The 230,686-nt window shown below is 60.5% G+C and carries 200 protein-coding genes, 1 tRNA gene and 1 riboswitch (2 of these 202 running past the window's edge); of the genes, 99 read left to right on the top strand and 102 right to left on the bottom strand.

All coding sequences use genetic code 11. The features are described 5' to 3' along the window. The 11 genes from JJN09_RS21130 to madM all read left to right on the top strand — a co-directional run. Positions 1-2,418 carry the 3' portion of an Hpt domain-containing protein gene (locus JJN09_RS21130; protein WP_249483511.1) on the top strand. 3,489 nt of this gene lie to the left of the window's left edge, so the window shows 2,418 of its 5,907 coding nt (coding positions 3,490-5,907); its start codon lies beyond the left edge, outside the window; its stop codon occupies positions 2,416-2,418. Further along, a complete protein-coding gene (locus tag JJN09_RS21125; RefSeq protein ID WP_249483507.1) occupies positions 2,411-2,878 on the top strand; it encodes a chemotaxis protein CheW in 468 nt (155 codons plus the stop codon). The genes JJN09_RS21130 and JJN09_RS21125 overlap by 8 nt, the downstream gene beginning before the upstream one ends. 346 nt (positions 2,879-3,224) lie before the next feature. Beyond that, positions 3,225-4,895 carry a malonate decarboxylase subunit alpha gene (mdcA, locus tag JJN09_RS21120; protein WP_249483505.1) on the top strand — a complete coding sequence of 557 codons (1,671 nt, stop codon included), beginning with the start codon at positions 3,225-3,227 and terminating at the stop codon, positions 4,893-4,895. After that, complete coding sequence (locus JJN09_RS21115) at positions 4,895-5,767, top strand: triphosphoribosyl-dephospho-CoA synthase (RefSeq protein ID WP_249483504.1); 873 nt, start codon at positions 4,895-4,897, stop codon at positions 5,765-5,767. The genes mdcA and JJN09_RS21115 overlap by 1 nt, the downstream gene beginning before the upstream one ends. Continuing rightward, positions 5,767-6,066 (top strand): malonate decarboxylase subunit delta, encoded by a 300-nt coding sequence (locus JJN09_RS21110; RefSeq protein WP_003229075.1) that lies wholly within the window; start codon positions 5,767-5,769, stop codon positions 6,064-6,066. Before JJN09_RS21115 ends, JJN09_RS21110 begins: the two co-directional genes overlap by 1 nt. Next, positions 6,059-6,910 carry a biotin-independent malonate decarboxylase subunit beta gene (locus tag JJN09_RS21105; RefSeq protein WP_249483503.1) on the top strand — a complete coding sequence of 284 codons (852 nt, stop codon included), beginning with the start codon at positions 6,059-6,061 and terminating at the stop codon, positions 6,908-6,910. Before JJN09_RS21110 ends, JJN09_RS21105 begins: the two co-directional genes overlap by 8 nt. Then, positions 6,907-7,692 (top strand): biotin-independent malonate decarboxylase subunit gamma, encoded by a 786-nt coding sequence (gene mdcE, locus JJN09_RS21100; protein ID WP_249483502.1) that lies wholly within the window; start codon positions 6,907-6,909, stop codon positions 7,690-7,692. Before JJN09_RS21105 ends, mdcE begins: the two co-directional genes overlap by 4 nt. Next, on the top strand, positions 7,686-8,306 hold the full coding sequence (locus JJN09_RS21095) for a malonate decarboxylase holo-ACP synthase (RefSeq protein ID WP_249483501.1): 621 nt from the start codon (positions 7,686-7,688) through the stop codon (positions 8,304-8,306). Before mdcE ends, JJN09_RS21095 begins: the two co-directional genes overlap by 7 nt. Further along, on the top strand, positions 8,303-9,223 hold the full coding sequence (gene mdcH / locus JJN09_RS21090) for a malonate decarboxylase subunit epsilon (RefSeq protein ID WP_249483499.1): 921 nt from the start codon (positions 8,303-8,305) through the stop codon (positions 9,221-9,223). Before JJN09_RS21095 ends, mdcH begins: the two co-directional genes overlap by 4 nt. A 64-nt stretch (positions 9,224-9,287) precedes the next feature. Next, entirely contained in the window at positions 9,288-9,704 is a 417-nt protein-coding gene (gene madL, locus JJN09_RS21085) for a malonate transporter subunit MadL (protein ID WP_249483498.1), read from the top strand. A 1-nt stretch (position 9,705) separates the two neighbouring features. Beyond that, on the top strand, positions 9,706-10,470 hold the full coding sequence (gene madM / locus JJN09_RS21080) for a malonate transporter subunit MadM (protein ID WP_096817644.1): 765 nt from the start codon (positions 9,706-9,708) through the stop codon (positions 10,468-10,470). A gap of 197 nt (positions 10,471-10,667) precedes the next feature. Here the strand turns inward: madM and JJN09_RS21075 are convergent, their stop codons facing one another. Continuing rightward, a complete protein-coding gene (locus JJN09_RS21075) occupies positions 10,668-11,588 on the bottom strand; it encodes a LysR substrate-binding domain-containing protein (protein ID WP_249483497.1) in 921 nt (306 codons plus the stop codon). A 141-nt stretch (positions 11,589-11,729) separates the two neighbouring features. Between JJN09_RS21075 and JJN09_RS21070 the strand changes: the two genes are divergently transcribed. Then, positions 11,730-12,347 carry a hemolysin III family protein gene (locus JJN09_RS21070; RefSeq protein WP_011336351.1) on the top strand — a complete coding sequence of 206 codons (618 nt, stop codon included), beginning with the start codon at positions 11,730-11,732 and terminating at the stop codon, positions 12,345-12,347. Between the two features lie 111 nt (positions 12,348-12,458). On the opposite strand, the gene JJN09_RS21065 is transcribed toward JJN09_RS21070, so the two are convergent. After that, positions 12,459-13,178: a 16S rRNA (uracil(1498)-N(3))-methyltransferase gene (locus JJN09_RS21065; RefSeq protein WP_249483495.1), complete on the bottom strand. Its 720-nt coding sequence runs from the start codon at positions 13,176-13,178 to the stop codon at positions 12,459-12,461. Positions 13,179-13,322: 144 nt separating this feature from the next. After that, positions 13,323-14,729, bottom strand: coding sequence for an adenosylmethionine--8-amino-7-oxononanoate transaminase (locus tag JJN09_RS21060; protein WP_249483494.1), 1,407 nt, complete (start codon positions 14,727-14,729; stop codon positions 13,323-13,325). Positions 14,730-14,952: 223 nt separating this feature from the next. Here JJN09_RS21060 and JJN09_RS21055 point away from each other — a divergent pair, with 223 nt between their 5' ends. From JJN09_RS21055 to JJN09_RS21045, 3 genes are all read left to right on the top strand, one after another. Then, a complete protein-coding gene (locus JJN09_RS21055; RefSeq protein ID WP_249483492.1) occupies positions 14,953-16,734 on the top strand; it encodes a flavin monoamine oxidase family protein in 1,782 nt (593 codons plus the stop codon). A 350-nt stretch (positions 16,735-17,084) separates the two neighbouring features. Further along, positions 17,085-17,636: a cytochrome b gene (locus tag JJN09_RS21050; protein ID WP_249483491.1), complete on the top strand. Its 552-nt coding sequence runs from the start codon at positions 17,085-17,087 to the stop codon at positions 17,634-17,636. A gap of 32 nt (positions 17,637-17,668) precedes the next feature. Continuing rightward, entirely contained in the window at positions 17,669-18,262 is a 594-nt protein-coding gene (locus JJN09_RS21045; RefSeq protein WP_249483490.1) for a YceI family protein, read from the top strand. Positions 18,263-18,331: 69 nt separating this feature from the next. Here JJN09_RS21045 and JJN09_RS21040 read toward each other — a convergent pair whose 3' ends face one another. The 4 genes from JJN09_RS21040 to ahcY form a co-directional block, all read right to left on the bottom strand. Then, positions 18,332-20,230, bottom strand: a complete 1,899-nt coding sequence (locus JJN09_RS21040; protein WP_249483489.1) for a DEAD/DEAH box helicase — start codon at positions 20,228-20,230, stop codon at positions 18,332-18,334. Positions 20,231-20,452: 222 nt separating this feature from the next. Next, on the bottom strand, positions 20,453-21,265 hold the full coding sequence (locus JJN09_RS21035; RefSeq protein ID WP_249483487.1) for an ABC transporter substrate-binding protein: 813 nt from the start codon (positions 21,263-21,265) through the stop codon (positions 20,453-20,455). A gap of 168 nt (positions 21,266-21,433) precedes the next feature. Then, a complete protein-coding gene (gene metF, locus JJN09_RS21030; RefSeq protein ID WP_249483485.1) occupies positions 21,434-22,279 on the bottom strand; it encodes a methylenetetrahydrofolate reductase [NAD(P)H] in 846 nt (281 codons plus the stop codon). A 189-nt stretch (positions 22,280-22,468) separates the two neighbouring features. Beyond that, positions 22,469-23,878: an adenosylhomocysteinase gene (gene ahcY, locus JJN09_RS21025; RefSeq protein ID WP_249483483.1), complete on the bottom strand. Its 1,410-nt coding sequence runs from the start codon at positions 23,876-23,878 to the stop codon at positions 22,469-22,471. A 22-nt stretch (positions 23,879-23,900) separates the two neighbouring features. Next, positions 23,901-23,999, bottom strand: a riboswitch (S-adenosyl-L-homocysteine riboswitch). A 197-nt stretch (positions 24,000-24,196) separates the two neighbouring features. On the opposite strand from ahcY, the gene JJN09_RS21020 reads away from it, so the two are divergent. Together JJN09_RS21020 and JJN09_RS21015 are read left to right on the top strand one after the other, a co-directional pair. Beyond that, entirely contained in the window at positions 24,197-24,604 is a 408-nt protein-coding gene (locus JJN09_RS21020) for an acyl-CoA thioesterase (protein WP_016984776.1), read from the top strand. Between the two features lie 153 nt (positions 24,605-24,757). After that, positions 24,758-25,663 carry a formate/nitrite transporter family protein gene (locus tag JJN09_RS21015; RefSeq protein ID WP_249483481.1) on the top strand — a complete coding sequence of 302 codons (906 nt, stop codon included), beginning with the start codon at positions 24,758-24,760 and terminating at the stop codon, positions 25,661-25,663. Here the strand turns inward: JJN09_RS21015 and JJN09_RS21010 are convergent, their stop codons facing one another. Beyond that, positions 25,664-26,929: a sodium:proton antiporter gene (locus JJN09_RS21010; protein ID WP_249483480.1), complete on the bottom strand. Its 1,266-nt coding sequence runs from the start codon at positions 26,927-26,929 to the stop codon at positions 25,664-25,666. A gap of 237 nt (positions 26,930-27,166) precedes the next feature. Between JJN09_RS21010 and JJN09_RS21005 the strand changes: the two genes are divergently transcribed. Both JJN09_RS21005 and JJN09_RS21000 read left to right on the top strand, forming a co-directional pair. Further along, a complete protein-coding gene (locus JJN09_RS21005; protein ID WP_249483479.1) occupies positions 27,167-28,000 on the top strand; it encodes an EamA family transporter in 834 nt (277 codons plus the stop codon). Between the two features lie 38 nt (positions 28,001-28,038). Then, a complete protein-coding gene (locus JJN09_RS21000; RefSeq protein WP_007959694.1) occupies positions 28,039-28,422 on the top strand; it encodes an MAPEG family protein in 384 nt (127 codons plus the stop codon). Between the two features lie 169 nt (positions 28,423-28,591). Here JJN09_RS21000 and JJN09_RS20995 read toward each other — a convergent pair whose 3' ends face one another. Continuing rightward, the gene (locus JJN09_RS20995) at positions 28,592-29,776 is read right to left on the bottom strand and encodes a murein transglycosylase A (protein WP_249483478.1); all 1,185 of its coding nucleotides are present in this window, start codon (positions 29,774-29,776) and stop codon (positions 28,592-28,594) included. A 128-nt stretch (positions 29,777-29,904) separates the two neighbouring features. Between JJN09_RS20995 and JJN09_RS20990 the strand changes: the two genes are divergently transcribed. Next, on the top strand, positions 29,905-30,354 hold the full coding sequence (locus JJN09_RS20990; RefSeq protein ID WP_249483476.1) for a cytochrome c: 450 nt from the start codon (positions 29,905-29,907) through the stop codon (positions 30,352-30,354). Between the two features lie 41 nt (positions 30,355-30,395). On the opposite strand, the gene JJN09_RS20985 is transcribed toward JJN09_RS20990, so the two are convergent. The 4 genes from JJN09_RS20985 to JJN09_RS20970 all read right to left on the bottom strand — a co-directional run bounded on the left by JJN09_RS20985 (position 30,396) and on the right by JJN09_RS20970 (position 34,919). Further along, a complete protein-coding gene (locus JJN09_RS20985; RefSeq protein WP_249483474.1) occupies positions 30,396-30,791 on the bottom strand; it encodes a DUF1090 domain-containing protein in 396 nt (131 codons plus the stop codon). 96 nt (positions 30,792-30,887) lie between these two features. Next, positions 30,888-32,567 carry an NAD-dependent DNA ligase LigB gene (gene ligB / locus JJN09_RS20980; protein WP_249483472.1) on the bottom strand — a complete coding sequence of 560 codons (1,680 nt, stop codon included), beginning with the start codon at positions 32,565-32,567 and terminating at the stop codon, positions 30,888-30,890. A gap of 147 nt (positions 32,568-32,714) precedes the next feature. Further along, entirely contained in the window at positions 32,715-33,905 is a 1,191-nt protein-coding gene (gene metK / locus JJN09_RS20975) for a methionine adenosyltransferase (protein WP_096817710.1), read from the bottom strand. A gap of 18 nt (positions 33,906-33,923) precedes the next feature. Beyond that, positions 33,924-34,919: a metalloregulator ArsR/SmtB family transcription factor gene (locus JJN09_RS20970; RefSeq protein ID WP_249483471.1), complete on the bottom strand. Its 996-nt coding sequence runs from the start codon at positions 34,917-34,919 to the stop codon at positions 33,924-33,926. Between the two features lie 272 nt (positions 34,920-35,191). On the opposite strand from JJN09_RS20970, the gene tkt reads away from it, so the two are divergent. From tkt to fba, 6 genes are all read left to right on the top strand, one after another. After that, positions 35,192-37,189 (top strand): transketolase, encoded by a 1,998-nt coding sequence (gene tkt, locus JJN09_RS20965; RefSeq protein ID WP_249483470.1) that lies wholly within the window; start codon positions 35,192-35,194, stop codon positions 37,187-37,189. 191 nt (positions 37,190-37,380) lie between these two features. Next, a complete protein-coding gene (gene epd / locus JJN09_RS20960; RefSeq protein WP_249483468.1) occupies positions 37,381-38,433 on the top strand; it encodes an erythrose-4-phosphate dehydrogenase in 1,053 nt (350 codons plus the stop codon). A gap of 12 nt (positions 38,434-38,445) precedes the next feature. Further along, positions 38,446-39,609 carry a phosphoglycerate kinase gene (locus JJN09_RS20955; RefSeq protein WP_249483467.1) on the top strand — a complete coding sequence of 388 codons (1,164 nt, stop codon included), beginning with the start codon at positions 38,446-38,448 and terminating at the stop codon, positions 39,607-39,609. 34 nt (positions 39,610-39,643) lie between these two features. After that, entirely contained in the window at positions 39,644-39,865 is a 222-nt protein-coding gene (locus tag JJN09_RS20950; protein ID WP_249483466.1) for a hypothetical protein, read from the top strand. A 57-nt stretch (positions 39,866-39,922) separates the two neighbouring features. Further along, entirely contained in the window at positions 39,923-40,255 is a 333-nt protein-coding gene (locus tag JJN09_RS20945) for an MliC family protein (protein WP_096817719.1), read from the top strand. Positions 40,256-40,380: 125 nt separating this feature from the next. Next, on the top strand, positions 40,381-41,445 hold the full coding sequence (fba, locus tag JJN09_RS20940) for a class II fructose-bisphosphate aldolase (RefSeq protein ID WP_007959708.1): 1,065 nt from the start codon (positions 40,381-40,383) through the stop codon (positions 41,443-41,445). A 67-nt stretch (positions 41,446-41,512) separates the two neighbouring features. Here fba and JJN09_RS20935 read toward each other — a convergent pair whose 3' ends face one another. The 4 genes from JJN09_RS20935 to JJN09_RS20920 all read right to left on the bottom strand — a co-directional run bounded on the left by JJN09_RS20935 (position 41,513) and on the right by JJN09_RS20920 (position 45,273). After that, entirely contained in the window at positions 41,513-42,160 is a 648-nt protein-coding gene (locus JJN09_RS20935; protein ID WP_249483464.1) for an RloB family protein, read from the bottom strand. Next, on the bottom strand, positions 42,153-43,487 hold the full coding sequence (locus JJN09_RS20930; protein ID WP_249483463.1) for an ATP/GTP-binding protein: 1,335 nt from the start codon (positions 43,485-43,487) through the stop codon (positions 42,153-42,155). Before JJN09_RS20930 ends, JJN09_RS20935 begins: the two co-directional genes overlap by 8 nt. Before the next feature lie 334 nt (positions 43,488-43,821). Then, on the bottom strand, positions 43,822-44,184 hold the full coding sequence (locus tag JJN09_RS20925) for a DUF6124 family protein (RefSeq protein WP_249483461.1): 363 nt from the start codon (positions 44,182-44,184) through the stop codon (positions 43,822-43,824). Positions 44,185-44,604: 420 nt separating this feature from the next. Next, entirely contained in the window at positions 44,605-45,273 is a 669-nt protein-coding gene (locus JJN09_RS20920; protein ID WP_007959711.1) for a polysaccharide lyase family 7 protein, read from the bottom strand. A 333-nt stretch (positions 45,274-45,606) separates the two neighbouring features. Between JJN09_RS20920 and JJN09_RS20915 the strand changes: the two genes are divergently transcribed. The 3 genes from JJN09_RS20915 to JJN09_RS20905 are packed head-to-tail and all read left to right on the top strand — an operon-like array spanning position 45,607 to position 48,584. Beyond that, positions 45,607-47,730 (top strand): bifunctional diguanylate cyclase/phosphodiesterase, encoded by a 2,124-nt coding sequence (locus JJN09_RS20915; RefSeq protein ID WP_249483459.1) that lies wholly within the window; start codon positions 45,607-45,609, stop codon positions 47,728-47,730. Positions 47,731-47,771: 41 nt separating this feature from the next. Next, positions 47,772-48,263 carry a YgjP-like metallopeptidase domain-containing protein gene (locus tag JJN09_RS20910; protein ID WP_249483458.1) on the top strand — a complete coding sequence of 164 codons (492 nt, stop codon included), beginning with the start codon at positions 47,772-47,774 and terminating at the stop codon, positions 48,261-48,263. Between the two features lie 24 nt (positions 48,264-48,287). Further along, a complete protein-coding gene (locus JJN09_RS20905; protein WP_007894945.1) occupies positions 48,288-48,584 on the top strand; it encodes a helix-turn-helix domain-containing protein in 297 nt (98 codons plus the stop codon). Positions 48,585-48,809: 225 nt separating this feature from the next. Here JJN09_RS20905 and JJN09_RS20900 read toward each other — a convergent pair whose 3' ends face one another. Beyond that, positions 48,810-49,262 carry a GNAT family N-acetyltransferase gene (locus JJN09_RS20900; protein WP_249483457.1) on the bottom strand — a complete coding sequence of 151 codons (453 nt, stop codon included), beginning with the start codon at positions 49,260-49,262 and terminating at the stop codon, positions 48,810-48,812. 256 nt (positions 49,263-49,518) lie between these two features. Here JJN09_RS20900 and JJN09_RS20895 point away from each other — a divergent pair, with 256 nt between their 5' ends. Further along, positions 49,519-50,256, top strand: coding sequence for an ABC transporter substrate-binding protein (locus tag JJN09_RS20895; RefSeq protein ID WP_249483456.1), 738 nt, complete (start codon positions 49,519-49,521; stop codon positions 50,254-50,256). Positions 50,257-50,395: 139 nt separating this feature from the next. On the opposite strand, the gene yccS is transcribed toward JJN09_RS20895, so the two are convergent. From yccS to betI, 9 genes are all read right to left on the bottom strand, one after another. Continuing rightward, on the bottom strand, positions 50,396-52,579 hold the full coding sequence (yccS, locus tag JJN09_RS20890) for a YccS family putative transporter (protein ID WP_249483454.1): 2,184 nt from the start codon (positions 52,577-52,579) through the stop codon (positions 50,396-50,398). Positions 52,580-52,858: 279 nt separating this feature from the next. Beyond that, the gene (locus JJN09_RS20885) at positions 52,859-54,037 is read right to left on the bottom strand and encodes an NAD(P)/FAD-dependent oxidoreductase (protein WP_249483452.1); all 1,179 of its coding nucleotides are present in this window, start codon (positions 54,035-54,037) and stop codon (positions 52,859-52,861) included. 173 nt (positions 54,038-54,210) lie between these two features. Next, positions 54,211-55,596: an ATP-dependent RNA helicase DbpA gene (gene dbpA, locus JJN09_RS20880; RefSeq protein WP_249483451.1), complete on the bottom strand. Its 1,386-nt coding sequence runs from the start codon at positions 55,594-55,596 to the stop codon at positions 54,211-54,213. A gap of 57 nt (positions 55,597-55,653) precedes the next feature. Next, complete coding sequence (mdtD, locus tag JJN09_RS20875) at positions 55,654-57,081, bottom strand: multidrug transporter subunit MdtD (RefSeq protein ID WP_249483450.1); 1,428 nt, start codon at positions 57,079-57,081, stop codon at positions 55,654-55,656. Between the two features lie 157 nt (positions 57,082-57,238). After that, the gene (locus JJN09_RS20870; protein WP_249483448.1) at positions 57,239-58,576 is read right to left on the bottom strand and encodes a TldD/PmbA family protein; all 1,338 of its coding nucleotides are present in this window, start codon (positions 58,574-58,576) and stop codon (positions 57,239-57,241) included. After that, positions 58,576-60,018, bottom strand: coding sequence for a TldD/PmbA family protein (locus tag JJN09_RS20865; protein ID WP_249483447.1), 1,443 nt, complete (start codon positions 60,016-60,018; stop codon positions 58,576-58,578). Before JJN09_RS20865 ends, JJN09_RS20870 begins: the two co-directional genes overlap by 1 nt. 283 nt (positions 60,019-60,301) lie before the next feature. Beyond that, positions 60,302-62,005, bottom strand: a complete 1,704-nt coding sequence (gene betA, locus JJN09_RS20860; protein ID WP_249483445.1) for a choline dehydrogenase — start codon at positions 62,003-62,005, stop codon at positions 60,302-60,304. 179 nt (positions 62,006-62,184) lie between these two features. Further along, positions 62,185-63,657, bottom strand: coding sequence for a betaine-aldehyde dehydrogenase (gene betB / locus JJN09_RS20855; protein WP_249483443.1), 1,473 nt, complete (start codon positions 63,655-63,657; stop codon positions 62,185-62,187). 88 nt (positions 63,658-63,745) lie between these two features. Then, complete coding sequence (gene betI / locus JJN09_RS20850) at positions 63,746-64,339, bottom strand: transcriptional regulator BetI (RefSeq protein ID WP_011336305.1); 594 nt, start codon at positions 64,337-64,339, stop codon at positions 63,746-63,748. A 425-nt stretch (positions 64,340-64,764) separates the two neighbouring features. On the opposite strand from betI, the gene betT reads away from it, so the two are divergent. After that, positions 64,765-66,762 carry a choline BCCT transporter BetT gene (gene betT / locus JJN09_RS20845; RefSeq protein WP_302851916.1) on the top strand — a complete coding sequence of 666 codons (1,998 nt, stop codon included), beginning with the start codon at positions 64,765-64,767 and terminating at the stop codon, positions 66,760-66,762. Positions 66,763-67,042: 280 nt separating this feature from the next. Here the strand turns inward: betT and choV are convergent, their stop codons facing one another. The 3 genes from choV to JJN09_RS20830 all read right to left on the bottom strand — a co-directional run bounded on the left by choV (position 67,043) and on the right by JJN09_RS20830 (position 70,077). Next, entirely contained in the window at positions 67,043-68,221 is a 1,179-nt protein-coding gene (gene choV / locus JJN09_RS20840; protein WP_249483441.1) for a choline ABC transporter ATP-binding protein, read from the bottom strand. Further along, positions 68,218-69,063, bottom strand: a complete 846-nt coding sequence (gene choW / locus JJN09_RS20835) for a choline ABC transporter permease subunit (protein ID WP_085709139.1) — start codon at positions 69,061-69,063, stop codon at positions 68,218-68,220. Before choW ends, choV begins: the two co-directional genes overlap by 4 nt. A 66-nt stretch (positions 69,064-69,129) precedes the next feature. Next, complete coding sequence (locus JJN09_RS20830) at positions 69,130-70,077, bottom strand: choline ABC transporter substrate-binding protein (protein WP_249483439.1); 948 nt, start codon at positions 70,075-70,077, stop codon at positions 69,130-69,132. A gap of 433 nt (positions 70,078-70,510) precedes the next feature. Here JJN09_RS20830 and JJN09_RS20825 point away from each other — a divergent pair, with 433 nt between their 5' ends. Both JJN09_RS20825 and JJN09_RS20820 read left to right on the top strand, forming a co-directional pair. Continuing rightward, positions 70,511-71,887 (top strand): L-serine ammonia-lyase, encoded by a 1,377-nt coding sequence (locus JJN09_RS20825; protein WP_249483438.1) that lies wholly within the window; start codon positions 70,511-70,513, stop codon positions 71,885-71,887. A gap of 541 nt (positions 71,888-72,428) precedes the next feature. After that, entirely contained in the window at positions 72,429-73,532 is a 1,104-nt protein-coding gene (locus tag JJN09_RS20820) for a GlxA family transcriptional regulator (protein WP_065260190.1), read from the top strand. A gap of 78 nt (positions 73,533-73,610) precedes the next feature. Here the strand turns inward: JJN09_RS20820 and JJN09_RS20815 are convergent, their stop codons facing one another. The 6 genes from JJN09_RS20815 to JJN09_RS20790 form a co-directional block, all read right to left on the bottom strand. Then, positions 73,611-73,871 (bottom strand): hypothetical protein, encoded by a 261-nt coding sequence (locus JJN09_RS20815; protein WP_096817966.1) that lies wholly within the window; start codon positions 73,869-73,871, stop codon positions 73,611-73,613. 273 nt (positions 73,872-74,144) lie between these two features. Then, positions 74,145-75,305 (bottom strand): gamma-butyrobetaine dioxygenase, encoded by a 1,161-nt coding sequence (locus JJN09_RS20810; RefSeq protein WP_249483436.1) that lies wholly within the window; start codon positions 75,303-75,305, stop codon positions 74,145-74,147. A gap of 24 nt (positions 75,306-75,329) precedes the next feature. Further along, the gene (locus JJN09_RS20805; protein ID WP_249483434.1) at positions 75,330-75,806 is read right to left on the bottom strand and encodes a thioesterase family protein; all 477 of its coding nucleotides are present in this window, start codon (positions 75,804-75,806) and stop codon (positions 75,330-75,332) included. A 328-nt stretch (positions 75,807-76,134) separates the two neighbouring features. Beyond that, positions 76,135-77,100, bottom strand: a complete 966-nt coding sequence (locus JJN09_RS20800) for an L-carnitine dehydrogenase (protein ID WP_249483432.1) — start codon at positions 77,098-77,100, stop codon at positions 76,135-76,137. A gap of 157 nt (positions 77,101-77,257) precedes the next feature. Beyond that, a complete protein-coding gene (locus JJN09_RS20795; protein ID WP_249483431.1) occupies positions 77,258-78,145 on the bottom strand; it encodes a 3-keto-5-aminohexanoate cleavage protein in 888 nt (295 codons plus the stop codon). A gap of 75 nt (positions 78,146-78,220) precedes the next feature. After that, positions 78,221-79,165, bottom strand: coding sequence for a choline ABC transporter substrate-binding protein (locus JJN09_RS20790; protein WP_249483429.1), 945 nt, complete (start codon positions 79,163-79,165; stop codon positions 78,221-78,223). A gap of 192 nt (positions 79,166-79,357) precedes the next feature. Between JJN09_RS20790 and JJN09_RS20785 the strand changes: the two genes are divergently transcribed. Then, positions 79,358-80,302: a GlxA family transcriptional regulator gene (locus tag JJN09_RS20785; protein ID WP_085688589.1), complete on the top strand. Its 945-nt coding sequence runs from the start codon at positions 79,358-79,360 to the stop codon at positions 80,300-80,302. Between the two features lies 1 nt (position 80,303). On the opposite strand, the gene JJN09_RS20780 is transcribed toward JJN09_RS20785, so the two are convergent. Both JJN09_RS20780 and JJN09_RS20775 read right to left on the bottom strand, forming a co-directional pair. Continuing rightward, complete coding sequence (locus JJN09_RS20780) at positions 80,304-80,720, bottom strand: DUF3010 family protein (protein ID WP_249483428.1); 417 nt, start codon at positions 80,718-80,720, stop codon at positions 80,304-80,306. A 47-nt stretch (positions 80,721-80,767) separates the two neighbouring features. Next, positions 80,768-81,169 (bottom strand): lysozyme inhibitor LprI family protein, encoded by a 402-nt coding sequence (locus tag JJN09_RS20775; protein WP_102619806.1) that lies wholly within the window; start codon positions 81,167-81,169, stop codon positions 80,768-80,770. Positions 81,170-81,403: 234 nt separating this feature from the next. Here JJN09_RS20775 and JJN09_RS20770 point away from each other — a divergent pair, with 234 nt between their 5' ends. From JJN09_RS20770 to JJN09_RS20730, 9 genes are all read left to right on the top strand, one after another. Continuing rightward, on the top strand, positions 81,404-82,381 hold the full coding sequence (locus JJN09_RS20770) for a dipeptidase (protein ID WP_007959776.1): 978 nt from the start codon (positions 81,404-81,406) through the stop codon (positions 82,379-82,381). A 77-nt stretch (positions 82,382-82,458) separates the two neighbouring features. Beyond that, on the top strand, positions 82,459-82,989 hold the full coding sequence (locus JJN09_RS20765) for a DUF5943 domain-containing protein (protein WP_008033249.1): 531 nt from the start codon (positions 82,459-82,461) through the stop codon (positions 82,987-82,989). Positions 82,990-83,004: 15 nt separating this feature from the next. Then, complete coding sequence (dgcA, locus tag JJN09_RS20760; protein ID WP_248739987.1) at positions 83,005-85,065, top strand: dimethylglycine demethylation protein DgcA; 2,061 nt, start codon at positions 83,005-83,007, stop codon at positions 85,063-85,065. A gap of 177 nt (positions 85,066-85,242) precedes the next feature. After that, positions 85,243-87,192: a dimethylglycine demethylation protein DgcB gene (gene dgcB, locus JJN09_RS20755; RefSeq protein ID WP_249483427.1), complete on the top strand. Its 1,950-nt coding sequence runs from the start codon at positions 85,243-85,245 to the stop codon at positions 87,190-87,192. Further along, on the top strand, positions 87,192-88,412 hold the full coding sequence (locus JJN09_RS20750) for an electron transfer flavoprotein subunit alpha/FixB family protein (RefSeq protein WP_249483425.1): 1,221 nt from the start codon (positions 87,192-87,194) through the stop codon (positions 88,410-88,412). The genes dgcB and JJN09_RS20750 overlap by 1 nt, the downstream gene beginning before the upstream one ends. Before the next feature lie 9 nt (positions 88,413-88,421). Then, positions 88,422-89,192, top strand: coding sequence for an electron transfer flavoprotein subunit beta (locus JJN09_RS20745; protein WP_249483423.1), 771 nt, complete (start codon positions 88,422-88,424; stop codon positions 89,190-89,192). Positions 89,193-90,428: 1,236 nt separating this feature from the next. Then, a complete protein-coding gene (locus tag JJN09_RS20740; protein WP_249483422.1) occupies positions 90,429-93,881 on the top strand; it encodes an alpha/beta fold hydrolase in 3,453 nt (1,150 codons plus the stop codon). 162 nt (positions 93,882-94,043) lie between these two features. Beyond that, positions 94,044-95,912: a hypothetical protein gene (locus JJN09_RS20735; RefSeq protein ID WP_249490834.1), complete on the top strand. Its 1,869-nt coding sequence runs from the start codon at positions 94,044-94,046 to the stop codon at positions 95,910-95,912. A 25-nt stretch (positions 95,913-95,937) separates the two neighbouring features. Continuing rightward, the gene (locus tag JJN09_RS20730; protein ID WP_249483421.1) at positions 95,938-97,182 is read left to right on the top strand and encodes a metallophosphoesterase; all 1,245 of its coding nucleotides are present in this window, start codon (positions 95,938-95,940) and stop codon (positions 97,180-97,182) included. 115 nt (positions 97,183-97,297) lie between these two features. Here the strand turns inward: JJN09_RS20730 and gbcA are convergent, their stop codons facing one another. Further along, positions 97,298-98,590: a glycine-betaine demethylase subunit GbcA gene (gbcA, locus tag JJN09_RS20725; protein ID WP_249483419.1), complete on the bottom strand. Its 1,293-nt coding sequence runs from the start codon at positions 98,588-98,590 to the stop codon at positions 97,298-97,300. A 282-nt stretch (positions 98,591-98,872) separates the two neighbouring features. Here gbcA and gbcB point away from each other — a divergent pair, with 282 nt between their 5' ends. Further along, positions 98,873-99,973, top strand: coding sequence for a glycine-betaine demethylase subunit GbcB (gene gbcB / locus JJN09_RS20720; RefSeq protein ID WP_249483418.1), 1,101 nt, complete (start codon positions 98,873-98,875; stop codon positions 99,971-99,973). Between the two features lie 233 nt (positions 99,974-100,206). On the opposite strand, the gene JJN09_RS20715 is transcribed toward gbcB, so the two are convergent. Both JJN09_RS20715 and JJN09_RS20710 read right to left on the bottom strand, forming a co-directional pair. Then, complete coding sequence (locus JJN09_RS20715) at positions 100,207-101,031, bottom strand: NAD(P)-dependent oxidoreductase (protein WP_249483416.1); 825 nt, start codon at positions 101,029-101,031, stop codon at positions 100,207-100,209. A 123-nt stretch (positions 101,032-101,154) separates the two neighbouring features. After that, entirely contained in the window at positions 101,155-102,195 is a 1,041-nt protein-coding gene (locus JJN09_RS20710) for a low specificity L-threonine aldolase (protein ID WP_249483414.1), read from the bottom strand. Between the two features lie 128 nt (positions 102,196-102,323). Here JJN09_RS20710 and JJN09_RS20705 point away from each other — a divergent pair, with 128 nt between their 5' ends. The 8 genes from JJN09_RS20705 (at position 102,324) to fdhA (ending at position 112,590) form a co-directional block, all read left to right on the top strand. Beyond that, positions 102,324-103,034 carry a TraX family protein gene (locus tag JJN09_RS20705; RefSeq protein ID WP_249483412.1) on the top strand — a complete coding sequence of 237 codons (711 nt, stop codon included), beginning with the start codon at positions 102,324-102,326 and terminating at the stop codon, positions 103,032-103,034. Positions 103,035-103,316: 282 nt separating this feature from the next. Further along, positions 103,317-104,570 carry a serine hydroxymethyltransferase gene (locus JJN09_RS20700; RefSeq protein WP_249483411.1) on the top strand — a complete coding sequence of 418 codons (1,254 nt, stop codon included), beginning with the start codon at positions 103,317-103,319 and terminating at the stop codon, positions 104,568-104,570. 20 nt (positions 104,571-104,590) lie between these two features. Continuing rightward, on the top strand, positions 104,591-105,841 hold the full coding sequence (locus tag JJN09_RS20695) for a sarcosine oxidase subunit beta (protein WP_003206307.1): 1,251 nt from the start codon (positions 104,591-104,593) through the stop codon (positions 105,839-105,841). 13 nt (positions 105,842-105,854) lie between these two features. Next, positions 105,855-106,184, top strand: a complete 330-nt coding sequence (locus tag JJN09_RS20690) for a sarcosine oxidase subunit delta (protein ID WP_249483409.1) — start codon at positions 105,855-105,857, stop codon at positions 106,182-106,184. Next, positions 106,181-109,198 (top strand): sarcosine oxidase subunit alpha, encoded by a 3,018-nt coding sequence (locus tag JJN09_RS20685; protein WP_249483408.1) that lies wholly within the window; start codon positions 106,181-106,183, stop codon positions 109,196-109,198. Before JJN09_RS20690 ends, JJN09_RS20685 begins: the two co-directional genes overlap by 4 nt. A gap of 130 nt (positions 109,199-109,328) precedes the next feature. Then, positions 109,329-109,961: a sarcosine oxidase subunit gamma gene (gene soxG / locus JJN09_RS20680; RefSeq protein WP_249483407.1), complete on the top strand. Its 633-nt coding sequence runs from the start codon at positions 109,329-109,331 to the stop codon at positions 109,959-109,961. 372 nt (positions 109,962-110,333) lie between these two features. Next, positions 110,334-111,191: a formyltetrahydrofolate deformylase gene (gene purU, locus JJN09_RS20675; RefSeq protein ID WP_249483405.1), complete on the top strand. Its 858-nt coding sequence runs from the start codon at positions 110,334-110,336 to the stop codon at positions 111,189-111,191. A gap of 199 nt (positions 111,192-111,390) precedes the next feature. Continuing rightward, positions 111,391-112,590: a formaldehyde dehydrogenase, glutathione-independent gene (fdhA, locus tag JJN09_RS20670; RefSeq protein ID WP_096817794.1), complete on the top strand. Its 1,200-nt coding sequence runs from the start codon at positions 111,391-111,393 to the stop codon at positions 112,588-112,590. Between the two features lie 79 nt (positions 112,591-112,669). On the opposite strand, the gene JJN09_RS20665 is transcribed toward fdhA, so the two are convergent. The 3 genes from JJN09_RS20665 to JJN09_RS20655 form a co-directional block, all read right to left on the bottom strand. Continuing rightward, positions 112,670-113,056 (bottom strand): hypothetical protein, encoded by a 387-nt coding sequence (locus JJN09_RS20665; protein WP_102619754.1) that lies wholly within the window; start codon positions 113,054-113,056, stop codon positions 112,670-112,672. Positions 113,057-113,215: 159 nt separating this feature from the next. Continuing rightward, complete coding sequence (locus JJN09_RS20660; protein ID WP_249483404.1) at positions 113,216-113,890, bottom strand: anti-sigma factor; 675 nt, start codon at positions 113,888-113,890, stop codon at positions 113,216-113,218. Then, positions 113,887-114,513, bottom strand: coding sequence for a sigma-70 family RNA polymerase sigma factor (locus tag JJN09_RS20655; protein ID WP_249483402.1), 627 nt, complete (start codon positions 114,511-114,513; stop codon positions 113,887-113,889). The genes JJN09_RS20660 and JJN09_RS20655 overlap by 4 nt, the downstream gene beginning before the upstream one ends. 149 nt (positions 114,514-114,662) lie before the next feature. On the opposite strand from JJN09_RS20655, the gene JJN09_RS20650 reads away from it, so the two are divergent. Further along, complete coding sequence (locus JJN09_RS20650) at positions 114,663-115,214, top strand: DUF2780 domain-containing protein (RefSeq protein WP_249483401.1); 552 nt, start codon at positions 114,663-114,665, stop codon at positions 115,212-115,214. 14 nt (positions 115,215-115,228) lie between these two features. Here the strand turns inward: JJN09_RS20650 and JJN09_RS20645 are convergent, their stop codons facing one another. Then, positions 115,229-116,116: an acyltransferase gene (locus tag JJN09_RS20645; protein WP_249483399.1), complete on the bottom strand. Its 888-nt coding sequence runs from the start codon at positions 116,114-116,116 to the stop codon at positions 115,229-115,231. 172 nt (positions 116,117-116,288) lie between these two features. Between JJN09_RS20645 and JJN09_RS20640 the strand changes: the two genes are divergently transcribed. From JJN09_RS20640 to creC, 3 genes are all read left to right on the top strand, one after another. After that, positions 116,289-116,795, top strand: coding sequence for an ATP-dependent zinc protease (locus tag JJN09_RS20640; protein WP_085709168.1), 507 nt, complete (start codon positions 116,289-116,291; stop codon positions 116,793-116,795). Between the two features lie 68 nt (positions 116,796-116,863). Further along, entirely contained in the window at positions 116,864-117,544 is a 681-nt protein-coding gene (gene creB, locus JJN09_RS20635; protein ID WP_249483398.1) for a two-component system response regulator CreB, read from the top strand. Continuing rightward, on the top strand, positions 117,544-118,962 hold the full coding sequence (gene creC, locus JJN09_RS20630; RefSeq protein ID WP_249483396.1) for a two-component system sensor histidine kinase CreC: 1,419 nt from the start codon (positions 117,544-117,546) through the stop codon (positions 118,960-118,962). Before creB ends, creC begins: the two co-directional genes overlap by 1 nt. Positions 118,963-118,986: 24 nt before the next feature. On the opposite strand, the gene JJN09_RS20625 is transcribed toward creC, so the two are convergent. After that, complete coding sequence (locus JJN09_RS20625) at positions 118,987-119,997, bottom strand: acyltransferase family protein (RefSeq protein ID WP_368388967.1); 1,011 nt, start codon at positions 119,995-119,997, stop codon at positions 118,987-118,989. Between the two features lie 165 nt (positions 119,998-120,162). On the opposite strand from JJN09_RS20625, the gene creD reads away from it, so the two are divergent. Next, complete coding sequence (gene creD, locus JJN09_RS20620; RefSeq protein ID WP_249483393.1) at positions 120,163-121,533, top strand: cell envelope integrity protein CreD; 1,371 nt, start codon at positions 120,163-120,165, stop codon at positions 121,531-121,533. Positions 121,534-121,620: 87 nt separating this feature from the next. On the opposite strand, the gene JJN09_RS20615 is transcribed toward creD, so the two are convergent. The 8 genes from JJN09_RS20615 to JJN09_RS20580 all read right to left on the bottom strand — a co-directional run bounded on the left by JJN09_RS20615 (position 121,621) and on the right by JJN09_RS20580 (position 130,530). Continuing rightward, positions 121,621-122,250 (bottom strand): glutathione S-transferase, encoded by a 630-nt coding sequence (locus JJN09_RS20615; RefSeq protein ID WP_249483391.1) that lies wholly within the window; start codon positions 122,248-122,250, stop codon positions 121,621-121,623. A 66-nt stretch (positions 122,251-122,316) separates the two neighbouring features. After that, a complete protein-coding gene (locus JJN09_RS20610; protein WP_085709174.1) occupies positions 122,317-122,496 on the bottom strand; it encodes a hypothetical protein in 180 nt (59 codons plus the stop codon). Further along, positions 122,493-123,623 carry a PepSY domain-containing protein gene (locus JJN09_RS20605; RefSeq protein ID WP_249483390.1) on the bottom strand — a complete coding sequence of 377 codons (1,131 nt, stop codon included), beginning with the start codon at positions 123,621-123,623 and terminating at the stop codon, positions 122,493-122,495. The genes JJN09_RS20610 and JJN09_RS20605 overlap by 4 nt, the downstream gene beginning before the upstream one ends. Positions 123,624-123,697: 74 nt before the next feature. Continuing rightward, positions 123,698-126,124, bottom strand: a complete 2,427-nt coding sequence (locus tag JJN09_RS20600; RefSeq protein ID WP_249483388.1) for a TonB-dependent siderophore receptor — start codon at positions 126,122-126,124, stop codon at positions 123,698-123,700. Positions 126,125-126,287: 163 nt separating this feature from the next. After that, positions 126,288-127,259: a FecR family protein gene (locus JJN09_RS20595; RefSeq protein WP_249483386.1), complete on the bottom strand. Its 972-nt coding sequence runs from the start codon at positions 127,257-127,259 to the stop codon at positions 126,288-126,290. After that, complete coding sequence (locus JJN09_RS20590) at positions 127,256-127,774, bottom strand: RNA polymerase sigma factor (protein WP_096817822.1); 519 nt, start codon at positions 127,772-127,774, stop codon at positions 127,256-127,258. The genes JJN09_RS20595 and JJN09_RS20590 overlap by 4 nt, the downstream gene beginning before the upstream one ends. A gap of 111 nt (positions 127,775-127,885) precedes the next feature. Next, entirely contained in the window at positions 127,886-128,593 is a 708-nt protein-coding gene (locus JJN09_RS20585; protein ID WP_249483384.1) for a PolC-type DNA polymerase III, read from the bottom strand. Then, on the bottom strand, positions 128,590-130,530 hold the full coding sequence (locus tag JJN09_RS20580; protein ID WP_249483382.1) for a putative nucleotidyltransferase substrate binding domain-containing protein: 1,941 nt from the start codon (positions 130,528-130,530) through the stop codon (positions 128,590-128,592). The genes JJN09_RS20585 and JJN09_RS20580 overlap by 4 nt, the downstream gene beginning before the upstream one ends. 253 nt (positions 130,531-130,783) lie before the next feature. Between JJN09_RS20580 and JJN09_RS20575 the strand changes: the two genes are divergently transcribed. Beyond that, complete coding sequence (locus tag JJN09_RS20575) at positions 130,784-131,230, top strand: response regulator (RefSeq protein WP_249483380.1); 447 nt, start codon at positions 130,784-130,786, stop codon at positions 131,228-131,230. 138 nt (positions 131,231-131,368) lie between these two features. Continuing rightward, complete coding sequence (locus tag JJN09_RS20570; protein ID WP_249483378.1) at positions 131,369-131,827, top strand: hypothetical protein; 459 nt, start codon at positions 131,369-131,371, stop codon at positions 131,825-131,827. 61 nt (positions 131,828-131,888) lie between these two features. Here JJN09_RS20570 and JJN09_RS20565 read toward each other — a convergent pair whose 3' ends face one another. Next, a complete protein-coding gene (locus tag JJN09_RS20565) occupies positions 131,889-134,066 on the bottom strand; it encodes a malate synthase G (RefSeq protein WP_249483376.1) in 2,178 nt (725 codons plus the stop codon). Positions 134,067-134,520: 454 nt separating this feature from the next. Between JJN09_RS20565 and JJN09_RS20560 the strand changes: the two genes are divergently transcribed. Next, complete coding sequence (locus JJN09_RS20560) at positions 134,521-135,039, top strand: glycine cleavage system protein R (protein ID WP_011336250.1); 519 nt, start codon at positions 134,521-134,523, stop codon at positions 135,037-135,039. Positions 135,040-135,262: 223 nt separating this feature from the next. Here JJN09_RS20560 and rarD read toward each other — a convergent pair whose 3' ends face one another. The 5 genes from rarD to JJN09_RS20535 form a co-directional block, all read right to left on the bottom strand. After that, positions 135,263-136,150, bottom strand: coding sequence for an EamA family transporter RarD (rarD, locus tag JJN09_RS20555; protein WP_249483375.1), 888 nt, complete (start codon positions 136,148-136,150; stop codon positions 135,263-135,265). 66 nt (positions 136,151-136,216) lie between these two features. Beyond that, a complete protein-coding gene (locus JJN09_RS20550) occupies positions 136,217-137,191 on the bottom strand; it encodes a serine/threonine protein kinase (RefSeq protein WP_249483373.1) in 975 nt (324 codons plus the stop codon). Positions 137,192-137,307: 116 nt separating this feature from the next. After that, positions 137,308-139,209: a PhoX family phosphatase gene (locus tag JJN09_RS20545; protein ID WP_249483372.1), complete on the bottom strand. Its 1,902-nt coding sequence runs from the start codon at positions 139,207-139,209 to the stop codon at positions 137,308-137,310. Between the two features lie 72 nt (positions 139,210-139,281). Next, positions 139,282-140,046 (bottom strand): TOBE domain-containing protein, encoded by a 765-nt coding sequence (locus tag JJN09_RS20540; RefSeq protein WP_249483371.1) that lies wholly within the window; start codon positions 140,044-140,046, stop codon positions 139,282-139,284. Positions 140,047-140,104: 58 nt separating this feature from the next. Further along, complete coding sequence (locus JJN09_RS20535) at positions 140,105-140,845, bottom strand: ComF family protein (RefSeq protein WP_249483370.1); 741 nt, start codon at positions 140,843-140,845, stop codon at positions 140,105-140,107. 91 nt (positions 140,846-140,936) lie between these two features. On the opposite strand from JJN09_RS20535, the gene bioB reads away from it, so the two are divergent. The 11 genes from bioB (at position 140,937) to JJN09_RS20480 (ending at position 155,646) form a co-directional block, all read left to right on the top strand. Further along, complete coding sequence (gene bioB / locus JJN09_RS20530; protein WP_085731680.1) at positions 140,937-141,992, top strand: biotin synthase BioB; 1,056 nt, start codon at positions 140,937-140,939, stop codon at positions 141,990-141,992. A 68-nt stretch (positions 141,993-142,060) separates the two neighbouring features. After that, complete coding sequence (bioF, locus tag JJN09_RS20525) at positions 142,061-143,239, top strand: 8-amino-7-oxononanoate synthase (protein ID WP_249483369.1); 1,179 nt, start codon at positions 142,061-142,063, stop codon at positions 143,237-143,239. After that, a complete protein-coding gene (locus JJN09_RS20520) occupies positions 143,232-143,963 on the top strand; it encodes an alpha/beta fold hydrolase (protein ID WP_249483367.1) in 732 nt (243 codons plus the stop codon). Before bioF ends, JJN09_RS20520 begins: the two co-directional genes overlap by 8 nt. Beyond that, entirely contained in the window at positions 143,956-144,762 is an 807-nt protein-coding gene (gene bioC / locus JJN09_RS20515; protein ID WP_249483366.1) for a malonyl-ACP O-methyltransferase BioC, read from the top strand. The genes JJN09_RS20520 and bioC overlap by 8 nt, the downstream gene beginning before the upstream one ends. Further along, on the top strand, positions 144,759-145,439 hold the full coding sequence (gene bioD / locus JJN09_RS20510; RefSeq protein WP_249483364.1) for a dethiobiotin synthase: 681 nt from the start codon (positions 144,759-144,761) through the stop codon (positions 145,437-145,439). The genes bioC and bioD overlap by 4 nt, the downstream gene beginning before the upstream one ends. A gap of 106 nt (positions 145,440-145,545) precedes the next feature. After that, positions 145,546-145,842, top strand: a complete 297-nt coding sequence (locus tag JJN09_RS20505; protein ID WP_085731685.1) for a pyrroloquinoline quinone biosynthesis protein PqqE — start codon at positions 145,546-145,548, stop codon at positions 145,840-145,842. Between the two features lie 275 nt (positions 145,843-146,117). Then, positions 146,118-147,923: a phenylacyl-CoA dehydrogenase gene (locus JJN09_RS20500; protein ID WP_249483363.1), complete on the top strand. Its 1,806-nt coding sequence runs from the start codon at positions 146,118-146,120 to the stop codon at positions 147,921-147,923. Between the two features lie 260 nt (positions 147,924-148,183). Continuing rightward, complete coding sequence (locus JJN09_RS20495; RefSeq protein ID WP_249483361.1) at positions 148,184-150,298, top strand: cytochrome-c peroxidase; 2,115 nt, start codon at positions 148,184-148,186, stop codon at positions 150,296-150,298. A gap of 208 nt (positions 150,299-150,506) precedes the next feature. Next, a complete protein-coding gene (locus JJN09_RS20490; RefSeq protein ID WP_249483358.1) occupies positions 150,507-151,796 on the top strand; it encodes a GGDEF domain-containing protein in 1,290 nt (429 codons plus the stop codon). A 90-nt stretch (positions 151,797-151,886) separates the two neighbouring features. Beyond that, complete coding sequence (locus JJN09_RS20485; RefSeq protein ID WP_249483356.1) at positions 151,887-153,683, top strand: acyl-CoA dehydrogenase C-terminal domain-containing protein; 1,797 nt, start codon at positions 151,887-151,889, stop codon at positions 153,681-153,683. 184 nt (positions 153,684-153,867) lie between these two features. Further along, the gene (locus tag JJN09_RS20480) at positions 153,868-155,646 is read left to right on the top strand and encodes an acyl-CoA dehydrogenase C-terminal domain-containing protein (RefSeq protein ID WP_249483354.1); all 1,779 of its coding nucleotides are present in this window, start codon (positions 153,868-153,870) and stop codon (positions 155,644-155,646) included. 227 nt (positions 155,647-155,873) lie between these two features. On the opposite strand, the gene JJN09_RS20475 is transcribed toward JJN09_RS20480, so the two are convergent. After that, complete coding sequence (locus tag JJN09_RS20475; protein WP_249483352.1) at positions 155,874-156,803, bottom strand: LysR family transcriptional regulator; 930 nt, start codon at positions 156,801-156,803, stop codon at positions 155,874-155,876. A gap of 169 nt (positions 156,804-156,972) precedes the next feature. Here JJN09_RS20475 and JJN09_RS20470 point away from each other — a divergent pair, with 169 nt between their 5' ends. From JJN09_RS20470 to JJN09_RS20460, 3 genes are all read left to right on the top strand, one after another. Beyond that, a complete protein-coding gene (locus JJN09_RS20470) occupies positions 156,973-158,256 on the top strand; it encodes an aspartate aminotransferase family protein (RefSeq protein ID WP_249483350.1) in 1,284 nt (427 codons plus the stop codon). A 174-nt stretch (positions 158,257-158,430) separates the two neighbouring features. Then, complete coding sequence (locus tag JJN09_RS20465; protein ID WP_249483349.1) at positions 158,431-158,751, top strand: DNA-binding transcriptional regulator; 321 nt, start codon at positions 158,431-158,433, stop codon at positions 158,749-158,751. A 107-nt stretch (positions 158,752-158,858) separates the two neighbouring features. Beyond that, the gene (locus tag JJN09_RS20460) at positions 158,859-159,017 is read left to right on the top strand and encodes a YqaE/Pmp3 family membrane protein (protein ID WP_003228885.1); all 159 of its coding nucleotides are present in this window, start codon (positions 158,859-158,861) and stop codon (positions 159,015-159,017) included. A 3-nt stretch (positions 159,018-159,020) separates the two neighbouring features. Here the strand turns inward: JJN09_RS20460 and JJN09_RS20455 are convergent, their stop codons facing one another. From JJN09_RS20455 to JJN09_RS20395, 13 genes are all read right to left on the bottom strand, one after another. Then, a complete protein-coding gene (locus JJN09_RS20455; protein WP_249483347.1) occupies positions 159,021-160,829 on the bottom strand; it encodes a S9 family peptidase in 1,809 nt (602 codons plus the stop codon). Continuing rightward, positions 160,795-161,931: a pyrroloquinoline quinone biosynthesis protein PqqE gene (gene pqqE, locus JJN09_RS20450; RefSeq protein WP_249490833.1), complete on the bottom strand. Its 1,137-nt coding sequence runs from the start codon at positions 161,929-161,931 to the stop codon at positions 160,795-160,797. Before pqqE ends, JJN09_RS20455 begins: the two co-directional genes overlap by 35 nt. 7 nt (positions 161,932-161,938) lie before the next feature. Continuing rightward, positions 161,939-162,214 carry a pyrroloquinoline quinone biosynthesis peptide chaperone PqqD gene (pqqD, locus tag JJN09_RS20445; protein WP_249483345.1) on the bottom strand — a complete coding sequence of 92 codons (276 nt, stop codon included), beginning with the start codon at positions 162,212-162,214 and terminating at the stop codon, positions 161,939-161,941. Beyond that, positions 162,211-162,963: a pyrroloquinoline-quinone synthase PqqC gene (gene pqqC / locus JJN09_RS20440; protein WP_011336228.1), complete on the bottom strand. Its 753-nt coding sequence runs from the start codon at positions 162,961-162,963 to the stop codon at positions 162,211-162,213. The genes pqqD and pqqC overlap by 4 nt, the downstream gene beginning before the upstream one ends. 21 nt (positions 162,964-162,984) lie before the next feature. Continuing rightward, on the bottom strand, positions 162,985-163,896 hold the full coding sequence (gene pqqB, locus JJN09_RS20435; RefSeq protein ID WP_249483343.1) for a pyrroloquinoline quinone biosynthesis protein PqqB: 912 nt from the start codon (positions 163,894-163,896) through the stop codon (positions 162,985-162,987). An 84-nt stretch (positions 163,897-163,980) separates the two neighbouring features. Beyond that, positions 163,981-164,055 carry a pyrroloquinoline quinone precursor peptide PqqA gene (pqqA, locus tag JJN09_RS20430; RefSeq protein ID WP_003444522.1) on the bottom strand — a complete coding sequence of 25 codons (75 nt, stop codon included), beginning with the start codon at positions 164,053-164,055 and terminating at the stop codon, positions 163,981-163,983. A 159-nt stretch (positions 164,056-164,214) separates the two neighbouring features. Then, entirely contained in the window at positions 164,215-166,641 is a 2,427-nt protein-coding gene (gene pqqF, locus JJN09_RS20425; protein ID WP_249483341.1) for a pyrroloquinoline quinone biosynthesis protein PqqF, read from the bottom strand. Between the two features lie 38 nt (positions 166,642-166,679). Next, positions 166,680-167,474 carry a carbon-nitrogen hydrolase family protein gene (locus JJN09_RS20420; protein ID WP_249483339.1) on the bottom strand — a complete coding sequence of 265 codons (795 nt, stop codon included), beginning with the start codon at positions 167,472-167,474 and terminating at the stop codon, positions 166,680-166,682. A gap of 12 nt (positions 167,475-167,486) precedes the next feature. Then, the gene (locus tag JJN09_RS20415) at positions 167,487-169,169 is read right to left on the bottom strand and encodes an NAD(P)/FAD-dependent oxidoreductase (RefSeq protein ID WP_249483337.1); all 1,683 of its coding nucleotides are present in this window, start codon (positions 169,167-169,169) and stop codon (positions 167,487-167,489) included. 146 nt (positions 169,170-169,315) lie between these two features. Then, positions 169,316-169,777 (bottom strand): Lrp/AsnC family transcriptional regulator, encoded by a 462-nt coding sequence (locus JJN09_RS20410; protein WP_221616017.1) that lies wholly within the window; start codon positions 169,775-169,777, stop codon positions 169,316-169,318. A gap of 147 nt (positions 169,778-169,924) precedes the next feature. Beyond that, positions 169,925-170,389: an HIT family protein gene (locus tag JJN09_RS20405; RefSeq protein ID WP_249483336.1), complete on the bottom strand. Its 465-nt coding sequence runs from the start codon at positions 170,387-170,389 to the stop codon at positions 169,925-169,927. Positions 170,390-170,411: 22 nt separating this feature from the next. Next, a complete protein-coding gene (locus tag JJN09_RS20400) occupies positions 170,412-171,377 on the bottom strand; it encodes a ThiF family adenylyltransferase (RefSeq protein WP_249483334.1) in 966 nt (321 codons plus the stop codon). Between the two features lie 60 nt (positions 171,378-171,437). Further along, entirely contained in the window at positions 171,438-171,653 is a 216-nt protein-coding gene (locus JJN09_RS20395; protein ID WP_249483332.1) for a hypothetical protein, read from the bottom strand. 183 nt (positions 171,654-171,836) lie between these two features. Between JJN09_RS20395 and JJN09_RS20390 the strand changes: the two genes are divergently transcribed. Further along, complete coding sequence (locus tag JJN09_RS20390; protein ID WP_249483330.1) at positions 171,837-171,977, top strand: hypothetical protein; 141 nt, start codon at positions 171,837-171,839, stop codon at positions 171,975-171,977. A 53-nt stretch (positions 171,978-172,030) separates the two neighbouring features. On the opposite strand, the gene JJN09_RS20385 is transcribed toward JJN09_RS20390, so the two are convergent. From JJN09_RS20385 to rpsU, 5 genes are all read right to left on the bottom strand, one after another. Next, a tRNA-Ile gene (locus tag JJN09_RS20385) sits at positions 172,031-172,107 on the bottom strand. Between the two features lie 15 nt (positions 172,108-172,122). Next, positions 172,123-175,869, bottom strand: coding sequence for a bifunctional diguanylate cyclase/phosphodiesterase (locus tag JJN09_RS20380; RefSeq protein ID WP_249483328.1), 3,747 nt, complete (start codon positions 175,867-175,869; stop codon positions 172,123-172,125). Positions 175,870-175,995: 126 nt separating this feature from the next. After that, positions 175,996-177,843 carry an RNA polymerase sigma factor RpoD gene (gene rpoD / locus JJN09_RS20375; protein ID WP_249483326.1) on the bottom strand — a complete coding sequence of 616 codons (1,848 nt, stop codon included), beginning with the start codon at positions 177,841-177,843 and terminating at the stop codon, positions 175,996-175,998. A 67-nt stretch (positions 177,844-177,910) separates the two neighbouring features. Beyond that, positions 177,911-179,878 carry a DNA primase gene (gene dnaG, locus JJN09_RS20370; RefSeq protein ID WP_249483325.1) on the bottom strand — a complete coding sequence of 656 codons (1,968 nt, stop codon included), beginning with the start codon at positions 179,876-179,878 and terminating at the stop codon, positions 177,911-177,913. A 478-nt stretch (positions 179,879-180,356) separates the two neighbouring features. Beyond that, a complete protein-coding gene (gene rpsU, locus JJN09_RS20365; RefSeq protein WP_002551877.1) occupies positions 180,357-180,572 on the bottom strand; it encodes a 30S ribosomal protein S21 in 216 nt (71 codons plus the stop codon). Positions 180,573-180,771: 199 nt separating this feature from the next. Here rpsU and tsaD point away from each other — a divergent pair, with 199 nt between their 5' ends. After that, positions 180,772-181,797, top strand: coding sequence for a tRNA (adenosine(37)-N6)-threonylcarbamoyltransferase complex transferase subunit TsaD (gene tsaD / locus JJN09_RS20360; protein ID WP_249483324.1), 1,026 nt, complete (start codon positions 180,772-180,774; stop codon positions 181,795-181,797). Positions 181,798-181,820: 23 nt separating this feature from the next. Here tsaD and plsY read toward each other — a convergent pair whose 3' ends face one another. Next, positions 181,821-182,390 (bottom strand): glycerol-3-phosphate 1-O-acyltransferase PlsY, encoded by a 570-nt coding sequence (plsY, locus tag JJN09_RS20355; protein WP_249483323.1) that lies wholly within the window; start codon positions 182,388-182,390, stop codon positions 181,821-181,823. Between the two features lie 74 nt (positions 182,391-182,464). Here plsY and folB point away from each other — a divergent pair, with 74 nt between their 5' ends. Then, positions 182,465-182,821, top strand: coding sequence for a dihydroneopterin aldolase (gene folB / locus JJN09_RS20350; protein ID WP_011336216.1), 357 nt, complete (start codon positions 182,465-182,467; stop codon positions 182,819-182,821). Beyond that, positions 182,812-183,333 (top strand): 2-amino-4-hydroxy-6-hydroxymethyldihydropteridine diphosphokinase, encoded by a 522-nt coding sequence (gene folK, locus JJN09_RS20345; protein ID WP_249483322.1) that lies wholly within the window; start codon positions 182,812-182,814, stop codon positions 183,331-183,333. Before folB ends, folK begins: the two co-directional genes overlap by 10 nt. A 42-nt stretch (positions 183,334-183,375) precedes the next feature. Here folK and JJN09_RS20340 read toward each other — a convergent pair whose 3' ends face one another. From JJN09_RS20340 to JJN09_RS20290, 11 genes are all read right to left on the bottom strand, one after another. Next, positions 183,376-184,605, bottom strand: a complete 1,230-nt coding sequence (locus tag JJN09_RS20340) for a multifunctional CCA addition/repair protein (protein ID WP_249483321.1) — start codon at positions 184,603-184,605, stop codon at positions 183,376-183,378. 63 nt (positions 184,606-184,668) lie between these two features. Next, positions 184,669-186,231 (bottom strand): SpoVR family protein, encoded by a 1,563-nt coding sequence (locus tag JJN09_RS20335; RefSeq protein ID WP_249483320.1) that lies wholly within the window; start codon positions 186,229-186,231, stop codon positions 184,669-184,671. Beyond that, positions 186,228-187,499 (bottom strand): YeaH/YhbH family protein, encoded by a 1,272-nt coding sequence (locus JJN09_RS20330; RefSeq protein WP_249483318.1) that lies wholly within the window; start codon positions 187,497-187,499, stop codon positions 186,228-186,230. The genes JJN09_RS20335 and JJN09_RS20330 overlap by 4 nt, the downstream gene beginning before the upstream one ends. Positions 187,500-187,704: 205 nt before the next feature. Beyond that, positions 187,705-189,627, bottom strand: coding sequence for a PrkA family serine protein kinase (locus JJN09_RS20325; protein ID WP_249483316.1), 1,923 nt, complete (start codon positions 189,625-189,627; stop codon positions 187,705-187,707). A 296-nt stretch (positions 189,628-189,923) separates the two neighbouring features. Then, positions 189,924-190,253, bottom strand: a complete 330-nt coding sequence (glpE, locus tag JJN09_RS20320) for a thiosulfate sulfurtransferase GlpE (protein ID WP_249483315.1) — start codon at positions 190,251-190,253, stop codon at positions 189,924-189,926. A gap of 33 nt (positions 190,254-190,286) precedes the next feature. Beyond that, the gene (locus tag JJN09_RS20315) at positions 190,287-191,168 is read right to left on the bottom strand and encodes a symmetrical bis(5'-nucleosyl)-tetraphosphatase (RefSeq protein WP_249483313.1); all 882 of its coding nucleotides are present in this window, start codon (positions 191,166-191,168) and stop codon (positions 190,287-190,289) included. After that, the gene (apaG, locus tag JJN09_RS20310; RefSeq protein WP_096817894.1) at positions 191,168-191,548 is read right to left on the bottom strand and encodes a Co2+/Mg2+ efflux protein ApaG; all 381 of its coding nucleotides are present in this window, start codon (positions 191,546-191,548) and stop codon (positions 191,168-191,170) included. Before apaG ends, JJN09_RS20315 begins: the two co-directional genes overlap by 1 nt. A 113-nt stretch (positions 191,549-191,661) precedes the next feature. After that, positions 191,662-192,480 carry a 16S rRNA (adenine(1518)-N(6)/adenine(1519)-N(6))-dimethyltransferase RsmA gene (gene rsmA, locus JJN09_RS20305; protein ID WP_249483311.1) on the bottom strand — a complete coding sequence of 273 codons (819 nt, stop codon included), beginning with the start codon at positions 192,478-192,480 and terminating at the stop codon, positions 191,662-191,664. Further along, positions 192,477-193,466: a 4-hydroxythreonine-4-phosphate dehydrogenase PdxA gene (gene pdxA / locus JJN09_RS20300; RefSeq protein ID WP_096817898.1), complete on the bottom strand. Its 990-nt coding sequence runs from the start codon at positions 193,464-193,466 to the stop codon at positions 192,477-192,479. Before pdxA ends, rsmA begins: the two co-directional genes overlap by 4 nt. After that, complete coding sequence (surA, locus tag JJN09_RS20295; RefSeq protein ID WP_249483309.1) at positions 193,463-194,779, bottom strand: peptidylprolyl isomerase SurA; 1,317 nt, start codon at positions 194,777-194,779, stop codon at positions 193,463-193,465. Before surA ends, pdxA begins: the two co-directional genes overlap by 4 nt. Beyond that, positions 194,760-197,582, bottom strand: coding sequence for an LPS-assembly protein LptD (locus tag JJN09_RS20290; protein ID WP_249483307.1), 2,823 nt, complete (start codon positions 197,580-197,582; stop codon positions 194,760-194,762). The genes surA and JJN09_RS20290 overlap by 20 nt, the downstream gene beginning before the upstream one ends. Positions 197,583-197,712: 130 nt before the next feature. Here JJN09_RS20290 and JJN09_RS20285 point away from each other — a divergent pair, with 130 nt between their 5' ends. Genes JJN09_RS20285 through JJN09_RS20275 form a run of 3 tightly spaced genes read left to right on the top strand, consistent with a single transcriptional unit; the run spans position 197,713 to position 200,169 of the window. Continuing rightward, positions 197,713-198,732, top strand: a complete 1,020-nt coding sequence (locus JJN09_RS20285; protein WP_249483305.1) for an aminoglycoside phosphotransferase family protein — start codon at positions 197,713-197,715, stop codon at positions 198,730-198,732. Further along, on the top strand, positions 198,729-199,400 hold the full coding sequence (gene murU, locus JJN09_RS20280) for an N-acetylmuramate alpha-1-phosphate uridylyltransferase MurU (RefSeq protein ID WP_249483304.1): 672 nt from the start codon (positions 198,729-198,731) through the stop codon (positions 199,398-199,400). The genes JJN09_RS20285 and murU overlap by 4 nt, the downstream gene beginning before the upstream one ends. A 1-nt stretch (position 199,401) precedes the next feature. Continuing rightward, on the top strand, positions 199,402-200,169 hold the full coding sequence (locus tag JJN09_RS20275) for a TerB family tellurite resistance protein (protein ID WP_249483302.1): 768 nt from the start codon (positions 199,402-199,404) through the stop codon (positions 200,167-200,169). Between the two features lie 49 nt (positions 200,170-200,218). Here JJN09_RS20275 and JJN09_RS20270 read toward each other — a convergent pair whose 3' ends face one another. Then, entirely contained in the window at positions 200,219-201,208 is a 990-nt protein-coding gene (locus JJN09_RS20270) for an alpha/beta hydrolase family protein (protein ID WP_249483301.1), read from the bottom strand. 73 nt (positions 201,209-201,281) lie between these two features. On the opposite strand from JJN09_RS20270, the gene JJN09_RS20265 reads away from it, so the two are divergent. From JJN09_RS20265 to trpE, 10 genes are all read left to right on the top strand, one after another. Then, positions 201,282-203,681 (top strand): transporter substrate-binding domain-containing protein, encoded by a 2,400-nt coding sequence (locus tag JJN09_RS20265; protein ID WP_249483299.1) that lies wholly within the window; start codon positions 201,282-201,284, stop codon positions 203,679-203,681. Next, on the top strand, positions 203,682-204,311 hold the full coding sequence (locus JJN09_RS20260) for a response regulator transcription factor (RefSeq protein ID WP_223006902.1): 630 nt from the start codon (positions 203,682-203,684) through the stop codon (positions 204,309-204,311). Between the two features lie 366 nt (positions 204,312-204,677). After that, positions 204,678-205,805 carry an ABC transporter ATP-binding protein gene (locus JJN09_RS20255; RefSeq protein ID WP_249483297.1) on the top strand — a complete coding sequence of 376 codons (1,128 nt, stop codon included), beginning with the start codon at positions 204,678-204,680 and terminating at the stop codon, positions 205,803-205,805. Between the two features lie 309 nt (positions 205,806-206,114). Further along, on the top strand, positions 206,115-207,158 hold the full coding sequence (locus tag JJN09_RS20250) for an ABC transporter substrate-binding protein (RefSeq protein WP_249483295.1): 1,044 nt from the start codon (positions 206,115-206,117) through the stop codon (positions 207,156-207,158). 197 nt (positions 207,159-207,355) lie between these two features. After that, positions 207,356-208,603, top strand: a complete 1,248-nt coding sequence (locus JJN09_RS20245; protein ID WP_249483293.1) for an ABC transporter permease — start codon at positions 207,356-207,358, stop codon at positions 208,601-208,603. Positions 208,604-208,615: 12 nt separating this feature from the next. Then, positions 208,616-209,440 (top strand): ABC transporter permease, encoded by an 825-nt coding sequence (locus JJN09_RS20240; RefSeq protein ID WP_096817915.1) that lies wholly within the window; start codon positions 208,616-208,618, stop codon positions 209,438-209,440. Positions 209,441-209,777: 337 nt separating this feature from the next. Next, the gene (locus JJN09_RS20235; protein WP_249483291.1) at positions 209,778-210,926 is read left to right on the top strand and encodes an iron-containing alcohol dehydrogenase; all 1,149 of its coding nucleotides are present in this window, start codon (positions 209,778-209,780) and stop codon (positions 210,924-210,926) included. 114 nt (positions 210,927-211,040) lie between these two features. After that, positions 211,041-211,715 carry a ribulose-phosphate 3-epimerase gene (gene rpe / locus JJN09_RS20230; protein ID WP_007918813.1) on the top strand — a complete coding sequence of 225 codons (675 nt, stop codon included), beginning with the start codon at positions 211,041-211,043 and terminating at the stop codon, positions 211,713-211,715. Further along, a complete protein-coding gene (locus JJN09_RS20225) occupies positions 211,712-212,530 on the top strand; it encodes a phosphoglycolate phosphatase (protein WP_249483289.1) in 819 nt (272 codons plus the stop codon). Before rpe ends, JJN09_RS20225 begins: the two co-directional genes overlap by 4 nt. Before the next feature lie 71 nt (positions 212,531-212,601). After that, positions 212,602-214,083 carry an anthranilate synthase component I gene (trpE, locus tag JJN09_RS20220; RefSeq protein ID WP_249483288.1) on the top strand — a complete coding sequence of 494 codons (1,482 nt, stop codon included), beginning with the start codon at positions 212,602-212,604 and terminating at the stop codon, positions 214,081-214,083. Between the two features lie 65 nt (positions 214,084-214,148). Here trpE and estP read toward each other — a convergent pair whose 3' ends face one another. Further along, complete coding sequence (estP, locus tag JJN09_RS20215) at positions 214,149-216,059, bottom strand: esterase EstP (protein WP_249483286.1); 1,911 nt, start codon at positions 216,057-216,059, stop codon at positions 214,149-214,151. A 403-nt stretch (positions 216,060-216,462) separates the two neighbouring features. Here estP and JJN09_RS20210 point away from each other — a divergent pair, with 403 nt between their 5' ends. From JJN09_RS20210 to JJN09_RS20195, 4 genes are all read left to right on the top strand, one after another. Continuing rightward, positions 216,463-217,056: an aminodeoxychorismate/anthranilate synthase component II gene (locus JJN09_RS20210; RefSeq protein WP_007956309.1), complete on the top strand. Its 594-nt coding sequence runs from the start codon at positions 216,463-216,465 to the stop codon at positions 217,054-217,056. 9 nt (positions 217,057-217,065) lie between these two features. After that, positions 217,066-218,115: an anthranilate phosphoribosyltransferase gene (gene trpD / locus JJN09_RS20205; RefSeq protein WP_249483284.1), complete on the top strand. Its 1,050-nt coding sequence runs from the start codon at positions 217,066-217,068 to the stop codon at positions 218,113-218,115. Beyond that, complete coding sequence (gene trpC, locus JJN09_RS20200) at positions 218,112-218,948, top strand: indole-3-glycerol phosphate synthase TrpC (RefSeq protein WP_249483282.1); 837 nt, start codon at positions 218,112-218,114, stop codon at positions 218,946-218,948. The genes trpD and trpC overlap by 4 nt, the downstream gene beginning before the upstream one ends. 135 nt (positions 218,949-219,083) lie before the next feature. Further along, on the top strand, positions 219,084-219,782 hold the full coding sequence (locus JJN09_RS20195) for a lipoate--protein ligase family protein (protein WP_249483281.1): 699 nt from the start codon (positions 219,084-219,086) through the stop codon (positions 219,780-219,782). Positions 219,783-219,792: 10 nt separating this feature from the next. Here the strand turns inward: JJN09_RS20195 and crp are convergent, their stop codons facing one another. Then, positions 219,793-220,437, bottom strand: coding sequence for a cAMP-activated global transcriptional regulator CRP (crp, locus tag JJN09_RS20190; protein ID WP_085709238.1), 645 nt, complete (start codon positions 220,435-220,437; stop codon positions 219,793-219,795). 236 nt (positions 220,438-220,673) lie between these two features. Here crp and JJN09_RS20185 point away from each other — a divergent pair, with 236 nt between their 5' ends. After that, complete coding sequence (locus JJN09_RS20185) at positions 220,674-221,096, top strand: OsmC family protein (RefSeq protein ID WP_249483279.1); 423 nt, start codon at positions 220,674-220,676, stop codon at positions 221,094-221,096. A gap of 237 nt (positions 221,097-221,333) precedes the next feature. Further along, on the top strand, positions 221,334-222,128 hold the full coding sequence (speD, locus tag JJN09_RS20180) for an adenosylmethionine decarboxylase (RefSeq protein ID WP_007956315.1): 795 nt from the start codon (positions 221,334-221,336) through the stop codon (positions 222,126-222,128). Between the two features lie 60 nt (positions 222,129-222,188). Here speD and coq7 read toward each other — a convergent pair whose 3' ends face one another. From coq7 to hemJ, 6 genes are all read right to left on the bottom strand, one after another. Then, on the bottom strand, positions 222,189-222,836 hold the full coding sequence (coq7, locus tag JJN09_RS20175) for a 2-polyprenyl-3-methyl-6-methoxy-1,4-benzoquinone monooxygenase (protein ID WP_007956317.1): 648 nt from the start codon (positions 222,834-222,836) through the stop codon (positions 222,189-222,191). 106 nt (positions 222,837-222,942) lie between these two features. After that, a complete protein-coding gene (locus tag JJN09_RS20170; RefSeq protein ID WP_003228789.1) occupies positions 222,943-223,281 on the bottom strand; it encodes a histidine triad nucleotide-binding protein in 339 nt (112 codons plus the stop codon). 80 nt (positions 223,282-223,361) lie between these two features. Then, on the bottom strand, positions 223,362-224,150 hold the full coding sequence (locus JJN09_RS20165) for an SDR family oxidoreductase (RefSeq protein WP_248742184.1): 789 nt from the start codon (positions 224,148-224,150) through the stop codon (positions 223,362-223,364). Between the two features lie 61 nt (positions 224,151-224,211). Beyond that, entirely contained in the window at positions 224,212-225,162 is a 951-nt protein-coding gene (locus tag JJN09_RS20160; RefSeq protein ID WP_249483278.1) for a DUF805 domain-containing protein, read from the bottom strand. A 94-nt stretch (positions 225,163-225,256) separates the two neighbouring features. Continuing rightward, positions 225,257-226,225 (bottom strand): nitronate monooxygenase family protein, encoded by a 969-nt coding sequence (locus JJN09_RS20155; RefSeq protein ID WP_249483276.1) that lies wholly within the window; start codon positions 226,223-226,225, stop codon positions 225,257-225,259. A 33-nt stretch (positions 226,226-226,258) separates the two neighbouring features. Further along, positions 226,259-226,687: a protoporphyrinogen oxidase HemJ gene (gene hemJ / locus JJN09_RS20150; protein ID WP_249483275.1), complete on the bottom strand. Its 429-nt coding sequence runs from the start codon at positions 226,685-226,687 to the stop codon at positions 226,259-226,261. 135 nt (positions 226,688-226,822) lie between these two features. Between hemJ and argC the strand changes: the two genes are divergently transcribed. Together argC and erpA are read left to right on the top strand one after the other, a co-directional pair. Further along, positions 226,823-227,857 (top strand): N-acetyl-gamma-glutamyl-phosphate reductase, encoded by a 1,035-nt coding sequence (gene argC, locus JJN09_RS20145; RefSeq protein WP_085731726.1) that lies wholly within the window; start codon positions 226,823-226,825, stop codon positions 227,855-227,857. A 167-nt stretch (positions 227,858-228,024) separates the two neighbouring features. Then, entirely contained in the window at positions 228,025-228,375 is a 351-nt protein-coding gene (erpA, locus tag JJN09_RS20140) for an iron-sulfur cluster insertion protein ErpA (RefSeq protein WP_008077999.1), read from the top strand. Positions 228,376-228,449: 74 nt separating this feature from the next. Here erpA and JJN09_RS20135 read toward each other — a convergent pair whose 3' ends face one another. Next, the gene (locus tag JJN09_RS20135) at positions 228,450-229,541 is read right to left on the bottom strand and encodes an anhydro-N-acetylmuramic acid kinase (RefSeq protein ID WP_249483272.1); all 1,092 of its coding nucleotides are present in this window, start codon (positions 229,539-229,541) and stop codon (positions 228,450-228,452) included. A 3-nt stretch (positions 229,542-229,544) separates the two neighbouring features. Continuing rightward, positions 229,545-230,686 carry the 3' portion of a peptidoglycan DD-metalloendopeptidase family protein gene (locus JJN09_RS20130; RefSeq protein ID WP_249483270.1) on the bottom strand. 283 nt of this gene lie beyond the right edge of the window, so only the last 1,142 of its 1,425 coding nucleotides appear in the window; the start codon falls outside the window, past its right edge; it ends in the stop codon at positions 229,545-229,547.

Raw genomic sequence — 230,686 nt, 5'->3', positions numbered from 1 at the left:
CATGACCGTCTGGCGCTGTACCTCGATCAACTGCATGACCATCAACCGCTGAAACCGGCACAGGACTTGATCGATACGATCCGCCAGTTCCGTCAGGGCCAGGCCGGTAGTCCCGAGACAGCGACGCCCGCCGCCAGCCATGACGGTGCAGGACACGATCCGGAGCTGCTGGAAATCTTCCTCGAAGAAGGTTTCGACATCATCGAAAACTCCGGCGCCGCGCTGCTGCGCTGGCAGGCCGAACCCGGCAACCGCCAGGAAGTGGAAACCCTGTTGCGCGATCTGCACACCCTCAAGGGCGGTGCGCGGATGGTGGAAATCGGCCCCATCGGCGACCTCGCCCATGAGCTGGAATACCTGTACGAAAGCCTGTCCTCCGGCACCCTGCAGGGCAGCGCCGAACTGTTTGCCCTGTTGCAGCGCGGCCATGACCGGTTGGCGCAGATGCTCGACGCCGTGCGCGCCGGCCAGCCGTGCCCGCCAGCAGATCGGTTGATCAGCGCGATCCAGAGTTTCAGCCACCCGGTGACTGTAGAAACGCCTGCGCCGATGCTGCCGGCGGCGGTAAAGACCGAGCCCACCCCCGAAGCGGGCGCGGACATGGTCAAGGTCTCCGCCGAATTGCTCGATGACCTGGTCAACCTCGCGGGCGAGACTTCGATTTTCCGTGGACGTATCGAGCAGCAGGTCAGCGATGCGCAAACCGCCCTGAACGAGATGGAAACCACCATCGAGCGTATGCGCGATCAGTTGCGCCGGCTCGACACCGAAACCCAGGGGCGGATTCTCAGCCGTCAGCAAGTGGACGCCGAACGTCTGGGCTACGAAGAATTCGATCCGCTGGAAATGGATCGCCATTCGCAGTTGCAGCAGTTGTCCCGGGCGCTGTTCGAATCCGCCTCCGACCTGCTCGACCTCAAGGAAACCCTCGATCGGCGCACCCACGACGCCGAGAACCTGTTGCAGCAACAAGGCCGGATCAACACTGAATTGCAGGAAGGCCTGATGCGCACACGCATGGTGCCGTTCGAGCGCATGTTGCCGCGACTCAAACGCATCGTCCGCCAGGTTGCCGAAGAGCTGAACAAGGACGTGGCGTTCACCGTCGGCAACGCCGAAGGCGAGATGGATCGCAACGTTCTTGAACGTATGGCGGCGCCGCTGGAACATATGCTGCGCAACGCCGTCGACCATGGTCTGGAGCCGGCCGACGTGCGACTGGCGGCGGGCAAACCGGCCCAGGGGCAGATCAGCCTCGACCTGTCCCGCGAGGGCGGCGACATCGTTTTCGACATCCGCGATGACGGCGCCGGCGTGCCACTGGATGCCGTGCGGCGCAAGGCAATCAAGCGCGGTCTGCTGGCGCCGAACGCAGAAATCAGCGACCGCGAAGTGTTGCAGTTCATCCTCCAGCCCGGTTTCTCCACCGCCGAGAAAATCACCCAGATTTCCGGTCGCGGTGTGGGCATGGACGTGGTCCACGAAGAAGTGCGACAACTGGGCGGCACCATGAGCATCGATTCGGTGCCGGGGCAGGGCGTGCATTTCCGGATTCGCCTGCCGTTCACCGTGTCGGTCAACCGTGCGCTGATGGTGCAGTGCGGCGAGGACCAATACGCGATTCCTCTGAACACTATCGACGGCATCGTCCGCGTCTTGCCGAATGAACTGGACGGGCATTTCCGTCACGATCCGCCACGCTACGAATACGGCGGCCAGCGATATGAACTGTGCTACCTGGGCGAGCTGCTGAAAACCGCGCCACGGCCGAAACTGCTCGGCCAGAGCCTGCCGTTGCCGGTGCTGCTGGTGCAGTGCAACGAGCGGCACATCGCGGTGCAGGTCGATGCCATGGCCGGCACCCGCGAGATCGTGGTCAAGAGCCTCGGCCCGCAGTTCGCGGCAGTGCAGGGCGTGTCCGGGGCGACGATCCTCGGCGATGGCCGGGTGGTGCTGATCCTCGATCTGCTGGCGCCGATCCGGGCGATGCAGGCGTGGTTGCCACAGCGTTCGGCCAGTCACGAGATCGACAGTGAGCCGCAAAAGCCGCTATTGGTGATGGTGGTCGACGACTCGGTCACCGTGCGCAAGGTCACCAGCCGTCTGCTCGAACGCCACGGCATGAACGTGCTGACCGCCAAGGACGGGGTCGATGCGATGCTGCTGCTGGAAGAGCACATGCCCGACCTGATGCTGCTCGACATCGAAATGCCACGCATGGACGGCTTCGAAGTGGCGACCCAGGTGCGCCACGATGAACGCCTGCAACACCTGCCGATCATCATGATCACCTCGCGCACCGGCCAGAAACACCGCGACCGCGCCATGGCCATCGGCGTCAACGACTACCTCGGCAAGCCGTACCAGGAATCGGTGCTGCTCGAAAGCATTGCCCTGTGGAGCAAAAAACATGCATGAGCGGCGTCATAACCAGCGCAGCAGCCAGCTCACCGGGCTGCTGCTGCCGCTGGCCGATCGCAACCTGATCCTGCCCAACGTCGCCGTCGCCGAGCTGATCGACTACCAATCCAGCGCCTTCGATCTCGACACACCGCCGTGGTATCTGGGTCGGGTGACCTGGCGCGAGCGGCAGATTCCGTTGCTGAGTTTCGAGTCGGCGTGCGGCCACAAGATCGTCATCGGCGAACGGGCACGGATCGTCATCCTCAACGCCCTCGGCGGATTGCCGACGCTGCGCTTCATCGCCTTGCTGGTGCAGGGGATTCCGCGCTCCTACAAGCTCGACAGTCAGTTGAGTTATGTCGACGTGCCGTTGTGTGCGTTGGAGCAGGCGGCGGTGCAGGTTGGGGAGCAGGTGGCGAAGGTGCCGGATCTGCTGGCGCTGGAGACATTATTGGTGGATGCCGGGTTGGTTTGAGTCCACTTGAGCTTTGTGTTGCCCCCCATTCTCCCTCATCGGAACGCCGCCCGCCCAGCCCTCTCCCGGAGGGAGAGGGAGCCAACCGAGGTGACTTGCGCTATCCATCGACCTGAAATAACCAGTCGATTATGGATTCACTGCAACGCGTTCAGGTCGGTGCAGCTATTGAACATTCCCCAATCGGTTCCCTCTCCCTCCGGGCGGTCCGACGTTTCGGGAGGGCTAGGGTGAGGGCGGGTCTTGATCGTTACGCTGACCGTAATGATTCACCGCCGCGCTTGATTGATGCCCCCACCCGACACTCCTAAGGTAGCTCCACGACAGCGAACCCCGTGGAGTGAGCATGACAACAACAATATCCCCCGACTCGCGCTGGACGCGGCGGCGTGACGAGAAACAGCGTCGCCTCGACAAGGTGCGCGGGCTGGCCGACGGTGCGGTGTTGCCCACCGACAAGATCGTCGCGGCGCTCGAAGCGCTGATTCTGCCCGGCGACCGTGTGGTGCTGGAGGGCAACAACCAGAAGCAGGCGGATTTCCTCTCGCGCTCTCTGGCCAAGGCCGATCCTGAAAAGCTTCACGACCTGCACATGATCATGCCCAGCGTCGGCCGCTCCGAGCATCTGGACCTGTTCGAACGCGGCATCGCCCGCAAGCTCGATTTCTCCTTTGCCGGCACCCAGAGCCTGCGCATCAGCCAGTTGCTCGAAGACGGTCTGCTGGAAATCGGCGCGATCCACACCTACATCGAACTCTATGCCCGACTGGTGGTGGACCTGATCCCCAACGTCGTGCTCTCGGCCGGGTTCATGGCCGACCGTGCCGGCAACATCTACACCGGCCCGAGCACCGAAGACACACCGGCACTGATCGAACCGGCAGCCTTCAGCGACGGCATCGTCATCGTCCAGGTCAATCAACTGGTGGACGACGTCAGCGAGCTGCCTCGCGTAGACATTCCCGCGTCGTGGGTGGACTTCGTGGTGGTGGCGGACAAGCCGTTCTACATCGAGCCGCTGTTCACTCGCGATCCACGCCACATCAAGCCTGTGCACGTATTGATGGCGATGATGGCGATCCGCGGGATCTACGAAAAACACAACGTGCAGTCGCTGAACCACGGCATCGGTTTCAACACCGCCGCCATCGAACTGATCCTGCCGACCTACGGCGAATCCCTCGGCCTCAAGGGCAAGATCTGCCGCAACTGGACGCTCAACCCGCACCCGACGTTGATCCCGGCCATCGAAAGCGGCTGGGTCGAAAGTGTGCATTGCTTCGGCACCGAACTGGGCATGGAAAACTACATCGCCGCCCGGCCGGACGTGTTCTTCACCGGGCGCGACGGCTCGCTGCGTTCCAACCGGATGTTCTGCCAACTGGCCGGGCAGTACGCGGTGGACCTGTTCATCGGCGCAACCCTGCAAGTCGACGGCGATGGCCATTCCTCCACCGTGACCCGTGGCCGTCTCGCCGGTTTCGGCGGCGCACCGAACATGGGCCACGACCCGCGCGGCCGTCGTCATGGCACACCAGCGTGGCTCGACATGCGGCATGACGATTCGCAGCAACCGATGCTCGAACGCGGCAAGAAACTCGTGGTGCAGATGGTCGAGACCTTCCAGGAGGGCGGCAAACCGACATTCGTCGAAACCCTCGACGCGGTGGAGGTGGCCAAGAAAAGTGGCATGCCGCTGGCACCGATCATGATCTACGGCGACGACGTCACCCACTTGCTCACCGAAGAAGGCATCGCCTACCTGTACAAGGCGCGTTCGCTGGAAGAGCGCCAGGCAATGATCGCTGCGGTGGCCGGCGTTACCGCCATCGGCCTGCACCACAACCCGAAAGACACCGAACGCATGCGCCGCGAAGGGCTGATCGCCTTGCCCGAAGACCTCGGCATCCGTCGCACCGACGCTACCCGTGAATTGCTCGCGGCGAAGAGCGTGGCCGATCTGGTCGAGTGGTCCGGCGGCCTCTACAACCCGCCCGCCAAGTTCAGGAGCTGGTAATGCACGCACTCAACCTGCAACCGAAAACCATCACCCTCGCGGAACGGCTGGCGGATCTGGCAGTGGACGCGTTGATCGACGAAGCCGACCTGTCGCCGAAACCGGCGTTGGTCGACCGTCGCGGCAACGGTGCGCACACCGATCTGCACCTGGGATTGATGCATGCCTCGGCGCTGGCGTTGTGGCCGGCGTTCAAGGAAATGGCCGAAGCCGCGCTTGAGTTCGGCGAGATCGGCTTGCCGCTGCGCGAAGCCATTGGCCGCATCGGGCGGGAAGGCGAGCAAACGATGCTCGCCACCACCCACGGCGTGAACACCCATCGCGGGGCGATCTGGGCATTGGGCCTGTTGGTCACGGCTGCTGCGCTGGACACCAAATCCACCAGCGCCAGCGCTGTCACTCTGCGCGCTGCTTGTCTGGCGTTGCTCGATGACCGTTATGCGCCGCGTCCGCTGAGCCACGGCGCCCAGGTCGCCCAGCGCTACGGCGCTCGCGGTGCCCGGGAAGAAGCGCAACTCGGCTTCCCGTCCGTGGTGCAACGCGGCCTGCCGCAGCTCAAAAGCAGTCGCGCCGCCGGCCATGGCGAACAGAACGCCCGGCTCGATGCCTTGCTCGCGATCATGACCGACCTCGCCGACACCTGCGTGCTGTACCGCGCCGGCGAACCGGGCCTGCACGCCATGCAGCACGGCGCCCAGTCGGTACTCGACGCCGGTGGCAGCGCCAGCCTCATCGGCCGCCGCCGACTGTATGAACTGGATCAACAACTCATCGCATTGAATGCCTCGCCCGGTGGCGCCGCCGACTTGCTCGCCGCCTCGCTGTTGCTCGACCGGATCGAGCGCGACGGCATCCTTCAGGGAGCGTTTTGATGGAAACCTTATCCTTTGAATTTCCCGCCGGGCAGCCGCCACGCGGACGGGCGCTGGTCGGTTGTGTCGGCTCCGGCGATCTGGAAGTGCTGATCGAACCGGGCCTCGCCGGCAAGCTGACGATCAATGTGCAGACCTCGGTCAACGGCGCGCAGCAGCGCTGGCAGCATCTGTTTGCGCGGATGTTCGACGGCACCACACCACCGGCAATGGCCATCGATATTCACGACTTCGGTGCTACCCCGGGCGTGGTGCGCTTGCGCCTGGAACAAGGCTTCGAGGAGATCGGCCATGACTGACACCTCAGCGCTTCTGCACAAACATTCGTTCGTCGAACTCGGCGCCCGGCAGCGGGCGAAAGCCTTGCTCGACGCCGGCACTTTCCGCGAACTGCTCGACCCGTTCCAACGCGTCATGTCGCCATGGCTGGAACGTCAGGGCGTGGTACCGCAGGCCGATGACGGCGTAGTGATCGCCAAGGGCAGCCTCGATGGTTTGTCGGTGGTGATCGCGGCGATTGAAGGCGCGTTTCAGGGCGGCAGCCTCGGTGAAGTCGGCGGCGCCAAAATCTCTGGCGCGCTGGAACTGGCCGCCGAGGACAACCGTAAAGGCATCCCGACCCGCGCGATCCTGCTGCTGGAAACCGGCGGCGTGCGCTTGCAGGAAGCCAACCTCGGGCTGGCGGCGATTGCCGACATCCACGCGGCGATTGTCGATTTGCAGCAGTACCAACCGGTGGTCGGCGTGGTGGCTGGCAGTGTCGGTTGTTTTGGCGGGATGTCGATTGCCGCTGCGCTGTGCAGCTACTTGCTGGTGACCCAGGAAGCACGCCTCGGTTTGAACGGCCCGCAGGTGATCGAGCAGGAAGCCGGGATCGAGGAATACGACTCCCGCGACCGGCCGTTCATCTGGAGCCTGACCGGTGGCGAGCAACGGTTTGCCAGTGGTCTGGTGGACCGTTATGTCGCCGATGACGTGGCGCAGATTCGTCAACAGGTCGGCGAGTTGCTGCAACAAGGCCTGCCAGCGCAACCGCGCAGTCAACGGGCCGGATGGTTCCTGCAACGCCTGACGAGCCTGGACACTGCCAAGCAAATCGAGCCTTCGGTGGTTCGCGATCTGTACAAAGGAGAGCGCTCATGAGTGGTTATTCCGTGCGCGGTTTGAACTGGTTCAACGCCCTGAGCGCGGGTGCGAATGCCGTTGAAGGGTTGCCGTCATCGCTGAAGGTCGCCGACGGGCCACTCGGGCGCTTTATCGCGGTGGTCGCCGATCCGGAAAACCGTTTCCCTCGGGCTCGCAACGGCGAAGTCGGTTTACTCGAAGGCTGGGGCCTGGCGAAAGCGGTGGACGACGCAATCACCGCCGACCAAGACAAAACGCAAAAGCGTCCCTTGATTGCCATCGTCGATGTGCCGAGCCAGGCCTACGGTCGTCGCGAAGAAGCCCTCGGCATTCATCAGGCTCTGGCCGGTGCGGCGGACGCTTACGCCCGCGCGCGACTGGCCGGGCATCCGGTGATTGCGCTGCTGGTGGGAAAGGCCATGTCGGGGGCGTTTCTGGCCCACGGTTATCAGGCCAACCGCTTGATCGCCCTGCGTGATCCGGGGGTGATGGTGCATGCGATGGGCAAGGCTTCGGCGGCGCGGGTGACCTTGCGCAGCGTCGAAGAACTGGAAGCCCTGGCGTCCAGTGTGCCGCCGATGGCCTATGACATCGACAGCTATGCCAGCCTCGGATTGCTTTGGGAAACCCTGTCGGTGCAGCAGATCGAGCAGCCGACGGCGGAGGATCTGGCGCGGGTCGGCGAATGCCTGAAGCAAGCCATCGGAGATATTGGCGCGACGGATTTGAGCAATCGCCTCGGCGCGAAAAATCGCGAAGCCTCCAGCCGTGTACGTGAGCTGCTGAGGGCGCAGTGGTGAACACGTCTCTGGCCCACGATCTGCTGTGGGGCATGACGCCTGCGCAGTTGCCGGCGGATGCGCCGCAGTGGGCAATTGATTCGCTGGCTGTCGGGCAACCGGTGGTGGTGCGTCGAGCGTTGAGTGAAGACGGGTTTGTGGCGGTGGGCGTGCGTGGTCGGCTTCGCGAGCAGCGGTTGGCTGCGTTCATGGCGATTGATTCAATTGCCTGCCGGGTCAGCCCGGAAGCGCTTTGTCATATCGAGAGCGAGCGTGATCTGCCGGTCATGCACGCGCTGCGGCAACTGAGACCGATGCTTGATGATTGCGGTTGGACTTGGGGCATCAGCGGCAGCGCCGGGTTTGAATTGGCGAGCGGGTTTGCAGCAATGCACGAGACCAGTGATCTCGATCTGATCCTGCGTACACCGCAACTCATCACCCGTAATCAGGCACGTAAGTTGGTCGCGGTGTTCGATCAGGCGATCTGCCGGGTCGACCTGCAATTGCAGACGCCTTTCGGCGCGGTAACCCTGCGTGAATGGGCCAGTACCTCGGCGCGGGTGCTGCTGAAAAACGCCCATGAAGCCTGTCTGGTCCGCGACCCGTGGAACCCGCAGGAGCAAGCAGCGTGAGCAGCCTGCTGGTGTTTCCCGGCCAGGGCGCGCAGCAACCCGGCATGCTCCAGCGTTTGCCTCGGGAAACGCTGATCGAGGCCAGCGATAGCCTCGGTGAAGATGTCTTGCGGCTGGATTCCAGCGAAGCGTTGCGCAACACCCGAGCGGTTCAGCTTTACCTGCTGATCGCCGGGGTCGCAGCCTCGCGGCAGTTGTTGCAGGGCGGACTCACCGCCGATTACGTCGCCGGCCTGTCCATCGGTGCCTACCCGGCAGCGGTGGTTGCCGGAGCATTGAGCTTCAGCGATGCGTTGCATCTGGTCAGCCTGCGCGGTGAGTTGATGCAGCAGGCTTATCCACAGGGCTTCGGCATGACCGCGATCATCGGTCTGCAATTATCCACAGTCGAAACGCTGCTGGCGCATGTGAACGGCGCAGAAACGCCGGTGTACCTGGCCAACATCAACGCCGATAACCAGGTGGTGATTGCCGGCAGCGACAAGGCGATGCAAGCGGTCGCCGAGCTGGCGCGCAGTCGTGGCGCCGGGCTGGCAAAACGTCTGGCGGTCAGCGTGCCGTCGCACTGCCCGCTGCTGGATGAACCTGCGCAAACACTCGCCGAAGCGTTCGTCAAAGTGGAACTGAAAACACCAAAAATCGCTTACCTGAGCGGCAGTCGCGCAAGGCCTGTGACCAAGGTAGAAGCGCTGCGCGACGATCTCGCCTTCAACATGTGCCGCGTGGTGGACTGGCGCGGCACCGTGCAAAGCGCCTACGAGCGCGGCGTGCGACTACAGATCGAACTGCCGCCCGGTGCGGTGCTGACCGGGCTGGCGCGCCGGGTGTTCGAGCAGGGGACTGTCACTGCCTTCGACAGTGCCCGGCTCGACACCTTGCAGGCGCTGTTGCGTGAGGAGGAGGGCCGACGACCCTAAATCACCGACTCAGGCTTCGAACAACAAAAACAACATTCGACGATGCACTTTGAGGACTACAACAATGATTATTTACGGTGTGGCGCTGCTGGCGATCTGTACGCTGGCAGGGGTGATCATGGGTGATCTGCTCGGCGTGCTGCTGGGGGTCAAATCCAACGTTGGCGGGGTCGGTATCGCCATGATCCTGTTGATCTGCGCGAGGTTGTGGATGCAGAAGCGCGGCGGCATGACCAAGGATTGCGAAATGGGCGTCGGCTTCTGGGGCGCCATGTACATTCCGGTAGTGGTGGCAATGGCCGCGCAACAGAACGTTGTCACCGCCCTGCACGGCGGCCCGGTGGCGGTGCTGGCGGCAATCGGTTCGGTGGTGCTCTGTGGCTGCACCATTGCCCTGATCAGCCGTACCCACAAGGGCGAACCGTTGCCCGACGAGCCGGCGGAAGTTTCCCCGGTCGGCACGCCCGTAGGAGGTCGCTGACATGTGGGATCTCATTGAAAAAGGTCTGGAACACAACGGCCTGGTCACCGCGTTTGCCTTCGTCGGCGTGATCATGTGGGTCTCGGTGATTCTCTCCAAACGCCTGACGTTCGGGCGAATTCACGGCTCGGCGATTGCCATCGTCATCGGCCTGGTGCTGGCCTGGGTCGGTGGCACCATGACCGGCGGCCAGAAGGGCCTGGCGGATCTGTCGCTGTTCTCCGGCATCGGCCTGATGGGCGGCGCGATGCTGCGGGATTTCGCCATCGTCGCCACCGCGTTCGAGGTGCAGGCGACCGAGGCGAAGAAGGCCGGGTTGATTGGTGTGATCGCGCTGCTGCTGGGCACGATCCTGCCGTTCATTGTCGGTGCGTGCATGGCCTGGGCGTTCGGTTATCGCGATGCGGTGAGCATGACCACCATCGGCGCGGGGGCGGTGACTTACATCGTCGGGCCTGTGACCGGCGCAGCGATTGGCGCGACCTCGGATGTGATGGCGCTGTCGATTGCCACCGGGTTGATCAAGGCGATTCTGGTGATGGTCGGTACGCCCGTGGCGGCGCGCTGGATGGGCCTGGATAACCCGCGCTCGGCAATGGTGTTTGGCGGGTTGGCCGGGACCGTAAGTGGTGTGACGGCGGGGCTGGCGGCGACGGATCGGCGGTTGGTGCCTTATGGGGCGTTGACGGCTACTTTCCACACTGGGCTTGGGTGCTTGCTGGGGCCTTCGTTGTTGTTCTTCATCGTGCGCGGAATTGTGGGCTGAATATCAAAAGCTACCCCCTCACCCTAACCCTCTCCCGGAGGGAGAGGGGACTGATCGAGTTGGATGTTAGAGGTACGCCGACGTGAGGGACTTGAGTCGAACTCAGGTTTGAAAATCCCCCGATCTGCTCCCTTTCCCCCTCGCCCCCTTGGGGGAGAGGGCTGGGGTGAGGGGGTAAGCTTTTGATCTGCTTTTAATCACACCGCCGACTGGCGATTCGCATACATCCGACACTCCGCCAACAACGCCAGCAGATTCGGATCGCGTTCTTTAGCCTTCAAAAACACCACCCCAATGTGCTGCTGCAACCGGTACTTCTCCTGCAACGGAATCAGCTTCACCCGGTTCTCGTACACCGCCGCAATCCTCCCCGGCAGCAACGCGTAACCGACCCCGGAACTGACCATGCTCAGCAGGGTGAAGATGTCGTTGACCTGCATCGCCACCTTCGGCTCGAACCCCGCCTGCCTGAACACCCGAATACCGTCCTGATGGGTGGCGAAGCCTTGCGTGAGGGTGATGAAGGTTTCGTCGCGCACTTCGGCCAGATCCACTTCGCTGCGTTGGGCGAAGCGCGAATCGGCCGGGGTGGCGAGGAAGATGTCGTCGGAAAACAATGGAATCTGTTCGCAGTCCGGGTCGTTGACGCTGTCGTCCAGCGACACGAGGATCGCGTCGACTTCCATGTTTTTCAGCTTGTAGAGCAAGTCAATGTTCGAGCCGAGGATCAGGTCGATGTTGAGTTCGCTGCGGCGGATCTTCAGGCCCATGATCAGTTGCGGCACGGTTTTCACCGTCAACGAATACAACGAGCCGAGCTTGAAGCGTTCAGCCGAAAACCCGGCGGCTTCGCGGGTCAGGCGCACGCTTTCGACCACGTCCTGAATCAGCTTTTGTGCGCGTTCTTCGAGCACGTAGGCGCTTTCCAGCGGTGTCAGGTTACGTCCTTCGTGTTTGAACAACGGACAACGCAGTGCGCTTTCCAGTGAATGGATTGCGCGGTGCACGCTGACGTTGCTGGTCTGCAACTCCGCAGCGGCGCGGGCGAGGTTGCCGGTGCGCATGAAGGCGAGGAACACCTCGAGTTTCTTCAGGGTCAATTCTTCGTCGATCAGCATGGCGCGGACTCTTCTTGGTATCGGTCGATTGTGCCCAAATATCAGGACAGGCGCAGGACCGCGTTGAACGGAAACATTGCGCTTTTACGCTCAAGGCCCGAGCCTTGCGCGCTGCGGTAATGAAATCGAGGTGTGCGACACATGTATCACGGAGAAAAACTGAACGCCTGGACCCATCTGGTCGGGGCGGTAGCGGCGTTTGTCGGAGGCGTGTGGATGCTGGTGATCGCCAGCCTCGACGGCAGCCCGTGGAAAATTGTCAGCGTGGCGATTTACGCCTTTACGTTGCTGGTGCTCTACAGCGCCTCCACCGTGTACCACAGCGTGCGCGGGCGCAAGAAAGCAATCATGAAGAAGGTCGATCACTTTTCGATCTACCTGTTGATCGCCGGCAGCTACACGCCGTTCTGTCTGGTGACCCTGCGTGGGCCGTGGGGCTGGACGCTGTTCGGGATTGTCTGGGGATTGGCGCTGATCGGCATCCTGCAAGAGATCAAACCGCGCTCGGAGGCGCGGATCCTGTCGATCGTGATCTACGCGGTGATGGGCTGGATTGTGCTGGTGGCGGTCAAACCGCTGATCGCGGCGCTGGGGACGGCGGGGTTTGCCTGGTTGGCGTCGGGCGGCGTGTTGTACACCGTGGGAATCATCTTCTTTGCCCTCGACCATCGCCTGCGGCATGCCCACGGGATCTGGCATCTGTTCGTGATCGCCGGGAGCCTGCTGCACTTTGTGGCGATCTTGTTTTATGTCTTGTAGACCGAGGCGCCGCCAATCGCTGGCAAGCCAGCTCCCACAGGGTTTGGTGTTGCTCACAACTGTTGCGGCCAACAAGGATCCCGTGGGAGCTGGCTTGCCAGCGATGGGGCCTTAGAAGTCACCCCACAATTGCTGCGCTACTGCCAGCGCCACAACCGGCGCCGTCTCGGTACGCAACACGCGCGGGCCGAGGCGGGCGGCGTGGAAGCCGTTGGCCTTGGCCTGCTCGACTTCGGCGTCGGACAAGCCGCCTTCAGGGCCTATCAGGAACGCCAGCGTCGATGGCTTGGCGTGGCTGACCAAGGGTTCGGCCACCGGGTGCAGAACCAGTTTCAGTTCGGCTTCGGTCTGTTTCAACCAGTCGGCCAGCAACACCGGCGGATGAATCACCGGCACCCGCGAACGACCGCATTGCTCGCAAGCGCTGATCGCTACCTGACGCCAGTGCAGCAGGCGTTTGTCGGCGCGTTCATCCTTGAGGCGGACTTCGCAGCGTTCGCTGAAAATCGGGGTGATTTCGTTGACGCCCAGTTCGGTGGCTTTCTGGATCGCCCAGTCCATCCGCTCGCCCCGGGACAGGCCCTGGCCGAGGTGGATTTGCAACGGTGACTCGACCTGGCCGGCGAGTTGTTCGTCGATCCTGACCGTCACGCGCTTCTTGCCGACTTCCAGCAGTGCACCGCGAAACTCGTGGCCGGAACCGTCGAACAGCTGCACCGCATCGCCCTCGGCCATGCGCAGCACGCGGCTGATGTAATGCGCCTGGGCTTCCGGCAGTTCGTGTTCGCCAATGCTGAGCGGGGCGTCGATAAAGAAGCGGGACAGTCTCATTCGGAGTCTCTGTAAGATTTGTAAAAGTCTGGCGGCCCCATCGCTGGCAAGCCAGCTCCCACAAGGTTCTGCGCAGAACATGTGGGAGCTGGCTTGCCAGCGATGACGGTAGTCCGGTCACCGCTGAAGCTTAAGTGAAGTCAATCAGCCCGGATCACGGAACCCGGGATGGAAATCCTTCGGCACCGCCACGCTGACGCTGTCACGGGTGGCGATGTCGATGCCTTCGCTGGCGACTTCGGCGAGAAAGTCGATCTGCTCCGGGGTGATCACGTACGGCGGCAGGAAATACACCACGCTGCCCAGTGGACGCAGCAACGCGCCACGCTCCAGCGCATGCTGGAACACCTTCAGGCCGCGACGTTCCTGCCACGGATAAGCCTCTTTCGTGGCTTTGTCCTTGACCATCTCGATGGCCAGGACCATGCCGGTCTGGCGCACTTCGGAAACATTCGGATGATCCACCAGATGCGCCGTGGCCGAAGCCATGCGTTGAGCCAGCGCCCGGTTGTTCTCGATCACATTGTCTTGTTCGAAGATATCAAGAGTCGCCAGCGCCGCTGCACACGCCAGCGGGTTGCCGGTGTAGCTGTGCGAATGCAGGAAGGCGCGCAGGGTCGGGTAATCGTCGTAGAACGCGCTGTACACCTCGTCGGTGGTCAGGCACGCCGCCAATGGCAGATAACCGCCAGTCAGGGCTTTCGACAGGCACAGGAAGTCCGGGCGGATGCCGGCCTGTTCGCAGGCGAACATCGTGCCGGTACGGCCGAAACCGACGGCGATTTCGTCGTGGATGAGATGCACGCCGTAACGGTCACAGGCCTCGCGCAGCAGCTTGAGGTACACCGGGTGATACATGCGCATGCCGCCGGCGCCCTGGATCAGCGGCTCGACGATCACGGCAGCGACGCTGTCATGATTTTCCGCCAGCGTCTGCTCCATGGCCGCGAACATGTTGCGCGAATGCTCTTCCCAGCTCATGCCTTGGGGGCGCAGGTAGCAATCCGGGCTCGGCACCTTGATGGTGTCCATCAGCAGGGCTTTGTAGGTTTCGGTGAACAGCGGCACGTCGCCGACCGCCATCGCCGCCATGGTTTCGCCGTGGTAGCTGTTGGTCAGGGTGACAAAGCGCTTCTTGTTCGACTGGCCGCGGTTGAGCCAGTAGTGAAAGCTCATTTTCAGCGCGACTTCGATGCAGGACGAACCGTTATCGGCGTAGAACACCCGGTTCAGGCCCTCGGGCGTTATTTTCACCAGCCGCTCGGACAGCTCGATCACCGGCTGATGGCTGAAACCGGCCAGAATCACGTGTTCCAGTTGATCGACCTGATCCTTGATGCGCTGGTTGATGCGCGGGTTGGCGTGGCCGAACGCGTTGACCCACCAGGAGCTGACGGCATCCAGGTAGCGCTTGCCTTCGAAATCTTCCAGCCAGACGCCTTCACCGCGCTTGATCGGAATCAGCGGCAGCTGTTCGTGGTCTTTCATCTGGGTGCAGGGATGCCACAGCACCGCGAGATCGCGTTGCATCCACTGGTTGTTCAGGCCCATGTTCAGTCTCCTCGAGGCGGCTCGCGTCAGGCGCGGGCAAACAATCGCGCAAGCCTATGCAATGCGTCGCGTCGGGACAACCCATTGCGTCGATTGAGCTACTTTGTATGGGCCGATAGACGTTGCTGGCGGCGTTTTGATGGCTGACGTATTCTTCGCGGTTCTTTGGGTCGTCTGGCCCGCAAAACTGCTTTTTCCTACGTGTTTTTCCGGAGTTCGCTGAATGTCTGTCGGTTGGCTGCGCGCCTGTGCGCTTGTGGTGTTGGGGCTGTTTAGCGTTACGGCGCTGGCCAAGGATAAAACCGCGATCGTGATCGGCGGCGGCCTGTCGGGCCTGACTGCGGCTTACGAACTGCAGAACAAGGGCTGGCAGGTGACGCTGCTGGAAGCCAAACCGAGCCTGGGCGGTCGCTCGGGCATGGCTACCAGCGAGTGGATCGGCAACGACAAGGCTCAGCCGGTGCTGAACAAGTACGTGTCGACCTTCAAGCTGAACACCACGCCGGCCCCTGAATTCGTGCGGACCCCGGGTTACCTGATCGACGGCGAATATTTCTCCGCTGCCGACCTGGCCACCAAGCAGCCGGCCACCGCTCAGGCGCTGAAAGCCTACGAGAAAACCCGCGACGACCTGGCGCGTTCGATTGACGATCCGCAGAACCCGGCCGCGACCAACACCCTGCACGCGCTCGACCAGATCAACGTCTCGAGCTGGCTCGACAAGCAGAACCTGCCCGCCACCGCGCGTCAGCTAATCAACCAGGATATCCGCACCCACTACGACGAACCTTCGCGCCTTTCGCTGCTGTACTTCGCGCAGCAGAGCCGGGTGTATCGCGGCGTGTCCGATCGTGACCTGCGCGCTTCGCGTCTGGTCGGCGGCAGCCCGGTGCTGGCCCAGGCCTTCGTCAAACAGCTGAAAACCATCAAGACTGATTCGCCGGTGTCTGCCATCACCCAGGACAAGGACGGCGTGACCGTCAAGGTCGGCAGCGTTGGCTACTCGGCAGATTACGTCGTGCTGGCGGTGCCATTGCGTGCCCTCAACAAGATCCAGCTGACCCCGGCGCTGGACGCCCAGCATCTGGCCGCCATCAAGGGCACCAACTACGGCTGGCGCGACCAAATCATGCTGAAGTTCAAGACGCCAGTATGGGAAAGCAAGGCGCGGATGTCCGGCGAGATCTACAGCAACACCGGTCTGGGGATGTTGTGGATCGAGCCGGCTCTGAAGGGCGGCGCGAACGTGGTGATCAACCTGTCCGGCGACAACGCCCGGGTGATGCAGGCCTTCGGCGACAAGCAGATGGTCGATCAGGTGCTGATCCGTCTGCACACGTTTTATCCACAGGCCCGTGGCTCGTTCACCGGTTATGAAATCCGTCGCTACAGCACCGACCCGTCGACGGGCGGTTCTTACCTGGCCTTTGGTCCTGGCCAGATCAGCAAATTCTGGCGCCTGTGGGAACGTCCGCTGCAACGCGTAGCGTTTGCCGGCGAACACACCGACACCTTGTACCCGGGCACTCTGGAAGGCGCGCTGCGTACCGGTCAGCGTGCGGCCAGTCAGGTTGAAGACCTGGCGGCAGGCAAATCGTTTGAGCCGATCAAGGTCGGCCCAACAGCGGCCACCGCCGTAGCGGCAGGCGCAGCGGGCGCGGCAGTGGCGGCAAAGAAAGGCAACTTCTTCACCAATCTGTTCGGCGGTTCGGACGACGATAAGAAACCAGAGCCCGTGAAAGCGCCAGAGCCGGCACCTGCTCCAGCCGCTCCAGCGCCTGCACCGACCCCGGCTCCAGCGCCAGCTCCGGCGGAAGCACCGAAGCCTGCGGCCCCGGTGAAAGCCGAGCCAGCGAAGAAAGCGGCGGCCAAACCAGCGGCGAAAAAGCCTGCGGCCAAGACCGAGGCGAAAAAAGCCCCGGCCAAACCTGCAGCGAAAAAGGCTGAACCGGCGAAGAAGCCAGCGGCCAAACCGGCGGCGAGCACCGATACGAAGGCTCAGTAAAATCTTGAGCTGAATGAAAAAGCGCGGCTTTCAGGCCGCGCTTTTTTATTGCCTGAAAGATCGCCATCGCGAGCAAGCTCGCTCCCACGGGTTTCGGCTCTGTAAGAGAACTTTGGGAACACCACTGGTCATTGTGGGAGCGAGCTTGCTCGCGAAGAGGCCAGAACTGGCACCTGAATTTATTCGGTCGCCGGCTAACCTCCAGTCACACTTTTCGCCTTTAATCTTTCCTTAACACCCTTGTTCAAGACTCTTGATCGTATTTCTCGATATTTCAAAGCGAAATTTTCCGCTTTAATTCGATAGATAACTCGCTAGTCTTGGTTCGCAGTTCTCACAGGATTTGGGCAATGCAGCTACGTAACTCTTCTTCGCGCTACGGTTGGGTCAGCATCTTCATGCACTGGGGCGTGGCGCTGGCAGTCTTCGGATTGTTCGGCCTCGGGCTGTGGATGGTTGGTCTCGGGTACTACGATCCCTGGCGCAAGGCAGGGCCGGATCTGCACAAGAGCATCGGTCTGATCCTGCTGGGTGTCATGGTGTTGCGCGTGTTGTGGCGCTTTATCAGCCCACCGCCGCCCACCTTGACCAGCTATAGCCGCATGACGCGTCTGGGCGCCAAGTTCGGCCATGCCTTTTTGTACCTCTGCTTGTTCGCTGTGATGATTGCCGGTTACCTGATTTCCACCGCAGAAGGTGTCGGGATTCCGGTGTTTGACTGGTTTGAAGTGCCTGCACTGGTTTCCGGTCTACCGGATCAGGCAGACAACGCCGGTGCGATTCACCTCTACCTGGCATGGGCGCTGGTAATTTTTTCCGGCCTCCACGCGTTGGCAGCATTGAAGCACCACTTTATCGACCGTGATGTGACCCTCAAGCGAATGCTCGGTCGCAAAGCCTGAAGTTCAACCTCGACTCCCAAGGAAAACAAAGCATGTTGAAAAAGACTCTCGCCGCTCTGGCAATCGGTTCCGCTGTGCTGTCCGCCAACGTGATGGCCGCTGACTACACCGTCGACAAACAAGGCCAGCACGCCTTCGTCGATTTCAAGATCAGCCACTTGGGCTATAGCTACATCACCGGTACGTTCAAGGACATCGACGGCACCTTCAGCTTCGACGCTGCCAAGCCTGAAGACAGCAAGATCGAGTTCAACGTGAACACCGCCAGCGTCTTCACCAACAACGCTGAGCGTGACAAGCACATCTCCAGCAAAGACTTCCTGAAAGTCGCCGATTTCCCGAAAGCGACCTTCAAGTCCACCAGCGTTAAAACCACCGGCAAAAACGCCGATGGCAAAGTCACTGCTGACGTGACTGGCGACCTGACCATTGCTGGTGTCACCAAGCCAGTTGTGGTCAAGGCCACTTTCCTGGGTGAAGGCAAGGATCCATGGGGCGGCTACCGTGCCGGCTTCGAAGGCACCACCAGCATCAAGCGCTCTGATTTCGGCAAGATGATGGACCTGGGTCCACAGTCCGATGCCGTTGAGCTGTACGTGACGTTCGAAGGTGTCAAAGCGAAGTAATTTTCGCCAGACATAAAAAAAACGCCCCCGGTCTTGCGATCGGGGGCGTTTTTTATTGCCTTGTGAAACTCAGCGGTTGCGAGTCAGCAAGGCCGGTTTTTCACCGCGTGGGCGGCTTGGCAGTTGATCGAGCTGCTCAGGCGTCGGGAAGCGGTCGGCTTTCGATTCCTTGTGCATGATCTTCGGGCCGCTGCTGCGCGGGTTCTGCACGGCAGGTTCAGCACGTTGCTGATCGTCACGGGCCGGGCGGCGGTTGCGCGATGAGGATTCGTCGCGACGGCCCTGGCCTTCACGCGGGGCACCGTCACGAGGAGCGCCGTTGCGCGGGCCGCTGCGTTTGGCCGGTGGGGTGCCGGTGCTCGAACCGTTGCTGTTGCGCGGACCGTTCTGGCGACCTTGTGGCTGGCCACCGGTGCGTGGTGCGCCCGAACCTGCGCCTTGCGCCGGAGCACCAGGACGACGACCACGGCCGCCGGCCGGAGCCTGCTTTGGCACGTAATCAACGCGGTTACCGAAGTTATCCACATCGTCATCGAGGAATTCGTCCGGAGCACGATCAGCGGCGGCGCGTGGCGGCTGGCTCGGCTGACGCTGTTCGCGGGCCGGGGTGCCTTCGCGTGGCTTCTGTTGACGGGCTGGACGCTCGCCACGCTCACCGCGTTCGCCGGCCGGTTTTTCCTTGCCCTTGTCTTTGCCTTTGTCTTTACGACCGCCGCCGCCACCGCCGCCATTCGGACCGTCGCCGCGTGGGCCACGGGCATTGCGCGGGTTGCGCATGTCCGGACGCTCGCGCACTTCAGGCTTCTCGGCCTCGATGGTGCTGGCATCGAAGCCCATCAGGTCGCCGTCGGCGATTTTCTGCTTGGTCATGCGTTCGATGCTTTTCAGCAGTTTTTCTTCGTCCGGCGCGACCAGCGAGATCGCCTCGCCCGAACGACCGGCACGGCCGGTACGGCCGATACGGTGCACGTAGTCTTCATCGACGTTCGGCAGTTCGAAGTTGACCACGTGTGGCAACTGGTCGATGTCCAGGCCACGGGCGGCAATATCGGTCGCTACCAGAATGCGCACTTCGCCGGCCTTGAAGTCGGCCAGGGCTTTGGTGCGGGCGTTCTGGCTCTTGTTGCCGTGGATCGCCACAGCCGGCAGGCCGTGTTTGTCCAGGTATTCGGCCAGACGGTTGGCACCGTGCTTGGTGCGGGTGAACACCAGTACCTGTTCCCAGGCGCCAGCGGTAATCAGGTGCGCCAGCAGCGCACGCTTGTGGCTGGCCGGCAGACGGAATACGCGTTGTTCGATGCGCTCGACCGTGGTGTTCGGCGGCGTCACTTCGATGCGTTCCGGGTTGTGCAGCAGCTTGCCGGCGAGGTCGGTGATGTCTTTGGAGAAGGTCGCCGAGAACAGCAGGTTCTGGCGTTTGGCCGGCAGACGCGCGAGGACTTTCTTCACGTCATGGACGAAGCCCATGTCGAGCATGCGGTCGGCTTCGTCCAGCACGAGGATTTCAACGTGGGACAGGTCGACGCTGCCTTGGCCGCACAGGTCGAGCAGACGACCCGGGCAGGCAACCAGTACGTCCACGCCGCGGGACATGGCTTGAACCTGAGGGTTCATGCCGACGCCGCCGAAGATGCAGGCGCTGACGAATTTCAGGTCACGGGCATAGATCTTGAAGCTCTCGTGAACCTGAGCCGCGAGTTCGCGGGTCGGTGTCAGGACCAGTACGCGCGGTTGGCGCGGGCCATGACGCTGGGATTTGTCCGGGTGACCGTTGGGGAACAGCCGCTCCAGGATCGGGAGGGCGAAACCGCCGGTTTTACCGGTACCTGTCTGTGCCGCAACCATCAGGTCGCGACCTTGCAACACGGCGGGAATGGCCCGCTGTTGCACCGGAGTAGGCTCGGTATAGCCCGCATCATTGATGGCGCGGACCAAAGCCTCGGAGAGACCGAGGGAAGCAAAGGACATGAGTAATCCTGTTTTAGTTAGGGCTTGGCCCAATGGGAGTCTTGCCTGGCGCGAATGGCGTTTAAGAGGACGCAATCCCGTCCGGTCCTGCTGCGGTTCCGAAGGCACGTCCGGAGCGCTCGCGCGGGCTGAAAAGCTGCGCTGTAGCGGGTCGGGAGGCCTGTTACGGTTCCGGGCGTCCGGGCGTGAGCCTGGCGGGAACGCCGGAGTATAACAGAGCAATCACTGCGCGCCGCTTTCCTGCTGCTCAACGGTTTTGCCGCTGGCGGTGGCGCTGCCCAGCGGCGCAGACAGTGCCGGGGCCGCGCCGTAGCGTGCGCTGAGCTCTGCATAGGCCGGTTCGCGCTTGAAACGCTTGAGTTCGGCGCCGAAGCGCTGCACCAGTAAATCCATCCCCGCATTGCGTCGCACGGCCAGAAACTGGCTCTGACGGCTGATGACGGTTGGGTTTTCAGTGATCTGGTTGCGGATATTCAATTCATCGAGCAAATGCTGGCCCACGCGTCGGTCGGTGATCAGCAGGTCGATCCGTCCGCGTACCAGTTTGCCGAAGTTGGCTTCGTGGGTCGGGGCGGGTTCGCGGGTAAACAGGCTCGACTCCCTGAAGTCCGGGCTGTACAGATAGCCCGGCGAGGTGCCGATGGTCAGGCCCTTAAGGTCTTCAAGGCTGCGAAAGGGGTGCGGTCGTTCGTTGGCGTAGAACATCACGAACTCGACGTCTGACAGTGGTTCGCTCGGGTAGAGCAGGGTGGCGTCGCGTTCGGCGCTGTGAAAAATGTCCAGTGCGCCGTCGGCCTGGCCGGTTTCGAGCATCGACAGGCAGCGTTTCCACGGCAGGAACTGCCATTCGACTTCGATGCCCAGGCGTTTGAACACGATGGCGGTGGTTTCGTAGTCCAGCCCGAGGTTCTTGCCGTTCTCTTCGTAAACGTACGGCGCCCACGGTTCGGTGACGATACGCAGCTTCTCGCCCCGAGCCGCAAAGCTCAGGCAAGCAAAAACCAGCACGGCGAATAACTGCGTGATCAAAGGCATGACTTGAGATTACGACGAGAAACGCCAAAGAGCCAGAAACTGGCAGCAGAAGCTCTGCTTCGGGCCTTAAAAGCAAAAGATCGCAGTTGCGACAACGCTATGAAAGCTGTCGAAATTTGCGATCTTTTGTTACTGCGTGAAACGGTCAGCTTGCGGCGTACAGCGGTCTCAGCGCGGCAACTTCAGGTTGTTCCAGATCGCCAGGCTAGGTTCGGCCTGGTTCATGGAATAGAAGTGCAGGCCGGGCGCGCCGCCTTGCAGCAGGCGTTCGCACATTTCGCTGACCACCTGCTCACCAAAGCGCTGAATGCTTTGGCTGTCATCCCCGTAGGCTTCCAGTTGCTTGCGGATCCAGCGCGGGATTTCCGCACCGCAGGCATCGGAGAAGCGTGCGAGTTTGCTGTAGTTGGTGATCGGCATGATCCCCGGCACGACTGGAATGTCCACGCCCAGCGCCTGCAAACGGTCGACAAAGTAGAAGTAGCTGTCGGCGTTGAAGAAGTACTGGGTGATCGCGCTGTCGGCGCCGGCACGGGCCTTGCGCACGAAATTGGCGAGATCGTCTTCGTAGTTGCGCGCTTGCGGATGCATCTCCGGGTAAGCGGCCACTTCGATGTGGAAATGATCGCCGGTTTCTTCACGAATGAATTCAACCAGTTCATTGGCGTGACGCAGCTCGCCGCTGGTCATGCCCATGCCGGACGGCAGGTCGCCACGCAGGGCAACGATGCGCTTGATGCCGGCAGCCTTGTACTCGTTCAACAGGCCGCGCAGGTCGTCCTTGCTGTCGCCGACGCACGACAGGTGCGGGGCAGCGGGGATTTTGACTTCGCTTTCCAGCTGCAGAACGGTGTTCAGCGTGCGGTCACGGGTCGAGCCGCCCGCGCCGTAGGTGCAGGAAAAGAAATCAGGGTTGTAAGTGGCCAACTGACGGGCAGTGGCGAGCAGTTTTTCATGCCCAGCATCGGTCTTGGTCGGGAAGAACTCGAAGCTGTAGCGACGGTCTTGGGACATGGAGGGGACCTCCAGCTACAAGCTGCAAGCTTCAAGCTGCAAGAGCAGCGGAGGTGCGCTGGTCTCTTGTACCTGAAGCTTGCGGCCTGACACTGTTTTGACAAATAGGGGCAGAGCTTTCGGGCTTCGCGCGGCAGGCTCGGCTTGTGGCCTTGACTGCCGCTTGAAGCTTGAAGCTCGCAGCTGCTCTTAGTAGCGGTAAGCGTGCGGCTTGAACGGGCCTTCGACGGTCACGCCGATGTAGTCAGCCTGTTGCTTGGTCAGTTGGGTGACCACGCCGCCGAAGCCGCGAACCATTTCCAGGGCCACTTCTTCGTCGAGTTTCTTCGGCAGTACTTCAACGGTCAGGCGCTCGGCTTTCTGGGCTGGCGACAGGTCGGCGTACTTCTGGCCGAACAGGAAGATCTGGGCCAGAACCTGGTTGGCGAACGAACCGTCCATGATGCGGCTCGGGTGACCGGTGGCGTTGCCCAGGTTCACCAGACGGCCTTCAGCCAGCAGGATCAGGTAGTCGTCGTTCTGAGCGTCGAAAGCGCCCGGGCCGGTACGGTGGATCTTGTGTACCTGTGGCTTCACTTCTTCCCATGCCCAGTTTTTGCGCATGAAAGCGGTGTCGATTTCATTGTCGAAGTGACCGATGTTGCAGACAACGGCGCGCTTCTTCAGGGCTTTGAGCATGTTTGCGTCGCAAACGTTGACGTTACCGGTGGTGGTCACGATCAGGTCGATCTTGCCCAGCAGCGCTTTGTCGATGCTTGCTTCGGTGCCGGTGTTGATACCGTCGATGAACGGCGAAACCAGTTCGAAACCGTCCATGCAGGCTTGCATGGCGCAGATCGGGTCGACTTCGGAGACTTTAACGATCATGCCTTCCTGACGCAGGGACTGGGCCGAACCCTTGCCCACGTCACCGTAGCCGATGACCAGCGCTTGCTTGCCGGACAGCAGGTGGTCGGTGCCGCGCTTGATGGCGTCGTTCAGGCTGTGACGGCAGCCGTACTTGTTGTCGTTCTTGGACTTGGTCACCGAGTCGTTGACGTTGATGGCCGGGATGCGCAGTTCGCCCTTGGCCAGCATGTCCAGCAGACGGTGTACGCCGGTGGTGGTTTCTTCGGTCACGCCGTGAACGCGATCCAGAACCTGTGGGTACTTGTCGTGCAGCAGCTGAGTCAGGTCGCCGCCGTCGTCGAGGATCATGTTGGCGTCCCATGGCTGGCCATCTTTCAGGATGGTCTGCTCCAGGCACCACTCGTACTCTTCTTCAGTCTCGCCTTTCCAGGCGAAAACCGGGATGCCGGCAGCAGCGATAGCGGCAGCAGCCTGATCCTGAGTCGAGAAAATGTTGCAGGACGACCAGCGAACTTCGGCACCCAGGGCAACCAGGGTTTCGATCAGCACGGCGGTCTGAATGGTCATGTGGATGCAGCCGAGGATTTTTGCGCCTTTGAGCGGCTGCTCACCGGAGTACTTGCGACGCAGACCCATCAGGGCCGGCATTTCCGACTCGGCGATGATGGTTTCGCGACGGCCCCAGGCAGCCAGGGACATGTCGGCAACTTTGTAATCGTTAAAATCTGCAGGCGTGATAACAGCGCTCATGAGAGCCTCCATTCGTAATGTATGCGAATGGGCGCCGTTGTGCGTTTAGTGTCCGGCCTGAGCCAGTCAACGCCCCATCCGAGCCTGACAGGTTGAACCTGCTGCAGCGCCCCTCGGACAGGTGGCGGGAAAACGGTATCAAGTGAACGTTACCGTTTTGAAACGGGGGCGATTATAGCCGTCTAGACTGATCTTCCAAAGGGTTTCTGTCGGCCAAATGAAGATCGCCAATCGCGACCATAGTAGAAGCCTCATGGAGCATGACCGCTCAGTCTGCCAAGATGGCCCCATCATTCGGCAAGACGCTCAGGAGTGAAGATGAATTTCCACACCCGCAAGTGGGTAAAACCCGAAGACCTCAACCCCAACGGCACCCTGTTCGGCGGTAGCCTGCTGCGCTGGATCGACGAAGAAGCCGCGATCTACGCCATCGTTCAACTGGGCAACCAGCGTGTGGTGACCAAGTACATTTCCGAAATCAACTTCGTCAGCGCTTCGCGCCAGGGCGACATCATCGAGCTGGGAATCACCGCTACCGAGTTCGGCCGCACCTCGATCACCCTGACCTGCGAAGTGCGCAACAAGATCACCCGCAAGAGCATTCTGACGGTCGAGAAGATGGTTTTCGTCAACCTCGGTGAAGACGGCTTGCCGGCACCGCACGGGCGGACCGAAATCAAATACGTCAAAGACCAGTTCCAGGAAGATGAACTCGTTACCAAGTGACATCGGCGGGGCTCCCACAGGATTGCGCAGAACCTGTGGGAGCGAGCTTGCTCGCGATGGCGAATTTATAGTCGCCACATAGTTAAGGTCGGCAGTGAACAGCTGGGAATGCCACGGGTCGTAGCTAAAAGCCCCCCCCACGGTTCCCACATCATGACCACGCCAACAGACGGCAAGACCCCCGACCTCTCGGCCAAGGAACAGCACGAAGTCGAGAAAAACCAGCCGCCCCGCGCGGCGGTCCTGCATGAAATCATCCGCACCCAGGGCGACCAGGAACTGGAGCGCAGCATTGCCGCGCTGTGGTGGTCGGCGCTGGCGGCGGGGCTGACCATGGGCCTGTCGCTGATGGGCATGGGCCTGCTCAATTCCCGGTTGCCCGAGGGTGACGAATTCAAGGTGATCGCCAGTTTCGGTTACTGCGCAGGTTTTCTCGCGGTGATCCTCGCCCGCCAGCAGTTGTTCACCGAAAACACCCTGACCGCTGTGCTGCCGGTCATGACCAAACCGACGATCCGCAACTTCGGTCGACTGATCCGGCTCTGGACCGTCGTACTGTTCGGCAACCTGTGCGGGACGATTCTGGTGGCGTACGTGATGCTCGAACTGCCGATCTTCGACAGCAAGACCGACGCCGCCTTCCTCGAAATCGGCCGCAAGGTCATGGAAAACCATGCGAGCCAGATGTTCGCCAAAGGCATCGTTTCCGGCTGGATGATCGCCACCATGGTCTGGATGATCCCGTCCATGGAGAGCGCGAAGATGTGGATCATCATCCTCATCACCTACCTCATGGCATTGGGCGACTTCACTCACATCGTGGTCGGGTCGGCGGAAGTGTCGTATCTGGTGTTTGCCGGCGAGTTGCCGTGGAGTGACTTCTGGGCAGTGTTTGCCGGGCCGACATTGGCGGGGAATATCATCGGCGGCAGTTTCATCTTCGCCCTGATCAGCCATGCGCAGATCCGCAGCGAAAGCGGCGCGCCGAAAGAAGCGGAGGCGCCGAAAGAGTCTGCGGACCAGGCCGGAAAGCCCGATCCGCAGCAGATCAAGAAATGATCAGTGGTGAGCGGGCTCGGCCACGTTGGCCGGCTCGTCGCGAGTCGCGTGCTTGACCAGTTTGCCGATGGTCAGGCCCTGCAACAGGATCGACGACAGCACCACGATGTAGGTGATGCTAAGCAACAGATCGCGCTCCGGGCCCAGCGGCAGGGCCAGGGCCAATGCCACCGAAACACCGCCACGCAAGCCACCCCAGGTCAGGATCCGGATGGTGCCGCGCGGCACTGTGCGCCAGCGGCGCAACAGGACAATGGCCGGGGCCACGGTGAGCAGCCGCGACAGCAGAATCGCCAGCGCCAACAGACTTGCTGCCGCCACGTGCAGCCAGTTGAACGGCAGCAGCAACAGCTCCATCCCGATCAGCGCGAACAGCAGGGCGTTGAGCATGTCGTCGAGCAACTCCCAGAAACCGTCCAGGTATTTGCGCGTCATGTCGTTCATCGCCAGATTGCGACCGAGGTTACCGATGATCAGGCCGGCGACCACCATCGCAATCGGCGCCGAGACGTGCAGCTCGGTGGCCATCGCCGAACCACCGATTACCAGCGCCAGGGTCAGCATGACTTCGATCTGGTGCTGCTCGATGCTCTTGATCATCAGGTACACCAGATAACCGATCAGCCCGCCGAACAGCACGCCGCCCACAGCTTCGTGAACGAACAGCATGGCGGTGGCGCCAACGGTCGGGGTTTCGCCCAGTTGCGCGATACCCAGCAACACCGTGAACACCACCACGGCGGTGCCGTCGTTGAACAGCGATTCACCGACGATGGTGGTTTTCAGCGGTTTCGAGGCATTGGCGGTACGCAGCACGCCGAGTACCGCGATCGGGTCAGTTGGGGAAATCAGTGCGCCGAACAACAGGCAGTAGAGGAAGCTCACGTGCCAGCCGAACAGGGCGAAGATGTAGTAGGCGAGGCTGCCGATCACGGCGGTGGCGATCAATACGCCGAAGGTGGCCAGCAGGCCGATGGGCCATCGGTAGCTGCGCAGGTCATTCAGGTTGACGTGCAAGGCGCCGGCGAACAGCAGGAACGACAGCATCCAGTTCATCAACAGATCGCCGAAGTCGATCTGGCCGATCAGTTGCTGTACGCGCTCTTCGAGACCGGGATAGCCGAGCAGGCTCAGGCCTTGCAGCAACAGGGAAAACATCAGTGCGGTAACCATCACGCCGATGGTCGGAGGCAAACCGATGAAGCGGAAATTCACGAAAGTGAGGAGGGTGGTGAGGCAGATGAAAGCGGCGACGAGTTCAAGCATCCGGGGTCCTTTGGATGGGGGTGAAAAGACAGCGCGCCCGTTCGTGGACGCAAGGGTTGGATGGGCAGATGCCGGGTGGGGGCACAATTGTGTGGCCCAGACAGGATTTTTTGAGATTTGTCTGTGCGCAACCGGTTGCGACGGGGGCGCTTGACGTATAAACAGCGCCTGACACATCGCGAATCAAAGACCTGACTAAATGGCTCAGGTTCAAAAACAAGAATGAAGGAGTGACACGTGCTGGCGACAGCTCTGGTGTTGGTGGCGGCGCTGTTGCATGCCGCGTGGAATACCCTGATCAAATTCAGCGCCGAGCGGCTGCTGGTGGTGGCCTGCATGGACACCGTGGCGCTGTTGTTCGTCGCGCTGGCATTTCCTTTCATCAGCCTGCCACCGCAGGAAATCTGGCCGTGGATTCTGGCGTCGGCAGCGTTCGAGCTGCTTTATCGCTATCTGTTGATCCAGGCCTATCGGGTCGGCGACCTGGGCTTGGTCTATCCGCTGATGCGCGGTTTGTCGCCGCTGGTGGTGCTGGTGCTGACCCTGATCTTCGCCGGAGAAGTGCTGACCACGCAGCAGATCTTCGGGATCATGTTGATTCCGCTGGGCATGGCCTGTCTGCTCTGGCAGGGCGGCGGCGGGAAACACTTGCCATGGTCGATGCTGCCGGTGGTGGCGCTGATCGGGTTGTGCATCGGCTGCTACACCTACATCGATGGCCAGGCATTGCGGCGCTGGTCGCATCCGCTGGATTACCTGGTCTGGGTCACGCTGCTCAGCGCCTGGCCGTTCCCGTTGCTGGCGTGGGTGGCCAAGCGGCCGGCGTTCATGCTGTTCTGGCGTGAACAATGGAAGCTGGGGCTGGCGGTCGGGTTCTGCGTGTTGTTCAGCTACGCTCTGGTGCTGTGGGCGATGCAGTTGGGGTCGATTGCCGAAGCGGCGGCGTTGCGTGAAATCAGCGTGATTCTGGTGGTGCTGTTCGGCATGCGCTACCTGAAAGAACCTTTCGGCCGGCCACGGCTCTTAGCCTGTGGGCTGGTGCTGATCGGCATGCTGGTGATGAAGTTCTGACCCGCCAACACTCTAAAAAACTGAAGAAGGACGGCGTTATGACGGTGGCTCTGTGGTGCGTTTTGATTGCGATTTTTCTGCCGTACCTGTGCACGGGCGTGGCCAAGGCTGTCGGTGGTTATCGGCTGAGCGACAATCACGATCCCCGGGATTTTCTCGAAAGCCTGAACGGTGTGGCCCGACGGGCCCATGCGGCGCAACTGAACAGTTTTGAAGTGACGCCGGCCTTTGCGGCGGCGGTAATCGTCGCGCATCTGGTGGGCACGGCGGAACTGGTGACAGTGAATGTGCTGGCGGTGCTGTTTATCACCAGTCGTCTGCTCTACATCATTTGCTATCTGGCGGACTGGGCGATTCTGCGGTCGCTGGTGTGGTTTGTCGGGATGGGGCTGATCGCTTCGTTCTTTTTTGTGTCTGTCTGATTCTTGAGCGCTGCTACTGGCCTCTTCGTCGGATCGCCGCCCGGAGCAAGCCCGCTCCCACAGGGTTCTCTGGTGCACACAGGATTTGTGCTCGCTATTGATACCTGTGGGAGCGGCGGTGCGACGATTCGACTTGCCCGCGAAGGCGATAGCTCAAGCGCCGAGGCGCTTAAGGTTTGTCCTTCACCGTGTCGGCGACTTGGGGCACTTGCGGCAACGCCGCGCCTTTTGGCCAGAGCATCCAGATCTGCCCTTGCTGCTTCATGTCGCCGGCCAGTTGCCCGGCGGCATCGCCGGTGCCCCAGAACAGGTCCGCACGAACTTCGCCGGCAATCGCGCCGCCGGTGTCCTGCGCGGCCACCGGGCGTACCAGCGCCGTGCCGTCAGGGCGGGTGGTCGATAGCCACAACAGGCTGCCCAGCGGGATCACCTTGCGATCCACCGCCGCGCTGTAACCGGCGGTCAGCGGCACATTCAACGAGCCGCGCGGGCCTTCGTTGCTGTCCGGGTTGCGGGTGAAGAACACATAGCTCGGGTTGCTACCCAGCAATTCCGGAATGCGCGACGGGTTGGCCTTGGCCCAGTTGCTGATCGCGCCCATGGTCACGTCTTCTTTCTTCAGCTCGCCCTGTTCCACCAGCCAGCGGCCGATCGGCCGGTACGGGTGACCGTTCTGGTCGGCGTAGGCGATGCGCAGTTGCCGGCCGTCTTCGGTCTGAATCCGCCCCGAACCCTGGATCTGCAGGAATTGCAGATTCATCGGATCGGTCAGCCATGCCACCACCGGTGCCTTGACGCCTTTGGTCTCGATGGTCGCCGCGTCGTCATAAGGTTTGAGCACGCGACCTTCGAGGCGACCGCGCAGGCGTTTGCCTTTCAGCTCAGGGTAAATGCTGTCCAGGGACACGATGATCATGTCCTCGGGCACGCCGTACACCGGCACGTTGGCGGTCGCGGTTTGCGTCAGGCTGCCGGGGTAGACCGGTTCGTAGTAGCCGGTGATCAGGCCGTTGGGATTGTCGTGCTCGGCGCGCAGACCGAAGACGTCGAGGTGCTGCTTGAGGAAGCTGCGGATGTTGCCAGCGTTTTGCGGCACATTGGCCGCTGCTGCGCAGGTAGCGCCCCAGACCGGGTCAGCCTTGAGTCGGGTGCACGCACTGCGCCATGAACCGAAACCGGCCAACAGATCGTTGTCGGAAACCGCAGGCAGTGCTTCCCAGGTGGCGCTGGAGTAGGTGGCCAGTGCGTGGGTTTTCGGCTTGGCACTGTCGCCTCCGGTGCAGCCGGCGAGGATGGCCAGCAGCGGCAGGGTTGCGAGGAGTGGATGACGCCAGGCCTTGAAACGGCTGTTCATGGAGAATTTCCTGTGCCGGTTGCAGGCGTGCTCCATGCGCGCCTGCAACCCGTATTATTAATAGGGCTATTGGTGTTTGGCGGTGACGCGAGGATACTGGCCGCCGAATTCCGTGACCTGAAGCCACCATGACTCTTAAAAGACTTTCTGTTGTATTGCTGGCCTGTCTGACCTTGTCCGCCTGCGGCGGTGTCGATCCGAATTCCCCGCTGGGTCAGCGCAAGGCGATCTTTAAGCAGATGCTCAAGACCGGCGAAGACCTGGGCGGCATGCTGCGCGGGCGCATTGCCTTCGACGGGCCGAAATTCACGGAAGGCGCGGTCAAGCTCGATGCGCTGTCCCATGAACCGTGGAAGCATTTCCCGTCGGTGCGCGAAGAAGATCACACCAGCGCCAAGGACGATGTCTGGCAGCGACAGGCACGTTTCCAGGAAATGGCCCGCACCCTTGAGGCGGCCACCGGTGAACTGGTGATCGCCAGCCAGGTTCAACCGTACAAGGCCAGCAACCTGGGGCCGGCGGTGCAGAAGGTCGAAGATGCCTGCAGTGCCTGCCATAAAGAGTTTCGGGATCATTGATGTTCAAGGGCTCACGGCCTTTGGCTGTGAGCCCTTGTCTCTTACTTGTCGAGTTCGTCCAGTGCGTCCTGCAATTCCTTGCGCGACTCGGCGAGCTTGTTCTTGCGCTTGTCGATCTTCTCCGGATCGCCTTTCTTCATGGCCTTGTCGAGGTCGGCCTGGCGCTTGCTCACTTCGTGCTTGGCGTCGAGTACCTTGTTTTCGCGTTCCTTTTTCAGGCCGGCGTCAGTGCAGTGTTCGGTGACTTCGCGCAGGGCGGTTTCGAGGCCGGTTTGCTGGTCGATGTTGCCGCGGGATTTGGCCTGTTCGATCTGATTGATGATGCCTTGCTTCTTGGCGGCACAACCGGTCAGCCCCGGGGCATCTTCACCAGCCATCACGGGAGCGGCCATTACGCCGCAAAGAGTCAGCAGGGCGAGCGGTGCGAAAAATTTCATAAAAGCTCCATGTGCAAAGGCAATCGGGTCGGAAAAGCACTGCGCTGTTGGAGCGCCTCGGCGACCGTTGGGTTCCCGGCGTACCGGGATGCATGTTCAGAAACCGTCGATTCCGGCGGCGCGTAAGGTTTCACTCAGGACCAGCACCTGAGGGTCGCGGAAAAAAGCGCTCAATTGCGCCGCGCGGCCCGGGCCGATTCCGGGTTCTGCCTGCCATTGTTCAGTATTGCGTTGTGCCAGCGCTTGCCATGAATCAACCAGAGAGGCCTGACCCGTCGGCGGTAGCCCGAGGGCTTTGAGCCATCGGGTGAATGGCCTTTGGCGAGCGCTGTGAAAACTGTGCGACAGACGAACGCTGCTGCGTTCGCCGAGGCCGGCAATCTTAGCAAGCTCTGGCTCGTCGAGGGTCAACCAATCCAGCAGGCTGTTCAGGCGGCCTGTTTCCAGAAGTTTCTCCCACGTACCGCGCCCGACATGGGGCAGTGCCAGCCCCTGTTTACCGCCAAGCCAGGTCAGACGCGCGAGGAACTGACTCTCGCATCCGGGCGTTGGTTGCCAGCAGCTTAGCGCGTGAAAGTCGCCGGCGAGGGGAACGTTCAGCTCGACGCGCTCCGTGCTGCGCAGAACAACGCTGTCGAGTCGAGGAATCGTCAGCCCGGCCAGGCTGATCGCCACTTGATCGCCGGGGCGAATGTCCAGTTCCTGCCAGCGTTTGAGTGAGCTGACGCTGACCCGTCTGATCTGGCGGTCATCGAGCATGACCGGCGCAAGATCCAGCACGGGGGTGATACGCCCGGTTCGGCCGACCTTGAAATTGACCTTGCGTACATCGGCCAATGCCTGGGCGAACGGGTACTTCCAGGCCACGGCCCAGAAAGGCGAGCGCGCCTGCCAGCGTTCGGCTGCCGGACGCAGACTTTGACGCAAGACGATGCCATCACTGGCGAAGGGCAGTGGTGAGCGATACCAGTAATCGCGCCACTTTTGCGCATCGGCAAGATCACCGACGGGGTGGCTGTAAGGTTCTGTCGTTGCGAAGCCCAGTGTCGCCAATCCCGCGATCCGTTCTGTCAGGCTACCCGGCCCCAGCGGCCAGTCCCAGACAAAAAGCCCGATACCCGCTGCCTGTTCGGCGCTCAAATCCTTGCGTCCCATCAGGCCGGCGACTGTCGCGCGGGCGTTGGCGCTGCCGGCTCGGGCCTGGATATGGTCGTTAAGCCGCCAATAGAGTTCACCTTGCACCGACAGGTCCACCGGTTGTGTCAGTTGCTGGGGAATGGCGTTGATCTTCTGTGCCGAGGCAGTCCAGTCCTGTCCGCGAACCCCGTCGCCGCGACTGATCGCCTGTTGCAAACGCCCGGCGCGATAGATAAGCGTGACGGCCACGCCGTCGATCTTGGGTTGTGCCCAGACGTCCTTGCGGTCGCGCAGCCAGGCTTCGATGTCCGCTGCGTCGTGAAGTTTGTCGAGGCCGGTATGGGCGATCGGGTGCGCGACCGACCCTGACGCCGTTCGTAACGGTTTGGGCGGTGGGGGAAGTTTGAAGCACTGGCGCCATTCGCCGAGTCGGGTGCGGGACTGATCGTAGAGTTCGTCGGTGATCAGTGATCGGCCTTCTCGGTGATAGGCGTCGTCCCACAGATCGATCTGCTGTTGCAGGGTGGCGATTTCGGTTTGTGCCCGGTCGGCAGGCCATTCAGGGCAGTTGTCAGCGAAAGCGCTGAGGTGGATGAAAACCGGCAGGAAAAACAAAAACAGGCGCAGTGTGGCAAGCATCGTGAGCGTCCTTGCTCAGAGAGATACCTGAAGGCTAGCCGGGATTTTCAAGCGGGCCGGGCGGCTGTTTTACCGGTTGTTTCGCGGCCATGAAAAAGCCCCGCACGGTGCGAACCGTGCGGGGCTTCTTGTACCGCCAGGGAAGTCTTACAGACCGGCAGCAGAACGCAGAGCGTCGGCGCGGTCGGTTTTTTCCCAGGTGAACGTGGTGAAGGTGTCTTCGCCAACGGTCTTGGTCTGCGGAGCACGGCCGAAGTGGCCGTAGGCTGCGGTTTCCTGGTACATCGGGTGCAGCAGGTCGAGCATGGTGGTGATTGCGTATGGACGCAGGTCGAACACTTCGCGGACCAGTTTGATGATCTTGTCATCGCTGATCTTGCCGGTGCCGAAGGTGTTCAGCGAGATCGAAGTAGGCTGGGCCACACCGATCGCGTAGGAAACCTGGATCTCGCAACGCTCGGCCAGGCCGGCAGCCACGATGTTCTTGGCAACATAACGGCCAGCGTAGGCAGCCGAACGGTCAACCTTCGATGGATCCTTGCCGGAGAACGCGCCGCCGCCGTGACGGGCCATGCCGCCGTAGCTGTCGACGATGATCTTGCGACCGGTCAGACCGCAGTCACCTACCGGGCCGCCAATGATGAACTGGCCGGTCGGGTTGATGTGGAACTGGGTGTCCTTGCTCAGCAGTTCGGCAGGCAGCACGTGCTTGACGATCAGCTCCATCACGCCTTCGCGCAGGTCTTTGTACGACACTTCAGGGTTGTGCTGGGTCGACAGAACAACAGCGTCGATACCCACAACCTTGCCGCCTTCGTAACGGCAAGTCACTTGCGACTTGGCGTCCGGGCGCAGCCAAGGCAGCAGACCCGATTTGCGGGCTTCGGCCTGACGTTGCACCAACTGGTGCGAGAAGGTGATCGGTGCTGGCATCAGCACGTCGGTTTCGTTGCTGGCGTAGCCGAACATCAGGCCCTGGTCACCGGCGCCCTGATCTTCAGGCTTGGCACGGTCGACACCCTGGTTGATGTCAGGGGACTGCTTGCCGATGATGTTCATCACGCCGCAGGTCGCGCCGTCGAAGCCGACGTCGGAGCTGTTGTAGCCGATGTCGAGAATCACGTTACGCACGATCTCTTCCAGATCGACCCAGGCACTGGTAGTCACTTCACCGGCAACGATGGCCACGCCAGTCTTGACCAGGGTTTCCACCGCAACGCGTGCGTGTTTGTCCTGGGTGATGATGGCGTCCAGCACCGCATCGGAAATCTGGTCGGCGATTTTGTCCGGATGTCCTTCAGACACGGACTCGGAGGTGAAGAGGGAATATTCGCTCATCTCGATGTTTTCCTGAATTTACCGATGGTGAGTGTCGCCAGTCGGTCGCTGAAAATGGCGGACCTGAATCTGGAAACCATTACGTAAGCCTACATAGAGGCTGTCCCCGGGAACGAGTCCCGCAGCGGTGGCCCAACGGGCCAGATCGTCCTGTTCAAACCCCAACCACACATCACCGCAGGCCTCCCTGGCCCAACTCTGGTTGTGGCTACATAACTCTGTCACGAGCAGGCTACCGCCCGGTTGCAGCAGGCTGGCCATGTGCTTGAGCGCTTCGGCCGGCGCGGCGAAATGGTGCAACACCATGTTCAACACTACGCAATCGGCCTGAAGACTTACGCCATTCAATGCATCGGCCAATTGCAGGCTGACGTTAGCCAGCTTTTCACGTTCACATACCTGGCGGGCCAGTTCGAGCATCGCCGCGCTGTTGTCCAGTGCGGTTACGGTGCCGAAACGACGGGCCAGTTCCGGCAGGAAAGCACCATCGCCGGGGCCGACTTCGATGGCCGAGGCTGCACCATCGAAATTCAGTTTGTCGAGCAGGGCCAGCACGCTTTCACGGTACTGCGGCAGGCCGGCAATCAAATCTTGCTGGGCGCGGAATTTCTCTGCGACCCGTGCGAAAAAATCCTGGCTGTTGGCAGCGCGCTGCCCGTGAACCTGTGCGATCCGCGTTTCTACATCGGCCGGCAGCGCCAGATTGTCGACTTCTTCTAACAACGCCGCGTGCAACTTGCCGCCCAGCAGCTCGGTGTGGGGCAGAGCGCGGCGATAGAAAACCGCATTGCCTTCGCGGCGAGTCGCTACCAGATCAGCTTGTGCCAACACTTTAAGGTGATGGCTCATGCCGGATTGGCCGATATCGAAAATCTGCGCCAGTTCCAGTACGCCGAACGAATCGTTGGCCAGGGCGCGCAATACATTCAGCCGCAACGGATCGCCGCCGGCCTTGCAGAGGGCCGCCAGCTCGTCGCAATCGTCGTGGCGAATGGAAGGCACGCGTAAGTTCATAGGGCCAGCAGTCTAGAGACGGCCGGAAAACACCGCAAGGTCAATATCAAAAAGTTTTGATATTGCTCGATGGGTGGCGCTTTTTATTGCACTTCTCACTGACCGGTTAACTCTACAAACGAACAGCGGAAAGGTTTCACCAGCCGAAACCGATGTTATCCATGGGAAAAACGCCTCCGGATGACTATCTGTCATTGCCCCGAGGCGCTCGGGTGAGGGAAAATGCCCTCCTTTTTTCCGTTTCAATCTATTCAAACCCCAGGAGATCAGCGATGCCTAGCCGTCGTGAGCGTGCCAACGCCATTCGTGCCCTCAGCATGGATGCCGTGCAAAAAGCCAACAGCGGCCATCCCGGTGCCCCTATGGGTATGGCAGATATCGCCGAAGTACTTTGGCGCGACTACCTCAAGCACAACCCGAGCAATCCATCGTTCGCCGACCGTGACCGCTTCGTGCTGTCGAACGGCCACGGCTCGATGTTGATCTACTCGCTGCTGCACCTGACCGGTTACGACCTGTCGATCGACGACCTGAAACAGTTCCGTCAACTGCACAGCCGCACCCCGGGCCACCCGGAATTCGGTTACACCCCGGGCGTTGAAACCACCACCGGCCCGCTGGGTCAGGGTCTGGCCAACGCCGTGGGCTTCGCCCTGGCAGAAAAAGTCCTGGGCGCGCAGTTCAACCGTCCTGGCCACAACATTGTCGACCACCACACCTACGTGTTCCTGGGTGATGGCTGCATGATGGAAGGCATTTCCCACGAAGTCGCTTCCCTGGCCGGCACTCTGGGCCTGGGCAAACTGATCGCCTTCTACGATGACAACGGCATCTCCATCGACGGCGAAGTCGAAGGCTGGTTTACCGACGACACGCCGAAGCGTTTCGAAGCCTACAACTGGCAGGTCATCCGCAACGTCGACGGTCATGATCCGGAAGAGATCAAGACGGCCATCGACACCGCGCGCAAGAGCCCGCTGCCGACCCTGATCTGCTGCAAAACCACTATCGGTTTCGGTTCGCCGAACAAGCAAGGCAAGGAAGATTGCCACGGCGCCCCACTGGGTGACGCGGAAATCGCCCTGACCCGCAAGGCGCTGAACTGGAACCACGGCCCGTTCGAAATCCCGGCCGACATCTACGCCGAATGGGATGCCAAGGAAAAGGGCCGCGCCGTCGAGTCCGAGTGGGACCAGCGTTTCGCTGCCTACTCCGCCGCGTTCCCGACCGAAGCCAACGAACTGATCCGTCGCCTGAGCGGCGAGCTGCCGGCCGATTTCTCCGAGAAGGCCTCGGCCTACATCGCCGAAGTCGCGGCCAAGGGCGAAACCATCGCCAGCCGTAAAGCCAGCCAGAACACTCTGAACGCGTTCGGCCCGCTGCTGCCGGAACTGCTCGGTGGTTCGGCTGACCTGGCCGGTTCCAACCTGACCCTGTGGAAAGGTTGCAAAGGCGTCAGCGCCGAAGACGCCAACGGTAACTACATGTACTACGGCGTACGCGAGTTCGGCATGACTGCCATCATGAACGGCGTGACCCTGCACGGCGGCCTGGTGCCTTACGGCGCGACCTTCCTGATGTTCATGGAATACGCCCGCAACGCCGTACGCATGTCCGCACTGATGAAACAGCGTGTGATCCACGTCTACACCCACGACTCCATCGGTCTGGGCGAAGACGGCCCGACGCACCAGCCGATCGAGCAACTGACCAGCCTGCGCACCACGCCGAACCTCGACACCTGGCGTCCAGCCGATGCCGTTGAATCGGCCGTGGCCTGGAAAAACGCGCTGGAGCGCAAGGATGGCCCGTCCGCTCTGATCTTCTCGCGTCAGAACCTGCAGCATCAAACCCGTGATGCCGGCCAGATCGCCGACATCAGCCGTGGTGGCTACGTGCTGAAAGACTGCGCAGGCGAGCCTGAGCTGATCCTGATCGCCACCGGTTCGGAAGTCGGTCTGGCCGTTCAGGCCTACGACAAACTGACCGAGCAGGGCCGCAAGGTGCGTGTTGTTTCGATGCCTTGCACCAGCGCGTTCGATGCTCAGGACGCGGGCTACAAGCAATCGGTTCTGCCGTTGCAGGTTGGCGCGCGTATCGCGATCGAAGCGGCTCACGCCGACTTCTGGTTCAAGTACGTGGGTCTGGAAGGTCGCGTGATCGGCATGACTACCTACGGCGAATCGGCTCCGGCTCCGGCATTGTTCGAAGAGTTCGGCTTCACTCTGGAAAACATCCTGGGTCAGGCTGAAGAGCTGCTGGAAGACTGATCCAGAAAAGGTGTCGCCTGAACTGACGTATTCGCGAGCAAGTCGAATCGTCGCACCGCCGCTCCCACAGTGTTTTAGGTTGATCACACATTTTGTGTACACCAAAGGACCTGTGGGAGCGGGCTTGCCCGCGAAAGCGGTGGTTCAGGCAACATTGCACTGCCTGATTCACCACGGTAATCGAGAACCCCATGCCTCAACCGCGTCCCTACAAAGTTGCACTCAACGGCTACGGCCGGATTGGTCGTTGCGTCTTGCGTGCGTTGTTTGAACGAGGCTCGACGGCAGGGTTTGAAATTGTCGCGATCAACGATCTGGCCGACATGGCCAGCATCGAATACCTGACACGCTTCGACTCCACCCACGGCCGGTTCCCCGGCGAGGTGAAGGTCGACGGCGATTGTCTGCATATTAATGGCAACTGCGTGAAGGTCCTGCGCAGTGCCACCCCCGAAGGCATCGATTGGGCGTCGCTTGGCGTCGATCTGGTGCTCGAATGCTCTGGCGCCTACCACACCCGTGCAGACGGCCAGCGTTTCCTCGACGCCGGCGCGCCACGGGTGCTGTTTTCGCAGCCGATGGCCAGCGAGGCGGATGTCGACGCCACCATCGTCTACGGCGTCAATCAGGATTGCCTGACCGGTGACGAACTGCTGGTGTCCAACGCGTCCTGCACCACCAACTGCGGCGTGCCGCTGTTGCGTCTGCTGGATCAGGCAGTCGGCCTGGATTACGTGTCGATCACCACGATTCACTCGGCGATGAACGATCAGCCGGTGATCGACGCCTATCACCACGAAGACCTGCGCCGCACCCGTTCGGCGTTCCAGTCGGTGATCCCGGTGTCCACCGGTCTGGCGCGAGGTATCGAGCGTCTGCTGCCGGAACTTGCCGGGCGAATCCAGGCCAAAGCCGTACGCGTGCCGACGGTCAACGTGTCCTGCCTCGACATCACGATGCAGACCGCCAGCGACACCGACGCCGGCGAGGTCAACCGGATCCTGCGCGACGCTGCCACCAGCGGCCCGCTCAAAGGTCTGTTGGCCTACACCGAGCTTCCCCATGCTAGCTGTGATTTTAATCATGACCCACATTCGGCCATCGTCGATGCCAGTCAGACCCGCGTTTCCGGCCCTCGGCTGGTGAACATCCTGGCCTGGTTCGACAACGAATGGGGTTTTGCCAACCGAATGCTGGATGTTGCAGAACACTATCTGCAAACAGCAACTTCAAAAAAACCGTAGGAAGTGCGACCCATGACCGTGTTGAAGATGTCCGACCTCGATCTGCAAGGTAAGCGCGTATTGATCCGCGAAGACCTCAACGTCCCAGTCAAGGACGGTGTTGTCACCAGCGATGCGCGTATCCTGGCTTCGCTGCCGACCATCAAGCTGGCCCTGGAAAAAGGCGCGGCCGTGATGGTCTGCTCGCACCTGGGTCGTCCGACCGAAGGCGAATTTTCCGCCGAGAACAGCCTCAAACCAGTCGCCGACTACCTGAGCAAGGCCCTGGGCCGCGAAGTGCCGCTGGTGGCCGATTACCTGGGCGGCGTTGACGTCAAGGCCGGCGACATCGTGCTGTTCGAAAACGTGCGCTTCAACAAGGGCGAGAAAAAGAACGCCGACGAACTGGCCCAGCAATACGCCACCCTGTGCGACGTGTTCGTGATGGACGCTTTCGGCACCGCTCACCGCGCCGAAGGCTCGACCCACGGCGTAGCCAAGTTCGCCAAAGTCGCCGCTGCCGGCCCGCTGCTGGCCGCTGAACTCGACGCACTGGGCAAAGCCCTGGGCGCACCGGCCAAGCCGATGGCTGCCATCGTTGCCGGTTCCAAGGTCTCGACCAAACTCGACGTGCTGAACAGCCTGAGCCAGATCTGCGATCAACTGATCGTCGGCGGCGGCATCGCCAACACCTTCCTGGCTGCGGCCGGTCACCCGGTCGGCAAGTCGCTGTACGAGCCGGACCTGCTGGACACTGCTCGCGCCATCGCCGCCAAGGTCAGCGTGCCGCTGCCGGTCGACGTGGTCGTTGCCAAGGAATTCGCTGAAAGCGCTGAAGCGACCGTGAAGCTGATCGCTGACGTTGCTGCCGACGACATGATCCTCGACATCGGCCCGCAAACCGCCGCCAACTTCGCCGAACTGCTGAAGTCGTCGAAAACCATCCTGTGGAACGGCCCGGTCGGCGTGTTCGAATTCGACCAGTTCGGGAACGGCACCAAAGTGCTGGCCCAGGCCATCGCCGACAGCGCGGCGTTCTCGATTGCCGGCGGTGGCGACACCCTGGCGGCCATCGATAAATATGGCGTGGCGGAAAAGATCTCCTACATTTCCACCGGCGGCGGCGCGTTCCTCGAATTCGTCGAAGGCAAAGTGCTGCCGGCCGTTGAAGTCCTGGAAAGCCGGGCCAAGGCCTGAGGCCGCCCGTTTGGCCAGGCAAAGGAGTGTTCAGATGGTCAAGTCGTTAGCGCTGTTGTTGCTGACCGGTACATTGGCAGCCTGCGGGAGTAACCCGAAGGTTGCGCCGGAGCCGGCACCCGGCGAGGCACAGAAAGGCTGCTACCAGGCCGACTGGCAGGCCGAAACCAACCCGGTGCTGAACAAGCGCTCGGGACCGGAAGGCCTGGACAAATACGAGACGCAAACCCCGGCCAAGGAACATGGTTGTCCTTGACCGGTCTGACTCTTTAACTCAGGGCCGGCGGCGTGCGCCGCCGGTCGAGGAACACGGATGAAAGGCTTGATCGCCGTTGCGGCATTGGGATTGTTGGGTGGTTGTGCGCAGTGGAACCCGTTTCAGTCATCCGCCCCTGTGGATAACTGGACCACCTGGACCTGCGACAGCCAGGCCAAAGTGCTGTGGCGCTTCACCGATGCCGGCCAGAAGGCAGTCGATGTGCGACTGGGCGGCGGCGATCAGGTCTATCGCCTGAAAGAAGAGCCGGGCGCCTCGGGCGCGCTGTACAGCGACGACATGCTGGCGTTTCACATCAAAGGTAATGAAGGCCTGGTCTACTGGGTCGCTACCAATGATCTGATCGGCCGGGGCTGCAAAGCCGAATAAAACAGAATCTGCTTTATCGAATCACCAGGCCGGGCCTCAACCCCCGATCTGCAATCACTTGAATAGCCGCCGCCGCTCCGGCAGGCTGGCACGATTAACGACCCAAACCGGGAGAGACACACACAATGGCACTTATCAGCATGCGCCAGATGCTGGACCACGCAGCCGAGTTCGGCTACGGCGTTCCAGCCTTCAACGTCAACAACCTTGAGCAGATGCGCGCCATCATGGAAGCCGCTGACAAGACTGACTCCCCGGTGATCGTTCAGGCTTCGGCCGGCGCTCGCAAATACGCCGGCGCACCGTTCCTGCGTCACCTGATCCTGGCCGCGATCGAAGAATTCCCGCACATCCCGGTGTGCATGCACCAAGACCACGGCACCAGCCCTGACGTCTGCCAGCGCTCGATCCAACTGGGCTTCAGCTCGGTGATGATGGACGGTTCCCTCGGCGAAGACGGCAAGACTCCGACCGACTACGAATACAACGTCCGCGTAACTCAACAAACCGTCGCCATGGCTCACGCCTGCGGCGTTTCGGTTGAAGGCGAGCTGGGTTGCCTGGGGTCGCTGGAAACCGGCATGGCCGGTGAAGAAGATGGCATTGGTGCCGAAGGCGTTCTGGATCACAGCCAGATGCTGACCGACCCGGAAGAAGCCGCTGACTTCGTCAAGAAGACTCAAGTTGATGCCCTGGCCATCGCCATCGGCACCAGCCACGGCGCCTACAAGTTCACCAAGCCGCCTACCGGCGACGTGCTGGCCATCGACCGCATCAAGGAAATCCACAAACGCATCCCGAACACCCACCTGGTGATGCACGGTTCCTCGTCGGTTCCACAAGAGTGGCTGGCGATCATCAACCAGTACGGCGGCGACATCAAAGAAACCTACGGCGTACCGGTTGAAGAAATCGTCGAAGGCATCAAGCACGGCGTGCGCAAGGTCAACATCGACACCGACCTGCGTCTGGCATCCACCGGCGCCATGCGTCGCCTGATGGCCACCAACCCGAGCGAATTCGACCCACGTAAATTCTTCGGCGAAACCGTGAAGGCGATGCGCGATGTATGTATCGCTCGTTACGAAGCTTTCGGTACTGCCGGCAACGCTTCGAAGATCAAGCCGATCTCGCTGGAAAGCATGTATCAGCGTTACCTGAAGGGTGAGTTGAACGCCAAGGTCAATTGAGACTGGGTGTTGAACTGATTTGAAAGAAACCCGCCGTGAGGCGGGTTTTCTATACAGCTGAAGACATCTAGCAGAATAAATCTATAGCATTTAATAGTTTTGGAATATCTGTGTATGGATTGAGGTGGTGAGGTTTGTCCCTTCCCGGCTGAGCGGTCTGAATAGCTGCGAGATTCAGTTTTTGAGCTGCTCTTCTTGCTTTATTTATATTTTTTGATAGGAATTCGTAGATCTCGGTTCCTGCTTTGTCGTAGTCTTTACCGAGTTTCTTTCGAAATTCTTCTTTCAAACAGCTCCTATTGATTAAATCGCCATAGCATGTATAGGGGGCAGAGCTGTTTGTTATATGTAGCAGTAGCCAATGCTCAAAGCAAACGTTGGAAAGAGCTATGTTGATTCCATTATCTTTTGCCCTTTTATAAGCTTTGTCATGAAGGGTGTCAGTATACTTGGCAACAGACTCCCGATCATATACAACCCAAAACTCATCTCCTTTTGCGCTGGTGTTGCTTTTTTTATGTTCAATTGCGACGTTTACAAGTTCTACTGGAGTGTTTTTTCTTGTTTTTTCCACAATGATGACATGTCGTAACGCTCTGTCGTCGATGTCGGAGATGTAACCATTTAAATAGTTAGGCTCCGTTTTTTCTCCCTCGCAATAAATATGCATTTTTTTGGGAAGGGCTCGAGAGGATGAATTGCGAGCTTTAGGCATCCTTGCTTATCTCCACGGTTTCCTTGTTCTTGTTTTTACGTTGGGAAACAGATTTTTTCTTTCCGGTAAAAATCCTTGAGATATTTGAATAGCTTATGTTTGGTAATGCTCCGAACCGGCCTTCATCATACCAGTGGCCGTACGGACTGCTGGATTTTACTGATGATTTGTCAAATTCGTCTAAAGAATATAGTGTTGATGCGCCGCTCGTTTTTTCGGTAAACCAAATCTGGTCCCGCCTCATTAACTGCGGGGACATTAGGTTAATGTCGTGTGTAGTGAATATTAGTTGGGCGTTGTGTCTATTAACCTCCGGGTCATTAAACAGCTTTATTATAAGCTCGCCTATGTGTGGATGAAAACTATTGTCAAGTTCATCCATTATTAATACTGAGCCTATCTCGAATACCGTAAGGAGCAAAGGTAAGAACTCAAAAAGTTTCTGAGTTCCGTCAGACTCATCACTCATGTCGAGTATAGCAACTCCGCTATCTTCTTTCGCATGTGAAAACTTAAAGTTGTATTTGTGTCTTTTGATTATATTTTCGCGTATTTCATTTGGTATTTCACTTGGGACTTTACTTAATAGCTCATTGACATTGTTTTCTTTGCGTGTAATACCTGTGATGCCGGTATCTAGGCACGAAAGAAGCTTGGATACTTTATTAAGTGTTTCTGGCTCGTCGTAAAGTGTTGATACATTCAGTTTTTGGGAAAATCCCATATAAAATATCGATCGGAGGTAGTTGTATACCGATCGAATCAATTCTGAGGCGGCTGCGTTGTTCCCAGCTTTTGCAAGATAACTATTATTCTTGAAGAATGGCATCCTCTTCTGTCCACCTTTATAGTGGCTGCCAAAGGAGATTGTTTCCCAAGTATCACCTAGTGCTCTTTTGAAGATATTTGCTTTTTGCCTAGATGGGAAGAAATCTAAGCTTTCGCTTAGCACTTCTGTTCGGTTATATGTTACGGAATATATATATCGAATATCATCATGGTTAATGAACTCAATCTCAAAGCAAACTGGAGATGATTTTGCTTCGTCTGAAAGTAGATACGGTTCGTAACACGGAATAGACTCGCCCTCTTTTAAACTCCCTGAGTCATCCGTTATCCATTGCAGAGCAAGAAAAGCTAGTAATAAGTTCGACTTTCCTGATGCATTTGCGCCGTAAATTCCAACTGTTTTTAGAATGTTTACGCGCTCACTTTCAGTTGTTGCGATATTCTGCAAAAGATGAGATTTCGGATTTTCAACATTCATGCTGAAAAGCTGTTCGTCCTTGAATGACCTAAAATTCTTGATGGTAAGGTCTATGATCACTTTTCATTTCTCTATCGTGTACTGGTGGGTTTTTTGGATTTTTTCGTCAAAAATCGCCCGAGTAGGTGATTTAACAGCCTTTTTCAGAAAATTCAAGGCGTTTCTTGTCTTTGCTAATTGTTTGATGGCTACATAAAAAAAAATGAGGTTTTTTCCATGTAAATCAGCTGGTTAGATTGAGGTTGCGTTTTCTCGAAGAAAATACAGCGTGTTTCACCACAAATTCAAATTTCCTGAAAAGGCTGTGAGTGTCTCTAACGGACCTCCGTCATTTTTAGGACAAAGCAGCAGTCAAATCTGAATTTGACTGCCGTTTTTCACCCTAAGAATCTCCTTATTTAGCTATTTCGACGTGATCCAGCGCCTGATTCACCGCCAGTTCTCCAAGCATTACCAACTGCGCAATGCCTATCGCGGTTTTGCGGTCGGCGGGGGTTAGGGAGGCGGCGAAGTTGTTGAGCATTTCGCTGGCGGAGCCGAGGGTTTCGCTGGCGTTGGCCAGCAGGGATTCGGTGTTGTAGGCGGGGTTGGCGAAGTACATGGGGTCGGGTTCGTTGACCGTGGCCATGATGCGGGCGCCGGGGCAGAGGTAGTGGTCGAGGGCGCGTTCGGCGGCTTCGTTGAGTTTTTTCGAATCGGGAGATTCGTAGGGTGAGACCGGATCTGTTTCCGGCGGATTTGGAGTCGGTTTGAACATTGGAATGGTATGCCTCTATGTAGAGCCGCAACCAATCTCGCTACTAAACGGAAGGGTGGCAGCTGTGCGCAAGTTAGTAGACCGGACACCAATCCAAATCCGGCGCACCCGAGGGCGCCATGCGCACAGCCACCATCGAGTACAGGCGTTGGCCTGACTGGATGACGCTCGTGCAGCCATTTGGAAAGATGACGCGGGCTACTAAACCCGATCACTGCGAATCAGTGACCCGAATCAAGTTACCGATGGCCCTCCAGGCGCACAAGCCGGCGGATTCTGGCGTACCGGTAGGCAGCGACGCAAGCCGTTGTAGGCTTCGGGAAGTTGCGCCGACCGGGTTTAAACATGACCGTTTAATTCAGGTGCTGCTACTGGCGCCTTCGCTGGCAAGTCGAATCGTCGCACCGCAGCTCCCACAGGTTATTTGTCGTGGTCAATGTCCAGTTTTGAGAACGTCACCTGCCCACCTTCGCTGGTGTACCCGGTGTTGTCCTGCACATACACGCCCGCCTTGAAATACAGCGGTTTGTTACGCCAAGTCGCGCTGATCTGCGAATCCCACTGATACCCGGCCGCACTCACGCCCAGCGCGCCGCCGGGGCTCAGGTGAATGAGGTAGTTGAATTCGCGATTGAGTTTGATCCCGGTGGCGAGGGTGATGACGCGGCTTTCGTCCTGATCCGGATGGGTGCGCAGTTTGATCACCAGGTTGCCGGTCTCGGTTTTGTCTTTGTATTGGTATTCAAGCTTGAGCATCGGCTTCTGGCTTTCATACGCATGGATCTGGCCGATGACGATCTTGCCGGAGCTGGGCACCTTGTTGACCGAAAGGGTCGCGCGCAGCAGGTTGTCGGCGTCCGGGTAGTACCAGTTGCGCAATGTTCCGTTGCTGTAGGTTTCGCGCAGTTCGGTGCGCGGGTAGATGGCGTTTTCGGTTTTCGAGCCGGTCACCGGGGACCAGAAGAACAGGGTGCCGGTGTCGGAATGGAAGTACTGATCCTTGAAGCCGTTCACCAGTTTGGAGGTTTCGACGGTGTAGGGCGGGCTGCCAACGGGAACGCTGAGGTTCCAGGTTGCGAGGTCGATCATGTCGGTTCTTCCACTCTCTTTTTGCTGCACGCACGTGCCAGAAGCTCTAGCTCGCGGTTCTTGGGGGCGGCCTTTATAAGCGTAGAGGGATTTTTTGTTAACGGCCGTCTGGCGGATGATTGGCGTCAACATCCTGTCGAAATGCCATCTTTCCCGGTTTTCGGGGCCTCCAGCGGTGACCGTTAGTCGGCTTGTTACCGGTTTGGTTAAATGATGGCCTGATGACAGCTACTGCTTTTTCAGATCCCGGACTAGAGTGAAGGCTCAGTAACTGTACGGTTTTCACGAGAAACCGGCCGCGTCCCGATTGGATGTCCCGACAAGAGAAGCAGCATGGAATGCGCGCAACCCACGCCAGGTGAAGGCAGCTCAGTCCTTTTGATCGTTGATGACTACCCTGAAAATCTGATCAGCATGCGCGCGTTGCTGCAGCGCCAGGACTGGCAGGTGATGACCGCTGCATCCGGTTTCGAAGCCCTCAGTCTGTTGCTTGAACACGAAGTCGACCTGGTACTGCTGGATGTGCAGATGCCGGGAATGGACGGCTATGAAGTGGCACGCCTGATGCGCGGCAGCCAGCGAACGCGGCTGACGCCGATCATATTCCTCACCGCCAATGAACAATCCCAGGACGCCGTGATCAAGGGCTATGCCAGCGGTGCGGTGGATTACCTGTTCAAACCTTTCGACCCACAGATTCTCAAACCAAAAGTTCAGGCGTTGCTGGAGCACCAGCGCAATCGCCGGGCCTTGCAGCGCTTGAGTCAGGATCTGGAGTCGGCGCGGGCCTTCAATGCGTCGGTGCTGGATAACGCGGCTGAGGGGATCCTGGTACTGGCCGAGGATGGTTTGATCCGCTTCGCCAACCCGGCGATCTCGCGGTTGCTCAATGCGCCGGTGAAGGAGTTGGAGGGGCAGGAGTTTCTCGATTACTTGCAGAAACCGCACATTCCGCTGTGGGCCGATTCCGAGTTTTATGCCAGTTACAAACGAGGGGAGACGCTACGTTTACACGACGCGTTGCTGCGTACTGCGCCGGGTCAGCAGGTGCCGGTGGCACTCTCCTGCGCGCCGTTGCCGAGTGAACAGCACGCGATGGTGGTGACGGTGCTGGACATGTCGGTGGTCCGCCATCTGCATCAGCAGTTGGAGTTTCAAGCCGTCACCGATCCGTTGACCGGGCTGCTCAACCGCAGAGGTTTCTACCAGACTGTGGAAAACCTGCTGCTGCGCGGCGAGCGCACGGACAGCAGCTGGGTGCTGATGTACCTCGATCTCGACGGTTTCAAACGGGTCAACGATTCCCTCGGTCATGACGCCGGAGACCGGGTATTGCGTTGGGTTTCCGAGCAGTTGAAGGCCTGTCTGCGTCCGTTCGACATTCTGGCGCGGATGGGCGGCGACGAGTTCACCGCGCTGCTGGATCTGGAATTCCCCGAACAAGCGGCGAAGATCGCCGAAAAGCTCATCGAGCGAGTGTCGATCTGTCAGCAGATCGAAGGCATGGACATCGCCCTCGGCGCCAGTATCGGCATCGCCACATACCCGGATTGCGGCAGCAACCTCGACGGTTTGATGCGCGCCTCGGACATCGCCATGTACGAAGCCAAGCGCGCGGGGCGTCAGCAATATCGTTTCTACGATCACGAAATGAACGGTCGCGCGCGCTCACGACTGATGCTGGAAGAGAGCGTGCGCAACGCCATCGAGAACCGTGATTTCAATCTGGTGTATCAGCCGCAGGTGGCGATCGGTGACGGCAGGATTCGCGGTTTCGAGGCGTTGCTGCGCTGGCAGCATCCGAGCGTCGGCGACGTGCCGCCGGGGCTGTTCCTGCCGTTGCTGGAAGAGGCGACGCTGATCAGTCGGCTCGGCAGCTGGATCTATCATCGCAGCGCCGGGCAGCGTAAGGCGTGGGAGTCCGAGTTTTCCAAGGATCTGGTGCTTGGGGTGAGCCTGAGCAATACCCAGTTTGGTTTGCCGAATCTGGTGACCGAGCTGCGCCAGGTGCTGGAGCGCCATGGCTTGCAGCCGCATCAGATGGAAGTGGAAGTGACCGAGGAGGCGCTGACGGTCAATCCCGACGAGACGCGCAAACAATTGCGGTTGCTGCGCAATCTCGGGGTGCGGGTGGCGCTGGATGATTTCGGTTCCGGATCTTGCTCGCTGTCGCATTTGCGTGATCTGGAGCTGGATACGCTGAAGCTCGATCGGCACCTGATTGCCCGACTCCCGGACTCGTCCCGGGACGCCTCGCTGGTGCGCAGCGTCATCGAGCTGTGCAAGGAATACGGTTTGCTGGTGATTGCCGAAGGCGTGGAAACCGTCGAGCAATACCAATGGCTGCAAGCCCATGGTTGCGAGTACGTGCAAGGCTTCCTCGTGGCGCGGCCGTTGGTCGCCGAGGACGCCACGCGCTTCGCCGAGCCGTTCGACTGGAGCGCGTTGGCTGGTTGAATTCGCTACACTGGCGACCTTTTCATGACCCGTGCCGCCCCATGACTGCGTTGAAATACCTCCAGGCCTATCCCGCGAATCTGCAGGATCAGGTGCGCCAATTGATCGCCGAAAATCGCCTCGGTGATTACCTGAGCCAACGCTATCCGGGCCGCCACGATGTGCAGAGCGACAAGGCGTTGTACGGTTACGCGCTCGACTTGAAGCAGGAATACCTGCGCAATGCCCCGGCCATCGACAAGGTTTTGTTCGATAACCGTCTAGACCTGACCCACCGCGCCCTCGGTCTGCACACCACGGTGTCGCGGGTACAGGGCGGCAAGCTCAAGGCCAAGAAAGAGATTCGCATCGCCTCGCTGTTCAAGGAGGCCGCGCCTGAGTTTCTGAAGATGATCGTCGTGCACGAACTGGCGCACTTCAAGGAATCGGATCACAACAAGGCGTTCTACAAATTGTGTGATCACATGCTGCCGGGCTATCACCAGATCGAGTTCGACCTGCGGGTGTATCTGACCTGGCGAGACATGCAATAAAAAATCAAACAGCGGAGTGCATGCATGGACGTGAGCAAGACCAAGAGCAGTTTCTACCGGCGCTTGTACGTGGCATACCTGATCGACAGTGGCCTGGCCAGCAGCGTGCCGGCGCTGACCGAAGTCACCGGTATGCCCCGGCGCACGGCGCAGGACACGATTGCGGCGCTGGCGGATCTGGATATTGTTTGCGAGTTCGAGCAGGAAGAGGGCGCGCGCAACCATGCGGGGCGCTACCGGATTCGCGAGTGGGGGGCGATTGATCGGGGGTGGATTGAACGGAATTTGCGGCAGATCAAGGCTGTTCTGGAATATCCCTAAGTTGGGTGTTCACCTTTAGATCGTTGCCCTCACCCCAGCCCTCTCCCGGAGGGAGAGGGGCCGACTAAGGTGTCTGGCGTTATACATCGACCTGAAAAACCGAGTCGATTATGGATTCAACCGCGATCGCTCACGTCGGCGAATCTTCTGAATATTCCCCAATCAGTCCCCTCTCCCTTTGGGAGAGGGTTAGGGTGAGGGGGCGATCTTCAGCCTAGCGATAGCTCAAGACCGCCGCATACCAATATGCGGAATGTCATCCTCCAGATATTCCTCACCCGCCACGACAAACCCGTACCGCCCGTAATACCCCTGCAAATGCGCTTGGGCCGAGAGATAGATCGGCACCTCAGGCCAGCGCTTCTCGGCCTGTTTCAGCGCCTGCTCCATCATTTCATGCCCCAGCCCTTTGCCACGCCCGGCAGGCGCCGTCAGTACGCGGCCGATCACCACATCGCCGCCCTGGGATTCCGGGTCCAGCAGGCGCAGGTACGCCACCAGTTGATCGCCGTCCCAGCCCATCAGGTGGCAGGTATCGCTATCCAGATCCTGACCGTCCGGGTCCAGGTACGCGCAGCGCTGTTCGACCACGAACACCTCCCCGCGCAATTTCAAAATGGCGTACAGCTGCTCCAGTCCCAGATCGCTGTGATGTTTGCAGAGCCACTCGATTGTCATCTTCCGATTCCTTGAACAACGTCGTCCGATACTAAGCGTCCCGTCGAAATATGTCTGTATGGCGCAATAATCTGTGACGAAGGCCAAAATGCCATCATTCCTTTCTCGCGCTGCTGACTTCTTTGTGTAATCTGCAGGGAAGCGCTGTGCAATGGCTTCAATGAGCTAATGTTAGGGCCTGGGATTCGCCGGTACGGGGCCTTGGGGTTTTGACTGAAAACACGCCGGGCGGCCCGCCCGCTAAGGATTTTCAAGCATGCCGCGATTGCATCGAGCGTTGGCTTTGATCGGATTGCTGTTGCTGGGTCAAAGCGCTGCAGCGGAGAAGTTGCGTCTGGTCTTCGACGTCTGGCCGCCGTTTACCGATGACACGCTGGTCAACGGTGGATTGGCCACGGACATTGTCAGCACGGCCCTGGCCCGGGCCGGCTATGCCAGCGATTACGAACAAGTGCCGTGGGCGCGGGCCCTGCTCGGGGTTGGCGAGGGGCGTTACGACGTGCTGGTCAACGCCTGGTACAACGACGATCGCACGAAGCTGGGGCAGTTTTCCGACGAGTATTTGCTCAACCGCGTGCGTTTCCTCAAGCGCAAAGACACGCCCATCGAATACAACAACCTGCAGGAACTGCACACCTATCCGATTGCGGTGGTTCGCGGCTACGCCTATTCGGCGCCGTTCGATGCCGACACGGCGTTGCAGAAGGTCCCTGTGCATAACTTCGCCATGGCGGTGCGTATGCTGGCGGCAGATCGGGTCAAGCTGACCCTTGAAGATGAATACGTCGCCCGCTATTACCTCGCCCGTGAATCACCAAAAGTGCGCAACGCCGTGGAGTTCCTGCCCAAGCCGCTGAGCGAGAACAGCCTGCACATTCTGGTCAGCCTGAAGAACCCGGAGCACGAACAGATCGTGGCCGGGTTCGACAAAGCGATTGCGTCGATGAAAGCCGATGGCAGCTATGACAAGCTGCTCAGGCAGCACGGCATGTAGCCTGAAGGATTTTTAGTGCACGAACTGGCGATTTCGCGGGCAAGCCCGCTCCCACAGTGTCCGGTGTGAAACAACAATTTGAATACACCAGACAACTTGTGGGAGCGGGCTTGCCCGCGAAGAGGCCTGCTTGGCCAACTCAATCCTCGGCCGTGTCTTTGATCAAGTGCGCCGCCAGCGTCCGCAACGGACCGAGCTGGCGGCAGATCAACGCCAGTTGCGTCTGTACCAGTCGCTGGCCTTCGTCGATCTCGTCCGCCATCTGCTCAAGCTCATTGGCCAGCGCCTCTTCCTCATCGCTTTGAATCGCAATCGGCTGTTTGCTCGACAACCCCTGAGCAATTTCGTCGATGCTGGTGGCGAGTTTCACCCCGGCGCCATCGATCAGATGCTCACGCACCTCCGCCGGCAGCTGGGTTTCCCGGTGCGCACCTAGGCCTGAGAGATAGCTGAGCAGCGTGTGCGACAGCACCAGGAAACGGAAGCCGACGTCGGCCTCTTTCCGGAAGTGCCCCGGCTCCATCAGCATGTTTGCCAGCGTGGTCGACAGCGCCGCGTCGGCGTTGTGCGCGTTGCGGCGGGCGAGTCGATAGGCGAGGTCGTCGCTCTTGCCGGCGGCGTATTGCTGCATGATCTGGCGCAGGTAGATGCTGTTGCAGGTCAGGGTGTTGGCCAGCACCTTGTTCAGGCGCCGACCCTGCCAGTCCGGCAGGAACAGGATCACCGTGAGACCGGCGATCAGGCTGCCGAGCAGGGTATCGAACAGGCGCGGCACAAACAGCCCGTAGCCGTCACCGACCTGGTTGAAGCAGAACAGCACCATGATCGTGATCGCGGCGGTCGCCACGGTGTAGCGGGTGGTGCGGTTGGTAAAGAACACCACGCCGGCAGCGATGGCGAAACACGACTGCACCAGCGGGCTCGGGAACAGATCGAAAAGCGCCCAGGCGATGGTCAGGCCGATGGCGGTGCCGAGAATTCGCTGGCCGAGTTTGCGCCGGGTGGCGCCGTAGTTCGGCTGGCAGACGAACAGCGTGGTGAGGATGATCCAATAGCCTTGCGACGGGTGAATCAGATGCACCATGCCGTAGCCGATGCTCAACGCCAGCGGCAGGCGCAGGGCGTGGCGGAACAACAGTGACGTCGGCGTCAGTTGGGTGCGCAGGCGAACCAATACGTCCTTGAAATTGCGCGGCGAGCGGTCGAGCAGGCTGCTGTCGGTGGCATCGGCCAAGGCATCAGGGTTGCTCGCATCGCTGAGCAAACGGTCGAGGGTGCCGAGGTTGGCCGCCAGTGCCCGCAACGAACGCAACAGTCCACGCCAGGCCGGGTTGCTCTGGATGCGCAGGTGTTCGAGGGAGGCGTGCAGGTCGCTCAGGGCTTCGGCAAAAGTCGCATCGTAGATGAACGGCTGGCGCATCTGGATCGATTCGGCCAGCGCCCGGCAGGCCTTGCCTTGCTGACGCAGCAGGCGCTGGCAGCGGAACAGCACGTCGCTGTGGAAAAACGCTTCGGCCAGCGCGTTGTAGGGGTAGTGCGAAGAACTGGCGCGTTCGTGAATGTCCTGGGCAAGGAAGTACAGCTTCAGGTAACGGCTGACTTTCGAGCCGGGGCGACCGTTGCCGACCCGATGCAGAATGATTTCCTTGGCGCTGTTCAGCGCCGCAACGACACGGCCGTTTTGTTGAGCCAGTTCCAGCCGCCGCGCTTCGACGTCCATCTGACGGATCGGCTCGAACAGCGAGGCTTTCAGCTTCAGGTAATAGCCGAGTTCGCGGAACAACCGCGCCAGACTCTGCTGAACCGGCTGATTGGAAAACATCGCCTGCCACAGCACCGACAGCAGGCCGTACCACGCGGCGCCGGCCACCAGCAGCATCGGCTCATGCCAAAAATCCGTGACCGCGCCGCCACGTTGGTCGACGCCGATCATGGTGTAGACGGAAAGAATCAGGGTCGCCGAGGCGATCGCGCCATAACGCTCGCCGAGCGCACCGAGCATGGTCAGGCCGAAACTGGCCAGCGCCAAAGCGATGACGAACACGATGGGGTAGGGGAACAGCAATTCCACCGACAGCGCCGCGACGCTGAAACACACCAGCGTCACCGCCAGTGCGTTGAGGCGGCCCTGCCAACTGTCGTCGGTCTCGGCCAGGGCACTGGCGATGATCCCCAGGAACAGCGGGATCAGCAGCCCCATTTCATCCTGATACCAGCACAGCGCCATGCTGCCGGTCAGGGCGATGAACACCCGCACGCTGTAGCTGAATTTATCCAGCGCCCACAGGCGCCGCAAAGACTGACGAAACGAGGTCGAGGACATGAAGTGCGAAGGCCTTCCGAGGCGATGCCGCTAAATTGAGCCAGTAATGACGCCGACGCAATGGCGCCGATCACATCTGACAGCAAAAAGTGTTCCTTTGGGTTCTTGCGCCGACTTCAAATTTTGAATCTTGCACACAAACCTGTGGGAGCTGGCTTGCCAGCGATGAGGCCAGTACACCCAACATCATTGCTGACTGTCAGGCCGCCATCGCTGGCAAGTCGAATCGTCGCACCGCAGCTCCCACAGGGATTGCATTTCAAATCCAAGAAGCCTGGGTCAGACGTACTGCGCGGCAGCGTAGCCAGACGCCCAGGCCCACTGGAAGTTGAATCCGCCCAGATGCCCGGTGACATCCAGCACTTCGCCAACAAAATAGAGGCCCGGGCTTTTCAGCGATTCCATGGTCTTGGACGACACTTCGCGGGTGTCGACGCCACCGAGGGTGACTTCGGCGGTGCGGTAGCCTTCGGTGCCGGCCGGGACGACTTTCCAGCTGCCGAGCTTCTCGGCGATCTCCGCCAGTTCGGCGTGGGTGTACTGCTTCATCGGTTTGGAGACGAACCAGTTGTCCGCCAGCAGGTTGGCCATCTTCTTGGTGAAGATTTCGCCGAGCAGGGTTTTCAGTTCGCTGTTCGGACGTTCGGCGGTTTGCTGTTGCAGCCAGCTCGCGGCGTCGTGATCGGGCAGCAGGTTGATTTCGACCGTGTCACCGGATTCCCAGAACGAAGAAATCTGCAGAATCGCCGGGCCGCTGAGGCCGCGGTGAGTGAACAGTATGTTCTCGCGAAAGCTCTGGTCATTGCAGCTGACCAGGCAATCCACCGAGGTGCCGGACAGTTCGGTGCACAGATCCTTGAGCTGATCGGTGATGGTGAATGGCACCAGCCCGGCGCGGGTCGGCAGCAGGTCGTGACCAAATTGCTTGGCGACCTGATAACCGAAACCGGTGGCACCCAACGTCGGGATCGACAGACCGCCAGTGGCAATCACCAGCGACTGGCACTGGATCTGCCCGAGAGTAGTGTCGAGCAGGTAACCGCCCTCGACCTTCTCGATGGTCTGGATCGAGGTATCGAGGTGCAGGTTGACGCCGACCTGATCGCACTCGTCCAGCAGCATGCCGAGGATGTCGCTGGATTTGTTATCGCAGAACAACTGACCGAGTTTTTTTTCGTGATACGGCACGCCGTGTTTGGCGACCATGCCGATGAAGTCCCACTGGGTGTAGCGGGCCAGCGCGGATTTGCAGAAATGCGAATTCTGCGAAAGGAAATTGCTCGGCTCGGTGTACATGTTGGTGAAGTTGCAGCGCCCACCACCGGACATCAGGATTTTCTTGCCGGCCTTGTTCGCGTGGTCGAGCAGCATCACCTGACGGCCACGCCCGGCGGCGGTCAGTGCACACATCAACCCTGCGGCGCCAGCGCCAATGATCACGACTTCGGTAGAGCGCAAAACGGTGTCCTCACAAAGTATTCAAAATTCACCGAAGACCAATGTGGGAGCGGGCTTGCCCGCGATGAGGCCAGAACATTCAACATGGATGTTGTTTGTCAGTCCGTCATCGCGGGCAAGTCGAACCGTCGCACCGCCGCTCCCACAAGGATCTACTTTGGATGGTAGATCGTTTACAAAACGCGAACGCGCAGCGAACGACCCTTGATCTTGCCGTTGTTCAAACGCTGCAGCGCCTGCATGACCACGGTGCGCTCAACCGCCACATAGGACTGGAAGTCGAAGATCGCGATCTTGCCAACCTGAGCGCCAGGGATGCCGGCATCGCCGGTCAGTGCGCCGAGAATGTCGCCCGGACGCACCTTGTCTTTGCGGCCGCCACCGATGCACAGCGTGCTCATCGGCGGTTGCAGCGGGGCACCGCCCTGGGATTTCAGGTTATCCACCTGATCCCAGTTCAGCGGGGTTTTCTGCAGTTGTTCGATGGCTTGCGCGCGGTGCGCTTCGGACGGCGCCACCAGGCTGACCGCGATACCTTTCTCGCCGGCACGACCGGTACGGCCGACGCGGTGAATGTGGATTTCCGAGTCGCGGGCCAGTTCGACGTTGATCACCATGTCCAGTGCATCGATGTCCAGACCACGGGCGGCAACGTCAGTGGCAACCAGTACCGAAGTGCTGCGGTTGGCGAACATCGCCAATACCTGATCGCGGTCGCGTTGTTCCAGATCGCCGTGCAGGCCGACGGCGGAAATGCCCTTGGAGGTCAGGTGATCGACGGTTTCCTGCACTTGCTGTTTGGTGAAGCAGAACGCCACGGTAGAGGCTGGGCGGAAGTGGTGCAGGACTTTGGTCACCGCGCTCATGCGCTCTTCAGGGGAAATCTCGTAGAAGCGTTGTTCGATCTGGGTGTCGTCGTGGAACGCTTCGGCTTTCACCGTTTGCGGATCGCGCATGAACTTCGACGCCAGTTGCTTGATGCCCACCGGGTAAGTGGCCGAGAACAGCAGGGTCTGACGACGGGCCGGGGTCTGCTCGATGATGTCTTCGATGGCGTCGTAGAAACCCATGTCGAGCATGCGGTCGGCTTCGTCGAGGATCAGTGTGTTGAGGCCGTCGAGGACCAACGAACCCTTGCGCAAGTGCTGCTGGATACGACCCGGAGTGCCGACGATGATGTGCGCGCCGTGCTCCAGCGAACCGATCTGCGGGCCGAACGACACGCCGCCGCACAGGGTCAGGACCTTGATGTTGTCTTCGGCACGGGCCAGACGACGGATTTCCTTGGCGACCTGGTCGGCCAGCTCACGGGTCGGGCAAATGACCAGCGCCTGGCAGCCGAAGTAGCGCGGATTGATCGGGTTCAGCAGGCCGATGCCGAACGCGGCGGTCTTGCCGCTGCCGGTCTTGGCCTGGGCGATCAGGTCCATCCCCTTGAGGATCACCGGCAAGCTCTGCGCCTGGATCGGCGTCATCTGGGCATAACCGAGGGAGTCGAGGTTAGCCAGCATGGCGGCGGACAGCGGCAAAGTATTAAAAGCGGTGGCGATGGTGGTCACGGGACTGGCCTGCAAAACAAAATGTCGCGCAGTGTACCAGCCCGATGGCCAATAGCCCTAAGACTCGATGTGCTCTTCCGGACGCCTGACACGCCGTCCGTCTTCCTTGGAGAGTTGCGAAAAGATCGTCGCCGCCAGCATCGCCATGATCCCAACGGTCACGAATGTGAGTTGAAATGCGCCCAACACGGTCTCAACGCCGTCGTTGCCGATCTCCGCCGTGAAGCCGCCGAGCAGCGCACCCGCGCACGCCACACCGAGGCTCAGTGACAATTGCGCCACCACTGACAGCAGGCTGTTGCCGCTGCTGGCGCTGGCGTCGTCGAGGTCGATCAGGGTCACGGTGTTCATCGCAGTAAATTGCAGCGAGTTGATCGCTCCGAGAATCGCCAGCAGGCACAGCAGCAGCCAGTACGGCGTCTGCTCGCTGACCAGGCCCATGCTTGCCAGCATGATCCCCAGAAACAGCGTGTTGCCGGTCAGCACGATGCGATAGCCGAGGCGTTCGATCAGCGGCCGCGCGCCCCACTTGGCGACCATCGCCGCAGCGGCCAGCGGCAACATGCTCATCCCGGCCTGGGACGGCGAATAACCCAGCGCGACTTGCAGCAGCAACGGCACCAGAAACGGCAGAGCGCCGCTGCCCAATCGGGCAAACAGGTTGCCGAGAATGCCGACCGCGAAGGTGCGGGTCTTGAACAGCGACGGCGCGAACAGCGGGTTTTCAATGTGCCCGGCGCGCAACCAGTACGCCGCCAGACACGCCATACCGCCGAACAGCAACAGCATCACCCGCAAGTGCGGCAGGTGCAGTTCGCCGAGGCCTTCCATGGCGATGGTGATCAGCACCATCGCTGCGCCGAACAGCAGGAAGCCCAGGCTATCGAAACGCGTACGCTCGGTGCCGCGCAGGTCGGGGATGAACTTCCACACCGCGTAGCAACCGATGACGCCGACCGGCAGGTTGATCAGGAAGATCCAGTGCCACGTCAGGTATTCCACCATCCAGCCGCCCATGGTCGGGCCGATCAGCGGGCCGAGCAGGCCGGGAATGGTGATGAAACCCATGATCCGTACCAGTTCCGAACGCGGATAAGCGCGCAGCACCACCAGCCGTCCGACCGGCAGCATCAGTGCGCCGCCGAGGCCCTGAATCACCCGGGCACCGATCAGCATGCTCAGGCTGCTCGACAAGGCGCAGAGCAGCGAGCCAATGCTGAACAGCAAGATCGCGCCGAAGAAGATTTTCTTGGTCCCGAAGCGGTCGGCGATCCAGCCCGAGGCCGGAATCAGCAACGCCACGGTGAGCATGTAGGCGATGATCACGCCCTGCATGCGCAACGGGTCTTCGGCCAGATCCCGGGCCATGGCTGGCAGGGCAGTGTTGAGGATGGTCCCGTCGAGGGACTGCATGAAGAAAGCGATGGCGACGACCCACGGCAACCAGCGGGCGGTGATGGCGTCGAGAGGCGGGCGGTTGGGCATGGAACCTCTGTTAGTGGCAGGTAACCGGACCCTGTGGGGGCTGCGGTGCGATGATTCGACTTGCCAGCGATGGCGGACTCTCAGGCAATACTTGTATTGAATTCAAGGGCCCTATCGCTGGCAAGCCAGCTCCCACAGGTTTTGCGGTGTCGCGGTGTTACAAGGTCAAGGTCAATCGACTCACCAGCGCCCCCGGCAGCAACGCCGACGACGTATTGCGCTGGCTGTAGGTACTCGCCGACAGCAGCAACTCACGCTCGGCGGTCAACGCTTCCAGCTGCGAACCCAGCAGACTGTAGGCACTGTCGTCGAAACGCATGGTGCTGACCGGCGCCTGAATCTCGCCATTCTCGACCCAGAACGTGGCAAACCGGGTCATGCCGGTCAGGCGCGCCGCCGGTTGATCGGAGAAGTTCAAGTACCACAGGTTGCTGATATACAACCCGGTGCCCAACTGCTTGAGGATTTCGGCCTGCGGCAGATCACCCGCACCCATGTTCAGTGCGCTTGGCGATTCGCCACCGCCGGCACCGTTGGCTGTCAGACCGTATTCGGCAGCACTGCGTGAACCGACCAGTTGCTCGCCGGCCTTGCCCTCAATGATCAACCGCAGATCACTGCGCGGATAACCTTCGCCGGAGAACGCCGGGCTCAGCGAGTCGCTGACTTTCTCGTCGAGGGACACCAAGGGACTGAGCGCCTGATCGCCGGCATACAGTTTCTGCAACGGGCTGCTCTTGCTGGCAATCGACTGCGCCGAGAAACCGCCCCAGCACAGCATGCCCATGATTTCTTCCAGCGCCGCCGGCGCCAGATAGGCGCGGTATTGGCCGGGCGGCAAGGTGCGCAGGGGGCGACCGAGAAACTCGAGTTGCTCGCGGGCCTGCTGGATGCGTTTGGCGAAGTCTTCGCTGTTCCAGTCATGTCCGGCGTAGCTGGCCTTCACTGCTTCGCCGTTCTCGTGGAACAGGCTGAAGTCGAAGTTGAAGCTGTTGGCCTGATGCCAGCCGAACGCGCCGGAAGAGCTGGCGAAGCCACGGCTGATTGGGCCGGCGGCGTAGAAGCCGACCAGATCCAGGCCGGCCGCAGCCTCGGCGATTTCTGCCACCACCTGCTCGGTGTCCGGCAGCGGATGTTCCTGCACGTTCTTGCTCTGCCAGCCGTTGTGGTTGAGCAGCAGGTAAGGATCCTGTGGCAGCAGCGGCAGGGTTTCGCGCAATTGTTGCAAGCCTTCGGCGAGGCGTTGCAGGTCGGTGGCCTGCTCGCCGGACAGGGTGATGTGCAGGTCGGCATGGCGGCCGTCGTCGATCAGTTTCAGACCGATACCGGCTTGCTGCACTTGCCCGGCCTGACGCACCTTGGCGTGGTTGAAGCGCACGAAGGCCGACGATTCGGCGTCGTAACTCAGGGTGAACTGTTCCGGCTCGCGCACGGCATCGCGCAGCCAGTTGACCAGCACCTTGAACGCCTCGGACGGGTTCTTGGAAATACTCATCAGGCGTCTCCCCCAAACACATCAACATTGCTGAACACGCAGGCCGGCGAAGCGTGGCCGACGCGGATCACCTGGTTCGGTTCGCCCTTGCCGCAGTTCGGCGTGCCCAGCACCTGGGTGGTGCCGGCGTTGCCGACGGCGCGCAGGCTCTTCCAGAAGTGCGCGGAAATGCCCCGGTAGTTCGGGTTTTTTACCACGCCTTTGAGTTCGCCGTTTTCAATCAACTGACCCCATTCGCAGCCGAACTGGAATTTGTTGCGTGCATCGTCGATCGACCACGAACGGTTGGTGCTCATCAGGATGCCGTTTTCGATGCTGCCGATCAGTTGCTGCAGCGATTGGTCACCCGGCTCGATGTTGAGGTTGGCCATGCGGTCGATCGGCGGGCGGTTCCAGCCGCAGGCGCGACTGTTGGCGACGCCGTCCATACCCGCGCGGAATTGCGACAGTGCTCCACCCAGCGGCCGCACCAGCAGACCTTCGCGAATCAGGAATTGCTTGCTGGCGGCTGTGCCGTCGTCGTCATGGCCGTAGCTGGCGAGTTCTTCCGGGATGCCCGGATCGAACGTCACGTTGAGCAGTTTCGAGCCGTATTGCAGGCTGCCGAAATCCGAGGCTTTGACAAAACTGGTGCCGGCGTAATTGCGCTCGTCGCCGAGGATCCGGTCGAGTTCCAGCGGGTGGCCGATGGATTCGTGGATCTGCAACATCATCTGGTCAGGCATCAGCAGCAGGTCGCGGGGGCCTTGCGGGGTGTTCGGCGCGAGCAGCAGTTGCAGCGCCTGATCGGCGACTTGCGGGCCGGCACCGATCAAGCCGCAGCGACTGATCACGTCGGCACCGCCCTGCTGGCCGAAGTTTTCGCGGCCGAGGCTGCGGGTCTGGCTGTCGTTGCCGTCGTAGGCCGTGACGTCCAGGCCTGGATAAACGAAGCGCTGGGCCTGGCGCAATTCGGCCCCGGCGCTGCTCAGGTAGATCTGTTCGACGTGGGTGATGCCGATGCTCACTTCCCAATTCACCAGGCGCTCATCCTTTGGCACCGAGGCGGATTCCGCGCCGAGCAGCTCGAAGCATTCGCTCAGGGACGGGAAGGGTTGTTCGAGATTGGGTGAAAAGTAGTCGGCACGGTCGCTGGACACCGGCTGCTGGCTAAGGTCGAGCAGGGCGTGGGGCTTGATCCGGCGGGCCTGCTGCTCGGCACGCTCGAGGGCGGCTTGCAGGCCTTGTTGCGACAGGTCATTGGTTGCGGCGTAGGCTTCGACGCCGTTGACGCGAACGGTGAGCATCGCGCCTTCGTCGCGGCTCAGGCTCGGCGGTTCGGCGACGTTCTTGCGCACCGACAGGTACTGGCCGGACTCACGTACATACCGCAAGGAAAAAAACTCGGCGCCCGTGCGCAAGGCAGCGAAGCGCTGCTTGAGCTGGGGGTGGAAATCGAACATCAGGGAACCTCCTTGTCATGGGAGAAGCGGCGAAGCGGATTCGGCGGGGAGGGGTGAAACGATTGCGCGAGGACTAGAGTAGGCCTGCGTGGGGGTAGGATCAAGTGAAGAGGGGGTGTAGGGGGATTTACTGTGTAGCGGGGGATTTGTACTGAATGATAGGGCCTCATCGCTGGCAAGCCAGGCTCCCACAGGTTTTCTGTTGAACACAATGTTTGTGAACGACGCAAAACCCTGTGGGAGCTGGCTTGCCAGCGATTAGCCTTGATGCGGTGTAGCTGAATTACTGAGCAACAGCACTCACATCACGCAGCGCCTTGCCTTTCACCGGCGCATCGCCAGCGACGTAGTACGACGCCTTGCTGCGCGGCAGTGGCTGACGGCCACGGATCTTGTCGGCGATTTTCTCGGCCATCATGATCGTCGGGGCGTTCAGGTTGCCGGTGGTGATGATCGGCATGATCGAGGCATCGACCACACGCAGACCTTGCATGCCATGCACGCGGCCTTCGCCATCGACTACGGCCATGTCGTCGGTGCCCATCTTGCACGAGCAGGACGGGTGGAACGCGGTTTCGGCGTGCTCGCGGATGAACTTGTCCAGCTGCTCATCGGTTTGCACGTCGATGCCCGGGCTGATTTCACGGCCACGGAAAGCGTCCAGTGCAGGCTGTTGCATGATTTCACGGGTCAGGCGGATGCCGTCGCGGAATTCCTGCCAGTCTTGCTCGGTCGCCATGTAGTTGAACAGGATGCTCGGGTGCTGGCGCGGGTCTTTCGACTTGACCTGGATGCGACCACGGCTCGGCGAACGCATGGAACCCATGTGCGCCTGGAAGCCGTGTTCTTTAACACCGTTGCTGCCGTTGTAGTTAATCGCCACCGGCAGGAAGTGGTATTGGATGTTCGGCCATTCGAACTCTTCGCGAGTCCGGATGAAACCGCCGGCTTCGAACTGGTTGCTGGCGCCGATGCCGGTGCCGTTGAACAGCCACTCGGCACCGATGGCTGGCTGGTTGTACCAGAGCAGCGACGGGTACAGCGAAACCGGTTGGGTGCAGGCGAATTGCAGGTACAGTTCGAGGTGATCCTGCAGGTTTTCGCCGACGCCCGGCAGATCGTGAACGACCGGGATGTCGAGGCTTTCCAGCAGTTTCGCCGGGCCTACGCCGGAGCGTTGCAGCAGTTGCGGCGAAGCGATCGCGCCGGAGCAGACGATGACTTCTTTGCGGGCGCGGGCTTCAACGCGCTCTTCGGCAGCGCCGACCAGGTAACGCACGCCAACGGCACGCTTGCCGTCGAACAGAACCTTGTCAGTCAGGGCGTGAGTGACGATGGTCAGGGTCGAACGCTTCTTGGCCACGTCCAGATAACCACGGGCGGTGGAAGCACGGCGGCCTTTCGGCGTCACGGTGCGGTCCATCGGGCCGAAGCCTTCCTGCTGGTAGCCGTTCAAGTCTTCGGTGCGCGGGTAACCGGCCTGTACGCCAGCTTCAACCATGGCGTGGAACAACGGGTTGTTGCCAGCCTTCGGCGTGGTCACGCTGACCGGGCCTTCGCCACCGTGGTAGTCGTTCGGGCCGATGTCGCGGGTTTCCGCTTTGCGGAAGTACGGCAGGCAGTCGAGGTAGGTCCAGTCTTCCAGGCCTGGCAGTTTCGCCCAGCCGTCGTAGTCCATCGCGTTGCCGCGGATGTAGCACATGCCGTTGATCAGCGAGGAGCCGCCGAGGCCCTTGCCGCGACCGCATTCCATCCGGCGACCGTCCATGTGTGGTTCGGCGTCGGTTTCGTACGCCCAGTTATAGCGACGGCCTTGCAGCGGGAATGCCAGTGCGGCCGGCATCTGCGTGCGGAAGTCCATGCGGTAGTCCGGGCCGCCTGCTTCGAGCAGCAGGACGGTGACGCCTTCGTCTTCAGTCAGACGGGTCGCCAGGGTGTTACCGGCAGAGCCGGCACCCACGATGATGTAATCGAATTCTTGGGACATTGAATGCACCCTCTTTGAAAGTTGGTCAGGTCAGGCCTGGCGAGTGCTTTGCACTCGATTCGCGGGCAAGCCCGCTCCCACAGGGATCGGGGCTGCCACAGATTGGGTGGACGACATCCAACCTGTGGGAGCTGGCTTGCCAGCGAAGGCGGCCTCGCAGGCGATAGAGCGCTCGGGTCTTAGAACACCGAGACGTAATCGCCCAGCTCAACCTGTACCGATTTGATGCGAGTGAAGTTGTTCAGCGAGCTGATGCCGTTCTCACGACCAACGCCCGACTGCTTGTAACCGCCAACCGGCATTTTTGCGTCGGACTCGCCCCAGGCGTTGATCCAGCAGATACCGGCTTCCAGTTGATGAATCACGCGGTGGGCGCGGTTCAGGTCGCGGGTGACGATACCGGCGGCCAGGCCGAAGTCGGTGTCGTTGGCGCGGCGGATCACTTCTTCTTCGGTTTCGTAGGTCAGGATCGCCATCACCGGGCCGAAGATTTCTTCACGGACGATGGTCATGTCGTCGGTGCAGTCGGTGAACACGGTCGGTGCCACGAACGCGCCTTTGGCGAATTCGCCGTCGGTCAGACGGTCGCCGCCGCACAGGACGCGAGCGCCTTCTTCTTTACCCTTGGCGATGTAGCCCAGCACGTTTTCCATGTGCGCGAAGCTGACCAGCGGGCCGAAGTTGGTGTTTTCGTCTTCCGGGTTGCCAACGCGGATGCGGGCAACGCGCTCGACGATCTTGGCTTCGAAAGCGGCTTTCAGGTGCGCCGGCACGAATACGCGAGTGCCGTTGGTGCAGACCTGACCGGAGCTGTAGAAGTTGGCCATCATGGCGGTGTCGGCGGCGCGATCCAGGTCGGCGTCGTCGCAGATGATCAGCGGGGACTTGCCGCCCAGTTCCATGGTCACGTCTTTCAGCGACGACGCCGAAGCGCTGGCCATGACCTTCTTGCCGGTGTCGGTGCCGCCGGTGAAGGAGATCTTCTCGATGCGCGGGTGTTCGGTCAGCCAGGTGCCGACTTCACGGCCGCTGCCGGTCAGGACGTTGAACACGCCGTCCGGAACGCCGGCTGCGGTGTAGATCTCGGCCAGTTTCAGAGTGGTCAGAGAGGTGACTTCGCTTGGCTTGAAGATCATCGCGTTACCGGCCGCCAGGGCTGGTGCGGATTTCCACAGGGCGATCTGGATCGGGTAGTTCCACGCGCCGATACCGGCAACCACGCCCAGCGGCTCGCGACGGGTGTAGACGAATGCGGTGTCACGCAGCGGGATCTGCTCGCCTTCGATGGCGGGTACCAGGCCTGCGTAGTATTCCAGCACGTCGGCGCCGGTAACGATGTCGACGTATTTGGTTTCGGAGAACGCTTTACCGGTGTCCAGGGTTTCCAGAGCAGCCAGTTCATCGTTGCGCTCGCGCAGGATGTCGACGGCGCGACGCAGGATGCGCGAACGCTCCATGGCGGTCATCGCGGCCCAGATTTTCTGGCCCTTTTCGGCGCTGACGACTGCGCGCTCGACGTCTTCCTTGGTCGCACGTTGCACTTGTGCGAGGACTTCACCGTTAGCCGGGTTGATGGCTTCGAAGGTGGCATCGCTGCCGGCGTCGGAGTACGCGCCATCGATGTAGAGTTTTTGCAGTTCGAAACGGGCCATAGTGTCCTCGCAAGTGCATAAGTGGTTGGCGTTGGCCACCGCGATCAGGCTGCGGTGGCGTTCAGGGGCCGAGCGTTTTCTCTGTGCTCTAGCTCACCTGCTTGGCCAATTGGAAATCCATGTATTCGTAAGCGATCTGTTGCGCCTGCGCGGTGTCGAAAGCGTCTCCCGACAGCGCGCCGCGCAACCACAAACCGTCAATCAGAGCTGCCAGTCCACGGGCGGCGGTGCGCGCATCTTCGAGCGGCAACACACGGCGGAACTCGCAGCACAGGTTGGAATACAGACGGTGATCGTTGATCCGCTGCAACCTGTGCAAAGACGGCTGGTGCATGCTGGTGGCCCAGAAGGCCAGCCAGGTTTTCATTGCCGGGCCATTGACCTGGCTGGCGTCGAAGTTGCCTTCGATGATCACCTGCAGATGCGCCCGGGGGCTGCTGTCTGCCAGCGCCTGACGGCGCGCGGTGACGTTCTCGCTGAGGACGCTCATCAGATACCGCATCGTGGCGGCAATCAGGCCGTTCTTGTCCTGAAAATAGTGACTGATGATGCCATTCGAGACACCGGCCAAACGGGCGATCAGCGCAATGCTGGCGTCCCCCATTCCGACCTGATCGACGGCCTGCAAAGTGGCTTCGATCAGTTGTTGGCGGCGGATGGGTTGCATACCGACCTTGGGCATCTTGCACATCTCCTTAGGCCTTCCAACGGGCGATAAACGCCTATCGGATTGAGGGCCAGTCTATTTTGTTTTGATTGAACGTTCAATCAACAAAGAATAAGATCTGCGACAAATCGTCGCTGCCTACAGCTTTTTCCTACGTGTAAGTGGCGATAAACCGACATCCGAAAATGCTCGAAACCTGCGCGGGGCAAGGCGCGGTTCGACGTTCGATGGACGTGTTGAATGGGCAAGACGCTTGCGGCCAGGTTTCGGATGAACGTCCAGACCTCGGCCACGACGGCGATTCGCGGTGCCATCTCTGCAGGTTCGGGCTTTTTTCGGGGTGTCTTTATATCACCCGCCGGTCGGCTGCCAACTAACCGATTGGTCGGGTTCCGTGTTGCCTTGTGTTCTTCTCTCGCACTGCCTGGAGCATTTGTGCCATGAGTTCTGCCTCGCTTATAAAGACCCCGCCCGAGAAGGTGACGGTCAACGGTTGGGTGTTCTACACCTCTACCGCGTTGATTCTGTTGTTGACCGCCATTCTGATCATCGCCCCGCAAGAGGCCGGCAGAATGCTGGGAGTGGCTCAGGCCTGGTTGTCCCGCAGCTTCGGCTGGTACTACATGGTGGTGATCGCCGCTTACCTGGTGTTTGTGGTGGGCCTGGCGTTTTCTTCCTACGGCAAACTCAAACTGGGTAGCAAGGACGACACCCCGGATTTCAGCTACGGCGCCTGGGCGGGGATGCTGTTCTCGTCGGGTATCGGTATTTCGCTGCTGTACTTCGGCGCCTCCGAGCCGCTGGATCACTACTTCAACCCACCGGAAGGTGCGTCCGCCACCAACATGGCGGCGCGTCAGGCTGTGCAGCTGACTTTCCTGCACTGGGGCCTGCACGGCTGGGCGATCTACGCACTGGTCGGTCTGGCCGTTGCCTATTTCGCTTACCGTCATAACCAGCCGCTGGCACTGCGTTCGGCGCTGTACCCGCTGGTGGGCGAGCGTTGGGTCAAGGGCGCTGCCGGTCATGCGGTAGACGGCTTCGGCATGTTCGTGACCCTGCTGGGTCTGGTGACCAACCTGGGGATCGGCTCGCTGCAAGTGTCTTCGGGCCTGGAAAACCTGTTCGGCATGGAGCACAGCAACACCAACCTGCTGATCGTGATTATCGTGATGAGCACCGTGGCGACCATCGCTGCCGTGTCCGGCGTGGAAAACGGCATCCGTCGTCTGTCCAACCTCAACATCATTCTGTTCAGCGGCCTGCTGATTTTCGTGCTGCTGTTCGGCCCGACCCTGCACCTGCTCAACGGCTTCGTGCAGAACATCGGCGACTACCTCAACGGCGTGGTGCTGAAGACTTTCGACCTGTACGTCTATGAAGGCGACAGTGCCAAGTCCGACCGCTGGCTGGGCCTGTGGACTCTGTTCTACTGGGCATGGTGGATTTCCTGGGCCCCATTCGTAGGCATGTTCATCGCGCGGATTTCCCGTGGTCGTACCGTGCGTGAACTGGTGGCCGGCGTGCTGCTGATTCCGCTGGGTTTCACCCTGGCGTGGCTGTCGATCTTCGGTAACTCGGCACTGGACCTGGTGATGAACCATGGGGCGGTAGAACTCGGCAAGACGGCGCTGGAACAGCCGTCGATGGCGATCTACCAGTTGCTTGAGCATTACCCGGCGTCGAAAGTCGTCATCGGTGTGTCGATCTTTGTTGGCTTCGTGCTGTTCCTGACCCCGGCCGACTCTGGCGCGGTAATGATGGCCAACCTTTCCTGCAAGGGCGGCACCGTCGACGAAGACGCGCCGCACTGGCTGCGGATCTTCTGGTCGGCCGTGATTACGCTGGTGACCATCGGCCTGCTGTTCGCCGGTAACTTCGAAGCCATGCAGACCATGGTGGTGCTGGCCGGTCTGCCGTTCTCGGTGGTACTGGTATTCTTCATGTTCGGCTTGCACAAGGCCATGCGCCAGGACGTGCAGATCGAACAGGAGCAAGCGCAACTGGCTGAGCGCGGTCGTCGTGGTTTCAGCGAGCGCCTGACTCAACTGGACCTGCAACCGAGCCAATCGGTGGTGCAACGCTTCATGGACAAGCAGGTCAGCCCGGCGCTGGAAGATGCGACTGCGCAAATGCGTGCACAGGGTCTGGAAGTGCAAACGCTGCTGGGTAAATCCAAGCGTTGCATGGGCGTGCGAGTCGAGATGGAAGAGGGCAACCCTTTCGTCTACGAAGTGAGCCTGGACGGCTATCTGGCGACCCCGACCGAATCGGCCCAGTCCGATGAAGCGCGCCAGCGTTACTACCGCGCCGAGGTGTACCTGCACAACGGCAGCCAGGATTACGACCTGATGGGCTTCACGCAGGATCAGATCACTCGCGATGTGCTCGATCAGTTTGAAAGCCATCGGCAGCTCCTTGGCCGGGTGTACAGCTAAGATCAAAAGCTCCCCCTCACCCTAGCCCTCTCCCTTAGGGAGAGGGGACTGATTGGGGATGCTGCAGAAATCCGCCGACCTGAAAGAACGTTGTTGAATCCATAATCGACTCTGACTTTCAGGTCGATGTATAGCGAAAGACAACTCGGTAGGTCCCCTCTCCCTCTGGGCGGTCCGACGTTTCGGGAGGGCTAGGCGGGCGGCGCTCCGATGAGGGGCTCTTTTCCCTGACCCAATAAAAAAGGGATCGCTCACCGCGATCCCTTTTTTTCATCCCGCCTTACCCCAGGTTCTTCCCGAGCAGCGCGTGATACAGCTCGCTGTCCCCAAGAATCCCCACCACATGGTTGTTGTCGTGCAGCACCAGTTTGTTGCCGGTCTGGTAACGAATCTGCAGTGCGTCACGCATGCCGATGTTCGAGTCCACCAGCGTCGGACGACGATCGAGGCCTTCGACCGCTTGCCCCGGCACCCAGTTCTGTAGGTCGAGTACCGAACCGTTCTTGCGTGCACCCTTGATGGTGTTGCCTTCGGCCAGGTCCAGCCACGAATCGCCGCCCGGATCGAGGCACACCGAACCGTTGATGCGTTTGCAGTTGTCCAGGGTGCGCATCAGGCTGCGACCGCAGAGCACGTTCAGCGGATTGGTGTGGGCAACGAAGGTGCGCACGTAATCGTCCGCAGGATTGAGCACGATTTCTTCCGGCACGCTGTACTGGATGATCCGGCCGTCTTTCATGATCGCGATGCGGCTACCCAGTTTCAGCGCCTCGTCGAGGTCGTGGCTCACGAACACGATGGTCTTGCTCAGCTTGCGTTGCAGTTCCAGCAATTCATCCTGCAGACCCTGACGGATCAGTGGGTCGAGGGCCGAGAACGGTTCGTCCATCAGCAGAATGTCGGCGTCCATTGCCAGCGCGCGGGCCAGGCCTACACGCTGCTGCATGCCGCCGGACAGCTCGTTGGGTTTCTTGTTGCGCCACTGGGTCAGGCCCACCAGCTCAAGCTTGTCATCGACCAGTTTGCGGCGTTCTTTCTCGGGACGACCCTGCATTTCCAGACCGAAGCTGATGTTCTCGCGCACCGTCAGCCAAGGCATCAGGGCGAACTTCTGGAACACCATCGCGATGCGCTTGGTACGCATCATTTTCAGTTCGGCCGGGGTGCAGGAGGCGATGTCGATCTGCTTGCCTTCGTGCTCGACGAACAGCTTGCCGCGGCTCACGGTGTTGAGGCCGTTGATGCAGCGCAACAGGCTGGATTTGCCGGAGCCGGACAAGCCCATCAGTACACAGATTTCGCCTTTCTCGATGTCCAGGCTGGCTTTTTCAACGCCGACAATCTGCCCGGTCTTTTTCAGGATTTCGTTACGGGTCATGCCCTGATCCAGCAGCTTGAGCGCCTCGCGTGGATCCTTGGCGAAGATAACGTCAACGTTTTCGAAGCGAATTATGCTCATGCGTCACCCCCTACTTTTGCGTCGGGTTGTTTGCAGATACGGTCGAGCATGATCGCCAGCAGTACGATCGCCAGGCCCGCTTCGAAGCCCAGGGCGATATCAGCAGTGTTCAGTGCGTTGACCACCGGTTTGCCGAGTCCGTCGGCGCCCACCAGTGCCGCGATCACCACCATCGACAACGACAGCATGATGCACTGGGTGATGCCGGCCGCGATGCTTGGCATGGCGTGGGGCAGTTCGATCCGTGAAAGCAGTTGGCGACGCGAGCAGCCGAAGGCCTTGCCGGCGTCCATCAGTTCTTCCGGGACATCGCGGATGCCCAGGTAGGTCAGGCGGATCGGCGCAGCGATGGCGAACACCACTGTGGAGATCAGGCCCGGAACCACGCCCAACCCGAAGAGGGTCAGGGTAGGAATGAGGTAAACGAAGGTCGGTACGGTCTGCATCAGATCGAGCACCGGCCTCATCAAAGTGTAGAACATCGGTTTGTGCGCGGCGACGATGCCCAGCGGCACGCCGATGACCACGCAGACCAGGGTCGCGAACATGACCTGGGCTAGGGTTTCCATGGTTTCCTGCCAGTACCCCAGGTTGAGGATCAGCAGAAAGGAGGCGATCACGAAGGCGGTGAGGCCCCATTTGCGTTGAATGAAATGCGCGAGCAGAGCGATGAGGCCGATCAACACCAGCGGGTTGAACCAGGTCAGCGCAAACGTCACGCCGTGGATCATCGTTTCCAGGGTCACGGCGATTGCGTCGAAGGTGCTGGCGCCGTGTTGCGTCAACCATTCAACGAAGCCCGCGATGTACTGGCCTAAAGGGATTTTCTGATCAATCAGCATGGTAGTGAACGTCCGCATGCAAGGAAATAACAGCCCGGGCGGGACTGGCCCGCCCGGCATAAGCGATTACTGATTCAACTTGGCTTTCACGGCCTCCAGGCCAGGTTTACCGTCAATGGTGGTCACGCCAGCGAGCCAGGTATCGAGCACCTGTGGATTCTTTTTCAGCCAGGCCTTGGCGGCCGCGTCAGGCTTCATCTTGTCGTCGAGGATGTTGCCCATCAGGGTGCTTTCCATGTCGACGGTGAACTCCAGATTCTTCAGCAACTGACCGACGTTGCTGCATTCTTCGACGTAGCCCTTGCGGGTGTTGGTCGCGACGGTGGCCGCGCCGAAATCCGGGCCGAAGAAGTCGTCGCCGCCGGTCAGGTATTGAATCTTGAAGCGCTTGTTCATCGGGTGCGGCGCCCAGCCGAGGAAGACCACGGCGGTGTCGCGTTTCTGCGCACGGTCGACCTGCGAGAGCATGCCCGCTTCGGACGACTCGACGACTTTGAAACCGGCGGCTTTCAGGCCGAAGGCATCCTTGTCGATCATGCTCTGGATCAGGCGGTTGCCGTCGTTGCCAGGCTCGATGCCGTAGATCTTGTCGTCGAGCTCTTTCTTGAATTTGGCGATGTCGGCGAAGTCATGCAGACCCTTGTCGTACAGCGCCTGCGGTACGGCGAGGGTGTATTTGGCGCCCTTGAGGTTGGTGCGTACGACTTCCACGGTGCCGGCGTCACGGTAGGCCTTGATGTCGTTTTCCATGGTCGGCATCCAGTTGCCGAGGAACACGTCCATGTTCTTGCCGTCGGCCAGGGACTTGTAGGTCACGGGCACGGAGATCATGGTGGTCTTGGTCTTGTAGCCGAGGGCGTCGAGCACCACGCTGGTGGTCGCGGTTGTTGCGGTGATGTCGGTCCAGCCGACATCGGAGAAGTTAACGGTACTGCACTGCGCCGGTTCTGCGGCTTGAGCCAGTAACGGCAGACTCAGCATGGCGGCCAACAACAACGACGGGGAACCTTTCATGGATGGACTCCTTGGTGTTTTTTTTGGCAGTGTTCCGACTGGACCACCGCACTTATAGGTTGCGGTTGGATGGCGTTCTGGAGACAGCTCTACCACGGCGCCTTGCAATCGAGTCGATACGATCATGTACCAGTGAAAATCTGACGCCTACAGGGTGCGTCGTATCCAGTACAGGGATGGTCGCATCCAGTGTCGGTGACGTCGTTTACAGCTTTTTTCAGCCCTGTTTGGCCATCTGAACCGCATAAAAACGGCGAAAACACGGGCGAAAACCGGCACGGCGTTAGTGGGCATGAGTGCGTCGGTGTCAGACGCCGAGCGACCCGGGAAAAGCCTGATGATGCGGGCATTCCGGCGGATCGCAGCTTGAGCGTAGCAGCTCCGCCAGCGGGCGCTTCACGCCCCGGACGGCACTCTCAGGAGCTCTGCATCAATGGCTATCAGCGTTTTCGACCTGTTCAAAATCGGCATCGGCCCGTCCAGTTCCCACACCGTCGGGCCGATGCGCGCCGCGGCGCTGTTCGTCGAGTCTCTGCGCGACAAACACCTGCTGGAGCAAGTGCGTCGAGTCGAGGTGCAGCTGTTCGGTTCGCTGTCGGCCACCGGTGTCGGTCACGGCAGCGACAACGCCGTGATCATGGGCCTGATGGGCGAGTGGCCGGACGCGATCGACCCGTCGCAGATCGGCCCGCGGATCCAGGCCCTGCGCGAAACCCACACCCTTTTACTGGACGGTCGTTTGTCGGTGCCTTTTATATGGGCCCGCGACATGCGTCTGATCGACGAGAACCTGCCGTTCCACCCCAACGCCATGACCCTGGTTGCCGAAGGCGATCACGGCGAGATTCATCGCGACACCTACTATTCGGTCGGCGGCGGTTTCGTGGTCGATGAGGCCCAGGCGTCCAGCGGTGTGGTGGATCTGGATCGCACCGAATTGCCGTATGACTTCTCCAGCGCCGTCGAACTGTTGGAGTTGTGCAAGCAGAACAACCTGCGCGTCGCCGAATTGATGATGGCCAACGAGAAAGTCTGGCGCAGCGAAGAGGAAATCCGCGCCGGGCTGATGAAGCTCTGGCGGGCGATGCAGGATTGCGTCGAGCAGGGGCTCAAGCACGAAGGCATCCTGCCTGGCGGGCTCAATGTGCGTCGGCGCGCGGCGAAACTGCACCGCAGTCTTCAGGAATTGAACAAGCCCAACGTGATCGGCTCGACCCTCAGCGCCATGGAGTGGGTCAACCTGTTCGCCCTGGCGGTGAACGAAGAGAACGCGGCCGGCGGGCGCATGGTCACGGCGCCGACCAACGGTGCGGCCGGGATCATTCCGGCGGTGCTGCACTACTTCATGAAATTCAGCGAAGCGGTGACTGACGCCAACGTGGTCGACTATTTCCTTGGGGCGGCGGCAGTAGGGATTTTGTGCAAGAAGAACGCTTCGATCTCCGGCGCCGAAGTCGGCTGTCAGGGTGAGGTCGGTTCGGCCTGCGCAATGGCGGCGGCGGGGCTGGCGGAAATCCTCGGCGCAAGCCCGGAGCAATTGTGCAACGCGGCGGAAATCGGCCTGGAGCACAACCTCGGCCTGACGTGCGACCCGGTGGGCGGTCTGGTCCAGGTGCCGTGTATCGAGCGCAATGCGATTGCAGCGGTGAAAGCGATCAACGCGGCGCAGATGGCCTTGCGCGGCGACGGTCAGCACTTCATTTCGCTGGACCGGGTGATCCGCACCATGCGCGATACCGGTGCCGACATGCATGACAAATATAAAGAGACTTCGCGGGGCGGGTTGGCGGTCAGCGCGGTGGAGTGCTGATACCGAGTCGACCCAATCGCTGGCAAGCCAGCTCCCACAGGGTTTGAGGTGTTACCAAAATAGCAGCAACACCAAACAAACTGTGGGAGCTGGCTTGCCAGCGATTGGGGCCAGACCAGTCAAAACTGCGCGTTAAGTGCACACCGGAATCAAAACGCGCCACCTTTTGGCGCGTCGCAATCAGATAAGAGTCTTTCCCACCTCCATCGCGTGATTGATGCTGGCGACCGTCTGTCACCCGTGCCTGCGGTGACACTGTCCGACAATCGCGCCCAGCCCTGTTCCCACAAGTGCTACCGATTTGCTCACGCGCTTCGGGGCAGGGCTTTCACCGCCGCTGATGGCACTTCGAACTACCTTTCGTCGGACGGCTTGTATAGACGCGTCGCGACGTCGTTTTCAGGAGTTATTGAACGGCCATTCAAATTTAGGCATGGCAATTGCTCTGTCATAACAAAGCCCGTCTCACGCAAGAGAACGATGGCAATAACAAGAGCCTCCGCCTGAGGCCATCACCCGCTTTGTGTGAGGAGATACCGCGATGACGTCGTTCAACTCCGGGGCTCAACCCCAGAACCGTGCGCCTCAATCCATCGGCTTTCTGCTGCTGGACAATTTCACGCTGATTTCCCTGGCTTCCGCAGTCGAACCACTGCGCATGGCCAACCAGTTGTCCGGTCGCGAGCTGTATCGCTGGACCACCCTCACCGTCGACGGAGGCCAGGTCTGGGCCAGTGACGGTCTGCAGATCACTCCCGACGCCTCCATGCACAAAGCCCCGGCCCTCGACACCATCATCGTGTGCGGCGGGATCGGCATTCAACGCACCGTTACCCGTGAACACGTTTCGTGGCTGCAAAGCCAGGCGCGCCAGTCCCGTCGCCTCGGTGCCGTGTGCACCGGCAGCTGGGCCCTGGCGTGCGCCGGTCTGCTCGACGGCTTCGATTGCAGCGTGCACTGGGAATGTCTGGCGGCGATGCAGGAAGCTTTCCCCCGCGTCGCGATGAGCACCCGTCTGTTCACCCTCGACCGCAACCGTTTCACCAGCTCCGGCGGCACCGCGCCGCTGGACATGATGCTGCACCTGATCAGCCGCGATCACGGCCGTGAACTGTCCGCCGCTATCTCCGAGATGTTCGTCTACGAGCGTATCCGCAACGAACAGGATCACCAGCGCGTGCCGCTCAAGCACATGCTCGGCACCAACCAGCCGAAGTTGCAGGAAATCGTTGCGCTGATGGAAGCCAACCTGGAAGAACCGATCGACCTCGACGAACTGGCGGTGTACGTCGCCGTGTCCCGTCGCCAGCTCGAGCGCCTGTTCCAGAAATACCTGCACTGCTCGCCGTCGCGCTACTACCTCAAGCTGCGCCTGATCCGTGCCCGGCAACTGCTCAAACAGACGCCGATGTCGATCATCGAAGTGGCGTCGGTCTGCGGGTTCGTGTCGACGCCGCACTTCTCCAAGTGCTACCGCGAATACTTCGGCATTCCGCCGCGTGACGAGCGCGTCGGTTCCAACACCACCCAGCAAGTGGCGATGCTGCCGCTGCCGCAGGCCATCGTGATGTCGCCGCTGTCCGGGCCGATGTCGGCGCTGAGCCAGGCGCGCAACGAGTCGACTTTCGCCAGCGTGCGTCTCTAAAACGAAAAATCGCAGCTTGCGACAGCGCCTTCAGGAAAGGCACTGTCGCAGGCTGCGATCTTTTTCTTCGGTCAGATATCAGGCGCGGGTCTGCTGGTACTGCGCCAGAGCCGGCAGCAACTGCTTGTCGATGGCCTCGCGCACGGTCGGCTGAATGCTCGCGCTGCTGGTGTACATCTGCTTGACCATGGTGCGCAGCGTATTGGCCCGCACATCGTCCAGACCCCGCACCGCGCACTCGCAGGCCTGCTGCGCAGACGAACCCGACGGTACTTCGAATCCCAACGACTTGAGTTGGCCCAACAGGTCTTCCTGATCGATCAAATCGGCATACATCATGACGCGAATCCTTCTTCGGCAACGGAGGTCGTGACTCGATTCTGGTAGGCCCGCACAGGCACGGCAAGGGCGATTTGTCGCAGTGGCCGCGACGACTATGAACAGGTCGTTTTCGGCTAACTCGCGGTGAAGGGGAGTGGGCACACTGGCCTCAGCTCGCTTCACGAAGGTTTGGTCACCCTCGGTATGGCAGCTCCTCAACAGTACCCTCGCCCCGATCCTGTCACGGCTTGTATCGGGGCTTTTTTTGTTTGCGAATAACGATGACGCGGTCTAGCGCTGCAACACTAGAATCCGCGACAGCAACTCATCCCGATCGATGTAGCAGCCCTGGAAGTGCCGGGCCCCGGTGGTCGGGTCGAACGCATTGCGCGCGTGCAGGGTGCGACGGTTGTCGAAGCACCACAACTCGCCCGGATTGAGCCGCTGCATCAGCCGGAAGCGTGGCTCGCGGGTCATGGCGATGAAGCGTCGATACGCGCGATACAGCAGGGGCATTTGCTCCACGGACGTGTCGAACGCGCCGCGCAGGAAGTTGGCCATGCGGATTTCTGCAACCCGGCTCAAGGCATCCAGGGCGATGATCGGGGCGAGGCAGCGATAGTCGCTGTGGCGGTCCTTGTTGCGAAACTCCACCGGGATCTCGCAAAGCGCCTTGAACGACGCGGGATCCTCCTGACGCAACGCTTCGGCAATCGCAAAGCCGTCGACGAAAATGCTTTCGCCACCCTCGGCGTCGTTCACCAGACAATGCAGAAACTGCAGCCCCGGTTGCAGCTCGCGGGTCGGCAGATCCGTGTGCAATGGCAGGTTGAATGCGGTGTAGGCATTGCTGTCGGCGTCGGCCTTGGATTGCACGTTGAACAGCACGCCGAAATTGCTCTCGCGGATAAACGAAATGCGCTGGGCGATCAGCTTCAGCGAACCGGGTTCGGTGGGCACGCCGCGCACCTGGGTCAGGCCGATGTCGCGCACGGCCAGCAACCATTGCAGCAGCGCGGCGTTATCGTTCATCAGCGCTGCATAGTCGAACACCGGCAGCTGCAAGTCGCTGCGCCACAGAAAGGCTTTCGGTTTGGCGGCCAGGCGTTCGGCGCGGGACTCGTCGTCATAGGCGTGGGCGCGAAGCCAGCCTGCATCGAAGCGGCTGAGGTGACCGTCCTGCCAGTCGACGCGCAGGCAGCCATCGGTGTCGATATGCGCGGCGGAGGGCGACAGATCCTGCGCCGCATCGACGATCTCGAACACCTGCTCGCGGGTGATGCTGTAGACACAGTGCGGACACGGGCAGTTGTCCCGCAGCCATACGTGGTGAAACGGGCTGACGCGCCCGTCGGCCCATTCGATCAGGACCCGATCCACCAGGTTCTGCACGCCGTTCAGCGCGCTGATCAACGGATAAGTACGGAAATCGGCAACAGCGGCGGTTTGCATGGCGGCTCCTTGCGATGGATGGATTTACCGGGCTGGGGGCAGAGCGATGACGCGGCTGATGTAAGCAGGGGCGGGCAGATTGGCCTGCTCGGCGACGATGGCTTGCAGGCGGCTCAGGGTGTCCGGGGTAAACGGTGCGGAACGCGGCCCGGCGAGGTCGACGTGCAGCAGCATCTGTTCGTTGCCGGCCAGTTCCTTGTCACCGCCGGCCAGGTGCAGGCTGTGATAGAGGTGCAGGCGTTTCTGGTCGTGGCCGATGATCTGCGTGCGCACTTCAACCTCGGCGTCGAGCTTCACTTCGTGAAGGTAGTTGAGGTGCAGTTCGAGGGTGAACAGCGAGTTACCGCTGGCTTCGCGATTGTTGCTGTCCATGCCGAGGCGATCCATCAGGGCGTCGGTGGCGTAGCTGAAGATCAGCAGGTAGAAGGCGTCGCGCAGGTGGCCGTTGTAGTCGACCCAGTCGGGGATGATTTTGGTTTGGTAGGTGGTGAGGGTGGGCATGATGTTGGTTCCGGCAGTTGAATGGTCATCAAGATCAAAAGCCACCCCTCACCCCAGCCCTCTCCCCAGAGGGGAGAGGGGGAAAGGGAGCAGATCGGGGGCTTTTCAAGGCCTGTGTTCGGCTCGGTACAGCACGTCGGCGTAACTCGAAAGAACACCGCGGTCAGTCCCCTCTCCCTATGGGGGAAAGGGAGCAGATAGGGGGCTTTTCAAAGCCTGAGTTCGGCTCGGTGTTTCAGGTCGGCGTAACTCGAAAGAACAACACGGTCAGTCCCCTCTCCCCCCGGGAGAGGGTTAGGGTGAGGGCAGCAATCCCACGTCGATCACATTACTCACTGAACGCCATGCCATGCTTTTGCTTGGTGGTCTTCACCGCCTCAAGCACCGCCAGCAAACAATCATCACGATAGCGCTCCAGCGCCGAAATACTGTGCCGGCCCAGTTGATCGCTGGTGCCATCCACCACATCGTCAATCAACTTGTCCGTCAGTTCAGGTGCCGGCAGGTACGTCCACGGCAACTGCAACGCCGGGCCGAACTGCGACATGAAGTGGCGCATGCCTGCATCGCCACCGGCCAGGGTGTAAGTCAAGAACGTACCCATGAACGACCAGCGCAGACCGGCGCCAAAGCGGATCGCATCGTCAATCTCACCGGTAGTCGCCACCCCGTCGTTGACCAGATGCAGCGCCTCTCGCCACAACGCTTCGAGCAGGCGGTCGGCGATGAAGCCCGGCACTTCCTTGCGCACATGCAGCGGGCGCATGCCGAGGGATTCGTAGACTTTCATCGCCGCTTGAACCGCTTCCGGCGCGGTGTTCTTGCCGCCGACCACTTCCACCAATGGCAACAGGTAGACCGGGTTGAACGGGTGACCGACCACGCAACGTTCCGGGTGGGTCGAACTCTCGTAGAACTCGCTCGGCAACAGGCCGGAAGTGCTGGAACCGATCAGGGCATTCGGCTTGGCCGCCGCGCTGATCTTACTGTGCAGCTCCAGTTTCAGTTCGAGGCGTTCCGGGGCGCTTTCCTGGATGAAATCCGCATCGCGCACGCACTCCTCAATGGTCGCGACAAACCGCAAACGATCCTGCGAAGCATCCGGCGCCAGACCGTTTTTCTCCAGCGCGCCCCAGGCGTTGGCCACGCGTTTGCGCAGCGCCGCTTCGGCACCCGGCGCCGGGTCCCAGGCCACCACGTCGAGGCCATGGGCGAGGGCGCGGGCGACCCAGCCGCTGCCGATGACGCCGCTGCCCAGTGCTGCGAAGGTTTTGATTTCGGTGATAAAGCTCATGGTGATTTCCTAGGAAAATTCGGTGATTCCCTGTGGGAGCGAGCTTGGTCCGGGCGGCGATCCGACGAAGAGGTCGGCACATCCGACGAATCTTCATGGGCAGTGCCACCGCCTTCGCGGGCAAGCCCGCTCCCACAGGGTCAGAGGTGAATTCGAATTAGCCGCGCTGGGTCAGGCCCATTTTCTTGCGACCTTCAGCCGGAGTCAGCACGCGAGCGCCGAGACGGCTGAGGATTTCGCTGGCGCGTTCGACCAGTTGGCCGTTGGTCGCGAGCACGCCTTTGTCCAGCCACAGGTTGTCTTCCAGACCGACCCGCACGTTGCCGCCGAGCAGCACCGCTTGCGCCGCCATCGGCATTTGCATCCGGCCGATGCCGAAGCCGGCCCACACCGCGTCGGCGGGCAGGTTGTCGACCATGGCTTTCATGGTGGTGGTGTCGGCCGGCGCGCCCCACGGGATGCCCAGGCACAGCTGGAACAGCGGGTTGTCGAGCAGGCCTTCCTTGATCATCTGTTTGGCGAACCACAGGTGGCCGGTGTCGAAAATCTCCAACTCGGCTTTCACGCCCAGCTCGGTGATGCGCTTGGCGCCGGCGCGCAGTTGCGCCGGGGTGGAGACGTAAATGGTGTCGCCGTCGCCGAAGTTCAGGGTGCCGCAATCCAGCGTGCAGATTTCCGGCAGCAGTGCTTCGACGTGGGCCAGGCGGGTCAGCGGGCCGACCAGATCGGTGTTCGGGCCGAACTCCATTGGACTCTCGCCCGGGCCGATTTCCAGGTCGCCACCCATGCCGGCGGTGAGGTTGACGATGATGTCGACGTCGGCTTCGCGGATACGCTCCATGACTTCGCGGTACAGCGCCACGTCACGGCTGAACTTGCCGGTCTGCGGGTCACGGACGTGGCAGTGCACGACCGTGGCGCCGGCCTTGGCCGCTTCCACCGCGGCTGCGGCGATTTGCTTTGGAGTGACCGGCACGTGAGGGCTCTTGGCGGTCGTGTCGCCAGCACCGGTGAGTGCGCAGGTGATGATGACGTCGTGGTTCATGGTGCGATTTCCTTCAGGCGTGATGGGTCTGTTCGCAGCCCGTGGCGGGCTGCGAAGTAGTTCGTTCGTTGCGGTTTATTTGCTGGTGAGCTGGAGGTTTTCAGCCGCCGGTTTGCCATCGAAGGTGGTGACGCCTTCGAGCCAGCGCTGTTTGTCCTGCGGGTGATCCTTGAGCCACTGTTTGGCCGATTCGAAAGCGTCTTTGTGATCGAGCAGCGGCTGCATCATCCGGCTCTCGTCTTCGGCGGTGAACGTCAGGTTGCTCAGCAGGCGACCGACGTTAGGGCACTGATCGGCGTATTTTGGCGCGGTGACGGTCCACACGGTGGCCATGCCTTCGTTCGGGCCGAGGGCGTCGTCGCTGCCGGTCAGATAAGTCATCTTCACATTGACGTTCATCGGGTGCGGCGCCCAGCCGAAGAACACCACGGCTTCCTTGCGGCGCACGGCGCGGTCGACGGCGGCGAGCATGCCGGCCTCGCTGGATTCCACGAGCTGGAATTTGCCGAGGCCGAACTGGTTCTTGGCGATCATCGCCTTGATCTGGGTGTTGGCGCCCGAGCCTGGCTCGATGCCGTAGATCTTGCCGCCCAGTTCTTTCTCGAACTTGGCGATGTCGGCGAAGGTTTTCAGCCCCTTGTCCGCCAGATACGTCGGTACGGCGAGGGTGGCGCGGGCGTCCTTGAGGCTCGGGGCTTGAAGGACTTTGACTTGATTGGCATCGACGAACGGGGTGATGGTCTGGGTCATCAGCGGGTTCCAGTAGCCGAGGAACAGATCCAGACGCTGGTCGCGGATCCCGGCGAAGATGATTTGCTGAGATGCGCTGGTCTGTTTGGTGCTGTAGCCGAGGCCGTCGAGCAGAACCTGGGTCATGGCGCTGGTGGCGATCACGTCGGTCCAGTTCACGACGCCCATGCGCACGTTCTGGCACGCGGCAGGTTCGGCCGCCATGACACTGGCGCTTAAAAACGCGGTACCGCTGAGTGCGAGAACACAGCTGCTGATCAGTCGTTTCATGTCGGGTTCCTCGGCAGGTCGTTATTGTGGGTTCCGGTGTCTGATGCGCCGGTGATGCCAAGTTACGCAGCTGCGCACCGCTGAAAACGCACTGCGGCGACCAGCTCTTGCACTGCAGCGACCTGTGCTCTTGAATGCCGCCGACAACTGGCGTATCAACGTTGCACGCTACCCGCTGACCGAGTGCGCGCCATGTCCCAGGATTTCTACTTTCTGTTGATGCCGGGTTTTTCCGCCATCGGTTTCATCTCTGCGATCGAACCGCTGCGGGTGGCCAACCGCTTTCGCGGCGAGCTGTACCGCTGGCACGTGTTGAGCGCCGATGGCGGGGCGGTGCTGGCGAGCAACGGGATGTCGGTCAACGCCGACGCGGCGCTGGAGCCGCTGAAGAAAGGGGCGACGTTGCTGGTGGTCGCCGGTTTCGAACCACTGAAATTCGCCACCCCTGCGCTGGAGCACTGGCTGCGCCGGCTGGACAACGAAGGCGTGACCCTCGGCGCCATCGACACTGGCAGTTTCGTCCTCGCCGAGGCGGGTCTACTTGATGGCCATCGCCTTACCCTGCACTGGGAGGCCATCGACGCCTTCAAGGAATCTTATCCACAGCTCAGCGTCACCCAGGAACTGTTCGAGATCGACCGTCGGCGCATCACCTCCGCTGGCGGCACCGCGTCCATCGACCTGATGCTCGACCTGATCGCCCAGGCCCACGGCCCGCAACTGGCGATCCAGGTCAGCGAGCAGTTTGTATTGGGAAGGATTCGTCCGCGCAAGGACCACCAGCGCATGGAAGTCGCCACGCGCTACGGCATCAGCAACAAGAAGCTGGTGCATGTGATTGGCGAAATGGAACAACACAGCGAACCGCCGCTGACGACCCTGGAACTGGCGGAATCGATCAAGGTGACGCGGCGGCAACTGGAGCGCTTGTTCCGCCTGCACCTGAACGACACGCCGAGCAATTTCTATCTGCGCTTAAGACTGGAAAAGGCCCGGCAGCTGTTGCGCCAGACTGACATGAGCGTGCTGGAAGTCAGCATTGCCTGCGGGTTTGAATCACCGTCGTATTTCACCCGCAGTTACCGGGCGAAGTTTGCCCGGTGTCCGCGCGAGGATCGGCGTACTGCTCAGGCCTGAGTTACTTCTTCATCAAAGCCGAGCAGGCCGCTTTGTACGCCTCATGCTGATACTTGTTCAGCGTCCCCGGCAGCTCGAAATTGTGCTTCTTGGCCTGGGCATTGATGGTCTGCGGCGACAGCAGCGTCACCTCGCAAGCGTCCAGCAACTGAAAAACGCCCTCGATCTTGAACGTGGTCGGCCCACCGGCAAACTCACCCTTCTTGCTGCGCTTTTTGATCGCGATGCGATCGATCGAGTTCTCGCGCACGAACGACGCCACCTGCGCAGCAAATACTTTGACGTTGGCCGCCTCGTCGTCATCGTCCAGGGCGATTTTCTTGGTGCTCAGAGCGATATGGCTCAGCACCGAACCGTCGAGGGACGCCACGGCGATGATCGCTTCACTGCCTTTGATTTCGATACCGCAGATATTCATGTGAATCCCTTGATTGGCTGAAGAGGTGCAGCTTACAGCTCAAGCCCTCACTCCTGCCCAATCGACTCCAAAAACTCCGACCGCTCATCGCTCATCCGCGCCACGCAATCATTCTGCGCAATCTTGAACGCCTTGCTGCCGTCCGTCGCCGGGAAGGCTTCGACGGCGCAGTCGGCGTCGCGGGTTTTCAGCCATTGTTGCTGGGCGGTCTTGAGTTTGGCGGTGATGTCGGCCAGTTGCGCCGGGTTCTTGCCGTAGGTCGACTGCATGCGCTCGTTCAGGCTTTTGAAGTTGTCCTGGAGCAGGTCTTCGGCGGTGGTACGGCTGTAGGTCGAGCATTCCAGGGTCTGGACGTCGTTTTCCACCGCGTCGCACGGGTTGTTGTCGGACTCTTCGGCGGCGTGTACGCCGGTCGCAATCAGGGCCAGGGCCAGGAAGATCGATTTCATTGATGTCGCCGCTCTAATCCAGTGGTGTTTCCGAGATGCGGCAGATTCTGGCTCAAGCTTGCGGGCTTGAACAGGTGGCTGGTCGGACCGGTTGGCGACCCTTTGTCGCGGATTGACGCTTTCGGCAATTCCCCTGTCGTTTTTGCACCCGGCTGGTCGCGCACCGAGGCATATGCTGGCCCCAAAGCGCCGGCAGACGATTCGGCGCATGAATCGCCAATAAGGGGACGCCTGATGAGCCCAGCCGAATTACACGCCGACAGCATCGTTATCGACGGTCTGATCATTGCCAAATGGAACCGCGAGCTGTTCGAAGACATGCGCAAGGGCGGTCTGACGGCGGCCAACTGCACCGTGTCGGTGTGGGAGGGCTTTCAGGCTACGGTCAACAACATCGCCGCCAGCCAAAAACTGATTCGCGAAAACAGCGACCTGGTGATCCCCGTCCGCACCACCGCCGACATCCGCAAGGCCAAGGAGCAGGGCAAGACCGGCATCCTCTTCGGCTTCCAGAACGCCCATGCGTTTGAAGACCAGATCGGCTACGTCGAGGTGTTCAAGCAGCTCGGCGTCGGCATCGTGCAGATGTGCTACAACACCCAGAACCTGGTGGGCACCGGTTGCTACGAGCGTGACGGCGGCCTGTCGGGCTTCGGTCGCGAAATCGTCGCCGAGATGAACCGTGTCGGCGTCATGTGCGACCTGTCCCACGTCGGTTCCAAGACTTCCGAGGAAGTCATCCTCGAATCGAAAAAACCGGTCTGCTATTCCCACTGCTTGCCGTCGGGGCTGAAAGAGCACCCGCGCAACAAGTCCGATGAAGAACTGAAGTTCATCGCTGACCACGGCGGTTTCGTCGGCGTGACCATGTTCGCGCCGTTCCTCGCCAAAGGTATCGATTCGACCATCGACGACTACGCCGAAGCCATCGAATACACCATGAACATCGTCGGCGAAGACGCCATCGGCATCGGCACCGACTTCACCCAGGGTCACGGTCAGGACTTCTTCGAATATCTGACCCACGACAAGGGCTACGCCCGCCGTCTGACCAACTTCGGCAAGATCATCAACCCGCTGGGCATCCGCACCGTCGGCGAGTTCCCGAACCTGACCGAAACCCTGCTCAAGCGCGGCCACTCCGAGCGAGTCGTGCGCAAGATCATGGGCGAAAACTGGGTCAACGTCTTGAAAGACGTCTGGGGCGAATAAGCCGCCGCTTCCCGAATACTTTCCCCCGGCCGTCCGCGCCGGGGGCAACACCCAAATTTTTCTGGAGTTAAGTTTCCATGGCCAAGATCGCCCCGCAATTGCCAATCGAAGTCGACAGCGAGACCGGTGTCTGGACCTCCGACGCCCTGCCGATGCTGTACGTGCCGCGCCACTTCTTCGTCAACAACCACATGGGCATCGAGGAAGTGCTGGGCGCCGACGCCTATGCCGAGATCCTCTACAAAGCCGGCTACAAATCCGCCTGGCACTGGTGTGAAAAAGAAGCCGAGTGCCATGGTCTGGAAGGCGTCGCGGTGTTCGAGCACTACATGAAGCGCCTGTCGCAGCGCGGCTGGGGCCTGTTCAAGATCCAGGACATCGACCTCGACAAAGGCACCGCCAGCGTCAAGCTCGAACACTCGGCGTTCGTCTACGTCTACGGCAAGGTCGGGCGCAAGGTCGACTACATGTTCACTGGCTGGTTTGCCGGTGCCATGGATCAGATTCTGCAAGCACGCGGCAGCAAGATCCGCACCGTGGCCGAACAAGTCTACGGTGGCTCCGAAGAAGGCCACGACGACGGCCTGTTCACCGTCAAGCCGTTGTAAGTCGAGGAACCCGCCATGGCTTTCGAAGCAATGTTCCAGCCGATCCAGATCGGCAAACTGACCATCCGCAACCGCGTGCTCAGCACCGCGCACGCCGAGGTCTACGCGACCGACGGCGGCATGACCACCGAACGGTACGTCAAGTATTACGAAGAGAAAGCCAAGGGCGGCATCGGCCTGGCGATCTGTGGCGGTTCGTCCGTGGTGGCGATCGACAGCCCGCAGCAATGGTGGAGTTCGGTGAACCTGTCTACCGACCGGATCATCCCGCACTTCCAGAACCTCGCCGACGCCATGCACAAGCATGGCGCCAAGATCATGATCCAGATTACCCACATGGGCCGTCGCTCCCGTTGGGACGGTTTTCACTGGCCGACCCTGATGTCGCCGTCGGGCATCCGTGAACCGGTGCACCGCGCCACCTGCAAGACCATCGAACCGGAAGAGATCTGGCGGGTGATCGGCAACTACGCGCAAGCCGCGCGCCGCGCCAAGGCCGGTGGTCTGGACGGCGTCGAACTGTCGGCGGTGCACCAGCACATGATCGATCAGTTCTGGAGCCCACGGGTCAACAAGCGTACTGACGAATGGGGCGGCACCTTTGAAGGCCGGATGAAGTTCGGTCTGGAAGTGCTGAAAGCCGTGCGCGCCGAGGTCGGTGACGACTTCTGTGTCGGCATGCGTATCTGCGGTGACGAGTTCCACCCGGACGGTCTGTCCCACGAAGACATGAAGCAGATCGCCAAGTATTACGACGACACCGGCATGCTCGATTTCATCGGCGTCGTCGGTTCGGGCTGCGACACCCACAACACCCTGGCCAACGTGATCCCGAACATGAGTTACCCGCCGGAGCCGTTCCTGCACTTGGCGGCCGGGATCAAGGAAGTGGTCAAGGTTCCGGTGCTGCACGCGCAGAACATCAAGGACCCGAACCAGGCCACGCGGATTCTCGAGGGCGGCTACGTCGACATGGTCGGCATGACCCGCGCCCACATCGCCGACCCGCACCTGATCGCCAAGATCAAGATGGGTCAGATCGACCAGATCAAACAGTGCGTCGGCGCCAACTACTGCATCGACCGTCAGTATCAAGGTCTGGACGTGCTGTGCATCCAGAACGCCGCGACTTCCCGTGAATACATGGGCGTGCCGCACATCATCGAGAAATCCACCGGGCCGAAACGCAAGGTAGTGATCGTCGGTGCCGGCCCGGCGGGGATGGAAGCTGCCCGTGTGGCGGCGGAACGTGGCCATGACGTAACCCTGTTCGAGAAGAAAGAATTCATCGGCGGCCAGATCACCACGGCTTCGAAAGCGCCGCAGCGTGACCAGATCGCCGGTATCACTCGCTGGTTCCAGCTGGAACTGGCGCGCCTGAAAGTCGATCTGCGCCTGGGCGTGGCGGCGGACGCCGACACCATCATGGACCTGCGTCCGGACATCGTGGTGCTGGCCGTTGGCGGTCATCCGTATCTGGAGCAGAACGAACACTGGGGCGCCGCCGAAGGGTTGGTCGTCAGCAGCTGGGACGTGCTCGACGGCAAGGTCGCGCCGGGCAAGAACGTGCTGGTCTACGACACCATTTGCGAGTTCACCGGGATGTCGGTGGCCGACTTCCTGGCCGACAAGGGCAGCCAGGTCGAAATCGTCACCGACGACATCAAACCGGGTGTGGCCATCGGCGGTACGTCGTTCCCGACCTACTACCGCAGCATGTACCCGAAAGAAGTGATCATGACCGGCGACATGATGCTGGAGAAGGTCTACCGCGAAGGCGACAAGCTGGTCGCGGTGCTGGAGAACGAGTACACCGGCGCCAAAGAGGAGCGGGTGGTGGATCAGGTGGTCGTCGAGAACGGCGTGCGCCCGGATGAAGAAATCTACTACGCGCTCAAGGACGGCTCGCGCAACAAGGGCCAGATCGATGTCGAGGCGCTGTTCGCGATCCAGCCGCAACCTTCGTTGAGCAGCAATGGCGACGGTTACCTGCTGTTCCGCATCGGCGACTGCGTGGCGCAGCGTAATACCCATGCTGCGATCTATGACGCCCTGCGGCTCTGCAAGGATTTCTAAAAGCTTGCACAAGATCCTGTGGGAGCGGGCTTGCCCGCGATAGCGGTGGGTCAGTCGATGAATATGTGACTGACAGAATGCATTCGCGGGCAAGGCGAATCGTCGCACCGCCGCCCCCACAGTGACCGAGTAAGGCATCTCGACCTGCAAGACCCGAGGTCTTTGGGAGCAACACCTATGTTGAACACCCTTCTTCCAATCCTGTTGTTCGCAGCCCTGGCCCTCGCGGTGCTGGGTGCGTTGCGGCGGGTGGCCATGTGGCGTCGGGGCCGGGCCTCGAAGGTCGACCTGATCGGCGGCCTGTTCGCCATGCCCAAGCGTTACATGGTCGATCTGCACCACGTAGTGGCGCGGGACAAATACATCGCTAACACCCACGTCGCCACGGCGGGCGGCGCGGTGGCGTCGATCGTACTGGCGATTCTGGTACACGGATTCGGTTTGCATAACCGCATCCTCGGTTACGCCTTGCTGCTGATGACGGCGGTGATGTTCGTCGGGGCGATCTTCGTTTATCGGCGTCGGCTCAACCCGCCGTCGCGGCTGTCGAAAGGCCCGTGGATGCGCCTGCCGAAAAGCCTGCTGGCGTTCTCGGCGTCGTTCTTTCTGGTGACCTTGCCGGTTGCCGGGATCCTGCCGGAGAACTTCGGCGGCTGGGTGCTGGCAGCGATTCTCGGCATCGGTGTGTTGTGGGGCGTGTCGGAACTGTTCTTCGGCATGACCTGGGGCGGCCCGATGAAGCATGCCTTCGCCGGTGCATTGCACCTGGCCTGGCACCGTCGCGCCGAACGTTTTGGTGGCGGCCGTTCCACCGGTTTGAAACCGCTGGACCTGAATGATCCGACCGCGCCGCTGGGCGTGGAGAAACCCAAGGATTTCACCTGGAACCAGTTGCTCGGCTTCGACGCCTGCGTGCAGTGCGGCAAGTGCGAAGCCGCGTGCCCGGCGTTCGCCGCCGGCCAGCCGCTGAACCCGAAAAAGCTGATTCAGGACATGGTCATCGGCCTCGCCGGCGGCACCGATGCCAAATTCGCCGGCAGCCCTTATCCCGGCAAACCGGTGGGCGAACACAGCGGCAATCCGCATCAACCGATCGTCAACGGTCTGGTCGATGCCGAAACCCTGTGGTCGTGCACCACCTGCCGCGCCTGCGTCGAGGAGTGCCCGATGATGATCGAGCACGTCGATGCCATCGTCGACATGCGCCGTCACCTGACCCTGGAAAAAGGCGCGACCCCGAACAAGGGCGCCGAAGTCCTGGAAAACCTGATCGCCACCGACAACCCCGGCGGTTTCGCCCCGGGCGGGCGGATGAACTGGGCGGCGGACCTGAACCTCAATCTGCTCAGCGAGAAGAAGTCCACCGACGTGCTGTTCTGGGTCGGCGACGGCGCCTTCGACATGCGCAATCAGCGCACCTTGCGCGCCTTCGTCAAGGTGCTGAAAGCGGCCAAAGTCGACTTCGCGGTGCTCGGGTTGGAGGAGCGTGATAGCGGCGACGTGGCCCGACGTCTTGGCGACGAAGCGACGTTCCAGTTGCTCGCCAAACGCAACATCCAGACCCTGGCCAAATACAGCTTCAACCGTATCGTCACCTGCGATCCGCACAGTTTCCACGTGCTGAAAAACGAGTACGGCGCGTTCGACGGCAATTATCTCGTGCAGCACCACAGCACCTACCTGGCGGAAATCATCCAGGCCGGCGCGCTGAACCTCGGTCAGCACAAAGGCAACAGCGTGACCTATCACGATCCGTGCTACCTCGGCCGCTACAACGGCGAGTACGAGGCGCCGCGCGAAGTGCTGCGCGCCCTCGGTATCGAAGTGAAAGAGATGCAACGTTCCGGCTTCCGCTCGCGCTGCTGCGGCGGTGGTGGCGGGGCACCGATCACCGACATTCCGGGCAAGCAACGGATCCCCGACATGCGCATGGAAGACATCCGCGAGACCGGCGCCGAACTGGTGGCGGTGGGTTGTCCACAATGCACGGCGATGCTCGAAGGCGTGGTCGAACCGCGTCCGCTGATCAAGGACATCGCCGAACTGGTGGCCGACGCGCTGCTCGAAGACGCCGCGCCGAACAAGCCTGCCACCCCGGCCAAACGTGAACCAGCGGAGGCCCACTGATGAGCGACATTATCCGCCGCGACCCACGCGCCGAATGGATCGCACGCAACCGCCTGCACCCGCTGCATGCGGCCATGCAACCGGCGCAACACAGCTGGATGGGCCCGAACGGGATCATCCGCAAGAACCTGCACGGCATCGGCTTCATCGGGCCGAACGGCATCAAGCGCATCGACCGCAGCGGCGCCCAGCAGGGCGGGGCGGTCAAACGTTCGGCAGCGGTCGAAGTGCAATTGCCGTTGCATCAGGTGCCGGCTCCGGCGTTCTACATCAGCGTGGTCCCGGACATGGTCGGCGGCCGCTTGAGCAGCCACGACCGCGATTTGCTCGGCCTGGCCCATCAACTGGCCGGCAGCGACGGCGCCGTGCTGGCGGTGGTGTTCGGCGAGCATAAGGAAAACGCTTTCGCCACGGCAGGCGTTGACCGCTTGCTGGTGCTGGAAGGCGAAGAATTCAGTGGTTATGCACCGGAACAACGGATCCAGGGCCTGCGGGCTGTGGATAACCAGTTCAACCCGCGTCACTGGCTGCTGCCGGACAGCCGCAGCGGTGGCGGCGAACTCGGTCGGCGCTTTGCCGCTGCACTGGGCGAGCGCCCGGCGACACGGGTGTGGCAGGTCAAAGATCAGGAGTGCATCGGCCGCGCCGGTGCCGGGTTGCAGGATCTCGCCCGCCCGGTCGCGCGCCTGATTCTGGCCTCGGCCGAATGTGCCGAACCGGTCAGCGAAACCCGTCACGAAGCACTGCCGGTGGAGTTATCCACACCTGTCGCGCGCAGCCTGTCGAGGATCGAGGATCTGGGCGCCGTAGCGGTGGATCCGTCGGCGATTCCGATGGCCGAAGCCGAGTTCATTTTCTCCGGCGGCAATGGGGTCAAGGACTGGGAGCTTTTCCACAGGACCGCCGCCGCCCTCGGCGCCACCGAAGGCGCTTCGCGGGTGGCGGTGGACGATGGCTTCATGGCCCGTGACCGTCAGGTCGGCGCGTCCGGCACCTGGGTCACGGCGAGGGTTTACGTGGCCGTGGGGATTTCCGGGGCGATCCAGCACCTGCAAGGCATTGGTGCCTGCGACAAGGTGGTGGCGATCAACCTCGATCCGGGCTGCGACATGATCAAGCGTGCCGACCTGTCGGTGATTGGCGAAAGCGCGGACATTCTTCAGGCCTTGATCGCGGCGGTAGAGGCTTACCGCAACGAAGCCAAGCGCGATGCGGCTTAAGGAACGGTTATGAGCACAAAGATCATCAGTCTGGTTTCAATCGGCGCCCACCCGACCTCGGGCCGGCCGCGTCGCGCCGAACAGGATGCACGCGCTGTCGAACTGGGCCTGCAACTGGCGGGGGATAACCTGCAAGTGCTGCATGCCGGCGACATTGGCGAACCGGCGCTGCGCGCCTACCTGGGCATGGGGCTTACACAGATGCATGTGCTGGAACAACCCGCCGGTGCCGATGCGTTGCCGGCGTTGACCGACTATCTGCGTGATGCCGGCGCCCAAGTCGTGTTGACCGGCAGCCAGGCGGAAACCGGCGAAGGCTCGGGGATGCTGCCGTTCCTGCTGGCCGAAGGGCTGGGCTGGCCGCTGGTGGTGGGTCTGGCCCAGGTCGAATCGATCAGCGACGGCTCGGCGCTGGTGCTGCAAGCGTTGCCTCGCGGGCAGCGCCGTCGGTTGAAGGTGCGCCTTCCGTTTCTTGCAACTGTAGATAACGCTGCGCCCAAGCCTCGGCAGAGTGCTTACGGCCCGGCGCGACGTGGGGTTTTGCAGGCTGAAGACGTGGTAGTGGTGGATGACGAATTGCTTGCGGTGTCGACCTTGCAACCAGCCAAGCCACGGCCGAAACGGTTGAAGGTGATCAAGGCCAAGAGCGGGGCGGACCGGATGAAGGCGGCTACGGCGAAGGCTAGTGGGGGTGGGGGGCAGGTACTTAAAGGTGTCACTGCACAGGCTGGTGCTGAAGCCATTCTCAAGCTGCTGATCGAAGAAGGCGTTGTCCGCTGAGAGCCAAAGCCCCCTCACCCTAGCCCTCCCGAAACGTCGGACCGCCCAAAGGGAGAGGGGACTGACCGAGTTGAACTGGCTGTTTACATCGACCTGCGACTTCAGCGGTGAACTTGGTTCGCCAAGCATCAATCACTTTGCCTTACCGTAGTTTGATCAAATCAGAGGTCACTGTGATCGTTCAGGTCGATGTAGCTTGGTTAGGCAACTCGATCGGCCCCCTCTCCCTCCGGGAGAGGGCTGGGGTGAGGGCAGCGATCGTTAGCCATTCCCAATTCGTTAATTACCCACAATCCCTGTTGGCGGATCTGTGGATAACGTGTTCGCCCATCCCTGAACCCCACGCCAGTCAAGCCCTCCAGCCCTAAGATCAAAAAACAACCAGCCTAACTCGCGGTTTTTCCTGAGTTTTTCCCCAGGACAACTCCCCAACTTGCCCCCAATCTCTGTTGGCGCTTCTGTGGATAAGATGTTCGCTATCCGCTACAAGCCATATAAAACATGGCTTACGAGAACTTGATCAAAAAACGATCATTTCAGCCTTTTAACATACCGATTCCCCCGCAAACCAAGATTTATCAAGGCCTCCAGCGCTTTTCCACAGCACCCGCCAAGTTACCCCCGAACTCTGTTGGCGCTTCTGTGGATAAGGTGTTCGCCATCCTCTGCAAGCCACGTCGTACGTGATCTACAGAGTTGTGATCAAAAAACAGCCAATTGCCGCAAGAAACCCTTCTTCTGGATAAGTCACGGTTTTTCTTCACAAAACCCCGACTATTTTTCCACGTCATCCACAGTTGTCCCCATTTGCTGTGGGTGGCTATGTGGATAACTTGTTCGCCAAACCCTGCAAGCCCCGCCGGTTATAGTCCAAATGGCAATTGGTCAGATTTCATACAGTTCTAAAGCGCTGCCTTGACTTCAATCCGGCCGCTGTCTTCACTCCAATGGCACAAGGACCGCCGTCACTTATCCACATCTGGTTCAGGGAGAACGCGTGATGGATACCCAGCCACATCGCTCACCCCTCAATCCCCGCACGCTCCGCGCGTTTTCAGCCCCGATACCGCGCAAGCGCACCTTGCGTCGCACCGCCAATCAGCACGCCCGCCTTTAGCGAGTCGATATCGCCCACACCGCTGTACTGCCGCCGAAACCGGGGGCCAGGTGCCCGTTCGCCCATTGATAGCAGGCAACCGCAGAGTTGCCCCATCTGCCTGAGAGAGGAACCACCTCATGACACGGATCGCAACGCCCATCAGCGACATCAAGGAACACTACGACGTGATCGTCATCGGCTCCGGGTATGGCGGCGGCATTGCCGCGTCGCGCCTGTCCCGGGCCGGTAAAAAGGTGTGTTTGCTGGAGCGCGGTCGGGAAATCCAGCCTGGCGAATACCCCAACACCATGATCGCCGCGACCGAGGAGTTGCAGGTAAACGACCCGGACGGCCACATCGGCTCGCGTACCGGGTTGTTCGATCTGCACGTCAACGCGCAGCAGAACGTGGTGGTTGGCTGTGGCCTCGGTGGCACGTCGCTGATCAATGCCAACGTTTCGCTGGAACCCGAGCCCGGCGTCTTCGACGACCCGCGCTGGCCGCAGGAAGTGCGCGAACACCGCGACACCCTGCTCAAGGAGGGTTACGCCCGCGCCCGGGAAATGCTCAAACCCAATCCTTACCCGAGTACCGCGCCGAATTTGCCCAAGCTCGACGCCAACAAAAAATCCGCGGATTTCCTCAAACAAGGCGCGCACTTCTACACGCCGCCGATCAACGTGACCTTCGACAAACTGCCGAACAACCTTAACCACGTCGGTGTCGAGCAACTGCCGTGCAATCACTGCGGCGACTGCGTTTCGGGCTGTAACAACAAGGCCAAGAACACCACGCTGATGAACTACCTGCCGGACGCCTGCAACCATGGCGCCGAGATCATCTGCCAGGCCCAGGTACGGCATCTGGAGCGCGATGGCGATGGCTGGATCGTGCACTTTCAGTACCTGGACAGCGGTCGCGAGAAGTTCGACGCGCCGACGCTGTTCGTGAAGGCCGACATCGTCGTGGTGTCCGCCGGCACCCTCGGTTCCACCGAGATTTTGTTGCGCTCGCGGGACAAGGGGCTGGCGATGTCCGGCCAACTCGGCGAGAACATGAGCGGCAACGGTGACATCCTTGGTTTCGGCCACAACTGCGAACAAACCATCAACGGCATCGGGTTCGGCGCGCATTCGGCCAAGGAAATGAAACCCGTCGGCCCGTGCATCACCTCGATCATCGATATGCGCACCGAAGGCGACTGGCGCAGCCGCATGGTCATCGAGGAAGGTTCGATTCCCGGTGCTCTGGGCCGGCCGATGGTGCCGGCAATGGCCGGGTTCGCCGAGATGATCGGCGTGGCCACCGACAACAGTTTCAGCGGCAAAGTGAAGTACAAGGAGCGCGAGGCCGAAAGCTTCCTGCGCGGCCCGTACTACGGCGCGCTGCACAACATGCAGACCTACTTGATCATGAGCCACGACAGCGGTCAGGGGCGCATGGTCCTCGATAACAAGGATCAGCTGCGCATCGACTGGCCGGGCGTTGGCGAACAGGAAAACTTCAAGATCGGCAACGAACGCCTGCACCAGAGCACCCAGGCATTGGGCGGGATCTGGGTCGAGAATCCGATCTGGACCAAGTTGCTCAAGCACAGCATCGTCTCGGTGCATCCATTGGGCGGTTGCGTGATGGGCGAAGACGCCGCGCAAGGCGTGGTCAACCACAAGGGCCAGGTGTTCAGTGGTGCCAGTGGCACCGATGTCTACGCCAACCTGTACGTGACTGACGGCGCGGTGATCCCGACGTCATTGGCGGTCAACCCGCTGCTGACCATCTCCGCCGTGAGCGAACGCAACATGGGCCTGCTGGCCGCTGACCGGGGCTGGAAGATCGACTACACGCTGCCGTCGGCACCGCGTAAACAGACCGCGCCGCCGACGCTTGGCGTGCAGTTCACCGAGACCATGAAGGGCTATTTTTCCCGGGCTTTCACCGCCGCGCAGAGCACCGACCTCAAGGTCTACGAAGCGGCGGCCAAACGTGGCGAGGCGGATAATTCGCCGATCGACTTCACCCTGACCATCACCGCCAACGACCTCAACCGGATGATCAAGGAGCCGGAACATGCGGCGACCATCGTCGGTACGGTGAGCGCCCCGGCGCTGTCGCCAGAACCGCTGACCGCCAGCAACGGCGTGTTCAACCTGTTCGAGCAATTCGAGCAGCAGGTCGACACTCGTCACATGAAATACGACATGAAGCTGACCGCCGAGGACGGCCACGACTATTTCTTCAGTGCGTTCAAAACCGTGCCGGAAGACAACGGCGTGCTGAATATCTGGCACGACACCAGCACCCTTTACGTGACGCTCTACCGTGGACCGGACAAAACCGGCGAGGTGATCGGTTCCGGGGTGATGCACATCAAACCGGCCGATTTCGCCAAGCAGATGACCACCATGAAAGTCCTCAATGCGCGCAACGAGCGCGAGCGCATTGAAGGGCTGGCGCGGTTCGGCAAGTTCTTCGCCGGAATTCTCTGGGAAAGCTACGGCGGGGTATTCGCTGGTGATAAGTACTTCAACCCCGACGCACCGCCACGCTTGAAGCGGCCGCTGGATGCGCCGACGCCGGATGTGCATTTCTTCCCCACCGAGGATGGCGTGGAACTGCGCCTGAGCCGCTATCAGGCCGGCAGCAAAGGCCCGGTGATGCTGGTGCATGGCTTGGGTGTGGGCTCGAACATCTTTTCCACCGACACCATCCAGACCAATCTGCTCGAATTTCTCTGCAAGCACGACTACGACGTTTGGCTACTGGATTTCCGGGTGAGCATCCTGCTGCCGGCGAGCAAGAAGGAATGGAATGGCGATCAAATCGCCCAGTACGACTTCAAGGCTGCCATCGCACAGATCCAGCAGCAGACCGGCGCGAAAGACGTGCAGTGTGTAGTGCATTGCTACGGTGCGACCACGTTCTTCATGTCGTTGCTGGCCGGTTTGCAGGGCGTGCGTTCGGTGGTCTGCTCGCAGATTGCCGCCGACACGGTGGTCGCGACCGCAACGGGCCTGAAGGCTGGTCTGCACCTGCCGGGGGTGCTCGATGCGATCGGCATCAAATCCATGACCGCCTACGCCGATAGCAAGGAGAACTGGTTCAACAAGCTCTACGACAAGGCCCTCAACGGCTACGCGCGGATTGAAGCCCAGGGCTACTGCACCAATCCGGTGTGCCACCGCATCACCTTCATGTACGCCTCGCTGTACCGCCACGACACCCTCAACGAAACCCTGCACGACAACCTGCACGAGTTGTTCGGCGAGTCGAATATCGAGACCTTCGAGCACCTGGCGCTGATCGTGCGCAAAGGGCATCTGGTGGATTTCAAGGGCAACGATGTGTACATGCCGCACTTCGACCGGTTGACCATGCCGATCTGCTTCATCAGCGGCGCCGAAAACCAGTGCTACTTGCCGGAAAGCACGCTCAAGACCTATCAGCGAGTTTGCGAGAAGCATGGGCCGGAGCGTTATAGCCGGCATGTGGTGCCGGGTTACGGTCACATCGATTGCATGTTCGGCAAGAACGCGGTGGTCGATGTGTATCCGATCATCCTTGAACACCTGGAGAAAACCGCCCTCGGCTGATCTCAGACCGAGTCGACTGCATCGCTGGCAAGCCAGCTCCCACATTGGATGGTGCCAGGCACAAATCCTGTGAACACCTCTGACCCTGTGGGAGCTGGCTTGCCAGCGATGGCGGGGTATCAGGCGCTACACCTCTCCGGTCTGCACAAGGAAATGGATGACATGGACAGCTACATCCGCTGGTTTCAACGTTTCATCTGGCTCGGCATTGCGATGAACATGGTGTTCGCGATCCCGGCGCTGTTCGCGCCGGGGTTGCTGACATCGGTGGTTGGCCTGCCGCCGCAACTCTCCGACCCGTGGCTGGAAAACGCCGGGATGCTGCTGGTGGGCATCAGCGTGTTCTACATGCCGTCGGGCTTCAACGCGCCGCGCTACGTGGTGCATTCCTGGCTGTGCGTGCTGACACGGCTGATCGCCGTGGCGTTCTGGATCTACCTGATCAACACCAGCAGCCAAGGCTCGGTGTTCGTGCCGATGCTGATGGGCGACCTGAGCTTTTTCCTGATCCTCGGCATCCTGCTGTACCTCGGCACCACCCCGGAAAATCGACCGCTGGCCCTGCTCTGTGACGGCTGGCGCGAGTGGCGGGCTGCATGGGCGCGGCATTGGCAGAGCCACGCGTTCAAGGTCGGCACGCTGGTCGTGGTCGCGCTGCTCGGGTTCATCGGCTACGAGACCTGGTATCAGATGCTGCGCGTGGTGCCGGAACAGGAATATGCCTCCGACGAAGATCACTACAAATACGCCGCCATCGGCCTGGGCATCGAAGCGCGGATTCCGTATTACCTGTTCTCCGTGCTGCCGCAGATGTGCCCGGAGAAAATGCCGAAACCCGGCGGCTGGGAAGTCTTTGGCTTCCTGTTCGAGAACGGCAAGGACCTGCCCATCGGCATGGCCAAGCGGCAGATCGGTTACCCGACCGTCGAGCCGAACTGCGCTTTGTGTCACACCGGTTCCTACCGGGCGAATGCCAGCGACGTTGCGGTGAATGTGCCGAGTGCGCCGGCCAACACCCTGCAGCTGCAAGCCTTCCAATGGTTCGCCTACGATTGCGCCAGCGATCCGAAATTCACCACCGACGCGGTGATGGCGGCGATCAACAGCAAGTTCCAGCTCGGCTTCTTCGAGCGGCTCTACAACCGCTATTTGATTATCCCGATGGCCAAGACTGCGCTGCTCAAGCAGAAGCAGGCCTATGCCTGGCAGAAGCTGCGGCCGCCACAGGGGCCGGGGCGTACCGACACCTTCAACCCGACGAAAATGGTGGTATTCGGCTTCCCGGATGACTCGACCATCGGCACCGTCGACCTGCCGCAAGTCTGGAACCAGAAACCCCGGGAATCGATGTACCTGCACTGGGACGGCAATAACAACAAGATCCACGAGCGCAACTACGCTGCTGCGATGGCCGTGGGCGCGACGCCGGAGTCGGTGCTGCCACCGAGTTTCAACCGGGTCACCAACTGGCTGCTCGGGCACAAGGCGCCTGCCTGGCCGTGGGCGCTGGATCAGGCCAAGGTCGCCCAGGGCAAACCGGTCTGGGAAACCAATTGCGCCGGTTGCCACGACTTCGGGCGCGCCGACACCGGGCAGGTCACCACCAACATCGATCAGCTCGGTACCGATCCGCATCGGCTGGACTCGTTCACTGTCGGGCTGGTGGCGGCGTTCCACACCTTCAAGAAACCGCCGTTCGATTTCGGCGCCTACCGCAAGACCCAGAGCTACAGCAACACGCCCACCGACGGCATCTGGCTGCGCGCGCCGTATCTGCACAACGGCTCGGTGCCGACCCTGTGGGACTTGCTGCAACCGCCGGAAAAACGTCCGCAGGTGTTCGTCACCGGCTCCGATGTCTACGACCCGGTCAACGTCGGCTTCGTGACCAGCGGCGCACAGGCGAAAGCCTCGGCGGACTTCAAGTACGACACGCGCCTGGAGGGCAATCACAACACCGGTCACCTGTATGGCACGACGCTGTCGGACGACGACAAACGCGCGCTGATCGAATTCATGAAAACCCTGTGAACCCTTACGGAGAGAGGATTACGTCATGTCGGCAGTCGGTCATCTGAAGCATGAATACGACAAGGTCAAACTGCGCCTGCACGGGCTGTTCACGCGAGTGGAAATGGCCTGGATGAAACTCATCAGTGAAATCGAGCCGGAGGAGTTCCAGGCCATCATCAAGTTGCTCCAGCGCGGCCACGATCAGGCGCAGTACGTGCTCAAACATGGCGAGCTGCCGGATGACGAGCCGGCGGTGCCGTGGGAGTTGTCCCACGGTTTGTCGATCCTTCGTATCGGCAACGCGACGCCATTGCCGCAGTCGCCTGACCAACTGCAAACCAAGGTGCTCAAGGACGGTACTTTGCTGGGTTGTCGCAAGTGGGAGCTGCTGGATCTGCTGTGGAGCGAGGCGCTGCTCAAGTGGATCGAAAACCTGCGTCATCACGCGACCTTCGGCACCGATCCGGCGCTGGTGCAAATGGATCGCGAAGTGACGCTGGCGATTGCCGGCGACTGGGGCACCGGGCCGTTCAACAGCCATGCGCCGGCGGTGTCGGTGGCCAACCAGATGCAACTGGCCAATGCCGATTTCACCATTCATTTGGGGGATGTCTATTACGCGGGCAGCCACTCCCAGGAAGACACCGACATGGCCGGCTGGCCGATGGGCACCCACGGCTCGTTCACGCTCAATTCCAACCACGAGATGTACAGCGGCGCCCACGGTTATTTCAAGGAACTGGCCGCGCGTTTTCCGGGGCAGCAGGGCACCAGCTACTTTGCCCTGATCAACGACGACTGGCTGATTGTCGGGCTGGACACGGCGTATGCCTCCGACGTCATGAACCTGTACATGGACGGCACCCTGAACAAGCCGCAGATCGAGTGGATGAAAAGTCTGCCCAAGCGAAAAAAACTCATGGTGCTCAGCCACCATCAGGGCTTCGACATCACCGGGCACAACAAGACCGCGCTTTATCAACCGGTGTGCGATGCACTGGGGCGCGAGCCGGATTACTGGTACTGGGGGCACCTGCACAACGGTATCGTCTACGCGACCCAGGGCGGGTTGCATGCGCGCTGCGCCGGGCACGGGGCGATTCCCTATGGCACCACCAGCGAGCTGAACGGGCATTCGCGGGTGCTGTTTTCGGAGACGCAGGATGCGAAGGATCCGGATTATCCGCTGCGGGTGTTGAACGGGTACGCGAGAATCAGGCTGGTGGGGGAGGAGATTTTCGAGGAGTTTATCGGGGAGGATGGATCGGTGAGGTGGTCATCGCAATGATGCGGTGGCTGTAAGGACGCCATCGCGGGCAAGCCCGCTCCCACAGGGTTCGGCGGTGTACACGAATGTTGTGAGCACCATAAAAACTGTGGGAGCTGGCTTGCCAGCGATGCTTTTAGCCTTGGACAGGGACGCCTTTGAGATACGGTGCTGGCTCGGCCCCGAGGTTGCTCAGCAACCGCTCGCTGTACCAGTCGACGAAGTTGACCACGCCGAACTCATAGGTCTTGGAGTACGGCCCCGGCTGGTACGCGGTGGAGTTGATCCCGCGCTGGTTTTCTTCGGCCAGACGACGGTCCTGATCGTTGGTCGCGTCCCACACCTGGCGCATGCGTTCGACGTCGTAATCCACGCCTTCGACGGCATCCTTGTGCACCAGCCATTTGGTGGTGACCATGGTTTCCTGGGCGCTGATCGGCCACACGGTGAACACGATGATGTGGTCGCCCATGCAGTGGTTCCACGAGTGCGGCAGGTGCAGGATGCGCATCGAACCCAGGTCCGGGTTCTTGATCCGGCCCATGAGTTTGGCGCAGCCCTGTTTGCCGTCCAGGGTCATCGACACGGTGCCCTTGAGCAGCGGCATGCGCACGATGCGGTTGCGTAGGCCGAAGCTGGCGTGGGCGTAAGGGATCTTCTCGGCCTCCCAGGCCGCAGCGGAATCGGCGACGTGGTCCTTGAACGCCTGATCGGCGCGCGGGTCGGTGACGTCGTCCCATTCCAGCAGGGTTTTCAGCAGTTCCGGGTGCGACGCGTTGCAGTGGTAGCACTCGCGGTTGTTTTCCAGCACCAGTTTCCAGTTGGCCTTTTCCATCAAGGTGGTGGTAATCGCCACCTTGGTGTTCTCCATGTCGTACGGTTCCATGTAGTGGTTCAGCGTCGACAGGAAGTCATCGATGGCCGGCGGGTTCTCCGCCAGGCTGATGAAGATGTAGCCGCCGGCAGTCTTCACGTTCACCGGTTTGAGGCCGTATTGCTTCATGTCGAAGTCGGCGCCCATCTCGGTGCCGGCGAACAGCAGGCGACCGTCCAGCTCATACGTCCACTGGTGGTAGTGGCAGACCAGTTTGGCGACCTTGCCCTTGTCGCTGGTGCACAGGCGCGAGCCACGGTGGCGGCAGACGTTGTGGAACGCGTGCACCACGCCTTCGGCGCCGCGGATCACGATGATCGGGTTCTTGCCGATCTGCAGCGTCAGATAGTTGCCCTTGGTCGGGATCTCGCAGGTCATGCCGGCGATCAACCACTCTTTCTGGAAGATCTCCTGCATGTCGATATCGAACAGACGCTCGTCACTGTAGAACGGTTGCGGCAGCGAGAAGGTGCGCTCGCGCTCTTGCAGCATTTGTGCGGTGGCCTTGCGTGCGGGTTCCAGCGGGTCGCCCAGGCTGATTTTTGCGGTGTCCATCGATGAATTCCTCAAGGCCATCTGCGTGGCCGCGAAAGTGGCTGATCAGGGTTGCTACGCAAGGTGTAAAGAATCTGTTTGGTGTGGAGGCGAGTGTGGGGCCGCCGCTGCCCGGAACCTTATCCATGGGCGACATGGTGCAATCTGTTCCCGACGCGCAACCCCCGGTGGTTGGGGGCTGGTCGCGATAAGTATGTCAATGTCGCGGATAGGTAAACGGGCCGTCTGCGCTATACGCAGAATCGCCACATGAAGGCCGACAGTCGGCCGTGGAGAACAAGCATGTCCAACAGCTTCCTGAATCCGGTCACCACTCAGACCTGGGCCAATGGCCGACACATTGTCCGTTGCGTCAAAGTCATCCAGGAAACCTGGGATGTGCGCACCTTCTGCTTCATGGCCGACCAGCCGATCCTGTTCTTCTTCAAGCCCGGGCAGTTCGTGACCCTGGAGCTGGAGATCGACGGCCAGCCGATCATGCGTTCCTACACCATCTCCAGCTCGCCATCGGTGCCGTACAGCTTTTCGGTGACCATCAAGCGTGTACCGGGGGGCAAGGTGTCCAACTGGCTGCACGACACGCTGCACGAAGGCCAGGAATTGGCGGTGCACGGGCCGGTCGGGTTGTTCAACGCCATCGACTTCCCAAGCCCGAAAGTGCTGTACCTCAGCGGCGGCGTCGGCATCACCCCGGTGATGTCCATGGCGCGCTGGTTCTACGACACCAACGGCAACGTCGATATGACGTTCATCCACAGCGCCCGCTCACCGAAAGACATCATTTATCACCGCGAGCTGGAACACATGGCGTCGCGGATCGACAACTTCAGCCTGCACCTGATCTGCGAGAAGCATGGCCTCGGCGAGCCGTGGGCCGGCTATCGCGGCTACCTCAACCACAAGATGCTGGAACTGATGGTGCCGGACTTCCTCGAGCGCGAAGTGTTCTGTTGCGGCCCGACGCCGTACATGACAGCGGTCAAGCGCCTGCTGGAAAACGCCGGCTACGACATGAAGCGCTATCACGAGGAGTCTTTCGGCGCCACGCCACCGGAAGCCCGCGCCGATGCGGTGGAACAGGCCGAGCAGGCAGCCGATGCGCCGGAAGTACCGGCGGCGGATCTGCACCTGGTGGAATTCACTTCTTCGGACAAGAGCATTCGCGTGGCGCCGGGCGAGACCGTGCATGCGGCCGCAGCGAAAGTTGGGCTGATGATTCCGAAGGCCTGCGGGATGGGGATTTGCGGGACGTGCAAGGTGCTCAAGCTGGGTGGCGAGGTGGAGATGGATCACAACGGCGGGATTACTGAGGATGATGAGGCGGAGGGGTATATTCTTTCTTGCTGCAGTGTGCCGAAGGGGGATGTGCGGATCGAATATTGATCGGCGGTGGGGCGGCCCCTTGCGCCAGGCTCACCCCTCACCCCAGCCCTCTCCCGGAGGGAGAGGGAGCCTACAGCGGTGTCTTGAGTGATACATCGACCTGAAGAATCGAGTCGATTATGGATTCGGCAAAGCAGGCTCAGGTCGGCGTAACTCTGAAGCATCCCCCAATCAGTCCCCTCTCCCTTTGGGAGAGGGTTAGGGTGAGGGGGGCGACTTCACAGACACACTGATCAATCCACAAACAAATCCGTCATCAACTTCGCATCACTCCCCGGTTCAAAGCGGTAATGATCGAACTCGGTCACACCGCTCTCCCGCAATATCTCCTCATCAATCAACAACCGTCCGGTAATCCGCCGCGCGCTGCTGCCCAGAATCACATGTGCCGCATCCGCCATGATCTGTGGCGTGCGCGCATGCTTGAACGACTCGCGGTTGCCCAACTGAAATTCAATCGCCGCCGTGGCAATCATGGTCTGCGGCCACAGCGAATTGACGCTGATGCCGTAGTTGGCAAATTCTTCGCTCATCCCGACAGTCAGCATGCTCATGCCGTACTTGGTCACGGTGTAGGGGCTGTATTGCGCGAACCATTTGCTGGCCAGATTCAGCGGCGGTGACAGGTTGAGAATGTGCCCGGAGGATTTCTTCAGATAGGGCAGGGCCGCCTGGCTGCACAGCAACACCGCACGGGTGTTGATCTGGTGCATCAGGTCGAAACGCTTGAGTTCGACGTGTTGCACACCGGTCAGTTTGATCGCCCCGGCGTTGTTCACCAGTGCATCGATAGCGCCGAAATGTTCGTTGGCCTGGGCCAGTGCCTGGCGCACGGCCTCTTCCTCGCGCACATCCAGTTGCAGGGCCAGGGCTTTGCCGCCGGCCGCTTTGACTTCAGCGGCGACGCTGTGGATGGTGCCGGGCAACTTGGCGTGCGGCTCGGCGCTCTTGGCGGCAATCACGATATTGGCCCCGTCCCGCGCAGCCCGCAGCGCAATCTCGCGCCCGATGCCACGGCTGGCGCCAGTGATGAACAAGGTTTTGCCTTTTAGCGACATGCGGATGCTCCTGCTTATTGTTATGTGAGCGATGGCTCGACAAACAATGTAGACGATGGAGCTGAAGCGGGAAGGAGAGGTGAGCGGTGGCGGGGAGCAGGCTCCCGCGCCACAGGGAGGGGATCAGGCCGACATGACTTCGCGGATGTCGCGCGCCAGTTCACGCACGCGCTCTTCCTCGGTGTCCCACGAGCACATGAAGCGGGCGCCGCCCTTGCCGATGAAGGTGTAGAAGCGCCAGTTTTTGGCTGTCAGCGCGGCAATCGCAGGTTCCGAGAGTTGCAGGAACACGCCGTTGGCCTGGACCGGGAACATCAGTTCCACGCCCGGAATGTCGCTGACCAGTTCGGCCAGCAGTTGCGCGCAATGGTTGGCGTGGCGGGCGTATTTGAGCCAGGCGTCGTTCTCCAGGATGCCGACCCACGGCGCCGACAGGAAGCGCATTTTCGAGGCCAGTTGCCCGGCCTGTTTGCAGCGGTAGTCGAAGTCTTCGGCCAGTTTGTGGTTGAAGAACAGGATCGCTTCACCCACCGCCATGCCGTTTTTCGTGCCGCCGAAGCACAGCACGTCGACGCCGGCCTTCCAGGTCAGGTCCGCCGGCGAGCAGCCGAGGAACGCGCAGGCGTTGGAAAAACGCGCGCCGTCCATGTGCAGGTTCAGGCCCAGTTCCTTGCAGGTGTCGCTGATGGCGCGGACTTCTTCCGGTGTGTAGACGCTGCCGACTTCGGTGGCCTGGGTCAGGGTCACGACGCGTGGTTTCGGGTAGTGAATGTCCTGGCGCTTGAGGGCGACCTCGCGGATCGAGGCCGGGGTGATCTTGCCGTTTTCAGTGCCGGCGATCAGCAGTTTCGAGCCGTTGGAGAAGAACTCCGGGGCGCCGCATTCGTCGGTTTCGACGTGGGCGGTTTCCGAGCAGATCACGCTGTGATAACTCTGGCACAGCGACGACAGGGCCAGCGAGTTGGCGGCGGTGCCGTTGAAGGCGAAGAACACTTCGCAGTCGTTCTCGAACAGCTTGCGGAAATAATCGGAGGCGCGTGCTGTCCACTCATCGTCGCCATAGGCGCGCTGGTGTCCGTGGTTGGCCTGTTCCATGGCAGCCCAGGCTTCAGGGCAGATACCGGAGTAGTTGTCGCTGGCGAATTGTTGGCTCTTGTCGGTCATGGCCGGCTTCCGTGATCGAGGCGCTTGTGGCGCTTCGTGGGGTCAATGATGGTGCGCACTTTACCGAAGATCATCCGGGGAGCACACGGGATGTCGCTGACAGAACATTACAGGGATGCGAGCCGATTATGCACCTGAGCCGGCGCGACGGCGCACTCGATCTGCTCAAGTGGCTGGCGCTGCTGAGCATGCTGCTCGATCACCTGCGATATGTCGGGATCAGCGCCGATTGGCTGTATGTGCCGGGGCGGTTGGCGTTCCCGTGGTTCTGCCTGGCGATGGCGGCGAATCTGGCGCGTGACGGGGCGCGCAAGACCGAATGGCGCTATCTGGGCTGGTTGCTGCTGTTCAGTCTTATCAGCGAGATTCCCTACCGTTTGTACATTCCCGATCCTGACACCTTGAACGTGATGCCCACGCTGGCGCTGGGCTTGTTGGTGGCGCGGGGCTGGCAGGATCGAGCGCTGATTTCGCGACTGCTGGCCGTCGGAGCCCTGCTGATAGCGGCGTTGTTTGCGCAGCGACTGATGTTCGGTCTGTTCGGCGTCCTGCTGCCGCTGGCGATGTTGCTGGTGTTTCGCAAGCCCTGGTATTTCAGCCTGCTGCCGGGGCTGTTGTGTCTGGCGGCGAATCAATGGTCGGTGCTCTACGAATCCGCGCAGTTCGGCAATCGGGTCGCCATCTTCGGCATTGCGACCTGCCTGATTGCGCCACTGCTCGGAATGTTCCTGTTGCGACATGCGCGACATTTTCAGCCACCTCCGATGCAACGCTGGGCCTACGCTCTCTATCCCGCACATTTCCTGCTGTTGCTCGCCGTCCGCCAACTCTTCACATAACCCTGTGGGAGCTGGCTTGCTAGCGATAGCAGTGGGTCAGCCGCTATCAATGCCGGATGTGCCACCGCCATAGCTGGCAAGCCAGCTCCCACAAGGTTCTCCAGTGTTTCCGAGATGGAGTCTGGCAAAGCCATTTACGTCTATGTCGTAAACGCACCTTTGCGTGGCGTCCGTAGGCATTTGACCTCCCTGCGCCGGCCATACCATCGCATCAAAGGGCACTGCCGAAACGCCGTGCCTTACCGAGACGAATGGCGCACAGATGCCGCTGGGAGAGACGCGATGTTCAGCAAGCAAGACCAGATCCAGGGTTACGACGATGCACTGCTGGCGGCGATGAATGCCGAGGAGCAACGTCAGGAAGATCACATCGAGCTGATCGCGTCGGAGAACTACACCAGCAAGCGCGTCATGGAAGCTCAGGGCAGCGGCCTGACCAACAAGTACGCCGAAGGTTATCCGGGCAAGCGCTACTACGGTGGCTGCGAGCACGTCGACAAGGTCGAAGCGCTTGCCATCGAACGCGCCAAGCAACTGTTCGGCGCCGATTACGCCAACGTCCAGCCGCACTCCGGTTCCTCGGCCAACAGCGCCGTGTACCTGGCGCTGATCCTGCCGGGCGACACCATCCTCGGCATGAGCCTGGCGCACGGCGGCCACCTGACCCACGGCGCCAAGGTCTCGTCTTCGGGCAAGCTCTACAACGCCGTGCAGTACGGCATCGACACCAAGACCGGCCTGATCGATTACGACGAAGTCGAGCGTCTGGCCGTCGAGCACAAACCGAAAATGATCGTTGCCGGTTTCTCGGCCTACTCGAAAACCCTCGACTTCCCGCGCTTCCGTCAGATCGCCGACAAGGTCGGTGCGCTGTTGTTCGTCGACATGGCCCACGTCGCCGGTCTGGTGGCTGCCGGTCTGTATCCGAACCCGCTGCCGTACGCCGACGTGGTCACCACCACCACCCACAAGACCCTGCGCGGTCCGCGTGGCGGCCTGATCCTGGCCAAGTCCAACGAAGAGATCGAGAAGAAGCTCAACGCGGCGGTATTCCCCGGCGCCCAGGGCGGCCCGCTGATGCACGTCATCGCCGGTAAAGCCGTGTGCTTCAAGGAAGCGCTGGAGCCTGGCTTCAAGGCCTATCAGCAACAAGTGATCGACAACGCCCAGGCGATGGCGAGCGTATTTATCAAACGTGGCTACGATGTAGTGTCCGGCGGCACCGACAACCACCTGTTCCTGGTCAGCCTGATCCGTCAGGGCCTCACCGGTAAAGACGCGGACGCCGCCCTCGGTCGCGCTCACATCACCGTCAACAAGAACGCCGTACCGAACGACCCGCAGTCGCCGTTCGTCACCTCCGGCCTGCGCATCGGCACCCCGGCGGTGACCACGCGCGGCTTCAAGGTGACCCAGTGCGTGACGCTGGCCGGCTGGATCTGCGACATCCTCGACAACCTCGGCGACGCCGATGTCGAGGCCAATGTCGCCCAGCAGGTTTCGGCCCTGTGCGCTGACTTCCCGGTTTATCGCTGAGCGTTCTGGAGTACATGACTATGCAACGCTATTCGGGCTTCGGCCTCTTCAAACACTCCCTCAGCCACCACGAAAACTGGCAGCGCATGTGGCGCACGCCGACCCCGAAAAAGGTCTACGACGTGGTCATCGTCGGCGGCGGCGGGCACGGTCTGGCGACGGCCTACTATCTGGCGAAAGAGCACGGCATCACCAACGTGGCCGTGGTCGAGAAGGGCTGGCTGGGCGGCGGTAACACCGCGCGCAACACCACCATCGTTCGCTCCAACTACCTGTGGGACGAGTCGGCGCATCTGTACGAACACGCGATGAAACTGTGGGAAGGCCTGTCCCAGGACCTGAACTACAACGTGATGTTCTCCCAGCGCGGCGTCTACAACCTGTGTCACACCCTGCAGGACATCCGTGATTCCGAACGTCGGGTCAGCGCCAACCGCCTCAACGGCGTCGATGGCGAACTGCTCAACGCCAAGCAAGTCGCGGACGAAATTCCGTACCTCGACTGCTCGAAAAACACCCGCTACCCGGTAATGGGCGCAACCGTTCAGCGTCGCGGCGGCGTGGCCCGTCACGATGCCGTGGCCTGGGGCTTTGCCCGTGCCGCCGACGCACTCGGTGTGGACCTGATCCAGCAGACCGAAGTGATCGGTTTCCGCAAGGAAAACGGTGTGTGCATCGGTGTTGAAACCAACAAGGGCTTCATCGGCGCCAAACGCGTCGGCGTGGTGACTGCCGGTAACTCCGGGCACATGGCCAAGCTCGCCGGTTTCCGTCTGCCGATCGAATCCCACCCGTTGCAGGCGCTGGTGTCCGAGCCGATCAAACCGATCATCGACAGCGTGATCATGTCCAACGCCGTGCACGGTTACATCAGCCAGTCCGACAAGGGCGACCTGGTGATCGGCGCCGGTATCGACGGCTACAACGGCTACGGCCAGCGCGGTTCGTACCCGGTGATCGAGCACACCATCCAGGCCATCGTCGAGATGTTCCCGGTGCTGTCGCGGGTGCGCATGAACCGTCAGTGGGGCGGCATCGTCGACACCACGCCGGACGCCTGCCCGATCATTTCGAAAACCCCGGTGCCGAACATGTTCTTCAACTGCGGTTGGGGCACCGGCGGCTTCAAGGCGACACCTGGCTCGGGCAACGTGTTTGCCGCAAGCCTGGCCAAGGGTGAAATGCACCCGTTGGCTGCACCTTTCTCCATCGACCGTTTCCACAACGGTGCGTTGATCGACGAACACGGCGCTGCGGCTGTCGCCCACTAACAGGAGAAATCCCATGTTGCATATCTTCTGTCCTCACTGCGGCGAACTGCGCTCCGAAGAGGAATTCCACGCATCCGGCCAGGCGCACATCCCGCGCCCGCTGGACCCAGGCGCCTGCACTGATGAAGAGTGGGGCGACTACATGTTCTTCCGCGACAACCCGCGCGGTCTGCACCACGAGTTGTGGGATCACGTCGCCGGCTGCCGCCAGTACTTCAACGTCACCCGCGACACCGTGACCTACGAGATTCTCGAAACCTACAAGATCGGCACCAAGCCGCAATTCACCGACAAGGCTGATGTTGCAAAAACAGCCACGACGGCGCTGGGAGAGAAGGTATGAGCCAGACCAATCGCCTGTCCAACGGTGGACGGATCGACCGCAACAAAGTGCTGAGCTTCACCTTCAACGGCCAGGTCTACAAAGGTTTTGAAGGCGATTCGCTGGCCGCTGCACTGCTGGCCAACGGCGTCGACATCATTGGCCGCAGCTTCAAGTATTCGCGTCCACGCGGCATCTTCGCCGCCGGTGCGGAAGAGCCGAATGCGGTGCTGCAGATCGGTGCTACCGAAGCCACCCAGATTCCCAACGTGCGCGCCACGCAACAGGCGTTGTACCAGGGCCTGGTCGCCACCAGCACCAACGGCTGGCCGAGCGTCAACAACGACATGATGGGGATTCTCGGCAAGGTCGGCGGCAAGCTGATGCCGCCGGGTTTCTACTACAAAACCTTCATGTACCCGCAATCGTTCTGGATGACTTACGAGAAGTACATTCGTAAGGCCGCCGGTCTTGGCCGCTCGCCGACCGAGAACGATCCGGACACCTACGACTACATGAACCAGCACTGCGACGTACTGATCGTCGGTGCTGGCCCTGCCGGTCTGGCCGCTGCCCTGGCCGCTGCGCGCAGCGGTGCCCGGGTGATCATCGCCGATGAACAGGAAGAGTTCGGCGGCAGCCTGCTCGATTCCCGCGAAAGCCTCGACGGCAAGCCTGCGGTGGAGTGGGTCGCCAGTGTTGTTGCCGAATTGAAGAACACCCCGGACGTGCTGATATTGCCGCGCGCTACGGTCAACGGTTACCACGACCACAACTTCCTGACCATTCACGAACGCCTCACCGATCACCTCGGCGACCGCGCGCCAATCGGTCAGGTGCGTCAGCGCATCCACCGCGTCCGCGCCAAGCGTGTGGTGCTGGCGACCGGCGCTCATGAGCGTCCGCTGGTCTACGGCAACAACGACGTGCCGGGCAACATGCTCGCCGGCGCTGTGTCGACTTATGTGCGCCGTTATGGCGTGGCACCGGGCAAAAAACTGGTGCTGTCGACCAACAACGATCACGCCTATCGCGTGGCACTGGATTGGCTCGATGCCAGCCTGCAAGTGGTGGCCATTGCCGACGCCCGCAGCAACCCGCGCGGTGCGCTGGTGGAAGAGGCTCGCGCCAAAGGCATTCGCATCCTCACCGGCAGCGCCGTGATCGAGGCCCGTGGCAGCAAGCACGTTACCGCTGCCCGCGTGGCGGCGATCGATGTCAAAGGCCACAAGGTCACCAGCCCGGGCGAATGGCTCGACTGCGACCTGATCGCCAGCTCCGGCGGTTACAGCCCGGTGGTTCACCTGGCGTCGCACCTTGGCGGCAAGCCGATCTGGCGCGAAGACATTCTCGGTTTCGTACCGGGCGAGGCACCGCAGAAACGCGTGTGCGTCGGTGGCATCAACGGCGTCTACGGTCTCGGCGATTCGCTGGCCGACGGTTTTGAGGGCGGCGTGCGCGCTGCGTCCGAAGCCGGGTTCCAGACCGTTGAAGGCGTGTTGCCGAAAGCCTTGAGCCGTCACGAAGAGCCGACCCTGGCGCTGTTCCAGGTGCCTCACGAAAAAGCCACCGCACGGGCGCCGAAGCAATTCGTCGACCTGCAGAACGACGTGACCGCCGCCGCCATCGAACTGGCGACCCGCGAAGGTTTCGAGTCGGTCGAGCACGTCAAACGCTACACTGCGCTGGGCTTCGGCACCGATCAGGGCAAGCTCGGCAACGTCAACGGTCTGGCCATCGCCGCCCGTTCGCTGAACGTGACCATTCCGCAGATGGGCACCACGATGTTCCGTCCGAATTACACGCCGGTAACGTTCGGTGCGGTTGCCGGTCGTCACTGTGGGCACATCTTCGAACCTGTGCGTTACACCGCACTGCATCAATGGCACCTGAAAAACGGCGCCGAGTTCGAAGACGTCGGTCAGTGGAAACGTCCGTGGTATTTCCCGAAAAACGGCGAAGACCTGCATGCCGCCGTCAAACGCGAATGCAAGGCTGTGCGCGACAGCGTCGGTCTGCTGGACGCTTCGACCCTGGGCAAGATCGACATCCAGGGCCCGGACGCCCGTGAGTTCCTCAACCGCGTGTACACCAACGCCTGGACCAAGCTCGACGTGGGCAAGGCTCGTTACGGCCTGATGTGCAAGGAAGACGGCATGGTCTTCGACGACGGTGTGACGGCGTGTCTGGCCGACAACCATTTCGTCATGACCACCACCACCGGCGGTGCGGCTCGTGTACTGCAATGGCTGGAGCTGTACCACCAGACCGAATGGCCAGAGATGAAGGTGTACTTCACCTCCGTCACCGACCACTGGGCGACCATGACCCTGTCCGGCCCGAACAGCCGCAAGCTGCTCAGCGCAGTGACCGACATCGACCTGGCCAACGAAGCGTTCCCGTTCATGACCTGGAAAGAAGGTCTGGTCGGCGGTGTGCCGGCGCGTGTGTTCCGTATCTCGTTCACCGGTGAGCTGTCGTACGAAGTCAACGTCCAGGCCGACTATGCGATGGGCGTGCTGGAGAAAATCGTCGAGGCCGGCAAGCAGTACAACCTGACCCCGTACGGCACAGAAACCATGCACGTTCTGCGGGCGGAGAAGGGCTTCATCATCGTCGGCCAGGACACGGACGGCTCGATGACCCCGGACGACTTGAACATGGGCTGGTGTGTCGGTCGCACCAAACCGTTCTCGTGGATCGGCCAGCGCGGCATGAACCGTGAAGACTGCGTGCGTGACCAGCGCAAGCAACTGGTTGGCCTGAAACCGGTCGATCCGAACGTATGGCTGCCTGAGGGCGCACAGCTGGTGTTCAACACCAAGCAGTCGATCCCGATGACCATGGTCGGCCATGTGACCTCCAGCTACGCGCACAACTCCCTCGGTTATTCGTTTGCCATGGGCGTGGTGAAGGGCGGTCTGAAGCGTCTGGGCGAGCGGGTGTTCGCACCGCTGGCGGACGGCAGCGTGATCGAGGCGGAAATCGTTTCTTCGGTGTTTTTCGATCCGAAAGGCGATCGCCAGAACATCTAACACCTCAATCCCTGTGGGAGCGGGCTTGCCCGCGATGGCGTCAGACCAGGCAACGCAATGGTGACTGATACAACGCTATCGCTGGCAAGCCAGCTCCCACAGAGAACACAGAATTCAGGAAGGGTGCTTTATGACCGCAGCCAACGTTTACCAACAACGCCCGACCACCGGGGCCAAGGCCGAGTCGTCGCTGCATCACGCCGACCTCGCCAGCCTGGTGGGCAAGGGCCGCAAGACCGCCGGTGTGACCGTGCGCGAGAAGAAACTCCTCGGCCACCTGACCATTCGTGGCGACGGCCACGATGCCGCGTTCGCTGCCGGCGTGCACAAGGCTCTGGGCATTGAGTTGCCGGGCGCTCTGAGCGTGATCGTTAAAGGCGAAACCAGCCTGCAATGGATGGGGCCGGACGAGTGGTTGCTGATCGTGCCGAGCGGTGAAGAGCTCGCGGCCGAGCAGAAACTGCGCGAGGCGCTGGGCGATCTGCACATTGCAATCGTCAACGTCAGCGGCGGCCAGCAAGTGCTCGAATTGAGCGGCCCGAACGTGCGTCAGGTGCTGATGAAGTCCACCAGCTATGACGTGCACCCGAACAACTTCCCGGTCGGCAAGGCTGTCGGCACGGTGTTCGCCAAGTCGCAGTTGATGATTCGTCACACCGCCGAAGACACCTGGGAACTGCTGATTCGTCGCAGCTTCTCGGATTACTGGTGGTTGTGGTTGCAGGATGCTTCGGCTGAGTACGGCCTGAGCGTTCAGGCCTAAGTAGATTGAGTTGCAACGGCTAGTGAGTAGGGCTTGAGATCCTACCCCCTCACCCCAGCCCTCCCGAAACGTCGGACCGCCCCCAGGGGGGAGAGGGGGAAAGGGAGCCGATCTCGGTTGTTTTTGCGATCTACATTCACCCGCGAAATTCAGGTCGATGTAGCTCTGCAGACACTTCGGTCAGTCCCCTCTCTTCCCAAGGGGGAAAGGGAGCTGATCTCGGTTGGTTTCAAAGCCTGAGTTCGACTCGGTTTCTCACGTCGGCGTAGCTCGAAAGAACAACCCGGTCAGTCCCCTCTCCCTCCGGGAGAGGGCTAGGGTGAGGGGGAAAGCTCCCTGACACCCCGCACAAAGAACAGGAGTCACCGCACCATGAGCCGCGCCCCAGACACATGGATTCTGACCGCCGACTGCCCCAGCGTTCTCGGCACCGTGGACGCGGTGACGCGTTTTCTGTTCGAGCAGGGCTGCTACGTCACCGAGCACCACTCGTTCGACGACCGGCTCTCGGGCCGGTTCTTCATACGCGTGGAATTCCGCCAGCCCGACGGTTTTGACGAGCAATCCTTCCGCGCCAGCCTCGCCGAACGCGGTCAGGCGTTCGGCATGATCTTCGAGCTGACCGCGCCGAACTACCGGCCAAAAGTGGTGATCATGGTCTCCAAGGCCGATCACTGCCTCAACGACTTGCTCTACCGCCAGCGCATCGGCCAGTTGTCGATGGACGTAGCGGCGGTGGTGTCGAACCATCCGGACCTCAAGCCGCTGGCCGACTGGCACCAGATTCCCTACTACCACTTCCCCCTCGACCCCAACGACAAGCCGTCGCAGGAGCGTCAGGTGTGGCAGGTGATCGAAGAGTCCGGCGCCGAACTGGTGATCCTCGCCCGCTACATGCAGGTGCTGTCGCCAGAGCTGTGCCGCAAGCTCGATGGCAAGGCGATCAACATTCATCACTCGCTGCTGCCGGGCTTCAAGGGCGCCAAGCCGTATCACCAGGCCTACAACAAGGGCGTGAAACTGGTGGGCGCCACCGCGCACTACATCAACAACGACCTCGACGAGGGGCCGATCATTGCCCAGGGCGTCGAGGCGGTGGATCACAGTCATTACCCCGAAGACCTGATCGCCAAGGGCCGCGACATAGAAGGCCTGACGCTGGCACGGGCCGTCGGGTATCACATTGAGCGGAGGGTGTTTTTGAACGCCAATCGCACCGTCGTTCTTTAGATTGCTATCGCGAGCAAGCTCGCTCCCACAGGGTTTTGTGTCGTTCACAAAATTTGAATCCAACAGGACCGTGTGGGAGCTGGCTTGCCAGCGATGAGGCCATAACAGGCAACACAAGAATCAGCATCTGTACCCGAGCACTTAACGCGCTGCCTGCCTGGGCGGCGCGGTTCCATAAAAACAACAGCGAGGTGAAAGCATGTCTGGCAATCGTGGTGTGGTGTATCTCGGCGCTGGCAAGGTCGAAGTACAGAAAATCGACTATCCGAAAATGCAGGATCCGCGCGGCAGGAAGATCGAGCACGGTGTCATCCTGCGTGTGGTTTCAACCAACATTTGCGGCTCCGACCAGCACATGGTGCGCGGCCGCACCACGGCGCAGACCGGTCTGGTACTGGGTCATGAAATCACCGGTGAAGTGATCGAGAAGGGTTCCGATGTCGAGAACCTGAAAATCGGCGATCTGGTGTCCGTTCCGTTCAACGTGGCTTGCGGGCGCTGCCGTTCCTGCAAGGAGCAACACACCGGCGTCTGCCTGACCGTCAACCCGGCCCGCGCCGGCGGTGCCTACGGTTACGTCGACATGGGCGACTGGACCGGCGGCCAGGCCGAGTACGTGCTGGTGCCGTACGCCGACTTCAACCTGCTGAAACTGCCGGACCGCGACAAGGCCATGGAGAAAATCCGTGACCTGACCTGCCTCTCCGACATCCTGCCGACCGGTTACCACGGCGCCGTCACTGCCGGCGTTGGCCCGGGCAGCACCGTGTACATTGCCGGCGCGGGGCCGGTCGGTCTGGCGGCTGCTGCTTCTGCACGCTTGCTCGGTGCGGCGGTGGTGATCATCGGCGACGTCAACACCATCCGCCTGGCCCACGCCAAGGCTCAGGGGTTTGAAATCGTCGACCTGTCCAAAGACACTCCGCTGCACGAACAGATCGCCGCATTGCTGGGCGAGCCTGAAGTGGATTGCGCGGTGGACTGCGTCGGTTTCGAAGCCCGTGGCCATGGCCACGACGGCGTCAAATCCGAAGCCCCGGCCACCGTACTCAACTCGCTGATGGGCGTGGTGCGCGTAGCCGGCAAGATCGGTATCCCGGGCCTGTACGTGACTGAAGATCCGGGCGCTGTGGATGCCGCCGCAAAAATGGGCAGCCTGAGTATCCGTTTCGGCCTCGGCTGGGCCAAATCCCACAGCTTCCATACCGGCCAGACCCCGGTAATGAAGTACAACCGCCAGCTGATGCAGGCGATCATGTGGGACCGCATCAACATCGCCGAAGTGGTAGGCGTGCAGGTCATCAGCCTCGACCAGGCGCCGGAAGGCTACGGCGAGTTCGATGCGGGCGTGCCGAAGAAGTTTGTGATTGATCCGCATAAGTTGTTTAGTGCGGCGTAAGTTGTAGCCACGAAAAAGGGCGACCGGTCAGGTCGCCCTTTTTCGTGAAATTGTATTGTGCTGTCATCGAAACGTTCGACTAGTTGAAAGCGCACTTTTGAACGTCACCGTCCTTCGTTGCGCAATCATCGTTTTTCCAGTCTGGTCCGGTCAGATTGATCGGCGATCCTTTTTTCAAGACCAGTGAGGCGCCAATTTCCGATCCTTTGCTTTCGTATTGGCAAATGACTCGGGCCGCATTGGTAGTCGTTTCTTTTGCTCGTGCGGCAGTGAAGGGAAGTGCCTGGACATCGCTTTCACTGGCGCTGCCGGGATCAACATCAACTTCAACCTTGCCATAGGGACTCGTTGCTTCGAATTTACCGTCACTCAGCTTTTTGAATGACGTGGCCTCCAGGCAATTTGCATAGACAGTGCTGCTGAGTGTCAGGGCGATGACTGAACCGGCAATCAGATATTTGAGCATGGGACGTACTCCGTTACAGGGTTGGAGGACACATGTTCAGATACTGTCGTTTTTTAAGGTACTGTCAGATCTGACAGTCAATAAGCCTGTTTTGGAATAAAGGATGCGTTGGCAATTACTTTTGGGCAGAGAGCATGCCTTTTCCGTTCCTGATCTCATTCACAGCGCTGCCAACGCCCCTTGATAAAGAACCGGCCCCGTCGGCTGCCCGGTCGGCGACCCACCCTTCGGCTCAAGACTCACCGCCAGCGCAATCGGCTTGCCGATCAACACCTTCTGCGCGTCGCTCAATTCAACCTTGCCTTTGCCCCCCACCGGAATCACGCCCAGTGAAATCGGCTTGCCATCGGCGGGAATCGCCCACAGTTCCAGGCTGCGCTGCGGATCGACAGCCGCCAGTGTCAGCGGCTCGACTTGCAGGTAATCGTCATGCGCCTCGACCTTCAGCGCTGGTTGCGCGTCGGCGCTGAGCAGGGTGGCGCGGTAGCGGGCGTCGTCGTGGGTGTACAGCGAGCCGAGGAAGACCAGCACCACGATGGAGGCCAGTGCCGCCGTCACCCGCAGCCAGTTCCAGAACGGACGCTTCTCGGGGACGTGCAGCACTTGCGGTTCGATCCGCGCGGTTACGCCGTGCCATACGTGCTCGGGCACCGGAACCTCCGGCAATGTTTCGGTGAGGCTGGCGAGGCTTTCCTGCCAATGCGCCAGTTCGGCGCGCAGTGCGGCGTCCTCCAGCAGCAGTTGCTCGAAACGCCGACGGGCCGGCGCAGCCATCAAGCCGATGGCGTAATCGGCGGCGAGGGCGCGGCGCAGGGCAGGGGTCTGGTAGTTCATGATTCAAGGCACCGGCGCAGGCGTTCCATGCCACGGCGAATCCATGATTTGACCGAGCCCAGCGGTGCGGCCAGATGCTCGGCCAGTTCCGAGCAGGACAAACCCTGAAAATACGCCACGGTAATCGATTGGCGCTGCATGCCTTCAAGGGTTTCCAGGCAGCGGTTCAGGGCCGTGGCTTCACGGGCGCTGTTCAACTGTTCGTGGGCCGATGGGCCTTCGTCCGCCAGAGCATCCTGTTCAAAATCGGTCAGGGGCCGGTCGCGGTGCTTGCGCAGTTGATCGATGGCCTGATTGCGGGTGATGTTGATCATCCAGGTCATCGGCGCCGACAGGTGCGATTCGTAGCGCGAGGCGTTGTTCCAGATCCGCACGAAGCTTTCCTGCAACACTTCCTCGGCAAGATCCGGGCGTCCCATGAACCGCAAGGCCACACCGTGCAGGCGCGGGCCCACGCTGCGGTACAGCGTTTCGAAGGCACGGCGGTCGCCCAGTGAGCACTGGGCCAGCAATTGCCGCAGCTGATCGGTGTCGGCGAGGGTAATGACAAGTCTCCAGACAGGGCGGGCGCTGGTTTCGGGTAGTTCACAGGCTAGTTCAGCTACAGCGCTCGTGCCATTCATGGTTCGATTTCCGGGGTTTCACATTTCCTATACGCGGGCCGGCTCAAAATGGATGCGCTACGCTCGGAACAGGCTGGCGAATCGCCGGTCAAACCGACAGTTTTGCCACCCGTGACGGGCGGTTTTTCATGACGAAAGAGGGTGTCTGGATGAAGATTTCACGCGGTATCGCACTGGCTTCGCTGATGACGGTTGTGGCGAGCCCGGTTTTCGCAGGCTTCAGCCTGGATGACGTGACCAAGGCAGCCTCGAGCATGCAGGGCGGCAACGCGGCCACCGCCGCAGCACCGACGTCGGAAACGGCCGGTCTGCTGCAAGCGGTCACCGGTCTGGGTGTTACGCCGCAACAAGCCGTCGGTGGCACCAGTGCCATGTTTGGCCTGGCGAAGAACAAGCTCAGCGGCAGTGATTATTCGGAACTGGCCAAAAGCGTTCCGGGGCTCGACAAACTGTCGGGCGGTGCCGGCCAGCTGGGAGCGTTGAGCAGTGTGCTCGGTTCTTCCGGCAAGTCGGCAGGGCTGGAAAATGCACTGGGCAACGTGAAGAGCACCAATGATCTGAACAGTGCATTCGGCGCACTGGGCATGAACGACAGCATGGTCGGCCAGTTTGCTCCGGTGATCCTCAAGTACCTGGGTGACCAGGGCGTTGGCGGTTCGCTGCTGAAAACCCTCGGCGGTGTCTGGGGTGTCGGCGGTTGACCGACCCCCGCTGATCAGCCGCGCTCGCCGCGCAGTTCGGCGATGCGCTGGTCTTTCTCGGTCCAGAGCTGGTTGACCCAGTTCTGGACCTTCTCGCGAAACACCGGATCGTTTTCGTAATCGCCCTGCCACAGCGCCGGGTCCAGCTCACGGGTGCGGATGTCGATGATCACGCGCGGCACGTTGCCGCTGATCAGGTCCCAGAACCCCGGAATTTTCGGCTGTGGATAGACCACGGTCACATCGAGAATCGCGTCCAGTTGTTCACCCATCGCCGCCAGCACAAACGCCACGCCGCCCGCCTTGGGCTTGAGCAAGTGGTTGAACGGTGACTGTTGCTGCGTGCTTTTGGCCGCGGTATAGCGAGTGCCTTCCAGATAGTTGACCACCGTCACCGGCTGACGCTTGAACAGCTCGCACGCCGCTTTGGTGATTTCCAGATCCTTGCCCGCCAGTTCCGGGTGCTTTGCCAGAAATGCCTTGGTGTAGCGCTTCATGAACGGGTAATCCAGCGCCCACCAGGCCAGGCCCAGGAACGGTACCCAGATCAATTCTTTCTTGAGGAAGAACTTGAAGAACGGCGTGCGCCGGTTGAGGGTCTGGATCAGCGCCGGGATATCGACCCACGACTGATGGTTGCTGATCACCAGATACGACGTGTCGCCACGCAGATCATCGCCGCCACGAATGTCCCATTGCGTCGGGATGCACAGGCGGAAGATCAGTTTGTCGATTTCCGCCCAGGTTTCGGCGATCCACATCACCGCCCATGAAGCGTAATCGCGCAAGCGTCCCGGCAGGATCAGCTTGAGCAGGGCGAACACCATCAGCGGGCCGAACAGCACCAGGGTGTTGAGTAATAACAGCAGGGTGACGAAACAGCCGGTGAGCAGGCGGCGCATAAGCAACTCTTGAAAGCGGATGGGCGCGCCATGATAAGTGGCTTCGGGCGACAGGCCAAATCGCGGGTTACGAATGTTTCACCTTTGGCGCGTTAGCCTTGCGGGAACGATCAAGTGAACAGCGGTCTAAAATCTCGCGTCTGACGCCCCATTTCTCAAGGAAGCCCTTTACGTGAAATCCCTCCTTGCATTGCTTTCCCTTGTTGCCCTGCCGGTGCTGGCCGCTGAGCCAACCCTGTACGGGCGTTACGAATACATCGCGCTGCCGGAAATCGGCGGGCAAGTGCTCAAGGCGAAAATGGACACCGGTGCGCTGACCGCTTCGCTGTCGGCCAAGGACATCGAGACCTTCACCCGCGACGGCGAAGACTGGGTGCGTTTCCGTCTCGCTACCAAGGACGCCAGCAACAAGGTGTTCGAACACAAAATCGCACGGATCAGCAAGATCAAGAGCCGTTCCGACGAGGACGACGAGGATCGCGACACCACGGAAGTCGCCAAGCGCCCGGTAGTCGATCTGGAGCTGTGCCTGGGCAACGTCAAGCGCACCGTGGAGGTCAACCTGACCGACCGCAGCCATTTCAACTATCCACTGCTGATCGGTGCCAAGGCCTTGCGTGAGTTTGGCGCAGCGGTAAATCCGGCGCGTCGTTTCACCGCCGACAAGCCGGACTGCTAAGTGGTCTCATTGACGTAACGTCAGGCTTGGGGCACCGTTCGCGCACTTAATTCACAGGCTCGGACGCCATGCCTCATATCCTGATTGTCGAAGACGAAGCGGCGATTGCCGACACGCTGATTTTTGCCTTGCAGGGCGAGGGTTTCACCACGACCTGGCTGAGCCTCGGCGCGGCGGCACTTGAACATCAGCGTCAGACGCCGGCCGACCTGATCATCCTCGACATCGGCCTGCCGGACATCAGCGGTTTCGAAACCTGCAAGCAACTGCGCCGGTTCAGCGAAGTGCCGGTACTGTTTCTCAGCGCCCGGGATGCCGAGATCGATCGCGTAGTGGGCCTGGAGATCGGTGCCGACGACTACGTGGTCAAGCCGTTCAGCCCACGGGAAGTGGCGGCGCGGGTCCGGGCGATTCTCAAACGCATGGCACCGCGTCCGCCGACCGAAGCGTGGTCGGGGGTGTTTCGCATCGATCCCGAACGCGTGCAGATCAGCTATCGCGGCCAGGCATTGAGCCTGACCCGTCATGAATTCCGCCTGCTGCAATGCCTGCTCGAACAACCCGAGCGGGTGTTCAGCCGCGAGCAACTGCTCGATGCGTTGGGCGTGGCAGCCGATGCCGGCTACGAACGCAGCATCGACAGCCACATCAAGAGCGTGCGCGCCAAGTTGCGCCTGATACGCGCTGAAGCCGAACCGATCCAGACCCATCGCGGCCTCGGCTACAGCTACAGCCCGGGGCACAGCTGATGTCACTGGGGCTGCGGATTTTCCTGGTGTACGTGCTGTTTATCGGCCTCACCGGTTATTTCGTGCTCAACACCGTGATGGAGGAAATCCGCCCCGGCGTGCGGCAGTCCACCGAGGAGACCCTGGTCGACACCGCCAACCTGATGGCGGAAATCCTCAAGGATGATTTCAAGGCCGGCACCCTCAGCCAGAATCGCTGGCCGGAACTGCTCCGCGCCTATGGTGAGCGCCAGCCGAAAGCGACGATCTGGGGCCTGCCGAAAAACCAGGTCAACCACCGCATCTACGTCACCGACGCCAAGGGCATCGTAGTGCTGGATTCCAGTGGACTTGCGGTCGGTCAGGATTACTCGCGCTGGAACGACGTCTACCTGACCCTGCGCGGCGAATACGGCGCGCGCTCCAGCCGCAGCGACCCCAATGATCCGAACTCTTCGGTCATGCACGTCGGTGCGCCGATCCGCGACGCTGGCCAGATCATTGGCGTGGTCACCGTGGCCAAGCCCAACAGCTCATTGCAACCCTATGTCGACCGGACCGAGCGCCGCTTGCTGGGTTATGGCGCCGGGCTGATTATCCTGGGTCTGTTGCTGGGTGCGTTGTTGTCGTGGTGGCTGAGCCGGGCACTGCACCGTTTGACCCGTTATGCCGAGGCCGTGAGCGAAGGGCGCCGGGTGGAAGTGCCGCATTACCGTGGCGGTGAGCTGGAACAACTGGCGAGCGCCGTGGAGCAGATGCGTACCCAGCTCGAAGGCAAAGCCTATGTCGAGCGCTACGTCCACACCTTGACCCATGAATTGAAGAGTCCGCTGGCGGCGATTCGCGGTGCTGCGGAGTTGTTGCAAGGCGAAATGCCGCTGGCGCAACGGCAGCGCTTCGTCGGCAATATCGACAGCGAAAGTGCGCGCATGCAGCAACTGATCGAGCGGTTGCTCGATTTGGCCCAGGTGGAGCAGCGTCAGGCACTGGAAGAGCGCGTCGCTGTACCGCTTGCGGCGCTGGTCGATGAAGTGTTGCAGGCTCAGGCGGCGAGAATCGAGGGCAAGCAGTTGCGAATCGAGCGCACCCTTGCGGCCGACCTGTCACTGATCGGCGAGCCGTTCCTGCTGCGTCAGGCTTTGGGCAATCTGCTGGAGAACGCGCTGGATTTCACGCCGCCCCGAGGTTTGCTGCGGTTCGAGGCCGAGCGGATTGGCGAGCAGATCGAGTTTCGGTTGTTCAACGAAGCCGCGCCGATTCCCGATTACGCGCTGGCGCGTCTGACCGAGCGATTCTATTCATTGCCGCGTCCGGACAGTGGGCGCAAAAGCACGGGGCTTGGGCTGAACTTCGTCGAAGAAGTGGTCAAGTTGCACGGTGGTTCTCTGCGCATCGACAACCTTCACGGTGGCGTGCAGGTGCAATTGCACCTGCCGTGAACACTAGAGCGCCCCGTCTCCTGCTCAGGACGGTGTCATTACCTCATTGATTCGGGCCTTGCTTCGGCGATGCACCCACTGCAGTGCCGGTCGTTCGATCCACAGCCAGGACGCGATGGCCAACACGATCACGATCAGCGCCGACACGAGCATGGAAGGCACGAACGTCAGCGACGTCTTGTTGATCACCAACTGTTGTACGGGAAACGCATACAGGTAGATGCCGTAAGACAGATCGAACCGTCCCCGGATGGTGCTATCGACATACAGCAGGCCCAGGCTCAACGTCGCCAGACAAATGCACAGCGTAACGACGACTGCGGCCAATGGCGTTCCCGTTGCAAATGGGATCAGGCCGAGACAGGCCACCAGCGTCATTGCCAATCGGAGCCTGGCGCTCAGGTATTGCTTGTAGAAAGCCAGCAGCGATCCGGCAAAAAAGGCGATGCCGACACTGCCATACACCGCCAGTTTCTGCGTCAGCGCTGTGGTGGGGCCATTGCCCAGCACGTAGGTCGCAATACAGAACGCCACAAGCATTGCACCGACCGCCGCAGCCCGGCGGCACAGCCCCAGCGCGACCGCCACCAACAGATAAAAGGTGAATTCGATCTTCAGCGTCCACAGGCTGCCGTTGAACGACTCGCCGAAGATAAATCCGTTGGTGATTGGATCGATCGTCGCGCGGCCGAACAGCGAGATGCGCAGGAAGTCGATCAGCGCCGCAGGCCCGGTGATATAGCCGTCGGCAAATATCCCGCCCGCCACAAACGTCATGATGAAAGCGCAGGCGATCAGTGCCGGAAAAATCCGCGCGACACGTTTGGCCAGGTAGTCGGTGACGCTTCTGGCATTGAGGAAGCTGTGGGTGATCAGCAGGCCGGAAATCGAGAAGAAGGCGATGACGGCAATGCCCCCCAATGAGTTGTAACCGGCGATGCCTGGTTCTTCCTGGCCCGAAAGTACGAAGTGGTGACTGACCAGCACCATCAGTGCCGCAAAATGCCTGATCAAGTCGAATGAGTTGTTTCTCAACTGAATATTCCTTGTTCGAATCCGGCCCGTACGGGTCGCAATGGTCCTGCACTCGATGACGGGAAAAGCGTTTTACAGGTATTTCCACACAAAGCCCACAAAACCTCCATCACAAACCCACACAGCGTTTGCAGACTCGCTCCATTCCAACAAGGGAGCGTTCTGATGAACCGAAATCTGACATTCAAGCTCGGGGCCATTGCCCTGTTGATCCTGTTACTGCTGGTGCCGCTGCTGATGATCGACGGCGTCATCGATGATCGCCAGCAACTGCGCGACGGGGTGCTTGAAGACATTGCCCGCAGTTCCAGCTACAGCCAGCAGATCAGCGGCCCGGTGATGGTCGTGCCGTACCGTAAAGTGGTGCGCACCTGGAAAACCAGGGAGAAGAGCGACGAGCGTTATCAGGAAATCGGCGAGGAGCGCGGGCGTTTGTACTTCCTGCCGGAGGGTTTCGAACTCGACGGCCAGGTGCAGACCGAACTGCGTGCCCGGGGGATCTACGAGGCGCGGCTGTTCCACGCCGACAACCGCATCAGCGGGCATTTTTCGCTGCCGGCGCAGTTGGGGATCAAGGAAGACTTCGCCGATTACACGTTCGACGCGCCGTTTCTGGCAATCGGCATCAGCGATATTCGCGGGATCGAAAATGCCCTGAAACTGGAACTCGGTTCGCAACGCCTGGACTTCGTGCCCGGCACGCAAGTGGGCTGGCTCGGCGAAGGTGTTCGGGCGACGCTGCCGGCACTGGATACGAATCAGGCCGCGGAACTGGCCTTCGGCTTCGACTTGCGTTTGCAAGGCACCGGCTCGTTGCAGGTGCTGCCGGTGGGCAAGACCAGCCGCGTGAATCTTTCCGCCAACTGGCCACATCCGAGCTTCATCGGCAACTTCCTGCCGGCCAAGCGTGAAATCACCGATCAGGGCTTCACCGCCGATTGGCAGACCACGTTTTTCTCCACCAACCTGCAAGAGGCCATGAATCGCTGTGTCTCGGGTAACGATTGCGAGGCGTTCAACGGGCGCAGTTTTGGGGTGAGCTTCATCGATCCGGTGGATCAATACCTGAAGAGCGATCGGGCGATCAAATATGCGCTGTTGTTCATTGTCCTGACGTTCGCCGGTTTCTTCCTGTTCGAGATTTTGAAAAGCCTGGCGGTGCACCCGGTGCAATACGCGCTGGTGGGTGTGGCACTGGCGTTCTTCTATTTGCTGTTGTTGTCGTTGTCGGAGCACATCGGGTTTGCCCTGGCGTATTTGCTGTCGGCCAGTGGTTGTGTGTTGCTGATCGGTTTTTATGTTTGCCACGTGCTGCGCAGCGTGCGTCACGGCTTGAGTTTTTCGGCGGGGCTGGCGGCGTTGTATGGGCTGCTCTACGGCTTGCTGAGCGCTGAGGATTACGCGCTGCTGATGGGCTCGTTGCTGTTGTTCGGCTTGCTGGGTGTGTTCATGGTGCTGACCCGCAACCTGGACTGGTATCGCGTCGGGCAGAAACCGGCCAAGCCCTTGGAGTTTGATCTCGGAGCGGTGCAATGAGCCGGTTTGTGGGGTTGCGTGAGGAGCAGCGGGAGGCGGAGGTGTTAGTGACGCTGATCTTTGCGTCGTTGCCTCCCGCCCCGCGCATCAAACCTTCGGCATTGTCGCAATCATCGATGGCCGCTGGCTCACTTCAAAGTACCAGTTGGCCAGTTGCGGGTTGGCTGCACGCCAGCCCAGATCCGGGAAGCGCAGATCCAGATAACCCAGCGCACAGGCCACGCTGATCGAAGCGACGTCGAAATGGCAGGTCAGTTCGGCAATCGCATCGCGCTCCAGCAGCGCCAGGGTCCGGCGGATCTTGTCGCGCTGGGCCTCGAGCCACTCGTCCCAGTGTTTTTCAGGGGCGCGCAGTACTTGCTCGTAACGCACCATCACCGAGGCGTCCATGATCCCGTCGGCCATCGAGGCCAGGGTCAGACGACGCCAGCGAGCCGAGCCGTCGCGAGGGATCAGCGGGTTGCCGACGTGCTGGTGGTCGAGGTAATCGAGGATCACCCGGCTGTCATGGATGACATTGCCGTCGGCCAGGCGCAGGGCTGGGATCTTGCCCAGCGGGTTGTCTTCGTTCAGCGCAGTGCAGGGACTGACCGGTGTCAGGACGCAGTCCTGCAAGGCGACGCGATCCTGCTGGCCGGTCTCGTGCAGCAGCACCATGACTTTGCGCACGAACGGGGACAGGGTGTTGTGGAACAGGGTCATGCTGGGAGCGGACATCGGCAGGGTCTCGGTCAAGGGCAATGAACGGGCAGCATCGCGCGTTGCCCGTCAGGCTCAAGCCATTCAGCGCCGTTGCAGCAGACCGCGCAGGGCGAGTGCGGCCGGCACACCCAGACCGATCCAGCTCAAACCATCCCAGATCCCGTCGCCGAGCAACGCTGCGAACAACCCCGCCGCACTGAGCAACGCGATCACCAACGGCGTGCTGAAGACTTTCCAGAAATTCGACTGACGCGGTTTCATGCCGAAGCCTCCGCCGTTTCCAACACCGGTTTCGCTGCCTTGCGCCGCACTACCCACAAGTACACACCGCTGCCGAGGACGATGATGGTCAGCACGTCGAGGGTGGCCCAGAGAATTTTCATCGGCATGCCGCCATAGTCGCCAAAGTGCAGCGGCTGCGACATGCCCATGGCGTCCATGTACCACGGCCGTTCGGCGACTGCCGTGACCTGCAAGTTGCTGGCGTCGATCAGCACCGGCGTCAGCAAGTGCGAAGTCAGGTGTGTACCGCCCTTCATGAACACCGAGTAATGATGCTCGCTGGAAAACCGAGTGCCGGGGAACGCGATGAAGTCCGGTTTCATCCCCGGTGCGACTTCGCCGGCGATATCCAGCAGGCGGGTGGCCGGTGCGAGGTGAGTCAGCGGCGGCGCATCGCGGTAGGGCGCAATCATGGCGTTGAGCGAATCGTTGCGCCATGCCGCGATGATCAGATCGGCACAGGCGCTGATCACTCCCGTAACACCGACCACCAGCGCCCAGGTCAGGGTCACCACGCCGATCAGGTTGTGCAGATCGAGCCAACGCAGACGGGTGGATTTGTCCCGTCGCACGGTGCCGAAATCCAGACGGCGCATGAACGGCAGGTACAACACCGTCCCGGACACGATGGCGACCACGAACAACACGCCCATGAACGCCAGCAGCAACTTGCCCGGCAGACCGGCAAACATGTCGACGTGCAGGCGCAAGATGAACAGCATCAGTCCGCCGTTGGCCGAAGGTGTTTCCAGTGCTTCGCCGGTGCGGGCGTCGAGCATGAAAGTGTGCGAGGAATTCGGCTCGGTGCCTGCCGTCTTCGCCATGATCGTCAGCACGGTGTTCGGCTCGTCGTCTTCGAAACCGAAGTACTGCACGACTTCGCCGGGGCGATGAGCCTCGGCGGCTTGCACCAGTTGCGCCAGATTCAGGTGCGGCGTATCGGCCGGCATCTCGCGCACTTGGGGTGCGTCACCGAGCAGATGCTCGATCTCGTGATGAAAGATCAGCGGCAAGCCGGTCAGGGCCAGCAACAGCAAAAACACAGTACAGATCAGGCTGGTCCAGGTATGGATAAACGACCAGCGACGGATTGTTTTACTTTTCATTTCATGACCTTCAAAAACACCAAAGCCGTCCACGAGGGACGGCCTGGTTGCAGGGCCTGTTTCAGCTCAAGCGTTTACCACTTGTAAGTGGCACTGGCGACGACGCTGCGCTGGTCGCCGTAGTAGCAATAGAAGCTGTCGCAGGTGGAAATGTAGTCTTTGTCGAACAGGTTGGTGGCGTTGATCGCGACCGATGCGCCTTTCATGCTGTTGTCGAGGCGACCGAGGTCGTAGTGCACGCTGGCATCGAACACGGTGTAGGCGTCAGCCTTGCCCAGCCAAGTGTTGGCCTTGTCGCCGTAGGTGTTACCGGTGTAGCGCACGCCACCGCCGATACCGAAGCCGTCGAGCACGCCGCTGTGCCAGGTGTAATCGGTCCACAGCGAGGCTTGCTGGTTCGGCATCAGTTGCAGGCGGTTGCCCTTGTCGACGCCGTTCTGCACTTCGGACTTGGCCAGAGTGTAGGCAGCGATGACTTTCAGGTTGTCGGTGACATCGGAGGTGGCTTCCAGCTCCAGGCCTTTGACTTTCACTTCGCCGGTCTGGCTGGTGATCGATACGCCGTTGACGAAGGAGCTGACCGAGACGTTTTTCTGGGTCAGGTCATACACTGCGGCAGACAGCAGGGTCTTGCTACCGGGTGGCTGGTACTTGATGCCCAGTTCCCACTGCTTGCCTTCGGTCGGCTTGAGCGATTCAGTGGAGGAGGCGTCGGCGCCACTGGTGGGCTGGAAGGATTCGGCGTAGGAAATGTACGGCACGAAACCGGAGTCGAACACGTAGCTCAGTGCCGCGTTGCCGCTGAAGGCCTTGTCGCGGTCGGTGTTGGTCGCGTCGGCCTTGTTGATGAATTTCGTACCGGTGTGCACCCAGTCTTCACGACCACCGAGGGTCAGGCGCCATTGGTCGAGGGCCATCTGATCCTGCACGTACAGACCGGTCTGGTAGGTCTTCTGGTCGTAATCGTAGAACGCGGTGGAGCGCGCCGGACGCACGATCGGCTGACCGTAGATCGGGTTGAGCACGTTGGTGGTCAGACCGTCACCGAAGATCGAGGTGTAATTGGTGTTGCTGCGCTGGTGATCCAGACCCAGCAGCAGCGTGTGGCGGATGTCTCCGGTGGCAAAGTCAGCCTGGAAGTTGTTGTCCACGGCGAACTGGCTGATGTCCTCTTCGACACTGGTGCTGGTGCGACCGACGTTGCCAGCGTTGTCCACCTGGGTGAACGGATACGAGCCCGGGGTCAAACTCTGGAACGACAGATCCGATTTGGTGTAACGCAGGTTCTGCTTGAACTGCCACACATCGTTCAGGCGATGTTCGAAGGCATAACCGAGCGCGTAGTAGGTGCGGTCGTAGTATTCCCAGTCTGGATCGCCGAGGTTCTTGTGGTGGGAAACCTTGCCGAACGGCATGTCGATCTTGGTGCCCTGTACCGGCAGGAACTGGCTGGTGATGCCGGTATCGTCGCGGGTGAACTGGGTCAGCAGGGTGAATTTGGTGTCGTCGTCGATGTTCCAGGTCAGACTCGGCGCGATGTTGTAGCGCTTGTTGTCGACGTGATCGACCTGCGTGCCGCTGTCACGGACCACGCCGCTGAGGCCGTAGAGAAACTGCCCGGCGTCGTCGATCTTGCCGGTGCTGGCGAAGTTGATCTGACGGTGGTTGTCGCTGCCGTACTGCAACTGGATTTCGCTGCTCTGCACATCGCTTGGGCGACGGCTGACCATATCCAGCAGGCCGCCCGGCGGGGTCTGGCCGTAAACCGACGAGGCCGGACCGCGCAGCAGGGCGAGGCGGTCGAGGTTCCAGGTTTCCTGTTTCGGGTTGGCGTACACGCCTTTTGGCAGTGGCAGGCCATCGAGGAATTGAGTCGGTTCGAAGCCACGCACGCGCAGCCAGTCGGCGCGGGTGTCGCTGCCGTAGCTGCTGGCGGTGATGCCCGGCATGTAGCGCACGGCGTCATCGAGGCTGTGCACGCTGCGGTCGTCCATCTGCTGGCGGGTGGCGACGGAGATCGAACGCGGCGCTTCGACCAGCGCGGTGTCGGTCTTGGTGCCGGCGGCGGTGCGAGTGGCCGTGTAGCCTTCGACCGGGCCCCAGGCGCTTTCAGTGTTTTCCACACCAATCACCGACGTTTCCGGCAGCGCCATAACACCTTCCGGTACGGCGACCAGGGTGTAAGTACCGGTGCTGCTCTGTTCCAGTTGCAGGCCCGTGCCACGCAGGGCAGCGCTCAGTGCGCCTGCCGCGTCATATTGGCCGTTGACCGGCGCCGAGGTCTTGCCGGCTGCCAGCGACGGATTCAGTGACAGCGTGAGGCCGCCCTGGCTGGCGATCTGGTTCAGGGTGGTGGACAGCGGCGCGGCCGGCAGGTTGTAGGCGCGTACGCTCGACGCCTGTTCAGCGGCGATCAGTTGGCTGCTGGCCAGCGGGGTGCAGAGGGCGATGGCGACCGCCAGCAAACTGGGGCGCAACAAGGTGTCTAGCGAACGGGACATACGGCGGCTCCTGAATGGAAATATTTCTCAATTGCTTGGGTGCCGGACGAGATTCGAAAAGTGATAGGGCTGGATGAAAATAATTTCGATTAACGAACGACATCGCTGCACGAGTCAGCAGAAAGTCCGTTTTCATGGGGGGGCGAGCAGGCAACGCGGTGTGTCAGGGCTTCGGATCAGCCTTGGCCACGGTGACCCACCACGGCGTGTGCTGCTCGATCTGCACCGGCAGGGTCGGGAGCAGGGCGCTCAACGCCTTGTCGGTATCGTGCAGCGGGAAGCTGCCGGTAATGCGCAGATCGGCGACTTCCCGCGCAATGCCCAGATGGCCTCGACGATAGCGGCTGAGTTCGTGCACCAGGTCTTCCAGGCGGGCGTTGTCCACCACCAGCATGCCGCGGGTCCAGGCATCGGCACCGGGGGTGAGCGCCACCACCGAATCCAGACCGTTATTGCGGATCAGCACTTGCTGGCCTTCACGCAGGATCTGTTCCTGCGGATTGGATTGTGGATGTGCCGCGACGGCCGACTGCAACACGCTCAGGCGCGTGCCCTGTTCTTCGCGTTTGACCAGAAACCGCGTGCCCAGCGCGCGCATGCGGCCTTCACGGGTTTCGACAATGAACGGTCGTGAATCGCCATGACCGGTCTCGATGAGAATTTCACCTTCCTGCAGCACGAGCAGCCGCTGCTTGTCATCGAACCGCACATCCATGGCGCTGTGGGTGTTGAGGTTGACCACGGTGCCGTCCGCCAGCCGTACGGTGCGTTGTTCACCGGTGGCCGTGCGCTGATCGGCGAGCCAGTAATCCAGCGGCAGATAGTGTTCTGCGGCAAACAACGACAGGCCGACCACCGCGACAACACTGGCCAGACCACTGCCAAGCTTGCGCACCCGACGACGGATGCCTTCACGCGATTGCAGCAACGCGCTGCGGGCCGGGCCGTTGGCCACGCTGAAACGCTGGTCGAGCATGCCCAGCTGGCGCCAGGCGCGGGCGTGTTCTTCGTTGGCGGCGTGCCATTTGGCGAACTCTTCACGCTCAAGCGGGCTGCTGGAATCGAGGGTCAATTGCCAGGCAATCGCCGCGTCCAGCACATGGGCCGAGACCGGTTTGGAACTGGCCGGGTTCACGTCGGCTCACCGTACAGCGCGATGTAGCACTGGCGGATGCCCTGGGCCAGATACTGGCGCACGCGCGGCACCGATACGCCGAGTTTGTCGGCGATCTCGGCATGGGTCAGGCCGTCGAGGCGGTTATAGAGGAATGCGGCGCGAGCCTTGGTCGACAGTTGGCCGAGCAAGCGGTCGATGGCTTTGAGGTCTTCGAGAATCAGTTGCTGCTCTTCGACCGACGGCTGCTCGCCTTCGGGGATCAGCATCAGTTCGGCGAGATAGGCCTGTTCCAGGGCGGCTCGACGGAAGTAGTCGAACAGCAGGCCCTTGGCGATGGCCACCAAAAAGGCGCGGGGTTCGCGGGGTGTCAGCAGTTCCTCGCGACCGAGCAGGCGGACGAAGGTGTCCTGGCTCAGGTCTTCGGCGCGTTGCGGGCAGGCCACGTTGCGCCGAAGCCAGCCCAGCAGCCAGCCGCGATGGTCGCGATACAACGCACCGACGAGCTCACTGTGAGGGCTTTGGGCTGACGACACGACGGCACCGACTGGGAAATGTTAACTAACGAGAATTGTTCGCGATTGTGGCAGAGGTGGGAATGGTTAGCAATTGGCCACCGGTCGGGTTGTCGGGCGACAACCCGGGGCTCAGAACGAATGCGTCTGCTGACGGCGCCTCCACTGGCCAAGGCGTTGCTGCAAACTCAATGGGCTGTGAATCTGCTGCTGACGCGCCCGGCTGAACAGAATCAATGCCAGCTCTGCCGTGGCCAGTGCGTCGGCGCTGGCGTGGTGGCGCTCGAACACTTCGAGCTTGAACCAGCCGATCCACTCATCCAGCCCCGCCTCGCGGATCTGCGCCTGGGGGCAAACCAGCGGCGCAATGTCGGCGACATCGAGAAACACCTGCTGCAACTTGTGGCCCAGATGTTCTTTCACTGCCCGGCCCAGCATGTGCTGATCGAACGGCGCATGAAACGCCAGCACCGGACTGTCGCCAATAAACTCCAGAAGTTCGAGCAATGCCTCGGCCGGCTCGCTGCCAGCAGCAATCGCATTCGGCCCCAGCCCGTGGATCAACACGCTGGGGCTGAGTTTGAGTTCGCGACATTGCAGGGTGCGTTCGAACTGTTGGCTGAAGTCGATGGCGCCGTCCTCGATCACCACTGCGCCAATCGACAGCACCCGGTCCTTGTTCAGGTTGAGCCCGGTGGTTTCCAGGTCCAGCACTACCCAGCGCTGTTCGCGCAGGCTGCATTCGTTCAGTTCGCCGATTGCCGGCAGTTTCGTCAGGCGTTGTTGCAGTTCGTCCGGCAATACCGGGCCGGCCGGACGCAGCCACGAGAACAGGCTCATAGCTGATACCGCAAGGTCAGGCTGCTTTGCAGGCGTTGGGCCTGGCGCAGGGATTCACGCAGGATGCGCCGGTCCAGATGATTGAGGCTGTCGGGATCGACCCGGTTCGAATACGGCAGGTTTTCCCGGGTCTGCAGTTGATGCTGCTGCATGCGCGTCTGCTGGATAAAGTGATACGCCTCTTCGTACGCGGCGCCATCCAGTCGGTCGATGACTTCTTTCTCCACCAGTTGGCGGAAGCGTTCGAGGGTGTTGTTGGCGTCGATGCCATTGGCCAGTGCCAGCAAGCGGGCACCGTCGACAAACGGCGTCAGGCCCTGGATCTTCAGGTCCAGCGTGGCTTTCTCGCCGTTCTTGCGGGTCAGCACGAATTCACGGAACCGCCCCACCGGCGGGCGGTTGCGCAAGGCGTTCTCGGCCATCATTCGCTGGAACAAACGATTGTCGCCGACCTGATCAAGAATCCCCCGGCGCAATTGCTCGCAACCCTGTTCATCGCCCCAGACCACGCGCAGATCGAAATAGATGCTTGAGCCCAGCAGGTTCTCCGGCGTCGCCTCACGAATGAATGCGGCAAAACGCCGGGCCCATTCGGCGCGGGACAGGCACAGTTGAGGGTTGCCGGCCATGACGTTGCCCTTGCACAGGGTGAAGCCGCACTGCGCCAGGCTGTTATTGATCTGCTGGGCGATGGGCAGCAACTTGCCGCGAATTTCCGCCGCATGGGCCGCATCCCGCGCATCGAACAAAATACCGTTGTCCTGATCGGTGTGCAGGGTCTGTTCGCGCCGGCCTTCGCTGCCGAAGCACAGCCAGCTGAACGGCACGCCGGGGTCGCCTTTCTCGGCGAGAGTCAGTTCGATCACCCGGCACACGGTGTGATCGTTGAGCAGGGTGATGATGTGGGTGATCTGGGTCGAAGACGCGCCGTGAGCGAGCATGCGCTCCACCAGTTGGCCGATCTCGCCGCGCAGGGTCACCAGTTGTTCAACCCGCTGGGCGCTGCGGATGGTCCGTGCCAGGTGCACCAGATCGACCCGTTGCAGCGAGAACAGATCACGCTCGGAAACCACGCCACAGAGGCGTTGATCCTTGACCAGGCAGACGTGAGCGATATGCCGCTCGGTCATCGCGATCGCGGCATCGAAGGCGCTGTGATCCGGCGACAGATAGAACGGCGAGGGCGTCATGTGGCGCTCAATCGATTCGCTGAAATCGCCAACGCCCTCAGCCACCACATGTCGCAAGTCGCGCAGGGTGAAAATCCCCAGCGGCGCCTTGTGCTCATCCACTGCGACGATGCTGCCGACCTGTTGCTCGTGCATCAGCTTCACTGCTTCGCGCAGCGGGGTGTTCGGGCTGCAAGTCACCGGATGGCGCATCGCCAATTCGCCCAAGCGGGTGTTCAGCGAATACTGGGTGCCGAGGGTTTCCACGGCTTTCTGCTGGACTTGCTGGTTGACCTGATCGAGCAGGCTGCTGACCCCGCGCAGGGCGAAGTCGCGGAAGGTGTTGGAGAGGGCGAACAGCTTGATGAACGCCAGTTTGTTCAGTTGAAGGCAGAAGGTGTCTTCGCCGGCCAGGTGTTCGGTGCGGGTAGCCCGTTCACCCAGCAGTGCGGCGAGGGGGAAACACTCGCCGGTGGTGATTTCAAACGTGGTTTCGGTGCCGCCCTTGGCCGTGTGCGGCCGCTCGCCGACCACCCGCCCCTGTTTGACGATATAGAAGTGTTCGACCGGCCCGTCGGCGGGTTTGATGATGCTCTCGCCCTGACCGTAGAAGCGCAGTTGGCATTGCTCCACCAGATAGGCCAGGTGGGCGTGCTCCATCTGATTGAAAGGGGGGAAGCGCTGGAGGAATTGCAACGTGCCCTGGATGTTCTGCAACACCGCGGTTTTCCCTGCCTGGGTGAAGGCGTCCGCTTTACTCATAACCATTACCGCAGTCTTTTTCGAATTGTTGTTATTGGATCGTTGCAACCATGGTCGACCCCATCGCGCGGGGTGCCCATTGGACGTAAGTCTAGGTTTGACATGCCGTTGGGTAGTTTTCGGAGATGCCCTACAAAAACAGTCGGAAATTCACTGAATCGCCCCTTGGAAAAAAATCCGACGAAGTGCACATTGAAGCTCTGCCCAGCGATGTCTGACCACAGTGCCAGGGGATCGATTTGAAAACGTAGAGAACGCCATGTCCGACCACGATATTTTGAGCGACGCCGAGCGGGAAGCGCTCAGCGCCGTCATGCTGGAACCCGACCTGCCGCCGCAGCGGGTACTGATCGTTGACGACGACAAGGATGCCCGCGAGCTGCTGTCGGAGATCCTGGCACTGGACGGCATTCGTTGCATGACGGCAGCCAGCGGCGAGTCCGCGCTCAAGATGATCGAGGAAAAACCTTCCATCGGTCTGGTGATCACGGATCTGCGGATGGGGCATGTCGGCGGGTTGGAGCTGATTCGGCAGGTGCGGGAATCGGTACGGGCGGCGATGCCGATCATCATTGTCTCGGGTGATGCCGACGTGAAGGATGCGATCGCGGCGATGCATTTGAGTGTGGTGGATTTTTTGCTCAAGCCTATTGATACGGCGAAGTTGCTTGTTCTTGTTCGACATGAATTGGGAATGAACACATAACCAGAGATTCCATTCGTCGGAATCTCAGCTTTACCTGTCAAATATGACAGTAGACGAAAGCCAGTCGCGAGTATCCAATTGTTGAGGTGGCATTAATTGATATGCCGCCCTCCATTAACTCTGAACTTGGTGATTGTCATGGACAGTAAAGTTGAATTTGATAAAGCACGTAAGAACATTATTAACGTACAAGAAAATACGGATCAGTCGCTGGCGCCTTTTACAGGTGGCGCGTCTCTTATAGTTGCTATCAATGGAGATGAACATCCATTCGAAACGGAGCAAGTCACGACTGACTGGTCAGGAGGGGCAGATCACGTTGTTGTGAAAGGCCAAGGTCGGGAGGAGGTTTTGTTATTGTTTCATTCTAAGCTGGCAGATGGCTTTTATAGGTTTAATGACCTTGGGGATATGCATATTTCGTACATTGATGAGAGTGGGGAACTACAACAAAGTATTTGGTATGGTGCTGCGTATGTGGCTGTTAGTGATGGCGGCAAAACAAAATATGGCGCCCTCGACGTTCGTTTTATTCCGCTTTATGGTGAGAGCAAAGTAAGTGTTCGCGGTGGTTTCTTCTGCCATCTTAATGTTTAACTCTTAAAATTAAGCCCTGATCAAAAGATCAGGGCTTTTTCATGTCCGGCATCAGCGCGGGTTACAGGCCATTGGCAGCCTTGAACTCGCGACGACGACGGTGCAGGACCGGCTCGGTGTAGCCGTTCGGCTGCTTGGTGCCTTCGATGACCAGTTCGACGGCTGCCTGGAAGGCGATGTTGCTGTCGAAGTTCGGGGCCAGCGGACGGTACAGCGGGTCGTTGGCGTTCTGGCGGTCCACCACCGGCGCCATGCGCTTGAGGCTTTCCATCACTTGCGCTTCGGTGACGACACCGTGGCGCAGCCAGTTGGCGATGTGCTGGCTGGAGATACGCAGCGTTGCACGGTCTTCCATCAGGCCGACGTCGTTGATGTCCGGCACTTTCGAGCAACCCACGCCCTGATCGATCCAGCGCACCACGTAGCCGAGAATGCCCTGGGCGTTGTTGTCCAGTTCGTTCTTGATCTGCTCCGGGGTCCAGTTCGGGTTGATCGCCAGCGGGATGGTCAGGATGTCATCGACCGAAGCACGGGCACGTTTGGCCAGCTCGGCCTGACGGGCGAACACGTCAACCTTGTGGTAGTGCAGCGCGTGCAGCGCAGCAGCCGTTGGCGACGGAACCCAGGCAGTGTTGGCACCGGCCAGCGGGTGAGCAATTTTCTGTTCGAGCATCGCCGCCATCAGGTCGGGCATCGCCCACATGCCTTTACCGATTTGCGCACGACCTTGCAGGCCGGTGCTCAGACCGATATCGACGTTCCAGTTCTCGTAGGCGCCGATCCACTTCTCAGCCTTCATGTCAGCCTTGCGCACCATCGGGCCGGCTTCCATGGAGGTGTGGATTTCGTCGCCGGTACGGTCGAGGAAACCGGTGTTGATGAACACCACGCGCTCGCTGGCCGCCTGGATGCAGGCCTTGAGGTTGACCGTGGTACGGCGTTCCTCGTCCATGATCCCGACTTTCAGGGTGTTGCGCTTTAGGCCCAGCACGTCTTCGATACGACCGAACAGCTCGTTGGTGAACGCCGCTTCTTCCGGGCCGTGCATCTTCGGTTTAACGATGTAGACGGAACCGGTGCGGGTGTTCTTGCGCGAGGTGTTGCCGCTCAGGTTGTGCATCGACGCCAGGCAAGTCACCAGACCGTCGAGGATGCCTTCCGGCACTTCGTTGCCGTGCTTGTCGAGGATCGCGTCGATGGTCATCAGGTGACCGACGTTGCGCACGAACAACAGCGAGCGACCGTGCAGGGTCAGTTCGCTGCCGTCGACCTTGGTGTAGGTGCGATCCGGGTTCATGGTGCGGGTGAAGGTCTGGCCGCCCTTGGAAACCGATTCCGCCAGGTCACCCTTCATCAGGCCCAGCCAGTTGCGGTAGATCACAACCTTGTCGTCGGCATCGACGGCAGCCACGGAGTCTTCGCAGTCCATGATGGTGGTCAGCGCCGCTTCCATCAGGATGTCTTTGACGCCGGCGGCATCGGTCTGGCCGACCGGGGTGCTGGCATCGATCTGGATTTCGAAATGCAGGCCGTTGTTTTTCAGCAGGATCGCGATCGGAGCCGAGGCATCGCCCTGGAAACCGATCAGTTGCGCATCGTTGCGCAGGCCGCTGTTGCTGCCGCCCTTGAGGGTGACGACCAGTTTGCCGTCAGCAATCTTGTAACCGGTGGAATCGACGTGGGAGCCGGCCGCCAGTGGTGCCGCTTCGTCGAGGAATGCACGGGCGAAGGCGATGACTTTGTCGCCACGTACCTTGTTGTAGCCTTTGCCTTTTTCCGCGCCGCCGGCTTCGCTGATGGCGTCGGTGCCATACAGGGCGTCGTACAGCGAACCCCAGCGGGCGTTCGAGGCGTTGAGGGCGAAGCGGGCGTTCATCACCGGAACCACGAGTTGCGGGCCGGCGGTACGGGCGATTTCGTCATCGACGTTTTGCGTCGTTGCCTGGAAATCAGCCGCTTCTGGCAGCAGATAACCGATCTCTTGCAGGAAGGCTTTGTAGGCCACGGCGTCGTGTGGTTGACCGGCACGGCTCTGGTGCCAGCCGTCGACACGGGCCTGGAAGTCATCGCGTTTGGCGAGTAGGGCTTTGTTCTTCGGCGCCAGGTCGTGAATGACCTTGTCGGCACCTTCCCAGAATTTGTCGGCGGTGAGGCCGGTACCGGGAATGGCTTCGTTGTTCACGAAGTCGAACAGGACTTTGGCGACCTGCAGGCCACCGACTTGAACGTGTTCAGTCATTGCTTGCCTCACTCTGCTCAGCTATTTCGCTTTTCAGCTCTTCAATTTGACAATGAAGCCTCTGGCCATTTAAACCACAAACCCCTCGACCAGTACATGCCATCGCTGGCGGCTGGGCTGGGACCAATCAACGGCTTGGGGGCCTTGCTGACGGGGCTTTCAGGGTTGCGAACGTGCCTTGGGCAGACATCGATCCAGCGTTATGTAGTGCGCGCTGCGGCATACTACATGATGAGTTGCGGTTGTGAAAATCAGACTAATTACGTCGTTCTGCGACCCCATGACGCATTGCGGTCACGGCACGGAACGGGATGTTCTCAAAAAACCAATGGATTGTTCCAGCTAAATATAAAAAGTTGTACACGATTTGTGATTTCGAGCGTCTGAGGCGTCTGTCGAACGCTTGCCTATACTTGTTTTTCTATAACAAAAGTCATGACAAGAGGGCTGCGCCATGGATCACCTCGTACTCACCGTCTTTGCACCGGACAAGCCCGGGCAGGTCGAGCGCATCGCCCAATGCATCGCCGAACACGGTGGCAACTGGCTGGAAAGCCGCATGTCGCGGATGGCCGGGCAGTTCGCCGGGATTCTGCGAGTCGGTGTGCCGGCGGAGGCTTACGACGAATTGGTCGATGCCTTACAAGCGCTGTCGGCGCAGGGCATTCGTGTGCTGGTGGCCGAAAGCGGAATCGAGCAGGCCTGCACCTGGAAGCCGATCGCCATGGAGTTGGTGGGCAATGATCGTCCGGGCATCGTGCGGGATATCACCCGGCTGCTGAGCGAGCAGGGTGTGAACCTCGAACGGCTGGTGACCGAAGTGCGTCCGGCGCCGATGAGCAGCGAGCCGCTGTTTCACGCCGAGGCGATTCTGGCGGTGCCGCTGACCCTGTCGCTGGACGTGCTGCAATCGCGCCTGGAAACCCTGGCCGATGACTTGATGGTGGAATTGGTGCTGCGCACCGACCTGTGAAGACGGATCGGGTTATCCAGTTTAAACGTGCACCTGCCTGTGGATAACCTGTAGAGACTGACCGCCAGGCCACGTCCGCCGTGGGTTGGCGAAGATTGATCAAAAAACCGCCAGCATTCAGTGACTTGCGCACAAACGGCGGGGATCACGCTGTGGATAACCTTGGGAAGGAACGACACAGGCCACGAGAACCATGGCCTGTGGAGGTTTGTGCGTTTTTTGATCAGCTACGGCGGCGCAGGCTCATCCACGCATCGACGCTGTACACCGCCAGACCGGCCCAGATAAACATGAAGGCAATCAGCGTACTCGACGACAAGTGCTCACCGAACAGCAGCACCGCCTGCAGCAGCACTAGGGTAGGCGCCAGGTATTGCAGGAAGCCGAGTGTGGTGTAAGGCAGATGCCGCGCGGCAGCGTTGAAGCAGACCAGCGGCACCAGCGTCACCGGGCCCGCCGCCACCAGCCACCAGGCTTCGGAGGTAGTCCAGAACTCAGCCTGCGCACTGGTGGCGGCTGGATTGAACAGCAACCATGCAACGGCGATCGGCACCAGCATCCAGGTTTCCACCACCAGTCCCGGCAGTGCCTTGACTGGCGCCTGCTTGCGGATGAGCCCGTAGAAACCGAAGGTCAGTGCCAGCACCAACGACACCCACGGCAGACTGCCGACCTGCCACACCTGCTGAGCGACGCCGACCGCCGCCAGACCTACCGCCAGCCACTGCATGCGCCGCAGGCGTTCGCCAAGGATCAGCATGCCCAGCAACACGTTCACCAATGGGTTGATGTAGTAACCGAGGCTCGCTTCCAGCATCCGGCCATTGTTCACCGACCAGACGTAGGTCAGCCAATTGGCCGCGATCAAGGTGCCGCTCAGCGCAAGAATCGCCAGGCGTTTTGGATTGTCGCGCAGCTCCTGCCACCAGCCCGGGTGCTTCCAGACCATCAGTAACAACGCACCAAACAGCGCCGACCACAAAACTCGGTGAATGATGATCTCCACCGCCGGCACTTCGGCGATGGCTTTGAAGTAGAGCGGGAACAATCCCCAGATGATGTAGGCACTCAGGCCCAGAATGTACCCGCGACGCGGATTGGCGGCTTGCATGCAAAATCCTTGCTTAGGCAGCTAACAAAGCAGTGATTGTACGGGCAGTTGTATAGACGTGTCGTGTCAGAAAAGCTTCAACGGCTCTTCATTCAACGCCGCCAATTGTTCACGCAACGCCAGCACCTGATCCCCCCAATAGCGTTCCGTGCCGAACCACGGAAAACTGTGAGGGAATGCCGGATCGTCCCAGCGTCGGGCCAGCCAGGCGCTGTAATGCATCAGGCGCAGGGCGCGCAGCGGTTCGATCAGCGCCAGTTCACGCGGGTCGAAATCGTGGAATTCGTTGTAGCCGTCCATCAACTCCGACAGTTGTCCGAGGCATTCCTGTCGGTCACCGGCGAGCATCATCCAGATGTCCTGCACGGCCGGGCCCATGCGGCAGTCGTCAAGGTCGACGATGTGGAACATCTCGTCGCGGCACATCATGTTGCCGGGGTGGCAGTCGCCGTGCATGCGGATGTTCTGATGCGGCGTGGCAGCGTAGACATCTTCCACACGCTTGAGCAGATCGCGGGCGACGGACTCGTAGGCCGGCAGCAGGCTTTTGGGGATGAAGTTGCCTTCCAGCAAAGTGGTCAGCGACGCATGGCCGAAGTTCTGCACGGCCAGTGCTTCGCGGTGCTCGAACGGGCGCGTTGCGCCGACGGCATGAATGCGCCCCAGCAACTGACCGAGACGATACAACTGATCGAGATTGCCCGGCTCCGGCGCCCGGCCACCGCGACGGGGAAACAGGGTGAAACGGAAACCGGCATGTTCGTGCAGGGTCTGGCCGTTGTGGATAAGTGGCGCCACCACCGGGATCTCGACGTCGGCCAGTTCGAAGGTGAACTGGTGTTCTTCGAGAATGGCTTCGTTGGTCCAGCGCTGTGGGCGATAGAACTTGGCGATCAGCGGTTCGGAGTCTTCGATGCCGACCTGATAGACGCGGTTTTCGTAACTGTTGAGCGCCAGGATGCGCGCGTCGCTCAGAAAACCAATGCTTTCGACGGCATCGAGCACGAGGTCTGGGGTGAGGGTTTCAAACGGGTGGGCCATGCTGACTCCTGCGCGCAGCAGGCTGCCGCGTCCGGCCCAGCATGGTAGCGCAGACAGGCTGTCTTGAGTGTGATCGTTCCCGCGCAGAGCTCGGGAACGATCTGAGTGCCGCCGTATCAGGCGCCGACGATCCCGCCATCCTCACGGGTAATCGCCATCACCGAAGAGCGCGGCTTGCCGTTCGGCAAGTGCTCGGGGAAGGTCGAACCGCCGTTCTCGCCCGGATGCTGAATCCCGACAAACAGGGTTTTCTGATCCGGCGAGAAACTGATCCCGGTGACTTCACAACCGATCGGCCCGACCATGAACCGGCGAATCTCCCCGGTCTTGGGATCGGCGCAGAGCATCTGGTTGTTGCCCATTCCGGCGAAGTCCCCGGCGTTGCTCGAATCACCGTCGGTGAGAATCCACAGTCGGCCAGCCTTGTCGAAGCCGAGGCCGTCCGGGCTGTTGAACATGTTCTGCGGGGTGATATTCGACGAACCGCCCTTCGGCGTGCCGGCATGCACGCCCGGGTTGCCGGCCACCACGAACAGATCCCAGGCGAAGGTCTTCGAACCGTGATCGTCGCGGTCGGTGCGCCAGCGCAGGATCTGCCCGTAGACGTTCTTCTCGCGAGGGTTCGGCCCGCCCACCGGTTGCCCGTCTTCGCCGCGTTTGGCGTTGTTGGTCAGGGTGCAGTAAACCTGGCCGTCTTTCGGGCTGACCACGATCCATTCCGGGCGATCCATGCGCGTGGCGCCGACCACACTGGCGGCGAGTCGCGCGTGGATCAGCACTTCAGCCTGATCGGCAAAACCGCTGCTGGCGTCGATGCCGTTCTTGCCGTGGGTCAGCTCGATCCACTGGCCCTGGCCTTTCGGGTGGTCGGGGTTGCCGTCGCCCGCATCGAATTTCGCCACGTACAGGGTGCCGTGATCGAGGATGTCGCGGTTGGCTTTCGTGTTGCGGTGGTTGATGCGGTCGCGGCTGATGAACTTGTAGATGAACTCGCCGCGTTCGTCGTCGCCCATGTACACCACGGCGCGACCGTCGTCGGTCTCGGCCAGGGCGGCGTTTTCGTGTTTGAAGCGACCGAGGGCAGTGCGTTTGACCGGGGTCGATTGCGGGTCGAACGGGTCGATTTCCACTACCCAGCCGTGACGGTTGAGCTCGTTCGGGTTCTTCGCCATGTCGAAGCGCGGATCGAACGGGTGCCAGTTGATCTCGCGACTGGCGACCGAGACGCCGTAGCGCTTCTGCGCCGGGTCGAACTGTTGCTGGGCGTTGCTGCTGCCGAAGCAGTCGGTGAAATTCTCTTCACAGGTCAGGTAAGTGCCCCACGGCGTCTTACCGTTGGCGCAGTTCTGGAAGGTGCCGAGGACTTTCTTGCCGTGCTTGTCGGCGCTGGTCTTCATCAACTCATGGCCGGCCGCCGGGCCGCTGATGCGCAGTGGCGAGTTGCCGTGGATGCGACGGTTGTAGCGCGAGCCCTGAACGAACTGCCATTGGCCGTTCTTGCGTGCCACTTCGATCACCGACACCCCTTCGCAGGCCAGCGCCTTGCGCACGTCTTCCGCCGATTGCGGCTGGCCGCCATGGGGGTAGAGGTAGCGGTAGTTGGTGTATTCGTTGTTGATCGCCATCAGGGCGCGATTCTTGTCGTCCGGGAAGGCGAACAGGCTCATGCCGTCGTTGTTGTCGCCGAACTGCACTTCCTGTGCAGCCGCGGTGCCGTTGCCGCTCGGGTCGAAGGCCGGGCCGTTCTTGTGCAGGGGCTGACCCCAGCTGATCAGCACCGACGACTTGTAGCCCTTGGGCAGGCTGATGACGTCGGTGGTGGCGGCCGGAATGCTGTCGAAGCCGAGCAGACGGCTGTTGCCGGCGCTGACACCGGTGGCCAGCGCGCTGCGGCTCAACAGGCTGCCCCCGAGGAACATCGCCGCGCCGCACAACGCGCCGGCACCGATGAAACCGCGACGGCTCAGGCCGACCATTTTTTCCAGGTCAGTGGATTGGTTTTCTTCTAATAGGCTCACATCAGGCTCCCTGCTTGGTTTTGGCAGCCACCTTAATGAGAGGCGATGACGCTTTTGTTGCAGGAGCGCGTGCTAAAGCGGTGTGCCGATCAGCACGTTGGACGGCGAAAACTGCACTTGCACCGGTTGTTCGAGGGTCAGTCCATTCGTGCGCAGGTGCAGCGGCTCAGCCAGGGCGCAGAGTGTCTGGCCATTGGGCAGGGCGATGCGCACTTCGCTGGGGCCGTCCTCGGCATCGAGAATGGCTTCGAGGGTGCCGCTCAGAAGATTGTGACCGGATGTTGCAGGCTGATCGTGCCCCAGCAATTCCAGCCAACCGGCCTTGATCAATGCCACCACTTCGGTACCCGGTTGCAGCTCCAGATGCACGGTGCTGTCGTGGGTGATCTGCGCATCGATGCACAGACCTTCGGCCAGTTCGAGATGGATCAGGTCATTGCGGCCTTGATGCTCGATGCTGACGACTTTGCCGTGCAGTTGATTGCGGGCGCTGGTCCGGAGCATCAAGCGGCCCAGCAGATCCAGATCGCTGGCGTCTTCGGCAGCTTCCAGCACCTGCGCCTGCAAGGCTTGCAGCTTCTGATACAGACGCAGCACTCGTTCACCTTCGCTGGAAAGCTTGGCGCCACCGCCGCCCTTGCCACCGACAGCCCGCTCGACCAGCGGCTTTTGCGCGAGATTGTTCAACTCATCGATGGCGTCCCACGCCGCCTTGTAACTCAGGCCCGCGCTTTTGGCGGCGCGGGTGATCGAGCCCTGTTCGGCAATGTGTTGCAGCAGGGCGATGCGCTGCGGGCGGCGGACGATGTGCTGGGACAACAGGGAAGGCAAGGACATGTCGGGTGCTTTGTGCTGGGGTGATGGTGGAGGAAGTTGGCCGCTTGGCGCGTGTGAGTCAAGCCGCGTCGCCAGGTTTCGGTGTTCGGGCCAGGCAGTAGACGTCGACCCGCGTGGCACCCGCGTCCACCAGCAGCCGGGCCAATGCCTGGGCGGTGGCGCCGGTGGTCAGCACATCATCCACCAAGGCCAGATGCCGACCTTGTATGTGGGCGTCTGGCAAAAGTTCGAAGGCATTGCGCAGATTGCGTTTGCGCGCCTTGGCATCGAGTGCCTGCTGGGCGCTGGTGTCCTGAATTCGGCGCAGGATATTTTCTTCACAGGGAAGATCCAGTTGCTTGCCGAGCCACCGCGCCAGCATTGCCGCCTGATTGAATCCACGTTGGCGCAGACGCTTGTTCGCCAACGGTATCGGTAACAAGGCATCCGGGCGTGGCAGGCCTTCATCGAAGCGATGTTGCAGGAATTGTCCGAGAACATCGCCGAGCAGGCGGCCAAACGGCCATTTCGCATTGTGCTTGAAGCGGGTGATCAGGCTGTCCACCGGGAAGCCGTAGGACCAGGGCACCGCCACGTGTTCGAAGGCGGGCGGATCCTTCAGGCAGCCGCCGCACGTCAGGCCCGCAGCGGGCAGCGGCAAGGCACATGTCACGCATTGATCACCCAGCCAGGGCAGTTCGGTTTCGCAGGCCACGCAGAGGGGTGTTTCGGCTTCCGCCGGTTCATCGCACAACAAACAGCGTTGGTTGTTATTTAACCAGATGTAAACCGGTCTATCTTGATGTGGTTGACAGTGCATGGCTCTTCCTTAAATATGCCGAACATCCGTGTCGTGCCTGTGGGTATTCCGTTTCCCCAGGCGCAAGCCAAGCATAACCAAGGAATCGCCCATGAGCGCCAGCACCACTGCCACCCTGCGTCACGACTGGTCTTTGGCCGAAGTCAAAGCACTCTTCGTTCAGCCATTCAACGACTTGCTGTTTCAGGCCCAGACGGTGCACCGCGCGCATTTCGACGCCAACCGCGTCCAGGTTTCCACCCTGCTGTCGATCAAGACCGGCGCCTGCCCGGAAGATTGCAAATACTGTCCGCAGTCCGGTCACTACAACACCGGTCTGGAAAAAGAAAAGCTGATGGAAGTGCAGAAGGTCCTCGAAGAGGCTGCCCGCGCCAAGGCCATCGGTTCGACCCGTTTCTGCATGGGCGCGGCGTGGAAACACCCGTCGGCCAAGGACATGCCCTACGTGTTGAAGATGGTCGAAGGTGTGAAGGCCATGGGCCTGGAAACCTGCATGACCCTCGGTCGTCTCGATCAGGATCAGACCGAAGCGCTGGCCAAGGCCGGACTCGACTACTACAACCACAACCTCGACACCTCGCCGGAGTTCTACGGCAGCATCATCACCACCCGTACTTACAGCGAGCGTTTGCAGACCCTGGCCTACGTGCGCGATGCCGGCATGAAGATCTGCTCCGGTGGCATTCTCGGCATGGGCGAGTCCCTCGATGACCGCGCCAACCTGCTGATTCAGCTGGCCAACCTGCCGGAGCATCCGGAATCGGTACCGATCAACATGCTGGTGAAAGTCGCCGGCACGCCGCTGGAAAACGCCGATGACGTCGATCCGTTCGACTTTATCCGCATGCTCGCCGTGGCGCGGATCCTGATGCCGCAATCCCACGTGCGTCTGTCCGCCGGCCGCGAAGCGATGAACGAGCAGATGCAGGCCCTGGCGTTCTTCGCCGGCGCCAACTCGATCTTCTACGGCGACAAACTGCTGACCACCGCCAACCCGCAGGCCGACAAGGACATGCAGCTGTTTGCGCGTCTGGGCATTCAGCCAGAAGCCCGCGAAGAACATGCCGATGAAGTGCATCAGGCTGCCATCGAGCAGGCGCTGGTGGAGCAGAAGAGCAGCGAGCAGTTCTACAACGCGGCGGTCTGATCGCCCGTTCTTCTCAGGCGCTGCCTCGGGCAGCGCCTGCTGATTCATTTGCTACCCGTGAGGCTTGCATGTCTTTCGATCTCGCCGCACGCCTTGCTGCCCGTCGTGCCGAAAATCTCTATCGCCAGCGACCGTTGCTTGAGAGCCCCCAGGGGCCGGAAGTGATGGTCGACGGTCAGCCGTTGCTGGCGTTCTGCAACAACGATTACCTGGGCCTGGCCAATCATCCGCAAGTGATCGAAGCCTGGCGCGCTGGTGCTTCGAAGTGGGGCGTCGGCGGCGGTGCCTCGCATCTGGTGATCGGCCACAGTGGCCCGCATCATGCGCTTGAAGAGGCTTTGGCGGATCTCACCGGACGGCCGCGTGCCTTGTTGTTTACCACCGGTTACATGGCCAACCTCGGCGCGGTCACGGCGCTGGTCGGGCAGGGTGATACGGTGCTGGAAGACCGGCTCAATCATGCGTCGTTGCTGGATGCCGGACTGTTGTCTGGCGCGCGGTTCAATCGCTACCTGCACAACGACGCCGACAGTCTCGCCAAGCGTCTGGAGAAAGCCACCGGCAATACGCTGGTGGTCACCGACGGCGTGTTCAGCATGGACGGCGACCTCGCCGACCTGCCCGCGCTGGCCCGGGAAACCAAGGCCAAAGGCGCGTGGCTGATGGTCGATGATGCCCATGGTTTCGGCCCGCTGGGGGCTAACGGTGGCGGGATCGTCGAGCATTTCGGTTTGAGCCTAGAGGACGTGCCGGTGCTGGTTGGCACTCTCGGCAAAGCGTTCGGCACGGCGGGCGCGTTTGTCGCCGGCAGTGAAGAGCTGATCGAAAGCCTGATCCAGTTCGCCCGTCCGTACATCTACACCACCAGCCAGCCACCGGCGCTGGCCTGCGCAACCTTGAAAAGTCTGGAACTACTGCGTAGTGAACACTGGCGTCGCGCGCATTTGCAGACGCTGATCCGCCAGTTCCGCCACGGCGCCGAACAGATCGGTCTGGAGCTGATGGACAGCTTCACGCCGATTCAGCCAATCATGATTGGCGATGCCGGCCTCGCCGTGCGTTTGTCGCAGATGCTGCGCGAACGTGGGCTGATGGTCACTGCGATCCGCCCGCCGACTGTGCCTGCCGGCAGCGCTCGGCTGCGGGTCACCCTGACCGCCGCCCACAGCGAGGCGCAGGTGCAACTATTGTTAGAAGGACTGGCCGATTGCTTTGCCCAACTGAAATCGGAGCCAAGCCATGCGTGATCGACTGATTCTGCTCCCCGGCTGGGGCCTCGGTGTTTCCCCGCTGGAACCTTTGGCGGCTGCGCTGCGTGGGCTCGACGAACACCTGACAGTCGAAATCGAACCGTTGCCGGAGCTGGAATCCAGCGATCCTGCGGACTGGCTCGAGGAACTCGATGAGCGCATTCCCCAGGACGTATGGCTCGGTGGCTGGTCGCTGGGCGGGATGTTGGCCAGCGAGTTGGCGGCGCGGCGTGGCGAACATTGCTGCGGCTTGCTGACGCTGGCGAGCAATCCTTCTTTTGTTGCCCATGAGCAATGGCCGAGCGCAATGCCGGGGGAAACCTTCGATGCGTTTCTGGCCGGTTGCAGTGCTGATCCGCGTCAGACCCTCAAGCGTTTTTCGTTGCTGTGTGCTCAGGGTGCGCAAGACTCTCGCGGTTTGTCGCGACTGTTGTTGGGCGGTGCGCCGAACACTTCATCGGCGGCGCTGATGGCGGGTCTGGAGTTGTTGGCGCAGATCGATACGCGCAATGCCTTGCAGGTGTTTCGAGGCCCGCAATTGCATTTGTTTGCCGGGCTGGACGGGCTGGTGCCGGCGGAAGCTGCGGGCGAGTTATTCGCCTTGCTGGCGGATGTCGAGGTCGGGCTGATCGAGCAGGCCAGCCATGCGTTTCTTCTGGAAGACCCCCACGGTGTGGCCGGTGCGATCCAGGCGTTTTTAAGTGAGTGTGGTGATGACTGATTTGTCTCTCGCGGCGCTGCCCGGCGGCTTGCCTGACAAGCGCCAGGTAGCGGCTTCGTTTTCCCGTGCAGCGGCCAGCTACGACAGCGTCGCCGAGTTGCAGCGTGATGTCGGCACGCAGTTGCTGAATCGTCTGCCGGTGGATTTTCTACCGCCGCGCTGGCTGGACCTCGGCTGTGGCACTGGCTATTTCACCCGGGCGCTGGCCGAGCGATTTGGTGAGGGGCTGGCGCTGGATATCGCGGAGGGCATGCTCAATCACGCGCGGCCGTTGGGTGGGGCCATGCACTTTATTGCTGGCGATGCCGAACGTTTACCGTTGCAGGATTCGACCTGCGATCTGATTTTCTCCAGCCTCGCCGTGCAGTGGTGTGCGGACTTCGAATCGGTGCTCGGCGAAGCCTTCCGGGTGCTGAAACCGGGTGGGATTTTCGCGTTTGCTAGTCTTTGTGTAGGGACGCTGTACGAATTGCGCGACAGTTGGCGTCAGGTCGATGGCCTGGTGCACGTCAACCGCTTCCGCGAATTCGCCCGGTATGAGCAATTGTGCGCGGCCAGTGGTCTGCGTACGGTCAGTCTGGAAAAACGGCCGCATGTGCTGCATTACCCGGATGTGCGCAGCCTGACGCACGAACTCAAGGCACTGGGCGCGCATAACCTGAACCCCGGTCGGCCGGGCGGATTGACCGGTCGGGCACGGATTCTGGGGCTGGTCGAAGCCTACGAGCAGTTCCGTCAGCCGCTGGGCCTGCCGGCGACTTATCAGGTGGTCTACGCCGTGTTGGAGAAACCCTTATGAGCGCAGCCTATTTCATCACCGGAACCGACACTGACGTCGGAAAGACGACTGTTGCCGCCGGGTTGCTGCATGCCGCCAGATCAGCAGGGTTGAGTACGGCGGCGGGCAAACCGGTAGCCTCGGGTTGTGTCGTGACGCCCAAGGGGCTGCGCAATTCCGATGCCTTGGCGTTGCAGGCCGAGTGCTCTTTGCCACTGACTTATCAACAGGTCAATCCGGTGGCGTTCGAACCGGCCATCGCGCCGCATCTGGCGGCTCGTGAGGCTGGCGTGGCGCTGACTGTGCAATCGTTGCTGGCGCCGATGCGCGAGATTCTGGCCATGAACGCCGACTTCACATTGATTGAAGGCGCGGGCGGTTGGCGGGTGCCGTTGGCGGATCAGGACAATCTGTCGGACTTGGCTATTGCGCTGAATCTGCCGGTGATTCTGGTGGTGGGTGTGCGCCTGGGTTGTATCAGCCATGCACTGTTGACGGCTGAAGCGATTGCCAGGGACGGGCTGCAATTGGCGGGATGGGTGGCGAACATCATTGATCCGAAGACCTCGAGGCTGGAAGAAAATCTGGCGACACTGGCCGAGCGGATTCCGGCGCCATGTCTGGGGCGGGTGCCCAAGCTCAAGGCGGTCAGCGCCGAAGCAGTCGCTGAGCATTTGCAACTGGATCTGCTCGACTGATTTTGGCTATGACAAGGCACTGTGCCATTAGTGTTTTTGACGGGTGTTTTTCTGACGCCTCTGGTTCAATGGCACCCATTGATCCTTCCCAAGGATGAGAGCTCCCATGGAAATCTCCGGAAACACAGCTTTTTATGCAGGTCTGAGCAGTATCCAGACCGGGCAGAACCGTGTCGATCAGGCCGCCAGCCAGATCGCCAACAACACCATCGAGCGCTCGGTCACCAGCCAGTCTTCCGAAGCCCAGATCGATCGCTTGCGTGGTGTGGATCGCAGCCAGCAAATGGATCCGGGCAGTGCGATGGCCGAGATGGCCCAGGGCAAGTTTCAAGTGGAGCTGGGCACGAAAGTCGCCAAGGCTTCCGATGAAATGCTCGGTACGATCATCGATACGTTCGCCTGATTTTCTGATCTCCGCCTTGCCAGACGCCGCGACTGTTCGCGGCGTTTTTCGTTGTAAGTCCTTCTCCCTCAACTAATCTTTTTTCATTGCACATGGCTCGGTCGAGCGCATGTCACGGTGCTGTGTCCGGCGTTCGGAAAATGCGATGACGAATGGCAAAAGAACGACGCTTGACAAGATTTCGGCGTAAACGTATGTTTCAAACAACTGTTTGACCGTCACAACAAATCAATGCGGTCGTTCATTCCCGGTTACATCAGCAGAGGTTTATCGCTATGCCTGACTACAAGGCCCCCTTGCGTGATATTCGCTTCGTTCGTGACGAACTGCTCGGCTACGAAGCGCACTATCAGAGCCTTCCAGCGTGCGCAGACGCAACGCCGGACATGGTTGACGCCATTCTCGAAGAGGGCGCCAAGTTTTGTGAGCAGGTGCTGGCACCGCTGAACCGCGTGGGCGACATCGAAGGTTGCACCTGGAGCGAGTCCGGCGTGAAAACCCCGACTGGCTTCAAAGAGGCCTACAAGCAATTCGTGGAAGGCGGCTGGCCAAGCCTGGCCCATGACGTCGAGCACGGCGGTCAAGGCTTGCCTGAGTCGCTGGGCCTGGCTGTCAGCGAAATGGTCGGCGAAGCCAACTGGTCGTGGGGCATGTACCCGGGCCTTTCGCACGGTGCGATGAACACCATCTCCGAGCACGGCACCCCAGAGCAGCAAGAAGCCTATCTGACCAAACTGGTTTCCGGCGAATGGACCGGCACCATGTGCCTGACCGAGCCGCACTGCGGCACCGACCTGGGCATGCTGCGCACCAAGGCCGAACCTCAGGCCGACGGTTCCTACAAAGTCTCCGGCACCAAGATCTTCATCTCGGCCGGTGAACACGACATGGCCGACAACATCGTCCACATCGTACTGGCCCGCCTGCCGGATGCACCGGCCGGCACCAAAGGCATTTCCCTGTTCATCGTTCCGAAGTTCATGCCGAATGCCGATGGCACTGTTGGCGCTCGCAACGCTGTGAGCTGCGGCTCGCTGGAACACAAGATGGGCATCCACGGCAACGCCACTTGCGTGATGAACTTCGACGGCGCCACCGGTTTCCTGATCGGCCCGGCGAACAAAGGCCTGAACTGCATGTTCACCTTCATGAACACCGCACGTCTGGGCACCGCACTGCAAGGTCTGGCCCACGCCGAAATCGGTTTCCAGGGCGGCCTGAAATACGCTCGCGATCGTCTGCAAATGCGCTCCCTGACTGGCCCGAAAGCGCCGGAAAAAGCCGCTGACCCGATCATCGTTCACCCAGACGTACGCCGCATGCTGTTGACCATGAAGGCATTCGCCGAAGGCAACCGTGCGATGGTGTACTTCACCGCCAAACAGGTCGACATCGTCAAGTACGGCGTGGACGAAGAAGAGAAGAAGAAAGCCGACGCACTGCTGGCCTTCATGACTCCGATCGCCAAAGCGTTCATGACTGAAGTCGGTTTCGAATCCGCCAACCACGGCGTGCAGATCTACGGCGGCCATGGCTTCATCGCCGAGTGGGGCATGGAGCAGAACGTTCGCGACAGCCGCATCTCGATGCTGTACGAGGGCACCACCGGCATCCAGGCTCTCGACCTGCTGGGCCGTAAAGTGCTGATGACTCAAGGCGAGGCTCTCAAAGGCTTCACCAAGATCGTCCACAAGTTCTGCCAGAACAACGAAGGCAACGAAGCCGTTAAAGAATTCGTCACCCCGTTGGCTGCATTGAACAAAGAGTGGGGCGAGCTGACCATGAAGGTCGGTATGGCTGCCATGAAAGATCGCGAAGAAGTCGGCGCGGCCTCCGTGGACTACCTGATGTACTCCGGTTACGCCTGCCTGGCCTACTTCTGGGCTGACATGGCGCGTCTGGCTGCTGAAAAACTGGCTGCCGGCACCACCGACGAAGCCTTCTACACCGCCAAGCTGCAAACCGCGCGCTTCTACTTCCAGCGCATCCTGCCGCGTACCCGTACGCACGTGGCAACCATGCTGTCGGGTGCAAACAACCTGATGGACATGAAGGAAGAGAACTTCTCGCTGGGCTACTAAGCCTTAACGCGGCCGTTCTAAAAACCGCTGCTCCTTAGGGGGCAGCGGTTTTTTTATGCCCGGATTTCCCCAATCCCGGGGCTGATTCCCCAGCATCGATGACGGCTTTGCTCAGCCGATCCCCTGTCCTGATTGATTCAAGATGTTTCCAGAAGAGTGGCCAATTAATTGCACTGCCCGAATTACCGGTGCTAACGAGAACTGCCTGCTCAAAGAAGCATGACGCCCGGCACTTAACAACAACAGTCAGGGTGAAGCCTATGAACATCAGTCGACTCGCTCGTTTGACCTTCTGGTTACCCATCGCGCTGTCAGTCCACAGCGCATGGGCCGCCGACCCCGCCGTGGTCGATCCTCCCGTGCCCGAGGTGCCGTCGCTGCAATCCTTGCGCGGCATGGTGCCGCCGGACCCCTCCGGGACCGAAGGCGGACGCAAGGTCGACCTGATGACCGACTACGTGCTCAACCGCTCTGCCGCGATCCTGTTGGGCAAGGCGTTGTTCTGGGACATGGAGATCGGCAGCGACGGCGCGACTGCGTGCGCCTCCTGCCACTACCATGCCGGGGTCGATCACCGCATCACCAACCAGCTCAACCCTGGCCAGGCCAACACCAATGCCAACGTCGCGTCGATTTTCAACAAACCGTTTGCGGCCTCCGACATTCCCGGCGACGTGGCGACCTACGCCACGTTGTCCGGCGGCAAGGGCGGCCCGAACTACACGCTGAAGAAAACCGACTTCCCGACCCACGTGCTGAGCAATCCGCTGGAACGCAATTCGCCCATCGTTTACTCGACCGACGATGTGGTCGGTTCCCAAGGCGTGTTCGATGCCAACTTCGTCAAACCCAATCAGCCACGGTTCGACAAATGCACCCAGCAGCCGGACGGCCTGTTCCAGGTCGGCGGCATCAACGTACGGCGCAGCACCGGGCGCAATGCGCCGTCGGTGATCAACGCGGCGTTCAACGTGCGCAACTTCTGGGACGGTCGGGCCAACAACGTCTTCAACGGTTTTTCGCCGTTCGGCAATCGCGATCCCGATGCGGGGATTTACGTGACCAGCGAACGCAGCACGGTCGCCACCAAAGTCAGGCTGGCGCTCAACGATGCGTCTGCCGCCTCGCAAGCTGTCGGTCCGCCCGGCAGCCCGGTGGAAATGTCCTGCGGTGGTCGCACCTTTGCCGACATCGGTCGCAGGATGCTGGACACGCTGATGCTCAAGCAGCAACGGATTTCGTCCAGCGATTCTGTGCTCGGCCCAGTGTCCGGCGCGCGGCGTCCGACCTATCGCGAACTGATCAAGAATGCCTTCCAGCCCCGGTTGTGGAATGCCACGCAAAACGTCTCGGTGGGCGGCGCGCCGTACACTCAGATGGAGGCCAACTTCCCGCTGTTCTTTGGCCTGGCGATTCAGATGTACGAAGCCACGCTGGTCTCCGATCAGGCGCCGATCGATGCCTACCTGCAAGGCGACCACACCGCCATGAACGCGCAGCAGGTCGAGGGGATGAACCTGTTCCTCGGCAAAGGCAAATGCGTCAATTGCCATGGCGGCGCGGAGCTGACCAACGCGGCCAGCCGCTTGCTGATGCATCCGCGTGAACGTATCGAGCGGATGGTGATGGCCGACAACCTGATCACCCTCTACGACAACGGCTTTTACAACACCGGCGTCCGCCCGACTTCGGAAGATCTGGCCCTCGGCGGCGCGGATGCCTGGGGCAATCCGTGGTCGTTCACCCGTCAGTACAACAACGTGTTGCAGGGCGGCCGGACGGTGGATCCGCTGGATGTCGACGTATGCACCTTCGAAGCGCCGCTGAGTGCAGCCATTCCGTGCGACGCCACGCTCAAGCCGAATGTCGGGTTCCGCGATTCGGTCGACGGCGCGTTCAAGACGCCGACCCTGCGCAACATTGCCCTGACCGGCCCGTACTTCCACAACGGCAGTCGCGCCACGCTCAAACAGGTCATGGAGTTCTACAACCGTGGCGGTGACCGGCGCGGTGAGGATTCCAACAACACCAGCGGTTTCGAGCACCCGGCGGTGAATCAGCACAACACCTCCAACCTCGATCCGGACATGACGGCGCTGAATCTGACGCCTGACGAAATCGACGCCCTGGTGAAATTCATGGAAGTCGGCCTGACCGATCCACGCGTCGCCTGGGAGCGGGCGCCTTTCGATCACCCGTCACTGGTGATCCCGCAGGGCCATATCGGTGATGAAAACGCCGTGACCCAGCGTCCGGCCAGTCCGAAAGTCACGACCCGTCAGGCGACGGACGCATCGCTCAATCTCAAGCCTTACGGCGCTGAAGGCCGGCCGGCGGCGGAGGGGCCATTGCAGCCGTTCTACAACGATCTTTGAGTCGAAATGATCGTCATGGCCATCACAGATGATGGCCATGACGAAAGTTTCATCGTCGCCAAGGAAAAAACGTTGATTGAAGGCTCAGAAACCGAGGGATTCGGCCGTTAAAGAGACAGCCTGTGATCTGGATCACATTGTGTGTGCTTAACTGGCCACATTGCAGGCACAATGCCATCTCTTTGCCAAGACGGTCGGAGCTTTACCCTTGCCGCGTTCTTCCGCTGTACGTTTCAGTCATTTCATACCGTCACTGCTGTTGTTGCTTGCGGGGTTGGCGGCTGCGTACGTCAAAGACCTCAACGTGTTCTTCACCTCGCTGTTTAACGTGTTGCCGACCTTGGTGTTGTTGCTGGGCGGTTCGTATTGCGCGGTTTACCGACGCCAGCGCGAGCTGTTTCTGATGGTCACGGTGTACATAGCCTACTTCCTGCTCGACACCCAGACCGACTATTACCGCGACAACGGCAAGGTGCGCGAAGACGCAGCCGTGGTGTTCCATCTGGTCTGCCTGCTGTTGCCTTTGTTGTTTGGCCTGTTTGCCGCATGGCAGGAACGCACGCACCTGTTCCAGGACATGGTGGCGCGTTTTGCCGTACTGCTGGCTTTTGGCAGCGTGGCGCTGGGGCTTGAGCAAAGTTACCCACAGGCATTGCTGATGTGGCTCTCGGAGATTCGCTGGCCGGCGCTGCACGGCGCGTGGATGAGCCTGATCCAGATGTCCTATCCGGTGTTCCTCTCGGCGTTCCTGTTGCTCGCCTGGCAGTACTGGCGCAACCCGCGTCCGCTGCACGCGGCGCAACTGGTGGGGCTGCTCGGGGTGTTCTGGATGCTGCCGAAAACCTTCATCCTGCCGTTCACCCTGAACATCATGTGCAGCCAGGTGATGTTGATGATTGCGGCGGCCGTGGCGCACGAGGCCTATCAAATGGCCTTCCGTGACGAACTCACCGGTCTGCCGGGCCGTCGCGCACTCAACGAACGCATGCAGCGTCTGGGTCGCAACTATGTGCTGGCGATGAGCGACGTCGATCACTTCAAGAAATTCAACGACACCCATGGTCACGACGTGGGGGATCAGGTCTTGCGTCTGGTCGCCAGCAAGCTGTCCAAAATCAGCGGTGGCGGTAGGGCGTATCGCTACGGCGGTGAGGAATTCGCCCTGGTGTTTGCGGGCAAGACACTTGAAGAGTGCATGCCGCACCTGGAAGTCATCCGCGAGTCGATCGCGTCCTACAACATCCAGTTGCGCAACCAGGAAAACCGACCGCAGGACGACCAGCAAGGTCGCCAGCGTCGTGCCGGTTCCGGTGCGTCCAGTGTGTCCGTGACGGTGAGCATCGGCGTCGCCGAGCGGGTGGAGCAGCGCAACCCGGAGCAGGTTCTCAAATCCGCCGACGAAGCGCTCTACGCCGCCAAAGGTGCAGGCCGAAACTGTGTGATCGCGTTCGGTCAGAACCGCCGTGGCGCGGTGCGCATGGACAGCGCCGCAGGTTGAGTGATGACGGCGCATTCAGCGTCTGGACAGTGATTGTGGGGCAGGGTGGTCGGCAGTAGGTTGGAGAAATCTGCTGAAGGAGAAGCCACCATGCCCGAGTACAAAGCTCCCCTGCGCGACATGCGCTTTCTGATCGACCACGTCTTTGACTTTCACACTCAGTACGCGGCCCTCGGCGCCCACGACGCCAGCCCGGACATGGTCAACGCGATCCTCGACGAAGGCGCGAAGTTCTGTGAGAACGTTCTGGCCCCGCTCAATCGCAGCGGTGACGAAGAGGGCTGCCATTTCGACAACGGCGTGGTGACAACGCCTACAGGCTTCAAGCAAGCCTTCGCACAATACGTGGAAGGTGGCTGGCACGGTCTGGCGGCGGATCCGACCTACGGCGGCCAGGGCCTGCCGAGTTCGCTGGGGCTGGTGATCAGCGAAATGGTCGCCTCCAGCAACACCTCCTGGGGCATGTACCCGGGTCTGACCCACGGCGCGATGTCGGCGATCCACGCGCACGGCACCGAAGAACAGAAAAATACCTATCTGCGCAAACTCACCGCCGGCCAGTGGACCGGCACCATGTGCCTGACCGAAGCCCATTGCGGCACCGACCTGGGCATCATCAAGACCCGCGCCGTGCCTCAGGCCGACGGCAGTTATGCGGTCACCGGCAGCAAGATTTTCATCTCCGCCGGCGAGCACGACATGAGTGACAACATCATTCATCTGGTGTTGGCCAAACTGCCGGACGCGCCGGCCGGGACCAAAGGCATTTCGCTGTTCATCGTGCCGAAATTCCTCCCGGACGCAGCCGGTGAGGCGGGGGAGCGCAACGGCGTTTCCTGCGGTTCGATCGAGCACAAGATGGGCATCAAAGCCTCGGCCACCTGCGTGCTGAACTTCGATGACGCCAAAGGCTTCCTGATCGGCGAGCCGAACAAGGGCCTGAACTGCATGTTCACCATGATGAACCACGCGCGCCTCGGCACCGGGATGCAGGGGTTGTGTCTGGGCGAGGCGAGTTTCCAGGGCGCAATCAAATACGCCAACGACCGCTTGCAGATGCGCGCCCTGACCGGCGCCAAGGCCCCGGACAAACCAGCGGATCCGATCATCGTCCACCCGGACGTGCGGCGCATGCTGCTGACCATGAAAGCCTTCAACGAAGGCAACCGCGCACTGACTTACTTCACGGCACAGATGCTCGATGTCGCGCACTTGAGTTCGGATGCTGACGCACGTCAGGAAGCCGAAGACCTGTTGGCGTTCCTGACGCCGATCTGCAAGGCGTTCATGACCGACACCGGCCTGGAGGTGACCAACCACGGCATGCAGGTGTTCGGCGGCCACGGTTTTATTCGCGAGTGGGGCATGGAGCAACTGGTTCGCGATTGCCGGATCGCGCCGATCTACGAAGGCACCAACGGTATCCAGGCGCTGGATCTGCTCGGGCGCAAAGTCCTTGGCAGTCAGGGCAAGCTACTGCGCAACTTCACCAAGATCGTCCACAAGTTCTGCGCCGCTAACGCCGGGCATGCGCAACTGGGCGGGTTTGTGGCGCAGCTCGATGGCCTCAATCAACAGTGGGGCGAGCTGACCATGAAGGTCGGCATGGCCGCGATGAAGAACCCGGATGAAGTCGGCGCCGCGTCGGTGGATTACCTGATGTACAGCGGTTACATCGTCCTCGGCTATTTGTGGCTGCGCATGGCGCTGGTCGCACAGGCACAGCTGGAATCGGGTGAGGGTGATGGCGATTTCTGCCAGGGAAAACTGGCGACGTGCGAGTTTTACTTCAAACGGTTATTGCCACGTACTGCGGCGCATCGCGCGGCGATCGAGGCGGGCAGTGATTGCCTGATGAAACTGCCGGCGCAGTTGTTCGCGCTGTAACACGCGCCTGTTAAACAAAAGAGCCCGCTGATTGCGGGCTTCTTTATGGCTGAATGCTTATGACTAAAAATAACAAATCAGTCACCGCCTGACCCTATGTGTCGCAAAAGTTGTTGGGTTACACTCCAGCTCAACGAAATCACCCTTCCACGAATCACCTGTTTAGATCTTTGCGAGGTTTGCCATGGCTGACTACAAAGCGCCGCTGCGCGATATGCGCTTCGTCCTCAATGAAGTGTTCGAAGTCGCCAAACTCTGGGCCGAACTGCCGGCCCTGGCCGAGACCGTGGACGCGGAAACCGTTGAAGCCATTCTCGAAGAGGCCGGCAAGGTCACCAGCAAAAGCATCGCGCCCCTGAGCCGTGCCGCCGACGAAGAAGGCTGCCACTGGGCCGACGGTGCCGTCACCACGCCGGCCGGTTTCCCACAGGCCTATCAGACTTACGCTGAAGGCGGCTGGGTTGGCGTTGGCGGTGATCCGGAATACGGCGGCATGGGCATGCCCAAAGCCGTGTCGGCTCAGGTCGAAGAGATGGTCAACTCCGCCAGCCTGTCCTTCGGTCTGTATCCGATGCTGACCGCCGGCGCGTGCCTGTCGATCAACGCCCACGCCAGCGAAGAGCTGAAAGCCGCTTACCTGCCGAACATGTACGCCGGCGTCTGGGCTGGTTCCATGTGCCTGACCGAGCCGCATGCCGGCACTGATCTGGGCATCATCCGCACCAAGGCCGAGCCTCAGGCCGACGGTTCCTACAAGGTCAGCGGCACCAAGATCTTCATCACCGGCGGTGAACACGACCTGACCGAAAACATCATCCACCTGGTGCTGGCCAAGCTGCCGGACGCGCCGGCAGGGCCGAAAGGCATTTCGCTGTTCCTGGTGCCGAAGTTCATGGTCAATGCCGATGGCAGCCTGGGCGCGCGCAACCCGGCGACTTGCGGTTCGATCGAACACAAGATGGGCATCCAGGCCTCGGCCACGTGCGTGATGAACTTCGACGAAGCCGTGGGTTATCTGGTTGGCGAACCGAACAAAGGCCTGAACGCCATGTTCACCATGATGAACTACGAGCGTCTGGGCGTCGGTATCCAGGGCCTGGCCACCGGCGAGCGTTCGTACCAGAACGCCATCGAATACGCCCGCGATCGCCTGCAAAGCCGTTCGCCGACCGGCGCGCAGAACAAGGACAAGGTTGCCGACCCGATCATCGTCCACCCGGACGTGCGTCGCATGTTGCTGACCATGAAAGCCTCGAACGAAGGCGGCCGTGCGTTCTCCACTTACGTGGCTATGCAGCTCGACACTGCCAAGTTCAGCGAAGACGCTGCCACCCGTAAACGTGCCGAGGACCTGGTTGCGCTGCTGACGCCAGTGGCCAAGGCGTTCCTGACCGACCTCGGCCTGGAAACCACTGTCCACGGCCAGCAGATCTTCGGCGGCCACGGCTACATCCGCGAGTGGGGCCAGGAGCAACTGGTGCGCGACGTGCGCATCACCCAGATCTACGAAGGCACCAACGGCATTCAGGCGCTGGACCTGGTGGGTCGCAAGATCGTCGGCAGCGGCGGCGCGTTCTACAAACTGTTCGCCGACGAGATCCGCCATTTCACTGCGACCGCCAGTGCCGATCTCGGCGAGTTCACCAAACCGCTGAATGACGCCGTCGACACCCTCGACGAACTGACCTCGTGGCTGCTGGACCGGGCGAAAACCAATCCGAACGAAATCGGTGCGGCGTCGGTCGAGTATCTGCAAGTGTTTGGCTACGTTTCCTACGCCTACATGTGGGCACTGATGGCCAAGGCTTCGCTGGGCAAAGAAGCACAGGACGATTTCTACGCGAGCAAACTCGGCACCGCACGGTTCTATTTCGCCCGTCTGCTGCCGCGGATTCACTCGTTGAGTGCGTCGGTGAAGGCTGGCAGCGAGTCGCTGTTCCTGCTGGATGCCGGGCAGTTCTGACGATGTAACGTGATGTAAGCGATCTCTTACATCACGTGCTGCTGTTCTCCCATAGGCGCAGATTGGATCCAGAGCTAATCTACATTTCATGGACGTCGCGCAGGAAGCGCAAAGCAACAACACGGACACGTAGGATTCTGCCAGGGTGGCGGAGTGAAATGGATGTCAGGGAAACAGTCTGCAAAGCCCCGCTTCGGCGGGGTTTTCTTTTGCCCGCAGAAAAGTGTTCAGCTCAACGGATCCAGGGCCGGCGCGCCTTTCAGCGGTTTGTCCTCGCGCTGCATCACTTCCTCCAGCAACGTCCGCAGCAAGGCCAATGGCGCCTGCTGGCGTTGTACGTCGCGACACACCAGTCCGACCTTCAATGGCACACGCGGCTCACTCAACGGTTTCCACAACAGATCCTGATCGTCGTACTCTTTTTGCGAACGACCGGGCAGCACCGTCGCCAGACGGGTGTGCGGCAGGCTGTCGAGAATCCCCACCATATTGTTCAGTTCTGCTTGCACTTGTGGGCGACGCCCGAGGCTGGCCAGTTGTGCCTGCCAGATCTGACGGATCTGGAATTCTTCGCCCAGCAGCAACATCGGCAATTCGGCGGCCTGACTCATCGAGACTTTCTTGAATTCCCGCAGCGGATGATCCGCCGGGATGACCAGCGTCAGTTCATCTTCGTACAACATCACGCCGTGCAGCCCCGGTTGGCGTGGCGGCAAATAGCTGATGCCGATATCCAGCGAGCCGTTGAGCAGTCGCCGCTCGATCTCAAGCCCCGTCAGTTCATAAATCTGTACCACCAGATGCGGCTGGGCCTTGCGTACTCGCTCCAGCATTTGCGGCACCAGGCTGGTATGCACGGTTTGCAATACGCCAATCGCCAGCGTGCGCAGTGCCTGACCCTTGAAGTTACCCAGCGCCTCACGCGCCCGCTGCATGCCGTCGAGCAGCGGCAGGGCGTGGTTGTACAGCGTATGGGCGGCGAGGGTCGGCAACAGGCGTTTGCTGCTGCGTTCGAACAGAGTCACGTCGAGGTTCTGTTCCAGATGACGGATCTGCTGGGACAGCGCCGGCTGGGAGATCGACAAGCGCTCGGCGGCGCGTCCGACATGACCTTCTTCGTAGACCGCGACGAAATAACGCAGTTGTTTGAAATCCATAAGTAACACTTATCGAAAATGCTGGGAAAACGAAATGGCCGGCGGCCGTATGTGAGCCTAGTCTAACCGCATCCACGGGGCTTACAGGGCCGGAAAGGGCAATGATCAGCGATTGTTTCGATAACGATTACATAGGCAGTTCAGAAAACCTCAATCGGGGTTTTTTTCAATGAATCTGTTCAGCCTGCGGCGCCAGACGCCGAGCCTCGATGACCTGGCTTTTGAAACCGATGAAACGGATGCCGCTGATGGCCTGAATGCCGAGCGCCTGATGCCTAGCGTCGAACGACCTCAGCAGGTTTTTGTTCGTGGTCAGGGTTCCTGGCTGTGGGACAGCAATGACCGTGCATACCTCGATTTCTCGCAGGCCGGTGGAGCGAACAGCCTCGGGCACAGCCCTTCGGCGCTGGTCAAGGCCATCGCCAGCCAGGCCCAAGCCCTGATCAACCCTGGATTCAACCTGCACAATCGCGGCATGCTCAGCCTCGCCGAGCGCCTGTGTGCCAGCACTTCAAGTGATCAGGCGTACTTGCTCAACAGTGGTAGCGAAGCGTGTGAAGCGGCGATCAAACTGGCGCGCAAATGGGGCCAGCTGCATCGTGGCGGCGCGTCGCGGATCATTGTCGCCCGACAAGGCTGTCACGGGCGTAGCCTGGCGACGATTTCAGCGTCGGACAGTTGCAACCTGCACAACCGTTTTGCGCCGCTGCTGCCGGGTTTCGATCTGGTGCCGTTCAACGACCTGCCGGCGCTACATGCAGCGGTTGATGCGCAGACCGTGGCGATCATGCTGGAGCCGATCCAGAGTGATGCCGGGGTGATTCCGGCGACTGATTGCTATCTTAAAGGTGTCGAACGTCTGTGCCGTGAGTTGGGGATTCTGTTGATCCTCGATGAAGTACAAACCGGTATCGGTCGTTGCGGCACTTTGCTCGCGGAACAGTCCTACGGCGTTCGCGCCGACATCCTCGTACTCGGCAAAGGCCTCGGCGGTGGCGTGCCACTGGCGGCGTTGCTGGCGCGAGGCAAGGCCTGCTGCTTCGACTCCGGCGAGCTGGGCGGTACTCATCACGGCAACGCGCTGATGACCGCCGCAGGACTAGTGGTGCTCGACAGCGTGCAGGACCGCGCATTCCTCGAACAGATCCGCGACAACGGCCAGCATCTGCGCGAAGGGCTCGCCCGTCTGGCGCATCGTTATGAGCATGGTGAGTTGCGTGGGCAAGGGCTGTTCTGGGGACTGACTCTGTCGGAAGACTCCGCCGAGGCCGTGGTCAAAGCCGCGCTGCATGAAGGCTTGCTGCTCAACGCCCCACAAGCCAACTGCCTGCGCTTCACTCCGGCACTCACCGTCAGCAAGGCCAACATCGACGAAATGCTCCTGCGCCTGGCCCGAGCTTTCTCCCGGGTACGCACCGCGCAACTGCAATGCCGCAAAGGGATTGCCGTCTGAGCTGAAGTTTCCCACCCGAATTCAAGAACCGTCTCGCGGTATAACGCACGCCCCACGCCTGATTCTTTTGGCGTGGGGCGTTTTTTTGTGGCCAGGTTTTTCCAGGGCGGTTTATTGCTTGAGAGATAACGGCTGCAGTGTTTCTGTATTGGCCATCGGCAAGAGAGATAACTCATGAGTAAAAAATTCAAGAGCGACGTATTTGAATCAGTGCACGAGTCGGCAATTGCTCTGCATGCAATCGGCGCTATCAGCAAGTCAACGATGCGTGAGTTTGATGAGTCGTGCCTTGCGGTGGTTCCAGATGCGATCCCGGCGGAGCAGATCAAGGCGTTGCGTGAGGGCAACAACGTCAGCCAGCCCGTGTTCGCGCGTTATTTGAACACCAGTGCTTCGACCGTCAAACAATGGGAATCAGGAGACAAGCATCCGAGCGGCATGGCTCTGAAGCTGCTCAGTATCGTGCAGAAACACGGTCTGCAAATTCTGACTTGAGTGGCCTTCTGCGCGCTGACTGGCAATAGCACTGAACCCTGACAAACGGCACAGGTCGATTAGCTTGTATGGCTCAGGTGAGCCAACCCCCAATCAGGAGCTGACCCATGGACTTCATTCGAATCATCATTGCCATTCTGTTGCCGCCACTGGGTGTGTTTCTGCAGGTCGGGTTCGGCGGCGCGTTCTGGCTGAACATTCTGCTGACGCTGTGCGGTTATATCCCGGGGATCGTGCACGCTGTGTACATCATCGCCAAGCGCTGATTTTCACTCCGCCAGGCCCATCACTCGCCGGTAGAAGCGCCATTCTTGCTCCAGCGCATGGGCCTGATTGATGGCCCGGCGGAAGCCGTGACGCTCGTCGGCGTAGTAATGCGCTTCGACCTCAATGCCGTTTTGCTCCAGGGCCGCGACCATGTCGCGGGTCTGTTGCGGCACGACCACGGCGTCCAGTTCACCCTGGAAGAAAATCACCGGTACGCGAATGTTGCCTGCGTGCAGCAACGGCGTGCGGGCCGCGTAGCGTTCGGCATCTTGCTCCGGATCGCCGATCAGCCAGTCCAGATAATCGCCTTCGAACTTGTGCGTCGCGCGGGCCAGTGCCACCGGGTCACTGACGCCATACAGGCTGGCGCCGGCGCGGAACACTTGATGGAACGCCAGGGCGCACAGCGTTGTGTAGCCGCCAGCGCTGCCGCCACGGATGAATGCACAGTCGCCGTCGATCATGCCGCGATCATTCAGGTAGGCCACTACCGCACAGGCATCCTCGACATCCACCGCACCCCAGCTCAGATGCAGCGCCTGCCGATACTCCCGGCCATAACCGCTACTGCCCCGGTAATTGAGGTCGGCGACAGCAAAGCCGCGTTGCGTCCAGTACTGGATGCGCGGGTCGAGCATCGGGTAGCAGGCCGACGTCGGGCCGCCGTGGATGAACACCACCAGCGGCGATTTCGCATCGCCATTGGTGGCCGGGTAAAAGAAGCCGTGCGCTTCACCTGAACCGCTGGGATAACGCAGGGTTTGCGGTCGGCTGATGCGATCGGCGGGCAGCGGTGCAATGCCGCCGGCCAGGACTTTCACTTCATGCGAATCTCGAACGATGGCGAGTACCGCTGAAGGGCTGATCGGTGAAGCGGCGATGCAGTAAATGAACTGGTCGTCGACAGCCAGATGACGGAAGCGACTGTAGTCGCCGGTGAATTCTTCGCCGTTGAGCGCCAGACGACCGAAACCGCCTTCGCTCCAGCTCGCCAAAAAGCCTTCTTCCATAGGCAGCCAGGTGCACCCACCAAGTTGCCATGGGGCCGGCGCGTGATCGGCTGCAGCACAAGGCAACGGTTTCAAGCCGTCTGCAGAGTCGACCCACGGCTGCCAATATCCACCACGGTCGGTCAGACAGCCCAGTCGGCCATTGGCATCGAAGCGCGGTTGCTGGATCGACTCTTCAAGCGTTTCACCCGCCACGCAACGTGGTGCAGAAAACCCGTTATCCGAACGCTCAGCGAGCATTAATCGTGTGGAAGTCCACGGTTGATGCGGACGGCTCCACTCGATCCACGCCAGACGCTGGCCGTCCGGGCTGATGATCGGCGATGCATAAAAATCCGCACCCTTAACCAGCCTATGGTGTACGCCATTCTCCAGATCGATGGCCACCAGCCGATGGCATTCACCTTTCTCTTCAACGGCCAGCACCTGACCGTTGGCAAAATGCAGATCGCCATATCGGCACTCACCCGACGTCAGAACCTCGGGCTCCCCGTCCAACGTCTGGCGGTACAGCTGTTGATCCACCTCGTTGACGAAAACAATCCCCTCAGGCGTCAGACAAAACGCCCCACCACCATATTCGTACACCCGGCTGCGAACGCTGAAACCCGTTGGCGTCAGACATTTCGCCACGCCATCGCGCCAGTGCCAGATCCGGCACGCGGCATCTGCCGGCCGGTATTCATTCCAGAACAAGCCATGGGCACCGAGTTGCAATTCGGCGAAATCCACGCCGGCAGCAACGGCGGCGGTGGCGCTGAAAGGCTCAGCCTTTGGCGATGAGGCGCGAGTTTCGTTCATTGCGAAAGGCCAGTTGTTCAATGGTCTGGGTGGCGTGCTCGGCTTCTTCGCGGGCCTTGAGGATCACGCCGTGATGTTCGGACTTGCTGCATACCGGGTCGGCATTGCTGGCATCGCCCGTGAGCATGAACGCCTGGCAGCGGCAGCCGCCGAAGTCCTGTTCTTTCTCATCGCAGGAGCGGCACGGCTCGGGCATCCAGTCATAACCGCGAAAGCGGTTGAAGCCGAACGAGTCATACCAGATGTGCTGCATGCTGTGATCGCGCACATTGGGAAATTGTACCGGCAGCTGGCGCGCGCCATGACAGGGCAGGGCGGTGCCGTCCGGCGTGACCGTCAGAAAGATGCTGCCCCAGCCATTCATGCAGGCTTTCGGGCGCTCTTCGTAATAGTCCGGGGTGACGAAAATCAGCTTGCACGGATGCCCTTCGGCTTCCAGCTTGGCGCGGTATTCATTGGTGATGCGTTCGGCGCGGACCAGTTGTTCCTTGGTCGGTAACAGGCCGACACGATTGAGCTGCGCCCAGCCGTAGAACTGGCAGGTGGCGAGTTCGACGAAGTCCGCTTCGAGCGCGATGCACAGCTCGATGATGCGGTCGATCTTGTCAATGTTGTGCCGATGAGTGACGAAGTTCAGCACCATCGGATAGCCGTGGGCCTTCACCGCCCGAGCCATTTCCAGTTTCTGTGCGAAGGCTTTTTTCGAGCCGGCGAGCAGGTTGTTCACTTGCTCGTCGCTGGCCTGGAAACTGATCTGGATGTGGTCGAGCCCGGCCTTCTTGAAGTCGCTGATCTTCTGTTCGGTCAGGCCGATGCCGGAGGTGATCAGGTTGGTGTAGAAACCCAACTGACGCGCTTCACGGATCAGCTCCGCAAGGTCCTGACGCACCAATGGTTCGCCGCCGGAAAAGCCCAGTTGCGCCGCGCCCATCTCCCGCGCCTCGCGGAATACCTTGATCCACTGCTCGGTGCTCAGCTCTTTGCCCTGCTCGGCGAAATCCAGCGGATTGGAGCAATACGGGCATTGCAGAGGGCAACGATAGGTCAGCTCGGCGAGCAGCCACAGCGGCAGGCCGGTTTCCGGTTTGGCCGGGACTTGCACCGATGACTCAGGCAAGTTCGATCCAGTGCTGCGCACGGGCAACCTCCATGAATTGCTCGATGTCGTCACCGAGCTCGGGCACGCCGGGGAACTGACTGTCGAGTTCGGCGATGATCGCCGCGACATCCCGCTCACCATCGATCAGGCCGCCGATCAGCGCGGCACTTTCATTGAGTTTGATCATGCCTTCCGGGTACAGCAGCACGTGGCCTTTCTGGGCCGGCTCGTACTGGAAGCGGTAGCCGGGGCGCCAGGTCGGGGTCTTGCTGCGGTCGAAACTCATAAGGCGATTCCTTTATGCCAGACCCGTTGATCGGTGACGCTGTGATACGGCGGGCGGTTCAGTTCGTAGGCCATGCTCATGGCATCGAGCATGCTCCAAAGGATGTCCAGTTTGAACTGGAGAATTTCCAGCATGCGCTCCTGGCCTTCGCGCGTCTTGTAGTGCTCCAGGGTGATCGCCAGACCGTGCTCGACATCGCGCCGGGCCTGACCGAGGCGGGTACGGAAATACTCGTAGCCGGCCGGGTCGATCCACGGGTAATGCTGCGGCCAGCTGTCGAGGCGCGACTGGTGAATCTGCGGCGCGAACAGCTCGGTCAATGAACTGCTTGCGGCTTCCTGCCAACTGGCGCGGCGGGCGAAGTTGACGTAGGCGTCGACGGCGAAACGCACGCCGGGTAGCACCAGTTCCTGTGAACGCAGTTGGTCCGGGTCGAGGCCAACGGCCTGCCCGAGGCGCAGCCAGGCTTCGATGCCGCCGTCTTCGCCTGGCGCACCGTCGTGGTCGAGCAGGCGCTGAATCCACTCGCGGCGGATCTCTCGATCCGGGCAGTTGGCGAGGATCGCCGCGTCTTTCAGGGGGATGTTCACCTGATAGTAGAAACGGTTGGCGACCCAGCCCTGGATCTGCTCGCGGGTGGCCCGGCCTTCATACATCGCCACGTGATACGGGTGATGTATGTGGTAGTAGGCGCCCTTGGCGCGCAGGGCCGCTTCGAATTCGGCGGGGGACAGCGGGGTGTCGGTCATTGCGGTTCTCCGGGCCATGCGTTACAGGACAATACTCATGCCGTCATACGCCACTTCAACATTGCGCCGCACCAGTTCCGCGCGCTCTGGCGAGTCTTCGTCGAGAATCGGATTGGTATTGTTGATGTGGATAAGCACCTTGCGCTGCTCGGGAAGCTGTTCCAGCACTTCGAGCATGCCGCCGGGGCCGTTCTGCGCCAGGTGGCCCATTTCGCGACCGGTGCGAGTGCCGACGCCACGGCGCTGCATTTCATCGTCGTCCCACATCGTCCCGTCCACCAGCACGCAGTCGCTGCCAGCCATGATTTCCAGCAACGGCGCATCGACCTTGCCCAAGCCCGGGGCATAGAACAGTTTGCCGCCGGTGCTGAGGTCTTCGACGATCAGGCCGATGTTGTCGCCCGGGTGCGGATCGAAGCGGTGCGGCGAGTAGGGCGGTGCCGCACTGCGCAACGGCAGCGGGGTGAAGCGCAGGTTCGGGCACGCCGCGACGGTGAAGCTCTGGTCGAGTTCTATACGGTTCCAGTCAAGCCCGCCGTTCCAGTGTTTGAGCATGGTGAACAACGGAAAACCGGTGCTCAGGTCTTCGTGAACCATGTCCGTGCACCAGACTTGATGCGGGCAGCCTTCGCGCAGACTGAGCAGGCCGGTGGTGTGGTCGATCTGGCTGTCCATCAGGATGATCGCGCTGATGCCGGTGTCACGCAGGGCACGGCCCGGTTGCATCGGCGCGAAGCCCTGAAGCTGCGCGCGGATGTCCGGCGAGGCATTGCACAGCACCCAGTTCACGCCGTCATCGGAAATCGCGATGGACGATTGGGTGCGGGCCTTGGCATTCAGGCTGCCGTCGCGAAAACCGGCGCAATTGACGCAGTTGCAGTTCCACTGCGGAAAACCGCCACCGGCGGCCGAACCCAGAATCTGGACGAACATGAACGCTCCATCATTTCAACGCTGAAAATAAAACGCCCCGGCGAGCCGAGGCGTTGCACTGCAGTGTTCTGCTTGAGGCAGGACTCAGCGGCTGGCGAAGTACATGGTGACTTCGAAGCCGATGCGCAGGTCGGTGTAAGCAGGTTTGGTCCAAGCCATCGGGTGACTCCTTCTTCAGGTGGGTGAGATAGCGCTATCCATAGGTATAGTCCACAGCAGCGCAGGGATGTTGCAAATAGTTAGGTGGCTATGTTACTCAAAATTTCAGGGGGTTTGCCCGTGAATCTTTGAGAAAGCTCCTTGCAGCCCCGGTAATGATCATTTTGCGACTCGCCATGGCGCGCCCGGCGCTGGGTTGTTGGACAGGCCGTGCCAGCCGCCCTCGGCGCGAATCAGGCGTTGTGTGGCGGCCTGCAATGCCGGGCGATCCACTTGAGCGATGGCACTGCGCAATTGCACCAGATAATCCGACGAGTGGCCGGCGAGGCGGGCCTGCCACAGGAGCTCGGCCGCATCTTTGCCGGACAGGACATTTTCATCGAACTGATCGGCAAGCGTCTGGCGTTGCTGGGCAAGATTGGCGTCATCAAGCTGTTCGATAATGGCCGGCAAGCCGTCGAGGAACTGCTGAACGTGGCTGAGCAGTTGCTCGGCGTTGGTCGTTGGCGATTGCACACCGAACAGCATTCCGCTCTGGCCATGGACCTGGCGCAACCCGCTGAACACCGCATAACCGAGTTGCAGTTCGACTCGCAGGCGTTGGTAGAACGGCGTCTGGCACAGGTGTGCGAGCAAGCGCCACGCGGCTTCGCCGTCGATCTGGTGGCTGGCGATCGGACAGAACAGCAACAAGGCGTGTTCGCTGGAAGTGCTGTCGATCTGACTCCATCGGTATCCAGAGTTCATTGTCGACGGTGCGGGAATTTGACTGTCCGGGATGCCAGGGATGCGACTCAGGGCCAGGCCCATGGCTGACTGGGTCTGTGGATTGAGCCCCAACGCCAGACCGTCCCAGCGGGAAGTTGTCCACAGGTGTGCGACATCGTCAGACGTCGTTGGCGATTGCAGGCAGTGCTCGGGTAATGCCTTGAGCAATTGGCGAATCGGTATCAACGGCTCTTCCGGCTCACTTGGCGCAGAATCAGAGTCAACTTGCGTCAGATGTTTCAGCGCATGCTCCAGGACGTCGGGCAATATGTCCTGCAGACCGGTGACCCTCAACAGCCACTGATTGCCCGAGACACTGAACGAAAGCTCGACCCCGGCCTGACGTGCGTCGTCAGACACTTCCCGCAGGCGGCGTTGCAGTTTCGCTTGCAGCTCGGCCGTGGCCGCCGCTTCCATTTGCCAGCGCACATACACCGCACCTTCGTCAGTGTTATCTGGCAGCGCCTGGCTGAATTGCATCGGCGAGCGTTCACGCCGGCCGCGCGAGCGATCTTGAGCGAATGTGCGCAAGCCTCGGTGGGCGCTGGTCTGGCCACGGATCAGGCCAGCGTTGGCCAGTGGTTCGGCCGTACGCAAAAACGGGTTGGCAGTGGGCAGATGCCAATGGCTACTGAAGTTATCCACAGTGCCGATTTTGCCGAGAATCGCTTTGAGCGCCGCAACGGCCGATTCGGAGAGTCCGCTTTCGAGTTGTTCACTGTCCAGTCGCGCCCGTTGGAGCGCGCCGCAGACCTGCTGCTGACGCTGAAGCTGTGCCGCATACTCCTCACGCAATACCTGCCAGTCCTGTTGCGCGGCGAAGAAACTCAGCCAATCCAGCCATTGTTCGCGAATGAGGTCGAGCGAGCCGGAGGCTGGAGTGAACTGAAGATGCAGCAAGGCTTGCCCGACGAACTGATACTGTACGCAAGCTTGCAAGCTGTCAGCGAGACCCTGCTGCTGCAGGCGGGCAAGCAGTCCGCCGGGTTTGGCGCTGTTCAGCCAGTGACAAAGAAACGCCAGCGCTTCGGCCGACGACTCCGGCAGGTCCTCCAGCGCGAACAGCAGATTGCCGCGCCGCTCGCCGACCTGTTGATAACTTGCCTGTGGGTTGTCCATCAAGCGAACGGGGGTTGCCTGTGCAGTTTTATCCCCAGCCTTCAGCGCGGCGGCAAATTGCTCGGCCAGTGCTCGCAGCTCTTCAATACTCTGCGGCCCGACCAGACTAAGGGTCATTTGCCCGGTGCGGTAAAACTGCTGATGGACGCCTTTCAATGCCTGTTGAAACTCCGCGTGTTCTACCGGCAGGCTGTCGCGATTCCCGGCATGAAATCCACGCAACGGATGCGCTGCTGACAAGCCCTCGAACAGCGCCTCTTGCTGCTGAACGGTGGCGTCCTGGGACCACGCGACAAACTCTGCCTGCAGCACCTCACGTTCCCGCAACTGATCGTCCGGATTCATACGCGGGTGGGCGAGCATGTCTGACAGACGCTCCAACCCACCGCTGAAGGACGCTGGCGGCAACTCAAAGAAGAAATCGGTGGTGCGCTCGCGAGTGCTGGCATTCACTTGGCCGCCGTGACCTTGCACGTAGGCCATCAGCCCATGCTGTGCAGGAAAACGCTCGGTGCCGAGAAACAGCAAATGCTCAAGGAAATGCGCCAGCCCCGGCCACGCCAACGGTACGTCATGGCTACCGGCAGCCACCCGCAAAGCGGCGGCGCTGCGCTTCAGGCCGGGCACGTGACGCAGGGTCACGCGCAAGCCGTTGGCCAGGATTTCGGTATGGGGGCGGGGATGAGTCGGCGCAGGCATGGGCACTTCCAGAACAGTGAAGTGCCAATGCTAGCGGATTAGCGCTTGTTGAGCGCGTCGTAAAGTTCGGGACGGCGGTCGTTGAAGTAGCGGTTGGCGCTGCGGGAGTCGACCATCAACTGGCGATTCAGCTCACCGACGATCAAGGCTTCATCCAGTCCGGCCTGGGCGATGCGGCTGCCATCCGGCGCGGCAATGCTGCTTTGTCCGCAGTAATGGATGTCGCCTTCGTGGCCGCAGTAGTTGGCGTAAGCCACGTAGCACTGGTTTTCGAAAGCCCGGGAGCGCACGGAAACGTCGGCAATGAAATCAAAAGGAATCATGTTCGCCGTCGGCACCAGGATCAGCTCGGCACCTTCAAGGGCAAGGCGTCGGGCGTTTTCCGGGAACTCCAGGTCATAGCAGATCAGAAATCCGAGCTTCCAGCCGTTGAGTTCGACGATGGGAAACTCGCCATCGCCGGGGCTGAACATCGAACGATCCAGATCACCGAACAGATGCGTCTTGCGGTAATTGCACAGGCGCTCGCCGCTTGAATCGATCAGTTGCACAGCGTTGTAGATCTGCCCATCCGCCGTGCGCTCGGGGTAACCGTAGAGGATCGCCAGGCCGGCAGCCTTGGCGATCCGTCCGACTTGCTGCGCCCACTCACCGTTGTAGACCTCGGCCAATGTCGCGACCGCCTCCTTGCCGATGTTGTAGCCGGTCAGGAACATCTCCGGTACCACCAGCAGGTCGGCGCCTTTGGCCTCCATCGCCAGTTGTTGCAGGCGCTGCAAGTTGGCGGCGGGTTCCAGAGGTAGCGGTGGACATTGATAAAGGGCTACACGCATCAGGGATTCCTCTTACTCGGGCAGGGCGATCGGGCCGATGTCGTTGAACACATCACCCGGACCAGGGTTCTCTGTATGTGTGGACCCGCCAAAGTGCTTCATGATTCCCCACACCGCGTTGAGCGAAGTCTGTACCGCGCCTTCGACCCAGGCCGGCGTCCATGACACGTCGTCGCCAGCGATGAAAATCCCGCGCTGCTCCGCAGGCATATCGTCCTGCATGAAGTGCGCGTACATGCGCTGGTTGTAGCGATAGTGGCCGGGCAGGGCGCCCTTGAATGCACCGAGGAAATGCGGGTCGGCTTCCCACGACACGGTGATCGGATCGCCGATGATCCGCGCGGCGATGTCGACTTTAGGGTAGATCTTCTTCAAGGCATCCAGCGCCAGTTTCACGCGTTTTTCCACCGGGTGCGGAAGCATCTTCAGTGCGTCGCTCATCCACGAGTACGACAGGCAGATCACGCCCGGTTTGTCGTCGCCGTTGTCGAACAGGTAGGTGCCACGGGTCAGGCGATCGGTGAGGGTCATACTCATCAGGTCACGGCCGGTTTCCGGGTCCTTGTCCTTCCAGAACGGGCGGTCGACCATCACGAAGGTCTTCGACGATTGCATGTAGCGAGTGCGGTCGAGGGCCATCCACATTTTTTGCGAGAACAGCGTTTCATCACATTCGATCTGAGTGGTCAGCAGCCAGCTCTGGCAGGTGGTCAGCACGGCGGCGTATTCGCGGGTGTCGCCGTTGTTGTCGGTGACCGCGAAACGTCCGTCAGGCGCGTGGGCGATTTTCTTCACCCCGGAGCGCGGTGCGCCGTGGTGCAACGACTTGAGGCTGGTGCCTTGTGGCCAGTGTACGCAGCGCTCCGGCGCATGACGCCAGATGCCCTGCGGCACTTGTTCGACACCGCCGACCACCAGGTGCTGGTGATCGTCGCAGTTGGTCATCACCACACGGAAAATTTCCAGCATCGAGTTGGGGAAGTCCGAGTCCCAGCCGCCGGTACCAAAACCGACCTGGCCGAACACTTCGCGGTGATGGAACGACAGTTTGGCGAAGGCTTTCGACGTGGCGACAAAGTCGTAGAACGTGCGGTCGTCCCACAGTGGCACCAAGGTGTTCCACAGCTCTTTGAGGCGTGGCACGTCGCGGTCACGGATCGCTTGCTGGATGTCGGCGAACTGCGAACCGGCCTCCAGAGCGTCAGCCCAGGCGTCAGCCACTTCCTGGAACAGTGCAGGAAGATCTTTCAGGCTCTGTGCGTAATGGGTTTTGCCTTCCAGGTCGATCACGGTGCTGCCGGAAGCCGGTGTCAGCGGGTTGGGGAAGGGCTTGGTTTCCAGGCCGAGCTTGTCGACGTAGTGATAGAACGCGGTGGAGGACACCGGGAAGCGCATGCCGCCGAGCTCGGCGACGATGCCGTCAGTACCGTTGAACGCCTGGGAGCGCAAACGACCGCCAAGCTTCGAGGCCTCATAAACGACCGGTTTCAAGCCGAGTTTCATCAGCTCGTAAGCGGCCACCAGACCTGCAATACCGGCACCGACAATCGCCACCTCGGCACCGTGGTTGTGCTCGGGAATGCTGCCCAGACCAGCCGGGTGCTCGATCCAGTCGTCGAAGGCGAAAGGAAAGTCCGGGCCGAAAATGGTGATCGGTTTCTTACCGTCTGCAGGATGGCGATTGTTCTTGTTCATGGCTGACCTTGCTGGCGACCCGACGCGGGATGCGCGTCTGAGTATAGGAAAAGATGCCAGCCATTCTAGGGAGCGTAGAACACGTTAATAAGACGCAAAGTGTCGTCGTTTTGAACATGGATGCTGCTATGTGACGAGGTTTTTGATCAGACTGGATGCCCGCGATCAATTTTGCTGCTGAGGATGATCGAGGTCGTGGTCTTCTCGACACCGTCTACGCTGCCGATCTGATCCAGTAATTGATCCAGTTGCTCCGGCGAGTCGGTTCGCAGCCACGCCACATAATCAAACTCGCCACTCACCGCGCACAATTGCTGCACCTGGGCCATCGCACTCAGCCGCCGCAACACCTCTTTGCCGGAGCGTGGCTGCACCTTGATCCCGACATATGCCTGTAACCCGCCATCCACTACGCGTTGGCCCAGGCGCACGCCATAACCGGTGATGACTTTGGCCTTTTCCAGCCGCGCCAGCCGCGAAGTCACGGTCGTGCGGGCGATCCCCAATTGCCGGGCCAGCATCGCCACGCTCTCGCGGGCATTGATTTGCAGGGCAGCGATTAGCTGGCGGTCGATTTCATCAAGACCTGTGGAGGCGATTTTGGACATGGGGTCTCTCGGAATTGGCCTGCCTACGTGCTTCGACGTATGCGAATCGGTCAATTAGCGCATCTATCAAACCTCCTGTCCATTGGAGAGGGCGGGCGACTATTGCCAATATCGAGCCCGGCAACACGATGCAAATCGTTGAGTAAGTTACTGAGATGCGTGATCTCTGATTTTTTTCGCAAGTTCGGCCAATTCCTGATCATCGGCACGCTTCCAGTCATGCGATGAGATATATCCCTCATAGCGAGTAAAATATTTATCGATGTTTGAACTGATAGGTTTGAATTCGCTGCTATTGCCGGTGCCGTGCATCGGGAACAGTTTTGCGTGAAGATGATCCACACCGTAACCCTCAAACATCATTCCTGTGCGTGCAACATCTGGAAGGGCACTATCGAGTAATAAAGCAACGGCTTTCGCAGCCAGAGTCAACTCAGTGAGTGCCTGATCTGACTGTGCAAACGCGTAACTGGACGCGTGTGCTTTAGGAATGACCACGGTGAACCCTGGGGTGTTGGGAAATATTGACAGAAATGCCAGATGGCTTTCACTTTCCCAGATTACGTGTGCGGGTGCCTTGCCTGATGCGATATCGCAGAAAATGCAGCTCATTTATTTATCCAATATTGACCGGTCAATAAATTTCAGTTTGGAAGTTTAAAGGAAAGTGGCAAGCGTCCCATTCGATAGTGTGATCTTTGTTCGACTCGAAACTTCGTTTGGCTAGCATTGCAATAGATCCGGAAGCCAACAGCGATGCCATATTTACATTTAGCGGGCCGAAACTGGGCATGATCGAGTGTGGGAGCCGCTGCCAGGGTGTGATTTCGGTCGTGGCAGATAAGGTTTCAACATATTCACCGGAGTGCAGGTAAACCTTACAGTTGGAATGGTTGTAGCCTCCACTCACAACAGGAACTCCAGTTGCCTGAGCAATGCCTGCCGCCTCTTCAGCCAGGGAAGACGGATTATCCGCGGTGATGATAATGATGTTGGCGTCGTATTGACGCTGCAGGTTTTCGATAGCGAATTTGTCCGCTTCTATCGCCAGTGTCTCGATTGTTGTATTCAGAAAGCGCGCTTCAATGGCGTTCTTCAACGTCGAGACTTTGGGCTGGCCTATATCTGCCCGCGTCCAGAACAGCTGCCGATTAAGGTTACTCTCCTCAATGGCGTCGGCGTCCACCAATATAAATTTTTTGATGCCGCAACCCGCCAGCACCATGGCAGTCACGCTACCGATCCCTCCGCAGCCAACAACCAGTGCGGTACTTTTCTCGATGGTGTTTGTGTCTTCGATGATTGCGCTGCAAGACGATGTCCCGCACAGAAAGTAACTAGTCGTTCTGCTCGTTGCCGGGTTTTCTAATAAAGCATGGACTTGGGCCAGTTCTTCGAGAGTGCCGGTCGCAAGTGAGCCAGCTTCGGCCAAGCCTTTTGCAAGACCGGCAATTGATCGTTGATTGATTCTGACTGTGTTTTTAGGGCCATCAATCAACAAGCCGCTATCTGTTTCGGCAAAAAAAGTCGAGGGGGCGATCAAGCCCAAAACGGCTCCCTGTTCATCCTTGAGATAAAAATCGATTGTTGCATTGTCCATATTGCTTCTCTGATCGACATGAAAAACCCAGGGCAGCAATGCTGCAACCTGGGAGTTTACTTAGTTGCAGCGAGGCTTGGAGAACACAATGCGACCATCAGAGCACATGATTCCAATCATGGCTGTAGTGCCCGATGCGACGGTTTTCTTACCCATGACTGTTGTCAAAGGTTCGCTGCCCGAACTTGCGGCGTCATTAGTTTGGGTGGCCTGTGCATTCATGACCGAGGCGCCAAGCATGAGTGCAGCAATGCCAGCAGCAGTTTTCATTTCCATTTTAATAGCTCCATTTTCTAAATGCTAACCATTGTTGTTAGCGTTTGCATCCTACATTTCTAATCTATTAGCTGTCAATTCTTGGTTTTTTTTGACTGAAGAATGTAGGGCCGCGGTAACTTGTGATAGTTAACTTTTCGGTACATTGTTTCGGCGATCTGAACCAAAGAGATATGCGATCACATGGACAACGCCGGCAACAAACAGGCGAGTTATATGATCCTGCGCAATGAGATCGTGGCGGGAGCTGCGGCATTGAGTGGTGGGGCGCGACAATCTCCGGATTCTGGAAATTGTGCCATCGCCCATGCGTTGTCTGAGTGAGGGGGGGAAACGCAGATACGAAAAAGCCGCACATATGCGCGGCTTTTCATGTTTGGTGGGCCCACACGGACTTGAACCGTGGACCAAAGGATTATGAGTCCTCTGCTCTAACCAACTGAGCTATAGGCCCTCAGTAGGCCGCGGATTATAGCGACGGTTTCTCGGCTGTGCTATCCGAAAAATCTGATACGGCTATACGAAGAAACGTCGCGGCGAATTCTTCGGGTGGCAGCGGCAGGCTGACGATGTAACCCTGGATCTGTTCGCAGCCTTCGGCGGCAAGGAATTGTTGTTGGGCCTGGGTTTCCACGCCTTCGGCGATCACGGTGAATTGCATGCTGCGGCCCAGAGCGATGATGGCGCGGACAATCGCCGCGTCGTGCGGGTCGTCGGGCAGGCCGCGGACGAAAGACTGGTCGATCTTGAGGATGTCCAACGGCAGGCGTTTGAGGTAACTCAGCGAGGAATAACCGGTGCCGAAGTCGTCGATGGCCAGTTGCACGCCGAGGTGTTTGAGTTGGTGCAGCACCGCCAGCGCTTCTTCGGCCTGGCTCATGATGAAGTTTTCGGTAATTTCCAGTTGCAGTAAATCCGGCCTGAGGCGGTTGTCCTTGAGTAGTTGTTCGATGCGTCCCAACAGGTTCGGCTGGCGCAGTTGTGCGCCGGCGAGGTTGACCGAAAGCGGTCCCAGGGACTCGTAGATCTGGCTCCACTCAAACATCTGCCGGCAGGCGGTTTCGAGCACCCAGTCGCCGATTTGCAGAATCATGCCGTTCTCTTCCGCCAGCGGAATGAAATGCTCCGGAGGCACGTCGCCGAAGGTCGGGTGACGCCAGCGGATCAGGGCTTCGGCACCGACCAGAGAGTGATCGTCGAGGCTGATTTTCGGTTGGTAGTAGAGGTACAACTCATCGCGCTCAATGGCGCGGCGCAGTTCATGTTCCAGTGCTACCCGTTCGCTGGCCTGGGCGGTAAGGTCACGGGTGTAACTTTCGACGCGGTTGCGGCCCTTGGCTTTGGAGCGGTACATCGCTGCGTCGGCGTTCTTGATCAAGGTGGCGACATCGCAGCCGTCACGGGGATAGAGGCTGGTACCGATACTGGCGCTGATGAAAAACTCATGTTCGCCGGCCTGGAACGGCGCGCCGAAACAGTTCAGCAGTTTGGTGGCAATGTTGTCGGCATCACCGGCCTGTTGCAGCCCCGGCAGCAGAATGATGAATTCGTCGCCACCCAGCCGCGCCACGGTGTCGATATCGCGCAACTGTTCCTTGAGGCGTACGGCGATGCCCTTGAGCAGCAGGTCGCCAACCGGGTGGCCGAGGCTGTCGTTGATGTGCTTGAAACGGTCCAGGTCGAGGAACAACACCGCGCCCAGGCTGCCGTTTTCCTGCTGGCTGTTTAGCGCCATCTGCAGACGGCTTTCGAACAGCGTGCGGTTTGGCAGGCCGGTCAGCGGGTCATGGTGGGCCTGGTAGTCGAGCTTGGCCTGGGCGTGCTTGAGACTGGAGATGTCGGCGAACACTGCGACGAAGTGGGTGATGAACTTGTCGCGATTACGTACGGCGCTGATGGTCAGCCAGCTCGGGTACAACTCGCCATTTTTGCGCCGGTTGGAAATCTCGCCTTGCCAGTGGCCCTCGTCCGTCAACTGATGCCACATCGCTGCATAGAATGCGCTGTCGTGCAGCCCGGAAGCCAGCAGGCGCGGGGTATGACCGAGCGCCTCGCTTTCGCTGTAACCGGTGATTTCGGTGAACGCACGGTTCACCGCACTGATGTGCTGCTGAGTGTCGGTGATCAATACGCCTTCTGCAGTGCTCTCGAACACGGTTGCAGCCTGTTGAAGTTTTTCCTGCATCAGGTGGCGCTCGGTGATGTCCCGGGCGATGGTCAGCATGCAGTCTTCGTCGCCGATCGGCAGCGGGCGGCTGGACACCTCGCAGAGGCGGATCTGCCCATCGCTGCGGCGGATGTGGCAGGTGAAATCGCGAACGAAGCCATCGCGGTGGAGCAGATCAAGCATCTGTTTGCGTTCGTTGAGGTTGACCCAGATTCCCAGATCCAGTGCCGAGCGATCCACCGACATGGCGCTGTTGAAACCGGTGATGCGGCTGAAACCTTCGTTGACTTCCAGCAGCAGGCCATCGCTCTGGCGCGACAGCAGCAGCCCGTCCGGTGAGGCGTGGAAGGCCTTGGCGAATTTCTCTTCGGAGGTTTGCAGTTGCTGTTGGGTTTCCTTGAGCTGAGAAATGTCGCGCACCACCACGACCAGTGCCGGTGTAGTGTCGAGCTCGAACGGTTCGGCGGAAATCAGCCCGGTGAACACCTGGCCATTGTTACGACGAAAGGGCATCTCCAGGTTGCGGATGCTGCCGGCCTGCAGCCGCTGAAGCAGCCCCGGCCCGACTCCGGGTATGCCCCAGATGTTGAGTTCGGTGGCGGTCTGGCCGATGACTTCTTCGGCCCTTAGCCCGATCTGCTCTTCAAAGGCCTCGTTGACCTCCAGCAGACAGCCGTCGGACAGCCGCGCAATCACCAGAATGTCCGGGCATTGCTGGAACACCGAGGCGAACTTCTGCTCCGACAGCCGCAGTGCTTCTTCGGTGCGCTTGGTTTCGCTGATGTCGATCATCAGGCCGCGCATCACTGGCTCGTGGCCGTGTTCGATCAAGCTGACGATGTCGCGGACCCACAAGCAACGGCCGTCAGCGGTGATCACCCGATAATCGAGGCTGTGATCGCGCCCGGCGAGGACTTCGTGATCGCAGAAGCTTTGTGCGCGTGTCAGGTCTGCCGGGTGGATGATGTTGCGCCAGAAGCCCGGAATCAGCCAGTGCGACAGTGGATAACCGAGCAGATCCTCGGCATGGGGCGAAACATAGCTGTAGGTGAAATCGCTGATCCGTGCCTCCCAGGCGATGGCCGACAAGCTCTCCACCAGTCCGCGATAGTGGTATTCGCTGCTGCGCAGTTCCTGTTCGAGGTCGATGCGCCGGGCGATTTCCGAACTCAAGCGACGGTTGATGCGGATCACCACCGCCAGGATGATCACCAGCAGCAATAGTCCTGGTAAGCCGTAGACCAGCAGATCCGACCAGAATGTCCGATGATCGAGGACATTGCCTACCCAGTGCTCCTGAATGCTGCTGATTTCTTCCGGGGACATGTCGGCCAGGACTTTATCCAGGATGCTCACCAGCATTTTCTTGTCCCGGGGCACCCCCATAGCCAGTTGATAGCGATAGGGGGTTTCGCCGCTGACATACAGTCCGTCGAGCTTGAGCTGGCGCAGGCTCCAGACGCTGGAGGCCAGATCGCCGACCACGGCGTCCACTTCGTCGGTGGCCAAGGCCTGCAGGGCCGAGCTGACATTGGGCATGGCGACCAGATTCAGGTCCGGATGATGGGTGCGCAGCAGTTCGTGAGGGGCATAGTTTTCGACAACGGCGATTTTCAGACCGTACAGATCCTCTATCTTGCGTGGTTGCGGGCCGCCGACGTGGGCGAGGATGACGATCGGAAAGTCGAGATAGGGGCGGGTGAAAGCCAGGTAGTTCTGGCGTTCCGGGGTGGACATGATGCCCGGCAGCAGATCGATGGTGCCGTTTTTGGCCTGTTCGAGCACCACCGTCCAGCTTACAGGCTCGATCGGCGTCAGTTTGATCGCCAGGCGCTGACGGATCACGTCGATATAGTCCGCCGCGAGCCCCTGATAACGGTTCTGGTCGTCCCGAAACTCGAATGGCGGCCACGATGCATCAACACCCAGGCGCAAGTCCGGGTGAGCCGCCAGCCAGCTACGTTCTTCATCGGTCAGAGTCAGCGCGTCAGCCGTTGCGGTCCAGATCATCAGTGACAGCAAAAAAAGCACGGACGCCAGTCTGGGCATAACGGTCTCGTTATGGCTCGGGGGAATGTTTCGAGTGTAGACGGGCTGTGCGCGAGGGAAGGGCGGAGCGAGGTATTTAATCTGCCCTATAAACAAAACCCCCGGCCTGGGCCGGGGGTTCTGGTGTCACTCGTCGAGGAAGGAGCGCAGATGCTCGCTTCGCGTCGGGTGGCGCAGCTTGCGCAGTGCCTTGGCTTCGATCTGACGGATCCGCTCACGGGTCACGTCAAACTGTTTGCCGACTTCTTCGAGCGTGTGGTCGGTATTCATGTCGATACCGAAACGCATGCGCAGTACCTTGGCTTCACGGGCAGTAAGGCCGGACAGTACTTCGCGAGTCGCTTCTTTCAGGCTCTCAACAGTGGCGACATCGATTGGCGACTGCATGGTCGAGTCTTCGATGAAGTCACCCAGATGGGAGTCTTCGTCATCACCGATCGGGGTTTCCATGGAGATCGGCTCTTTGGCGATCTTCAATACCTTGCGGATCTTGTCCTCAGGCATCTCCATGCGCTCACCCAGCTCTTCCGGGGTCGGTTCGCGACCCATTTCCTGCAGCATCTGCCGGGAAATGCGGTTGAGCTTGTTGATCGTCTCGATCATGTGCACCGGAATACGGATGGTGCGGGCCTGGTCGGCGATCGAGCGAGTGATCGCCTGACGGATCCACCAGGTGGCATAAGTCGAGAACTTGTAACCGCGACGGTATTCGAACTTGTCCACCGCTTTCATCAGACCGATGTTGCCTTCCTGGATCAGATCGAGGAATTGCAGACCGCGGTTGGTGTACTTCTTGGCGATGGAGATCACCAGACGCAAGTTCGCTTCAACCATCTCTTTCTTCGCGCGGCGGGCTTTCGCCTCACCGATCGACATGCGACGGTTGATGTCCTTGATCTCGGCGATGGTCAAACCGGTTTCGGTTTCCAGCGCGGTCAGCTTCTGCTGGCAACGAATGATGTCCGGTTGCACGCGGGCAATGGCTTCGGCGTACTTGCTCTTGCCTTTGGCCAGGGCGTCGGACCAGCTTTCGTCGACTTCGTTACCAGGGAACTGGCGCAGGAAGTCGGCACGTGGCATACGTGCATCACGTACGCACAATTGCATGATCGCGCGCTCTTGCTGACGCAGACGATCCAGGGCACTGCGAACACGCTCGACCAGGGCTTCGAATTGCTTCGGCACCAGTTTGATCGGCATGAACAGCTCGGCCAGTGCCAACAGCTCGGCAATCGCTGCCTTATTGTTGCGACCGTGCTTCTTCAGCGCCTTGCGGGTGACTTCCATCTGGTCGGACACGGCGCCGAAACGCTGGGCCGCAATGACCGGATCCGGACCGCTTTCGGCTTCTTCTTCGTCATCGGAAGCTTCGGCGTCATCGTCCTCGGAATCGTCGTCCGCCTTCGCGGCTTTCGCGTCGATCGGCGGTGGTACTTCGGCGGCCGGCGGCGTAATGCCATCGTCCGGGTCGATGTAACCGCTCAGAACGTCGGACAGGCGACCGCCTTCGGTGGTGACCCGAGTGTACTCGGAGAGAATATGGTCAACCGTGCCGGGGAAGTGCGCGATTGCGCTCATCACCTCACGGATGCCCTCTTCGATACGCTTGGCGATTTCGATTTCGCCTTCACGAGTCAGAAGCTCGACCGTACCCATTTCACGCATGTACATGCGCACTGGGTCAGTGGTGCGACCGATATCGGTCTCCACCGCTGCCAACGCAGCGGCTGCTTCTTCCGCAGCGGCCTCGTCGGTATCGGCGTCGGCCAACATAAGGGCGTCCGCATCCGGAGCACTCTCGTGTACGGGGATCCCCATGTCGTTAATCATGCGGATGATGTCTTCCACCTGCTCAGGATCTGAAATATCCTCGGGCAGGTGGTCGTTGACCTCGGCGTAAGTCAGATACTTCTGCTCACGACCCAGTTTGATCAACTCAATAATACGAGACTGCTGTTGCGCTTTTCCGGACATAACACCCTATCCACTGAAGGTCTTGGCGGGCAAAAAACAAGCCGAGGATTATACCTGAGCTATGACCTCACGCGCCAGTTGAGGTCGGGTTTGATGCAGGAACATCACGTTTGAGCAACTCGAGCAGCAAAGATTTTTCTTCGGCGCTCAAATCGCTTTGACGTGATTTCCTGAGAAGTTGTTCCAGCTTTCGCTCGCGCTGGCGGGCTGACAAGCTAGTTATGGTGTCGAAAAACTGTTGTTCAAGGTTTTCTCCGTTGATCAACCACTCCTTTTCTGCCAGGCGGGTCAATAGTCGACCTTGTTCGGTGCCATGCCATCGCGAGATCAACTGAAAAGAGTTTAGCTGAGGATTCTTTTGCACGGCTTCCAGTGAGGCCACCAGAAGCTGGGTGTTGGTATTGTCTTCGTCCGCGAAATGGCTGGCGGTCTCGACTTTCAGGGCAAGCTGCGGGTGATGGATTACCGTCCGCAGAGCGGCCATGATCGGTGTTTCGACGGCGGCCGGTATCCGTGGAGCACGCGGTTGATCGCGATCACCGCCACGTTTGCCATTTTTGTCCCAGGGTTTCTTGTCCCACTTCTTGCCGCCGGCGCCGGATTTCTTCGGCGTCCATTCCTGCTGCGGCACATACATCTCCTGTGCCTGCGGCTGATGGTAGTCGCTGTAATCCGGTATTGCGTCGTAATCGATGCCTGGATCGTAGGCGGGCGGCGCTTCCTGTGGTGTGCTCTGGGCCAGCTGGCTGACGGTCTCGCTGCTCAGGCCGGTGATTTCGGTCAGGCGCTGACGCATCAGGATACGCAGGTTGGCCCCCGGCACCTTGTCGATCAGCGGCGCGGCAAGGGTGGCCATGTGCGCCTTGCCTTCGAGTGAACGAGGGTCGGCCTCTTCAGTCAGTTGCTGGAAGAAGTAGTCTGCCAGCGGCTGCGCGTGCTGATTGATCCGTGCGCGGAAGGCGTCGGTGCCTTCGGCTCGGATCAGGGTGTCCGGGTCTTCACCCTCTGGCAGGAACAGAAAGCGTGCGCGACGGCCGTCCTGCAAGCTGCTCAGCGTGGCTTCCAGTGCGCGCCAGGCGGCGTTGCGGCCAGCCTGGTCGCCGTCAAAACAGAACAATACGTTTGGCACTACGCGAAAAAGACGTTTCAGGTGTTCTTCGCTAGTGGCTGTGCCCAGCGTCGCGACGGCGTTGCGCAGGCCTTGCTGGGCCAGGGCGATAACATCCATGTAGCCCTCGACGACGATGATTTCGTCGAGGTTGCGGTTGTTCTTGCGTGCTTCATAAAGTCCGTAGAGTTCCTGGCCTTTATGGAATACCGGGGTTTCCGGTGAGTTCAGGTATTTCGGCTTGTCGTCGCCGAGTACTCGGCCGCCGAAGGCAATGATGCGCCCCCGAGTATCGCGGATCGGAAACATCACGCGATCACGGAAACGATCATAGCGTTTGCCGGTTTCGGCGTTCTCGATCAGCAGGCCGGCGTCGATCATGGCTTTCTGCTGCAGGGTGTCGCTGCTCAGGTGCTTGAACAGGTTGTCCCAGCCCGGTGGGGCAAAGCCGAGGCCGAAGTCTCGGGCAATCTCGCCGGTCAATCCGCGGCCCTTGAGATAATCCACGGCAGCCTTGCGTGCCGGGTGGCTCTTGAGTGCTTGCCGGTAAAAATCGGCGGCGGCGGTGAGCAAAGGATAAAGCGGCGAATCGGTCGGCTGTCGCGGTTTGTGCGAGCGGCCCCCTTCTTCGCGCGGGATTTCCATGCCCGCAGCCTTGGCCAGATCTTCGACCGCCTGGGGGAAGTCCAGGTTGTCGTGATCCATGAGAAAGCCCAGCGCGTTGCCGCCAGCGCCGCAACCGAAGCAGTAATAGAACTGCTTGTCGGGGCTTACGCTGAACGACGGGGTTTTCTCTTTATGAAATGGGCAGCAGGCGGTGTAGTTCTTGCCGGCCTTCTTCAGTTGCACGCGCGAGCTGACCACGTCGACGATGTCGGTGCGGTTCAGCAGGTCGTCAATGAAGCTCTGGGGAATCAGCCCGGCCATGGCGTTCTCGTCTGCGCTGTAATAGGTCCGATGCGAGGGGCGGCCGGACGATCATGGTAAAAGGCACGCAAAAAAGAATGCGGCTCGACCAGTGTCGTTGACGTAATCGCTGTCGGGAAGTGTATCTGCCGAAAACTCGCTGACGTTAGTGCTCATCAGGCGTCGACTATATGAAAATGTTGCGCTGAATCCGCTGGCGGCCGTTCTGGCCTCGGATAGCTCATGAAACGGGCACGCAAGCAGGTGCCTTGGGCTGATCGTCGTAAGAGGAATCAGTGGGTGTGCTCGTCAGTAGCCTTGAAAGGCTCGTCAGAAAAGACGTGCACCGCTGGCAAAAGAGCCAGGCCTGACGCGGTGAAGCGGATTTGTCTCGGTCGCGTGTGCGGCTTCGACGGTGAAGCATCAAGCGTTTTACGCAAATGCCATAAGCCCGGCTGAGGGCCGGGCTTGGCAGAAGCTTGCTACGATCGTCTGTGTATTAGTACAGACGAACGGCGCGGCGCTGTTCGCGCTGAACTTTCTTGGCGTGACGCTTAACAGCGGCTGCTGCCTTGCGCTTACGCTCAGAAGTTGGCTTCTCGTAAAATTCGCGGCTACGAACTTCAGCCAGTACACCGGCTTTTTCGCAGGAGCGCTTGAAACGACGCAGAGCTACGTCGAAGGGTTCGTTCTCTTTAACTTTGACGGCTGGCATCCAGAGCTACCTTCATTCATTACCGGGGTCAACATCCTCGCGGCAAAAGAGCACTTGAAGACGTCGGTTTTTAAGGGTTGCGGATGTTAACCCCTCAACGCTCGGAATGCAAAGCCTCTGATCGAAAACCGCTGGTCGGGGCATCCAGTGGCGACTATTATGCGCGCCTTCGAATTCAGCCTAAACAAGGCGCAAACCCATGCTAGTACTGGGATTAGAAACTTCCTGCGACGAAACCGGCGTCGCTTTATACGACAGTGAAAGAGGTCTGCTGGCCGACGCATTGTTCAGTCAGATCGACCTGCACCGTGCCTATGGCGGTGTGGTGCCTGAGCTGGCCTCGCGCGATCACGTCAAGCGCATGCTGCCCTTGATCCGTCAGGTGTTGGCCGAGGCCGATTGCGTGCCGACCGAGATCGACGCCATCGCCTACACCGCGGGTCCTGGCCTGGTCGGTGCCTTGTTGGTGGGGGCTTCGTGCGCCCAGGCGCTGGCGTTTGCCTGGGGCATTCCGGCCCTCGGTGTGCACCACATGGAAGGCCACTTGCTGGCGCCGATGCTGGAGCCAAAGCCGCCGGAATTTCCGTTCGTCGCTTTGTTGGTCTCCGGTGGTCATACGCAGCTGGTTCAGGTCGATGGCATCGGCCAATACAGCCTGCTGGGCGAAACACTCGATGACGCCGCAGGCGAAGCGTTCGACAAGACCGCGAAGATGATGGGCCTCAACTACCCGGGCGGTCCGGAAATCGCCAAATTGGCGGAGAAGGGCGTTGCGGGGCGTTTTACGTTCCCGCGTCCGATGTGCGATCGCCCGGGTCTTGATTTCAGCTTTAGCGGCTTGAAGACTTTTGCCCTCAACACCTGGCAGCAGTGCGTCAGCGCCGGGGACGACAGCGAGCAAGCCCGTTGCGACATCGCGCTGGCGTTCCAGCAGGCCGTGGTGGAGACTTTGACCATCAAGTGCAAGCGTGCGTTGAAGCAAGCCGGCATGAAGCGTCTGGTGATCGCTGGCGGCGTCAGCGCCAACAAGGCGTTGCGTGTATCGCTGGAGAAAATGCTCGGTGACATGAAGGGCGATGTGTTCTATGCCCGTCCAGAATTCTGCACCGATAACGGCGCAATGATTGCGTTTGCCGGTTGCCAGCGTTTGCGGGCGGGTCAGCAGGAAAGCCTGGCGATCACCGTGCAGGCGCGCTGGCCGATGGAGCAGCTGTCAGCGCTGTGATGAGCGGCGTTCACGTGCGGTATTTAAAAATGCCGTTCGCGCCCGGCAAACAGGTCGCGTAGATTGCCCCGGTGGCGCCAGACGATCAGCAGCGTCAACGTGCTCATCGGCAGCAGCGCCTCCGGCTCCTGCCAGGCCAGTAAAGGCAGGGTCAGGGGCGTGGCGATCAGCGCTGCCAGCGAGCTGGTGCGGGTCAGGTAGAACGTCAGCAGCCAGGCACACACGGCCAGCAGCGCGGCGGGCGGATACAGGCCCAGCAGCATGCCGGCCGCCGTGGCAACGCCCTTGCCGCCGCGAAAACGGAAGTACAGCGGGAACAGGTGACCGATCACGGCGCAGACGCCGATCCAGGCCTGATCCTGCAGCGAAAGACCCGTTGCCGAGGCGATCAGTACCGGCAGCAGGCCTTTGCACAGATCACCCAGCAGGGTCAGGATCGCGAGTTTGCGACCGGCCAGGCGCAGCATGTTGGTGGCACCGGCATTACCCGAGCCACTCATTCGCGGATCCGGATTTCCGGTCAGGCGGCTGAGCAAAATGGCGAAGGACAGCGAGCCGAGCAGGTAGGCGAGGATCGCCAGTAACCAAAACATGCTAACTATTCCGGGCGAGGACGCCCTGATTCTAACGGCGCATTGCGCCCTTGTCGTGCAGCGGAGAAAAGTGCTTGGACAGAGTGTTTATCGAGGGCCTGGAAGTCGACACCGTGATCGGTGCCTACGACTGGGAGCGCGGCATCCGACAGTGCCTGCGCCTTGATCTGAGCTTCGCCTGGGATAATCGTCCGGCTGCTGCCGGTGACGACCTGACCCTGGCGCTCGATTACGCCAGTGTTTCCACGCGGATCCAGGCCTTTGCCGAGCAATCCCAGTATCAGTTGGTCGAGACCTTCGCCGAGCGTCTGGTCGAAGTGCTGATGAACGAATTCAAGATTACCTGGGTGCGTCTGAAACTGACCAAGCCTGGCGCTGTCCCGGCCGCCAAAGGTGGTGTGGGCGTGGAGATCGAGCGCGGATGTCGCTGACTCAGGTCTATCTCGGGCTCGGTAGCAATATCGAGCGCGAAACCCATTTACGCGCAGGTCTGGATGCCTTGGCCGGTTTTCTGGTGGATATCCGCTGTTCGGCAGTGTTCGAAAGCCAGCCGGTGGGGATCAAGAGCGGGCCTTTCTACAACTTCGTGGTCTCGGCGTTTACCGATCTGCCGCTGATGGAGCTGGATCGTCGGCTGAAATTCATCGAGGCGGATAACGGTCGTTATGCCCCGGATCGCAAGGGGCTGCCGCTGGATATCGACGTCTTGCTGTATGGCGAGCTGACAGGCAATTTCGACGGGCTGATCCTGCCCCGGGCCGAGATTCTGAAAAATGCCTTTGTGCTGTGGCCGCTGTCGCTGATTGCGCCGGATCGGGTTCATCCAGGTGTGGGAAAAAGCTTTGCCACGTTGTGGGCCGAGGCGCAGATCGATCAGGTGTTGGCACCGGTCGGATTTGAATGGCGCGGTACTCAGCTCACGCCTTCAGATCTATCGAACTGATTGACGCCATCGCAAGCGGGTTCGCGATGGCGTCAGATATTCTCAAGAAGGCGCTGATTCCTTGTATGCCTTCAACGCCTTGAGCCGTTCACGCTTGAGTGCCTCGCCCAGTTCCGGGCCTTTGAAGCCTTTCTCCAACAGCGGCTGAACCGCAACTCCCCGCGCCACATTGGCCGCGCCTCGCAGATAATCCGCCTGTGGATAACTGCGCTGCTCAAGTCCTTTGCGGCCTCGGGCATCCATCTCGCACGCGATGATAAATTCTTCGAAACGCTGTGGTCGACGGTAAACGTCAAAGCTTTGCAGTAATTCCAGCAAGGTCGACGCCTTCAGTTCCAGCGCGCGATGGCCGTGGGTGTGGTACTGGCCGACCAGCAAGGCCAATTCCTGACAATCCTTCGGTGCCTTGAAGCGCTCGTTGACCGCTTTGATCAGCTTCAGGCCCTTGTGCTCATGAGCAATGTGCCGTGGCCATTCTTCCTTTGGGGTCAGTCCTTTGCCGAGGTCGTGCAGCAGGCAGGCCCAGCGCACCGTCAGCGGTTGCTGGTGCAGGGCGGCTTGCTCAAGCACGCTCAGTGTGTGAATGCCGCTGTCGATTTCCGGGTGATGGGCTTCCGGTTGCGGTACGCCGAACAATGCATCGACCTCCGGCATCAGCACTTTCAGAGCACCGCAATCGCGCAGTACCTGAATGAACACCTGCGGCTGGTTTTCCATCAGGGCACGGGAAATCTCTTTCCAACTGCGTTCGGCGGTCAGGGCCTCCAGTTCGCCGGATTCGCTGAGCTCGCGCATCAGTTCCAGCGTCTCGGGCGCAACCTTGAAACCGAGTTCCGCGTAACGAGCCGCAAAGCGGGCAACACGCAAGACTCGCAGGGGATCTTCGGCGAACGCGGGGGAAACGTGACGCAGGATTCGATCGTCGAGATCGCGCTGGCCGTGATAGGGATCCGTCAGGTTTTGCTGATCGTCCTCGGCCATGGCGTTGATCGTCAGGTCGCGTCGGATCAGGTCTTCTTCGAGCGTGACCTCGGGGCTGGCGTGAAAGGTGAAGCCGCCATAACCACGACCGCTCTTGCGCTCGGTGCGGGCGAGGGCGTACTCCTCGCCGCTTTTCGGGTGAAGGAACACGGGGAAATCCGCGCCTACGGGGCGAAACCCTTTGGCGAGCATGTCTTCTGCGGTGGCGCCGACCACCACCCAATCGATATCGGTGACCGGTTTGCCCAGCAGGCGATCACGTACTGCGCCGCCGACCTTGTAAATCTGCATAAAAAACCTCCGTTGGCCCGACAGGATAACCCTTGCGCCGGACTTTCGGAGGCCAGAACGGGATCAAAGATGAATGACGGCCAGATCGAGCCGACCGTAATCCCCCTCGCCGTGTTCACTGCGGGGCGGTACATGGTGGGTTTTCATGATCTGGTCGCCCTGCAGGGTTTCCAGATGAATGTCGAAACCCCACAACCGGTGCAGGTGCTTGAGTACCTCTTCAGTGGAGTCGCCCAGTGGTTTGCGGTCGTGCTGCTGGTGACGCAGGGTCAGTGAGCGGTCGCCGCGGCGGTCGATGCTGTAGATCTGCACGTTCGGTTCACGGTTGCCGAGGTTGTACTGCGCAGCCAGTGTTTCACGGATGATCCGGTAACCGGGTTCGTCGTGGATGGCCGGCACCAGCAGATCGTCCTTCTGGTCGTCATCGAGGATGCTGAACAGTTTCAGGTCGCGGATCACTTTTGGAGACAGGTACTGCAGGATGAAGCTCTCATCCTTGAAGCTGCTCATGGCGAACTTGATCGTCGACAGCCAGTCGGTGCCAGCGATTTCCGGAAACCAGCGATAGTCTTCTTCCGTGGGCTCTTCGCACATGCGCCGGATGTCGCGGTACATGGCAAAGCCTAGCGCGTAAGGGTTGATGCCGTTGTAGTAGGGGCTGTCGAAACCTGGCTGGAACACCACGCTGGTGTGAGACGTCAGGAATTCCATCATAAAGCCGTCGGTCACCAGACCCTCGTCGTACAGGTCGTTCATCAGCGTGTAGTGCCAGAAGGTCGCCCAGCCCTCGTTCATCACCTGGGTCTGGCGCTGTGGATAGAAATACTGGGCAATCTTGCGCACGATCCGCACGATTTCCCGCTGCCAGGGCTCCAGCAATGGCGCGTGTTTCTCGATGAAATACAGGATGTTTTCCTGCGGCTCGGCCGGGAAGCGTGCGTTGTCCTTGTCGCTGTACTTGTCTGCGCCTTTGGGGATGGTGCGCCACAGGTCGTTGATCTGTTTCTGCAAATGCTCTTCGCGATCCTTTTGCCGGCGCCGTTCTTCCTCGGCGGAAATCGGATACGGGCGTTTGTAGCGATCGACGCCGTAGTTCATCAGGGCATGGCAGGAGTCGAGCAGGTCCTCGACCGCATCGATGCCATGGCGCTCCTCGCATTGCATGATGTACTGCTTGGCGAATACCAGGTAGTCGATGATCGAGCTGGCATCCGTCCAGGTGCGGAACAGGTAGTTGCCCTTGAAGAAGCTGTTGTGGCCGTAGCAGGCATGGGCCACTACCAGCGCCTGCATGCAGATGGTGTTTTCTTCCATCAGGTAGGCGATGCACGGGTCGGAGTTGATCACGATCTCGTAGGCCAGCCCCATCTGTCCGCGACTGTAGGATTTCTCGGTGCTGAGGAAGTGTTTGCCGTAGGACCAGTGGTGATAGCCCAGCGGCATGCCGACCGATGCGTAGGCGTCCATCATCTGTTCGGCGGTGATCACTTCAATCTGGTTGGGATAGGTGTCCAGGGCGTACCCGGCCGCGATCCGGGCAATTTCGCGGTCGTAGGTCTGGATCAGCTCGAATGTCCATTCGGAGCCGGTGGAAATGGGTTGGCGCTTCTGCTCTTTGGCGGTCATGTCACTAACCTGCGCTGGAAGAGTTCACGGAAGACCGGATAGATATCTCCGGCCGAGACCAGCTGCTGCTGGGCAAAAGTGTCAGAAAAGGCTTCGGCGATGCGTTCGTACTCGTACCACAGGGCCTGATGTTCGCGCGGGGTGATCTCCACGTAAGTGTAGTACTGCACAAACGGCATGATCTGGTTGATCAGGATGTCGCGGCAGATCGGCGAGTCGTCGTTCCAGTTGTCGCCGTCGGAAGCCTGGGCGGCGTAGATGTTCCATTCGTTGCTCGGGTAGCGCTCGGCCATGATCTCCTGCATCAGCTTCAGTGCGCTGGATACGATGGTGCCGCCGGTTTCCCGCGAATAGAAAAACTCCTCTTCGTCCACTTCCCGGGCGCTGGTGTGGTGGCGGATGAACACGACATCGATCTTGTCGTAGTTCCGCTTGAGGAACAGGTACAGCAGGATGAAGAAACGTTTGGCGATGTCCTTGGTCGCCTGGGTCATGGAGCCGGAAACGTCCATCAGGCAGAACATCACGGCTTTCGAACTGGGGTTCGGCTGCTTGATCAGCAAGTTGTACTTGAGGTCGAAGGTGTCGAGGAACGGCACACGGTGAATGCGCGCGCTGAGTTTCTCGATTTCCGCCTCGATATCCTGGATGTCGCCGAAGTTGTCCGGTTCTTCGCGTTTCAGGCGCGCCAATTCCTCCTTGGCTTCGCGCAGTTTGGCGCGGCTGCTGCCGGACAGTGCGATCCGCCGTGCATGGGCCGAGCGCAGTGTGCGAATAATGTTGATCCGGGACGGGTTGCCTTCGTTGCTGATCCCGGCGCGGACAGTCTTGAAGGTGTCGGTGCCGCTCAGGTTGCGTTTGACCAGGTTGGGCAGTTCGAGGTCCTCGAACATGAATTCGAGGAATTCTTCCTGGGTGATCTGGAAGACGAATTCATCCATGCCTTCGCCGGAGTTGCCGGCCTTGCCCGGTCCTCGGCCGCCGCCGCCTCCCGGTGGGCGGGCGATGTGTTCGCCTGCGGTGAATTCCTTGTTGCCGGGGTGCACCACGGTCTGCTTGCCACCACGGCCGTGATGAAGCACCGGCTCGTCGATGTCGCGACCGGGGATGCTGATCTGTTCGCCGTGCTCCATGTCGGTGATGGAACGCCGGCTGACCGCCTCTTCGACAGCCTTCTTGATATGGTCACGGTAACGCCGCAGGAAGCGCTGACGGTTCACCGTGCTCTTGTTCTTGCCATTGAGACGTCGGTCGATCACATAGCTCATGACTGCTCCTTAGAAGCTGTCCTGCAAAGGGGCGAGCGGTCATGCAGCGTTGAACCGAATGCCAAGGGACGCACACGCTCCCCCAAGCGCTTTGGGTGCTGCCTGAACCTCGCTACCGCCTTTCGAACACCTTCCAGAGGCTTGTGTAGCAGAAAATGCGCACACAAGCCTCGGGCTGACGACAACCGGTCTGACCGGCCGCGGTTTACTGTGATTTTCTGACCCGCAAGTACCACTCGGAGAGCAGTCGTACCTGTTTGTCGGTGTAACCGCGTTCGACCATTCGTGTAACGAAGTCGTTGTGTTTCTGCTGGTCCTCTTTGCTGGCCTTGGCATTGAAGCTGATGACCGGCAGCAGATCCTCGGTGTTCGAGAACATTTTCTTCTCGATGACCACCCGCAGTTTTTCGTAGCTGAGCCAGGTCGGGTTCTTGCCGTTGTTGTTGGCCCGTGCGCGCAACACGAAGTTGACGATTTCGTTGCGGAAATCCTTCGGATTGCTGATGCCGGCCGGTTTTTCGATTTTTTCCAGCTCCTCGTTGAGGGCGACGCGATTGAGGATCTCGCCGGTTTCCGGATCGCGGTATTCCTGATCCTGAATCCAGAAGTCCGCGTACAGCACGTAGCGGTCGAAGATGTTCTGGCCGTACTCGCTGTAAGACTCGAGGTAGGCGGTCTGGATCTCCTTCCCGATGAATTCGATATAACGCGGTGCAAGGTATTCCTTCAGGTAGCGCAGATAGCGCTCGCGGGTCTCGGCCTGGAACTGTTCCTGTTCGATCTGCTGTTCCAGCACATAGAGCAGGTGCACCGGGTTGGCGGCGATTTCATGCGGGTCGAAGTTGAAGACCTTGGACAGGATCTTGAACGCAAAGCGGGTCGACAGACCGTTCATGCCCTCGTCAACGCCCGCCGAGTCGCGATATTCCTGGATCGACTTGGCCTTCGGATCGGTGTCCTTGAGGTTCTCGCCGTCGTACACCCGCATCTTGGAGTAGATGTTGGAGTTTTCCGGCTCCTTCAGGCGCGACAGCACGGTGAACTGCGCCAGCATCTTCAGAGTGTCCGGCGCGCAATGGGCCTTGGCCAGGGAACTGTTGAACAGCAGTTTGTCGTAGATCTTCACCTCGTCACTGACCCGCAGGCAATACGGCACTTTGACGATGTAGATCCGGTCGATGAAGGCTTCGTTATTCTTGTTGTTGCGGAAGGTGTGCCACTCCGATTCGTTGGAGTGGGCCAGCAGGATCCCGGTGAACGGAATCGCGCCGAGGCCTTCGGTACTGTTGTAGTTGCCTTCCTGAGTGGCAGTCAGCAGAGGGTGCAGCACCTTGATCGGTGCCTTGAACATTTCGACGAATTCCATCAGGCCCTGGTTGGCCCGGCACAGCGCACCGGAGTAGCTGTAGGCGTCGGCGTCGTTCTGCGGGTATTCCTCTAGCTTGCGGATGTCAACCTTGCCGACCAGTGCCGAGATGTCCTGGTTGTTCTCGTCACCGGGTTCGGTCTTGGCCACGGCGATCTGGTTGAGGATCGAAGGGTAGAGCTTGACCACGCGGAACTGGCTGATGTCACCGCCGAATTCGGCCAGACGTTTGGTGGCCCATGGCGACATGATGGTGTTCAGGTAGCGCCGGGGGATGCCGAAATCTTCTTCGAGGATCGCGCCATCTTCGGTGGCGTTGAACAGGCCCAGAGGCGACTCGAATACCGGTGAACCCTTGATGGCGTAGAAGGGCACTTTTTCCATGAGCTGTTTCAGCTTCTCGGCCAGAGACGATTTACCGCCACCGACGGGACCGAGCAGGTAGAGGATCTGTTTCTTCTCCTCGAGCCCCTGAGCGGCATGGCGGAAATACGACACGATCTGGTCGATGCATTCTTCCATCCCGTGGAAGTCTTCAAAGGCCGGATAGCGACGGATCACCTTGTTGGAGAAAATGCGCGATAGCCTCGAGTTGGTCGAGGTGTCGAGCAGCTCCGGTTCGCCGATGGCCAGCAACAGACGCTCGGCTGCGGAAACGTAGGCGCTACGGTCTTTTTTGCACAGCTCCAGGTACTCTTGCAGTGAGAGTTCTTCCTGGCGTGTGGACTCGAAGCGTTGTTGGAAGTGGCTAAAGATACTCATGACGTCACCTCGCTCGATACGTGGAGCCGACGCCGGATCACTCAGTCGATGCTGGCAAGCAGCCGCTAAGGCAGCTGTTGTTTACCCCCCAGAACCCTTCCGCGATCGACAACCGCGAAAGTCACTCCCGATGACCCGTGCGCCGGTGTACCGGCTCTCCCCTGTTTTGGATGGCCTGGGCTTAAGGATAGTTGGGAATTCAGGAGGTAAAGGCGAGATACGTAATTATGTGTGGCAAGACCGTTCGTCTGCCCGTGCAGGCCCGCGGGAGCCGGGGCCTGCGCGTTACAAAAAAATTATTCGGAGGTGCCTTGCGCAGTTTCCGAAGGGAAAGTCGTACGCCACAGCTCAAAGCCGCCGTCCATGCTGTAGACGTCGGAGAAGCCCTGGCTCACGAGATACGCCGCCGCACCCTGGCTTGAATTGCCGTGGTAGCAGACCACAACGGTCGGTGCATCGAGATCTGCAGCCTGGATGAAAGCGTGCAGGGAATGATTGTCCAGATGCTTCGAACCGCTGATGTGCAGTGCAGCGAATGTCGCGGGGTCACGGACGTCGACCACCACGGCACCGTGCTCGCGCAGGGCCTGGGCCTGTTCCGGGGGGATACGTTTGAATTCGCTCATGGCGGGTTCCTGTGGCTCGGCTGAAAACGCAGTCTAACGCGCAGCGCTGACTGGCGAGGATTCGGTGATCAATGGCGCGACCGGGGGCAGGACGCCGCCGTGTTCGTCGCATTTGCATGACAGCCGTTCAAGGCTGTCGACGTTCATCAGGGTCAGGCTGCCGCCCCACACGCAACCGGTGTCGAGGGCTGAAATGCCGGGTTCATGGACATTGCCTTCCAGTGCCGCCCAATGGCCGAAAATGATCCGCACGCCACGGGTCTTGCGCTCCTTGTGCTGGAACCAGGGCTTGTAGCCCGGCGGCGCCGTGTCGAGGCCTTCCTTGCTCTTGAGGTCGAGCTTGCCCTCGGCAGTGCAGAAGCGCATGCGCGTGAAATAGTTGGTGATGACCCGAAGGCGGGTTACGCCTTTGAGCTCGCTGTCCCATTTCGCCGGTTCGTTGCCATACATGCCATCAAGGAACGCCGGGAACAGGTTGTCGTCGCGCAGGGCGGTCTCGACTTCCTCGGCGTACTTCAGCGCCTTGCGCAGCGACCATTGCGGTGCAATACCGGCATGTACCATGGCGACATCGCGCTCCTCGTCGTAGTGCATGAGCTTCTGTTGGCGCAGCCATTCCATCAGTTCGGCGCCATCCGGCGCTTCGAGGATCTCGCGCAGCGTGTCGGACTTCTTCATCCGCTCAATGTTTTTCGCCGCCGCCAGCAGGTGCAGGTCATGGTTGCCGAGTACGCAGACAAGCGATTCACGCATGGCATAGAGGAAGCGCAGGGTTTCCAGCGATTGCGGGCCGCGGTTGACCAGGTCACCCACGAGCCACAACCGATCGACTGCCGGGTCGAACGCGACCTGCTTGAGCAGGCACTTGAGCGGTTCGAGGCAGCCTTGCAGGTCGCCGACGGCATACGTCGCCATTAGTGCAGGGCTCCGGGTACGGCGAGGCGGAAGGGTTTGATGATCGCGTCGAAATGTTTGCCGTCGCTGGCGACCATTTCATAGCTGCCCTGCATGGTGCCGACCTTGGTGGTCATGACCGTGCCGCTGCTGTAGGTGTGGCTTTTTCCCGCATCGATCAGTGGCTGTTGGCCCACTACGCCGGCGCCGCGTACTTCTTCGACATGCCCGTCGCCATCGGTGATCACCCAATGCCGGGAGATCAGTCGGGCTGGCTGCTCGCCATTGTTCTGCACGGTGATGGTGTAGGCGAAGGCAAAGCGGTCGTGCTCGGGTTGCGATTGGTCTGCCAGATAGTGAGTAACGACACTGACATCGACCTGATAACGAGGATCAGACATGCAAAAGGCCTTAAGGACGAAGCGGAACGCGGGGTGTCGCCGATGGGTTGAGTCTAGGCAAGTATCGGGCAGGAGACCAGAGCGGCGTCCTGCCCGAGCGCAATGCTTGCCTGTCAGTCGGCAGCAGGTGTTGGTGCAGGCTGTTCGGCGAGCTGGTCGGCCAGGCGTACGAAAGCCGCCAGATCAAGCTGCTCGGGGCGCAGACTGCCATCGACGCCAGCGGCCTCGATTTCGGCATTGCTCAGCAATTGCTTGAGAGTGTTGCGCAAGGTCTTGCGGCGCTGGTTGAAGGCTTCGCGCACGACGCGCTCCAGCAGGCGATGGTCCTTGGCCGGGTGCGGCAATACGGCATGCGGCACCAGACGCACGATGGCCGAATCGACCTTCGGCGGCGGGTTGAATGCACCCGGGCCAACGTTGAACAGGTGCTCGACCCGGCAATGGTACTGAACCATGATCGACAGACGGCCCCAATCACCGCCGCCCGGACCTGCAGCCAGACGCTCGACCACTTCCTTCTGCAGCATGAAGTGCATGTCGCGGATGATGCCGGCGTTGTTCAGCAGGTGAAAAATCAGCGGCGTGGAGATGTTGTACGGCAGGTTGCCGACCACGCGCAGACTGTTCGGCGCGGCGTTCAGGGTATTGAAGTCGAACTTCAGCGCATCGCCCTGATGCAGGTTGAAGTTGCTCTTGCCGGCGAACTGCTGGTTGAGGATCGGGATCAGGTCCTTGTCCAGTTCCACCACGTCGAGCTGTGCGCCGCTGTTCAGCAGGCCGGCGGTCAGTGCGCCCTGGCCCGGGCCGATTTCCAGCATCCGGTCGTCGGGTTTGGCGCTGATGGAGCGCAGGATGCGATCGATGACGCCGGCATCGTGCAGGAAGTTCTGGCCAAAGCGTTTGCGCGCCTTGTGTTGGTATTGCTCGGTCATAAACGGGTCTCGGCCATCTGGTAGGCGGTTTCCAGGGCGACCTGCAGGCTGCCGGTGTCGATCTTGCCGCTACCGGCCAGATCCAGGGCGGTGCCGTGGTCGACTGAGGTGCGGATGATCGGCAGGCCCAGGGTCACGTTGACCGCTGCGCCGAAGCCTTTGTACTTGAGCACGGGCAGGCCCTGGTCGTGGTACATCGCCAGCACTGCGTCGCAGTGCTCCAGATATTTGGGGGTAAACAGAGTGTCGGCAGGCAGCGGGCCACGAAGGTCCATGCCCTCGCCGCGCAGGCGCTCTAATGTTGGTTCGATGATGTCGATTTCTTCATGGCCCAGGTGTCCGCCTTCACCAGCGTGCGGGTTGAGCCCGCAGACCAGGATGCGTGGTTGGGCGATGCCGAATTTGTCTTGCAGGTCGGCGTGCAGAATCCGCGTGACCCGTTCCAGCCGCTCCGGCGTTATCGCATCGGCGATGTCGCGCAGGGGCAGGTGAGTGGTGACCAGCGCCACGCGCAAACCGCGGGTAGCGAGCATCATCACAACCTGGGCGGTGTGGGTCAGGTCGGCGAGGAATTCGGTGTGGCCGGAAAAGGCGATGCCCGATTCGTTGATCACGCCCTTGTGCACCGGGGCGGTAATCATCCCGGCGAAGTCACCGTTCAGACAGCCATTGCCGGCGCGGGTCAGGGTTTCAAGGACGAATGCGGCGTTGGCCTTGTCCAGTTGCCCGGCGACCACGGGGGCGCTGAGCGGGGTGTCCCAGACGTAAAGGCTATCGGCCGGCGCCGGAAGGTCCGGCCATTGACCGGGCGAGACGGGCAGCAGACTGACGGCCAGCCCCAGCTGCGCGGCCCGCTCTTGGAGCAGGTCGCGGCTGGTGATGGCAATCAGGGGATGTGGCTGGGCTTGCGAGGCGAGCAGCAGGCACAGGTCGGGACCGATGCCGGCTGGTTCGCCGGGTGTCAGCGCGAAACGCTTGGGTTTCACTGCGCTGCCTGGTCTGCACCAGGGAGTTTGATCTCTACGTACGCTTCGTCACGGATCTGACGCAGCCAGGTTTGCAGCTCTTCGTCGTATTTGCGGTTACGCAGTACGGTCATCGCTTGCTGCTCACGGGCCTGTTCGGTGCTGTCAGTGGCGCGACGGCCAAGGACTTCCAGAACGTGCCAGCCGTACTGGGTCTGGAATGGCTTGGACAGCTGACCCTGCGGGGACTTGGCCATCACGGCGCGGAATTCCGGTACCAGTGCGTTCGGGTCGATCCAGTTCAGGTCGCCGCCGTTGAGGGCAGAACCCGGGTCTTCCGAATACTTCTTGGCCAGTTCAGCGAAGTCTTCGCCGGCTTCGATGCGGTTATACAGCGATTGAACCAGCTCCTTGGTCTTCGCTTCGTCACGGACCGGACTTGGCTTGACCAGGATGTGGCGCACATGCACTTCGTCGCGCATCTGGCTTTCGCCGCCGCGTTTTTCCAGCAGCTTCAGGATGATGAAACCACCCGGAGTACGTGCTGGCTGAGTGATTTCACCCGGCGACATGCTGCTCAGCTCGCGGTCGAACGGCGGTGGCAACTGAGCGGCTTTACGCCAGCCCATGTCGCCGCCTTCGAGCGCGTTGTCGCTGCCGGATTTGGCAACGGCCAGTTGACCGAAGTCAGCGCCTTGCTTGAGTTGCTGGTAAACCTCCATCGCCTGGCGTGCGGCGCTCTGAATCGCTTCAGAGTTGGCGCTTTCCGGGGTCGGGATCAGGATGTTGGCCAAGTGCAGTTCTTCGGACAGCTGCATCTTGCCCAGGTCAGAGGCGAGGAAGTTCTTCACTTCCTGCTCCGATACCTGAATGCGTTCGGCGACACGACGCTGACGCACACGGCTGATGACCATTTCCTTGCGGATCTGCTCACGGGCGCCTTCGTAACTCAGGCCGTCGTGAGCCAGGGCTGCGCGGAACTGATCGACAGTCATGTTGTTGCGCTGGGCAATGGTGCCGACAGCCTGGTTCAGTTCTTCATCGGTGATGCGGATGCCGGAGCGTTCGCCGATCTGCAGTTGCAGGTTTTCGACGATCAGGCGCTCGAGCACCTGTTGATCCAGCACGCCCGGAGGTGGCAAGCCGCCGCCACGCTTGGCGATGGTTTGCTGAACTTCGTGGACGCGTTGATCGAGCTGGCTCTGCATGACCACGTCGTTGTCGACGATGGCCACTACCTTATCGATGGACTGTACTGCGGCGTTGGCCGCAGTACCCAGGAACAGCGCGCCCAGCATCAGCGGGCGCAGACAATCAGAAAGCTTGGTCTTCACGTTGACGATAACCTTGGATGCCTTTGTCGAGGAAGCTCTCAGTCTTGGCGCCAGTGAGGCCGCCGAGTCCCTTCAGAACAATTTGGAGGAAGACGCCGTGGTCGCCTTTTTCGTTTTCCGGAGCCTGCTGACTGAACTCGTCGTAGGACACCCAGTAACGGTTGATCAGGCGCAGTTTCCAGCAGCAGTTGTCGTATTCGAAACCACCGAAGGCTTCCAGCGTACGATTGCGGTTGTAGTCATACTGCCAGCGGCTGATGGCGCTCCACTGTGGAACGATCGGCCAGATGACCGAGAAGTCATGCTGCTCGATCTTGTAGTAGTCCTTCACGTAGTTGGCGTCGCCCGGACGGCCGTAGTCGCCACCACCCACTGTCCATTTACCGGTGTTCTGGTCGTAACGGACCTGGTCGTTGCGATAGCGATAGCCGACGTTGACCACCTTGTTCGGGTTGTCTTCAGGCTGGTAATGGAACATTGCGCTGCCCGAACGCGGGCTGCGGCTGTCCGGATCCCAGTTGTAGTCGGCCGTGGTACGCCAGTCGCGGTTCCAGCGGTATTCGTATTCGAGTGCGTAAGGCGAAACGTTGGAGCGTGCATCATCGCGATCAGCGAAGTCGACGCCCGGCAGTTGAACCTTGCGATCCTTGAAGTACACGGCCTGGCCGACGCTGACACGTTGGCGCTCGAAACCGTCGTCTTCGATCCAGCGGCTGGTCACGCCCAGCGACAGCTTGTTCTCGTCACCGACACGGTCGGCACCGGAGAAGCGGTTGTCGCGGAACAGCGACGCGTAGCTGAAGGTGTATTCGCTGGTGTCGAACGCCGGGATGTCTTTCTGGTCTTTCTCCGGAACATAGAGATAGAACAGACGAGGCTCGAGGGTCTGACGGTAGTTCTTGCCGAAGTAGGACGTGTTGCGGTCGAAGTACAGACCGCTATCGATACTGGCAATCGGAACACCACGGTTCTGCGAGCTGTTGAACGATTCACCCAGCTTGGATGCATTGTTGCGGTTGGTCACCAGGTCGTTTTTGCCTTGGCCGTCGAGGTCAAGGTCGTACTGGGTGTACTGGTACTTCAGCGATGGCTTGAAGAAACCATACGTCCAGTTCAGCGGCAGGCTGACGCCCGGCTTCAGGTTCAGACGCGTGCCGTTGGAACGATCCAGGCCTGCTACGTTGGTATCGAGACGAGGCGTACCGACGGTGCCATCGGCATTGAATGGGCCACCGTCCTTATCCGTATAGTTGCCAGTCAGCAGATCTCGATCAAAGCGAACCAGCTCAGTCTCGTAATCGAAATTCAAACCGTCCGGATGGAACGGCAGCTGACCATTGAAGGTGATCTGCGGCAGACGGTCATACGGGGTGATGCTCGACACGGTAGCCAGCTGATAGGCCTGGGCATTCAGACGCGCCGTGTAGCTGTCGCCACGATAGGAGATCGAACCCTGCTGGTTCACGTAGTCGCCGCTCTTCACGCCGATCTGATCGGTTTCCAGATCCTGGAAGTAGTACGGATCGCTGATCTTGGTGTAGTCGACTTGCGTGTATATGCGCGAATCCAGGCCACCCTTGTGTTGCCAGTTGTACATGTAACGGGTTTGCTTGGAGTCGGTCTGCAGGTCGCGGTCGTGGTCCTCGTCGTTGAGGAACGCTGCACCGAATTGACCTTCGCTGGACTTGGTCAGGTAACGGAATTCGCCTTCGACCAGCATGCCGCGCTTGCTCATGTAGCGCGGGTACAACGTGGCATCGTAGTTCGGCGCCAGGTTGAAGTAGTACGGGGTGACCAGCATGAAACCGGTGTCGGTGCTGGTGCCGATGGTCGGCGGCAGGAAACCTGACTGCCGACGATCGTCGATCGGGAAATAGATGTACGGGGTGTATAGGATCGGAATGTCCTTGACCCGCAGTGTCACGTTGGTCGCAGTACCGAAGCCGGTGGCAGGGTTCAGGGTAATGTTGTTGCCCTTGAGCTGCCAGGCGTTGCTGTTCGGTTCGCACGTGGTGTACGTGCCGTCCTTCAAACGGATGATCGCGTTCTCGGCACGCTTGGCGTACAGCGCGTTACCGCGGATGCGCGACTTGTGCATCACGTATTCGGCGTTGTCGACTTTCGCTTCACCGGTGTCGAGCTGCACATCGGCGTGGTCGCCGACGATCAGTGCGCCGTTATCGCGGATGCGCACGTCGCCCTTGAGTTCGGCACGGCTCTCGGCCTGATAGAGGCTCGCTTCCTGGGATTCGACCTGCATGCTGCCCTGACGCAGAACCACGTCACCGGCCAGCGTGCCGACCTGATCTTCGGTGTTGTAGCGCGAAGCTTTCGCGCCGATGAAGGTAGGGGCGTCACTTTTATTCGTCTTGTCATTCATGCCAGGACGAATTGGTTCGATATAGGAACCAGAGCAGTAAGGACCTGTCTCGGCCAGTTGGGCGGCGGTGAGCTTCTCGCGCGGAACCCAGTCGAGGTGACTGTAGTCTTCGCTACGGGATTTCAGGCCACGGCCCTTGGACTCGGTGACCAGCACGGGTTTGGGACCGGAGTCCGAAACGGTGCCGTTCTCGGCCGGGGCTTCGCCGGCAGCGCTGACGGCACTGCCGTCATGCACCGGGCGCGGCGGCAATGCAGCCGCCGGTGCCTTCGGCGAACAGGCCCAGCCGCCCGTAGCCGAGACGGCGCAGTCATACTGCTCGGCGGCGACAACGAATGAACTGGCCAGAGGTTGCATAGCCAGCAGACTGCCGGTTACCAACAACGGAAATTTTTTACGAAACGCGGGGGATTTCAATGCCATCTTATTAGTCCGGGCTTCCTGCGTGCCATCTGCCCGCGGTGTGGGCCGCACGCCTCTCGATGGTCTGAAAAAGATGCTGGATAATAAAGCATGACCCGCTTGACGGCTAGCGCCGTCGGAGACCCTTGCAATGCCTGACCAAGATGTACGCTTGCAACACCTGAAAGTTTGGCTCGATGAGCAGTTGGCGACCCTTTTTGCCGAACAGGGCTGGGGTGCCGTACCCCCGGCCACGTTGACCGCGGCCAGCAGCGACGCAAGTTTCCGCCGTTATTTCCGTTGGGAAGGTGCCGGTCGCAGTTTCGTCGTGATGGACGCGCCGCCGCCCCAGGAAAACTGCAAACCGTTCGTGGATATCGCCTTTTTGCTGGCGAAATCCGGAATTAACGTGCCGAAAATTTATGCCGAGGACCTCGAACGCGGATTTCTTTTGCTCAATGACCTGGGCAGCAAGACCTATCTCGACGTGATCGACAGCGAAAATGCCGATGCATTGTTCAGCGATGCTTTGCAGGCGCTGTTGGCATTTCAGCAGTTACCGATGGTGGCACCGCTGCCGAGCTATGACGTCGCGCTGTTGCGTCGCGAGCTGGAACTGTTCCCCGAGTGGTACGTGAAACGCGAGTTGGGCATCGAATTCGACGCCACGCAACAGCAGCAATGGCAGCAGGTCAGCGATCTGCTGATCGACAGCGCGCTGGCCCAGCCTAAAGTGCTGGTGCACCGGGACTACATGCCGCGCAACCTGATGCTCAGCGAACCGAACCCCGGCGTGCTGGATTTCCAGGACGCGGTATATGGCCCGGTGACTTACGACGTGACCTGTCTGTTCAAGGACGCGTTCCTCAGTTGGCCTGAAGAACGCGTACGTGGCTGGCTCGAAAGCTACTGGCAGCAGGCGACGGCGCTGAGCATTCCGGTACAGCCGGGCTTCGAAGATTTCCTGCGCGCCAGCGACCTGATGGGCGTACAGCGTCACTTGAAGGTCATCGGGATCTTCGCCCGAATCTGTCACCGCGATGGCAAGCCACGCTACCTCGCCGATGTACCGCGCTTCTTCTCTTATATAGAAGCGGTGATCGTACGCCGTCCCGAGTTGGCGCAACTGCAGGCGCTGCTGGTCAGCCTGCGTGGCGGAGTGACTGCATGAAGGCAATGATTCTGGCAGCCGGCAAAGGCGAGCGCATGCGCCCGCTGACCCTGACCACCCCCAAACCTTTAGTACGTGCTTGTGGTGTACCGTTGATCGAGTACCACCTGCGTGCCCTCGCGGCCGCAGGTTTTACCGAAATCGTGATCAACCACGCCTGGCTCGGGCAGCAGATCGAAGATTATCTGGGCGACGGCTCGCGATTCGGCTTGAGCATCCGCTACTCGCCGGAGGGAGAGCCACTGGAAACCGGCGGAGGCATCTTCCGCGCCTTGCCGCTGCTCGGTGACGAAGCGTTCCTGGTGGTCAACGGGGACATCTGGACCGATTACGACTTCAGTGTGCTGCACCAGCCGATCTCTGGACTGGCGCATCTGGTGCTGGCGGATAACCCGGCCCATCACCCGACGGGCGACTTCCGGCTGGTCGGCGACCAGGTGCAGGACGGCCAGCCGGAGGCGGCGACCCTGACTTACAGCGGCATTGCCGTGTTGCACCCGCAATTGTTCGATGGCTGCACGGACGGCGCTTTCAAACTGGCACCGTTGCTGCGCAAAGCCATGGCGGACGGGCAGGTAAGCGGTGAGCGATTGAAAGGTCACTGGGTCGATGTCGGTACGCACGAGCGTCTGGCTGAAGCTGAAACCTTGATAGAAGCGAGTCGTTGATATGTTGTGGCCAGGGACTCTGATTGGAGCCGGAGCGGGTTTTGCTATCGCCAGCATTCCGGGGGCCATGCTTGGGGCTTTGTTGGGGCAGGCGCTGGATCGGCGCCTGCATTTGCAGAGCTGGGGGCATTTGCGGGAAAAACTCGGCGGCCAGCCGATGCTGCGCAACGACGAGTTGTTGTTCGTCTTGCTCGGGCGTCTGGCCAAGAGTGACGGGCGGGTCACTGACGGTCATATCCAGCAGGCGCGTCAGGAGATGCGCGCGCTGGACATGAGCGAGCCGGCGCAGCGCCGGGCCATTGCCGCGTTCAATCGCGGCAAGTCCGGCGGGGATCGCCTGCGCGGTTATCTGCGGCGTCTCAGCGCTCAGCCCCATGCTGCCGAAGGCGTGTTGCGCGCCTGCTGGCGGATGGTCTGGGCCGACGGGCGGGCCGGCAGCAGCGAACGCGAATTGCTGGCGCAGTGGGGCAAGTGGCTGGGCTGGACGACTCACCAGATTCAGGCGCTGGCGGCGGATTACGAACCGAACAAGCGCCCGATCGTCAGCGCAGCGGTGAGCTATCAGGATGCGATGCGCCTGCTCGGTGTGTCGGCGACGAGCGAACCGGCACAGATCAAACGCGCCTATCGTCGCCTGCTCAGCCGTCATCATCCGGATAAGATCGCCGGTACTGGTGCGACGGCGGCCCAGGTGCTCGAGGCAACTGAAAAGACTCGCGACTTGCACAATGCCTACACATTGATTCGCGAGCGGCGGGATTTCCGCTAGACGTAAAAAAGATCGCAGCCCAGGCTGCGATCTTTTTTTGTGTGGTCGGTCAGTCCGGGCTCTGCGGACTCAACCAGCCGCGCACCCGGCGGAACAATTGTTCCTGCTCGGCCTTGTTGTCGGGCAATGCCTTGAGCGCGACCTGGCTAAACGCCGACGTCTTCAAGCGCTTGCTGGCCTGCAGGCGTTCCAGTGCGGCGTTGCGATCCAGCGGCTTGTCCATATAGAAGATGTCGGCGGTCGGCAGCTTCAGCAATGGCGTCAGCTCTGCCAGTTCAGGCTTGGCCTTGGGCGGCACTTGCGCGGCGACCATCACCAGTTTTTCCACTTGTGCCGTCTGCTTTTCGTTCAGGAAACGTGCAGCCCAATAAGCGCCGGTGCCGTGACCGAGCACCACGATGCTGTGCGCGCCTTGCTGTTCGGCGTAGGCAATCGCGGCATCGATGCGGGCGAAGATTCGCTCGGCGTCGGCCTTGGCCTGTTCTTCGGTGGTTTCGGCGACGACCTTGTCAGCCACATCCGCTTCACCACCGGCGGCTTGCTCGATCGGTTGGGCGGTGGTCGAGTCCTTGCTGCCCGCATCGGCGGTTTTCGGTGCCGCAGGTGCCTCGACTACGCGCGGTGCGATGGCATCGCTTTGCAGGTCGGGCAGGGTGATACTCAGGCTGTTCCACTCGACGTCCGGCAATTTACGCCGAAGCGGGCCGATCGCCTGGGGCCAGTCAGCCGTTTCGCCGGCACCGGGGATGAGGATCACCACGCCTTTGGGGTCGGCGGTGTTGGCCGGTTTCCACAGTGCGAGGAATGTGTCGCTGCCAGCCTGCAACTGTTGTTGCTCCTGGACCGGGACTTTGCGTTCAAGTGCCGAGGCTTCTTCCTGACTACGCTCAAGCAGTGGCTGGCGTTCGGCCGGTTTTTCTTCGGCGGTTTTTTCCGCGGCAGCGGCGGGTGCCGGATCGGCGGCTTCGACGGAAAACGCACAAGGCAGGATCAGCGACAGGCACAATGCTGGCATTGCCAGGCGAGAGACAGGGGGCATCGGTTATTCCAGGCCAGAAAGTATCCCGGCAGCCTAATGGGTTGGTCAGAATTTGTCAGTGTATGGGATTTCAATGATGCGTTTTTGCTGCCTGTGGGTTATCGGCTGTCTGGCGTTTCCCTTGATGGGGTGGGCCGCGCCTGCGCCGCCGAGCCATGTTGCGCAGTTGTCGACCAGCCAGCAACAGTGGCTGGCGCAGCACAATGAATTGCGTGTCGGCCTGATTTTGCAGGCACCGTACGCACAATACGACCGGCGCTTGCAGCGACTGTCCGGGGCCAATGTCGAGTTGATGAAGTGGATGGCCCAGGCTCTCGGCATAGAACTCAGCTGGCGCAACTTCCCTGATCTGGAACAACTGGAAGCCGCCGCGCGGGACGGCGAGATCGATATCGCCCCGGGCCTGACCCAGACGCCTGGCTCGCTGCGCCTCTGGCAGTTTTCCGATCCCTACATGCGCGTGCCGCAACTGGTGGTCAGCGACCAGAAAGTGAGCAGTTCGGTCGAGCTGGAAAAGCTCGACAGCCAGGCCCGGGTGGCCGTGCGCATGCCCAGCGTTACCGCCGATTACCTGCGCGGCAACTATCCCCATCTGAATCTGCAAGGCGTGCCGCTGGAGCGTCAGGCGTTGCAGTTGTTGTTGAGTCAGCAGGCGTCTTACGCGGTGGTGGACGAAGCGCAATTGGGACGCCTGTCGACGGAGCCGGAGTTTGCCGGGCTGGTGGTGGTCGGCGACATCGGTCTGCCGCAACTGCTGCGAGTCGCCACCCGTCGCGACTGGCCAGAGTTGGCCGGGATCGTCGAAAGTGCCTTGCGGGCGATCCCGGCGAAAGATCTGGAGCGCCTGCACACCCAATGGCTGCAACCCAAATACCCGCGGCTTTCGGAGTCGCCGGGGTTCTGGCAGAACCTGAGCCTGTTGTTCGCCGTGTTGCTGCTCAGTTGTGCGGCGATCGTCTTCTGGCAACGGCGCCAGCAACACAGCCTTGAACAACGCCTGCTCGCCGCCCGGGAAGACATCGCCCTACGCGCCGCCAGCGAAGAAGCCCTGCGCCTGACCCAGTTTTCCATCGACCAGAGCACTGTCGGCATTCTCTGGGTCAACTGGGACAGCCACGTGCGCTACGCCAACCGCGCGGCGGAACACATGCTCGGTTATCCACAAGGCGCGCTGATCGAGCGACCGCTGATCGACTTCGAACCCGGCCTGCACATGGATCGTTGGCTCAACCTGTGGAAACGCGCCCGGGCCAGTGAAGAAGGGCCGCTCAGCTTTGAAACCAGTTGTGTGCGGGCCGATGGCAGCATCCTGCCGGCGGATGTATCGCTGAGTTTTCTGCGCTTTCGCGACAGCGAGTATCTGGTGGTCTACCTCACCGACGTGACTGAACGTCGACGCGCCCTGGCCGCGTTGCAGGAAAGCGAGGCGCGCTTGCAAGGCATCGCCGCCAACGTGCCGGGGCTGGTGTTCCGTCTGGAACGCGCCCCGGTGACCGGGCAGATCGACTTTGCCTACATCAGCGAGGGCAGCGAAAGTCTGGTCGGCTACGCGCCGGCCGCCATCGCCCACCGCGACATGGGCCTGCGCAGCCTGGTGCACCCGGACGACAAGGCCGCTTATCACCAGACTCAGGATCGGGCGCTGGACACCGACAGCGACTGGTCGTGGCAGGGGCGAATCCTGACGCGGCAGGGCGAACAGCGCTGGGCCGAGATCAAAGCCATCACCCGGCAACTGGAGGACGGCGCCTACGTCTGGGACGGCATCGTCTGGGACATCACCGAAAGCAAACGCATCGAACTGGAACTGGCGGCATCGCGCGAACAACTGCGCGAACTGTCGGCACACCTCGAAAGCGTGCGGGAAGAGGAGAAGGCGCGCATCGCCCGCGAGGTTCACGATGAGCTGGGGCAAATGTTGACGGTGCTGAAACTGGAGACATCGATGTGCGAACTGGCCTACGCGCAACTTGACCCCGGTCTGAATGAACGCCTGAACAGCATGAAACGCCTGATTGCGCAGTTGTTCCAGCTGGTGCGCGATGTGGCGACGGCATTGCGCCCGCCGATCCTCGATGCCGGTATTGCCTCGGCGATCGAATGGCAGGCCCGGCGTTTCGAAGCGCGCACGCAGATTCCGTGTCTGGTGCAGGTGCCGGACAATCTGCCGCCGCTTAGCGACGCCAAGGCCATCGGCCTGTTCCGCATCCTCCAGGAGGCGCTGACCAACGTCATGCGCCATGCCCAGGCGCATACTGTGGAACTGACGCTGGCGCAGGAGGGCGACGACTTGTGTCTGACTGTCAGCGATGATGGCGTAGGATTTGTCGCCGCTGCGGGCAGGCCGACGTCTTTTGGGCTGGTGGGCATGCGTGAGCGGGTGTTGATCATGGGCGGTCAGTTGTCACTCGACAGCGAGCCGGGCGAGGGCACCACACTGAGCGTGCGGGTGCCACTGGATGAGGAGAAGTAAGTGATCCGTGTACTGGTAGCTGAAGACCACACCATCGTTCGCGAAGGCATCAAGCAATTGATTGGCCTGGCCAAGGATCTGCAAGTGGTGGGGGAGGCGAGCAATGGCGAGCAGTTGCTCGAAACCCTGCGCAGCGTGCCGTGCGAGGTGGTGCTGCTCGATATTTCCATGCCCGGGGTCAACGGGCTGGAAGCGATTCCACGCATCCGCGCACTGAACAATCCACCGGCGATTCTGGTGCTGTCGATGCACGACGAAGCGCAGATGGCCGCCCGGGCGCTGAAGGTCGGCGCTGCCGGGTATGCGACCAAGGACAGCGATCCGGCGCTGCTGCTGACGGCGATCCGCAAGGTCGCGGCGGGCGGGCGCTACATCGATCCGGAACTGGCCGACCGGATGGTCTTCGAGGTCGGCCTGACCGATGCGCGGCCGCTGCATTCGTTGTTGTCCGAACGCGAATTCTCGGTATTCGAGCGCCTGGCCCAGGGTGCCAACGTCAACGACATTGCCCAGCAACTAGCTTTGAGCAGCAAGACCATCAGCACCCACAAGGCGCGGCTGATGCAGAAACTCAACATCACCTCACTCGCCGAACTGGTGAAGTACGCGATGGAGCACAAGCTCCTCTGAACACGCTACAAAACACTGTGGGAGCTGCGGTTCGGCGCTCCGACTTGCCAGCGATGGGGGCGTTTCAGTTACATCAATGTAGGCTGACCCACCGCAATCGCTGGCAAGCCAGCTCCCACAGGGGGGGCTTCTGTTCAGCCGTTGATTGTGGGCATATCCATTAGCGACAGGCGCTATTGCCGGTTCTGGCGGCTTGAGCACCGCCCCATGCGTCGGGTTTGCCAAAACGCGCCATCCTTGTAGGGCAATCCCTACCCTCGGCCTTCCATCCGGCTGAGGTGATTCTCTCCTGCGCCCCGATTTGCGTGACTGCGAGCAGCCACTAGGCTTAATCCCACAGCAGTCATCAATAACAAAGGTGTGGGTATGAGCCAGGTCGAATCAAACGCAGGGGCCAGCGATGTGCTGGTCAGCTTTCGTGGAGTGCAGAAGAGCTACGACGGCGAGAACCTGATCGTCAAAGACCTCAACCTGGACATCCGCAAGGGCGAGTTCCTGACCCTGCTCGGGCCGTCCGGCTCCGGCAAGACCACCAGCCTGATGATGCTCGCCGGTTTCGAAACACCGACCGCCGGTGAAATCCTCCTGGCCGGGCGCTCGATCAACAACGTGCCGCCGCACAAGCGCGACATCGGCATGGTGTTCCAGAACTACGCGCTGTTCCCGCACATGACCGTCGCCGAGAACCTGGCGTTCCCGCTGACCGTGCGTGGCCTGAACAAGAGCGACGTCAGCGACAAGGTCAAGAAAGTCCTGAGCATGGTCCAGCTCGATGCCTTCGCTTCGCGCTATCCGGCGCAGTTGTCCGGCGGCCAGCAGCAACGTGTGGCGTTGGCCCGCGCGCTGGTGTTCGAGCCGCAACTGGTGCTGATGGACGAACCCCTCGGCGCCCTCGACAAGCAACTGCGTGAACACATGCAGATGGAAATCAAACACCTGCACCAGCGCCTCGGCGTGACCGTGGTCTACGTGACCCACGACCAGGGCGAAGCCCTGACCATGTCCGATCGCGTCGCCGTCTTCCATCAGGGCGAGATCCAGCAGATCGCCCCGCCGCGCACCCTCTACGAAGAACCGAAAAATACCTTCGTCGCCAACTTCATCGGCGAGAACAACCGCCTCAACGGTCGCCTGCTCAGCCAGAACGGCGAGCGCTGCGTGGTCGAGCTGGGGCGTGGTGAAAAGGTCGAGGCGCTGGCGGTCAACATCGGCCAGACCGGTGAGCCGGTCACCCTGTCGATCCGTCCGGAACGCGTCAGCCTCAACGGTTCGAGTGATCAATGCGTCAACCGCTTCTCCGGGCGGGTGGCCGAATTCATCTATCTGGGCGACCACGTCCGGGTGCGCCTGGAAGTCTGCGGCAAGACCGACTTCTTCGTGAAACAACCGATTGCCGAGCTCGATCCTGCGCTCGCGGTCGGTGACGTGGTTCCGCTTGGCTGGCAGGTCGAGCACGTTCGCGCGCTCGACCCACTAGGGGACGCCCTCACTTAGTTTCCACACCGCGCCGGGTCTGCTGTTGTGCAGGGCAAGGCGCGAGAAGCGTGGTTTGGTCATTCCAAATAAGCTTCGAGCAACGCAGCCCTGCACAACAGCAGGCCCGGCCCTTCGGGTTGTGCCTTAAAGCGGGCCATGCTGCGTTGCAGGCCTTGGAAAGGGAACACCATTCCCTTCGGCCTGCGCCTTGCCTGGCCCGCTTTAAGGCGACAACGCGGTGAGGAAACTAAGTGAGGGCGTCCCCATGAGGCGCATTAATCGCCCCGGCAATACCAACACCAACCCTGCACGTGGAGAGAACAATAAATGTTGAGATCCCTGAAGTTCACAGCCCTGACCCTGGGCCTGATGGGTGCGGCAAGCGCAATGGCCGCTGGCCCGGATCTGACCGTGGTGTCGTTTGGCGGGGCGAACAAGGCGGCGCAAGTCAAAGCCTTCTACGCACCGTGGGAAGCGACGGGTAACGGCAAGATCGTGGCCGGCGAGTACAACGGTGAAATGGCCAAGGTCAAGGCCATGGTCGACACCAAGAGCGTGTCCTGGGATCTGGTCGAGGTTGAGTCGCCGGAACTGTCCCGTGGCTGCGACGAAGACATGTTCGAACAACTCGATCCTGCGCTGTTCGGCAAGACCGAGGACTACGTCAAAGGCGCGATCCAGCCTTGCGGCGTGGGCTTCTTCGTGTGGTCGACCGTGCTGGCCTACAACGCCGACAAGCTGAAAACCGCACCGAGCAGCTGGGCGGATTTCTGGGACACCAAGAAATTCCCGGGCAAGCGCGGCCTGCGCAAAGGCGCCAAGTACACCCTCGAATTCGCACTGATGGCTGACGGCGTTGCGCCGAAAGACGTCTACAAAGTGTTGGCCAGCAAAGATGGTCAGGATCGCGCATTCAAGAAGCTGGACGAACTCAAGCCAAGCATCCAGTGGTGGGAAGCCGGCGCCCAGCCGCCGCAATACCTCGCGTCCGGTGACGTGGTCATGAGCTCGGCCTACAACGGCCGGATCGCGGCCGTGCAGAAAGAATCCAACCTGAAAGTGGTGTGGAACGGCGGCATCTACGACTTCGACGCATGGGCCATCCCGAAAGGCCTGGACGCCAAACGTGCAGAAGCGGCGAAGAAATTCATCGCCTATTCGGTACAGCCTCAACAGCAGAAGACCTACTCGGAAAACATCGCCTACGGTCCGGCCAACACCCAGGCAGTGCCGCTGCTGGCCAAGGATGTCCTGAAGGACATGCCGACCACCCCGGAAAACATCGCCAACCAGGTGCAGATCGACGTGAGCTTCTGGGCTGACAACGGCGAGCAACTGGAGCAGCGCTTCAATTCCTGGGCTGCGAAGTAACCACACGACCCTGCAAGGGCGGGCTCGCCTCACCCTTGTGGGAGCGAGCTTGCTCGCGATGAGGCCACCCCATTCAACATCTTCGTTGATTGAATGACCGCATTCGCGAGCAAGCTCGCTCCCACAGGCTGCGGTGTTCCAACACAACAGAGGCGGTTCACTGTCTCTGTAACGATCAAAGATTTGCGGAGTACGTCATGGCCATCGCCGTTCCCCTGAACGAGGGCAACAGCCCCACCTTGAAGCAGAAGCTCAAGCGCGCCGAGCGGGTCAACCGCTGGAAGGCCCAGGCGCTGATCGCGCCGCTGGTGCTGTTTCTGTTGCTGGTGTTCCTGGTGCCGATCGTGGCGCTGCTCTACAAAAGCGTCGGCAACCCGGAAGTCGTGGGCGGCATGCCACGCACCGTGGCAGCCATCGCCAGTTGGGACGGTCGCGGACTGCCCGCTGAGCCGGTCTACAAAGCCGCCGGCGAAGACCTCGCCGAAGCTCGCAAAAACCAGACCCTGGGCGATCTGTCCAAGCGCCTGAACATGGAGTTGGCCGGCTATCGCAGCCTGCTGACCAAAACCGCCCGCTCGCTGCCATTCGCCAGCGAACCGGCCTCTTATAAAGAAGCGCTGGAAGGCCTCGACGAACGCTGGGGCGATCCGGCCTATTGGCAGGCCGTGAAGCGCAATACCAGCAGCATCACACCGTTCTATCTGCTGGCGGCGGTGGATCATCGTATCGACGATCTCGGCGAACTGGCCCCGGCCACCCCGGATCAGGCGATCTACCTCGACATCTTCGCCCGGACCTTCTGGATGGGCCTGATCATCACCGTGATCTGCCTGGTGCTGGCGTATCCGCTGGCCTACCTGCTGGCCAACCTGCCGTCGCGTCAAAGCAACCTACTGATGATTCTGGTGCTGTTGCCGTTCTGGACTTCGATTCTGGTGCGGGTCGCCGCGTGGATCGTGTTGCTGCAATCCGGAGGATTGATCAACAGCGCCTTGATGGCGATGGGCGTGATCGATAAACCGCTGGAGCTGGTGTTCAACCGCACCGGGGTCTACATCTCGATGGTGCACATCCTGCTGCCGTTCATGATCTTGCCGATCTACAGCGTGATGAAAGGCATCTCGCCGACTTACATGCGCGCCGCGATTTCCCTCGGTTGCCATCCGTTCGCCAGTTTCTGGCGGGTGTATTTCCCGCAGACCTATGCCGGTGTCGGCGCCGGTTGCCTGTTGGTGTTCATCCTCGCCATCGGCTACTACATCACCCCGGCGCTGCTCGGCAGCCCGAACGATCAGATGGTCAGCTACTTCGTCGCGTTCTACACCAACACCAGCATCAACTGGGGCATGGCCACCGCGCTTGGCGGGCTGTTGCTGCTGGCGACCGTGGTGCTTTATCTGATCTACAGCTGGCTGGTGGGCGCCAGTCGCCTGCGCCTGAGCTAAGGGGAATTTGAAATGCTGAGTCCTTATATGTCGCCCGTCGAGCGGGTGTGGTTCTACAGCTTGCGGATTCTCTGCGGCTTGATCCTGTTGTTCCTGATCCTGCCGGTGCTGGTGATCGTGCCGCTGTCGTTCAACTCGGGCAGTTTCCTGGTGTACCCGCTGCAAGGTTTCTCGCTGCACTGGTATCAGGACTTCTTCGCCTCGGCGGAATGGATGCGCTCGCTGAAGAACAGCATCATCGTCGCCCCGGCGGCGACGGTGCTGGCGATGGTGTTCGGCACGCTGGCGGCCATCGGCCTGACCCGTGGCGACTTCCCCGGCAAGGCGCTGGTGATGGCGCTGGTGATTTCGCCGATGGTGGTGCCGGTGGTGATCATCGGCGTGGCCAGTTACCTGTTCTTCGCACCGCTGGGCCTGGGCAACAGTTTCTTTTCGCTGATCGTGGTGCACGCTGTGCTCGGCGTACCGTTCGTGATCATCACCGTGTCGGCGACCTTGCAAGGGTTCAACCATAACCTGGTGCGGGCGGCGGCCAGCCTCGGCGCCTCGCCACTGACCACGTTCCGTCGGGTGACCTTGCCGTTGATTGCGCCCGGGGTGATTTCGGGGGCGTTGTTTGCCTTTGCGACTTCGTTTGATGAAGTGGTGGTAACGCTGTTTCTTGCCGGGCCTGAGCAGGCGACGTTGCCTCGGCAGATGTTCAGCGGGATTCGCGAGAACCTGAGTCCGACGATTGCGGCGGCTGCCACGTTGTTGATTGCTTTCTCCGTCATCCTGCTGCTGACACTGGAATGGCTACGCGGCCGCAGCGAAAAACTGCGTACTGCTCAGGTTTAACGGCCAGATCAAAGGCTCACCCCCTCACCCCAGCCCTCTCCCCCAAGGGGGCGAGGGGGAAAGGGAGCAGATTTTCGTGCTGTTCAGGATCTGCGTTCTACTTAGGAAAGGGAGCTGATCTGCGTGCTTTTAAGTACTTGAGTTCGACTCGGAGTCGCAAGTCGGTGTACCTCTCCCATCCACCACGGTCAGGTCCCTCTCCCTCCGGGAGAGGGCTAGGGTGAGGGTGAGGGTGCTCTTGACCCTGCTTCAGCCATTCACACCCTGAATACCAGACAACCCAAATTCCCCAGCTACGCTTGTGCTCAGCTCCCACATCTATAAGAGGCTGCGCACGATGAGTCTTTCCTCGTTCAAGATTGCTCACAAACTGATCACCGGCGCCGGGGCCATCGAGCAACTGGCGGCCGAACTCACGCGGCTGGACATCGACAACCCGCTGATCGTCACCGATGCCGCGCTGGTCAAGTCCGGCACGGTTGAGCTGGCGCTGGCGCAGATCGGCGAGCGCGAATACGAAATCTTCGACCGCGTGCTGCCGGATCCGGAAATCGCCATCGTCGAGGACTGCATGCGCGTCTACCGAGAGGGCGGGCATGACGGGCTGATCGGTCTGGGTGGCGGCAGTGCCATCGACATCGCCAAGAGTGTCGCGGCGTACGCCGGTTATCACGGTGCGCTGGAGGATCTGTTCGGCGTCGATCAGGTCCCGCGCAAAGGCCCGCCGCTGATCGCCATCCCGACCACGGCCGGCACCGGTTCTGAAGTGACCAACGTCGCGATCCTTTCGGACAAGGTCGCCCAACTAAAGAAAGGCATCGTCAGCGACTACCTGTTGCCGGATGTGGCGCTGGTCAGCCCGCAAATGACCCTGACTTGTCCGCGCAGTGTGACCGCCGCCAGTGGCGTCGATGCGCTGGTGCACGCCATCGAGTCCTATCTGTCGCTGAATGCCTCGCCGATCACCGATTCGCTGGCGATCGGCGCAATCAAGCTGATCGCCCGGTCTTTGCCCAAGGCCTACGCCAATCCGTCCAACCTGCAGGCCCGTGAGGATATGGCCACCGCCAGCCTGATGGCCGGCATGGCGTTCGGCAATGCCGGGGTTGGCGCGGTGCATGCGCTGGCGTATCCGCTGGGCGGGCGTTTCAACATTGCCCACGGCGTCAGCAATGCCTTGCTGCTGCCGTATGTCATGACGTGGAACAAGATGGCCTGCGTCGAACGGATGCAGGATATCGCCGAAGCCATGGGGGTGAAGACCGCTCATCTGAGTCTCAATGAAGCCGCCGACTGTGCCGTCGCGGCGATGACCGAACTGTGTGCAGCGGTGGAAATTCCGCAGGGTTTGCGCAGTTTCGGCGTGCCCGAAGAGGCGATTCCGGCCATGGCGGTAGAGGCCGCGGGCATCGAGCGCCTGATGCGCAACAACCCGCGCAAGCTCAGCGCTGTCGACATCGAGAAGATCTACCGGGCGGCGTACTGAGAACCTGCCGGTCATCGGTCATGGCACAACCCAATCATCGCGGTCACGGTGCGCGCGCGGAAACTTGAGGTATACAATGCGCGCCATCGTGATTTAGCTCAGAAAAGGTGCGTCATGCAGCCCTTCGTTATTGCTCCGTCGATTCTCTCCGCCGACTTCGCCCGCCTGGGCGAGGAAGTGGACAATGTTCTGGCCGCCGGTGCCGACTTCGTCCACTTCGATGTCATGGACAACCACTACGTACCGAACCTGACCATCGGCCCGATGGTCTGCGCCGCGTTGCGCAAGTACGGCGTGACCGCGCCGATCGACGCGCACCTGATGGTCAGCCCGGTGGATCGTATCGTCGGCGACTTCATCGAGGCCGGCGCCACCTACATCACCTTCCACCCGGAAGCCACGCTGCACGTCGATCGTTCGCTGCAACTGATCCGTGAAGGCGGCTGCAAATCCGGCCTGGTGTTCAACCCGGCGACCCCGCTGGACGTACTCAAGTACGTGATCGACAAGGTCGACATGGTCTTGCTGATGAGCGTCAACCCGGGCTTCGGCGGGCAGAAGTTCATCCCCGGCACCCTCGACAAGCTGCGCGAAGCGCGCGCGATCATCGATGCCTCGGGCCGTGACATCCGCCTGGAGATCGACGGCGGCGTCAACGTCAACAACATCCGTGAAATCGCCGCTGCCGGCGCCGACACCTTTGTCGCCGGCTCGGCGATCTTCAATGCGCCGAACTATCAGGAAGTCATCGACAAGATGCGTTCCGAACTGGCGCTGGCCCGCCCATGAGCGGATTTGAGCAGCTGTTCCCGGGGCAACTGCCGCGGTTGGTGATGTTCGATCTGGATGGCACGCTGATCGACTCGGTACCCGACCTGGCGGCGGCGGTGGATAACATGCTGCTCTCCCTCGGGCGCAAGCCTGCCGGTATCGAGTCGGTGCGCGAGTGGGTCGGCAACGGTGCGCCGGTGCTGGTGCGTCGGGCGCTGGCGGGCGGCATCGATCATACCGCCGTGGATGACGTCGAAGCCGAGCATGCGCTGGAGGTGTTCATGGAAGCCTACGGCGCCAGCCATGAGCTGACCGTGGTCTATCCCGGCGTGCGCGACACCCTGAAATGGCTGCACAAGCAGGGCGTGGCCATGGCGCTGATCACCAACAAACCGGAGCGTTTCGTTGCGCCGCTGCTGGATCAGATGAAGATCGGCCGCTATTTCAAGTGGATCATCGGCGGCGACACCCTGCCGCAGAAGAAGCCCGATCCGGCGGCGCTGTTCTTCGTCATGAAGATGTCCGGCATTCCGGCCTCGCAATCGCTGTTCGTTGGCGATTCGCGCAGCGACGTGCTGGCGGCGAAAGCGGCGGGGGTCAAATGTGTTGCGCTGAGTTATGGCTACAATCATGGCCGGCCGATTGCCGAGGAATCCCCGGCACTGGTGATCGACGATCTGCGCAAGCTAATTCCCGGTTGCCTGGATACGGCCGCTGAGATAACGTTGCCCGACGCTTCTCAATCCCCTTCTGGAAACGCCATCGTGGTGGTCACCCGCAAACTCTGGATGAAAGTCATCAAGGCCCTGGCCCGCTGGCGTTGGCGCGCCTGACTTGTTCCTGGCCGGCCTGCCGGCGCGTTTGCACACCTGACTGATTTGCACCTCACACCACGAGGCACCCTATGATCCGCGAAGAATTCCTGCGTCTGGCCGCTGAAGGCTACAACCGCATCCCGCTGGCCTGCGAAACCCTGGCCGACTTCGACACACCGCTGTCGATCTACCTGAAACTGGCTGACCAGCCGAACTCCTACCTGCTCGAATCGGTGCAGGGTGGCGAGAAATGGGGCCGTTACTCGATCATCGGCCTGCCGTGCCGCACCGTGCTGCGGGTTCACGATCATCACGTCAGCATCACCGTCGATGGCGTCGAGACCGAAAGCCACGACGTCGAAGACCCGCTGGCCTTCGTCGAAACCTTCAAGGCCCGCTACAACGTGCCGACCATTGCCGGTCTTCCGCGTTTCAACGGCGGCCTGGTGGGTTACTTCGGTTACGACTGCGTGCGTTATGTAGAGAAGCGTCTCGGCAAATGCCCGAACCCGGATCCGCTGGGCGTGCCGGACATTCTGCTGATGGTCTCCGATGCGGTGGTGGTGTTCGACAACCTCGCCGGCAAGATGCACGCGATCGTGCTGGCCGATCCGGCGCAGGCCGATGCCTACGAGCAGGGTCAGGCGCAACTGCAGCAACTGCTGGAAAAACTGCGTCAGCCGATTACCCCGCGCCGTGGCCTGGACTTCAGCAAACAGCAGGCGGCCGAGCCGGTGTTCCGCTCCAGTTTCACCCAGGACGACTACGAAAAAGCCGTCGACACCATCAAGGAATACATCCTCGCCGGGGACTGCATGCAGGTCGTGCCGTCCCAGCGCATGTCGATCGACTTCAAGGCTGCGCCGATCGATCTGTACCGCGCGCTGCGTTGCTTCAATCCGACGCCGTACATGTACTTCTTCAACTTCGGCGATTTCCACGTCGTCGGCAGTTCGCCGGAAGTGCTGGTGCGGGTCGAAGACAACCTGATCACCGTGCGCCCGATTGCCGGCACCCGTCCTCGCGGGGCCACCGAAGAGGCCGACGTGGCGCTGGAAGAAGACCTGCTGTCCGACGACAAGGAGATCGCCGAGCACTTGATGTTGATCGACCTCGGTCGCAATGACACCGGGCGTGTTTCGGAAATCGGTTCGGTGAAGCTCACCGAGAAAATGGTCATCGAGCGTTATTCCAACGTGATGCACATCGTGTCCAACGTTACCGGTCAGTTGAAGTCCGGCCTGACCGCCATGGATGCACTGCGGGCGATTTTGCCGGCGGGCACCTTGTCCGGCGCACCGAAGATCCGAGCGATGGAAATCATCGACGAACTGGAGCCGGTCAAGCGTGGCGTGTATGGCGGCGCTGTCGGTTACTTCGCCTGGAACGGCAACATGGACACCGCGATTGCGATTCGCACCGCAGTGATCAAGAACGGCGAGCTGCACGTGCAGGCCGGTGGCGGTATCGTTGCCGACTCGGTGCCGGCACTGGAATGGGAAGAAACCATCAACAAGCGCCGCGCGATGTTCCGCGCTGTTGCACTGGCCGAGCAAACCCCGACTGAGTGATAGGGGATTCAGCCATAAAAAAACGCGGCGCCTGTGAGGGCGCCGCGTTTTTTATTGCCGACTGATCAGAAGTCGAGACTTACACCAACATTGACCCCTTGCTGGGTAAAGTCGTCATCCTTGCGAATGTTGTAGCTGGCGCGCAGGGCCACTTCCTTGGTGAGGTTGTGGCTGACGCCCAGGTTCAAACGGTTCAGGTTGGTTTGCGGTGTATAGCCTTCCAGGGTGTAACGATTGTTCGGCAGGCTGTTGAGGTTCATCGTCAGATCCTGAGCGTCGTCGTTGTACTCGCGCTCGTGGGCGAATTCACCGAACACCTGAGTCTGTGCGGTGATCTGGTATTTGCCCTGGATGCCGAGGCCGAGACGGCGGGAGTTGCGCGACTGGTCATCGAAGGTCAGCGCTGTAGCGTCCGCGCCTTTTTCCGAGTAGCCGTCGACTTCCACCTTGCCGAAGTCGGCGCTGACGAATGGCGACAGGTGCCATGGGCTGCTGGCTTCTGGTGCGATGTCGTAGCCGACGCGGCCGCCGATGGCCAGTACGTAGCCGTCGGTGTCGCCTTTCTCGCCACGTTCGTTGATCCCGAGTTGGAACTTGCGCTTCAGGCTGTCGTAGTCCAGATGTCCGGCGGTAACAGCCAAGTCACCCCACCAACGGTTTTGCTGGTACTGGGCGAACGCGGTGCCCATGTAGGAGTTGAGTTTGTACTCGGAGTCGTTGTCGCCGGCTTCGATTTTCTGGTGATAGAAACCTGCCGCCACACCCACGCGCCAGGCGTCGTCGAGGCGGTAGCTGCCACCGATGTTCAGGTTGTAGCCATTGCCATCGGCACTTGCCCCGGCGTGCTGGTCATCGAAGTCCTGATGCTGGCCGCCAGCGGAGACGATCGCTCGCCATTGGCCAACGCCTTGCCAGTTTTCCCAGTCGGCCAGCCATTGATTGCGCAGTTCATCCTGATGCGCGCGCAACGTGCCCTGGGCCATTTCCGGCAGCAGGGTCAGTTCCCATGGAGCAGCCAGCAACGAGTAGGCGTAATCGGCAATCAACCGTTGCCCGGCTTCGGTCGGGTGCACCGAGTCGTTGTAGATCAGCTTGGTCGGATCCGGCGTGGCGCTGTTGATCCCGTACCGGGCATTCTCGGTACAGCCATCGCCGCTGAAGCAGGTAGCGACCAGATTCTGATCGGTGGCCAGGCCGAACTGTGCCGGATTGGCAAACGCTTCCTTGAGCAGGACCGGAATGTTCAGCGGGATGACGTTGGCGTTGACTGTCTGCAGTTGGCTCACCAGTTCGGTGTTGAACTGGGCGCTCAGTTGCGACGTGAAGCTCTGCAGCGGCGAGCCGTTGATGGCCGGTGTCAGGCCGATGTCCGGCAGCAGCCAGACCATGATGTAGCGGGCGCCGGCACCTTGCAATGTACGTACGCTGTCGACCAGTCGGTCGGCGGCAGCATTGGCTTGAGGGAGGCTGGTAACGCGCCCCTGAAGGAAGTCGTTGCCGCCCCCGGTCAGGTAATAGAGTGCATTGGGGTCAGCCCGGAAACCGTTCGACGGCAAATAACCGGCACGTGTGCGTTCACCGCTGGCGGACGTGGTGGTGATCGAGTCGAGAATCTGGTCGGTACGATAGCCGCCAACGGCCCAGTTGTTGCCGTCGGGCAAACCCTGGCCGGCGCGTACCGCCGAATCAGCGGAAGCGGTCTGATTTGGCGAGAAACCCAGTCGGCCGCCGATCAATTGGGTGGCGTTCAGCGAGTAGAACTCCCCGCTGCCGTCCTGGTAGTTCGGGCCGGTGCGGTTGGTGAAGCGCTTGCCTGATCCGGCCGGACCGCCTGGGTCGGAAAATGTCCCGGCGTCGCTGAGGCTGTCGCCGAAGACAACGAAATTCGAATAAGGATTGGGCGCAGCATTCGCCTGGGCGCAGGCCATCGCGAGCAGGCATCCGGCAAGCGGTACAAACAACGTTTGTTTGATCATGAGCAAGTCCGTTTATTTATTGTTGTATGGAACGAAACGACAGTACCAAAAACTTCCGGCGTTTTGCCATCGGTCGTCAACCCTCCCATAGTTTTCCCCCCGTCAGGCCTGGCCATATTGCACGCTCTGCCCAGCTAAGTTACTGTGCGGGAACGTATGAACGAGACCTTCCCCGTGTTGATCACCAGCAAACTCCTGGATCAAGTCATCAAGGCACACGCCCGCTGGCGTTGGCGCGCCTGAATCTTTTCTGCCGGCCCCGCCGGATCTGTATCGCTTTGCCTTCCTTGCCCGTTTGAAATGCCGCTTTGCCGTCGCCATTTGTGCGTCCGACATCGTGCAGCGTCCTGGCAAGTCATCCGAAGGCTGTTTCCAAGTCAGAATTCAAGAGGTTCGAAACGCCATGTTGCTGATGATCGACAACTACGACTCCTTTACTTACAACGTTGTGCAATACCTTGGCGAGCTGGGTGCCGAGGTCAAGGTCGTGCGCAACGACGAACTGACCATCGCCGAAATCGAAGCGCTCAACCCGGAACGAATCGTGGTGTCCCCCGGTCCGTGCACGCCGACCGAAGCCGGTATCTCCATCGAAGCCATCAAGCACTTCGCCGGCAAGCTGCCGATCCTCGGCGTCTGCCTCGGCCACCAGTCCATCGGCCAGGCCTTTGGCGGTGATGTGGTACGTGCCCGGCAAGTGATGCACGGTAAGACTAGCCCGGTATTCCACGAGGACAAGGGCGTATTTGCCGGCCTGAATCGTCCGCTGACCGTCACCCGCTATCATTCCCTGATCGTCAAGCACGAGACCTTGCCCGATTGCCTGGAGCTGACCGCGTGGACTCAGCATGATGACGGCTCGGTCGATGAAATCATGGGCCTGCGCCACAAGACCCTGAACATCGAGGGCGTACAGTTCCACCCGGAATCGATCCTTACCGAGCAGGGCCATGAGCTGTTCGCCAACTTCCTCAAACAAACCGGCGGCACGCGCTAAGGACTCTCCATGAATATCAAGTCAGCCCTGAGCCGTATCGTCGATCACCTCGACCTCAGCACCGATGAAATGCGCGATGTAATGCGCGAAATCATGACCGGCCAATGCACGGACGCGCAGATCGGCGCGTTCATGATGGCCATGCGCATGAAGAGCGAAAGCATCGACGAGATCGTCGGCGCGGTGTCGGTGATGCGCGAGCTGGCCGAGCAGGTCGAACTCAAGACCCTCGACGGCGTGGTCGATGTGGTCGGCACCGGCGGTGACGGCGCGAACATCTTCAACGTGTCCACCGCTTCCTCCTTTGTCGTTGCTGCTGCCGGCTGCACCGTGGCCAAACATGGCAACCGTGCGGTGTCGGGCAAGAGCGGCAGCGCCGACCTGCTGGAAGCTGCCGGGATCTACCTCAACCTGACCCCGGTTCAGGTGGCGCGTTGCATCGACAACGTCGGCATCGGTTTCATGTTCGCCCAGACTCACCACAAAGCCATGAAATACGCCGCCGGCCCGCGCCGCGACCTCGGCCTGCGTACCCTGTTCAACATGCTCGGCCCGCTTACGAATCCGGCCGGCGTTAAACATCAGGTAGTCGGCGTATTCACTCAGGCTCTGTGCCGGCCATTGGCCGAAGTCTTGCAGCGTCTGGGCAGCAAACATGTGCTGGTGGTGCATTCGAAGGACGGTCTGGACGAATTCAGCCTTGCTGCACCGACTTTTGTGGCCGAGCTGAAGAACAACGAGATCACCGAATATTGGGTCGAGCCGGAAGATCTGGGCATGAAGAGCCAGAGTCTGCACGGCCTGTCGGTCGAAGGTCCGGAAGCTTCGCTGGCACTGATTCGCGACGCGCTGGGCAAGCGCAAGACCGAGAACGGCCAGAAGGCTGCCGAAATGATCGTGCTCAATGCCGGTGCGGCGTTGTACGCCGCCGATCTGGCAACAAGTCTGAAAGAAGGCGTGGCACTTGCCCACGACGCTCTGCACACCGGCCTCGCTCGGGAAAAACTCGAGGAGTTGGGTGCCTTTACCGCGGTATTCAAAGTGGAGAATGAGGGATGAGTGTACCGACGGTTCTGGAAAACATTCTGGCCCGCAAGGTTCAGGAAGTCGCCGAGCGTAGCGCCCGTGTGAGCCTGAGCGAGCTGGAAAGTCTGGCCAAGGCGGCCGATGCACCCCGCGGTTTTGCCCGTGCCTTGCTGGCGCAGGCCAAGAAGAAACAACCGGCCGTTATCGCTGAAATCAAGAAGGCTTCGCCGAGCAAAGGCGTGATCCGCGAGAACTTCGTTCCTGCCGACATCGCTAAAAGCTACGAGAAGGGCGGGGCGACCTGTCTGTCGGTACTGACTGATATCGACTACTTCCAGGGCGCCGATGCCTACCTGCAACAGGCCCGCGCGGCGTGCTCGCTGCCGGTGATCCGCAAGGACTTCATGATCGATCCGTACCAGATCGTCGAAGCCCGCGCTCTGGGCGCCGACTGCGTGCTGCTGATCGTCTCTGCGCTGGATGACGTGAAAATGGCCGAGCTGGCTTCGGTGGCCAAAGGCGTCGGTCTCGATGTGCTGGTGGAAGTCCACGACGGCAATGAACTGGAACGCGCATTGAAAACCCTCGACACGCCACTGGTCGGGGTCAACAACCGCAACCTGCACACCTTCGACGTGAGCCTGGAAACCACCCTCGACTTGCTGCCGCGCATCCCACGCGATCGTCTGGTGATTACCGAGAGCGGCATCCTCAACCGTGCCGATGTCGAGCTGATGGAAATCAGCGACGTTTACGCGTTCTTGGTGGGCGAAGCGTTCATGCGCGCCGAAAGCCCGGGCATTGAACTGCAACGTCTGTTCTTCCCTGAGCGCGGCGTTCCGGTGAGCGGTTCGACCCTCGACTGATTCATTCAGACCGAGTCGACTCTTTCGCGGGCAAGCCCGCTCCCACAGGAGAAATGCTCTCCTAATGTGGGAGCGGGCTTGCCCGCGAAGAGGCCATAAGATTCACCACAGACTGATCGTCTAACGGACTTCTTTATGACTCCAGTTTCCCTGCCCATCGAAGCTGGCCTGCAAGCCGAGCAGGATCTGCTGGCCTCGGTCTGCGCCGGTGATGCCGAATTCGGCCTGCTGTTCTGGCAGCCCAGTGATCGTGCTCTGGTCATGCCGCGTCGCTTGAACCGGCTCCCCGGATTCGATCACGCCTGTGAAGTCTCCGCCGCTGCCGGTTGGCCGGTATTGCTGCGTGAAACCGGTGGTGAGCCTGTTCCGCAATCCGCTTCGACGATCAACATTGCATTGGTCTACGCACCGCCTCGCAGCGAAGGCGATCTGAACCGCATCGAAACCGGTTACCGGCGTCTGTGTGATCCGATCTGTGAGTTGCTGGATGAGTTGGGTGGCACGTCTTCGCTGGGTGAAATCGACGGCGCCTTCTGCGACGGTCGTTTCAACGTCAACCTCGACGGCCGCAAGATGGTCGGCACCGCTCAGCGCTGGCGCCAGAGTCAGGGTGGGCAGCGCCCGGTGGGATTGGTGCACGGTGCGATGCTGCTGGATGACGAGCGCGAATCGATGGTCGCGGCGGTCAATCGCTTCAATGAAGCGTGTGGCCTGGAGCAACGGGTGCGCGCTGCAAGCCACATCGCACTGCATGAGAAATTCCCGGCGCCCCATGCATTGGCGCGACTCGATGAACTCTTTCGTTTAATGCTGGCGCAGATCTACGCCGGCTGAACCTCAGCACTCAGCGTGTGCCAAAGACCACCATGGTCTTGCCTTTCACATCCACCAGGTTGCGTTCCTCAAGATCCTTGAGGACGCGACCGACCATCTCCCGCGAGCAACCGACAATCCGCCCGATTTCCTGACGCGTCACCTTGATCTGCATGCCGTCCGGGTGGGTCATCGCATCGGGTTGCTTGCACAGCTCCAGCAGACAGCGGGCTACGCGGCCGGTGACGTCGAAGAACGCCAGATCGCCGACCTTGCGCGTGGTGTTGCGCAGGCGTTGTGCGATTTGTCCGCTGAGTACGTAAAGAATGTCTGGATCCTGCTGCGACAACTCACGGAATTTGGCGTAGCTGATTTCCGCGACTTCGCACTCGACCTTGGCCCGCACCCAGGCACTGCGCTCCTGTTCCTGACCGGCCTGTTCGAACAGGCCCAGCTCACCGAAGAAGTCCCCGGCATTCAGGTAAGCGATGATCATCTCGCGGCCGTCGTCATCCTCGATCAGGATCGTGACCGAACCGCGGATGATGAAGTACAGCGTGTCCGAGCGATCCCCGGCACAGATGATGTTGCTCTTGGCCGCATGGCGCCGGCGCTGGCAGTGCATCAGCAGCTTGTCGAGGTTCTTGATTTTGGGTGTGGGGGTAATACCAACCATGGTTGTATCCCGAAAAGACTGCACGGTTATATTTGGTTTTTATATGAGGCGCTGAGGCGGTCGCTACAAATACTGGCTAGGCGCCAGTGAATTGGCGCCAGCTTACCAGACACTTCGTCGAAAATTCGAGAAATTACCTACGCGGTAAAGGCATCGATCCTAGGATCACCGCTCGCAGTCAAAGCAGGGCCCTGTGCTAAGCTGGCGACCCTTTTTTCTACAGTGGAGTCTTGGCGATGAAGGCACGCATCCAATGGGCTGGCGAAGCCATGTTCCTCGGCGAATCCGGCAGCGGTCATGTCGTGGTCATGGACGGTCCGCCGGACGCCGGTGGTCGTAACCTGGGTGTTCGCCCGATGGAAATGCTCCTGCTGGGCGTTGGCGGTTGCAGCAATTTCGATGTGGTCAGCATCCTGAAGAAGTCCCGTCAGGCGGTTGAAAGCTGCGAAGCTTATCTGGAAGCCGAACGCGCGACCGAAGATCCGAAGGTGTTCACCAAGATCCACATGCACTTCGTGGTCAAGGGCCGTGGCCTGAAAGAAGCTCAGGTCAAACGCGCCATCGAGCTGTCGGCGGAGAAGTATTGCTCGGCCTCGATCATGCTCGGCGCAGCCGGCGTAGCGATCACCCACGACTACGAAATCATCGAACTCGGCTAAGCCGACATTCAACTATCATAAAAGCAGTGCAGACTCTGGCGATCCCCCGCTGACGTCTGCATAATGCGCCACTTTTTTCAGGGCAGTGATCGGTCAACCGACGGGTCAGCCGCCTGAACAGATAACCAAAATCGCCATCGCGAAGAGGTGTTAACCGTCCTACGCAGGTGCGTTGTTCGCACTTGACGGGCATGCTTGATCACGCGGCCGGGCCGCATACATAGAGAGTTTTTAACGGTGAAAAGCAAACTCAAGCTCCACGGGTTCAATAACCTGACAAAGACCTTGAGCTTCAACATCTATGACATCTGCTACGCGGAAACCCCGCAAGACCAGCAGGCTTACGTCGAGTACATCAATCAAGAGTACAACGCGGAACGCCTGACGCAGATCCTCACGGAAGTTGTCGAAATCATTGGTGCCAACATTCTGAACATTGCCAGTCAGAACTATGAGCCTCAGGGTGCCAGCGTCACGATTCTGATCTCGGAAGAACCGGTCACCCCGACCGAAAGCCAGATCGAAGAGTCGCCGGGTCCGCTGCCGGAAATCATCCTGGCCCACCTCGACAAGAGTCATATCACGGTGCATACCTACCCGGAAATCCATCCGGACGCCGGTATTGCGACTTTCCGTGTGGACATCGACGTGTCGACTTGTGGAGTCATTTCACCGCTCAAAGCGCTCAACTTCCTGATTCACCAGTTCGATTCGGACATAGTGACCGTGGATTACCGTGTGCGCGGCTTCACCCGTGACGTTGAAGGCAACAAGCACTTCATCGACCACGAGATCAACTCGATCCAGAACTACCTTTCCGAAGACACCCGCGACGCGTACCAGATGACCGACGTTAACGTGTACCAGGAAAACCTGTTCCACACCAAAATGCTGCTGAAGAACTTCGAACTGGATAACTACCTGTTCGGCGATGCCACCAGCAATCTGTCGTCTGAGCAACGCGCCCAGGTGACCGAGCGTGTGAAGCACGAAATGCTTGAGATTTTCTACGCGCGCAATATGCCGAGCTAAGAAATCCAGGCACAAAAAAGGCGACTGCTTTGCGGCAGTCGCCTTTTTTATGGGCGTTTTTCAGATGCGGTATGTGCTTTTGGTCATCACTTTGGCCAACAGGCTCATGCCGAACTTCACCGGTGCCGGGAAGCGGAAACCACCGGCCTCCAGTGCGCTTTCTGCGTGATGTTCTTCATCGATACGCATCTGCTCCAGAATCGCCCGGGATTTTTCGTCCTCGGCCGGCAGTTGTTCCAGATGCTCGTTCAGGTGCTTGCACACCTGATGTTCGGTCGCCGCGACAAACCCGAGGCTGACCTTGTCGCTGATCAGCCCGGCGACTGCGCCGATCCCGAACGACATACCGTAGAACAGCGGATTGAGCACGCTGGTGTGGCTGCCCAACTGATGAATGCGTTGTTCGCACCAGACCAGATGATCGATTTCTTCTTCGGCCGCATGCTCCATGGCTTCGCGAACCTGCGGCAGCTTGGCGGTCAGGGCCTGGCCCTGATACAGCGCCTGGGCACAGACTTCGCCGGTATGGTTGATGCGCATCAGGCCGGCGACGTGGCGGGTGTCTTCGTCGCTCATCTGCACGTCGGGCTGTACGATGGCTGGCGACGGACGGTACGGCTGGCCACTGAAGGGCAGCAGGGTTCGCATCGCGGCATCGGCTTGCAGCAGAAGACGGTCAATTGGCGAATAGTGACGTTGGGTAGTCATGCTGACCTCCGGGAAGAATCTCGGCGGCCAGTTTAACCGAATCGGCCGGGGAAGGTTTGCGCTGGGTCATGCGGGAGCAGGGCGCTCCCACAGATTTCGAGGTCGATCAGCCCGGCGGCCAGTTCATCTGACGTTGACCGAGTACGTGCATATGAATGTGGTAGACCGTCTGCCCACCCTTTTCATTGCAGTTCATCACCACCCGGAAGCCCTCTTCGCAACCCAGCTCCAGCGCCAGACGCTGGGCGGTGAACAGGATGTGCCCGGCCAGTGCCTTGTCGTCTTCGGTCAGGTCATTGAGGGTGCGCACCGGTTTCTTCGGGATCACCAGAAAATGCACCGGTGCCTGTGGGGCGATGTCGTGGAACGCCAGAACCTGGTCGTCCTCGTAGATGATCTTCGCCGGGATTTCCCGGTTGATGATCTTGGTGAACAGAGTATCCACAGCTGTTTTCTCCGTTGTGTGAGCTGGTCTGAGTGTACTCATGAGGTATAAGTCCGCCCAGTGTTTTACCGTAGGACGATTCAGCGCGGGCAGTAGGCTTTGTTGACCATGCCGACGATGGTCCGGTTGAGCCAGCGCGAACCCAGTCGTGGCAGAAATGCGAACCAGCGGTTTCTGCGCCCGGGAATAATGATCGCGCGGTTTTTCTCAAGGGCGCGCACGGTATACAGCGCGACCTCTTCGGGGCTCATCAGTAATTTGCTGGCGTTGAGTTTCTCGTTGTTCAGTTGCGCTGTGCGAAAGAATGCCGTACGTGTCGGGCCGGGGCAGAGGACCGAGACTTTCACGGCACACTTTTTCAATTCCACCCGCAGCGCTTCGGAAAAGTGCAGAACGTAAGCCTTGCTGGCGTAGTAAGTGCTCATCCACGGGCCGGGATTGAACGCGGCCACCGATGCCACGTTGAGGATCTGCCCACCACCCTGCAGTGCCATGCTGTTACCGATCGCATGGCACAAACGGGTGAGGGCGAGAATGTTCACCTCGATCAGGTCCTGCTCAGTCATCCAGTCCTGGGCCAGGAACGGGCCGCATGTACCAATGCCGGCGCAGTTCACCAGCAAGTCGATCTGCCGGTCGCCTTCTTCAAGCTCCAGTAAAAATCCGGACAGGCGCAACGGCTCGCCCAGGTCGCAGGCCCGGAACAGTACCTCCACGCCGAAACGTTGGGTCAGTTCAATCGCAATGCTTTCCAGCTGATCACGCTGTCGGGCCACCAGAATCAGGCTGCGGCCTCGGCGGGCCAGGGCTTCGGCCATGGCCAGGCCGATGCCGCTGGAGGCGCCAGTGATCAGAGCGTAACGGGTCATGCAGTTCTCCATCGCAACAGCTCCGCGCCGTGGACGCAGGTGTCACGGCGGGGAGCGCTGTTCATTCTTTCGCAGAGTCTACAGGGGCCGGCGCGGCTTCGGCTGCATCGTCCACCGAATTCGGCACGGGCTCGACTTCGACATCGACTTCATCGGCGGTTACCGAACCGCTTTCGTAACTGCTTTCGAGGCTGGTTTCGTACTCCTGCTGGATCGCGGAGATCCCGCCCAGCATTCCACCGACGAAGAACAGCCCGATGAACACGATCCACAGAGAGCACAGCACTTTGACGGCAGTGCTGTTCGGCGGCGGTGGCGGGCCGTAGCGATTGGCGCCGGTATTGCCCGGCATGACCATGATCACCAGCGGAAAGAAGCTGCCCACGAACGGTACGAGGGTCAGCAGCCAGAGCCAGCCTGACCAGCCAATATCGTGCAGGCGCTGAATGCTGAACAGGATGCCGACAATCGCGAAAGCCACAAACAGGAAGAAGGCGAAGATGCCGCCGATGATCAGCCCCGCAGTCGAATCCGTGCTGACCAGTCCCAGCCCGATCAGCGCGAACACACCGACTATTGGCAGGGTCACCAGACTCAACACCATCGACCATGCGAGGTAGCGCAGGCGGCCGATTCGGCCTTCGACACTGAAGGGTTTGAGCGTGGCGAATTCCGCCAGTTGTTCACCGACACTGGCCCGAGGCGGTGCATAAGGCGAATCGGGCTCAGCCACGGCGGCAGAGTGTTCCTGTACATCGGACAGATTCAGTTCGATGGCCGTTTCCGATTCGATCCGGGCGTCGATCCCTGTCTTGCTTAGCGCTTGCAGATAGGTCTGGGCGTCGCTGTGCGAGAGGTCGCGCTTGAGGGCAACGGCGCGTCCATTGAACAGGCGATCGATGCCGGCCACGTCGCTCTTGAACAGATCGGCCAGATTGAGTTTGGCCGTGGTGATATCGACGCCGGGCTGGAGGGCTCCGTCGAAAACAATCTTGTAACGGGGTTCGCTCATGGCCGAGGCATCCTTGTCGCGAAAGAAATTGAATTGAAACGTGTCGCAGTCGCCCAGTGTAAGGCCAGTCGGGCAGCGACTGGCCGGAATTTTCTCAGCGCGGCCAGCGCTTCGGAAGTTGCGCTGCGTGCTCCAGGGCCTGGCGATACTCGGCATCAAGGCGCGCCACCAGTTGGTCCACGCTTGGCAGATCGTCGATTTCACCGACACCCTGGCCGGCGGACCAAACGGTTTTCCAGGCTTTGGCTTCGTCGTTGATCGGTTTGAGCTTGTCGCCGAAGTTCACTTCACCTTTACCTTGCAGCGCAGCCGTGTCGAAACCGGCAGCTTCCAGGCTTTGACGCATGAAGCTGGCCGGTACTCCAGACACGGCAGGAGTATGAATGATGTCCGCTGCCTTGGCTGTCAGCAGCATCTCTTTGTAGGCGTCGGGCGCATGGCTTTCAGTCGTACCGATGAATCGCGTACCGAAGTAGGCCAAATCCGCGCCAAGCAGCTGTGCGGCGAGAATCTCATGGCCGTGGTTCAAACATCCTGCAAGCAGCAGCGTTTTGTCGAAGAACTGACGAATCTCGGCAATCAGCGAGAACGGGCTCCAGGTGCCGGCATGGCCACCAGCGCCGGCGGCAACGGCGATCAAACCATCGACGCCCGCTTCGGCGGCTTTTTCCGCATGGCGGCGAGTCGTCACGTCGTGGAACACCAGGCCGCCGTAGCTGTGTACGGCATCGACCAACTCCTTCACCGCACCGAGGCTGGTGATGACGATGGGCACCTTGTGCTCGACGCAGATGTTCAGATCCGCCTCCAGACGCGGATTGCTCTTGTGAGCAATCAGGTTCACGGCATAAGGCGCCGGGTTATCCAGTGTCGCCAGTCCCGCTTCGATCTGTTCCAGCCAGGCCTTGAACCCGCTGCTTTCGCGTTGGTTGAGCGCCGGAAAGCTGCCCACCACGCCATTGCGACAGCACGCGAGCACCAGTTCAGGATTGGAAATCAGGAACATCGGCGCAGCCACGACGGGCAGGCGCAGACGTTGTTCGAGCAGAGCGGGCAGCGACATCGGAAGTACCCCGGAAAGTTGAACCAGTTGAAATTAGAACGGCTTGACCACGACCAGAATTACGATAGCCAGCAATATCAGAACCGGCACTTCATTGAACCAGCGATAAAAGACATGGCTGCGGGTGTTCTCGCCACGGGCGAAACGTTTTACCTGCGCGCCGCACATGTGGTGATAACCGATCAACAGCACGACCAGGGTCAGCTTGGCGTGGATCCAGCCACCTGTGCTGAAGATGCTCGGGTTCAGGTAGATCAGCCAGCCGCCGAAGATCAGCGCGGCAATCATCGCCGGGCCCATGATGCCGCGATACAGCTTGCGCTCCATGACGCTGAAGCGTTCCTTGCTGGTCGTGTCTTCACTTTGTGCGTGATAAACGAACAATCGCGGCAGGTAGAACAGTCCGGCAAACCAGCACACGATGCTGACGATATGAAGCGCTTTGATCCATAGATAGAGCATTTTTGGTTTTTCCCTCATTCACGGTAGGCCGGATAGTAGAGGCTTGAGCGTCCGCACGTCACCTTGACGGTTGTCGCAGGCGCGCGCGGCCCCTATTATCGACGGCTTTCCAGTGGGTTCGTTGAGGGCAGGTTTATGGTCAAGGTCGGTATCGTCGGCGGCACGGGTTACACCGGTGTCGAACTGCTGCGTCTGTTGGCACAGCATCCGCAGGCAGAAGTGGTGGTGATCACTTCCCGATCCGAGGCCGGTCTGGCCGTGGCTGATATGTACCCGAACCTGCGCGGTCACTATGACGGTCTGGCGTTCAGCGTGCCGGACATCAAGACCCTGGGCGCTTGCGACGTGGTGTTCTTCGCCACTCCGCACGGCGTAGCTCACGCACTGGCCGGCGAACTGCTGGCGGCCGGCACCAAGGTCATCGACCTGTCGGCAGACTTCCGTCTGCAGGACGCCGAAGAATGGGCCAAATGGTACGGCCAGCCACACGGTGCGCCGGAGTTGCTGGACGAAGCGGTTTACGGCTTGCCGGAAGTCAACCGTGAGCAAATCAAGAAAGCACGCCTGATCGCGGTGCCGGGTTGCTACCCGACCGCAACGCAGCTGGGTTTCCTGCCATTGCTTGAGGCAGGTCTTGCCGATACGTCGCTTCTGATCGCCGACTGCAAGTCCGGCGTCAGCGGTGCCGGTCGTGGTGCTGCTGTAGGCTCGCTGTATTCCGAAACGTCGGAAAGCATGAAGGCTTATGCGGTGAAAGGTCACCGTCATCTGCCGGAAATCCGTCAGGGGCTGCGTCGTGCGGCGGGCAAGGATGTCGGTCTGACCTTCGTGCCACACCTGACGCCGATGATTCGCGGCATTCATTCAACACTCTATGCGACCGTGGTGGATCGCTCGGTGGATCTGCAGGCGCTGTTCGAAAAGCGTTATGCCAATGAACCGTTCGTCGACGTGATGCCGGCGGGTAGCCATCCGGAAACCCGTAGTGTGCGCGGTGCCAACGTCTGCCGTATTGCGGTTCACCGTCCACAGGATGGTGATCTGGTGGTGGTGCTGTCGGTGATCGACAACCTGGTCAAGGGCGCGTCGGGTCAGGCGGTGCAGAACATGAACATTCTGTTCGGCCTGGATGAGCGCTTTGGTCTGTCCCATGCGGGCATGCTGCCGTAACAGCTTGTTGGACTCGTAAAAAGGCCCGTTGAACGGGCCTTTTTGCATTCTGGTCGGTTGATCAACTTTATTGATATACCGTAACAATAGTTGACCGATTTTCTAGGACAAGCGGATAATGCGCGTCATCACGCATTATGGCGGCGTAACGCCGGGAGATAGTCAGCATGAGCGTCGAATCCTTCACCCCCACGGCTTTGCAATTCACTCACGGTGCCGCGCACAAGGTGAAGAGCCTGGTCGATGAAGAGGGGAATGATCGCTTGAAGCTGCGCGTATTCGTTACGGGCGGCGGTTGTTCAGGGTTTCAGTACGGCTTCACCTTCGATGAGGATGTGGCCGAGGACGACACCATCGTCGAGCGCGAAGGCGTCAGTCTGGTGGTTGATCCGATGAGTTTCCAATACCTGGCAGGTGCCGAGGTGGACTACCAGGAAGGTCTGGAAGGTTCGCGGTTCGTGATCAAGAACCCGAATGCCACCACCACTTGTGGTTGCGGTTCTTCGTTCTCGATCTGATCTCGCTTCACCGAACACAACAAAACGCCGCAGAGCCTCACGGTTCTGCGGCGTTTTGTTATCTGCGTTTTGTCTTAGTTGGGGTAGATGGCGCCGAGTATGCGCAAACCCTTGGCGCCGGTGACGCTGGGGCGATTGGCAGTGATGCCCTCCAGGCAGCAATGGGCCAGCCAGGCGAAGGCCATGGCTTCGACCCAGTCTGGATCGACACCGTGGCTCGCGGTACTGGCGACTTTCGCGTTGGGCAGCAGGTCGGCCAGGCGCTTCATCAGCGTGGCGTTATGGGCGCCGCCGCCGCAGACCAGTAGTTCTTCGGTATTCGATTGAGCGCTTTGCAGCGACTCGACGATGGTCAGCGCCGTCAGTTCGAGTAGCGTTGCCTGTACGTTTTCGGGTGGGATACCAGGCAGGCGTGACAGGTGTTGTTCCAGCCACGGTAGGTTGAAAACTTCTCGGCCCGTGCTCTTCGGGCCTTTGGTCACGAAAAAAGGATCGCTCAGGAGGGCCTTGAGCAGAGTCGGCTCAATCACGCCGCTGGCTGCCCATTGACCATTGCGATCATAGTTTTCGCCACGCTGTTGGTGAATCCATGCATCCATCAGCACATTCCCAGGTCCGCAGTCGAAACCGGCTACAGGCTTGTTCGGCTCAATCAGACTGAGATTGCTGAAACCGCCGACATTCAGGACGGCACGGTTACCGGTACGCTCTTCGAACAACGCTTCATGGAAGGCTGGAACGAGAGGGGCGCCTTGGCCACCGGCGGCCACATCACGGCTGCGGAAATCGCTGACGACCGTAATGCCGGTCAGCTCGGTCAGCAGGGCTGGGTTGCCGATTTGTACGGTGAATCCGCGAGCCGGCTCATGGCGAATGGTCTGGCCGTGGCTGCCTATCGCACGAATGGTTTCGGACTTGAGCTGTTGCTGTTCAAGCAGGGCATGGATCCCTTCGGCCGCAAGCTTCACCCAGTTCTGCTGGGCAATGGCCGAGCGGGCGATCTCGTCGGGGCCGCTGGCGCACAAGCCAAGCAGCTCGGCGCGCAAGGAGTCAGGCATGGGAATGTAGTGCGTGGCGATCAGATTGATCGCCGAGGTCTGCTCGATCAGGGCGATGTCCAGACCGTCGAGGCTGGTTCCGGACATCACGCCGATATAAAGAGCCATTGCTTAGCGCTTGCTCGAGGCCAGCATGGTGGCCTTCTCTTGGTCCATGCGCGCCATCAAAGGCTGGCTCTGTGCCAGGAAGCGGGCGCGTTCGGCTTTGGCAATTGGGTCGGCCATTGGCAGCTTCTGGCCCAATGGATCGACGTGAACGCCGTTGACCTGGAACTCATAGTGCAGGTGCGGGCCTGTGGACAGGCCGGTAGTGCCGATGTAGCCGATTACCTGGCCCTGCTTGACGGTGCCGCCGGTCTTCACGCCTTTGGCGAAACCCTGCATATGGCCATACAGCGTGCGGTAAGTGTTGCCGTGCTGAATGATCACAGTGTTGCCGTAACCACCACGACGACCGGCCAGCAGTACTTTGCCATCACCGGCAGCCTTGATTGGCGTGCCGCGTGGGGCGGCGTAATCGACACCTTTGTGGGCGCGGATCTTGTTGAGAATCGGGTGTTTGCGGCCCATGGAAAACTTGGAGCTGATGCGGGCGAAGTCCACCGGCGTGCGGATGAACGCCTTGCGCATGCTGTTGCCATCGGCGGTGTAATAACTGCTGTTGCCCTGCTTGTTGGTGTAACGCACGGCGGTATAGGTCTTGCCGCGGTTGGTGAAGCGAGCGGACAGGATCGGGCCATTGCCGACAGCTTTGCCATTGACCACTTTCTGCTCGTAGATCACGTCGAACTCGTCACCCTGGCGGATATCCTGGGCGAAGTCGACGTCGTAGCCGAACACGCTGGCCATATCCATGGTCAGGCTGTGGGACAGGCCGGCGCGGGCGGCGGACTGGGACAGCGAGCTATTGATTACGCCGTGGACGTAAGCGGTGCGAACGGTTGGCTTGGCGGTAACGCGGTTGAAGACATAACCCTTGTCGTTCTTGGTCAGGGTGATGGTTTCGATGTCGCTGACCTTGCTGTGCAGATTGGTCAACTGGCCTTGCGAATTGAGCTCGAATTCGAGTTTCTGGCCGTGTTTGAGCTGGCTGAACTGCTTGGCTTGTTTGTCGCTGGCCAGCACGTCATGCACGGCCGCCGCCGGGAGGCCGACCTTCTCGAACAATGTCGAAAGGGTATCGCCCTTGGACACGATCACTTCCCTGTGGCCTGGAGCCTTCTTTTCAGGAGCGACAGGTGCAGGTACTGGCG

The organism is Pseudomonas sp. HS6 (genome assembly GCF_023375815.1).
Taxonomy (GTDB): Bacteria; Pseudomonadota; Gammaproteobacteria; order Pseudomonadales; family Pseudomonadaceae; genus Aquipseudomonas.
This window is presented reverse-complemented; position numbering and strand designations above follow the sequence as displayed.

Excerpts from the sequence above, each read along its gene's own strand:
- JJN09_RS21125 (WP_249483507.1), top strand. The coding sequence starts at position 2,411 with ATGCATGAGCGGCGTCATAACCAGCGCAGCAGCCAGCTCACCGGGCTG.
- mdcA (WP_249483505.1), top strand. The coding sequence starts at position 3,225 with ATGACAACAACAATATCCCCCGACTCGCGCTGGACGCGGCGGCGTGAC.
- JJN09_RS21115 (WP_249483504.1), top strand. The coding sequence starts at position 4,895 with ATGCACGCACTCAACCTGCAACCGAAAACCATCACCCTCGCGGAACGG.
- JJN09_RS21110 (WP_003229075.1), top strand. The coding sequence starts at position 5,767 with ATGGAAACCTTATCCTTTGAATTTCCCGCCGGGCAGCCGCCACGCGGA.
- JJN09_RS21105 (WP_249483503.1), top strand. The coding sequence starts at position 6,059 with ATGACTGACACCTCAGCGCTTCTGCACAAACATTCGTTCGTCGAACTC.
- mdcE (WP_249483502.1), top strand. The coding sequence starts at position 6,907 with ATGAGTGGTTATTCCGTGCGCGGTTTGAACTGGTTCAACGCCCTGAGC.
- madL (WP_249483498.1), top strand. The coding sequence starts at position 9,288 with ATGATTATTTACGGTGTGGCGCTGCTGGCGATCTGTACGCTGGCAGGG.
- madM (WP_096817644.1), top strand. The coding sequence starts at position 9,706 with ATGTGGGATCTCATTGAAAAAGGTCTGGAACACAACGGCCTGGTCACC.
- JJN09_RS21075 (WP_249483497.1), bottom strand. The coding sequence starts at position 11,588 with ATGCTGATCGACGAAGAATTGACCCTGAAGAAACTCGAGGTGTTCCTC.
- JJN09_RS21070 (WP_011336351.1), top strand. The coding sequence starts at position 11,730 with ATGTATCACGGAGAAAAACTGAACGCCTGGACCCATCTGGTCGGGGCG.
- JJN09_RS21065 (WP_249483495.1), bottom strand. The coding sequence starts at position 13,178 with ATGAGACTGTCCCGCTTCTTTATCGACGCCCCGCTCAGCATTGGCGAA.
- JJN09_RS21060 (WP_249483494.1), bottom strand. The coding sequence starts at position 14,729 with ATGGGCCTGAACAACCAGTGGATGCAACGCGATCTCGCGGTGCTGTGG.
- JJN09_RS21055 (WP_249483492.1), top strand. The coding sequence starts at position 14,953 with ATGTCTGTCGGTTGGCTGCGCGCCTGTGCGCTTGTGGTGTTGGGGCTG.
- JJN09_RS21050 (WP_249483491.1), top strand. The coding sequence starts at position 17,085 with ATGCAGCTACGTAACTCTTCTTCGCGCTACGGTTGGGTCAGCATCTTC.
- JJN09_RS21045 (WP_249483490.1), top strand. The coding sequence starts at position 17,669 with ATGTTGAAAAAGACTCTCGCCGCTCTGGCAATCGGTTCCGCTGTGCTG.
- JJN09_RS21040 (WP_249483489.1), bottom strand. The coding sequence starts at position 20,230 with ATGTCCTTTGCTTCCCTCGGTCTCTCCGAGGCTTTGGTCCGCGCCATC.
- JJN09_RS21035 (WP_249483487.1), bottom strand. The coding sequence starts at position 21,265 with ATGCCTTTGATCACGCAGTTATTCGCCGTGCTGGTTTTTGCTTGCCTG.
- metF (WP_249483485.1), bottom strand. The coding sequence starts at position 22,279 with ATGTCCCAAGACCGTCGCTACAGCTTCGAGTTCTTCCCGACCAAGACC.
- ahcY (WP_249483483.1), bottom strand. The coding sequence starts at position 23,878 with ATGAGCGCTGTTATCACGCCTGCAGATTTTAACGATTACAAAGTTGCC.
- JJN09_RS21020 (WP_016984776.1), top strand. The coding sequence starts at position 24,197 with ATGAATTTCCACACCCGCAAGTGGGTAAAACCCGAAGACCTCAACCCC.
- JJN09_RS21015 (WP_249483481.1), top strand. The coding sequence starts at position 24,758 with ATGACCACGCCAACAGACGGCAAGACCCCCGACCTCTCGGCCAAGGAA.
- JJN09_RS21010 (WP_249483480.1), bottom strand. The coding sequence starts at position 26,929 with ATGCTTGAACTCGTCGCCGCTTTCATCTGCCTCACCACCCTCCTCACT.
- JJN09_RS21000 (WP_007959694.1), top strand. The coding sequence starts at position 28,039 with ATGACGGTGGCTCTGTGGTGCGTTTTGATTGCGATTTTTCTGCCGTAC.
- JJN09_RS20995 (WP_249483478.1), bottom strand. The coding sequence starts at position 29,776 with ATGAACAGCCGTTTCAAGGCCTGGCGTCATCCACTCCTCGCAACCCTG.
- JJN09_RS20990 (WP_249483476.1), top strand. The coding sequence starts at position 29,905 with ATGACTCTTAAAAGACTTTCTGTTGTATTGCTGGCCTGTCTGACCTTG.
- JJN09_RS20985 (WP_249483474.1), bottom strand. The coding sequence starts at position 30,791 with ATGAAATTTTTCGCACCGCTCGCCCTGCTGACTCTTTGCGGCGTAATG.
- ligB (WP_249483472.1), bottom strand. The coding sequence starts at position 32,567 with ATGCTTGCCACACTGCGCCTGTTTTTGTTTTTCCTGCCGGTTTTCATC.
- metK (WP_096817710.1), bottom strand. The coding sequence starts at position 33,905 with ATGAGCGAATATTCCCTCTTCACCTCCGAGTCCGTGTCTGAAGGACAT.
- JJN09_RS20970 (WP_249483471.1), bottom strand. The coding sequence starts at position 34,919 with ATGAACTTACGCGTGCCTTCCATTCGCCACGACGATTGCGACGAGCTG.
- tkt (WP_249483470.1), top strand. The coding sequence starts at position 35,192 with ATGCCTAGCCGTCGTGAGCGTGCCAACGCCATTCGTGCCCTCAGCATG.
- epd (WP_249483468.1), top strand. The coding sequence starts at position 37,381 with ATGCCTCAACCGCGTCCCTACAAAGTTGCACTCAACGGCTACGGCCGG.
- JJN09_RS20955 (WP_249483467.1), top strand. The coding sequence starts at position 38,446 with ATGACCGTGTTGAAGATGTCCGACCTCGATCTGCAAGGTAAGCGCGTA.
- JJN09_RS20950 (WP_249483466.1), top strand. The coding sequence starts at position 39,644 with ATGGTCAAGTCGTTAGCGCTGTTGTTGCTGACCGGTACATTGGCAGCC.
- JJN09_RS20945 (WP_096817719.1), top strand. The coding sequence starts at position 39,923 with ATGAAAGGCTTGATCGCCGTTGCGGCATTGGGATTGTTGGGTGGTTGT.
- fba (WP_007959708.1), top strand. The coding sequence starts at position 40,381 with ATGGCACTTATCAGCATGCGCCAGATGCTGGACCACGCAGCCGAGTTC.
- JJN09_RS20935 (WP_249483464.1), bottom strand. The coding sequence starts at position 42,160 with ATGCCTAAAGCTCGCAATTCATCCTCTCGAGCCCTTCCCAAAAAAATG.
- JJN09_RS20925 (WP_249483461.1), bottom strand. The coding sequence starts at position 44,184 with ATGTTCAAACCGACTCCAAATCCGCCGGAAACAGATCCGGTCTCACCC.
- JJN09_RS20920 (WP_007959711.1), bottom strand. The coding sequence starts at position 45,273 with ATGATCGACCTCGCAACCTGGAACCTCAGCGTTCCCGTTGGCAGCCCG.
- JJN09_RS20915 (WP_249483459.1), top strand. The coding sequence starts at position 45,607 with ATGGAATGCGCGCAACCCACGCCAGGTGAAGGCAGCTCAGTCCTTTTG.
- JJN09_RS20910 (WP_249483458.1), top strand. The coding sequence starts at position 47,772 with ATGACTGCGTTGAAATACCTCCAGGCCTATCCCGCGAATCTGCAGGAT.
- JJN09_RS20905 (WP_007894945.1), top strand. The coding sequence starts at position 48,288 with ATGGACGTGAGCAAGACCAAGAGCAGTTTCTACCGGCGCTTGTACGTG.
- JJN09_RS20900 (WP_249483457.1), bottom strand. The coding sequence starts at position 49,262 with ATGACAATCGAGTGGCTCTGCAAACATCACAGCGATCTGGGACTGGAG.
- JJN09_RS20895 (WP_249483456.1), top strand. The coding sequence starts at position 49,519 with ATGCCGCGATTGCATCGAGCGTTGGCTTTGATCGGATTGCTGTTGCTG.
- yccS (WP_249483454.1), bottom strand. The coding sequence starts at position 52,579 with ATGTCCTCGACCTCGTTTCGTCAGTCTTTGCGGCGCCTGTGGGCGCTG.
- mdtD (WP_249483450.1), bottom strand. The coding sequence starts at position 57,081 with ATGCCCAACCGCCCGCCTCTCGACGCCATCACCGCCCGCTGGTTGCCG.
- JJN09_RS20870 (WP_249483448.1), bottom strand. The coding sequence starts at position 58,576 with ATGAGTATTTCCAAGAACCCGTCCGAGGCGTTCAAGGTGCTGGTCAAC.
- JJN09_RS20865 (WP_249483447.1), bottom strand. The coding sequence starts at position 60,018 with ATGTTCGATTTCCACCCCCAGCTCAAGCAGCGCTTCGCTGCCTTGCGC.
- betA (WP_249483445.1), bottom strand. The coding sequence starts at position 62,005 with ATGTCCCAAGAATTCGATTACATCATCGTGGGTGCCGGCTCTGCCGGT.
- betB (WP_249483443.1), bottom strand. The coding sequence starts at position 63,657 with ATGGCCCGTTTCGAACTGCAAAAACTCTACATCGATGGCGCGTACTCC.
- betI (WP_011336305.1), bottom strand. The coding sequence starts at position 64,339 with ATGCCCAAGGTCGGTATGCAACCCATCCGCCGCCAACAACTGATCGAA.
- betT (WP_302851916.1), top strand. The coding sequence starts at position 64,765 with ATGAGTTCTGCCTCGCTTATAAAGACCCCGCCCGAGAAGGTGACGGTC.
- choV (WP_249483441.1), bottom strand. The coding sequence starts at position 68,221 with ATGAGCATAATTCGCTTCGAAAACGTTGACGTTATCTTCGCCAAGGAT.
- choW (WP_085709139.1), bottom strand. The coding sequence starts at position 69,063 with ATGCTGATTGATCAGAAAATCCCTTTAGGCCAGTACATCGCGGGCTTC.
- JJN09_RS20830 (WP_249483439.1), bottom strand. The coding sequence starts at position 70,077 with ATGAAAGGTTCCCCGTCGTTGTTGTTGGCCGCCATGCTGAGTCTGCCG.
- JJN09_RS20825 (WP_249483438.1), top strand. The coding sequence starts at position 70,511 with ATGGCTATCAGCGTTTTCGACCTGTTCAAAATCGGCATCGGCCCGTCC.
- JJN09_RS20820 (WP_065260190.1), top strand. The coding sequence starts at position 72,429 with ATGACGTCGTTCAACTCCGGGGCTCAACCCCAGAACCGTGCGCCTCAA.
- JJN09_RS20815 (WP_096817966.1), bottom strand. The coding sequence starts at position 73,871 with ATGATGTATGCCGATTTGATCGATCAGGAAGACCTGTTGGGCCAACTC.
- JJN09_RS20810 (WP_249483436.1), bottom strand. The coding sequence starts at position 75,305 with ATGCAAACCGCCGCTGTTGCCGATTTCCGTACTTATCCGTTGATCAGC.
- JJN09_RS20805 (WP_249483434.1), bottom strand. The coding sequence starts at position 75,806 with ATGCCCACCCTCACCACCTACCAAACCAAAATCATCCCCGACTGGGTC.
- JJN09_RS20800 (WP_249483432.1), bottom strand. The coding sequence starts at position 77,100 with ATGAGCTTTATCACCGAAATCAAAACCTTCGCAGCACTGGGCAGCGGC.
- JJN09_RS20795 (WP_249483431.1), bottom strand. The coding sequence starts at position 78,145 with ATGAACCACGACGTCATCATCACCTGCGCACTCACCGGTGCTGGCGAC.
- JJN09_RS20790 (WP_249483429.1), bottom strand. The coding sequence starts at position 79,165 with ATGAAACGACTGATCAGCAGCTGTGTTCTCGCACTCAGCGGTACCGCG.
- JJN09_RS20785 (WP_085688589.1), top strand. The coding sequence starts at position 79,358 with ATGTCCCAGGATTTCTACTTTCTGTTGATGCCGGGTTTTTCCGCCATC.
- JJN09_RS20780 (WP_249483428.1), bottom strand. The coding sequence starts at position 80,720 with ATGAATATCTGCGGTATCGAAATCAAAGGCAGTGAAGCGATCATCGCC.
- JJN09_RS20775 (WP_102619806.1), bottom strand. The coding sequence starts at position 81,169 with ATGAAATCGATCTTCCTGGCCCTGGCCCTGATTGCGACCGGCGTACAC.
- JJN09_RS20770 (WP_007959776.1), top strand. The coding sequence starts at position 81,404 with ATGAGCCCAGCCGAATTACACGCCGACAGCATCGTTATCGACGGTCTG.
- JJN09_RS20765 (WP_008033249.1), top strand. The coding sequence starts at position 82,459 with ATGGCCAAGATCGCCCCGCAATTGCCAATCGAAGTCGACAGCGAGACC.
- dgcA (WP_248739987.1), top strand. The coding sequence starts at position 83,005 with ATGGCTTTCGAAGCAATGTTCCAGCCGATCCAGATCGGCAAACTGACC.
- dgcB (WP_249483427.1), top strand. The coding sequence starts at position 85,243 with ATGTTGAACACCCTTCTTCCAATCCTGTTGTTCGCAGCCCTGGCCCTC.
- JJN09_RS20750 (WP_249483425.1), top strand. The coding sequence starts at position 87,192 with ATGAGCGACATTATCCGCCGCGACCCACGCGCCGAATGGATCGCACGC.
- JJN09_RS20745 (WP_249483423.1), top strand. The coding sequence starts at position 88,422 with ATGAGCACAAAGATCATCAGTCTGGTTTCAATCGGCGCCCACCCGACC.
- JJN09_RS20740 (WP_249483422.1), top strand. The coding sequence starts at position 90,429 with ATGACACGGATCGCAACGCCCATCAGCGACATCAAGGAACACTACGAC.
- JJN09_RS20735 (WP_249490834.1), top strand. The coding sequence starts at position 94,044 with ATGGACAGCTACATCCGCTGGTTTCAACGTTTCATCTGGCTCGGCATT.
- JJN09_RS20730 (WP_249483421.1), top strand. The coding sequence starts at position 95,938 with ATGTCGGCAGTCGGTCATCTGAAGCATGAATACGACAAGGTCAAACTG.
- gbcA (WP_249483419.1), bottom strand. The coding sequence starts at position 98,590 with ATGGACACCGCAAAAATCAGCCTGGGCGACCCGCTGGAACCCGCACGC.
- gbcB (WP_249483418.1), top strand. The coding sequence starts at position 98,873 with ATGTCCAACAGCTTCCTGAATCCGGTCACCACTCAGACCTGGGCCAAT.
- JJN09_RS20715 (WP_249483416.1), bottom strand. The coding sequence starts at position 101,031 with ATGTCGCTAAAAGGCAAAACCTTGTTCATCACTGGCGCCAGCCGTGGC.
- JJN09_RS20710 (WP_249483414.1), bottom strand. The coding sequence starts at position 102,195 with ATGACCGACAAGAGCCAACAATTCGCCAGCGACAACTACTCCGGTATC.
- JJN09_RS20705 (WP_249483412.1), top strand. The coding sequence starts at position 102,324 with ATGCACCTGAGCCGGCGCGACGGCGCACTCGATCTGCTCAAGTGGCTG.
- JJN09_RS20700 (WP_249483411.1), top strand. The coding sequence starts at position 103,317 with ATGTTCAGCAAGCAAGACCAGATCCAGGGTTACGACGATGCACTGCTG.
- JJN09_RS20695 (WP_003206307.1), top strand. The coding sequence starts at position 104,591 with ATGCAACGCTATTCGGGCTTCGGCCTCTTCAAACACTCCCTCAGCCAC.
- JJN09_RS20690 (WP_249483409.1), top strand. The coding sequence starts at position 105,855 with ATGTTGCATATCTTCTGTCCTCACTGCGGCGAACTGCGCTCCGAAGAG.
- JJN09_RS20685 (WP_249483408.1), top strand. The coding sequence starts at position 106,181 with ATGAGCCAGACCAATCGCCTGTCCAACGGTGGACGGATCGACCGCAAC.
- soxG (WP_249483407.1), top strand. The coding sequence starts at position 109,329 with ATGACCGCAGCCAACGTTTACCAACAACGCCCGACCACCGGGGCCAAG.
- purU (WP_249483405.1), top strand. The coding sequence starts at position 110,334 with ATGAGCCGCGCCCCAGACACATGGATTCTGACCGCCGACTGCCCCAGC.
- fdhA (WP_096817794.1), top strand. The coding sequence starts at position 111,391 with ATGTCTGGCAATCGTGGTGTGGTGTATCTCGGCGCTGGCAAGGTCGAA.
- JJN09_RS20665 (WP_102619754.1), bottom strand. The coding sequence starts at position 113,056 with ATGCTCAAATATCTGATTGCCGGTTCAGTCATCGCCCTGACACTCAGC.
- JJN09_RS20660 (WP_249483404.1), bottom strand. The coding sequence starts at position 113,890 with ATGAACTACCAGACCCCTGCCCTGCGCCGCGCCCTCGCCGCCGATTAC.
- JJN09_RS20655 (WP_249483402.1), bottom strand. The coding sequence starts at position 114,513 with ATGAATGGCACGAGCGCTGTAGCTGAACTAGCCTGTGAACTACCCGAA.
- JJN09_RS20650 (WP_249483401.1), top strand. The coding sequence starts at position 114,663 with ATGAAGATTTCACGCGGTATCGCACTGGCTTCGCTGATGACGGTTGTG.
- JJN09_RS20645 (WP_249483399.1), bottom strand. The coding sequence starts at position 116,116 with ATGCGCCGCCTGCTCACCGGCTGTTTCGTCACCCTGCTGTTATTACTC.
- creB (WP_249483398.1), top strand. The coding sequence starts at position 116,864 with ATGCCTCATATCCTGATTGTCGAAGACGAAGCGGCGATTGCCGACACG.
- creC (WP_249483396.1), top strand. The coding sequence starts at position 117,544 with ATGTCACTGGGGCTGCGGATTTTCCTGGTGTACGTGCTGTTTATCGGC.
- creD (WP_249483393.1), top strand. The coding sequence starts at position 120,163 with ATGAACCGAAATCTGACATTCAAGCTCGGGGCCATTGCCCTGTTGATC.
- JJN09_RS20615 (WP_249483391.1), bottom strand. The coding sequence starts at position 122,250 with ATGTCCGCTCCCAGCATGACCCTGTTCCACAACACCCTGTCCCCGTTC.
- JJN09_RS20610 (WP_085709174.1), bottom strand. The coding sequence starts at position 122,496 with ATGAAACCGCGTCAGTCGAATTTCTGGAAAGTCTTCAGCACGCCGTTG.
- JJN09_RS20605 (WP_249483390.1), bottom strand. The coding sequence starts at position 123,623 with ATGAAAAGTAAAACAATCCGTCGCTGGTCGTTTATCCATACCTGGACC.
- JJN09_RS20600 (WP_249483388.1), bottom strand. The coding sequence starts at position 126,124 with ATGTCCCGTTCGCTAGACACCTTGTTGCGCCCCAGTTTGCTGGCGGTC.
- JJN09_RS20585 (WP_249483384.1), bottom strand. The coding sequence starts at position 128,593 with ATGAGCCTGTTCTCGTGGCTGCGTCCGGCCGGCCCGGTATTGCCGGAC.
- JJN09_RS20580 (WP_249483382.1), bottom strand. The coding sequence starts at position 130,530 with ATGGTTATGAGTAAAGCGGACGCCTTCACCCAGGCAGGGAAAACCGCG.
- JJN09_RS20575 (WP_249483380.1), top strand. The coding sequence starts at position 130,784 with ATGTCCGACCACGATATTTTGAGCGACGCCGAGCGGGAAGCGCTCAGC.
- JJN09_RS20570 (WP_249483378.1), top strand. The coding sequence starts at position 131,369 with ATGGACAGTAAAGTTGAATTTGATAAAGCACGTAAGAACATTATTAAC.
- JJN09_RS20565 (WP_249483376.1), bottom strand. The coding sequence starts at position 134,066 with ATGACTGAACACGTTCAAGTCGGTGGCCTGCAGGTCGCCAAAGTCCTG.
- JJN09_RS20560 (WP_011336250.1), top strand. The coding sequence starts at position 134,521 with ATGGATCACCTCGTACTCACCGTCTTTGCACCGGACAAGCCCGGGCAG.
- rarD (WP_249483375.1), bottom strand. The coding sequence starts at position 136,150 with ATGCAAGCCGCCAATCCGCGTCGCGGGTACATTCTGGGCCTGAGTGCC.
- JJN09_RS20550 (WP_249483373.1), bottom strand. The coding sequence starts at position 137,191 with ATGGCCCACCCGTTTGAAACCCTCACCCCAGACCTCGTGCTCGATGCC.
- JJN09_RS20540 (WP_249483371.1), bottom strand. The coding sequence starts at position 140,046 with ATGTCCTTGCCTTCCCTGTTGTCCCAGCACATCGTCCGCCGCCCGCAG.
- JJN09_RS20535 (WP_249483370.1), bottom strand. The coding sequence starts at position 140,845 with ATGCACTGTCAACCACATCAAGATAGACCGGTTTACATCTGGTTAAAT.
- bioB (WP_085731680.1), top strand. The coding sequence starts at position 140,937 with ATGAGCGCCAGCACCACTGCCACCCTGCGTCACGACTGGTCTTTGGCC.
- bioF (WP_249483369.1), top strand. The coding sequence starts at position 142,061 with ATGTCTTTCGATCTCGCCGCACGCCTTGCTGCCCGTCGTGCCGAAAAT.
- JJN09_RS20520 (WP_249483367.1), top strand. The coding sequence starts at position 143,232 with ATGCGTGATCGACTGATTCTGCTCCCCGGCTGGGGCCTCGGTGTTTCC.
- bioC (WP_249483366.1), top strand. The coding sequence starts at position 143,956 with ATGACTGATTTGTCTCTCGCGGCGCTGCCCGGCGGCTTGCCTGACAAG.
- bioD (WP_249483364.1), top strand. The coding sequence starts at position 144,759 with ATGAGCGCAGCCTATTTCATCACCGGAACCGACACTGACGTCGGAAAG.
- JJN09_RS20505 (WP_085731685.1), top strand. The coding sequence starts at position 145,546 with ATGGAAATCTCCGGAAACACAGCTTTTTATGCAGGTCTGAGCAGTATC.
- JJN09_RS20500 (WP_249483363.1), top strand. The coding sequence starts at position 146,118 with ATGCCTGACTACAAGGCCCCCTTGCGTGATATTCGCTTCGTTCGTGAC.
- JJN09_RS20495 (WP_249483361.1), top strand. The coding sequence starts at position 148,184 with ATGAACATCAGTCGACTCGCTCGTTTGACCTTCTGGTTACCCATCGCG.
- JJN09_RS20485 (WP_249483356.1), top strand. The coding sequence starts at position 151,887 with ATGCCCGAGTACAAAGCTCCCCTGCGCGACATGCGCTTTCTGATCGAC.
- JJN09_RS20480 (WP_249483354.1), top strand. The coding sequence starts at position 153,868 with ATGGCTGACTACAAAGCGCCGCTGCGCGATATGCGCTTCGTCCTCAAT.
- JJN09_RS20475 (WP_249483352.1), bottom strand. The coding sequence starts at position 156,803 with ATGGATTTCAAACAACTGCGTTATTTCGTCGCGGTCTACGAAGAAGGT.
- JJN09_RS20470 (WP_249483350.1), top strand. The coding sequence starts at position 156,973 with ATGAATCTGTTCAGCCTGCGGCGCCAGACGCCGAGCCTCGATGACCTG.
- JJN09_RS20465 (WP_249483349.1), top strand. The coding sequence starts at position 158,431 with ATGAGTAAAAAATTCAAGAGCGACGTATTTGAATCAGTGCACGAGTCG.
- JJN09_RS20460 (WP_003228885.1), top strand. The coding sequence starts at position 158,859 with ATGGACTTCATTCGAATCATCATTGCCATTCTGTTGCCGCCACTGGGT.
- JJN09_RS20455 (WP_249483347.1), bottom strand. The coding sequence starts at position 160,829 with ATGAACGAAACTCGCGCCTCATCGCCAAAGGCTGAGCCTTTCAGCGCC.
- pqqD (WP_249483345.1), bottom strand. The coding sequence starts at position 162,214 with ATGAGTTTCGACCGCAGCAAGACCCCGACCTGGCGCCCCGGCTACCGC.
- pqqC (WP_011336228.1), bottom strand. The coding sequence starts at position 162,963 with ATGACCGACACCCCGCTGTCCCCCGCCGAATTCGAAGCGGCCCTGCGC.
- pqqB (WP_249483343.1), bottom strand. The coding sequence starts at position 163,896 with ATGTTCGTCCAGATTCTGGGTTCGGCCGCCGGTGGCGGTTTTCCGCAG.
- pqqF (WP_249483341.1), bottom strand. The coding sequence starts at position 166,641 with ATGCCTGCGCCGACTCATCCCCGCCCCCATACCGAAATCCTGGCCAAC.
- JJN09_RS20420 (WP_249483339.1), bottom strand. The coding sequence starts at position 167,474 with ATGCGTGTAGCCCTTTATCAATGTCCACCGCTACCTCTGGAACCCGCC.
- JJN09_RS20415 (WP_249483337.1), bottom strand. The coding sequence starts at position 169,169 with ATGAACAAGAACAATCGCCATCCTGCAGACGGTAAGAAACCGATCACC.
- JJN09_RS20410 (WP_221616017.1), bottom strand. The coding sequence starts at position 169,777 with ATGTCCAAAATCGCCTCCACAGGTCTTGATGAAATCGACCGCCAGCTA.
- JJN09_RS20405 (WP_249483336.1), bottom strand. The coding sequence starts at position 170,389 with ATGAGCTGCATTTTCTGCGATATCGCATCAGGCAAGGCACCCGCACAC.
- JJN09_RS20400 (WP_249483334.1), bottom strand. The coding sequence starts at position 171,377 with ATGGACAATGCAACAATCGATTTTTATCTCAAGGATGAACAGGGAGCC.
- JJN09_RS20395 (WP_249483332.1), bottom strand. The coding sequence starts at position 171,653 with ATGGAAATGAAAACTGCTGCTGGCATTGCTGCACTCATGCTTGGCGCC.
- JJN09_RS20390 (WP_249483330.1), top strand. The coding sequence starts at position 171,837 with ATGGACAACGCCGGCAACAAACAGGCGAGTTATATGATCCTGCGCAAT.
- JJN09_RS20380 (WP_249483328.1), bottom strand. The coding sequence starts at position 175,869 with ATGCCCAGACTGGCGTCCGTGCTTTTTTTGCTGTCACTGATGATCTGG.
- rpoD (WP_249483326.1), bottom strand. The coding sequence starts at position 177,843 with ATGTCCGGAAAAGCGCAACAGCAGTCTCGTATTATTGAGTTGATCAAA.
- dnaG (WP_249483325.1), bottom strand. The coding sequence starts at position 179,878 with ATGGCCGGGCTGATTCCCCAGAGCTTCATTGACGACCTGCTGAACCGC.
- rpsU (WP_002551877.1), bottom strand. The coding sequence starts at position 180,572 with ATGCCAGCCGTCAAAGTTAAAGAGAACGAACCCTTCGACGTAGCTCTG.
- tsaD (WP_249483324.1), top strand. The coding sequence starts at position 180,772 with ATGCTAGTACTGGGATTAGAAACTTCCTGCGACGAAACCGGCGTCGCT.
- plsY (WP_249483323.1), bottom strand. The coding sequence starts at position 182,390 with ATGTTTTGGTTACTGGCGATCCTCGCCTACCTGCTCGGCTCGCTGTCC.
- folK (WP_249483322.1), top strand. The coding sequence starts at position 182,812 with ATGTCGCTGACTCAGGTCTATCTCGGGCTCGGTAGCAATATCGAGCGC.
- JJN09_RS20340 (WP_249483321.1), bottom strand. The coding sequence starts at position 184,605 with ATGCAGATTTACAAGGTCGGCGGCGCAGTACGTGATCGCCTGCTGGGC.
- JJN09_RS20335 (WP_249483320.1), bottom strand. The coding sequence starts at position 186,231 with ATGACCGCCAAAGAGCAGAAGCGCCAACCCATTTCCACCGGCTCCGAA.
- JJN09_RS20330 (WP_249483318.1), bottom strand. The coding sequence starts at position 187,499 with ATGAGCTATGTGATCGACCGACGTCTCAATGGCAAGAACAAGAGCACG.
- JJN09_RS20325 (WP_249483316.1), bottom strand. The coding sequence starts at position 189,627 with ATGAGTATCTTTAGCCACTTCCAACAACGCTTCGAGTCCACACGCCAG.
- glpE (WP_249483315.1), bottom strand. The coding sequence starts at position 190,253 with ATGAGCGAATTCAAACGTATCCCCCCGGAACAGGCCCAGGCCCTGCGC.
- JJN09_RS20315 (WP_249483313.1), bottom strand. The coding sequence starts at position 191,168 with ATGGCGACGTATGCCGTCGGCGACCTGCAAGGCTGCCTCGAACCGCTC.
- apaG (WP_096817894.1), bottom strand. The coding sequence starts at position 191,548 with ATGTCTGATCCTCGTTATCAGGTCGATGTCAGTGTCGTTACTCACTAT.
- rsmA (WP_249483311.1), bottom strand. The coding sequence starts at position 192,480 with ATGACCGAGCAATACCAACACAAGGCGCGCAAACGCTTTGGCCAGAAC.
- JJN09_RS20290 (WP_249483307.1), bottom strand. The coding sequence starts at position 197,582 with ATGGCATTGAAATCCCCCGCGTTTCGTAAAAAATTTCCGTTGTTGGTA.
- JJN09_RS20285 (WP_249483305.1), top strand. The coding sequence starts at position 197,713 with ATGCCTGACCAAGATGTACGCTTGCAACACCTGAAAGTTTGGCTCGAT.
- murU (WP_249483304.1), top strand. The coding sequence starts at position 198,729 with ATGAAGGCAATGATTCTGGCAGCCGGCAAAGGCGAGCGCATGCGCCCG.
- JJN09_RS20275 (WP_249483302.1), top strand. The coding sequence starts at position 199,402 with ATGTTGTGGCCAGGGACTCTGATTGGAGCCGGAGCGGGTTTTGCTATC.
- JJN09_RS20270 (WP_249483301.1), bottom strand. The coding sequence starts at position 201,208 with ATGCCCCCTGTCTCTCGCCTGGCAATGCCAGCATTGTGCCTGTCGCTG.
- JJN09_RS20265 (WP_249483299.1), top strand. The coding sequence starts at position 201,282 with ATGATGCGTTTTTGCTGCCTGTGGGTTATCGGCTGTCTGGCGTTTCCC.
- JJN09_RS20255 (WP_249483297.1), top strand. The coding sequence starts at position 204,678 with ATGAGCCAGGTCGAATCAAACGCAGGGGCCAGCGATGTGCTGGTCAGC.
- JJN09_RS20250 (WP_249483295.1), top strand. The coding sequence starts at position 206,115 with ATGTTGAGATCCCTGAAGTTCACAGCCCTGACCCTGGGCCTGATGGGT.
- JJN09_RS20245 (WP_249483293.1), top strand. The coding sequence starts at position 207,356 with ATGGCCATCGCCGTTCCCCTGAACGAGGGCAACAGCCCCACCTTGAAG.
- JJN09_RS20240 (WP_096817915.1), top strand. The coding sequence starts at position 208,616 with ATGCTGAGTCCTTATATGTCGCCCGTCGAGCGGGTGTGGTTCTACAGC.
- JJN09_RS20235 (WP_249483291.1), top strand. The coding sequence starts at position 209,778 with ATGAGTCTTTCCTCGTTCAAGATTGCTCACAAACTGATCACCGGCGCC.
- rpe (WP_007918813.1), top strand. The coding sequence starts at position 211,041 with ATGCAGCCCTTCGTTATTGCTCCGTCGATTCTCTCCGCCGACTTCGCC.
- JJN09_RS20225 (WP_249483289.1), top strand. The coding sequence starts at position 211,712 with ATGAGCGGATTTGAGCAGCTGTTCCCGGGGCAACTGCCGCGGTTGGTG.
- trpE (WP_249483288.1), top strand. The coding sequence starts at position 212,602 with ATGATCCGCGAAGAATTCCTGCGTCTGGCCGCTGAAGGCTACAACCGC.
- estP (WP_249483286.1), bottom strand. The coding sequence starts at position 216,059 with ATGATCAAACAAACGTTGTTTGTACCGCTTGCCGGATGCCTGCTCGCG.
- JJN09_RS20210 (WP_007956309.1), top strand. The coding sequence starts at position 216,463 with ATGTTGCTGATGATCGACAACTACGACTCCTTTACTTACAACGTTGTG.
- trpD (WP_249483284.1), top strand. The coding sequence starts at position 217,066 with ATGAATATCAAGTCAGCCCTGAGCCGTATCGTCGATCACCTCGACCTC.
- trpC (WP_249483282.1), top strand. The coding sequence starts at position 218,112 with ATGAGTGTACCGACGGTTCTGGAAAACATTCTGGCCCGCAAGGTTCAG.
- JJN09_RS20195 (WP_249483281.1), top strand. The coding sequence starts at position 219,084 with ATGACTCCAGTTTCCCTGCCCATCGAAGCTGGCCTGCAAGCCGAGCAG.
- crp (WP_085709238.1), bottom strand. The coding sequence starts at position 220,437 with ATGGTTGGTATTACCCCCACACCCAAAATCAAGAACCTCGACAAGCTG.
- JJN09_RS20185 (WP_249483279.1), top strand. The coding sequence starts at position 220,674 with ATGAAGGCACGCATCCAATGGGCTGGCGAAGCCATGTTCCTCGGCGAA.
- coq7 (WP_007956317.1), bottom strand. The coding sequence starts at position 222,836 with ATGACTACCCAACGTCACTATTCGCCAATTGACCGTCTTCTGCTGCAA.
- JJN09_RS20165 (WP_248742184.1), bottom strand. The coding sequence starts at position 224,150 with ATGACCCGTTACGCTCTGATCACTGGCGCCTCCAGCGGCATCGGCCTG.
- JJN09_RS20160 (WP_249483278.1), bottom strand. The coding sequence starts at position 225,162 with ATGAGCGAACCCCGTTACAAGATTGTTTTCGACGGAGCCCTCCAGCCC.
- JJN09_RS20155 (WP_249483276.1), bottom strand. The coding sequence starts at position 226,225 with ATGTCGCTGCCCGCTCTGCTCGAACAACGTCTGCGCCTGCCCGTCGTG.
- hemJ (WP_249483275.1), bottom strand. The coding sequence starts at position 226,687 with ATGCTCTATCTATGGATCAAAGCGCTTCATATCGTCAGCATCGTGTGC.
- argC (WP_085731726.1), top strand. The coding sequence starts at position 226,823 with ATGGTCAAGGTCGGTATCGTCGGCGGCACGGGTTACACCGGTGTCGAA.
- erpA (WP_008077999.1), top strand. The coding sequence starts at position 228,025 with ATGAGCGTCGAATCCTTCACCCCCACGGCTTTGCAATTCACTCACGGT.
- JJN09_RS20135 (WP_249483272.1), bottom strand. The coding sequence starts at position 229,541 with ATGGCTCTTTATATCGGCGTGATGTCCGGAACCAGCCTCGACGGTCTG.